Consider the following 223,752-nt stretch of genomic DNA (forward strand, 5'->3'; position numbering starts at 1 on the left):
TCTTCCGCCGTACTGTCGCAAGCATTGCGCGAGGGGCATCCCACGTTGTTCATAGCGGTAACAGCGCGAATTCCTGTCTCAGACGTCGAAAACGACGTACGCCCGCCAGCCGTCGGCCACCGGCTCCAGTTGCATTTCGGAGTAGGTAACGGCTTTCACTTCGCGAGCGGTGATCGACGACAGCGGGACGCCCCGTGCGCTGGCTTCTACCGTCCAGCCCTCGTCGGTCTCTCGGATTGTAGCCTCGTTTTCGATCGGGAGAACAGCTCTGACGTCTCGCTGGTGAACCGCCTCGGGGTCAAGCCCCGAGGCTTCCCGTGGGTTAGTCGGACACTCCCACGATACCATCGGTCTGATAACCTCGAACGGAATCGTGGGTCACGGTCGGGGCGTCCACGGCCCCCGATGCCTGCCGTCGCACCTTCCGCACGGTGGGAAGGCTGTTGAGAGCAGGCACATTCCAATCCTGATGATTCTTGATACCTTTCACGGCGATATTCACGCTTGCACCACGGTCGCTGTGGTCTTGATGCCCGCACGACCGACACTTGAACCGCTTCTTGTTGCGGTTCGCTCGTTCGGCGTGCCCGCACAGCGGACACCGCTGGCTCGTCTTGTACGGGTCAATCCATCCAGTCGGAATCCCCTCGAACGACGCCTTGTACGACGTATAGAACTGAAGGGCGCGAAACGGGAGGTGGTGCAAGCGTCGGTTCATCCGCGTGCCGTAGTCGATACTGTCGCGCATCTCTTTGAGGTCTTCAAAGACGATGCACGGCGTCTCGAACTGACGGCTCCATTCCACAATGTGACGACTCACCTTGTGGAGTCGGTCGCGGACAAACCGTTCCTCACGCCCTTCCAGCACGTCGTGGATACTGTCTTTCCCCGCGTTCTGAACGCGCTTCCGCATCGTGAAGTAGCGGTGGCGCTCGAACTTGATTTCGGGGAAGTCGATGACCAACGTGTCTTTGACGCCAGTCTCGGAGAGCGCGGTGAGGGCCACGTTGTCCTCGTTCACGTCCACGCCGACGACTGTTCGTGAGTCCTGCTTGTCCCGAACGGTCTGCTCGGTGTTGGTGACGTTGACGTGCAACTCGGGGGTGTCGTTGTGGAACAGTGCTTCTGCCGTCCCAATTTTCCACTCGTCGCTTTCGAGTGCTGTTTTGAGAATGTCGAGGTGGGCGTCGTCGCCTTCGAGAACGCCCGTGACGTGCTTGTACGGCTTCGCGCTGATGCGGAACGCTACATCACCGTTGTCGGTAAGCGACAGGTTGTACCCTTCCTCGTAGTTCGCCCGGAGCGGGTACGCGCCGTCCTTGGTGTGACTCGGCTGACCGAAGTCGTCGTACTCGTAGTAGTTCTCCATCGCGCCGAGTGCTTTGGCGACGACGCGCTGTGTCGTGTTTTTCACGAGGTCGGCGTCGTCGGCCACGCGGTCGGGAATGGTATCCCAGTTCACGCCTTGCTTGGCGAGACGGATGGTTTCGTTGTACACCGACCGCGCTTCGAGGGTGGCATCGTACAGCAGGCTCTCGTTGTCACTCTGGATGTTGAGTTGGAAGTCCAGCGTCTTGACGAGAGTCTGTGAGTCGGTCATTCTTCGTCTTGTTCGGCGGGTTCTGAGGTTCGGACGACTTTCACGTCGGCTCCACGCCAGCGTTTGGGGACGGTGACGTGGGCGCTGTTCCCGAACGGTTTGACTTCGCCGTCGAGAACTTCCTCGCCGTCGATTTCAAACCGGTTCCCCATACCTGTGTATATCCTTTGGATATACTTAACTGTGTCGGTGGAGTGGGTTCGATATGGGCGAAAAGCGGTCGAACCACACGGTGTACAACGTCAACTGCCACTTCGTGTGGTGTCCGAAGTACCGACACGCCATCCTCGAACCAATCGAGGACTCGTTGGAAGCAAGTTTCCGCGACGTGTGCGACGAGTACGGCTACGAGATTCTGTCGTCGTCCGAAAATCGGAGATTTTCGTGATCACGAGAGACGAAGTCTCTCGAACGACTCCACATCTCTCCTGACCACGTACACCTGTTCCTTTCCGCCCACCCGAAGCACGCGCCGAGCGAGATTGTGCGAACGGTCAAGAGCATCACGGCGCGGGAGATGTGGGAACAGCACGAGTCGTTCTTGGAGGAGTATCTGTGGGTTGGCGGATTTTGGGAGGAATCGTACTACGTTGGGACGGCAGGCGATGTTTCGACCGACACGATTGAGCAGTATATTGAGCGCACGGAACACGTTTAACGGGGCTTACGGCCTTCACCCTCGGGGTCAAGTGGTTCGAGAATCGGAGATTCTCGTCATCTGCTCACGGCGCTTGCGCCGTTCGCAGGTTCGTGGGACTTCGTCCCACGCCCATCACGGAAATCTCCGATTTCCGTACGACCCCGAGGCACTCGGCCTGCTCCGCCTGTAGATAAGTTCGTCGAGATAATCAAAGAGCAGCGCCTCCCGGGACTCGGCCGTTCGAGTCAGTTCGAATCGGTCTCCCTTCCCGGGCGGCTCGTCGTACATCGCGGCAGCGAGACCGTCAGCGACCGCCCCAAAGACCGCATCGATCGTCTCCCCAGTGGCTTCGACGGCGATGTCGGCCGTATGTTCGCGCAGTTCGTAGCTCATCGGTTCACTTGCTGTCGGTGTCGGAGAGCCGTTCCGAGACGTTTTCGACGATCGACTGGTCGCCGGTGCCCAGCACACCTTCGACCGCCACGTCCTCGGAACTGTTGACTGCGACGCCGCTAGTCACCACCGATCGTATGCCTTCCTCGACCGTCATGTCGATGTCGTATACTTTCTCGTCGTCGACGTGGACGACGAATCCACCCATGACCGGGTTCGGGGCCATCGGCAGGTACAGTGTCGTCATCTCCCCGATCCCCGTCGCGTCGCGGATGTTCTGGGACGTGTCGGCGGTCACGAACGCCACGCAATACGATCCCTCAACAGGGTACTCGACGAGTTTGACTTCCTGAAAGCTCTGGACATCACTGTCCAGCAGGAGGTCGCTCATTTCGTTGAAACTACTGTAGATCGCTCCGACTCCGGGTATCTCGGAGACAACCTGGTTGAACGCCCGCTCGATCCGACGGGACGCGCGACTCCGTTCGGTGGCGAACCCGATGAGGAAGATAATTGCAAGCAGCGTTACCAGCGCAGCGAGCTTGGACGCGATGTCGCTGTCGATGCCCAGCACCTGCAACAGCGTGGCGAGGGGCCCGACCGAGTCGAGCAACAGATTCATCGCGAAGTTGAGCACGAACACCGTCACCAGTATCGGGACCGTGACGGCCAGGCCGCCGATCATGGCCGCCCGTATCTGCTCGCGAACGCCTCGCTGCTCGTCTGTTCGCTCGGAATCGGTCTGCATCCGTTTGCACCCTCAGGACGGGACCACAAAAATCGGTCGCCACGCGGTGGTCGTCCGGCCACCGGACACGGCCGACACGACCGCCAAGCGTTTTTCCGCCGGCGACGGACAGTACACTGTATGGACGACCAGGATTCGGATGACGCCGCGGCCGGGCGTGTCTACGACCCCGACGCGGATCACGCGTTCCCGGACGAGCGGGTCAACGACGTGCTCGGACGGATCGAGGACGACCCGGAGATTCAGGCGCTGCTGTCGGCGCAGAACGTCAATCCCGTGGCGCGAAAGCGGTACAACGATCACGGGCCGAAACACATCACTATCGTGCGAAACCGTGCGCTATGTCTCTACGACCTGCTCAAGCGCGGTGCCGTCCCGTTCAACGGGGCGGCCGATCAGGGCCTCGCTGCGGCCGACGAGGGGGTCATCATCGCGCTCGCGGCGACGCTGCACGACATCGGCCATATCGTCCACCGGGACGAGCACCCGTACTACTCGATACCGCTGGCTGCGGACGTGCTCGACCGGCTTCTCCCGGAACTTCCCTATTACGACATCGAGCAGCGGGTCAGACTCAAAGGCGAGATCCTGCATGCGATTCTCTGTCACGATACCGAAGAGGAGCCGCTCACGACCGAAGCTGGGGTCGTCAGGGTCGCCGACGCGCTCGATATGGAGCGAGGGCGCTCGCGGATCCCCTACGAGCACGGCGGTCGGGGGATCAATACAGTTTCCAGTCAGGCGATCGAAACGGTCCGTCTTCAGGAAGGCGCCGACAGCGTCGTCCTCGTCGAGATCGAGATGAACAACGCCGCCGGTGTCTATCAGGTCGACAACCTGCTCAAGGCGAAACTGCGCGGCTCGGGGCTGGAAGACGACATTCGAATCGTCGCGGTCAACACCCACCAGGAAGGCGATCGGATCGTCGAGCGGATCGAGCTGTAAGCACGTCCGATTCCCACGGGGCGTCGGGGTGGCGTCAGAACGCTTTTGATCGTCGGGGCGGATCGTTTCGCTGTGACCGAGGCAACTGTACTGACGATCGGTGGTGCGAAAGGGGGGGCTGGCAAGACCGTTACGGCGATCAACGTCGCGTCAGCGCTGCGATCGGCCGGCTTCTCGGTCGCGCTCGTGGACGCCGATCTCGGTACGACAAACGTCGCCGACGTGCTCGGACTCGAGATCGAGACCTCGATTCACGAGGTGTTGGCCGGGGAGGCCGACACCGAGGAAGCGATCGTGACCACCGACACCGGACTGGATGTCCTGTCCGGTGGCGACTCGATCGCGTACCTGACCGAGGCCGATCCGGCCGAACTGCGGACGGTGATCGACGCTCTCTCCCCCGAGTACGACACCGTAATCGTCGACACCGGGACCGGTCTGAGCCACGAGGTCCTGGTTCCGTTCGGACTCGCGGACGGTGTCGCCCTCGTCTCGACACCGGACGACACGTCGATCGTCGATACGCGCAAGACTGCCGAAGTCGTCGAGAAGGTCGATGGAACGTTGTTGGGCGTCGTCGTCAACCGTGTGACCGACGAGACTGACCTCGATCGCGTCCGCGAACAGATCGAACTGCCGCTGCTGGAGCTGCTGCCTAACGATCCGGGTGCCAGCAAGATCGAACCGGTCGTGATGGAGGCGTCCGACACCGACCTCGCCGAGGCCTACCGACAACTCGCGACGACGCTCCACCGACAGACCTCAAGCGACGAGTGAGTCCGATTTCTGGCCGCACTGGCGGGACACTCGACGGCGATGGCAATCTTTGAGTGAGCATCCGTCCGAATGCCTGCAATGACGTTCTTCGACAGACTGGCCGAGCGCATCGCGACCGTCGACAGCGTCGTCTCGGTGGGGCTGGATCCGGATCCGGATCGCCTCCCCGAACACGTCGCCGACGCCGACCTGCCGCGCTTCCAGTTCAACCGTCGCATCATCGACGCGACCCACGAGCACGCCGCCTGTTACAAGCCCAACGCGGCCTTCTACGAGGGTGCGGACGGCTGGGCTGCGCTTGCGGAGACGATCGCCTACGCTCACGGCAAGGGCGTGCCAGTCCTGCTAGACGCAAAACGCGGCGATATCGGGAACACGGCCCGCCAGTACGCCGACACCCTCGACCCGGACGGGCTGGACGCCGACGCGATCACCGTCAACCCGTACATGGGTCGCGATTCCCTGGAGCCGTTCCTCCAGCGCGAAGACAAGGGCGTGTTCGTCCTCTGTCGGACTTCCAACCCCGGCGGCGCGGATCTGCAGGACCTGGAACTGTCCTCGGGCGAGCCGCTGTACGAGCGCGTCGCCGCGCTCGCGGACCTCTGGAACGCGAACGGCAACGTCGGCCTCGTCGTCGGCGCGACCAACCCCGACGAACTCGAATCGATCCGCGAGATCGTTCCCGACGTCCCGTTTCTCGTGCCCGGCGTCGGCGCACAGGGCGGGGACGCCGAAGCGGCCGTCGAGCACGGGCTGACGGCGCGGTGGTCCGACGCGGACGACGCGCCGGGCGTCGGGCTGGTCAACTCCTCGCGCGGTATCATCTTCGCCGGCGAGGAGGCCCGCGGCGGCGCAGACGCCTATTTCGGCGCGGCCGGACAGGCGGCCCGACAGCTCGCCGAGCGACTTAACGAATATCGGTAACGGTTATTCGGTCCGCTGTGCTTGCCGGGATATGGAGCGGCTGTACACCGACTACCCCGAACTCTACGACGCGATCCAGTCGGAGTGGGACTACAATCGCGACTGCGCGTTCGTCCGGGAACTGCACGACCGGGATCCCGACGACCTGGCCCTGCTGGAGATTGGCTGTGGCACCGGCGAGCACACCCGACGGTTCGCCGAGGCCGGCTACGACGTGACCGCGATCGATCCGAACGAGGGGATGCTCGCCCGCGCCCGGGAGAAGGCCGACGTCGAGTATCACGCGGTCGGCGTCCCCGGCATCCCTGTCGACCGGGAGTTCGATCTCGTCGTCGCGATCCGCGGCGTGATCAACCATTTGCCTCCCGAACAACTGGGGCCGGCAATCGAGGATATGGTCGCGCACCTCTCCGGGGACGGCGTCCTCGTGTTCGACAACTCGCCGCTGCCGCCGGAGGGCAACGAAGTCGCGATCGATATCGGTGAGACCGACGCCGGAACGTACGCCCGCCTCGTTCAGATGAACCCCGACGGCGGCCGGCTTGCCTGGGATCAGCTCGTGGTCACGCCCGACGGCGAGGTCTGTGCCGACACGCGGCCGATGACTCCTTTCGAAGATATTGACATTGCAGCGGCACTGTCGGAATACGGCCTCGAAATCGAACCGATTGACGGGTACGGGCCGAGCGACGATCGGACCGTCTTCGTCTGCACGCCGGGTTGAACGACATTCGCTCGAATTAATGGGATCACCGACCGAATTGGCTCGTTCTCAGAACCGGTAGGTGTCTACGTCGTCCCGTTCGGTCCCACCGCTGATCTCGGACACACACTCAACACAGACGCCCATCTCCGCGTTGTAATGTCGCTCACAAACGAGTTGCCCGCACCGATTGCAGGTGTGCTCGATGTCCGGCTTCCCGCAGATCTCACAGAGTCCGGAGACACTCATATACACACATAGGATCTCCGGACGCTTCAGAGTACCTGTCGGTGGCAGACCCTGACACGGAACCGGATTCCCGACACGCTCTGCCGTTGCCGGGACGTTTAGGCGTCGCCGCGCCGAATCGCAGTCGTGGACGAATCACGCCTGCTGGTCGGCCTCGCCGCGGCGTTCGGCGGGATGGCGGTCCTGCTCGCGGTCCTCGGGGTTGTCTACAACCCGCTCGTGCTCGCGGTCGCGGCAGTGTTCGGTGTCGTGGCCTACCTCCTCTGGATTCACGGTACGGGTCGGCTGGCTACCCGTCTCTATGCGCGCGTCCAGCGCCAGGCCGAACGGAACGCGGGTCGCGGCCGCCGTCGAACCGGTGGGCGCGGGGGATTCGGAGCCGGACCTCGCGAGGACTGGGAGCCGCCGGGCGGTCGCGACCGGTGGCGCCAGGCCGGCAATTCCGGCCAGCGCCGCCGGGCTGACCCCAGCCAACGCGATCCCCGCGGCCGCCGGGCTCGCGCCCCGTCTAGTCGCGACGGTCCGACAGCCGCCGAGGCCTACCGCACGCTCGGCGTCGAACCCGACGCCGAGCAGGAGACGATCAAACGGGCCTACCGGGAGAAGGTCAAAGCTGTGCATCCGGACACCGAGGACGGCGACGAGGCGCAGTTCAAGCGCGTCAAGGCCGCATACGAGCGCCTCTCGGGCGAATAGCGGACGGGCGACAATACGCAAGGCCGATAGTGCTCCGCACCGACGAACCGATATGACGGACGTGCCGCCGCTCGCGGTCGATATCGACGGAACGCTGACTGACGGCCAGGGTGCGATCGACCACCGGACGTTGCCAGTGCTACGGGAGTGGCCAGCACCGGTCGTCGTCGCGACGGGCAAGTCTCTGCCGTATCCGATCGGTCTCTGTCACTTCGTCGGAATCGAGGGCCGGGTCATCGCAGAGAACGGTGGAGTCGTCGCCCTCGCCGAGACCGACACGCTCCGATTCGAGGGCGATCGCGAGGCTGCGGCGGCAGTCGCCGACGCGTACGTCGAGGCCGGGTACAGTCTGGGGTGGCGAGAAATAGATTTCGTCAATCGGTGGCGCGAGACCGAAATCGCCGTCGCCCGTGACCAACCGCTGGCACCGCTCGAGTCGATCGCCGCCGAACACGGTCTGGAAGTCGTCGACACCGGCTACGCCTACCACGTGAAATCCCCGGACGTGAGCAAGGGCCGGGGGCTCGAAGTCGTCGCCGGCGAACTCGGCGTCGATCCGGAAGCGTTTCTGGCGGTCGGTGACTCCGAGAACGACGTCTCGACGTTCGACGTTGCGGGTGAGGCCGTCGCGGTCGCGAACGCCGACGATGCGGCGCTCGCGGCGGCCGATCGGGTGACTGACAGCAACTACGCCGACGGCTTCCTGGAAGCGATCGGAGCCGACTCGCGCTGATTGTCGACAGATGACCGCCCCGGTAGTGAGACGATCGTCCTACGCCGCCACTGCGGATATATAGCGATACAGACCTCTACGGTCCAGTCTGCGGGGAAGGCTTATGTCAGGTCCCGCGTTACCCACGCGCATGAGCGCGGACCGGGCCGCCCTCGAGCGCGCACTCGAACGCGGGGAACAGGAAGGGGGGAACGTCGAGTTCAAGGAGCGACTCAGCGAGGACCTCCACGCGACGGAGGGACGCTTCGAGAGCCTCGCGGCGCAGTTGCGCCACCGCGTCCTGAGCGGCGACGGCGAGGCGACGTACGTCGTCGGCGTCACCGACGACGGCGGGCTCGCCGGGATCGAACCCGAGACGTTCTCCGAGTCGATGGACGTGCTCTCACTGTTGGCCGAGGAGGCCGACGCGCACATCGCCGATGTCCAGACCTGGAGCGTCGACCGCGGCGGGATCGTCGGCGTCGCGACGATCAGAGAGGGGACGCGACTGGCCGACGACGAGCACATCGTTGTCGGGACGGCGGGCCACGTCGATCACGGCAAATCGACGCTCGTCGGGTCGCTGGTGACCGGTCAGGCCGACGACGGGCAGGGCGGGACCCGCTCGTATCTCGACGTCCGCCCCCACGAGATCGAGCGGGGCCTCTCGGCGGACCTCTCCTACGGCGTCTACGGCTTCGACGAGGACGGGCCGGTCAGGATGGACAACCCCGACCGGAAGTCGGATCGCGCTCGCGTAGTCGAAGAGGCCGACCGACTCGTCTCGTTCGTCGACACCGTCGGCCACGAACCGTGGCTGCGGACGACCATCCGCGGGATCGTCGGCCAGAAACTCGATTACGGATTGTTGACGGTCGCGGCCGACGACGGCCCGACGAAGACGACCCGAGAGCATCTCGGGATCCTGCTGGCGACCGAACTGCCGACGATCGTCGCGATCACCAAGGTCGATCTCGTCGGGGACGAACGCGTCGACGAGGTCGAACGCGAGGTCGAGCGACTGCTCCGTGACGCCGAGAAGACGCCGCTCCCGGTCGCCCGCCACGGGGTCGACGCGGCGGTCGAGGAGATCTCCGAGACGGTCGTGCCGGTCCTGCGGACCTCGGCAGTCGAGGGCACCGGATTGGGGGCGCTCGACGAACTGTTCGAGCGACTGCCGAAGACCGAGACCGCCGCCGACGGCGACTTCGAGATGTACATCGACCGGACCTACAAGGTCAGCGGCGTCGGTGCGGTCGCCTCGGGGACGATCCACTCCGGACGCGTCGAGGCCGGCGACGAACTCCTGCTCGGGCCGATGGCCGACGGCTCTTTCCGGGAAGTCGAGGCCCGCTCGATCGAGATGCACTACCACCGCGTCGACGAGGCCGAGGCCGGCCGGATCGTCGGGATCGCGCTCAAGGGCGTCCGCGAGGCCGATGTCGAGCGCGGGATGGTCCTCCTCCCTCGAGAAGCCGATCCGACGCCGGTTCGGGAGTTCGAGGCCGAGGTGATGGTCCTGAACCATCCGACGCGGATCGGCGACGGCTACGAGCCGGTCGTCCACCTCGAAACCGTCAGCGAGGCGGCCGCGTTCTACCCCGAGGGCGGACAGCTGTTGCCCGGCGACACCGGACGTGCACGTGTTCGATTCAAGTTCCGCCCGTACTGCATCGAGGAAGGACAGCGGTTCGTGTTCCGTGAGGGCCGCTCGAAGGGCGTCGGCACCGTCACCGAGGTCACTGGTCCGGAGTGACTGGACCGATCCGGCAGCCTCGTTCGCCGGCGGCGACCCGACGGAAGTTCTCGAAGACCAGCCGCGCCTGTGCGGCCGCGGCGTGGCTGTCCTCGGTGACGGTCTCGAGTACCGCTCGTCTGTCTTCCTCGGGGATATCTTTGCCCTCGATGACCCATCGGGCGGCTTCCATGTCGTATTCAGGGTGGAACTGCACCCCGTAGGTCCGCCCGAACTGGAACCCCTGGATCCCCGTGTCGTTGCGCGCGGTCACGCGGGCGTCTTCGGGAAGCTCGACGACGGCGTCTGTGTGCGTCTCGAAGGCGGTGAACGTCCGTGAGACGCCGTTGAACAGCTGCGACGCGCCGACGCGCCGGATAGTCCGGTAGCCGAGTTCGAGCTCGCCCATGTCGGCGACCCGTCCGCCCAGCGCTTCCGCGAGCAACTGGTGGCCCCAGCAGATCCCGAGCATCGGGATCCCGGCGTCGTGGGCCACCCGTGCCCAATTTTCCGTGTCGGCTATCCACGGCTGGTCGTCGTAGGTCGAACACTGCGAACCGCTGATGATCGCGCCGTCGAGGGAGAATCTGTCGGGTTCTGAGGGCAGCTCACCTTCACTGACCTCGAAGACCGTCACGTCGCCCGGGAGCTCCCGCCGGAAGTTCCGTCGCACTGGCGTGTCTCCGACCGAGGCGTCGAGCAGCGCGAATTCGACCATTATATTGTACAGTATGGCCACAACAGCGAAATAGGTTACGCCCCATGGGTAGCGGTTGCGCTAGGGTGGTCCCGTCAGGTCCGCTTCGAGGACGAAAAACGGCTCGTCGGAGATCCGTCCGTCCGCTGCTGCGGCTTCCGAGACGTGCCGGCAGGTCTCCGGAATCAGGACGCGGGTGTGATCGACCCCGAGATCGGCGGCGTCGGCGGCGATGGCGTCGAACAGCGCCCGGGCGGCGTCGGGGCTGTCCCACGAACTGTGGCCGTAGACGGCCCACGTCTCGGTACCGCCTCCCTCGACCTCGCGCTCGCGTCGACGGATTCGCGCGGTCGTCGCTCTCGTGCCGGCCTCGTCTCCGAGCGCAATGACGCGTTCACACCCACTCCGAAAGCGCTCGCGAGTGATCTCCGAAAGCGACCAGGGTTCGTCGGGATCGACGCCGAGTCCGGACAGCAGATCGCGGGCGTCGCTGCGCTGCCAGTGGCCCCAGGCCGCGTCGGGGTCGTCGAATAGCTCCAGGTCCGGGCTGGCGCTCGGGTCCGGGGCGGGTTGGGCCCACCGGCCTTCCGTCGCCGCTCCGAACCCGGCGGCCCGAGACAGACCGAGACCGCCGTCGTTCCAGGAGAAGACCATGTCGCGTGCGACCGATGCGCCCTGCTTGCGCGCCCACGCGAGCAGGGCTTCCATCATCGACAGCGCGACCCCCGCTCCGCGGTGGTCGGGGTCGACGCGCATCCCCTGCAACCAGGCCTCGTGCTCGGAGAGGACGACCCCCTGGCAGATTCCAACAGCGGTCCCGTCGATCTCCGCGACGACGGTGCGTTGCTCCGGTCCGTCGGCCTCGATCCATTCCTCGAAGACGCGTGGGATGTAGTCATCGACATCCCGATCGGACCACGTCTCTCGGGTGAACGCGACGACGTCGTCGCGATCGTCCGCTCGGGCCTGGCGGATACGCGGCGCTGGCATACCAGAAGATGGCGGTTGCCCGTGCCTTCAATCTGTTTTGTCTCTCTCCGAGAAGCGACACCGGATCGGGGACGTTCCTCACGGGGGGACCGAGATAGATAGATAAAAAAGTCCTGACGGGTTACTCACGGATATGCACGTCCCGACAGAGCTCTCGTCATACATCCGCGTCCTCAAACTGGCGAGTACGCCGTCCTGGGAGGAGTTCTCGCAGGTGGCCAAGATCGCCGGGGCCGGGATTCTCCTGGTCGGATTGCTCGGATTCGTGATCTTCGCGTTCATGTCGTTCGTTCCGGGTGGTCCCTGATGGGGATCTACGCCGTCAAGACCACGGCCAGCCAGGAGCGGACCGTCGCGGACATGATCATCACCCGCGAGGAAGACGAGATCCATGCCGCGCTCGCGCCGGACTCACTGACGAGTTACGTGATGGTCGAGGCCGACGACGCCTCGGTCTTCGAGCGCATCCTTGATGAGATTCCCCACGCCAACGGCGTCGTCCAGGGCGAGTCCTCGATCACGGAGGTCGAGCACTTCCTCTCGCCGAAACCCGATGTCGAGGGAATCGCGGAGGGCGACATCGTCGAACTCATCGCCGGCCCGTTCAAGGGCGAGAAGGCTCAGGTCCAGCGCATCGACGAGGGCAAAGACCAGGTGACCGTCGAACTGTACGAGGCGACGGTCCCGATCCCAGTCACAGTACGGGGCGACCAGATCCGCGTGCTCGACTCTGAAGAGCGATAATTCTGCGACGAGCGGCGCGAGTCGCAGCGTTTTGGTCCAGCTTTTTCAAGGAGTGGTTCGCGAACATGGTGAGCGAACCCGACGAAGAAAAAGGTGGCCACGTGATAGTGCGGGGCGACCAGATCCGCGTGCTCGACTCTGAAGAGCGATAATTCTGCGACGAGCGGCGCGAGTCGCAGCTTTCTCCACTGGTTGTCACTCGATCACGCTTCGAACGACTGTCAGGAGCCGAGCGACGAGTCCCGGCTCGGACGGCTCGGAGACCGTCCAACCGGCTTTCTCGGCTGCCTCGGTGACGCGGACGTACTCCCAGTCGAACATGGTCGAGACTCGCATATCGTCGTCGCTCGCTCCGACGTAGACGTGCCGTGGCGTCGGCGTCGCCTCGCGTATTTCTTCGAGGGTGAGCCACCTGTCCCGATCCTCCAGGTCGAAATCCTGCCGGAGATCGTGTTCCGCAACGATTCGCTCGATCCGTTCGGTGTCGTCGTCGATCAGACCGATGTATCGACTCCAGCTCTGTGCGTCCTCGAATACCGCGTTCGGGTCCCCAAGCCACTCGATGGCCGACAGCGAGAACGCGAGTGTCAACTCACCCGTGTCAGTGTTGCTATCAGCGCTCATTCAACTTTCAGGCGCTCACCGCGCTCGTCGCTTTTCTCGACCGCTGCCAACACGCGCTGGACGGCCGCGCCGTCGGCGAAGTTCGGCCGGTACTCCTCTCCTTCTGCGACGGCAGTCAGGAATTCGTAGTTCTCGTGGACGAAGGTGTGTTCCCACCCGAGAACGTGTCCTGGTGGCCACCACCGGTCGCCGTAGGGATCGTCCTCGTCGGTCACGAGTACGCGCTGGTAGCCGCGGTCGTCCTCGAATTTCACTTCGAGTTCGTTCAGCCGCTCGAGGCCGAATCGCAGACTCCCCTTCGAACCGTGGATCTCGATCGTGTGGTCGTTCTTGTGGCCGGTCGCAAACCGCGAAGCTTCGAGCGTCCCGACGGCGCCGCTCTCGAAGGTCACCTGCGCGCTGTAGGCGTCGTCGACGGTCACCTCACGCGTGCCGTCGCCGTCCGGCGCCGGCCGCTCGTCGACGAACGTCTGTAACTGCCCGCTGACCTCGGCGATGTCGCCGACGAGATATCGCGCGAGATCGATCGTATGCGCGCCGAGGTCGCCGAGCGCGCCGCTACCGGCGAGGTCGGCGTCGAGTCGCCAGCTCCAGGGCGCGTCGGGATCGACCAACCAGTCCTGGAGGTAGCGCCCGTAAAAGTGGTGAATCTCGCCGAGTTCGTCGGCATCGAGCAATCGCTTCGCGTACTGGATCGCCGGGACATACCGGTAGTTGAACGCCGTCGCTGTCGGGACGTCAGCACCGGCGGCTGCTCGTGCCATCCGTTCGGCGGCCGCGTCGTCGGCCGCGAGTGGCTTCTCACAGAGGACGGGTACACCGGCTTCGAGCGCCGCGATCGACGGCTCGGCGTGGAGGTGGTTCGGCCCGAGATTGTAGAAGGCGTCTACCTCGTCGATGGCGTCTCGCCAGTCGGTCGCGATCCGTGTGAACCCGAGTCTGTCGGCCGCCTCCGACAGGGCGGATTCGTCCCGTCCGATGAGTACGTCCCGTTCGACAGCCGGCGCGTCCGGAAAGAACATCGGCAATCGAGCGAGGGCGTTCGCGTGGGCCCGACCCATGAACCGATAGCCGAGCATCCCGATCGAGAGCGTCATGTTCGACACGTCGCCACGCACAGCAAAATAACTTGGCGACGGATCGCAGCAACGATCCCCCGGCGGTGGGCCGCAGCCCCTCTCACGCCCAGAACGCGTCGCCGGGTTGCTCCTCGAAGACGACGCGCTGGAGCAGCTCGACGCCCCTTTCGAGGCCCTCGCTGGCCGAGGTGAGCGCGTCCTCGTGCTCGATCGAGAGCGCGCCGTCGTAGCCGACTATCCGAAGCGTCGAGACGACGTCCCGCCAGTGGTCCTCGCCGTGTCCGTAGCCGACTGACCGGAACAGCCAGGACCGGTCGGCGACCTCGTCGTACGGCGTCGTGTCCAGCACGCCCTTCGTCCGGGCCTGTGCGTCGTAGATCCGGGTGTCCTTGGCGTGGACGTGGTGGATCGCGTCGCCGAGCAGTCTGATCGCGTCGGTGATATCGATGCCCTGCCAGTAGAGGTGCGACGGATCGAAATTCGCGCCGACGCGCTCGTTCGTCCGTTCACGCAGCTCCAGTAGTCCCGTCGGCTCGTAGATCAGCATGTTCGGGTGCATCTCGATCGCGAGGTCGACCCCGCGTTCGTCGGCGTAGTTCGCCAGCTCCTGCCAGTATTCGGTGGCGACCTCCCACTGGTACTCGTGGGCCTCTGCGTGTTCGCCCGGCCAGGGCGCGGTCACCCAGTTGGGCACTTCGTCGTTCGGGCCGCCGGCAGGCAGTCCCGAAAAACAGGTCACTGTCCCGATATCGAGGCGGTCCGCGAGTTCGATCGCCTCGCGCAGTTCCGCGTCGGCCTCGCTCGCCCGCTCCTCGTCGGGATGGAGCGGGTTGTTGTGGGTCGCAAGCGCGCTCACGCGCAGGTCGTGAGCGTCCAGATCCTCGCGAAGAGCGGTCCGCGCGTCGGGCTCGGCCAGTAGCGTTGCCCGGTCGAGGTGATCCTGTCCGGGATAGCCGCCACAGCCGAGTTCGACCGTATCGACGCCGAGATCGGCGAGATATTCGAAGGCCGATTCGCGTGGCTGGTCCCCGAGCGGGACGGTCAGGACGCCGACATCCATACTTGGATGAACGACTGGCTCCGTAGTAAAGGTACAGCCCGAGGACGCAGCGGTCTTTGACATCCTCTCCCCTGAAGGGGTGGGCTTCCGCTCGCTACGTGTCAGTCCCCACTACCGGTCTCGTAGCGGTCGAATAGCGTCGTCAGCTGCTGGGCGCGCATCGTGAGCATCTTCGCGTTGACGTACATCTCCCCGAGCGCGAGGGTCTGCTCTTCGGCGATCGCGGCGACGTGTTCGGCCTCCTCGACGTGTTCACGGCTCGTCTCGGCGGCCTGATCGGCGATGGAAGCGACCTCTTCGCTGGATGCGGCCTGGTCGTCGGTCGCGTTGGAGATCTCCTTGACGCCGCTCGCCGTCTGTTCGACGTGCTCGAGAATCGATTCGAGCGCGTCGAGCCCCTCCTGGGCGTCCTCACGCCCCGCTTCGACGGTCGCTTGCATCTCGTTGATCTCCGTGACGGCCTCGTCGGTCTGATCCTGGATCTCGCCGATGAGTCCCTCGATCTCGTCGGTCGCGTCTTTCGTCTCCTCGGCGAGGTTCTTGACCTCGTCGGCGACGACCCCAAACCCGGTCTCCTCGCCCGAGGACGCGTGGGCGGCCTCGATCGAGGCGTTGAGCGCGAGGATGTTCGTCTGCTCGGCGATATCGTCGATCATCTCGACGATCTGCCCGATCTCCTGCATCTGTCCGTCGAGTGTTTCGACGGCTTCGACGACGGTTTCGGTCTGGTCGCTCGTCTCGTCCATCGCGTCGACGACGCCGCGCGCGGCGTCGATCCCTTCGACGGTGTGGCGCTCGGTCCGGTCGGCTTTCTCGGCGACTTCGTCGCTGGAGGCGGCGATCTCCTCGATCGTCGCGGACATCTCGCCCATCTCCCGGGAGATGCGGCTGATCTGCTGGTGTTGGTCCTGAAATACGGCGGCGATCTCGTCGATCGAGGACGCGACGTTCTCGCTGGCCTCTCTGACCGCCTCGGTCGCCGTCGTCACCTGCTGGCTCGAGTCGGCGACGTCCCCGCTGAACTCGCTCGCCGTGTCGATCGTCTGCTCGAAGGACGCGATCATCTCGTTGAACGTCCCGGTGGCTTCCGTCGCTGACCCGTCGGTCGCGTCCGTATCGAGCTGCTGGCGGAGATCGCCCTCACTGATCCGCTCGATCGCCGTCGCGTGTGCCTCCAGGGGATCCGTGCCGTCCGCGGCCGGTACGCCGCCGTCGGTCGTCGCCTGGACTGGCGATCCGCCGGGCTGCCGTCGATCAGCACCGGTCGATCGTGCGTCCTCCAGCTGGCGTTCGAGTGTCGTGACTTCCTCCTGCAGTTCGTCCCGCTCGGTAGCGAGCGATTGCCGTTCGCCGGTGAGCGAATCGATCGTCGCCTGCAGCCGCTCGAACCGGGTCTCGATTCGCCGGACGGCGTATACCAGCGCGGCCGCGGCGACGAGGAATCCCGCGGCCGCAAACAGCGCGTACACCGGTCCGGAAGCGACACGAACTAGAAGAGCCTGATAGAGTGCGTGTCCGAACTGCGCCGCGAGCGCAGCGGCCGTCACGCGGTCGAGGGAGAGTCGCATATCCTTGTCTTTCGTGATCGAACGTATATATCCTTCTGCTAATTATCAGAATCTGTTTCGGCTGCGTATCGTGTCGGGTAACACCACTACCAGTCCTGAAAACCGCGCCGATAAGTTCAATATCGGTCGGACGAAACCCGAGAACATGTCAGATTCCGGCACTCGGTCCGCCGCTGTCCGCTCGGGGGCTGAGCTCTTACACCGGATGGTCGGTGGAGACGGCGAGGCCGCGATCAACGCACTCCTGGACGGGTTCGAGAGCCGTCATCCGGGCGTCTCACTCGAGGACGTGACCGACGAAAACCTCAGCTTGACCGTCAAAAGTCGCATCCTCAAGGAGAGCCCGCCGGACGTCTGGATCGAATGGCCGGGCAAGAATCTCATGCCGTACGTCGAGGCCGACGTCCTCGCGGATATTTCGGAGACCTGGACCGACTCGGACATGGAACGGGCGTACCTGGACGGCCCCCGCAACGCGGCGGCGTTCGACGGCGCCTATCACGCCGTCCCGCTGAACATCCACCGGATCAACAACCTCTTTTATAACGTCGATCTGGCCGCCCAGGCGGGCGTGGATCCCTCCCGGGTCTCCTCGCCCCGGGGATTCGTCGAGATGCTCCAGCAGGTCGAGGCCGAAACCGGGCGAGTCGGGATGTTGCTCCCGATGAAAAACCCCTGGACGGTCCTCCAGTTGTGGGAGACGGTCCTGCTCGGCGAGCACGGACACGAGGTCTATCAGTCCGTCGCCGACGGCGCGGCGGCGAGCCACCGAGGGGCAATCGCGGACGCGCTGGATATCGTGTCAGAGTACGCCGATCTGGCCACCGACGACGCGTTGTACGTCTCGCTGACGGACGCAAACGAGCGGTTCATCGACGGCGAATCGGTGTTCTTCCATCAGGGTGACTGGGCCGCGGGCGCCTACACGGAGACTGACGGATTCGAGTATGGCTCCGACTGGGAGCACGTCCCGTTCCCGGGTACGGAAGGCATGTACGCGATGAATATGGATGCGGTGATCGCGTCGGAGACGACCGACGCCGATGCCGTCGAGACGTTCCTGCGGTACGTCGGTTCGCCGGACGGCCAGCGGCGGTTCAACCGCAAGAAGGGGTCGATCCCCCCGCGGACGGACGTGTCGATGGGGGAGTTCACCGACTTCCTCCAGGACCAACACGCGAACTTCGGGTCCTCGCGCGCCCAGCCGCTGTCGATCACCCACGGACTCGGTGTCCGGCCGGAGCAACTGATCGAGCTCAAGACGGCGATGTCGTCGTTCGTCGCCGACCGCGACGTCGACGCGGCCGCCTCGGGACTGGTCACGGCATTCGATCGACAGTAGACATCGCTGTTTTTGGGACAGTCGCGACCGTTTTATTTGTCGGACTCGAACCGTCAGCTATGAGTCTCGAAACGATGGAGTCGGACCCCGTTTTCAACGAGGACGCACACACCGACACGATCGACACGCTGGCCGAACACGACGAGCTGACCTACATCGTCTGGGGCGGCGACTGGTGTGGGGACTGTCGCGCCCAGCTGCCGACGTTCGGCGCGGCCCTGGAGGCGGCCGGCGTCGACGACGATCGGATCGAGGAGATCCCCGTCGAGAAGCTGGAAGACGGCTCGAAAGCGGGCCCGAAAGTCGAGGCGTACGGCATCGAGTACATTCCGACTGTGGTTGTTCAGCACGAAGACCAGGAGATCGCTCGCTTCGTCGAAGAGGAACCGGTCTCGATACCAGTGTATCTGGCCGAACGGATTCGCGAGCACTTCGGGGAGTGATTCGAGAGCCTCTCAAGGAGCCGCCTGCGTCTATCCTGACAGCCACTCGATCGCGTCGTCGACGTCGTTTTTCGGCGGCGAGCACGCGAAGTCCCGGCAGGCGTAGATTGTAGGCTCGCCAGACTGAGCGCTCCGGCCGGCCCAGATCGGCGGGGCCTCGGTCATCCCGAGTCGATCGAGCCACGCGTCCAGCCCGTCCCCGGTCGGCGGCCGGCGAGTGAGGATCCGCGCCGGCAGATACGTCGTGGCCAGCGCCTCGCGCCAGGCGTCCGGTAGGGCCTCCGCGGCGACAGTGAGTTCCGTCGAGCCGTTCCGATAGCGGTCGGCGGCGAGCGTGAGCGACGCGTGACGGAGCGGGTCGCGCTCGATGGCTTCGGCGTTGGTTTCGAGCACGCTCGAAGCGACCTCGGCAAACCGCTCGTCGTTCCGGAAGTGATCGAGCGCCAGCAGGGTCTCGACGGCCACGCCGACGCTCGAAGGGGTCGACTGGTCGGACAGCTCCTGTGGACGCGCGATCAGGCGCTCGCCGTCGGCGGGCGTGAAGTACAGCGTCCCCGCGCCGGCGTCCCAGAATTGCTCGACCAGCGCGTCGCCGAGACCGAGCGCGAACGAAAGGTGCTCGGGATTTCCGGTTGTCTGGTAGGTGTCGAACGCCCCTCGCGCGAGGAAGGCGTAATCCTCTAGATAGCCGTCGATCCGGACGTCGCCGTCCTTGTACCGGCGGTGCAGGCCGCCGTCGTTGCCGTCCCAGAGGTGCTCGCGACAGAACGACAGCCCATTGCTGGCCGTCTCCGCGTACGTCCGATCGAGGACGAGTCCGCCCGCCGCGAGCGCCGAGATCACCAGGCCGTTCCAGCCTGCGAGGACCTTCTCGTCGCGGCTGGGCCGGGGCCGCCGCTCACGGGTGTCGAAGACCTGCTCACGGGCGGTTTCGAGTCGCCGTTCGACCTCGTCACGATCCAGTCCGTGGTTCTCTGCCAGATCCGAGATCGACGCGCTGTGGGTCAACACTGTCTCGCCCTCGAAGTTGCCCGCCGCCGTGACGCCGTAGCGGTCGCGGAACAGTTCGGCGTCGGTCGAGTCCGCGACGGCCTCACGCACGTCGGCGGGCGTCCAGGTGTAGAACGCGCCCTCCTCGTCGCCGGATTCGGGGTCGTCCGCCGGCGGACTGCGGGCGTCGAGCGTGCTGTAGAAGCCGCCATCGGGGTGGCGGAGTTCCCGGCGCAGGAACTCGAAGGTCTCGCGAGCGACCGTCGCGTACCGCTGCTCGCCGGTGAGTTGATAGCCCGAAAGCAGCGCCCGCGGGATCTCGGCGTTGTCGTAGAGCATCTTCTCGAAGTGGGGGACGACCCACTCGCGGTCAGTCGCGTATCGGTGGAAGCCGCCGCCGACGTGGTCGTAGATTCCGCCCGCGACCATCGCGTCCAGCGCCTCGACGGCCACCTCGCGAAACTCCGCCCGCCCGGTCCGCTCGTGGGCGCGCAACAGGAGGCGTATCCGACCGGTCTGTGGGAACTTCGGGCCGCTCGACCCGAATCCGCCGTGTTCGCGGTCGGCCCGGGTGACCGCCGTCTCGGCCGCCGCCGTCAGCATCCCATCGTCCAGTTCGCGCGAGCCCGACGGCGTCGCCATTTCGTCTTCAATTGCTGCGGTCCACTCGTCGGCGCGCGCTTCGATCTCCTCGCGCTCGTCGGTATACGAGGCCCGGACCTTCCCGAGCAGTTCAAGAAAACCGGGCATTCCGCGCCGTGGTTCCCGCGGGAAGTAGGTGCCGACGTGAAACGGCCGCTGGTCGGGCGTGAGCCACACCGACAGCGGCCAGCCGCCCCGACCGCTGACGACATGTGCGAGCGTCTGGTACACGCTGTCGACGTCGGGGCGCTCCTCGCGGTCGACCTTGATCGGCACGAACTGCTTGTTGAGCACCTCGGCGACGGCCTCGTCTTCGAAGCTTTCCTCGGCCATCACGTGACACCAGTGACACGAGGAGTAGCCGATCGACAGGAAGATCGGTCGGTCCCGTTTCCGGGCGGCCTCGAGGGCGGTCTCGTCCCAGGGTTGCCAGTGGACGGGGTTGTCCGCGTGTTGCTGGAGGTACGGGCTTTCCTCGTCGGCGAGGCGATTGCGAGCGAGCGGGTCGTCGGTCATTACGCGCGGTTCGTGACGGTCGGGGTAAATGCCGGCGCAACCGGCAATGGGCGTCGCGAGTGGTTCGACCGTACTGTCTCGGTCGCCCGATAGCTACGAACAGCAACCTTTTACCGGTCGTGCCGCGGGCTATCGCGTATGACAGAGACCGTGCTGCTGGTCGGCGGTGGGGGTCGCGAACACGCGGTCGCTCGCGCGCTCGCCGACGCCGACTGCGAACTGTACGCCTGCGCCGGGAACCGGAACCCGGGCATCGCGCGGATCGCTGAGGACTTCGAGACCCTCGATACCACCCATCCGAAGGCCGTGACGACCTACGCCCGGTCGGTCGAGGCTGATCTGGCCGTCATCGGACCTGAAGCGCCCCTGCAGGCGGGTGTCGCCGACGCGCTCGACGACGCCGGGGTCTACGCGTTCGGCCCGCGGGAAGACGAGGCGCGCATCGAGACGGACAAGGCCTTCCAGCGGCGCTTTATGCGAGAACACGACATCCCGGGCTGCCCGGACTTCGAGACTTTCGAGGACATGGAGGCCGCCTGTGCGTTCATCGACTCCTACGACGGTGACCTGGCGATCAAGCCCGCCGGGCTAACCGGCGGCAAAGGCGTTCGTGTCATCGGCGATCAGGTCACCGCCGAGGAGGGCAAGGCGTACCTCCGTGACTCCGAGTACGACCGCGTCGTCCTCGAAGAGCGGCTGGTCGGCGAGGAGTTCACCGTCCAGGCGCTGGTCGCCAACGGCGAGGTCCGTGTCACGCCCGCCGTTCAGGACCACAAGCGCGCCTACGAGGGCGACGAGGGGCCGAACACCGGCGGGATGGGAAGCTACAGCGACGCCACGCTGGAGTTGCCGTTCATGGACCGCGACGACTACATGGACGCGGTCGACATCATCGAAGCCACGGTCGACGCGCTGGACGGGTACAAAGGTGTTCTCTACGGCCAGTTCATGCTGACCGCCGACGGGCCGAAGGTCGTCGAGTTCAACGCCCGCTTTGGCGATCCCGAGGCGATGAACACCCTGCCGGTGCTCAACACGGACTTCCTGGAGGTGCTGACTGGCGCACGGGACGGCGAGACGCTGCCACAGCTATCCTTCGCCCCGAGCGCGACCGTCTGCAAGTACGCCGTTCCGGCGGGCTATCCGACCGAGCCGGAAGCCGGCGCGAAAGTCACCGTCGACGAGGAGAGCGCTCGCGAGATCGCCGGCGAGTACGACGGCGAGGCGCTGCTGTACTACGCCAGCGTCGACGACCGTGAGGACGGTATCTACACCACCACGTCCCGCGCGTTCGCGGTGGTCGGGCTCGCGGAGACGATCACCGACGCCGAGGAGATCGCCGAGGCCGTGCTGAACGAGGCCGGCGAGGAGGGGCTGCGCGTCCGCCATGACATCGGCAAGCCGGATCTGGTCCAGAAGCGGATCGACCACATGGCGGAGTTGCGCGAGTAGTCGGCGGCTTCTTGTCGGTGGGAGTCCAACCGACGAGCGTGTCCGAGGACGACCCGTCACGTCATGATCGCCTTTCCAGTCGGGCGACGCCCGGTCCGCGAAACTCCCTGCTGCACTGGCCGGAGACGCGCCACCCGCTACGGATCGTGTTCAACTTCCTGGTCGTCTGGATCGTTCGCTACTCCCCGAGCCTCCGGCTCAAAAACTGGCTGCTCCGGCGGCTCGGTGCGGATATCGGCCGCGGGGTCGCCTGGGCGCTGACGGCCACACCGGACGTGTTCTGGCCGGAGTTGCTCACAGTGGACGAGGACGCGATCATCGGCTACGACGCGACCGTGCTCTGTCACGAGTACTTACAAGACGAGGTCCGCACCGGCGAAGTCGTCGTTGGCGAGCGTGCGATGATCGGGGCCGGAGCAGTCGTCTTGCCGGGCGTGCATATCGGCGAGGACGCCCAGATCGCGGCCAACTCCCTGGTTGATTCCGACGTGCCGGCCGGCGCAACTGTGGCCGGCGTCCCCGCCGAGGTCGTCTCCGAGGGCGAACAGGTTAATGGAAATCCAGCCCGTAACGGGGGTAATGTCTGATCGCCTCTCCGTGGATGGCTACCCTCGACCGGAGGCGCTCGCGAACACCTTCTACGTCTACGAGGTCGACCGCAGCGACGGCGCAGTGCGGTATTACGGCGAGCCGTTGACGCCGAGAGATCAGGTCGTCGATCGGGTCGCGCCCCTGTTTCGGGAGCAGGGGTATCGCGTCTCACTGCGGTACGAAACCGGGGAACACGTCCTCGTCGCCGAGCAGCGCACGATGGGTATCGACGGGATCCCGTGGCTCAACGTCGTCCTCTTCGTTGCGACGCTGGCGACGACGCTGCTCGCGGGCGCGCGCTGGTATGACCTGCCGATCGCCGAAAACCCGCTTTCGATACTCGAGGCGTGGCCGTTCGCCGTGGCCGTGCTGGGCGTGCTGGGCGTCCACGAGTTCGGTCACTACGCGCTGAGTCGCCACCACGAAGTGCAGGCGACGCTGCCGTATTTCATCCCGCTGCCGAACGTCCTCGGCACGCTCGGGGCCGTCATTCGGATGAAAGACCACCTGCCGAGTCGGAAGGCGCTGTTCGACATCGGCGTCGCGGGCCCGCTCGCCGGACTGGTTGCGACGGTCGTCGTCACTGCCGTCGGCGTCACGCTGCCGCCGATCGAGGTGAGCTCGGACGCGTTGATCCGACAGGTCGAGCTCGGGTATCCGCCCTTGATCCAGGTGATTGCGGCCGCACTGGGGGAGCCGCTGGGCTACGAGGATCCGTCGCTGATGGTCAACCCGGTCGTCCTGGGTGGCTGGGTCGGCGCGTTCGTGACGTTCCTGAACCTCCTGCCGGTCGGGCAACTCGACGGGGCCCACGCCGTCCGGGCACTGATCGGTGATCGCCTCGATCAGGTGCAACTCGCGGTGCCCGTCGCCCTGTTCGGCGTGGCCGGCTGGCAACTGCTGTTCGGGGACGTTCGCGCGGTGGGGCTGTGGGCGCTGTGGGGCGTGCTCGCGCTGGTGTTGAGCCGGGTCGGCGGCGCACGACCGATCGACGAATCAGGCGTCGGCCCGACCCGCAAGGCGATCGCGCTTTTGACGCTCCTGCTGGGTGTGCTCTGTTTCACGCCGGCGCCGATCGTCTTCACCGGCTGAGGTCACTACCGCTTTTCCAACGCTTAAGTAACCGCCGGCCGACCTTCGATCGATGTCCTCGCTGACGCGATGGTTCCGATCGAAGCCGTTCGGCCAGCAGATACTGATTCTGGCGCTCGTGTTGGACCCGCTGGGGTTCGCTGCGGGATATCTCCTCGCCCCGTCGGTCGGCCTCGATCCGCTGATGGGCGGTGTGTACGGGCTCGTCGCTGCAAGTGTCCCGATGTCGATGCACGTGATGCGCGAGGCGTCCTAGGTCGGGCCGCCGGCTGATCACTCCGAGCCGTGTTCGTACTCGCGCAACGTCTTGATGTCGACCGTATCCAGAACGGCCTCGTTGGTTGCTTCTAGGACGATCGGCGGTGCGACGCCGGCCTCGCGGGCCTCCTCCCACCGCGGGAGACAGAGACACCAGTGGTCTCCGGGATCCAGACCGGGAAAATCGAGCCCCGGGCGCGGCGTGATGAGATCGTTGCCCTGACGCTTGCTGTACTGCAGGAACTCCTCGGTGACGACCGCACAGACCTCGTGGCGGCCGGGATCGCGTTGGGTCGCCGTACAGTTTCCATCGCGCAGGTAACCGGTCGTAGGGTCGGTGCTGCAGGGTTCCAGTGCCGTGCCGAGCACGTTCTGTTGCACGGCCGCTGTAAGAACCGGATCGTCAAGGTCCTTCGGACGTGTCGAACCGGCGGCCGATCTCCCGCTTGGCCTCGGCGATGACCACCTGCTCGGCCTCCCCCATCGCCCGGATAGCCTCGTCAGTGTACTCGACGGTCAGCGTCGGGATACCGCGGCCGAGCAACCCGCCGAGACCGCCAAGCACGTCGCCGGGATCGATCGTCGTGGACATCTCGATCGCGTCGGTGTGCTCGCGGACCGGCCCGGTGATGACGAACCGCTCCTCGACGAGTCGCTCGGCAGTCTCCCGGTCGAGCGTCGATCGGACCGCGTCCCAGAAGTCGTCCTCGGGTGCTTCGATCAGCGGGACGGCAGCCTCGCCCAGCCTGCGGTGGCGTTCGAGCAGTCCCTCGACGATCGCCTCCCGGCGCTCCGCTGGGACGTCCGAACGGATTCCCCTCGCGAACGGGTCGCGTTCGAGGATCGATTCCCGGTGGGCGTCGATGTCGGCGTCGCTCTCGGCGAAATCGAGGATCGCGTCGAACTGCGCGACCACGCGCCGCCGATAGGTGGCGAGCTCCGGCTCGACGACGCGCTTGCGGACGGCATCCGAATCGTTCAACAGATGATCGACGACTGATCCTCCGGGCCCGTCGATGCCCCGTCTGAGGGCTCGCGCCACGTCGAAGTGCTCGGCGGTGGCCTCGACGGCGTCGTTGACGAACCGATCGAACCCCGCGCGGACGGCTGCTCGGGTCACAGTCGTCCTCGGGACGAGCGCCAGTTGAATGTGTCGCCCCTCTCGACCACAGGACTACCTCACACACTGACCAAACGCCTATTCGCTCGTCGCTGGACGATGTGAGCGGCCCTACCGATCTTCGACCAGTCGCGATCCGACGACGAACGCGCTCGTGAGCACGAGCAACAACTGCTCACCGGAGGCGACGAGCGGGAACGTCCGCTCGGTCGTCCCGGAGTCCACGCCCGATTCCGACGGCTGCGGGTCGACCCCGGTGTAGTACCGATCGCCTATGTTGTCCGTCGACCCGACCGCGACCCGGCCACTGTCACCTCCGGTTTCGGCCGGGGTGAGATCCACGAACGTCTGGACGAACCCGTCGCTCGTCGACAGCTGCATCTCGCCGGTGAACTGATAGAACTGGTCGTGTACCGGGTACAGGAGATTGACGCCGTTCGTGAACAGGTCCGGGCCGATGCCGGCAAAGAGCACGGCGACAGTCGCGACCCGGGCGACTCGGGGGCCACCGTCTCCGAACTGCGCTCTGAGCAGCGACCGCTCGCGATAGCGGGTGTCGGCTGCGATCGCGACCGCGAGCAGCGCGGGCACCAGTACCGTGTGGAACGCGGCCCGGTGGGCGCCCTCGATATACAGCCCGAGGAACGTGTCGAAGTCGATGAGAATCACTGCCCCGAGAACGACCCCGAGCGACCGCAATCCGAACCGATCACCGAGCAGCGCGGCCGCAACGAGGCCGGCGAGGGCCACGTGGACGAGCGTGGAGACCATACGCCAGCTAGCGTCGCTCCGGCCTAAATCTGTTCTGTCCGGCTACCCCCCTCACGCGCTTTCGTTGGTATCGTCGGTCGCGTTCTGTGTCGTGGTATCGTCGGTCGCGTTCTGTGTCGTGGTATCGTCGGTCGCGTTCTGTGTCGTGGTATCGTCGGTCGCGTTCTGTGTCGTGGTATCGTCGGTCGTTTCCGCGCTCTCGTAGGTGACGCTGGTCCCCTTCGCGACGGGCTGGAGCAGGTATCGGTTCGTCCGGCCGCGCTTGACGGGCGTGAAGTCGGCGGTGAAGACCGTTCGCTGGTCCTCGCGCACGTCGAACGCGTGTTTGAACTGCAGGGGCGCGTTTCCGGGCGTGTCGATCTCCGCGTCGCCCCCGTCGACCAGCGTGGCCGTGACCTCCGAGACGTCGAGCTGGAGGAACTGATAGGTGCCGACGGACACCTCCCGCTCGTCGATCAGATCCGAGTTGCCGTCCTGGAGTTGGACGAGGTCGGCCTCCTGTGGCTGCTCGAACTCGTGATACTCCCGGCCGCCGCTCTCGTCGACGTCTTCCTCGGTCTGTTCGGTGACCGTCTCGTCGGCGTCGGTCGTGTTCCCATCGGTGGTCTCCGTGTCGGTTTCCTGGTCGGCCGACTCGCCGTCCTCGCCGGGTTTGAGCCAGATCCCCTCGACGGTGACGACACAGGACTCGAAGTCCTCGATGTCGCCGGGCGCGTCCTTGACAGCCGTCGCGAGCGTCCCAGTCGCGGCACTCGCGCTCTCCGAACAGCCTGCCAGTCCGATCGCACCGGCCAGTCCGACTGCGCCTGTCGCCTTGAGATACTCACGTCGATACGTCGATGTCTCGTCTGTCGTGTCTCGCATGACGACTGTCCGTATCCCCCGTGGACGCATAAACCGGCAACTCGCTGTCTCCCATTTTGGCCCAATTTGGACGGATTAAACGTTCTACGTGCGTTTTCCCTTCACGCAACCGTCTGGGATCGGTGCGAAATTACACTCTTCACCGACCCGGAAACAGCCGGCGGTGTCAGAGCTTCTCGGCCTGGCGAGCCTGTTCGGATCGCTGGCTCGTCTGCTCGAGTCGCCTGTCGACCGCGCGGGTCACCGCCGGTGGCAGGTCGTCTCTGGCTTCGGACAGGCGCGTGCGGACGAGCTCCAGGCGGGTCGTGACGGTGTCGAGGCGGGACTTCGCGGCGGAGCGGTCGCCCGCAGCGGCGTGTTCGGCCGCCCTGTCGGCGGCCTCGGCGACGGCACCCAGCGCCGTCGCCAGCCCCGTGACGGCGTTCTCGGAGCCGCCCCCTGGTTCGCCCCCGCCGTCGTCCAGGGCACTCACCTGGGCTCGCGTCTCTTCGGCCACGTCGGCGACGTACCGGGCCAGCGGTCTCGTTCCGGTGTCGGGCCTGTCGATCCGGATGCGTGCCTCCCGGTCGGGATTGACGCGGAACGCTCCGACCTCGTCGTCGGCGTCGCGGACTTCCGTCGTGAAGGCACCGCCGCGGTGCACGTAGACGGCGTCGGGACCGGACAGCGGCGCGTCGTAGATCCGTCCGGCGAAGTCGTCCTCGACGGCGAGCGCCGTGAGATCGGCGTCGGTCCCGTCGGCATCAACCTCGAGTTTCGTCGCGTTCTCCCGTGCGACCAGCGGGATCTCGCCGTCCGCGCCGGCTATCGTCGTTTCGCCGCCGCCCGGGACCGTGACGGACTCGCTGTGCGGCGCGACGCCGGCCCCGTTGATCGTCAGGGTGTGCTCGCCGCTCGGGACGTCCTGGAGTGCGACGATCCCCCGGAAGGTCGGGACGGCCTCGGGGTCACTCTCGAAGAGCGCGAACGCTTCCAGCGACGGATCGATCGTCGCGAGCCCCTCACCGTCGGGCGCCTCCTCGGCGGAGACGGCGTTCGTCACTCTCGCGATCACCTGATCGACCTCCGACGGGGCTCCGATAGCGTCGTACCGGTCGGAGAGTGCCTGCCGATGTCTCGATTCGCTGATATCGCTCGCGGGATCGTCGTACCGTTGCCCGTTCCAGGGGACACCGGTCGTCGTGATGTGGTCCGCGATCGCGTCCTCGGCGAAGTCCGGGATCGCGAACTCGAAGCTCAACTGCGGGCCGGTGAACGCTTCGATGTGTTCGAGGTCCGCGCTCGGACGGAGGTCGTACGCCACGTCGGCGTCATCGGATTCTCGACCCTGGTGCTCGAAACGCAATCCGGTCTCGCGGTGTGGCAGGTCACCCGGCGGGGACTGCAGATCGTCGAACGACCGGACTGTCAGCGCGCCGCTCACGAGGTCCGACGCCTCGACGCTGGGGAGCCGATCGTGTTCGTAGACGGGTGCGCCGTCGAGTTCCGGCACCACGTACGGCAGCGCGAGCCCCTCGTCCCGTGGGAGTCCATACGCGAACGGGACCGTCGCGACGTCTTCGAGCCCCTCGATGACGCTGTTGGTGACGTCCGCGATGTCTGCCCCCAGCGGGAACCGCTGGAAGTGCTGTTCGTCCTCGTTGATCGAGAGCCCGCTCGAATGGGACCCCAGCTCCGAGAGGATCCGCGGCCGCCGCTCCGGGTCGAGGAACTCGTTGTTCGGGACCGACCGCGAGTGGGAACTGGCGACGTACAGCTGGGGCTCGCCGGTGTCGGTATCGACGAACACCTGTAAGAGCTCCCAGTCGTGCCAGTGGAAGTTCGTGGTGAACTGATCGAACGCCGAATACAGCCAGTACTGGACGACCGCCAACGGGGAGTCTTCGTACTCGATTGCGTGGTAGAACACCGCCGGGTCCGGCGGCTCGCCGTCGGTGTGTACGTACCCCTCGAAGGCGTCGAACCCGCTGACGACTGTCTCCCCGTCTCGATCGCTCTCGTAGGACCGCGGATCCGTCGGGAACCACTCCTCGTTTCGGTCGAAGTAGATCGTCGGTGCGAACTCCTCGGCGAGCGAGCGCGCCCGCTCGTCGCCGATCTCCCTCGACGGCCCGTCGTCACCCGACTCCAGCAGCGAACAGCCGGCGATCGAAGCGACTCCAGCGCTGGCAACACCACCCAGTACTGTCCGGCGATCGAGCGTCGGAATCGCGTCTCTCGGCACGGTTCATCCCCCGCGCGCTTCCGGGTGCATCTTCGTCTCGGCGGGAGCGACTCCCGAGTACCTCGACTGTCGCATTGTCCAATATTACACGGTTTTGCCGGGTATATCCCTTGTGGCCGGTTCGCGTAGTCCCGTGTTTCGACGAGCGACGAATCTCGGTTCGACAACGCTTATCCAGCGGTAGATCGAACTCCTGATATGGACGTGGACGCGGACGCGCGCCATCGGTTGGCCGAGCGGATCGCCGGCGAGATCACGCTCAGCGAGGACACGGGGGCGACCGTTCGGAAGTGGCGGACCGACTTCGAGGTCAGCCAGACGGAACTGGCCGCCGAGCTTGACATCTCCTCGTCGGTGATCTCCGATTACGAAAGTGGGCGCCGCACGAATCCCGGGAGCGGCATCATCCGCCGGCTCGTGGAAGGGCTGCTCGCAGTCGACGAGCGCCGCGGCGGGAGCCGGATCCGCCAGCACGCTCGCGTGCTCAGCGCCGGGTTCGACCGCGAGGTCGTTCACGAACTCAAGGAGTATCCGGCGACGATCGATATCGACCGCTACTACGACGCGATCGGCGCGACGGAACTGGTCCGCGGCCGCGAGGACACGATCGCGGGCCACACGATCATCGACAGCATCGCGGCGATCACGCGCCTCTCCAGCGAGGAGTTTTACCGGCTGTACGGACAGAGCGCCAACCGGGCGCTGGTGTTCTCCGGTGTCACTCGCGGGGAGTCCCCGCTGGTTGCGATGCGCGTCGTCAACCCGACGCCGAACGTGGTCGTCCTGCAGGGTCTCGATCGCGAGGACGTCTGGGAACACGCGGCCGACCTGGCGCGGGTCGACGGGTTCTCGCTGGCAGTACTGGACGCTGACCTGGAGACGACGCTGCAGCGACACCGGGAACTGCCCTGATTCCGGCAAAAGCGCCCGGTCAGAGTGGCTGAAAAAGACGGATAGTGATCGCGATCAGTCGGCCGGCTGGGGCGTCGCTTGCCCCTCGCTACGGAGTTCCCGGACCGAACTGACCACGACGGCTCCACTGACGAGCGTCGCGGCTCCGACGATGATGATCAGACTCACTGTGTCCAGGATCGGCATCTCGACCACGCCGCCGATCTCCCGGACGGCGACCGCGATGGCCCCGAGCAGCAACATGACGCCGAAGTAGACCTTGATCTCCTCTTCTTCGACGATGCTGGTCGCGGCCGCGCCCAGGCGTGCGCCGAACGCGCTCCCGGCGAGCAGCGGGGCGACGATGGTCAGATCGACCGCACCGTCCATCGCGTAGAGGAAGCTGCCGATCCCGCCCGAGAAGACGATCTCGAACAGGTCGGTACCGACCGCGACGGGCACGGGCACGCCGACCAGGTAGAACAGTGCGGGCATGCGGATGAACCCGCCGCCGACCCCGAGCAGTCCCGAGAGCAATCCCGTGGCGAACGCGACCAGCAGGATCATCCACAGCGAGACAGTCACGCCCCCGCGTAGCGACATCATCGGGGGGATCTCGTAGGACTGGATCGTCTGTGCGATCTCGGGTAGCTCTTCTTCTGACGGCTCCTCGGCTTCGGCGTCGTGGCTGAGCCCGCCGTCGCCGTCCGTGAGTGCGTTTCGGGTGATGAACGCACCGATCCCGCCCAGCAGCGCGACGTAGGTGACGCTGACGAACGTGTTCGCGACGCCCAGATCCTGCATGAAGTGCAAACCGATCCGGCCGACCTCGATGCCGGCCGTCGTTCCCGCGATCATGAGCACGCCGAGCTTGTAGTCGACCTGACCCAGATCACGGTGTTTCAGCGTCGCGATCACCGACGTGCCGAAGACGAACGCCAGTCCCGACGCGACCGCCACGTCGGTCGGATAGCCCATCACCAGCAACGCGGGCGTGACGAGGAAGGACCCGCCCATACCGAAAAAGCCGAACAGCAGCCCGATCAGTACGCCGAAGCCGACGAACATCCCGAGCAGACTCACGGCGATGCCGAACAGCTCCATACTCATTCACCCCGGAGCAAGCGCGCGATGCGTGGCCCAAAGAGCTGTTCGAGCGCCCCGTAGCCGACGTATAGCACGATCGCTTCGAGCAGGACGATCCCGATGAGCGCGGCCGCGCCCGCGGGACCGTCGAGCGTTTCAATACCGAACATCGCTTCTCACCTCTGGCCGTCGTGTGTAGCACATGGCTCGTTGTTCGCGTAGCCATATCCGTCGACCACTCTTAATGGTTTTGGGATGATCATACAATACTATATCCGGTTACCCTACGCATGGGTTCGCATAAGTTATCGCTATCATAGCGGTGCAGAGACGAGACAAAAGAGCCACTGCCCCAATTTATTGGGCTATTTTTATGTTGGCGGGATTGGCTGGTAAACTCCATCGGTCGGAAGCGCATTTTGACCGTCAATTAGAATTGTGTCTTCTATACAAAACTCTTTTATTCATCCCGCCGATACTCGACGACGAGTACAATGGACCCGGACGATTTCCCGACACCGGAGGAACCGGTCGACGCGATTGCGCCCGACGAACTCCGCCGTCGCATCGAAGACGGCGAGGCAGTCACGATCCTCGACACCCGCGCGAGCGGGGACTTCGAGGAGTGGCACATCGAGGGCGAGTCCGTCGAGATCGAGAACGTGCCGTACTTCGAGTTCCTCGACGGCGTCGACGAGGCACTGCTCGAGGACGTGCCGGTCGGCGATCCGCTGGTCGTACTGTGTGCGAAAGGCGGTGCCAGCGAGTACGTCGCCGGGACGCTCGCCGAGGAAGGCCGGGACGTCGCCCACCTCGAAGACGGGATGAACGGCTGGGCGAGCATCTACGAGTCGGTCGAGGTCGAAGGCTACGACGGGCCTGGAACGCTGGTGCAGTACCAGCGCCCCTCCAGCGGCTGTCTCGGCTACATGGTCTACGACGACGGCGAAGCCGCCGTCATCGACCCGCTCCAGGCGTTTACCGACCGCTATCTCGACGACGCCGCCGAGCGCGGTGTCGAGTTGACGTACGCGCTCGACACGCACATCCACGCCGATCACGTCAGCGGCGTGCGAGCGCTCGACGAGGAAGGTGTCACCGGCGTCCTCCCCGAGGAAGCGGTCGACCGCGGCGTCACCTACGCCGACGAACTCCAGATGGCCGCTGACGGCGACACCTTCGCAGTCGGCGAGGTGACCGTCGAGACGCTGTACACGCCCGGTCACACCACCGGGATGACATCGTATCTCGTCGGCGAGAGCTTCCTGGCGACCGGCGATGGCCTGTTCGTCGAGAGCGTCGCCCGACCCGATCTCGAAGAGGGCGACGACGGCGCACCCGAGGCGGCCCGTCAACTCTACGAGACGCTTCAGGATCGGATTCTCGAGTTGCCCGACGACGTGATCGTCGGCGGCGGACACACGAGCGACGCGGCCGAACCCGCCGCGGACGGTACCTACACCGCGCCGCTGGGCGACCTCCGCGAGGAGATGGACGCACTCACCTACGACGAGCAAGCGTTCGTCGAGACTGTCCTCGAGGACATGCCGCCCCGCCCCGCCAACTACGAGGACATCATCGCCACGAATCTCGGTCAGCGCGAGACTGACGAGGACGAGGCGTTCACGCTGGAACTCGGCCCGAACAACTGCGCCGCGAGCCAGGACTCGATGACGGGCGACTGAGCGGCCTTCCCCTTCCTATCTCTTCAATGGATTTCGCTACACTCGGACTCTTTGTACTCGCTGGCGGCGCGAGCCTGTTCATGGCGTGGGTCATCGGCGCGGGTTCCAGCGGTGCGACCCCCTTCGCCCCCGCGGTCGGTGCCAACGCTATCTCGACGATGCAGGCCGCGTTCGTCGTCGGGATCCTCGGATTCCTGGGGGCGGTCCTGCAAGGCGGGAACGTCACCGAGGCGGTCGGCTCCGGACTGATCCGAGGGGTGGTGCTCACCCCGGAGGCAGTCATCCTCGCGCTCGTCACGGCTGCGGGACTGATGGCCGTCGGGATCGCGACGGGCTATCCCATCGCGACGGCCTTTACGGTCACGGGTGCGATCGTCGGCGCCGGGCTCGCGCTGGGCGGGCTCCCAGCGTGGTCGAAGTACGCCGAGATCGGCCTGATGTGGACGGTCGCGCCGCTGGTCAACGCCGGGCTCGCGTACGGACTGGCGAGTCTGCTCCCCCGGGAGGACGTGCCCGAACGGTGGTCCGTCCCGGTCCTCGCCGGGCTGACTGGCGCGGCGGTGTCCCTGCTCGGGTTCGCGGTGCTGGGGCCGGGCGCGACGAGCCGATCGATCGCTGCGACGGTGGCAGCCATCGGTCCGGTCGATGGTTCGATCGGTGTCGTCGCAATCGAAGTGGCCGTCGTCGGGGTGTTCGCGCTCGCGTCGGCACTGGTCGTTCGCGCCTGGATCGGGGCCGACCAGCAGCGCGGCCTCCAGCGATACCTGCTCGTGCTGGGGTCGCTCGTGGCCTTCTCGGCCGGCGGCAGCCAGGTCGGGCTGGCGGTCGGCCCGCTCGTTCCGCTGCTCGAAACTGTCGACCTCTCGCTGTTCGCGGTGCTCGTCGGCGGTGCCGTCGGCATGCTCGTCGGCTCCTGGACCGGCGCGCCGCGGATGATCAAGTCCCTCGCACAGGACTACGCCTCGCTGGGCCCGCGACGGTCGATTTCGGCACTCCTGCCGACGTTCCTGTTCGCACAGACCGCCGTCGCGCTGGGCGTCCCGATCTCGTTCAATCAGGCCATCGTGACGGCGATCATCGGCAGCGGCGCGGCCGTCGCCGGCGGTGACGGCGTCAGCCGATCGAAGATGGGGCGCACGCTCGGTGCCTGGGCCGGCTCCTTTCTTTTCGCGCTGGCGATCGGTTTCGGGACGCTCTCGGTGCTCTAGCGGTCTCGGATCGTCCCGCCGCTGAGCCCGTCCCACTCGACGCGATAGCCGAGGCGCGAGAGGACCGCGCTCGCGTCGTCGATCCCGTGCGTCTCGAGGACGGACTCCGCGTCGCCGAGGTCCATCCCCGCCTCGATCTCGCCGGCGAGCGAGTCGAGTACGCCGGGACGGACGAGCGTCCGGCCGACCCGCTCGTGCTCGGGGAAAGATTTGGCCTCGATCGCGTCCTCGCTGACCCCGTGTGTCTCGGCGACGGCCGCGAGCGTCGTCACGTCCGCCTCGGGGGCGAGGCTCGCGGGGAGATCGGCCACGCTTTCGGCAACCAACCCCTCCTCGTAGCGTCGCAGTGCGTTCCGTACGTCTTTCACCCGGACTGTCCCCGTATAGGGGATCGCGCGGTGGTCGCGCGCCTCGATCTCTGCGCTCGCGTCACCGGTTTCGGTCAACTGGTCGATGTCCTCGATCTCGCCGACCCCGAGTGAGTCGTCGACGGCCACTAGCAGCTCGACGTCCTCCAGCTCCGCCAGGCGGTCGAGCTTCTTCGTGACGTATTCCGGCGTCCAGAAGCCCATGATCTCGAAGTACACCCGGAAGTCGGCGTACCGGTAATCGAAGGCGAAATCCGGGATGACGACGTGCGCGCCCGCGGCGAGCGGCTCGGGTTCGCGCACGAGATCCCAGTCGAGATCCAGCGCCTCGAATCTGGCCGCGAAGTCGGCTTCGACGCCGCTGTCGAAGGTGACCTCGGTGACGGGCTCGTGGTCCGGGACCGTCACGTCACCGTCGGTGAGGACGAGCCGACGGTCGGTGCCGTCGTCGTCGATCGTCGCGACCAGGCGCCACTGGGCGGTTTTCGCGACGCTGCGAAGCAGGCGAGCGAAGCGAGTGCCGTAGCGACGCGTCCGCCGGAAGAGCGCGGTCGGGCCGGTCACGACGACCTCTCGGCCGTCGCCGGTCCGCTCGATCTCGTACATGAGCCGAAGGCGCTTGACTGCCGAGACCACGGTCTTCGGATCGTCGCTTTCGATCCTGACCTCGGTCGCGTCGAACAGCGCGGTCTGGGCCAGCGAGAGATCGTACTGGCGACACAGTGAGTCGGGATCGTAACGTGTCGTGACCTCGGTCAGTATCTGCCGGTCGTCGAGATCCGCATACAGCGACGCTTCGATGTCGTCCGGATCGACCGCGAGGCGATCGGCTGCCCGCGAGAGCGCGCGTTCGCGATCGCGCTCGGTGACGACGCCGACGCGCTCGGCTGCCTCGAACGCGGCCCGACGAGCGCGGTCCGGCGGCAGCGGTGCCCGCGTCTCGAACGTCGCCTCGCGATTCAGGAGTTTGGCGAACCCACGGACGAGCTTGAAGTCGGGTGCGTCGCGTTCGAGGTCGGTTAGCGCCCCGTCGAGTTGCTCGCGCGACTCGCCGACGTGACCCTGGTACGTGCCGATAACGCGGGCCGCAAGGTCGCGGTGATCCCCGCCGACGAACTGGGGGTGGTAGCCACCACCGGCCCGGGAGACGCGGAGCAACTCCTTCGTGAGCACAGTCGAGGTTCGGACAGCCACGCCCATAAGCGATGCCAAGGCACTTGGCGGTCGCCGGTAACTGATCGATCATGGGGAGGACCAGACGTGCGGTACTGACCGCGTTCGCCGGAGCCGTTACCGGTGGCTGTCTGTCCCGCGAACCGGACCCGCCGCCGCGCACGACCGTTACTGAGCAGACGCCACCGGCGGCAGACGGTATCGACACGTCGACGCGCACGCCCGAGGTCGTCGACCAGCAGGTCAGTCGCGGGTCGGACGGCAACGTCAGCATCGACGCGACGATCCGAAACGACGCTCCGTCAGGGTTCGAGGGGTACCTGCTGGCCGAACTCGATTCTCAGGGTCGGACTGTGAGCTCCCAGACCCGCTTCGAGGTCGAGCCGCTCAGCGAACGGACGGTCTCGCTGACCGCCCCGCTCGACTACGAGACATTTGACGCGGATCCGGGTCTCAGACTGTCCGTCGGGACCGAGCCGATTTCGACGACAACCGCGTGACAGTCGTCCAGCTGTACGATACCTGCGGCCCCGCATGCGGCCGGATCGCGACCCACAGTGATATGTATTTGGAGGGTAAATAATCCGCAGAGAGCTGATGTCAGATCCCGACGCACCCGTCGTGCTCATCGTCGAAGACGAACCGGACGTCGCCGAGACGTATAATCTCTGGTTACAGGACGGATACGAGGTCCGCGTGGCCCAGAACGGCGACGAAGCTCTCGACATGCTCGATGAGGACGTCGACGTGGTCCTGCTGGATCGTATGATGCCCGGGCTGTCCGGGGACGAGGTCCTCTCGCGGATCCGCGAGAGCGGCTACGAATGCCGGGTCGCCATGGTAACGGCGGTCGAACCGGACTTCGACATCCTCGAGATGGGGTTCGACTCGTATCTCACGAAGCCGATCCGCAGCGAGCAACTGCACGAGACGGTCGAGAACCTGCTCGAACGGTCGGCCTACGACGGACTCCTCCAGGAATATTATTCGCTGGTCGAAAAGCAGGCGACGCTGGAGGCGACAAAGAGCAGCGCCGAACTCGCCGAGAGCGACGACTACGAGGAACTGACCGAGCGAATCGACGAGTTGCGGGACGACCTGTCACAGACGCTGGGGGGTATCGAGGACGACGACGATTTCATCGCGACTCTGAGGGGGCTCGGCAATGGCGACGAACACTGATCAAACCGGGACAATGTACGATCTCACCAACGTACTCGATATCGACGCACTGGCCTCGGTCAGGCCCGGTTCCACGATTCTCATCTCGGGACCGGCCATGACTGGGAAGGAGGCACTCGCATACGACATGCTGGCGGACGGCGTCGAACAGAACGAGGGCGCGGTGATCGTTTCGACGGGCGATCGGGCCGACAGCGTCGTCGCGGACTTCAGCGAGCGGACCGGACAACAGTCGTTTCCGCTGGGTGTGATCGACTGTGTCTCCGATGCGTCCGGCGGCGAGACGACCGACAGCGGCGTCTACACGCATCACGTCTCCTCGCCCGGTGATCTGACGGGTATCGGGATCGGGATCACCAAAGCCCTGGAGGGGCTCCACGAGAGCGGCGTCGAGAACGGCCGCCTCGCTCTCTCGTCGCTGTCGACGATGCTGACCTACACCGACCGCAAGACCGTCTTCAAGTTCTGTCACGTTCTCTCCTCGCGGCTGGACGCGGCGGGCTATCTCGGGCTGTTCACGATCGATTCGGGTGCACACGACGATCAAACGCTGCAGGTCATCAAGCAGGCCTTCGACGGAATGATCGAGATCCGCGAACGGGACGGCACGCGCGAAGCGCGAGTCGTCGGGCTGACGTCTTCGCCCTCCGATTGGGAGCCCCTACAGTAGCTGGTCGATAAAGTTGACCCAGCGGCGATTGCTTTCGACGTATTCCTCGTGTGCGTGCTGTTTGAGATCGGGTTCACGGAGACTCTTTAGTGCGGAGATCGCCCGATCGAGCCCGACGATCGCATCGGCCAGTTCCTCGGCCTCGTCGGGTGAGACCTCCTCCGTTCGGAGTCGGTTCTTGAGTCGATCACGCTCCCGGTTGAGCGTCGCGCGGACCTCCTGGACGCTCTCGCGTTTTTCCGGCGGGACGACTCCCTGTTTTTTCGTCTCCCAGACGAACGACCGCAGCGCGATCGTCTGGCCGTCGATCGTCACCTCCTCGGGGATCTGTTCGCCGATCGTCGCGCCGCGTTTCGAGATCCGATCGAGGAGTTCCGATCGACGCTCCTCGGAGACGACCTCGCCGTCTGTCTCGCTGGTCATACCTGTACTGGACGGCCTGGCAAAGCCAGTCTTTCGGTTCTCCCCGTCTCGAGATGCGACCTCGTCGCAGGCTGGATAGCAGGTATTATCTCTCCGCCGGTATCGAACGTGGGTATGGACGTTCGCTTACTCGATGCGACCGACGATCCCGAGGAACTGATCTGCCAGGCGGCGCGCAACGACTACGCCTCGGAGTTCATCGCCGACCAGTCCTTCGAGGAGGTCATGTCGACGATCGACGGCGACTCCCTCGAGGACAAACAGGAGACGCTGCTCACGCACCTGTTGGAGCACGGTCACTTCGGGCCCTTCGAGCATCCCCACGCCACCTTCGCCATCGAAGGGGTCAGCCGCTCGTGTATGGCCCAGATCACCCGCCACCGCCACGTCACCTTCGACATTCAGTCGATGCGCTACGTCTCCTTCGACGATGTGGATCCCGAGGCAGTCCGCGAGGGGGAACTCGTCGTCTATCCCCCATCCGCCACGGATCCTGACTGGGTCGGACGCAACCAGGACACCGGCCCTGTCGACGAAGAGACCGTCGAAAAGCGCGAGGAGATCTTCGCCGACACCGTCGCCAATGCCGTCGAGTCCTATCAGGACCTGCTCGAACTCGGCATGCCGCCCGAGGACGCCCGCTTTGTCCTCCCGATCGGCACGAAGGTCAACATCGTGATGACAATGAACCCCCGTATGTTGATGCATATCGGCGATATGCGGGCCGCTGCCGACGCTCAGTGGGAAATTCGGGAAATGACCGAGCAGATTCTCGACCTGGCCGAGGAGTGGGCGCCGATCACATTCGAGTACTACAACGAGCATATGAAAAATCGCAAGAACCGGCTCGCACCTTGACGATCAGCCTTCGGCCGTCGTCACCGGCCTGCAGTCGCCGCTACCAGCCCGTTTTCGTCGTGTAGACCTCGTATTCGCCGGTCTCGTCGATCCCCATGATCGCCCAGTCGTAGTTCGGCTGTCGGCGTCGCAGTTGTCGTTCGAGCTCCCTGCAGTTGCCCTCGCGCGTCACGAAACACCGATACCGTCCGGAGGACGGCACCTCGGCCGGTTCGGCCATCGGCGTCACGTGGACGCGACGCCACTTGCGCTCGGCCGTGATCTCGTCGCCGTCGCTCGACACCGTGTACCCCAGGTCGTCGAAAATCGACCGCGCCTGCGAGTCGAGACGTGTGCTAACAGTCCCCATTCGGGACTGACTACTCCGGCCAGTATATTAAGTGTTGACACGTGACAGCTCCTGGATAGAACTGACAGTCAATCAGAACGTTCCATCGGTTCTCAATTGATCGACGACCTCACGCACGCGCTGTGCGTCGTCTTTGTCGACGACGAGCGTCCGGTCGTCGAAACTCGCGATGACCAGGTCCTCGACGCCGACGGCACTGACGTGGCCGTCAGTAGCGATGACGTTGTTCGAGGCATCGAGGGTGAGCGACTCGCCCAGTGTCACGTTGCCGTCGTCGTCGGGTTCGAGCACGCGTGCGAGCGCGTCCCAGCTTCCCAGGTCGTCCCACCCGTACTCGGCGGGCACGACGGCCACGTTCGGGGCGGACTCCAGCACGGCGTAGTCGACGCTGATCGACGGGACGGCCTCGAACCCTCGCTGTGGGTCACCGCCGTCGAGGGCATCCACCAGCGGTTCGAGTTCGGTGTCGCCGGCGGCGTCGAGAAACGCGTCCGGCGTCCACGCGAAGGTCCCGCTGTTCCAGTAGTAGCCGCGCTTGCGGTATCGCTCGGCGGTCTCTCGATCGGGTTTCTCGGTGAACGACGTGACTTCGTAGAACTCATCGCGGTCGGGTCCCGGTTCGATATAGCCGTAGCCGGTCGCCGGCCGGTCCGGCTCGACACCGATCGTGACCAGCCGTTCGGTGTCGGTCGCGACGCGACAGGCCCGGCGCGCCGTTGGCTCGAATTCGCCGGTGATGCGGTGGTCGCTCGGCAGCGCGAGCATGGCGCACGGTCCCAGTTCCTCGCGAACGCGGTGGGCAGCGTAGGCCAGCGCCGGGCCGGTGTCCTTCGGCGCTGGCTCGGTCAGCACCGTTGCGGACGGAACGAGTTCTTCGACGTCGGCGGCGAACGACGGCCGGGTGAGGACGTACACCCTGTCGGCGAAGCCGGCGCGCTCGACGGTCGCTTCGAGCATCGACTGCTCGTCACCGAACGAGAGAAACTGCTTGGGTCGGTCTCCGCGGGTCGCCGGGTACAGACGCGTTCCGGTGCCGCCGGCCAGCACGACGGCCGCAATCGGTCGGTCCATGCCCGCCTGTCCTCGCCCGACGGGTAAAGAACGCACGGCGACAGACGGCAGGTCGATATATGTGGCTGGGCGAGAAACGTTCGAACGAGCCGGTCGATCCGGCGTGATCCCAATGACCTACACACTCGAAATCAGCGACGATCTCAAAGAGCGCCTCGACGCCCACACGGACGAGGGCCAATCCTACGAGGAGTTCATTGAGGAACTGGTCTCGGTTTACGAGACCGAAGGTGCGTTCCTCCAGGAAGGATACTCGGAATAGAGCGGACCAGTTACCACGTCTCGATGCGACCCTCGCGGATGTCCTCGCGGCAGCCCTCGCAGTCGGGATGGCCGCTCTCGAAACACGACGGCGTTCCGTCGCTGTCGACCGGGACGGCCCGACGCTCGGCGTAGCGACGGCAGACGAGACGCGCGTTTCCCTCTTCATCGACCGGGAGATCGACGGCCGCAGCGTTTCGCGCTCGCTGGTAGGCCGCGCGGGCCTGTGCGAACTGCTGACCCGCTGACCGGACCCTCGTCCGCAGGAACCGTGCGAGCCGATCGTCGTCCATACCGCCCGTTCAGGGCGGCCGCTGGAAGTCTGTTCCGGAATCGTCAACCGTGCCGGCGACTGTCGTATCCCGGTGAGCGACTGCTGGGTCGATTCACTTTCACCGTGGTCGCCGAGGGTTTATCAGCGATGACGACCAACTGCCAGATGTCTCCCATCGAAAACACAGCGGAGACAGTGAGAACATGACTGATTTGCGTACCCAAGCGGAAGAGATACACGAGCAGTTTTCCGACCAGCTCGACATTACGGTCGAGGACGTCGAGGAGCGCCTCGATACGCTGGTCAACGAATACAAGGTCCCCGTCGAAGAGGCACGCCGGAGCGTTACTAACGGCTACCTCGACGAGGCCGACATGGAGCGCGACGACCTCGGCGGCGGTGGAGGCGGCAACGAGCGCGTCGAGATCGCCGACATCGACACGGCCGAGCAGTGGGTCGACCTCACCGCGAAGGTGACCGACCTCTGGGAACCCCGGAGCGACTCGATCGCACAGGTCGGGCTCCTGGGCGACGAGTCCGGGACGATCAAGTTCACCAAGTGGGCCAAATCCGACCTGCCGACCCTCGAAGCGGGGCAGGTCTACGACCTGGGCAACGTCGTCACCGACGAGTACCAGGGCGACTACTCGGTGAAACTCAACCGGACGACGACGATCGAGGAACTCGAAGAAGACATCGAGGTCGGCGACGATACCGTCACTGTCGAAGGCGCACTGGTCGACATCCAGAGCGGCAGCGGCCTGATCAAACGCTGTCCGGAAGAGGGGTGCACGCGCGTCCTCCAGAACGGCCGCTGCAGCGAGCACGGCGAAGTCGAGGGCGAGTTCGACCTGCGGATCAAGGGCGTACTCGACGACGGCAACGAGGTCCAGGAGATCATCTTCGATCAAGAGGCCACCGAAGAGCTGACCGGGATCGAACTCCAGGAGGCCAAGGACATGGCGATGGACGCCCTGGACACGACGGTCGTCGCCGACGAGATGGAGACCGACACGCTGGGTCGGTACTACCGGGTCACCGGTCCGACCCTGGGGCGGTACGTCCTGGTGAACGATCTGGAAGTCCTGGACGATCCGGTCGATGCGGAAAGCGCGCTGATCAAAGCGAGGTCGATCTGAGATGAGTTCGGCACCCACCCGCGAAGTCGCGCGACGCGTCTTCGCACGCGAGTTCAACGACGCGACGTATTCGTTCAAGGAGAGCGACGACGACCGGGCGCCGCTGTACGTCCTACTGCCGACGGGCGAGCGGGCCAACCGGATCTTCGTCGTCGGCACCCTGACCGAGACCGAGGACGTCGGCGAGGACAGCGAGTACTGGCAGGGACGGATCGTCGACCCGAACGGGGACACGTTCTTCGTCTACGCCGGCCAGTATCAGCCCGACGCGGCCGCGATGCTGCGCGAGCTGGAGCCGCCGGCCTACGTTTCGGTCGTCGGCAAGCCCCGCACCTACGAGACCGACGAGGGCGACGTCAACGTCTCCGTCCGGCCCGAATCCATCACGAGCGTCGACGAGACGACCCGCGACCGCTGGGTCGTCGAGACGGCCGAGCGCACGCTCGATCGCATCAAGCGCTTCGAGTCCGACAGTGCCTACGAGTACGCCGAGATGGCTCGCGAGGAGTACGAACTGCCGGTCGAGAACTACCGCCGGTCCGCCCTCGAAGCGCTGGAAACCCTCGAAGACGAGGAGACGGCGACCGAAGCCAGTCCCTAGGTCTCCAGCAGTTCGACGAGATTCCCGTCCGGATCACGGACGAACAATATTTTCGTCCCGCTTTCGGTCGTCTGTGGCTCGCTGAGCGTCGGCACGTCGTCCGGAAGCCCCTCGTAGACGCCGTTCAGATCGTCGACGGCGAGACCGAGATGCGTCGCGCCCGGCTCGTTGAGCGAACCGTTCGTCTGTGACTCGCCGGTCGGCTCGTAGCTGACCAGTTCGATCCGGGCGTCGCCGGCGTCCAGGTGGACGAACTCGGCGCTGGCTCCGGGCACGTCGACGCCAGTCGCGAATGCCTCGCCACCGACGGCAAACTCCGCGAGCACCTCAAGATCAAGTACGTCGCGATAGAAGGCGACGCTCGCTTCGAGATCCGAGACCGTGATGCCGTAGTGGTGTGCTGTCGGGTCCATATCCGAGACGGGGGCGGCGACCGGCTAAACGGCGTCGACATCGGTCCGACTCGGTTCGGTTGTGACTGTTCCGGTCGCTTCGAGCGGTCGATTTATGCTCCCGACCGGCCAACGCCGAATCGATGGCGCCGCGGCTCACCTACGAGGACGGGACGATCAGGATCGACGGTATCGTCCCGGACCTCCCCTTTGTCGAGCGCGATCCGCGGACGGAAACGGCTAGGGCGCCGGCGTTTCGGTATCCGGAACTGCGGGCGTGGCTCGACGGGCGAGGGATCGAGTACGCGGACGAGGTCTTCGACACGCAGTCGGTCGCGTTCGAGACGGCCTACGAACTTCGGGACTACCAGCGCGACGCTCTGGAAGCCTGGCGCGACGCCGACGACCGCGGCGTCCTGGAGCTGCCGACCGGGAGCGGCAAGACGGTGATCGCAATCGCGGCTCTCGCGGCGCTTGCGGTCCCCACGCTGATCGTCGTCCCGACGATCGATCTCCTGGAGCAGTGGCGCGAGGAGCTGTCCCGGGAGTACGACGGACCGGTCGGGCAACTGGGTGGCGGGACACAACGTATCGAACCGATCACGGTGTCGACGTACGACTCGGCGTATCTCCGGGGCGCGGAACTGGGCGACCGTTTCGAGTTCGTCGTCTTCGACGAGGTGCATCATCTCGGCGGAGAGGGATATCAGGAAATCGCTCGGCTGCTCGCGGCCCCTGCCCGAATGGGACTGACGGCGACGTTCGAACGGCCGGACGGCGCACACGAGTCGGTTGCAGACCTCGTCGGCCCTCGCGTCGTCGGGATCGATCCCGAGGAACTGGCCGGTGATCATCTGGCGGCGTACGATATCAAACGGATCGAGGTCGCACTGACGCCCGAAGAGCGCGAGGTGTACGAGCGCCACCAGGGGACGTTCACGGACTACCTACAACAGTCCAACATCCAGCTTCGCAGCGGCGAGGACTACCGTAAACTCGTGATGCGGTCGGGAACGGATCCGGCCGCCCGCGAGGCACTGCTGGCCAAACAGCGGGCGCGGGAGGTAATGATGAACGCCGACCGGAAACTCGAGGTCCTGGCGGACCTGCTGGACCGGCACGCTGAGGACCGGATTATCGTCTTCACGGCGTTCACGGATCTGGTCTATCGACTCTCCGAGCGGTTCCTGTTGCCGGCGATCACCCACGAGACGGGTGCCGACGAGCGCCGGGAGATCCTGCGGGCGTTTCGCAATGGGACGTACTCACGGATCGTCACTGCGAATGTACTCGACGAGGGGGTGGACGTGCCGGACGCGAACGTGGCCGTCCTCCTCTCGGGCAGCGGGAGCGAGCGTGAGTTCACGCAACGACTGGGACGCATTCTGCGGCCGACAGCGGACGGTTCGCGGGCGTTACTGTACGAGGTCGTCACCGAGGAGACGGCCGAACAGCGAGTCGCGAGTCGGCGCCGATAACGCCGCCATCGATACGCACAAGCGGCTCCTGGGTGTACGATCACGTATGATACCGAACCTCGCGGCCGGCGAACAGGTCTTCACGAGTAACGTCTTTCTCGTCACCGGCGAGCGGACCGTCCTGGTCGACGTCGGGAACGACTTCGACGTCTGTGGGGCCGTGCGCGAACACGTCGAAGACATCGACGCGGTCGTCCTCACACATACCCATCCCGACCACGTCGGGAACCTCGACAGCGTCGTCGAGACGTTCGACGTCGACGTCTGGGGCTACGATCCCGACCAGCCTGGCGTCGACCACGCTATCGCGGACGGCGAGACCGTCCAACTCGGCGACGACGCCTACACCGCGCTCCACACGCCGGGGCACAAAGACGACCACCTCTGCTTTTTCGCTCCGGGATCGGGAATCCTGTTCGCGGGCGATCTGATCTTCGCCAACGGCGGCTTTGGCCGTACGGATCTCGCGGAGGGTGATCGAGAGTTGTTGATCGAGAGCATCGAACGGGTCCGGGAGACGGTCGACGAGACGCTCGGGGAGATGCATTGCGGGCACGGCCCGAGCGTCGACAGCGATCCCTACGAACATGTCGAGCTCGCGGCGCAGGCGGCCAGGTTCGGATAGCGCTACGAACCCGCAGCCGAAAGCAGCGCGTCGTACGCCGGGTCGTAGGCCTCGGCGATTGCGGCCGGATCGTCCCGGACCGCGGCGGAAAGCGGCGGCAACGCGACTGTCTCGACCGGATCGATCAGGTCCGTGACGTCCGTCACGCGCTCTTCGAGCGTGCCACGGTCCGGACCGGGCGAACCGCCGGCGATTGAACACCCTTTGTCGTAGCGGCGGCCGTCGTAGATCCGCACCCGCCGCGGCTCGACGACGGCGACGGCGTCGTGATCGAGTTCCGGCAGCGGCCGGGCGATCGCTCCGTAGGACTCGACGACTGAGAGTGGCCGGGCCTCGATCTCCGCCCGCAGATCGGCCTGGGCCGGCTGGTGGTGTCGTTCCATCGCGTCGTTGAACGCCGCGAGCGACTCGACGGCGATCGCGGATTCGACCGGGAACGACTCGCGGACGACGTCGGGGATCGTCGTCGTCCCGTTGACGACGTAGGTGTCCCCGGCCCGGTCGAGGAGGAACTCGCGGCCGTCCTGTTCGAGCACGCCGCCGACGCCGCCCGGCGTGGGCCGCCAGAGACGGTGGACGGCGTTGATATCGGGCGGCGACACGCCATCGGAGGCCGCAGCCGCGAGCTTTCGCGCGTCTTTGCCGTAGAGCGCGTCGTCCTCGGCGGCCGCCAGCACGTCGTCGTGACTGTACCAGAAGTCGTTGCCGGCCCGGGGCTTGTAGCCGGTGGCGCCGGTCCGTTCGACCAGTCCGACTGAGAAGGTCGTCTTCCCGGCGTCGAGTTGCTCGGAGCCGGCGACGAGCAGGTTCATGCTTCGGCGAGGCCGTAGTGGCCGGGTTCGGCGTCGCCGGCCGGTTCGGCGAAGACGAACTCCGAGCTGTACTTCAGCATCCACGGGATCGCCCAGTCGAGCAGGACGTTTTCGGTCTCGACGTCCAGTTCGGCGTCCGGATCGACGCCCTGGAGCAGGCGCGCGACCTCGTAGATCGTGTACATCTTCTCGGGATCGAGGACCTCGCTCGGCTCTCGGAACTCGAGCGGTCGCAGATCGTCGAATTCGGATCGGTCTCTGGGCATACACCCGCTTCGGTCGAGCGACGCCTAAACCTCTCGAAACGGAACGACCGAGACAACCTACTGTCGGAGCAGGCCGAGGCGGTTCACTAGTCGCTGCGGGATCGCGCCGCAGGGAGACACGGGCGACTGTGGACGTAAAACCTATTGTGGCAGGCGCCGCTGGATGGTATATGGGACTGATGAGCAAAATCCTGGGGGAGTCCGGATCGTCCAGGCGAACCGACGACTACGTCGAACTCAGCGCCGATGACTTCGAAACTGACACGGCCGACGCTGACACCACAGTGCGGATCGCACGCATCAGCGATCAGCAGGACGTGATCGATATCAAAGACGCCGTCTACGACGGTGACATCGTCATCGCGGACATCACGCGACACACGACCCAGGACCAGACGATGGAACACATCACGGACGAACTCAAGCAGGTCGCCGGCGAGGTCGGCGGCGACATCGTCCAGAAAGACGACGACCAGTTGATCATCACGCCCTCGGGCGTGGCGATCAGCCGCGAGCGACTCGGGCGGTAGTCCGTCTGCTGATCGTTGTTCGGATAGTGATTCCCAATTCGGGATAGCGGGCGAATATGGCGCCACTCGCATATTCGTCACTTTCTCCCGACTGTTCATCCCGCAGTTTCGGTGACCCACCAGACCGGAGACAACATAGCGAGAGGCTGGGTTTCTCGCGATCCCGATATTCAGATCGGGGAGTTCAGCGTACCGAAATACACCTGCCACGCGAGGGCGGATTTCGCCACGAGACTCAGCAGAATGTACATCTTTTCGCCGAAGAGGTAGTCTCTCCACCGCGAAATTTCCAGATACTGCAGCGCCATATTCAGCGCAAAGAGGTTGAAGAAGACGAAGATCGAGACGTAGATGTAGATGACGAACTCGGGGAACTCACCGCCGCTGGCCGTCACTGTCCCGATAAAGGTGATCGCGATGACGATCCAGGGCACGATCCCGGCGATGACGCCGACCCAGTACGGCATCCAGTCAGTTTCGGTGGTCGACTCGTTGCGCTGTTCCATCAGGAGTCCGCTGAGGTTCATTACGGCGACGAGTCCGAACAACGCGACGAGCGTTCCGAGATCCCAGACACCGGCCAGCATACCGATGACGACGATCATCAGCGAGGCGCTCACAGCGTACTCATACCAGCGGTAGGGATTCATCCCCCGGTCGAGATACTCGACGTACCGGTCGTACAACACGGTCGCGATGGCGGTATGCGCGAACGCGGAAATGAACAGGAAGCCGGCCACGAGCAGCGGGAGGTTCGCGTCGATAAACGAGACTGTGGTCGGAAAGATGGTCTCGGTTTCGGCGTTGAAACCGTATCTCGTCCGTGTGATCGGCCACAGCACCTTGTCGGCCAGGATCACCATCGCCAACCCTTGCAGAAAGTGGAGGATAGCCATAACACCGTTCCACAGACGGAGCCGAGTGTCTCGTGCAGACGTCCGATTGTCTCCGAGCGCGGTCGTACCTGGCGCAGACATAAATCAACTAAAACAGCGCGTGGCAATATCTCTGTTGGTGGTTGTGGCTGTCGTTGATTGCTATCTTGATTCAGCGAGAGAATCCCGCCGTCGACGGCGCTTCGCGCCGTCTGCTCGTGGCGTCTTCGACGCCACGCTGTCGTCGGCCTGTGGCCGACTGCCTAAGGAATCTTCGATTCCTCTCTGTTCACGGCGGGCGTGAATCGCGTCCACTTCAGGACTCATTTACCACGCTTTCTTCACCCTGAGATTTATATTTCTTGCATACATAGTATAACATACACCGAGGCGGTCTGACCGCCCAAGTAAACGGATAATATCGGATTCAGGGAATCTACATTCGAAGGAATCCCCCTTCGGGTCGCTGGATTCCCAAAGTGCGGTAACTCCGAATCCTTTTAGGATAGGAGTAACGGCGGTCTGGCCCCGCCAGGAGACCGGTCATACCGACCAGTCTGCAAACCAGTAAATCTCCCAACGCTTGCGGTGCGGTTCGGGAAGCCTCGCCGTCGTCGGGCGTAGCCCGACTGCCTGAGGGATCTTCTATCCCTCTCCGTTCACGGCGAGGAGGAGGTCACCAACGTCTCAGTACGTCTCGACGTTGACTCCGAGCGCTGCGAAGTCCCCGACGTTGTCGGTGAGGACAGGTTCGTCGTAGATGTCAGAGACTGCCGCGACCATTGGGTCGACTTTGTCGATGCCGCTTTCACCGTCAGCTTGCTGGTCGGCCCGCGCGAGTAGCTGTCCGGCGCGATGGGCTATCGTCTCGTTCTGTTCGACGACCGGATACATCCGGAGCGCGTTCCTGACGTTCCGCCGTTCGTCTTCGTCGCCGAACTCGACACCGTACGAGAGTTCCATAACGACCGGTGAAGGAACCCGCCGAACGGTCTTCGTCTCGGAGAGTTCGATGCCTTTCTCGAACGCCCCCTCGCGACCGTCGAAGAGATCGATCAGGAACGACGTATCGAGGATCACTCGAACCGCTCCCGGAGTTTGTGTTTCTCTTCGGCATCCGTCTCGTGCTTGTTTTCGAGACGATCTCGCATAGTCATTGCCGTTTCTGACGAGAGTATCCCGGCGACGTCTTCGGGCTGAGGCCCCCCAATGAGCCGGCGGAGCGTCTCTTCCATTGTCTCGTTTTCGCGCTTGTGAGCCTTCACGAACTCGTGGAATTCCTCGGAGATACGAACTGATTTACTCATATACCGTATACTCGGATATACGCATTGATCAATCTTCGGCTGCTGTTCGGACTGTCGTTCGAGAGAGCAAGCTCTTCCCTGATGACGAGACGCGAAGCGTCTCGAACCACTTGACCCCGAGTACTTCACCGTGGCCACAGATAGATGCCCTTAGCGATGCTGTCCACAGTGAAAATGGCGGCCTCGGCACTCATTGGATAGCAGTCTACCGGTAGAGAATCGCACGACGTGAGCCGGATACTGCTGGAAAAATTAGTGGTGAATGCGGGAGAGTCTGGCCGCGGGAGTTACAGCGACCAGATGTCGGCGGCCAGTTCGGCGAGGTCGTCCGTGCGGTCCTCGATCTGGTTGGTCTTCCAGTCGATGTGCTGACCCCGGAGTTCGCGGGTCATCTCGTACTGGGTGCTCTTGTACTCCTCCGTCGTCCGCTTGGTCTCCCACGGATCGTTCTGGACTGCGGCGTTCGGGAGTTTCTCGAGCAGCGTCACGTTGCCGAGCATCTCCGCGTAGACGCACTCGAACTCGTCTTGGTCGACGTTGAGGTAGGGCTCCCAGCCTGACTGGTACCGACCGACGGTGAACGCCTTCCGAGGCGCGATGTGCTCGACGCTACCGGTGTGACGACTACCGCCCCATGTCCCCGTCGAACCTGACCGGTAGTGCTCGTGCTCGAGCACGTTCAGGAAGTACCGCGTCTCCTTCCCGGCGTTCCAGTTCTTGTTACTGCTGAGCTTGTCGATGAACTCGACGTCCGTGGGCTCGATCTCTTGGAGCTGGGAGTGGATGTAGTCGACGCTGTTCGGCTCGTCCCAGGCGTTGACCGCCAGGTCGATGTAGACCTGGAACGCCTGTGGCGTCTTGGCCTCGGACTTGTGCCGGCGGAATGCCAGCTTCTCCACGTCGACCGCGAGGCGTTCGAGTTCGCGGTCAGAGAGTCCCTCGAGGACGGCTCGGGTGAGGAGCACCGCCGTCGGACGCGCTCCAATCTTGTCGAAGATGCGGTCGAGGTGGGTGTTGATCTCGGCGCTGGCACTCCCGACCTCCGCCTTCACGACGTCGCTGTACGTCTGGACGTACTCGCGGAGTTCGACGACCCACTCGTACAGCGAGAGGCCGTGCGGGGAGAGCCCTCCGTTGATCAGCTTGTCGATGGTGGGGACGATGTCGCTCTCGCCTATCTTCGTCCCGGTACCCCACGCCGGCGCGGCGATGAGCACGTAACGGACCGCTCTCGCCGGCCGGAGGTCCTCGAGCACATCCTGGAGCTTCAGCCACTCCTGGAAGACCGCCTGGGGGTCCTCGTCGGGGTCGCTTGCCGCTTTCCTCAGTACCCGTGCCTTGGCGGTGTCTACCGGGCTCAGGTCCGCTCCTCGGGACTGGTCCGAGAACACCTGGTACGGGGAGTAGGCGTCGCTGAACTGGACGGTGTCCATGATCAGACCACGCATGAGGTTGTCGACCAGGTCCTCGAGGTCGGACTTGTCCTCCACGCGGGCTTCCATCTCCTCTCGGATGACCGTGCTGGCGTGCGCTAGAATCTCGTGTGCGACTGTCTGCGTTGGGTCGTCGAGGAGGTTCGCGAACGCCGAGTCGTCGGGCACCGTGAGGTGCATCTTCCGCGAGAGACCGTCGCGGGTGCGCGTCTCCAGGTACGTCGACTCGAGGTGGGTGGCCGCGCTGTCGTCACCGAACTGGTTTCGGTACAGATCGACCGCGTGCGCGAGCACGATCTGGGCGGTACCCATCCGTTGCTGCCCGTCCAGAACACTCAGACGGGTCGCACCGGACCCGAAGGGGTTGTCATTAATCGTCGTCAGCTTGAGCGTCCCGAGGTAGACGCCCTCGGGCCGTGCTGACGCTTCGTCGATCTTGTCGAAGAACTCACGGATCTGCTTCTCCTCCCACGTGTACAGCCGCTGGAGCTCGACGTCCTCCTCGAGTTCCATCGTATAGATGACGTTCCGAGAGAACATCTCGTGGAAGGAATCGACTCCCGGCGCGATTCCGTGGTTGCTCCCGCTATCGATTGCCATGACAATCACCTCGGGAGCGCGCGATGTGGTTGGCTGTCTGTGCCGGACTGCCCCTGCGGGAGGGGCGCCGGCGAACGGGTGCCGACGAGTGGACCCGTTCCGTTTCCGTCTCGTATGGATGTTCACCGCTGCCGGTCAGCTGGCGAACATCGCTTCGCATTTCTTCCATGCGTTGGGTGTTCGAACGTTGGCGGTACACCCAGGACAGAAACGCTGAAGAGCTTGGGCACTGTATTCGCGCCCAAGCCCCAGGTCGGCTGTCGCTGGGGTGACCCTCCGGACCAGACCAGTGTAACCGGACGTGGTCCGAAGGGAGCGATCCTGGAGGGACGTGCCAGCGTCCCTCCCCGTCTCCGATTCTCGGTGAGCCGAGGGCATCGTCGACGTATACGCCCGTTGGTCTGTCGGCGGTAAAAGTCTTACTGTCTATACTGGTGAGAATTTCTCACCATGAGAAATTAGCGTGTATTTCCGGACATGTCGCTTCGGACCCTCGCCCTGGATAGATGCAACGCGGTTGCGCCGGGGTAACGTAATTCTCACTGTGGGAATATCGAACCAATATAAGTGTTCAACCCTCAAAAAGATTATCACCGTAGAGTTCGGAGTAGTCGGTATGACACCCGACAGCGGGGACTCTTCCGAGATCTCTACTATTGACGTCGCTCCGTCGGGCCGAATCGTCGAAACCCTTGCCCGCCGAGAGGCCATCCCCAGCGTCAAGGAGCAGGTCGATAATGCCATCGACGCCGCGCGCAGGCACAATTACCTCATCGAGCAACAGTCCGAGAGCGTCGGAGAGAAGATTACAGACGCACGGATTGAAATCGAGTTTCCCACCACTGACGACGAGGAACAAGATGACGCCGGCGAGGAACAGGCCGAAGTCGAGGAGGAAAGTGGTGACTCACAAGACCGTGATAATCAACCCGAAGAAGAGCCCTACATAGAAATTTGGGATAACTGTGGGGGCCTTTCCGAAGACCGGCACGCGATTGTTCTGCGGCCCGGAACGTCTGCGAGCGAGGAGGCTGAAGATCTCCCGCAACTTCCTGACGCGATTGGATGGGCGGGTGTCGGTGCCATCAGAGGTGCGATGTCACTCGGACATACCGTCACCTTTGCAAGCCGCCGCGAAGGCGAGGAGATGGGCCACAAGGCGACGGTAACGCTCGACAACTACACGAGCGACGAGACGGAAATCCCACTAGAACCTTATGAGATGGAGGAGGGAACCTCGTTCATCCGCATCGAGGATCTCACCATCGCTCTCGAGGAGGACTTCGGTGAAGACGGAGCCGAACTCATCGAGGAACTCGCGTCGACGTACTCGCTTTTCCTCGGTGGGGAATTCCCCGGTGTTCGAGAAGAGGACGGCCTCGAGCCCGACATCGATCTCGATCTGTACGTCAATGATACTCTGGTGAACGACCGGGTCCAGGCCAAAGACTACGACTGGGCCTTCGTCCCGATGGATGATCTCCACCCGCGCACAATCCGGGGATACGAGGTTAACCCCGAGAAGTTCGACGGCATCTCTGAGAGGCTTCGGGTCGATTTCACTGTTGGTCTTCTACGAACCAAAGACAGCAGCAAGATGGGGTTGACCCTCTACGCGAACCGACGAAAAATTCTCGACGCAGAAACTGAGAAAGGACTGAACCGACAGTTCAATTTCAACTCATTTAATCCTGTTACCCAGGGCCGATTATGTATTCTTGTGTCGATCAGAAGCGTCGAAGAACCATCCGATATCCCGACCACTGACGAGAAAGATACTCTAAACTTCGACTATACCACGACCAAGGAAATCCTGAAAGCGGTTGGCCGGCTGGGAGTGGAGTACCAGCGCCATTCGATGAGTAAGAAACTCCCTGTACCAATCACCAAAGCGTATCCTCGTGGTCACCCGCAGGCGAGTAACGGCGGCGAGATTGAGGACCACAATTACTCAAGTGATCCAAATGATCTGGAGGACGTTGGTCGAAAGAATATCACCGACAAGCCAGGCCAACCTGCTGAATCTGGACGATACAACGATTTCGTGGAGTACCCGCGCGTTCGAGATATCATCAATACGCACGCGGAGCTGGGAATTTGGTGCCCAACAGTCCTATCTCCTGAATATCGCCCTGCCTATGTAGGGATCACTGAGGAAATCGCCGAGGAGTATGATATCGAGCCGACAAAGGGCTATTACGAAGGTCAGTTCGACGAACTCCATGACGATCCCTACTGGCTCGAGGACCCCATCGAAGTTACCGATGGCCCGGGTGAGGAGTATGATACGGAAACTAAAATGGAGTATCTCACCGAACTCGCGCGGTTGCACGCCCGCGAAAATGTCTACTATACTGGCCTGCCAAAGTTTGAGGACCCATTCTATAAAGAACAACTCGTGACTGCAGGTGCGTCGCTCGATGAACTTGAAGCAATCGACAAGTTGCCAGAAGAACTTCAACCCGAATCGCCGAAAAAGCCTGAAGAGCCTGACGAAGAAGACGAGGAGACAGAGAGTGAGGATAGGAGAGGGGTCATTTCAGAAACTACAATCGATTATATCCTCACTACAGAACAGAGATCCAGAATCGAAGACCAACATCTTCCTTCAGACTACGAGTCTCTCGAAGAGGCTGATGAAGAAGCAATCGCCCAAATCCTCAGATCCGTACTCGAAGAGACTGAGGAAGCAGAAGAAAAGCTACAAAGTATACAAAATATGATACAAACATAGCTCACCATCTGCTAAATTTTGCGTAGGGTCGAGATCTATTGTGTAGTTTATTCGACGAAGTCCTCGGTACGATTCTTGATGTGGTCGGGTTTCCAGTCTGTGTCCTACCTGCGGAGCAGACGGTCCGACGAACAGTCATTCTTCACTGTAATCTGGATAAAATAACTCTCTATTCTCTCTCCACGAAAGTCGGAACGCAATCGACAAGTAGTCGAGTATCTCTTTCAGGAAAGCAGATCCATCGCCCTGATACTCTACTCTCCAACCAAATAGCAGTCTTTGATATCCGTCATCTGCGCTAAGCCCCTCCTCTGTTAGTGTCGCCTCAATCTCCTCTGGGCTGTGGTGCTCGTTCGATATGCCCCAGCTCTCCCAAAACGAAAATAGCGACAGGTTGTGCTCTCGGACTAAGGAGACAAATTGCTCACTTGATTCGAGTAGCTTCTGTCTGTGCTGTTCGTTTTCATTCGGACGAAAATGGAACCCGACCTCAACTGCGGAGCCAAGTAAGTTGAGATGGACACCTGGATATCCAGATGATGTCCCCCTCCCCTCTGGATGATCGTCGAATCCTTTTGGAACGAAAGGCACCATCATATTTTCTGGCGCTAGCGGGTTACGCGAGTTTGTGAGGGAATGGAGTGATTTGCTACCACCCCAGTGGTATATTTCCATTCTTCCTGAGGAGTAGCGTTCGAGGCCGATTTCGGGAGCTAAACGATCCAGATCTTGGATGAGTCCAACTAATTGGTCCTGTTGATTGATGAACCGATCGACTAGTTCATCATCGAATTCAACTAGCTCTGAGAATTGCTGGCCGTATCCCTCGTCACTAAGTGCCCGTTCCAGTTGATCAACGAGCGGTTCATGTTGCGGCTGGAGCTTATCACGATCTAATTCCTCCAGTCGCTCAAGGAATTGATTCCAACTAATCCAGCGAATGTCGACCGAGAGGTCGTCCTCGCCAAGCCGTCTTTTGGCATCAGCGATTACGTCGGGTTCTCTACTATGATCTGTGACAACCACAAGAACGACGGGTTCGTCCGTTGCAACTCGCGACAGCTCCATCCCCTCGTTATAAAGCTGATTCGAGCCGAGAGTGGCTCCCTTTTTTGACTCATACCCGACGAGAAGATTGCCGTCGTCTCGGAAAACCCAGTCGAGTTCCCGTTCAGACTGGGAGTCTATTTTCCCCTGCGCTGTTAGAAGTTGAGTGTCATCACTGAATACTCGGTCATCGCCAATTTCGGAACCGTGAACCGCGTTCAGAAGCTCTGGGCCGTATCGTAGCGATTCGTCCAATAGTCCGGCGACCAGATCGTTCTGGGCGACTTCGCTCCCGTTGATAGAGCGGAGATACCGTGGAGATCGTCCCATAACAAGTGCGACTTTGTGTCGCTACAGAATAAGTATACATCCAAGTTGCCAATTCTGTCCTACCTCGTACTTGCAATAAAGTTAGTCGGTTTGTTGCTCTACGCACCATTCGTATAGCTCTTCCTTGAGTTCATCCGAAGTATTACCGAATATCATCCCGAGTCTCCATCCTAGATTCTCCCAAGTGAGCTGGTCTAAGACGTTGTCCTGCATTTCAGCACCGTCGACTGCTTTGTTCCAGCCGACCTTGAAACGTCCTCGACGATAGTTGGCATCAGGGTCGACCATCCGAATATCGTCCTCGTAGCTGAGGCCATTATGCGAGGGTGAGGGATTCGGTGAATCCTCGTTTTCATCTACAGGAGGTTCGTAGACGCTTCGTTCGATCTCCTCGATGTCTCTGTGTAGGCCCTCTTTCGGTGTGAACACAACCTCAAGCGGTGAATGGTCTGAGAGGTTGTCGTACTCGTGAAGGTAGGACGCTTCTGCGGCGTTGAGCAGTTCGCTCGCAAAAACGTGATCAAACCGTCGTGGAAATTCGTTACCGCGGTTCTTCGCCACCCAACTGTATGCATCATCGCCATAGCCGCTGACTTCACGATAGACATCAGTGAGATCATAGTCTGCTAAGTCTACCATGACACTCCGCTCAGAGGAAATCCAGTCTTCGTCACTCCCCCAGACGGTCACTTCGCCATCGCCGCTTTCCTCCTTTGGAGAGTTGAAATCGCCACAGAGGAACCGATAGTCTGGTGGATTCTCCTTTGCGAGTTGATCGTAAATTGCATCGAACATCTCGGTTTTCGTCTCGCCGAATTGGCTCCCAGGAAGCACGTGAACAGTGTGGCCTTCTATGCGACCAAAAGGCGTGAAGAATTCTGCAGAGAGAGCTTGGTGCTTGTACGGCATTTCGAACGTTTCGGGAGGGAGAACGCGAAACGGCCAACGACTTGCAAATACACATCCAGAACTGTTCCCAGGTTCGTCGAAGCGGAAATCATGACTATGAGCGGTATATTTGAATCCGTTTTCTCGAAGAATCTGATGTGGTTGACGGCTCGCTTTCACACCTACCTCTTGCAAGGCGACGATATCGGGAGTCCGATCACGGAGGGCGGTTAGCTGATTTTTGAAACGACTGATCGAAGATCGCTCCACATTCCACGAAATGAGTTTCAGTTGAGGAGCAGGCGCGGTATGATTCATTTCTGACATCGTGATTCTAGGGTTATGCTGCTACTTTTGTTATGATCGGGTTCCGAGGGTCCAAACCTCAAATGAACTGGGATCTTTCCCGTTTTCCAGCAACTCCATTCCCTGTTGGAAAGTCTCTACAACGTGTTTTTCCTTAGAATCCAGAGAGCTTTCTTCTATCTCAGAGAGTCGGCCTTTGATTTCATCAAGGTCGGCAAACGAATCTAGCCATCTCGGATCGAGGTATTCAATTTCAGTACTTCCCGAGCGACCAGTGAGAACGAAGTTTCCAACAAATCTTATGAGGCCTTCTTCATCATCGGTGACATTGTTTGCCCATTCCTCAGGTTTGTCCGATGGCGACCATTCACTCCAATTCTCTACTACCGTACCGATACGTGGTGTACCAAGGCCAAATTGGGGTTCAGTGAGGAGTTCACGTTCCTCGGCGAGTTCTTCAAACCGTCTAACTGCAGCTGTTTTCAACTCTTCAACTTGGTCTCTATCAAGCATCTTTTCGCTATCTTCGATCTCGTCACCATCCACCTCACCATGCTCCCGAAGTAGCTTGTTGACTGTATAATAGAGAAGATAGGGAGAATCAGACTCAGCGAACGAAGATTTGAGCAATTCTAGTCGATCGTCTTTGTCTTCAATTTGTCCGAGAATCTCCCATATGATCCGAATGATAAAGCCTCTACTACCGTCATCCAGCGCGTTTTTAGAAGGATCAACAGTGGTTAAGTAATCCCCGACTCTGTACAGCGATTTAACCATTGCCGCTTCGTCGTTGATATCTTCTGTTCGCTTTGATATTCGTTTAAGAAAATTGTTAGCCTTCGATCGTTCCCCGTTTTCCTCGGCTAGTTCCTCGAGCCGCTCTGTTAGTGTTTCAGCATCATCTGTAATCGCCAAAATGGCCACTATCTCCTCCGAGGACAATTCTCCCTTCGGGAGAGTCTGCCGGAAATAGTAGGGAAATATCTCAGGATGGCAGATTCTTCTACGTTTTCGATAAGTGTCACTATGCTCAGTATATCTCACGCGAACATCCGTATCAATACGGGGAAAAAGATACTCTAAGATTGATTTCAACGGCTCTTCATTGACTTCTGTTTCCTCCCATAGATCGGCGTGATTTTCATCAGCAGTATGAGAAAGCGTTCGTTTTCTCACGAACCGGTCTGGGTTCGAACGTATCTCTTCATAGACTGGACTAAAATAGAGTCTTACTGTTTCAAGAGCAACTAGATCAACGAAATTAACCTCATCTTCCAAACCTAAATGGGTGGTATATACTGCATTTGATAAGCGCACCGCATCCCTCGGCGTATCTATCAGTGGTTGAATACCCTTACGATAAACCTCCTGCCAGTGACTTTGGTCGAAGTATAGATCACTGCTATGGAGTATCTCATCGAGTCTTTCGGTAAGGAAGAAATGGAGTGCGTTTTCTTCGGGAAGAGGGACTTGTTGTGGTAACTGGATAATTTTGTCAAGATATTCCTTACCATCGTTGACTCCCTGATTACTTTCTAGTGCCTTTGTTACAACATCTTGGTCAAACGCAAGAACGTAGATGATATTAGGAAAGTCTGCTACACTTTTCACCAACCGAAACATCTGTCGGATTTCTTCCTGAGTCAACCGGTCAATATCGTCGATGAAAACAACGATCTGCTGGTTTTCCTCTTCGAGAGCGTCCGAGATATCTGCCTTGAGTTCATCAAGATCTGGAGGATCTGTTTCGAGTAGATTTGCTAGACCTTCAGCTGGTTTTTCTGTCGGAATGCCAACAGTGGATAGCGGTATTTTGGAAAATCCTCGAGCGTAGTCTGACAGTTTGTTCCGTATTTCCTCAAAGTTGTCGTCCATTTCCAGCCCAGCGCTAAGTTGCGAGAAGAATTTCTGAATTAGATCGGACTGGCCAGAGAACCACCATGGATTGAATCTAACTATAATCGGAGGCTCGTCCTTTTGACGAAGTTCGTGTTCGATGAAATTGATTATCGTGCTCTTCCCTGACCCCCACTGACCATAGATGCCGACGACGAACTCGTCCGATGGAATATCAGAATAGATCGCGTTAGAGATCTTCTCCGCGAAGTCAGCGTATCCGAGTTGGTCCTCTTCGGGGTCGTCAAGAGCAGAATCCGATAGCAACTGGGGGGTGTCCTGGGTCACACTTGCTGGTTAATTGATTCTAACCGCTAATACAATATGGGGTCGATAAGAGAGTCAGTCTAAACTCAACACGTGAGACGACAAACTAAGTCATCTATCTCTTAGGGGAATATCTTCACACCACACCTTTTTGCCATGATGACGAGACGCACAAATAGTGACTGAAAAACACGATTCCATAATCACCTTGCCTGGAGGAGTCGAGAATTATGCCGAAACGCTCCACCAAGCACTCTCTTTCGTGGAGGCTGAATCACCAACTCGTGAGGAATTTGCTGATTGGATTCTCGAAAACTTCCCCCAAATGTCGAGCCAGGGGTCTGCCGAGGACAAAGGTCGCCTTCTTGGCCGAATGGGCGTTGCCGAAGTTGAAGATGATCAATTGCAGCTCACTGAGTTGGGCAACCAGCTGCTGAATAACCCGCCACAAGAAAATGTAGAACCTTATTTTGAGACTCTGACGGATCACTATATCGGCTTTGAGACTCTACTACAGGCTCTGAAGCAGCAACCGGTATCGATTGAGAAACTACGAGACGTCCTCAATGCAGTTCACGACAAGGATTGGGAGTCGATCTATCAAGCCGAATATCGAGTAAACTGGTTGCGGAGTCTCGGCATAGTTGAGAAAGACCAAGATAAGGTACGGCTCACATCGCGTGGTCAGGATATTGCAGAGGAGTATCCTTCATTAGATATCGACATCAGCGACCTATCCGAACCTACGATCCAAGCGCCTACTAACGGCCCTGATCCGCAGTCGAATATAGGTCTCGAGGAGTTCGACGACGACGTCACCTATTACTGGGTGAACCAGAGCAATGCCGCCGAACGTGAGGGTAACTATCTTCGATCGAGCGACACGTACTATACTCGGGATTTAACGAAGTTGAACCCCGGTGACGTACTCATCCACTATTGGGAGGGTGGAGTTCGGGCCTACTCGGTCGTGCAAAATGAGGCATATAAAATCTCAGGGGAAGAACTCGAAGGAGCAGACGACGAAGAGACATACTGGCGTGTCGATATAGACCTCCACTCCCTCGAACCTATCCGTGACATCGAAACCATAGCGCCTGTTCTCCGACGAGACGATATTAAACAAGGCCGGGAGAAATACGCGATCAATGCGACTGGGGTCCAATCATGGTATCTCTGCAATCTCACCCCTGCTGCGGCCGAATACCTCCTTAGCACCTATCCTGATGAACCGAGCGAGACAGAACCAGACAAAGGTCGATATTTTTGGGTGACAGCTAACCCTGAGATTTGGGCGCCTGAGAACATCGCCGACTCCGATGGAGAAGAAGGTCGTGTTTTCTTTGAAGCTCACAATTCGCGAGGGAACAAGCGGCGTATCTACGATGGATTTGAACGCGCCGATCCGGGAGATGAAGTTGTCTTCTACGAGTCGGCTCCAACCCAGGAAATCGTGGCCCTTGGAACGGTCGTCCAGGAGCTTCACGAAGAGGATGGTGCAACCGGTATAACAATCGAATACGACCGATCAGTTGAAGGAATCAGTTGGAATGACCTGACTGCAGTCGGTGAACTCGAGGATTCCGCGCCGATTCGACAGAATGCTCGTGGTAGTATCTTTGAGCTTGAGCAAAATGAGTATGAGACGATTCTGGCACTCGAGCCCGAGCCGCCAGGCCAGGAAGATGTCGAACGACTCCGCAATCGTCTTTCTCTGCCGAGTATATCGACCTCAATTCCGGACGGCTTGTATTTCGATGATGAAACACGGCTGACGAGAGAAATTGAAGCAGCACTCAACGCTGGTAAGCACATTATTTTCACCGGACCCCCAGGTACTGGTAAGACCAAACTCGCCACTCACGTCGCCAAACTCGCAACCGGGTATGATGCTGTGGATGACTATCGGTTTACGACTGCGACCGCTGACTGGACGGCCTTCGACACGATCGGGGGATATGTTCCCAACCGAGACAAACACGGACAGGAACTGCTGTTTGAACCTCGTCTGTTCCTCCAGTGCTTCCGGGATGCGACAGGCGTGAAAAACGAGTGGCTCGTTATCGACGAGCTCAACCGAGCAGATATCGACAAGGCGATGGGACAATTGTTCTCAGTGCTTTCAGGGGACTCCACTGAGCTTCCATACGAGCGTGACGAGGCCATTGCAGTAGAATCGCTGGGGGAAGATGCCGACGATGAAACGCTCGAGGATATTGTTTCTTCTTCGGATACGTTCCCTGTCACACCGGCGTGGCGTTTACTTGCGACCATGAACACCTACGACAAGGCATCGCTCTACGAACTATCGTATGCGTTCATGCGACGGTTTGCGTTCATACATGTCGGGGTTCCAAATCTCGAAGACGATGAAGATAAGCTTCGGACTTCATTGTTGCTACCGAACGGTGACGAGAACTTTGCGTCGGCATGGACTGGACAATCACCCGATTTGGAACCTCCATTGGAGAAGTGGGGAGAAGAGCTGACTGAGATTTGGTACCGGGTCAATGAAGAGCGAGCCATCGGACCAGCGATCGTTCATGACATGGTCCGATATATCGCTAACTATGATGGCCGGGCTCCGCCTGAGGAAGCGTTTACAAGCGCGATTACTACCCATGTCTATCCGCAGTTAGAGGGTCTCCGACAGGAAAAACAGCGGAAAATCATCGAAGGTCTCTGTAGTGGTGATGTTCCGGTTAGTCCAGACCGTCTCTGGTACCAGGCTAATGACTTCTTAGGGCTCCCTGATACCCGCGATAATGAGTAACGCGCTCTCACGAGATGAACTCGAAGATGCAATCCTCGAGGAATTACTCACCTATCTGCAGTCAGGGAATCTCAATACGGAAGTCGTTACTGACGCAATTGTACCCACTGAATTAGGGATAAGCGAATGGGAACGGTTACAGCGACTTCACTTCTGCCTTGCCCCACCAATAGTTGAGTTCTGCGAGTCTGTCTGGGACGATCTACGAGGAGTGAAAACCGTTACTGACCGTGAACGGAACGAGATTCGTGGAGCGATCCAAGGACAGGTTGACTGGGGTCAGACGATTCAGACCCGAGCTGAAACTGGATTTAGTGATCGCTCAAAGTTTGTCTGCTCTGCTCCTGTTTCGGAATATGACATACCTGAGAATCGCGTGCTGAAACGGCTACTTTGGGAAGTCGAACGGACTGCTGACGTACTGCGAGATATCGATCAACCTTGGAGACGTACTCGATGGGACGATACAGAGCTTGACCGTTTCCAGCGGCGCTATCGCCGTAATATTCATCTCAGCCGGATGCCTCCCGGGGAGGATTGCAGGATTACGGGACGCGATCTCACGGCTGCTCGCCAGGCACGGACAGAGATGTACCGGACGGCGGCTCGCTGGCTTGCCGTGCTCCAAAAGTTGCGAGACGAGGAGTATGCTGACCCAGATGTACAGACAATCCTTTCTGACTCACTCGTCCTACCAGCCACAGATGCTCGGTTGCTGGAGCTGTATACCACATTCCAAGTTATTGAGGCTCTGCAGGAAGTTGTCCCTAAACTCTCACTCCAACCCATCGAGAGTGGGGAATCGCCTGTTGCTAAGCTCGCAGATGAGGAGGATTCGATATGGCTGAATGTGTATCACGATCAGACTGGCAATCTAACGTTTCACGAGCCGTTACCCGAAGGCGTCGAATCACGGCTTCCAGCGGACCCCTCTTACTTCCGTGACCACGTGGCATCCCAGGTCGCCTATAAGCAGGCAGTTGGCCGAATGAGTGATTCGAGTCCTCGCCTGGCGCTGTATAACGGTCGGCCGGATGTCGTCGTTGAAATCCGGACCAGTCGTGACGATGACCCTATAGCCGTAATTCTCGGGGAGGTCAAGCAAACGGCCCGTCAAAACACATTCCGCGAGGGACTCAAGGAGCTAATTGGCTACTGGCATCACGGTCGGGCAGCGCAAGAACGGCTGGCATCTCCAGAAGGTCCAGTCACGGTAGGGTTCGTTACAACCAACGGTTTGGAATCACGGCGGAGTGCTGGTCCCTGTTTTCATATTGACGTTGAGGCGAGCTTCCAGCAGCTGTTAGAGCCACTACTTCGGCTCAATCTCCTGCCACAGCAGGAGTCCGCACATAGCGTCTCGGCTCGATAACCACCACCTGCAAAATTTTGCGTCAGGTACAGTCGACCCTTCGATAGTGATAAGAAGTTAGACATATTATATTGAATCGAGGATTGACAGATGACAGATACATCTGAATTCCCACAATGGCATCGAAATCAAGCCGAAGATAAGAGGGTTCGAGAATAGATGGTTGCATTAGAACGTGAGCAGGTAGAGGGAATCGCCAACGACTGTTACGTTGATATCTACATTGCTGGCAATCTTTCCAACGGTTGGTGGCCCTGGCGGATGCAGCATGTCAATGAATCAGGTCCGAGTCACGTCGATAGGTGTGAGAGTTACATTCTCGATAGCTCGTATCGCGATAGGAATGTTGGTAACAGGGACGTGTTCGATCGAGCCCACGAACTTGGGGCCGATATGGTCGTCTTGGCTGACGTTCTCCACGATATGGAGTCAACCGTCGACGCCGTCCGGGATGGGTTGAATTTACTGGATAACCATCCCTGTGAGGCTGACCCGATTATTCCCCTACAGCCGCCGCATAGCGAGTGTTATCGGCGACTCGAAGGGCTAGCTGACAGGTATGCGATTGGCGGCGTCAACACTGCAAGCACGCGTGAAAAGGTCGAAGCAGCCGGGGCCGTTCGTAATATAGCTGGACAAGATATCTGGCTACACGGACTCGGCTATGGTCTGGAAACACCTCAACCTCGATATGGATGCAATACATTAGTGTACGCTCTGAACGAGAATCCCGGCTTGCTTGACTCGCTGGATTACTCGACTCCAATCCAGAACGCGCTAAATCAACCCATCAGCTCCGGAGATCACCGTACTATTCCTTCGAATGTCTATGCTGGATACGTGGTTCTGGAAGCTGCTCGACTGCTTTCTCCTTCGACACGGGTCGTGTCTGATGCCGAAAACCCCACCCCACTCGCATGGTGACACTCGGGTCAGGAGTGCCAATTCCTGCATCGAATGAGCAACCGGTAGTCTACCGGTGGTATTAATCCTCTGACAATATGATTATGAATTGGAGAGTAACGATGACAGATACATCTGAATCCTGGCGGGAGCAGGGTGAGAACATGGGTCTCAATGAAGAGACGGCTCGCATCGAACTGTACTGCAACTATCGGGACAAAGAAACATGGCAAGAAGAAGCCGACGTCGAGAATTACAGCAGTCTCAACAAGTATCTCCGCGATATGATTAATCTCGGTCGTGTGTACCGCAAAGAGGGGACTCAAGGCCGACAAGACGCTGACGATAGGGTTCAGGAACTCGAAGCCCAAATCGAAACGCTCCAACGAGAGTTGGCTAACCAGGAACCGGAGACCATCGGCCCTGACGTCGTTGATAACGCCCTCATTGAAACGCTACTCGGCGAGCAGTACCAGACCGTCGAAGAGATTCTCGAACAGTTGACCGCGAATGAGAACCTCCAAGCGAATCTCAAGAAACCAGTCGAAGACGCACTCTATGACTTGGCTGGCGACGGCCGTGCGGAGTATCAGGAAGGCTGGGGCTGGCGGCTTGGCGGTGAACAATGAGCAAACCAAAACGGCACTCCAAGATCTACGAGAACAAGCATGACGAGGTGAACGAGTTCCTCCAACGGAAGGAAGACCTCGGACGCAGCCGGAGTACACTGAATGAATACAGTCGCAATCTCCGTGAGTTCTTCAACGACGAATTTTCTGAGGTAGAGCCAGCTGATGTCGAGGTGCGACACATCGAGGAATATCTTGGTATCCTGAGCGAGCGGGATGTCGCACAGAACACGAAACGGCGCTATCTCGAATCACTATCTTCGTTCTTCGACTATGCGATGAAGCGACCACGTTTCAACCAGATAACGGGTAATCCAGTCGCGCCCGTCCTCGAAGAACTTCCAAAGGTGAACCGCTCACGCCCGGACTGTGCGACGTGGGAGAACGCTTGTAAGATTGTTCACGAGATACCCAGCCCCCGTAACCGGACGATAGCCGCCATCCTCGCCAAGACTGGCTGCCGCTTACAAGAGGCGCTGGAAATTGAACTTGAAGATCTCCTAATCGATGATGGATTCATTCGGCTCCGGGTTCGGAAGGGCGGCGGACAAACGGTTGTGCCCGTTGACGAGGAGATGGTTCGGGCGATTGAACGCTACAAGGTGATTCGAACTGACTACGAGACTGCCTATCTGTTCCCAAGCAATCGAGGAGATCGCCTCTCAAAACAGCCAATTCGAAAACGAATCAAAGAGGGCGCTGTGGAAGCAGGTGTGATGGAACAGGGGGAGGACCGCTTCCACCGGAAGTTCACCCCACACACGTTTCGGACCGTGTTTACGACGGCGATGCGGAACGCAGGGATGAGTAATCACGTTCTTCAGTATATTCGCGGCGATAGCGATAATCAGACGATGGACATCTATACTCGCGTCGACCGCACTACGGCCCGAGAAGAATACCTTGACTGTATCAAATCGCTGAACCTCTGAACTCAAGAGACGGATTACACCTCATGTCTGTTCTACGGGTCGTGAGGAGTCTCTCTACGATGTCACCCACTACCGAGATGATTGAATCTCCTTTCGACTGCACTTGGCCTGATACGGCCTCACCTTGTTCTCCTCTCGTTGGTCGGATTGCATCGCCAGATTGTTTGAGTGATGGGCTAGTGACAGCGGATATATTACTGCCCCGTATAGATTCTATCGAGCGACAATGAAGGAAGGCAGGAAGGTGAGCCCGGAGGGAAGCCCCGGCTGGCTCGCCCAGGAGGTTCGGACTCATGAATCACTACGAGAGCAAGGAGAATAATTCTGCTGATTGTCATGTCTACCCACGGTTTTCCGAGCCTGGTACTCTTCGAGGATTCACGGTTACGACAGCAAGACCACCATTAGAGGCTCCCGGTCAAGTTCATACTCGACTAGTTGAGGCTGGTCTACCTGCCGAACGATTCGTGGACCTTCAGGACGGAACGAAAGAGCCGACAGCCAGCCATACTGACCCTGCGAACCAGTTCGGTGCCGAACACGTCGACGGAAACTACGGTATCTTCGCGGGATCGGGACTCATCGTCATCGACGTTGATCACCCCGACAAGCTTCCCACCTGGATGGTTCAGCTTTTGGCCCAGAATCCCACCTTTGCGGTTTCATCACCACATGGAAGCGAAGCTCGCCGGCACTACTTCTATCGGATCGAGGGTACCGTCGAGACGGAGAAGACGTTCCTCAAAGACGAGTGGGGGAGTATCCGACTCAAGGGGGCCTACGCAGTCGGGCCTGGTTCGGTGATCGATCACGACGAATACTGTGACGATTGTTCGCTCGCCGGTATCGGGGAATACGAGCCCCGTGCTCGATCGATCGAGACTCTCCAAGCCAACGCGTTCGAACCAGCACTTCCAGACGAGAGAGCGGAGACGGCTGACTCACGGGCTTCAGTCGAGATTGACATCAACGATCCCGAGTCCCGTATTCAACGAGGCCTCGATACGAACGAATATTTCCGTGACCTCTGGACCTGGGCTCGTGAAGGCGGACGTCCTGCGATTGTCGGGTTTCCCGGGAATCGCTCGGCTGCGGAAACGGCGCTCTCGGCACACCTCAATTTCTGGTTGAGCGGGGATACCGACGCTATCCGTGATGCGTTCAACCGAATCCAACCGCCAAAGTGGTCTGTATCGGGGGAATCGTACCGACAGAGCGTGTTAGAGCAGGGCGATAACGGGATGTACTACGATCCAAATCCAGAGGGTGGCGGCGTCAGTTGGCATGCTGTCTTCGAGGTGATACTCGCTCTCTGTTACGAGTATGAGGGACAAGCTCGAACGCGGGCTCTGGCCGCCAGTGAGGACGTCGAAGTGAGCCAACGACAGGTGGTCAACGTGCTCAATCAACTGAAGGAGATGGGATACCTCGACAAACAGCAAGACGAGCAGGACGGCCGGATCGAGTATTGGGTCGTCACCGACATGGAGGGATTAGTAGAGTTCTCAAATAGTGACGACCTACTTGAACAGTACAATCCCCGTGATGCTCAACTCGAATGGTGTCGTCGGTATCTATAGAAGCATCCTGAATTACCGCTCAAAGTCTGCCGTCTTAATATATTTCAGCTATCAGCTACCAGAGAGGTTCGAGTCCCGAATCGGTGAAATGGAGCCGCGCTCTCTCCCGGTAACATTTGTTCTGAGAGAGGCTCGGGAACGGAGATATCCGTCCCGGTGGTGAAGATCTCAAGGTCTCGCCGTGACCTATGACAGTGATTACAAACGTGTCCCCCCACTCACGGTCAACACTCTACCCTGTACAGCGACACGCTGGCTTACTCGTCGTCTTCGTCTTCCGCGGTGGCCTGTTTCATACCTTCAGCAAGGGCCTCCCCGAAGTCTTCCTCCATCCACCGTGCTATCTCCTCGTTGCTCGCGTCTTCGTCGGGACGGTCGACCATACGTGATTTTCAGAACTGTATCCCGATAACATCTGTGTCGAGAACGGATAGCCCAGTATCAGGGGACCTATCACACGCAGATCTGAAGCAGGTAGTATGGACGCTGACGAGATCCGAGACTGGCGCGACCGTTACGACGAGGTCTATGACGACGAACTTCAGGCTATCGAGGCGCGTCTCCACGAGGACCTTACCGACCAACAGTATATCACTCGCGACCAACTCGAAGACGTGGTTCGGTGGAAACTGAACGGTATGCCAGGAAGACGTGAACGGAATATCAAGCAGGTACAGACTGTCCCGGATGAGTTCGTTCGACTGGTGAGTGAGGCGGCGTTTCTGGTCGACGATCCAGCCCTCCAACTGAAAACGCTGAAATCGATTCCAGGGATCGGTGGTGCAACGGCAACGGTCATACTGATGTTCTACGACCCCGAAACCTACGCGATCGGTGACCGATATATCGTTCACGAGTTCTTCGGAGAGGACCGAGGTATGCGCGTCACGGACTATCCCGACATCCTCGAAGAACTCCACGACCGCAACCCCGGCGGCTTCGACCTCCGAACCGTTGAGAAAGCCTACTATCAGAGATACCGGATCGAGAACGACGTTGGGGACTGGTAAACCAACAGACTGCGTAGCGACCGGATCTACCTGGAGGGTGTGCTCCGTGGGGAAAGCGACCCGACAAGAAAAGAAATCGCTCTACGCGGCTCACTCGGGGGAGAAATAGAAGTCGACGTCCACGAGCTGACCGTGGGAGTATACGTCCACTTCAGCGGCGCAATATGCCGCTCTACCATCGTTTGAATGGGTCCGAATACGTCAGAGTCGCCCATAGGAGGCGTGAGTCCGTTCTCCACGGGTTCCCCGTTGACTGAGACCCATTCATCTTCCCTGAACAGGACTTGTCGGAGAACAGCCTCTCCACGTTTTGCTCGGGATGATACTAAGGTGGCCGGCAATCGAAGTCCCTGTATGAAACCTCCTGCCGATATTGACAGTCTCGAAGAAATGACTCAGCTCCTGACGTCAGAGTATTCGGTAGATGAAGCAGAGGTTCAGTCAATTCTTGGGCGTGTCATCATTGAATTTGAGCAAGCCGATACCTCCAACCTCAGCGAGGAGGATATTCTCGATTATCTTCTTCAGATGACGGTCCGCGAGGTACAGCAAAGAGAACGAGCCCGAGAGCAATATCAAGACGAAGATCAGGTCGATCAGCTGCGGAAGGAGAAGGGTGGCATCCTCAATAATGAGTATCCGAATAGAGACCCGGAACAGTGGCGTGCAAAGTGTGAAGCCAACTTTTGCCGGTTCGAATCTATGCTAATAGATAACAAGGTCGATAGGGTGCTGTGTCCCGTCTGTGGGCGAGAGCTCTGGATTGAACCTGCCTAGAGCCGAGAGGCGAACAAGGTTGCAGAGTCAAGTGACAAGCCCCTGTGGCTGTGACACTCTCTATAGGATAGCATCAAATAGCGGAATTCGCATATAGTGGGACGGGCTCCCTAGCAGCTGAGTTTTGTAAGGGATTCTAATACTTTTTAAGAGGAAACCACATTCAGAAGAGGCGACAGCTATCCAATCTCGTCTCGAGGAGGAAGCCAAGCCTCACGTCCTAACTCAGTGATTCGGTACCAACGGGCCTTTTCATCTTCATCTGGGTTCACACACTCTACTAGGTCGCGTTCCTGCAACTCAGCAAGTGCTTCACTGACCCGCTGACGGCGGTACCCCTGGTCATCAGCGATCTCTATTGGACGGGCTTGCTTTCCATCCCACAGATACCACATAGTATTAGCTCTAAATCTTGAGCTGCTGATGAACTCGTAGAGATCATCAGTATCAGTGGGCATCAGTTGATACCACGTTTGGAGCCTTCTCTAAAATATCAACTGGGGATTGAGCATCACCATCGTAACGGATTTTATAAAATTCGTAACATTTGATTTACACATCCGGGTCGAAATTCGGGTATGGCTCAAAATGAGCCGCGGAACGGCCCGAACGAGAACTGTGCGGAAAGACAAACCACCGGCAAAATTGCAGGAAAATCCCACTCGGTGACAGTTGAACACTGTGACCCCGAGGCCCTGACACCGCATCCACGAAACGAAGATATCTACGGTGACGGAGCTCCAGACTGGTTCGTTGAGACGATCGATGAAAACAGCATCGAGGAGCCGATCATGCTCGTCGCCGAGAGTCACCTAGTGGATGAGGATACGGAGGTAGTCATTAGTGGCCACCGACGCATTGACGCTGCGAAACAGCTTGGACTCGAGGAAGTCCCCGTTATTATTCGCGACCCTTACGAATCGGAATTGGCCGAACGTGAGGGGCTTATCGAACACAACAAACAGCGGAAGAAGTCGTTCAGTCAGAAGATGCGGGAAGCGAAGGAATTGATTCAGATTGAACGCGAACGTGCCAAGAAGCGACAACAGCGGGGCAAGGCTATCGACGACGCGAGGGGTCCTCAAGATTTTGAGGAAGGTGAAACGTACGAACTCGTCGCTGACCGCTTTGACCGGTCGAAAGGATGGCTTCGATATTCGGTAGAGGTCTGGGACGCGCAAAATAGCGATAATGAAATGATTGCGAATCGGGCAGAGAACCTTGTTGAGCAGATAGACCGCGGCGAGACGTCTCCCTATAACGCGTATCAGACTATCAAGACCAGACGTAAACAGCTCGACCGAAGTTTATCGACAACCGAGAGCATACAGTTTGATGGAAATAGTGTCGATCATGAGGACCACCCACCCGCGCAGGCATCTTGGTTGGTCGACTCGTCTAAGCTGAAGCGAATATTAGAGGTCGGGAGCGTCGGGCTCTTTGACTGGCTCTATTTGGAGATCTCACCCGGGAGAGTTCAGGTCCTTCAGTCTACGCTTCCCGGCGCAACCGGTAGAGTCGTTTCGTATTGCAGCTTTGGAGAGGAGTATTTCGAGCAATTCGAGCTTGCTCGTGATGAGTCGCTAAAGGCCTTCATTGACGCAGAGCGCATCTATACGACAGTGGAAAGGGATGATAGCGATACCGTCCAACTGAAATTCCGAGCAGACGATACTGATGACTTCGCCACAGGGGTTGAGTTCGTGGGGGACTTACAGTTCTGGAGTCGAACGAATGCCATTGACGATCAGAGCGAATTAGAAGCGCTCTTGGAGCGAATTCCGGTTGATATCCATAATCGGTTTCATGACCAAGATATCCTTCTGGACTCAGGCGGGAATCAAGCCTCAACCCGAATCGAGACCCGAGTTAGTGAGGTTATGAATATGATGTGGGTCGTGAACCACACACCGGGAGACGACGACTATCCAGTAACAGTCGAAGACGGAGAGTTTAGATTCTTCACGGGTGACGAGACCTCATATATGAAGGGGCGACTGGACGCAAACGTATCTGGTCCGGAGGTTTCCAAGAGATTCGATTTTGGATTCGACGAGGTCTTTAACACACTATCAGGCAAGGTTGAACTTCAGACTGCACCAGCCGAACAAGCTCTACTAGCAGTCGTTCAGCGCAACGATGACCATGTAATCCGCCACGTCATCGCTCCAGCGTAGCACAACACCCCCAGGGCCAGGCCAGGAACAAACAGATAATCTTTAAAAATCAACTTTCGCTCTCGGCACGGCTCTATAAGAAGCTCTGGCTAATCGGCGAAAACTGGGACACCGGAGAGCAGGACTACGTGACTCGGGAGATAAATCAGTACTGACTCCTCAGTAGGTGGGTTTTGCTAAACCCTGTTCGACGAGTAGACTGGGTTGTTGAAGTCGCCTGTTCGCACACTCTTGTTACATCGGTTGCAGATGTGACCTGACCGAACTCCGTTGAGGGCCTTCGTAGGATTCGACCGAGTTATCCGCGACACTCATCGGGGAAGTCCATCTTGTTCAGGACTTCAACCCCACAGCGGACGCATTTCAGGTAGTGTTCGATATAGCCGCTACGTGTTCCGTCTCGCTTGTGCGGCTCCGGATGGTGTCCGGGGACCCACTCGCTCTTTCGGATGACTCGATGCTCACCGGTCTTCGAGGCTCCATCGTGTTCTGGCGGTACGACCGAAGAATTGAATTTCGATTCGCTCATTTCTGTCCTCCCATATGCGTCAGAATATCGACTCTATAAATTCATAATACTGCTTACCTAAAACGCAAGACAGCGTTGGGACTGCCTACTGAGGAACGCCCTGAACCGGCTTTTCCCGGACGCTTGGTATACCCTTCAGCTGTTGTAACACGTACATCAGGGGGATAACCGGGATTCTATAAGATCCTAACCGCTGAACCGTCGGAAAACACACGGTAGAGAATTCGAGAATCCGCCTTAATGGCCGTTTCCGTGAGTTCTGGAGAGTCAGGGGAGCAATCAGGCGAATTATAATCCTATAGATAGAATTTTCGCATATGCCCTGTCCGATATGCGGAGGTGAAGGCGGTGGGGACGGTGGAACCTATTCGAACCTCGTATGTGACGAGTGCGACGAACGGGCAGTCAATGAGGATGGCGAGGAACCCTGGCACGGCTGGCCTCCCGGTGAGAAACCAGAATCCGACGATGACGTCATCCAGATGCCACCCGACGATGGCGAGAATCCCGTGTTCATCGACGGTCAGAAATGCTGGCGACGTTATCGATTCGGAGGTTGGGTCACGATGATGGACGAACACGACTGCGACTCGCTCGAAGAGTTCTACGAGAAGCACGGGATGATGTAGATCGACAGTCATCCGAGGTAGTGGGGGAAATAGTATATGAATCCCCGAAGAATCCGGTCGTATGTCAACGGCACATGGATTAGCGGAGTGGTTGGAGGATTTCTTTAATGAGAAGGATGCGGGTATAGAGGAAATAACCGTAGCCAGAAAGACACTCTATATTGAAGCCGATGTTAGCGTTGACTCTGGCGAAAGCGCCGCGGCAACTGCGGCTGCTATGTTTAACGAATCCGGCTGGCCGGATGGGATACAGGAAGTGACTATCAAATTGATAGACGGTGACGACGAAGAGATAATGTCGGTATTTCCAGAGGAGATACACACCGATGAATTATCCTGAGACGAAGGAGACAGGGTGCTCCGAGGTCGCCTGTTCAACTAAGATGAATCGATTATCTCGTATAGGAAACTGCCTGAGGACGTAGAGAACAACGGAAAAATAAATAGTGATCGTTCTGTTAGAATGACTCTATTAACATCTCGGCTTCTGTTTTGAACTCATCTACACTGCTAGTAACGCCCTGACCTCGTTTCGTACAATCTGCCCGTACTGTTTTCTCATAGTCAGAACCTCGGTCAGAGTCTTCTTCCCTAGCGGTGTCTGCACGACGTTTCACAGCCTCGGGAAAATCTAGTCCCTCTTTCATATGATGCAAAACTCCGACGACATTTTTGGCCTGAGCGGTTCCCTCCTTCAGCCTCTTATTCGGCCAATCCCAGTCAAGCGCAAAATCCTGTAGGTTGTGGCCGCTCTGGCCCCTATCTTCGATCTCTATATTGACTTCATCAATTAGAAGCTCTCGGATGTAATTTTCCGTATCCATTCGCTCCTTGCCTGCCTCTGTTTGAAGTTCGTAGTATGCTTCATCCGGGAGAGGGACATTAACTCGCTTCATTCGGGAGTATGTAAGTATGGTACTTACTTATTTCTTACCCTCGCCCGAACAAAGTAGGATTGAGTCCTTCAATTATAATCATATAATCCTATAGAAGACTCAAAGTTTTCTCGCATACTCTACCGGTGGCAGAATGGCCTCGGCACTCATAGGGATCGTCATCGCCGGGTGTCGAAGCCGGCTCGGAGTCGCGGCTGCTCGCCGCGAACGGAGCGGCCGGATGCCCCGCGGTTCGACCTCACGAGACCGCGTGGTCGAGACGGGACGGTGCCGGCCGTGAGTCGTCATCGGCCACTCCGACGTTATCGTGGCAGCGTGATGAGCCCACCGTTCCACGGTGCGGCAATTGTGCAGTCGGTCTTGCTCGCCACTAGAGCGCGTGAAACGGGATCGGATGCCGGACAGTTCCCTCGACTCCCGAGAGCGAGCCGGGCTTGCACGGCCACACCTGAAACGTCCCGTCGGCTGGATCGAGGTCGCTGTCGAGCCCGAACGCGGCCGCCGATTCGAACCCGAACCGTTCGTAAAACGACGGGTCGCCTTCGAGGACGACCGCGTCACAGCCGGTCTGCACGCAGCATCGCATCGCAGTCCGCATCAGATCCGTGCCGATCCCCTCGCCCTGCCGATCCGGAACGACCCCAATCGGACCGAGGACGGCGATATCCACCCCGGGAGCCACCGGCAGCTCGGCGTTCGAGACGGCGACGTACCCGACTACCGTGCCGTCACGAGCGACCAGCGAGCAATCGGGGCGCAACGCCCCTTCCTCGCGTAACACTTCGACGAGTTCGGCTTCCGTGTCGTCGTCGAACGCCGCAGTCAATACTGACCGGATCGCGTCGGACGCTGCAGTTGCCGCCGGTTCGATGTCGACCACACTGGCGGGTTTCCGCGACAGGTGTATTTGCGTGTCGATTCAGTCCGGAGGCCGAGAGCAAAACGGGTCGGGAGCGAAACGCGCGTAGCTGCCACCACGCGTTGACATCCTCCCACCCCTGAAGGGGTGGGCTTCCGCTCGCTACGTGTCATTCCACGACGACGGCCCCTTTCATTCCGTAGCGTTCGTGCGGCGAACAGTAGTAGGTGTACGTGCCCGTCTCCTGGAAGGTGTGCTCGAAGGTCAGGCCCGTGCCGATATCGGACCTGAATGTGTCGTCGGTATCGACGACGTTGTGGCTACCGCGGATCCACTCCCAGACGACAGTCGTACCCGTCTCGACCTGGATCGCTACCGGGCTGTAGGCGTTGTTGCCGTTGTTGCCTTCAGTACCGACGGCCACTTCGACCTCGTCGCGGCCGGTGAGATCGAGCATCGACCCGTCGAAGTTCGACGTGTCCGAGAGGTAGGAACTGACTGTCTCAGGGGATGTCACCGTCGGCACGTCGTAGGAGGGAACGTCAGCACTGCCGGTCGAACAGCCGGCGATCACCGCCGTACTGCCGACGACCGTGAGATACGTACGTCGTGAGAGTGCCATACTCAACGGACGTTCCGATCGAAGGTGAGACTGTCGCCCCCGGCGAATGTTACACGAGATCGAGGAGAAAGCCGACGACTTCAGTCGTGGGATGAATCCGACCACACACGACACAAACCATCCTCGATAGCCGACCGAGGGTTGGTGGAGTCAAAGCATATAATATAGATTGACTTCTATCTAATCGTATGCCCCGGGGGTACAGTCGAGAGCGAACGTCGGTTCACAACCTCCACTATCACTTTGTGTGGTGCCCGAAGTACCGCAAGCCGGTGCTGACCGACGAGGTTTCCGACCGCCTCGACCAACTCATCGAGGAGAAAGCCGACGAACTCGACCTCGACATTCTTCGACTGGCAATCCAGCCCGACCACGTACACCTGTTCATCACGGGCACCGCGAAACTCGACCCGAACAAGATCATCCAACAGGTCAAGGGCTACACCTCGCGGAACCTCCGTGAGGAGTTCGACTTCGGCCTCCCCTCACTGTGGACGCGTTCGTACTTCGTCTCCAGTGCGGGTGAGGTGTCGAGTCAGACCATCGATGAGTACATCGAAGCACAGACCGGACGATAACGATGCGTCGAGAAGTCACCACCACGATACGGGTCAAGCTCCACTCGCTCACCGAGCGGAAAGCCCGACTCATCGAACGCGAGTACGGCGCGTTCCAAGATGCCGTTCACGGTGACGACGACGCGAACCTCTACTCCGCCACCAAGCAACAGGCGGGCAAAGTCCGGTCGAACAAGAACCCGCGAGAGGACACCGACCAACCCGTAGTTCTCCGCAACGACTGCATCACCATCGAACACGACGAGGACACGGTTCTCTCCTCGTGGTGGTTTAAACTCCCCGTCTACAACCCCGAGAAGGAACAGGGAGATAGCATTTGGGTTCCCGTCCGCGTTCCCGAGAAGGACACGAACCTGCTCACCGACGAGTACATCAGTGACTCGGAACTCGTCCACCGGGACGGTGAGTGGTATGTCCATCTCGTCTGCACGCGGTCTGTGGCCGTCGCAGACGAGTACGACGACGTTCTCGCCGTCGATATGGGTGCGAAGTGGATAGCTGTCAGCACGTTCCTCTCTGACCGCGACACGCAGTTCCACGGCGCAGAAGTCCGCCGTGTCCGGGAACACTACAAGCAACTCCGCAAGTCCATCGGGAAGGCGAAGGTTCGCTCGGGAGCGCAGGTCATCGAACGCCTCGGGGACAAGGAATCCAGAACGGTCGAACACGAACTGCATCAAGTGGTGAACGAACTCGTTGCACGCGCTCGGGAGCGCAACGCAGTCATCGTGTTTGGTGATATGACGGGGTTGCGATTCGACAACGACGAGGGACGGTACGTGAACGATAAAACCCACAAGATGCCGTATGCGAAGATGGCGAACATCCTCACGTACAAATCTCATCTTGACGGGCGCGAGTGTATCCCTGTGAACGAGTACGACACATCTATGACGTGTTGGCGGTGTGGGTCGAAGAACACGAGTCGTGAGGTGCAGGGGCGTGTCGAGTGCCACGACTGTGGACTGGATGACAACGGCGACAAGAATGGTGCGACGAACATCGGCAAACGAGCCGTGGGTAAGGACATTCAGAGCCCGCTATCCACGGTGGGGGCTGTTGTGGCTCAGCCTGAAACGCAGGTCGTACTCGAAGGAACTAGCGGTGAGATGGAACCTGCGAACTCCCCAGATGACGTGGGCCTAACCCTCAGTGAGGGAAGCACACGACTTTAGTCGTGGGAGAAGTCACTGCTCGTTCATCGCTTCGCTAGCCATGTTTCGGCCCTCCGCGTTCAGCGTGACCTCCGTTCGAGTACGGACTTCGTCGACGGCTCCGATCTCCAGCAGGTGCTGGTAGATTTCCTCGACTTCCTCGACGCTGATCCCGACGAAATCCGCCATCTCGAACGGCGAGACGCCCGAGTACAGTGCCATGAGGACCTGGCTTTCGGTGTCGGACAGCTCGTGGTCGTCCCCGCGGCGCTCGACGACGTGTTCGAACAGCGTCGCGAGCACGGTCGTATGTCGGGTGTTGCCCGAGAAGTGGGTCTCGACGCTGCGGCCGTCCTGGTCAGTGTGCTCGACGGCGACGATATCGCGCTGGGAGCCCATCACGGTGCCCGTCCGCTCCTCGACCGTCCCGACGTCCTCGACCTCGGCTGTCAGCTGGTCGCCGTCGGGGAACCGCAACCTGAATACGTCCTCCTCGAGCGCGAACTGCGCTTTCTCCCAGGCGGCCTCGTCCTGGACGACGCCGCCGACGACTGCCGGGTGCTTCGCGAGCACGACGGTCCCACCGAGATTCGCTCGGCAATAGGTCTCGACGAAGTCGTCCTCACCGGTCGCCGTGACGAGCAGCACTGACGACTCGATGCGGAGTGTGACCGCACCGGCCGCATCGATCTCGTCCGGCACGACCGAATCGTCCCGAGGGATCGTCACCTTGCCGTGCGGGATCGTCCGTTTCGAGCCGTTTTCCGCGACGACGAGCCGCTTGTTCGTCAACAGCAGCCGCGAGGACGACCAGGACGGCTGGTCGACGGGCTGGCCGTCCCGCACCACGTAGCAAATGTCGCCAGCCGCGTCGAGGAGTTTCCGTTCGTCGCCGCTCATAGGTGTCCAGCTCGGAAGCCCACTCCTTCAGGGGTGGGCGGAAGCGCGTCGGCTGCGCTGCCGACCAGTGCGCTCTGGTCGGCGACGGTTTCTCTATCGACACATTTAATTCCATCCTGTCTGTATCTGATCCTACACTCCGGGGCGGCCAAAACGGACGCCCCGGAGGGGCCGCCGTAGGCCGGCCCCGAACAGCGGGATGCTGACGACGCCGCTCCGACCGCCGTTTTGGCGGCGCGAAGCGTTCGAGTCCACGCTGAGTTAAAGCGGTGTGTTGACGCCAGCCGCCCCCGACGCATAAAGCCCGGCGGGAGTATGCCCGATTGAACAGCACAGTTCAGCCGGGCAGAACCACGGCGTCGTGCGACCCGCCTGTGACACTCCTTGGAGCGAGGGCAGAAACCGCCACGGGGAAAGCCCTTGACTTCAGTCATGGGTAGCTTACTGGCCCGCCGTTGCACGAACGTAGGCCTTCCAGCGTTTATAAATTCCCATCGTCTCAGCCAGGTCACCGCGATCAGACACCACGAGTCACGACAGCGACGGCGAGAGCACGGACAGCGCGATCCGTCGGACCACCGCGTCAACCAGCGGCTGAACGGTCTCGCGGCCGAGTAGCGTCACGGTCACACGGGTTCCGTCTCTCGATATCGTGGCATCGTCGAGGGCATCGCTGATAGCGTTGTCGTCGAGTCGCTGATCGAGGAGCGCAGGGATCGCTTCGACGTACTCTTTGAGTTGTCTGGCACCGGTCCCGTCGTTGCCAGTCACCTGTACCCTGATACGGGGACGACCGTCGACAGCCGATAGCGACCCGGCGACGAATCGGATACTGTCGACCACGTCGCGCGCGAACCGTGGCAGCTCCCGCGTGATCGCCGTGATCGTCTCTTCGTCGGCGTTGCCGGCGTCGATAGCGAACCCGACCGGCCCGGACGGAACCCGTCCGTACGCACGCCGAACCCCGGCCGCGATACCGGCCTTCGAGCCCGCATCGGTCGCGATGATCGCACCGGTGCCGCCGCCGACGCCGGCGACCGTTCGGCCGTCCGGGAGCGAGCTGACCGTCAGATCGCTCGTCTCGAAGGTGTACGCGGAGACGCCTTCGACGGTCGTTTCAGTCGGTGTCCGGCCCTGCGATTCGACCGCCGAGACGACGTCGTCGGTGTCCCACGCCGCGTCGATCACGCCGCCACTCATCTCTGCCCCGGGTGTGAGAAACGCGGAGGCGGTCTCGACCTCGCGCGGATCGAGCCCGGTTCGTCCGTCGACGGTCTCGGACAGCCCGTCGACATCGGTCAGGGGGACTGCATCGTCGAGCAGACCACGCAACGGGTCGGATTCGAGGAGTGTCGCCACGTCCACGGTGGCGAACGCCACTGCCCCAGCGGGCACGGGGCCGACGGACGGAGCGGGATCGGAACCGAGCACGGGGACCCGATCGAGACATCCGGCCGCGGCCACGCCAGCCACTCCTGCCACGCCAGCAAGTACGTCACGACGCGACCGTCGGTGCCCGTCCATACACCTGAATGCGTCTGCCGGGTACAAGTATCACGCGCCGCGTGCCGAACACAGCGTGTGTTGACCGCCGTGGGCGGTGTTATTCGACGTAGTCGATATCGTCGCCGAGTTGCTGGGCGGCTTTCTCCTGTTCGGCCTCGCTTTTGCCGTAGATCTGCGGGCTGTCGACGCCGGTCACGACGATCATCGTTTCCATCTTGCCGTCGTGATCCTGGTCGACCGACGCCCCCCAGATGATCCGCGCGTCGGGGTCGATCCGATCGTAGATCTCCTCGACGACGCCTTCGGCCTCCTCGATGGACATGTCCGGTCCGCCGACGACGTTGACCAGCGCGGAGTTCGCGCCGTCGAACTCCACGTCCAGGAGCGGCGAGCGCAGGGCAGAACGGATCGAATCCTGGGCCTTGTTCTCGCTGTCGGATTCGCCGAGCCCGATCATGGCGACGCCGCCGTTCTCCATGATCGTGCGAACGTCGGCGAAGTCGACGTTGACCAGCCCTGGCTTGGTGATCAGTTCAGTCATACCCTTGACCGAGCGCATCAACACGCGGTCACAGATCTTGAAGGCGTCCTGCAGCGGCATCGAGGGCGCGTAATCGAGCAGCCGATCGTTGGGCACGACGATGACCGTGTCCGAGACCGCCCGCAGTCGTTCGAGGCCCGCGTCGGCGTTCGCGCGTCGGCGTTCACCTTCCGCGGTGAAGGGGATGGTGACGATAGAGATAGTGAGTGCACCCTGCTCCTGGGCGGCCTGGGCGATCACCGGCGCGGATCCCGTCCCGGTTCCGCCGCCGAGCCCGGCCGTGACAAAGACCATATCGGAGCCGTCGATCGACTGCTGGATGTCTTCGATGTTCTCCTGGGCGGCCTCCTCGCCGATCTTCGGGACCGAACCGGCCCCGCGACCGCCGGTCCGCTTGCGGCCCATGAGGATCTTCGTGTCGGCTTTGACCTCGTCGGCGAGGTGCTGGGCATCGGTGTTGGCCGCGACGAGTTTCGCGCCGTGGATGCCCTCCTCCATCATGCGCGTGACGGTGTTCCCGCCGGCACCGCCCGTCCCGACGACGGTGATCTTCGTCTCCAGATCCTCGACGACATCGGCCAGTTCCGCGTCGCTCATCTGCCCGGACGTCGAGACCTCCTGTGACGACGACTCCGTGCTGCCCTCGGAAGCCGGATCCTGATGCTCTTCGTCGGCTTCCTCCATGGCTTCGTCGATGATCGAGTCCATATTTAAAGGGGGATTGCAGAGCCACCTATTTTATTCTTTGCACCTCGGCTGACGAGCGTCTGACGCATTTTTCGATTGGAGTCGTACGGGAATTTCGGCCAGGAAGGATATTAGGGGGTTTCGGCGCATGACGGATGACGTTCCGGAATCTGGAAACGAAACGTGGGTGTCTACAGCTGAAACCGGGACTCGCGCTCGACGTGGACCACGTCGGGTTCGATCGTCTTGCCGTCGACCTCGACGGGTTGGCCCGCCGAGAGTTTCCCGAAGGCCGGCCCCTCGGAGATGCCGAGCGTCCGGGCCTTCTCGGGGTCGAACTCCCGTTTGTGGGCGATCACCGCCTCGGCGGTCAGCTCGACGGACTCGTATTTCGATTCGAGGATCTCGGCGAACGCCTCGACGATTGCCGTGCGATCGCTCTCGCCGATGAGCGCGACCCGATCGCCGAGTCGCGTCCCGCCCTCGACGGTCTCGAAGGCGACCGCGATCGACTCGACTGCTTCCCGGGCCGCGTCGGGGTCGATGCCCTGTACTTCGTCCCGGAGCTCCGCGGGGAGGTCGGAAACGACGAACTCGCCGTCGAACTCACCCGCCCGCGTGCCGAGCCGCGTCCCCTCGCCGATCGGCCCGAGCGCGTCTTCGATCCGTTCGACCAGCGCCAGCGGGACGCCGGTCGTCTCGCGGACGAACGTCTCGCCGACGACCCGGTAGCCCAGCGATTCGACGGTGGCTTCCAGATCGGGGCGATCCTCGGCCAGGACGGCGTGGTCGGCGGCGCTGGCCTCGAAGGCCGCTTCGAGTACGTCCCGATGCTCCTCGGGATCGCCCATCGCGTCGATCCCCCAGTCGGCCCCGATGTGACCGACGGCCCAGTCGGTCTCGCGGACGATCCGCTCGAACCGGGGGACGTAGTGGCCGCCGCCGAACCCGACGACGTGGCGACGGGTTCCATCCTCCCGAGGTGCGAGCGGACCGACGCCTCGCAGGTCGAGGATGGCCTTCGCGACCGCCCGGGCCGCGTCGGGATCGTCCCACTGGGGTTCGTCGCTGCCGACTTCGACGAACATCGACGGGACGCCCACCTCGGTCGGACCGTGGTGAGTACACTCCATGCCGACCTCGTAGCCCTCGGGCGCGTGGTGGCTCAGCGCTTCAACGACGCGACTGTGCGCGTTCGGGCAGGCTGCCGCGAACGCGCCCGCCTCGCCGCCGTACTCGGCGGGTCCGAAGTTCCCCGTGTGGTGGGCGGTCAGCAACTGTCCGGTCTCCCCGGAGTGGCGGGAGGCGAAGACCAGCAGGTCGATGTCGCCGAAGGCCTCGGCGACGCGATCCAGTTCGAGATGGAAGGGGTCGAACTCGCGGAGCTCGACGCCGTCGAGTCGGTACACTGTTCCGCCGCCCTCGCCGTCGGGGCGGGACTCGTCGGTCTCTCGCTCCCAGTCGGCGACCGCCCGCAGGTGCTCGCCGATGTGGACCGAGGCGCTGTCGGCCCGCGAGACGACGATCCCCAGCATCAGTCCCCTCCCTCGATGGCGACCGGTTCCTTCCCGACGGCGGTCCGGGCGGCGTTACCGGCTCGGGCGTACACCTCTCCCAGGGCGTGCCGGCGGCGGTAAAACAGCGCGACTCCAAGCAGCAGGTAGACTGCGGTGTAGACGTGCAACATCGTGAGACTCGCCGCCTCGGGATGGGGAAGCGAGAGTACGCGCAGGATGAGGAACTCGATGGCGACCTGCGAGATGAACAGCGCGAACAGTGCGACGGCCTCGCGCATCGACATCTCGAAGTTGATCAGGATCGACAGCGCGAAGAACGACTGGGCGGCGGTGATCCAGATCTCCGCGGTCTGTTTGGTGTCGAAGGGAAGCGTTCCGAGCGATCCCAGCCCCAGCGAGTAGATGACTGCGATCGTCCCGATCAGCAGCGTCCACTGGTTGAGTTTCGAGGAGATCAGGGCGTTGAACCCGGCGGTCGAACGGGCCTTGTTGACGAGCACGGCGACGACGATCAGTTCCGGTGCCTCGCTGGCCAGCGGCGCGATCCACTGGATCATGAAGAACTCGGGAACGCCAATAGAGACGCCGATCGCTTCCAGTCCGTGGGCGAACGGCTCGACGGCGATGAAGATCATCAGCCCCGAATAGACAAACAGCGAGAGGACGATCGGGATCCGCATCGCCCGGCGCTTGGCCTGGAAGTAAGCGGGGACGCCGACCTGTTCTTCGCCGTCCTCGACGTCACCGCGGACGACGATCCCGATATAGAGGACGTAGAGACTGACCAGCAAGAGCGTATCGAACATGCCGATGCCGCCCGCGAGCGGGACGGCGAAGGCGATGACCGTCGCGGCCAGCAGAAAGGCGATCTCCGTCGAAAGCCCGCGGTCGATGTGGATGACGTCCGTGAGGAACCCGTCGCGTTTCTCGACGGCGGGATCGCGTGTCTTGTAGGCCTGCCAGACCGTGTAGAAGGCGATCCCGGCCCAGCCGATGCCGATGAGGATCCGGTTGGCGCCGGTCATGTTCGCGACCGCGAGGTTGGCGTCGTGACAGGCCTCCCCGAGTTGGGTTCCCATCGACGGCGCCGGGTTACACGCGGCTGTCGTCGCGCCGCCGGCCCCGGCGTTCCAGGCGTACAGCGCGTCGACGGCGTACTCGGGTGCGACAGCCAGGATCGCGAGCACGGCGATGGCAAAGGCCCGCGGGACGTCCTTTTCGGCCGTCTCGGCCGCCCACGCGAGCAGGAACGACGCCCCGAGGACGGCCAGTCCCGTAGTAAGGACTTCCAGTCCGGTTTCGAGGTGAATCGGGCTCCCGCCGAAAAGGACCGGTGCAAGGAAGTTGTACGCGACCGTTCCCGTCCACGGGAGTGTCAGCAAGACGGCCAGACCGACCTGTACGAGGGGATGACGAAGACGGCTCACGACCGTGAGTGACAGGGCCGTTCACGGAAAGTCTTGCGAAACGGCCGGTGGACCGATACGCAGATCTGGCGACTGCGATCTCGAAGTCGATCCGGGGCAGTCTCGCGGTTCGCTCCTTGAGGAAGGGGGCTTAGCGCCTGAAAACAGTTAAGGCCGCGCCACTCTGACCCACGGCTATGCAGACACGCTTCGATCCAGCGGGGGGAACGGACCCGTGAGCGTCGGCATGTCTCTGGCGTCGGACCACCAGCTCGCGCGCCTGCTGCAGATCGGGATCGTCCTCGAAGAAGTCGTCGAAGCGCGCGCATCGAAACACGCTGAAGCCATCGCCGACGAGACGTCCGTCGCGACGTATATGGCCGAGGCGGCCGAGGAGTCGGCGACCCATCGCGATCAGCTCGAAGGGCTCATCGCGGATCTGGACGCGGAGACGGTCCCGTTCGAGGAGATCGAGACGCTGGTCGAGGCGACCTACGAGGCCGACAGCGATTTCGACGACGTGCTCTACGATCAGTTGTGCAACGAGGAGACGACATACAAGTTCTACGACGACTTGATCGAGGCGATCGAGGCGAGTTCGACCGAGTTCAGTGTCGGCCGTGAGCGATTGCTCTCGACGCTGGAGTCGATCCGCGAGCAGGAGGCAAAGGGCGTCGAAGAAGTCACGGAACTCATGGGGGAACAATGAACACGGCGGATCAGTATCTCAAGGCGATCTACCTGATCCAGCAGGTCGAGGACGGGCCGGCATCGACCGGCTCGATCGCCGATCGGCTGGACGTCAGTCCCGCAAGCGCCAACGAGATGGTCGGGAAGCTCGAAAATCAGGAACTGGTCGAACACGAGAAATACAAAGGCGTCGATCTGACCGACGAGGGGATCCGGCAGGCACGGGACGCGCTGGAGACGTACTGTATCATCGAGCGATTCCTCTTGCAGGTGCTGGAAGTCGAGGACTTCCGGGCCGAGGCCCGCACCCTCGAAAGCGTGATCGACGAGACCGTCGCCGAGCGACTCGATACGATCGTCGACCGAAACGGCGACTGCCCGGACTGTTTCGATCCCGAAAACGACGTCTGTGAGTGTCTCGAACCCGAGATCGAAGCGTCCGATTGAGGGTGATCGGTTCCAGACCAGAAAAGAAAGTATAACTCCCCGAAGGACATACGACCGGATGGACGTTGTAGTCCCGTGGTGTAGCGGCCAATCATAGAGGCCTTTGGAGCCTCTGACGGCGGTTCGAATCCGCCCGGGACTACTTTTGCGAGCGATAGCGAGCAGTGATCGTCCCAACAGGATTCGAAGCAGAGTGCGGAGCAAGCGTCCGCGAGTGGGGTGACCGCGGTTCGAATCTGCCCAGGACTCCTCTCGCGAACCGCACGACCAGCCACGGCGACCGTGATCCCTGTTCTTAAATTCCAATAGCGCCGCGCAGGACGCGACGCGTGGCATCCCAGCCCGGCTTCTGGTCCGCGAGCCAGAGCACGATGGCGCCACCGACGAGCAGCAACTCGAACCCGCTGGTGAGCGTCAACTCGAAGCCGATGAGATGGGCGACGATTCCGGCGGATTCGTCGGCGTATGCGATCGGCGGGACGATCGGCCAGCCGAGAAACCCGACGTAGTACCAGTCGCCAGCGAGTGCGGGGTACAGTGCGTCAGTGCCGAGATGGGTGAGGTAGCCGACAGCCAGTGCGAACGCGGCCTGGCGCCGGTGCTGATCGACGACCAACGCGATCCCGACGAGCACTGGTACGGCGACGACCAGCGAATGGCCCAGCGATCGCCCGTTGGGGAGTAGCGTGACTGTCCACGCCAGCGGCTTGTCGATCAGATCCGGAAGCTGTGTGCCGATTGCCAGCGCGAATATCGGTCCGGCATCCAGGGGCCGATCACGAGCGATAGCCCGATAGAGCAGATAGCCGACGGCGAGGTGTCCCCACGGCCACATGGATCGTATTCGGAGCCGTCCACTCTTGACCTCTGCGCTTGACTCCGGGTCAGCGCCACTGACCCATTGTCGCCTGATACGATAGCGGGCGTGGCGGAACTCGAAATCAAGCATACGGCGGCCGCAGGCCGCCGTTTCACTCCGCGCGAACAGTGTGAGCGCGGAGGGGTTTTTCCCCATGTTTTTGCGACCGAGCGGTTCCCGCAGGGCCGAAGGCCCGAGGAAACCCGAGGGAGTAAAAAGTGGACGGGCGTGGCGGGATTCGAACCCGCGATCGAGAGGTTAGGAACCTCTCGCCCTGTCCGCTAGGCCACACGCCCTATAGCAGGGTCGGCTGTGCTGTAAAAAAATGCTTGCGCTCTCCCCCGAGCCTTTATCCACATCACGTCCTGAACACGGAACATGCCCGACGAGGTCACACGACGGGGGTTCCTGGGTGCGGTCGCGACAGGCTCGGCGTTCGCGTTTGCGGGGTGCGCAACGGCACCGGCGAACGATAGCGGACAAACGACGGACGACACGTCCGTGCCGCCAGGGGACGTCGAGACGTTACAGCCGCTGGCAACGCCTGATGATCTGGGCGATCCATCCCGTTTTACCGACGTATATCGGAGGGTTCGGGACTCCGTCGCGGAGGTCCGCGTTCGGACACCGACGGGCGTCGGCCGCGGCACCGGCTGGGTCTACGACGCCGATGGCCACGTCGTGACCAACGAACACGTCGTCAGAGACGCGACGGCAGTGTTCATCCGGCTCCGAACCGGCGAGTGGCGATCGGCCAGCGTCCACGCGACGGACGTCTATAGCGATCTCGCCGTACTGGTTCCCGAAGGCCTGCCCGACTCGGCCGCTGCCCTCCCGCTGCGAGAACAGGACCCGCCGATCGGCGAGGAGGTGCTGGCAATCGGCAACCCCTTCGGATTCTCCGGGTCCGTCTCTTCGGGCATCGTCAGCGGCCTCAACCGATCGCTTCCCGCCGCGGGCGGCAGCCGGTTTTCGATCCCGGACGCGATACAGACCGACGCGCCGGTCAACCCCGGAAACAGCGGCGGCCCGCTGGTCGACCTGCGGGGAAACGTCGTCGGCGTCATCAACTCCGGCGGTGGCGACAACATCGGCTTCGCTATCTCCGGTGCGCTCGTATCCCGTGTCGTCCCCGAGTTGATCGAACACCGCGACTACGACCACTCGTATATGGGGATCACACTCAGACCAGTCACACCGGACATCGCCAGCAATCTCGGCCTCCGGGAGGCGAGTGGCATCTACGTCGGCGAAGCGACCAGCGGCGGCCCCGCAGACGGCGTCCTGCAGGGAGGGGATATCATCAAGCGGATGGGCGGCCAGCCGATCCCGACACAGCAGGCGCTGTCGACGTTCCTGGCCCTGCAGACGAGCCCCGGCGATGCGATCGAGATTGCGGTCATCCGTGACGGAGACCGGAAAACAGTTACGCTGACACTGGGTGAACGGCCGGAGCCGGAGTTACCAGCCTAATCTAGCTGCTGTGCCGCGTCCTGGTTGAGCAGCGGCTTCGCGTTGGCTTCCGGCAGCGTGACCACGTCGTCCGCCGAGAGGTCGTACTCGCGCTGATCGACGCCCAGGATCTCGCCGACCTCCTCTGTGATTCGGACCGTTCGACGGTCGACCCCGTCCGCTCGATCCGAACTACTGGACGCATCCGTCGGAGGTGGCGACCCTGACCCCGCCTCTGGATCGGCAGGGGCGCCTGCCGTCGCCGGGTCAGCCGCCTGCGTACTGCCGCCATCGTTCATCACGTCCGCCGCTGGCACCGCTTGCTCACTGTCCGTCGAGTCGTCGTCCGCGTTGATCCCGCCGGGCGGCGCATCCGGCGGCTCTGCCTCGGGACGGCTCGATGGGTCGGCGGTCGATTGATCCCTCGGTCCGGGCCCGTCAGGGGTGTTTGCAGTACGTTCGTCGGGCGCTGGTCCCTCGCTGGTTGACGGATCCGGTCCAGTGTGTTCGGCCGCGCCCGCCGCGGGACTCGATTCGGCGCTCGCCCCTTCGACTGACGCTGTCTGGGGAGTCTCGGGCGAACTGTCGGCCGGGAGCTCCCCGGCGATCTTATCGAGGACGTGCTCACGGTTTGCTTCGATGTCGGCCACGAGTTGGTCGAACATCCCCTGCTCTTCGGTCGTCAACCCGCTGTCGTCGACTGCCGAGCCGTGGGCGGCCAGCGACGCGTTCTTGACGATCTTGGCCACCCGGCGCTTGTGAATCGCCTCGACGGTCTGTTCCGCGGTCTCGATCTCGTCGGACAGACGGCCGACCTCGGGATCGTTCCAGGGGTCGTCCGCGAGTTCGGCCGCCTGATCGCGCGCGTCACGCAATTCCTGAAGGTACTCGCTCGCCTCAGTATAGAAGGAGTCGCGCAGCTGCTGGAGGCTGTCAGTCTGGCGCTCGCGACTCTTGACCGTCTGTAGTTCGTCGAGATCCATACTATTCCTGTCCCTTCTCCGCGCGTCCCCGGGTCATGAGGAACACGCCGAGGTACTCCGGGACGGAACGAACTCCCTCCGAGACCGTAAAGCTATCGCCGTAGAGTTCGACCTGTACGTCCTCGGTGAGTTCGACGGTGATATCGTGGCCGACGAACGTCTCCGGGACGGCATCGACGAGCGGATCGAACGCCGCCAGCTCGTCCCGATCGAGCCGCTGGACTGCTAGCCCGCTCCCGCCGTGGAGGCTGCCCGGCAGCCGGATCAGACGGTTCGTATCCGTCGTGACCGGCTCGTCGATGGGTGCGTTGTCCTGCTCGACGACGTCCTCGACGAGCGCGTTCGCGACCGAGACAAAGGCCGGATGGATGTCGATGTTCCCCGCCCGAAGCTGATCGGTGTTCTCCCGCATGGCCCGAAGTGCGGCCTCGGCTTTGCCGTCGCCGATCCCATCGTATGCGGTGAGTCGGTCGGTCGCCGACGATTCGTCGAGCGCCAGCAGCTCGTCGACGGTGTCCATGATGTACTGGTGGGCGCGACCGCTCCAGCCCCCTTCTGTCGCGAGCGTCCGCTTGTGTGCGGGACTGCTCCGGCCGGCCGTTCCGCCGACGGCCTCCTCGTCGACCAGTGCGTCGAACTCCAGGCCGATCCCGCGCACGTAATCGACGATCTCCCGCCGCGACTCGCGATCGAGGGTCTGGATCCCCCGATCGCGGACGTGGACGTGATACCCCCGACCGCCGGAGAAGACGACGGTCAACTGCTCGAACCCGAAGTCGTCTTCGAGAAAGTCGAGCAGGCGGAGTAACGCGTCCTTGCACGCCGCAAGCATCTCTGCGTAAGTATCCTCACCGGGCGTGACCGACGGCAGGTGATCAGCGTCGAGATCGAAGACCAGATCCGACGAGCGCCACCCTTTCTGGCTCATCGACGAGGCGCTCGGGTCGTCGTATCGCCCGGCGGAGAAGTAGACGTGCCGGGGGCGCTCGCGGGCGAGAAAGTCCTCGATAGCGCCGAGATCGAGCAGCGATCGGTGGCGCACCATCGTCGTGCCAGGCCCGTCGGTCCAGGGGATGTAGCCCCATTCGCGCTCGCTAGCGCCGGGCGGCGGCGTCAGCTCGGCCCGTCGGTAGTGATCGCCGAACCGACCCCGGAGGTACGCGCGCGTCCGTTCTTCCATCGACTCACTGTTTGCGAACTCGGGGCTAAAGCGTTTTCGTCACCGCGATCACCGACCGAGTAACTTCGAGAGACGATCGGTGATCGAGCCGTCATCGCCGAGTTTGAGGTAGTACGCATCGCCGCCGTCCTCGTAGTAGCTGTCGATCCGGCGCTGAATCTCGAAGCCGAGGTGCTGGTAAAACGAGATGGCCCCGTTGTTGGTCGTCCGGGCGTGACAGGTCACGGTATCGTAGTCCTCGGCGACCCGCGCGATGAGTCGCTTCCCGAAGCCTTCGTCGCGGTACTGTTCGTCGACGGCCAGAAAGAGAACGTACCCGTCGCGTCGCACCGCTGCGAATCCGATCAGTTTCGTCGGCCGCGCCCGGTTGAGATAGACGTACACCTTCGATCGTCGATACGCGTTCTCGAAAAAGCGCCGACGCTGGCGCAGGACGCCGTCGGAACGCCGGATACGCTCTTTGAGCTTCCAGGCGTCCTCGACGTATTCGTCACTGCCGCGGTCGATAACCCGTGTATCGACGTTGATACTCACTAACGGGTAGTAGCAGCGACGCAAATATAATTTTTCCGCCCTGCCGGCCCGTTACGCGAGCGTTTCGACGGCCGCGAGCACGTCGTCGTACTCCGGTTCGACGCCCGGATCGTCGCTGATCCACGCGTACTGGACGGTGCCATCGCTGTCGACGACGAAGACCGACCGTTTTGCGACGTCGTGGACGCCCAGCTCCGCGAAGTCCATCTGGATATCGTAGGCTTCGGTGATCTCCTTGTCGGCGTCGCTGATCAGGTCGAACTCCAGTCCGAGCTTCTCGCGGAACTCGTTGAGCGCGAACGGCGAATCGACGCTGACGCCGTACACGGCGGCCCCGGCGGATTCGAAGGCCTCGAGGTCGTCCTGGAAGGCGTTCATCTCGTGTGTGCAGACGCTCGTGAACGATCCCGGGAAGAACGCCAGCACGAGCGGCGCTTCGTCGAGGCGATCGGAGAGCGTGAACGAGTCGATATCGCCGTTCGCGAGCGGTGCGGTGAAGTCGGGTGCGGAGTCGCCAGTCGTTACCATCGACCGGGTGTACGGGGACGGCCCATAAGACGATCCCGTATCCGGAGAATTTCGACGCGATGACGGGACTTCCTCACCTCTGTGTTTGAGCGCCGGCGTCTGTGTCGATCTCCGCAGTGGTCGGTTTTCCCGCATTGACCCCGATCAGCGTCGGTTCTCGGGGAGCTGGGAGGTCCAAAAAGACTATAATAGACAGGGAGTAACAACCGGATAGTGATGGTAGATACAATCCTGCAATTCGGAATGCTCGGCGGCCCGGAAATGCTGGGGCTGCTGCTGCTCGCCGTGCTGCTGTTCGGCGCGAACAAGCTGCCCAAACTCGCTCGCTCCTCCGGGCAGGCGATCGGCGAGTTCCAGAAGGGGCGCGAACAGGTCGAACAGGAACTCGAGGAGATGAAGGGTGGCGAATCCTCCGAGGCGAGTCAGTCCGAGCCTGCGCCGAGTCAGTCCGAGCCCGAGACGGAGTCGAAGACCGAACCTCAGGTCGAGCCGGAAACCGAATCGTCGTTCGACGACGACGCCGAGTTCTCGAACCAGTAAGCCGTTCTCGGATTCGCTGTCGTTTCTGTTTCCGTCCAGCACCTACACGGTGAGCCTCGGGAATATCCAAACTGTTTTGACCGCGCACCGTGCTACCCCCGAGTACCATGACAACGACCGTCGGCATCCTCGGCGCAACAGGGGCAGTCGGACAGCGACTCATCCAGCTGCTCGACCCCCACCCACAGTTCGAGATCGCTGCTGTCACCGCAAGCGAGGACAGCGCGGGCAAATCCTATCGTGAGGCGGCCAAGTGGCGCATCGGCACGCCGATTCCCGAGTCGGTCGCGGATCTGGAGGTTCGCCAGACCGACCCGACCTACGTCCCGAACGATATCGACCTCCTCTTTTCGTCGCTCCCCTCCAGCGTCGGCGAGGCCGTCGAACCGAAGTTCGCCGAGGCGGGCTACGTCCTCTCCTCGAACTCCTCGAACTTCCGGACCGATCCGGACGTGCCGCTGACAATCCCGGAGGTCAACCCGGAACACCTCGATCTGATCGAGGTCCAGCGCGACGAGCGCGGCTGGGACGGCGCGATCATCAAGAACCCCAACTGCTCGACGATCACGATGGTGCCGCCGCTGGCGGCCCTGGACGACGCGTTCGGGCTCGAACGCATCGACGTCTCGACGCTGCAGGCCGTCTCCGGCGCGGGCTACAACGGGGTCTCCTCGATGGAGATCATCGACAACGCGATCCCGCACATCGGCGGCGAGGAAAAGAAGATGGAGACCGAATCCCGCAAGCTGCTGGGCGAGTTCGACGGCGCGGCGGTCCGGTGGAACAGCTTCGACGTCGCCGCCTCGTGTAACCGCATCCCCACCCTGGACGGCCACCTGGAGAACGTCTGGGCCGACACCAGCGCGGATGTCACGCCCGAGGAGGTTGTCGAGGCGATGGAATCGTACCCGTCGGCCGACGACCTGTACTCCTCACCCGAGCAGCTGATCCGGGTCTTCGAGGAGCCCGACCGCCCACAGCCCCGGCTGGATCGCAACCGCGACAACGGCATGGGCATCGCGGTCGGCGGTATCCAGGAAACGACCGGCGGCGTCCAGTTCAACTGTCTCGCGCATAACACCCTGCGCGGCGCGGCCGGCGCGTCAATTCTCAACGGCGAACTCCTGCTCGAGGAAGGCTACATCTAGGGCACGACCTGGTTGTCGAGGCCGACCCACGATCCGGATTCGACCGCGCGCTCGACGTTTTCGACGACGATGTCGGCCAGCCGATCGTAGTATTCGGGCGTGTAACCACCGTTGTGTGGGGTGATCAGGACGTTCTCGAAGTCCCACAGCGGGTGCTCGGCTGGCAGCGGCTCGGGGTCGGTCACGTCGAGCCCTGCTCCCCGAATATGGTTCCAGCGGAGTGCATCCACGAGTGCGTCGGTCTCGATCACGCCACCTCGGGCGACGTTAACGACCACAGCGTCCGGATCGAGGAGATCGAACTCGTCCCGGCCGAGCAGCCCCTCGGTCGTCTCGGTCAACGGACACGCGAGCACGACGCCCTCGGCACCGGCGAGCGCGGCTTCGATCTCGTCGTAGCCGAACACCCTATCGACGGGACTCCCTTTCTCGGGCGTGTGGCGGACGCCTCGGAGATCGACGTCGAACGGCTGGAGTCGCCGGGCGATCGCCGATCCGATCGCACCCAGTCCGACAATAGTGACGGTCCGCCCCGCGAGTTCACCCATCTGGAAGTTGCGCCACTCGTGGTCGCGTTGCTGGCGGCGCGCCCGGAAGAACCCCCTGGTCAGTGAAAGCAGCGAGCCGACGGCGTGCTCGGCGACGTTGGAGGCGTGGACGCCCCCGGCGTTGGTGACCGTCACGCCCGCCTCGGCCAGTTCCGACAGCGGGAGGTGATCGGTACCGGCATACGAGCAGGCGAACAGTTCAAGCGAGTCGGCCCGCTCGAGCATGTCGGTCGAGATGTAGTTCCCGACGGCGACTTCAGCGTCCGGGAACGCTTTGTCGATCGCGTCGTTCGTCCGGGCCAGCGACACCGTCCCATCGTAGCGCTCGCGTAGCGACGCGACGAGGGATTCGACCGGTATGCCGTGTGGCTTCTGTGGGAGGACGAGAATCTCGGGTCGATCGGACATAGCTGTTCGAACGGACGGCCGTCGCGCTTGTTATACTGGTGGCTATACGTTGGCCACTCGAGAACGCGAGCGAGGTCACGACTTTTAACTACCGACGGGTCGGGGTACGCATATGGAACGAGTTGACGTTGCGATCGTCGGCGGCGGGCCGGCGGGAATGTCGGCCGCGCGGGCCGCCGCCGAGCGGGATGCGGATGCACTTGTCATCGAGAAGGGGGTGCCGCGTGCGGACCGCGAGCGGACAGGTCCGGACTCGACCGACGCGGCCGGGATGCTCGATTACTGGATCGACCTCATGGACTACGACCCGGAGGAGATCCCGGAGGATATCATTCTGCGGGAACTCGACGGCGCGACGTTCGCGGGCCCGTCGGAATCCGTAACGCTCAGAGACACCGGGATCGGCGCGAGCTACGACGGGTTCGGATTCACTTTCCATCGCGCTCGATTCGACGACTGGCTCCGCGAGGAAGCCGAGGCGGCTGGCGTCTCCTACGAAGTCGGAACGAGCGTCACTGACGTCGATTCGACCTTCGACGCCGGATCGTTCACGCACACGCTGACGCTTGCCGACGGCGAGCAACTCGAAGCCGACGCGCTCGTACTTGCTGACGGTCCGCAGCGGACAGTCACGATCGACGCGCTGGATCAATTCATGCCTGCGGATCGATCGACCGCCTCGCTGCTCGGGCCAGACAAAGCCAACCACATCGCCTACCAGGAGCACCGCCGGATCCCCGAGGAGTTGTTCGACCCTGAACTGCTCAAGTTCTGGTGGGGTGTCATCCCCGGCCACACGGCGTATCCGTGGATCTTCCCCAACGACGGCAACGTCGCCCGCGTCGGGCTGACGATGCCCATCGATATGGACATCGGCACCGTCCAGAACCGGGCGGAATACGCGTTGCTGGAGCCCGACGACGAGCAGATTCCGCCCGGTCGGGTCTATCTCGAACGCCTGCTAGAACAGCAGTATCCCGGGTACGATCTCGAAGACTTCCCGATCGTCGAGGACCGCGGCAAACGCGGCGGGACCGAGGCGTATCCGATCTCCTCGACGCGGCCGATCGAGTCGCCGACGCAGGCTGACATCGCGGTCGTCGGCGGCGCGATGGGTGCCACCTCCGCGTTCCACGAGGGCGGCGACCACGTCGCCGTCCGAACGGGGAAAATCGCCGGCCGGCTCGCCGCGACGGACGATCTCGGCCGGTACAATCGCGAGTGGGAGCGCGCTCTCGGCGACGAGGTCTTGCGCAACGTTACGCTCGCCGAGATGGCACGCGACATGGGGCCGTCCGACTGGGACGAGACGTTCGATATCGTCGACCGGATGCTCTCCGTCAAGGGATCGCGCTACAGACAGGCGCTCGGGGCCGGATTCGGTGGGCTGTCGCTGCTCGCCCGCTACAAGTGGATCCGGCGCGGCTTCAGTGACGGTGCGTACGTCCAGCTACACGAGTCGGAATACGTCCTCTGATGAGCCTCCTCCAGCGGAGTCTGCCGCTCGTCGGGACGCTGTACCTCATTTATCTCGCTCTACAGCCGCCGCCACTGCGCTGGATCGGTCTCATCTGCCTGGCCGTCGTGACACCGGTCGCCGTCGGCTGGCTGCTGGGCAACCTTTTCGGGATCGGTCCCTGGGCTCCTGATTCGTAGCCGCTCGCGAAGGGCTTATGCGCTGTCGTTGGTAACGTCTCAACGCGTACCACAAGTCCCCGCCCGAGCGTTCCCGTATGGGTGCGATGACGGCACGGAGAACCCAGGTACGGTACATCCCGCTGTGACGGCAACCGCCGTCTCAGCATATGGGGCTCACAGAGCGCCCCGGCTCGGCGGCTTGCGCCGCCTCGCCATCCGGTGACGCGTAGCGTCACCCGCCCGCCACGAGGGTTTCCCGGCTGACCCGGCACGCCGCCAGGGATGATGTCGGTCGTTAGTGTTGCGGGCGTACACTACGACCTTTTGCAGCACTCGCTCCGCTCGCTTGCAAAAGCTCGGCCAAAAGCCTCCTCGCTCCCGTTGGTCGCTCGTCAGCCTCGCGCTCACATCCGTTCGCGCGAGTGAATCGGCGTCTTTGCGAACGTAGCGAGCAAAGGCTCGGGAGACGACCCCAGGGAAATCTCCCGGTGACCTACCGGGTCCTTCGGACCACTCGGTTGCCGAACGATTGTTGATGCTACTGTCAACGAGACCACTGACAGTCCGGGACCCGGATGGGCGTCGTCGAACGAAAATCGTAGTAAGCCCGCAGCTTTCCCGATAACGCCAGCATATCGGGGTCCTGCCCTCCCGGAGTTCGTCGTCCCGCGACGATACGCATCGAATAACTAACCACTGGGAGCGATGGGGATCTATATGGAAAAATACGATGAGCAGCGATAGCCAAATCGGCCGGTACGTTCCGGATCCACTGGAGGAGACCATATCGACCATCCGCGCAGTCGTCACCCTCGGGGTCGACCGCAATCTGACGTTCCTGGCGGCCGGCATCGCCTTCTACGCCTTCATCTCGATAATCCCGCTGATACTGCTCGCTGTGGCGGTCGCGTCGTTCATCGGTGGCGACGCACTGGTGGGCCGCGTGACGGGCATGCTCAGCCAGCAGCTCTCCTCGGCGGGCCAGGACAGTGTGACCCAGTCGCTTACGAACACCACCGGCCGAGGGGCCGCGTCCGTCGTCGGACTTCTCGGGCTCGCGTGGAGCGCCCTGAAGCTCTTTCGCGGCCTCGATCAGGCGTTCGACGAGCTGTACCTTGACGACGTAGAAACATCGATGATCGAACAGGTCAGGAACGGCTTCGTCGTAGTGGTCGGGATTGCGCTCGGCTTCGGACTGGTCGTCGCTGTCGGCGTCGCGCTCTCGTTTCTGCCACCCGAAGTCCCCTTCGTCAACGTTTTCGGGTCGCTCCTGCTGATGGCCGTTCTCGGACTCGTGCTCCTGCCGATCTACTACGTTCTTCCGCCGGTTGACGTGTCGATACGTGAGGTGCTTCCGGGGGCAGCGGTCGCCGCTGGGGGGTGGATACTTCTACAGAGCGGCTTCCGGCTCTACGCGGCAAACGCCTCCCGTTACGGAGCCTACGGGATGATCGGCGCCGTCCTCCTGTTTGTCACGTGGCTGTACTTCGCCAGTATCGTCGTCCTGATCGGCGGCGCGGTTAATGCCGTTCTCGATGAGGCCAGGTTGGAAACTGGGTAGCTTCCCCGGTAGCGTTCTGAACTATACGATTTCTCAGAAGAACACTAGCGGCTTCTACAGGCGGGGTAGGGCGAGTTCCTCGGGGCTTGACCCCGAGGGTGAAGCCCGTCAGCCCGAACAGTAATCCAAACAGTTAATACAACAGAGGTACTATCTGATTGTAACGGTCAGAAAACAACCCCTAAAGACGGAGTTGAAGACCTCAATTCCGCGCTGGCCGTGTCGAGGTTTGGAAATGCGACTCCTCTCAAAACCCTGCCGCTATGGTGGGTGAGACGGGAGCTGTCGGGTCGTAGTGGAGCGACCGACTCTCACGGACACACCTCGTGTGTGTTCGGGTGTTAATTCCAGCCAACCCATCTAGGGAAGGTCGGGAGGAATTAAATTCCCTTGCCGGGTGCGGTGCCGACCCGTAGACAGGGAAGCCTCGGGGCTTGCCTCCGAGGTACTTCACCGACCTGTACAACTGCCGTCGCAGTACGCCCCCAACCCCCTCGGCCCGTTTCGACGCCAAGCCCGGGTATCCGGGCGGTCTCAAACGAGGGTCGCCGGGACCACCGCGGCCACGAAGGCGATATCGAGCAGTGCGAGCAGGATCACCAATATCGCTCCGGGGACTCCCAAGATCGCACACACCAGGAGTGTGACGAGCGATATCTGTACGCCTAGGCCGACGGCGTTCGCGATGAACAGGATGATCAGGCCGACGATCGCGTTGACAGCGAGAGTTCGAAGTGAGACCATGACCGATCGTTCCGGCGCCGGGCACTTTGTTAGGAGTGTGTTATCATAGCCCCAGTCTAGCTGTTCGGAGAGTCGTTTCCGCCCATCACTCAGCGGTACCCAGCCGATGCATTCTCATTGAAATCTATGCACATCCAGCTGAGTGGTGCATACGAATCTGTGCATACATCGCGGCAACTGAATACATTCACATCGATTTCGATCATATACGTGACAGAAACGAACGCTATCGACAGAATCATACGTATCTGTTCGGGAGTGTGCCGTGTCGGAGTCCTGCCCCTGAGTACCAACACCGCCTGAATCCATCTATGTCCTCAGTAATCGGGATCGTCGCTGTCGCGCTCGTTGCATCGCTTTTTATGTCGTTCACTGTCGGGGCAAACAGTAACTCCGCTCCGATCGCACCAGCCGTCGGGGCGAACGCGCTGTCCACCCTGCGAGGAGCGCTGCTGGTCGGGATCGTCGCCGCTCTCGGGGCTGTCGCACAGGGCGGGAGCATCTCGGGGACGATCGGCCACGGCCTGGTGACCGGCGTGACGATCACCCCGCTGGCCGCTGGCCGCTACTGCGACGCTTCTCACGGCAGCCACGCTCATCACGATCGGGAACTCACGCGGCTATCCGATCCCCTCAGCGTTCACGGTCACCGGTGCGGCAATCGGTGCGGGTGTCGCTCTGGGCGGCGGCTTTGCAGTCGTGACGTACGCCAAGATCCTGGGGTTCTGGCTCGCGATTCCGGTCGTCGAGGGCGTCCTCGCGTACGGTCTCGCGTGGCTGTTACTGGACGAGACGATCCCGGATACGCTGAGTATCCCGCTGCTCGCCGGCGCCGTCGGCTACGCACTCGCCAATATCCAGCTATCGTTTCTCCCGGCTCCGCAGAGCGAGCAGGGGTCGATTGCGGGCGTCATCTCCCGTCAGTTCGACGTCGCATCGACAGGGGTCGGCGAGGCCGGAATCGCACTCGTTGGAAGCGCGATCGCCCTCCTCACCGTCGCAGTCGTCCACTGGCAACTTCGGCGTGACGTCACGACCGGGATCAACCGGATGCTGGTCGCGCTCGCCCTCGTCGTCGTGTTCACCAGCGGTGGGTCGCAGGTCGGGCTCGCCACCGGTCCGCTGGAATCAGTCTTCGAATCCGCCCTCAGTCTCCCCTCTCTATACCTGCTCGGGCTCGGTGGTCTCGGAATTCTCCTCGGCGGCTGGTTTCGGTCGCCACGCCTCATCCAGGCCGTGGCCCGCGAGTACGCGTCACTCGGGCCAAAGCGATCGATCGCCGCGTTCATTCCCGCGTTTCTCGTCGCCCAAGCCGCAATCGCTCTCGGCTATCCCATCTCGTTCAACAAGGTCATGATCTCGAGTATCGTCGGAGCCGGACTCGTCGGTGGCTCGTCGGGCTCGGGCGGAGTATCCACCACGAAGACGGGATATACTGTGGGTGCGTGGATCGCCTCGATGGTCGGCGGTGGTGCGATTAGCTTCGCCCTCTATCACGTGCTCGCTGCACTCCCTGGGCTGGGATGATCAGACGTTCTGGAGCGTGACGAGATCTTCTACCGCTGCGCTGTCCTTCATCTCCGCCCACGTCTCGAAATCGGTTGTCCGAGCCACGAACGCGTCGCGTTCGTCGGTGGGAAGCCCCTGGATGTCCCCAATTGTAGCATCGTCACACGGACTGGCCGCACAGAATTCGTCCACCGAGCCAAACTGGGTGCGGCGACGGATAAACGACTCCGAGGCGACCCGCTCGTGTGAACTGGACACCAATACCTCCAGTGAAAGTGCCCGTTTGATTGCTGTTGTGAGACTGGCATGCAACGGATCGCGGGTCTTGACCCCTGAGTCAAGAACCATACGTCGTGCCTGTGTCTCAGGCGACGTAAGTCCAGTGGCTGGACAGCTCTGATATCTATACAGTCGTCGAAACGTCTTCACAGGCCTGTCCCGGTCGGCTAACCCCTTCAATTCGGCACCTGCGGTGCAACGCGTACTGCATATGTTTCGAGGGGCGACTGGGTTCACTCCTCGCGCTTACCGTACGTTTCCTCGCCCCAGCCGTAGTCAGACACCTCGTCGTTCCGTTCGAGGTAGTCCTCCAGTACCTCCTGAACCACTCGGCCGAGATCATCCAACTCACCGTCGATCATCGAGGTCGTACTCGAATCGAGCGACTCGGTGGCGTTTCGCTCCCTCCAGTCGTCCGGAATTGTTGGAGCGTCGAAACGCAGACGGTCTTCGGCTGGGTCCCAGTAGAAGTCGAACGCCTGGAACAGGCCGAGGTCGCTGATAATTCGAACGTGCTCTTCATCGAGATTCGCGTACTCGGTCCACTCGTTGAATCCCTCCTTCCACGCACCCTCCTGGAGCAGGTCTTCGATGTCTTCGCGGTAGAAATCCTCCGATCCGAGGGTCTCCTCTTGCCACTCGAACTCGCGCGGCGTCCCTCGGTTCGAGAGGTCTGGTGGTTCCGGGACCTCGATGTCGAGCGCCATACCGGGTAGTTCCACTGGCAACACAATAAAGCCCATACCGTCTCCAACGAGGTGTCTCGTGAAAGATAACATTGGATCGCCAGCAATTGGGATTTTTGTCGGTACGGCTCCCATCCCGGTGTATGAGCGGACAGATTTCGCTACCGGGCTGGGTGACAGACATCTTCTCAGCGTACAGCCAGGTGTTGTCTGAATTGGTCTGGTTCGCCGTGGGGTTCGGGGTCGTCTATTTCATAGGCCAGGTATTTCTTGTTCCGGTTGCGGCTCGGGCCGTCAGAGTGCGGAATCGCAACAACCCCACCATCGAGACGGCAACGAAGACGTATCTTCGAGTAGTTCTGATCGGGTTTGCGGCTCTTACGGGTGTCATTGCTGCTGGCTACGGACGGGTGCTCACCGAGTCGGCAGTCATCATCGCAGCCATCACGTTCGCCCTCGGTATCGCCGGCCAGCAAGTGTTTGGGTCACTTATCAGTGGGATGTTCCTCATCGCCGATCCGGACTTCAACGTCGGTGACTGGATAGAGTGGTCGGGTGGGGAGGGTATCATCGAAGACGTCGATTTTCGCGTCACTCGGGTCCGGACACCGGACAACGAAACGATCTCGGTACCGAACACTGTACTCACGAACAACGAGATCGTCCGGCCCTACGGTCGGGACAAGTATCGGATCACAGAACAGATGTACGTCGCCTATTACGAGGAGACCGAGCGGGCTCTGATGGAGTTACAACAGATTGCCGCGAACCACGAATCGATTCTCGATGATCCAGCACCGAACGCACGTATCCTCGAACTCGGGGAGAATGCAGTCACGGTCCAAGCCGAGTTCTGGATCGACGATCCCATGGATAGAGACGTTCTGACGATCCACTCTGACTTCCGCCGATCAGTGATACGTCGGTTCGACGAGGAAAACATCACGCTCGCTCCCCCGTCCGCACAGTTGCTCTCGGGCGAAGTCACCGTGGCAGAGACCGAGTCACAGCAGTAACAGCGCGGAAGCCCACCCGTTCAGGATGGGAGCAAGCGCGTGAGCAATATCACACAATTCACTGCCTCGCGAACACTATTATGGTAATCCATACCGAACAGCCGAATATGGATCTGCAACTCGATGGGAACGCGGCACTCTGTACGGCAGCGACCAGTGGGCTCGGACTCGCCAGCGCCGAGGCACTGGCTCGCGAGGGGTGTGATGTCGCTGTCTGTGGCACGACTGAAGAACACGTCGAAGCGGCACGCGAGCACTTGCAGTCTGTCGGTGACGGCGATGTGTTGGCCGTCCGAACCGACATCACCGATCCCGATGCGGTCGAGGCGTTCGTCGAAGCGACCGTCGAGGAGTTCGGCCGGCTGGATCACGTCGTCACGAGCGCGGGCGGCCCACCGAGCGGTTCGTTCGCCGAGATGGACGAACGAGACTGGTACCAGGCCTACGATCTGCTGGTAATGAGCTACGTCTGGACCACCCGTGCGGCACTGCCACACCTCCGCGAGGACGGCGGCGGGTCGATCGTCGCGATCACCTCGCGGTCGGTCCGGGAGGTGATCGACGACCTCGTGCTGTCGAACTCGGTTCGGCGCGCTGTGATCGGCCTCGTCAAGACCCAGTCCCGGGAGTTCGCCCCGGATGTCCGGGTCAACGCCGTCCTGCCGGGTGCACACGAAACCAGCCGGATCGAAGAACTCGTCGAAGCCGCGGTCGAGCGTGGCGATTACGAGGACTACGAAGCCGGCCTGGACGACTGGGCCGAAGGCGTCCCCCTCGAACGCATCGGCGATCCATCGGAACTTGGAGATGTCGTCGCCTTTCTCGCCAGCGACCGCGCGAGCTACGTCACTGGCTCCGAGATTCCGATCGACGGGGGCGCACTACGAAGCTGACTGTCGGACGACGAATCAGCCGTCCTCCCTGGCTGGTCAACCGGCTACGCTCGCTTCAACTTCTCGATGCGCGTCGCGAGCGCCAGGAACGTCGCCAGGATCGTCAGCAGTACCGCCCACGCGGCCGCGAAGTCGTGCGCCGGGACCGAGTGGTCCGGGACTGTTCCCGCGGCCGTCGTGACGAACGGTTCGGCCCGCAGCCAGGTGTGATGTGGTCCCTCGAGTATCGGCCAGAAGTAATCGACCACGTCGTTGAACGCGTACCACGCGACCGCGACCGCGACTGACGGAACGGCAAAGCGAGCGTACCGGTGGATGAGAAACGCCTCCAGGGCCATCGCGAGATGACTCACGATCAGGAAGAGATACAGCCACAGTGCGATCTCTCCCGGTCCGTTCAGTGCGAGCTGTACGTATGGCGTCCAGAGCCCGAGCTTGATACAGCCGAAAAATGCCAGCGCGTGCAACCAGTCGGCCTCGAAATCGAGCCGCCAGGCCGCAAGCGAGAGGCCGATGAACATCGTCGCCACCGGACTGTCGGGGATCAGCGGCCAGGCCGCGACCGTCGCTTCGCCGAGTTGCCCGCCGACGGCGAGTTCGGTCGGCCGGCCGGCGTAGTACCAGAAGCCAAAGAGCGTCCCGACGAGGTTGACCAGCACGATCGGCCAGGCCAGCCGCAGGCCCACGTCTTCGAGCCACTCCGGCAACGGCGCGACGTATCGCGGGACTCCCTCCGTGTCCGGGATCGTCCCGTCGAAGTAGCGCGCGACCAACTTCTCGATGCGACGACCGACGCCGGCGGTTGCCATGTCGTCGCCTCGGGACGGCACCGACTAAACGGTAGTGGATCGCCGAGTCGTGTTCGCCATCTTTCACAGTAGAAGAATGTAACTATCTTCACCGCCAACCCATCGTATGGACGACGTGGGAACACAACCAGGGGTCCGGCAATGAACACGATCGACCGTATCGAGCGAGCGGTTCGGGAGACGTCACACTACTTGAAACGTAATCTCGGAACACACGCGGGCAAGCGGGGCCAGACGAACCCGAGCGACGAGGTCCAGACGGGGGCTGACGTCTGGTCGGACGACCTGTTTTTCGACGCCCTCGCTCCACTCGACGGTGTAGGAAATTATACCAGCGAGGAGCGTGAGGCGACCGTCGACTGCGGTGACGGCTACGCCATCGCGATCGATCCGCTGGACGGATCGGGCAACCTCGCGTCGAACAACTCCGTCGGGACGATCGTCGGCGTCTACGAGAGCGAACTGCCCGCGAACGGTCGCGATCTCGTGGCGGCGATGATGGTGTTACACGGCCCGTACACGACGATGACCGTCGCCCGGGCCGACAGCGACGTCGTCCAGGAGTACCTGCTTCGGGACGGCCACAGCGAGCGACGGGGCGTCTTCGAACTGCCCGAGGATTACACCGTCGTCGGCCTGGCGGGCAAGCCGATCGATCGATCGGAGGCTGTCAACGAACTCGCAAAGGAACTGGAGCGTGATCTCAAACTCCGGTACGGTGGCGCGACAGTCGCTGATCTCGCACAGGTGCTGGAGTACGGCGGTCTGTTCGGCTACCCTGAGTCGAATGTCTATCCCGAAGGCAAACTTCGGGTCCACTTCGAGGCCGCGCCGCTGGCGTATCTCGTCGAAGCGGCGGGCGGTGCCTCCAGCGATGGAGGGAAGTCGCTGCTGGATGTCGAACCGGACGGCCTCCACGCGCGGACGCCGACGTTCCTCGGCAACCGGGAACTGATCGACCGGGTTGAGGCGGTCCTCGGCAGCGACTAGGCGACGACAGCTCGCTTTCTCCGGCAAGCCGATCCGCGGTTGCTATACGTACCGGTAGTGTAGCCGATTGTATGGTCGGGAAACTCGACCCCGAAGTGCTCGATGCACACGTCCTCTCGCGGACCGGCGCACCCGACGAGCGCGTGACTCTCGGTCCGTCCCCGGGCGAGGACGCCGCCGCGATCGATCTCGGCCCGGATTCGCTTGTCGTTAGCTCCGATCCGATCTCGCTGGCTGCCGAAGCCATTGGCACGCTCGGCGTCCCGATCGCGACCAACGACGTCGCCGCGACCGGCGCAGATCCAGCCTGGCTCACGAGTACGATCTTCCTGCCAAGCGACGACGCGACGCAACTGGAAACTGTGACGACGCAACTCGATCGGGCCGCCCGCGAACTCGACGTGGCCATTATCGGCGGACACGCCGAAGTACTGGAGGACCTCTCGCGACCGCTACTCTCGCTGACGGCGATGGGCCGCACCGACGATCCCATCCCGACCGGCGGGGCACAGCCGGGCGAGGAACTCCTGTTGACTGCCGGGGCCGGGATCGAGGGGACGGCCATCCTCGCGACCGACTTCCGGGACGAACTCGATTCAGTTTCCGAAGCGACGCTCGATCGCGCGGCCGGATTCTTCGAGGAGATCAGCGTCCTCGACGCGGCGCGGTCGCTGTGGCCGACCGCAACGGGATTGCACGATCCGACTGAAGGCGGGGTCCTGGCGGGCGTCTACGAGATCGCCCAGGCCGCTGGCGCGACCGTCGAACTCGACCGGGAAGCGGTTCCGATCCGTCCGGAGACGCGGACGATCTGTGCGGCGATGGGTGTCGACCCGCTGCGGATCTTCGGATCGGGCGCGTTACTGGCGACCGTCAACCCGGACGACCGCGAGCAGGCCCTTGGTGCGCTCGCTAACGCGGGGATCGAGGCGGCGGTAGTGGGCCGACTCGTGGACGGCGAGCCGGCCGTCGAAACGGGTAACGAGCGACTGCTCGGCCCGCCCAGAGACGACTGCTACGCCCTCTGGGAATGACACGCGGGCAAGTGCCGACGGAGTGACAACCGTCAGTATAAGTGGGCCCAATACAAAATAGTGAGCATGCCAGAAGATCTCGAAGATCTCAAGCGCGGGACCGAACTGGTCAAGCGCGGCTTCGCGAAGATGCAGAAGGGCGGCGTCATCATGGACGTCGTCGACCGAGAACAGGCTCGCATCGCCGAGGACGTCGGCGCGGTCGCGGTTATGTCTCTGGAGGCCGTCCCGGCGGACATCCGCAAGCGCGGCGGCGTCGCCCGGATGGCCGACCCCGCGGACGTCGAGGAGATCATCGACGAGGTATCGATCCCGGTGATGGGCAAGTCCCGGATCGGCCACACCAAGGAAGCCGAGATCCTCGAAGCCACCGGCGTCGACATGATCGACGAGTCGGAGGTCCTGACGCCCGCCGACGACCGCTATCACATCGACAAGCGCGATTTTACCTCGCCGTTCGTCTGTGGTGCACGCAACCTCGGCGAGGCGCTGCGCCGCATCGACGAGGGCGCGGCGATGATCCGCACGAAAGGCGAGGCCGGCACTGGCGACGTCAACCAGGCAGTCCACCACCAGCGCAACATCAAGGGATCGATCCGCAAGCTCGAGGGGATGACCCACGAGGAACGCGAGAAGTGGGCCCGCGAACACGAGGCGCCCGCCGATCTGGTCCACGAGACCGCCGAGATGGGCCGGCTCCCCGTGGTCAACTTCGCCGCCGGCGGGATCGCCACGCCCGCCGACGCTGCGCTGATGATGCACCACGGCTGTGACGGCATCTTCGTCGGCAGCGGTATCTTCGGGGCCGAGGACCCCGAAGCGATGGGGACGGCCATCGTCGAGGCCGTCAACAACTGGGACGACCCCGAGAAACTCGCCGAAATCTCCTCGAACATCGGCTCGGGCATGAAAGGCGACGCAAACGCCGACTTGCCCGAGGAAGAGAAACTGCAGGGTCGAGGTGTCTAGAGCTCTCGATCCATCGGATCCTCGAGTTCACCTAGCACTTCCTCGAACGCGTCGGTCGCGGTGACGAGTCCGACAACCTCGCCGCCGTCGAGCACTAGCGCGAGTTCCTGATTCTCGGCCTGGAACTGGTCGATGAGATCGCTGACGGCCGTATCGGCAGCGACCGTCATCGGCGACGTAGCCAGCTCCCGCAGCGTCGTCTCGCCGGCCCGCAGTTCGTCGATGTTGTGCAACACCGTCGGTGCGTAGACGACGCCGACGAACGCTTCGAAATCGTCTTCGACTAGTGGGAATCGGACGTGTGGCGTCCCGTCCATCCGGTCGAGATTGGCGTCCAGATCCTCTTCCGTGGATAGCGCGACGATCGACTCTCGGTCGACCATGATATCGCTGACTGCCGTCTCACCGATATCGAGGGCGCCGATGACCTCCTCGACGCGTTCGGTTGACATTCCCATCTGGCTCATACGCTCGCCCATCTGACTGCGAAGCTCGGCCCGTGACGTGGGTTCGGTGCCCTCTTCGACCTCCTCTTCGGCCCACGAGCGAGAGATCTCGACGCCGAACAGCCCCAGTAACGCCTTCGCGACCCAGTCCGCAGTTAGGATAACCGGCGACATGAGCTTCGACCACCAGTACAGTGGGCCCGAGCCGTACTCGGCGACGAATTTCGCGCGCTCGATGCCGAGATAGGTTGGGGCCTGCTCGCCGACGATGACGTGCAACATGTTGATCAAGGAGAATGCAAGCAGGACCGACAGGGCCGTGTGTCCGCCACTGGTGATCCCAACCGCACCGAGCACGGGGCCCATCACGGCCGCGACGGCGGGTTCGGCGACGACGCCCAGGCCGATACTGCTGATGGTGATGCCGACCTGACAGCCCGACAGAAAGATCTCGAGCCGCTCCGTCATGTTCCAGGCGCGTTCGAGCCCGCGACTCTGTCCGACGAACTCCGATTCGTCGAACTGCCGGACCCGGGTCAGCGCGAACTCGGTCGTGACGAAAAACCCGTTACTGAGCAGGAGACCGACGCCACCGATCAGCCGTAGCCACGTCTCCACCGTGATAGCCATACGTCCGGTAACTTGGTCGAAGATAAACCTAAAAGCAGCGTTTCACAGAACTTGTTAGAAATCGATCCCGTGCTGAGCGCTCGACGCCGGGCGGTCGCAACCGATAGCTGCGGACGATCAGTGAATCGTCGCACCCTCACCGATCCGGGTCTGGTAAGCGCGGGCCTCGACACCGGCGTCATCGAAGGCGTCGAGCATCGCCGAGGCGACCCGTGACTGGTCGTCCTCGCGACAGGCCGCGAGTACCCCCGGACCGGCACCGCTGATCGTCACGCCCGTACTACCGGCTTCCAGGGCGGCCCGTCGGACCTCGCTGTAGCCGTCGATGAGTTTCGCGCGGGCCGGCGTGACGACCGAGTCCTCCATTCCCCGGCCGATCAACTCGGGGTCGTCCCGATGCATCCCCGTCGTCAGCGTCGCGGCGTTACCGACCGTCTCGATCAGCTGGTCGACGCTCGTCCGCTCGGGGACGACTTTCCGGGCGTCCCGGGTGGAGACGACGATCTCGGGCAGGCAGGCCACCAGCGGCACGTCGGCGTCGACCTGGGTGACGCCCTCGGGGGTCGCGATCGTGAACCCGCCGAGGATCGCGGGCGCGACGTTGTCGTCGTGAGCGTCACCGGAGACGACGGCCTCGCCCTTGGCGGCGATCGGCACCAGTTCTTTGCGGGTCTTGCCCCGATCGTACAGTTCGTTGAGCCCGACAGCGGCCGCGGCGGCGCTGGCAGCCGAAGATCCCAGCCCCGAGGCCGGGCGGATCCCCTTGTCGATCTTGATATGTGCGGGCGCATCGAGCGCCTCCGCGACCGCACCGACCGTGTTCTTGTCGGGATCCTCGGGAATGAACTCGCTTCCCGCCCCCGTCACGTCGATTGTCGTCCGGTCGGCACGCTCGACGCGGACTACGTCCGCCGGGTGGGAGAGCGCCACGCCGAAGACGTCGAAGCCACTCCCCAGGTTGGCACTCGTCGCCGGCGCCCGCACTGTCAGCATACCCTGCCGTAGCCAGAGTACCCGCAAAAAGGTAGCGGACTACCGTGCCGTCACTTTCCGATCATGCCTGGGGATGTGCTACCCGCTCCCCATCAGTCTCGAATCGTGCGAGCAGGTCCTGTAACTGCTCTGCGCGGTCGGTCAGCGACCCGACGCTGTCCGAAACCTCGGACACAGTGGCCGTCTGCTGCTGTGCGGCCGCCGAGGCGTCCTGTGCTTTCCCGGCGGTCGCATCGCTGATGTCGGACACCTCCTCGACCATCGAGACCGTCTCCTCGGCGGTCGCCGCCTGCTCGTCCGTCGCGTCGCTGATCTCCTGAATACCACTGTCGGTCCGTTCGGCGTTCTCGGCGACCCGTTCGAACCGCTCGACGACAGCCTCGACGGACGCAACGCCGTCGTCCATCTGGTCGCTGGCTTCCCGAGCCTCTTCGACCGCTGTCTCGGTCTGCGTCTGGGTCTCTTCGATCAGTGACTGGATCTCGGCGGCCGATGTCCGCGTTTCCTCTGCGAGTTGCTTCACTTCGTTGGCGACGACTGCGAAGCCGTCGCCGCCGGCTGTTCCTCCGGACTCGGCACGAGCGGCTTCGATGTTGGCGTTGAGCGCCAGCATGTTCGTCTGCTCCGCGATGTCGCCGATCAGCTCGACGATCTCGCCGATCTCGTCCATTCGATCGTCCAGCGTCTCGACGCCGTCGACGGTCGAGGCGAGCGATGCCTGTACCGTTCGGATGTCTTCGATAGCGTTCTGTGCCTCCGCTTCGCCTGCCTCGGCGATCTCCGCTGTCTCCTGTGAGGTCGTCGCGACCGATGCCGCGGACGAGGCGACCTCCTCGACCGTCGCCGAGAGATCGCTCATCTCGCCCGAGACGTTCCCGAGCATCTCTCGCTGTTCGTCGGCCCCGCGGGCGATCTCTTGGACGGACGCACTCACCTCTCCGCTCGCACGCTCTATTTCCGCTGCCCCGTCGGCCGCGTCCGCACTCGCCTTGCTGACTGTGCCGGCGAACGTCTGGATCTCCTCGACTGTCCCTTCCATCTCGGAGATCATCTCGTTGAACGCCGTCGCGATCTGTGCCATTGCGTCGCTGTCGGTTTCCGTATCGAGTCTGACGCGCAGGTCCCCGTCGGCAGCCCGTGCCATCGCATCGCTGTAGGTGTCGGCCGCCCCCTCCAGCCGCTCGTTCATCTCAGCGAGCTCTGCCTGCTGCCGTTCGGCCTCGGCCCTGGCTTCCTCGGCTTCCTCGCGGGCAGCCTCGATAGCTTCGTTTTTCTCCGCCAGGGACTCTACTTCGGCGGTCTTTTCTTCCGCCTCTCGGAGCCGCTGTTCGGCCTGTTCGCGCGAGCGCATGATCGAGTACCAGTTGATCATCAGCGCCAGCGACAGACACAGCACGAAGGCGGCGTGGATAAGCGCCCACGACAGCGGGTTCGCTATCGCCGCAGGGTGGTTGTACACCGCGGCTCCGCCGACGATTCCGAAGACGGCGTGCTGTGCGGCGACGTAGCCGACGCCGATCCCGAAGGGGAGCCAGTCTTCGTAGACTGCTACGATCCCCAGGACGACGAAGAAATGGAAGTGCGCCTCGATGAACCCGCCGGAGAAGTGGACTAGGATCGCCGAAGCTGACACCAGCCCGGTTGCCGCGAGCCCCGTCCGCGCCCGCTGGGGCAGCCGCGACCACGCGGAAAGCAGCGTCAGTCCAAGTAGAACGCTCAACTCCACTACAATATACGTTAGCGGGATTTCGGGGATCGTTGCCCCCGAGAACAGCGATTCGGTCCCCTCGAACAGCCCGAGCGCGAGTAGCAGCGGGACGTGTACAAACAGGAGATACACGATGCTGCGGTGCCGACTGCGCCAGCTCCCGTCCGGGATTGTCTGCCCGTTCGGGACGTACTCGACGAACTCGCGGAGGCGCTCCGCGAGGCCCTGTGCGGCAAATGTATCCGATATATCCGCGGTCGATTCGCTCATATCTCCTGAAACAGACACGACCGCAAAAGAGTTCGCTGCCCGCTATCAAACGCTGTAATCGGTGGATTGAGCCCCCTCCTTGATCGACCGCGGTTGTCGCACCGTCCCTGTATGAAAAAGCCTATTCGCGCCACCGCAGAACTCGGGATATGATCGGTGTCGTCGGCGGTGGGATCGCCGGCCTCGCGGCCGCCTATCGCCTCCAGCAGCGCGGCCACGAGGTCCGGGTCTTCGAGGCGAGCGAGCAGCTGGGCGGGCTCGCGGCCACCTACGAGACCGCGGGCGATCCCATCGAGAAGTACTATCATCATCTCTCGAAATCCGAGGGGACGATCCTCGAACTCGCCGCGGAGCTCGGCGTCGAGATCGAGTGGCGCTACAAGTCCGACGCCTTCTACGTCGAGGGGCAGGTCCACCCGATGGACAAACCCTGGGAGATCCTCGCCTACCCGCATCTGAGCTTTTACGACAAGTTCCGGCTGGGGATGCTCGTCAGCGAGATCGACGTCCGCGGCTGGAAACCGCGGACGGATACCTACGAGAACCTCGAAGACTTCGAGGACGTCCCCATCAAGGAGTTCCTGCTCGAACACACCACCCGCGGAGTCTACGAGTACTTCTGGGAACCGCTGCTCGACGCCAAATTCGGCTCCCGGAAGGAGGACGTTTCGGCGGCCTGGCTGCTGGGGCGGGTCAAGTTCCGCGGGGAGCGTGACCTCCTGCGTGGCGAGCAACTGGGCTACGTCGAGGGGAGTTTTGGCCGCCTGCTTGACGCACTGGTCGAGGCCGTCGGCCGCGAGAACATCACGACCGGCGCACGCGTCACCGATCTGGCGACCAGCGACGGCACCGTTGACTCGCTGACCATCGAAACTGACGACGGCACGGCCACCCACGTGGTTGACGCGGCCGTCGTCGCCGCGATGCCGAACGTCCTCGAAGACTTGACGGGCTATCCCTGCGAGATCGACTTCCAGGGCACCGTCTGTGGGGTCCTCTCGCTCGAGGAGTCGCTGACCGACACCTACTGGCTGAATCTCATCGACGACGCTCCCTTCGGCGTCCTCATCGAGCACACGAACTTCATTCCCGAGGAGCGCTACGGCGGCGAGCACCTCTACTACCTGGCGAGTTACGTCCAGGACTACGACGAGCAGCTGTGGCAGGCAAGCGACGACGAGGTCGAACAGCTGTGGCTCGACGGCGTCGCCGGCCTGTTCCCGCAGTTTGACCGGGAGTCGGTCAACTGGCTGGAGATCGCTCGCAATCCTCGGACGGCCCCCGTCTACGAGCGCGGCTATCTCGATATGGTCGTGCCCTACGATCTGGGCGAGGAAATCGCCGAGGGCGTCTACTACGCCGGGATGGCCTCGCGGGCGCAGTACCCCGAACGCTCGCTCGACGGCGCGATCGAGGCCGGCTACGCGTGTGCGGACCTGATTGAGGAGTAACTCATCCTTCGATCTTTTCCTCGTCTACACCCGGCGCGGCCTCGACGTCGACCTCGTCGGGTTCCTCGCCGCCCCCGACCACGAGTTCGCCGTCGCCGGTCTCGACGTAGACGTCGTCGGCGAACCCGCCCTCGGCGTAGGGGTGCTCGGGTTCCTCGAGTCGCTCGGGCGTCGACGGGGCGCTCGGGAGCCCGTCCTCGGGTGTGAATTCCCCGAGCGGATCCTCGATCGCGATGTCGTGAGATTCGAAGAACTCGGCGTAGCGATCGTAATGCACGTCGAGTTCGTCGCTGGGGAACTCCATCATCTCGGTCCAGCCGTGGTTGTAGAAGGCGAAGTTGGCCTGGATGTGGGTGATCTCGCGGGCCTCGGCTTCGGGATAGCTGTCCTCTAGGGCGGCGACGTAGGTGTCCATCGTCGCCTCGAAGAAGGCGTCGAGGTACTCGCGGCGGTCGTCCCTGTGGTCTTCGGCGGCCCGATCCAGGAAGACAGACGTGTGGATGTCGACGAGTTTGTCGATGGCGTACTCGCCGACGACGGGCATGGTCAGCGCCTGTTTGGCGGCCCAGTGGCGGACGTTCTGCTGGATCTTCATCGACGCCGGATACGGACTGTATCCCCTTGAACGCGGCGTCTCCGGCAGGTCAGGCGCGCTGATTCGGTCCGGCCCCGACGCCCGGCGAGAAGCCGATCGCCGCGAGCAGTGTCCCGACGACGACGTACAGCAGCAGCGACAATCCGGTTACGAGCTCGCCACTGAACACCAGCCAGCCGGCGAGGGCGAGACTGCCGACGACGAGTGTCATGCCGAGCGCGATCAGCCGTCGGCTGAATCGGTCCAACCCGCTCATCTGTTTGATCGTGTCGCGCATGCCTTCCGATACGAGCGCGAGACTGAAGAACGTTTGTACACGCAGTATCTTCCTGTATTTATCATGCTATAGCTCTCTTTCGGTCGACACCGGATCTGACCACAGCGACGGTGACGAAGGGTTCTCCGGCCTGCCAGGTATGGGATCTGGGAGATAACAACCCACATTAATGCTCGACCCGAACGAGAGTGCATGACCACGTCGCACGTGATCCTCGGCGACGGCATCGCGGGGAGTTCGGCGGCCGAGACGATCCGAGAGACGGATCCGGACGCCGACGTCACCGTCATCACCGAAGAGGGTGAGGCGCTGTACAACCGGATCCTGATCAAGGAGTTCGCCAAGGGCAAGTTGCCCGAAGCACCGGTGTCGATCCACGAGCCCGGCTGGTACGACGACCGGGATATCGACCTCGAACTGAACACGCACGTCACCGGCGTCGATACCGCGGACAAGGTCGTCCATACCTACGACAGCGGCACGTATGGCTACGACAAGCTGCTGATCGCCACGGGGGGGACGCCGATTCAGCTGCCCGTCGAGAACGCTGACGCCGAGGGGATCCATCACTTCTGGACGTTCCAGGACGCACGCGAGATCCGGGAACACGCTGCCGAGGCCGAGACGGGTATCGTCATCGGGGCGGGGCTGCTCGGGATCGATCTGGCGGCAATCTGTGGGGCACAGGGCGTCGACGCCAAGTACCTCATGCGTGGCAACCGCTGGTGGCGGTATGCGCTGAGTTCCGACGGTGCGGAGATCATCCACGACGCCCTCGAGAATATCGGTGTCGAGCCGGTCTTCGAGAGCGGTCTCGATTACTTCGAAGTCGACGACAGCGGCCACGTCAGCGGCGTCGTCGACACGAACGGCGTCACCCACGAAACGGACTTCGTCGGAATCGCTGTCGGGCTCGACTACAACACCGAGTTCCTCGAGGGGACGCCGATCGACGTCGAGGACGGCGTCCTGGTCGATCAACACATGCAGACGAACGTCGAGGACATCTATGCCGCCGGCGACATCACGGAATACTACGACGTGATCCTCGAAGACCGCACGCAGAACGGTGCGTGGGGCTCGGCGAAAGAGCAGGGCGTCGTCGCCGGGACGAATATGGCCACCGACGACACGACCAAGGAGTTCCGGTACGTCCCCTCCTACTCGATCACGCACTTCGACTTCCCGTTTCTCTCGTTCGGTCATCCGACGATCGGCGACTCGGACGCCGAACGCAAGTACTCCGAAAGCGAGTGGCGCCGGCTCACGTTCAAGAACGGCAAGCTCGTCGGCGGCGTGCTGATCGGGGACCTTTCCCAGCAGAGCACGTTCAAGAAGATCATCCGCCAGGAGCGACCCGTCGCCGATCAGAAAGAGAAACTACTTGAGAAAGACGTCGACCTGGACGCGCTGGCGCCATCGGCGATCGAGTAGCCCATTTGACGCTGCTGGCGGTGGGCCGTTTGATCACCGACTGACGTCCGGACGTTTTTATCCGATACCGTCCCAACTGCTAGGCGATGGGACCGGTTCCGGAACTCGACGCGCGTGCGCAGGCCTGTGCCGATCGATTACTGACGGCCGAGGAGGTCCTGCTGGCCTCGCATATCGACGCGGACGGATTGACGAGCGCAGCGATCGCTTCGACGGCGCTCGAACGTGCCGGACTGGCACACGAGGTGGTCTTCAAGAAACAGCTCGACGCCGAGGAGATTGCCTCAATCGCGGCGATGGAGTACGAGACGGTCCTGTTCACCGACTTCGGGAGCGGCCAGTTGGACGTGATCAGCCAGCACGTCGACGACGGTGACTTCGAGGCCGTGATCGCCGATCACCACCAGCCGTCGGACGCGGGCGACTGCGCCCCCGGATTCGAGGACACCGACGGGTACGGGGACTTCGCGTGGCACCTCAACCCGCTGCTCGAAGGTATCGACGGCGCCTCGGAGTTGTCGGGCGCGGGCGCCAGCTACGTGCTCGCACGTGCGCTAGGTGGCGACCGGAACCGCGATCTCGCCGCCCTGGCTGTCGTCGGTGCCGTCGGAGATATGCAAGCGACGGGCGGGGAGCTACGCGGCGCGAACGAGCGGGTCGTCGCCGACGGCGTCGATGCCGGTGTCGTCACCGAGGCTCGCGATCTGTCGCTATACGGCAAACAGACGCGGCCGCTACCGAAACTGCTTGAATATGCCAGCGACGTACACATCCCCGGCATATCCAACGACGAGTCCGGCGCGATCGCGTTTCTGGAGGATCTCGGACTCGATCTTCGTTCTGACGGCGACTGGCGACGGTGGGTCGATCTCTCCGACGGGGAACGCCAGACCCTTGCAAGTGCGCTCGTCCAGCGAGCGGTCTCCCGTGGCGTCCCTGCCGAGAAGATCGACCGGCTGGTCGCGACGACCTACACATTCCCGAACGAGCCGGAGGGGACTGAACTCAGGGACGCAAGCGAGTTCTCGACGCTGTTGAACGCGACGGCGCGCTACGAGCGGGCCGATGTCGGCCTCGCGGTCTGTCTGGGCGAGCGTGGCGAGCCGCTCGAACGCGCCCGACGACTCCTTGCGAACCACCGACGCAATCTCTCGGAGGGGATCGACTGGGTGACCCAGCAGGGTGTCGAGCAGCGCGAACACGTCCAATATTTCAACGCGGACGATCGGATCCGGGAGACGATCGTCGGCATCGTCGCGGGTATGGCGCTCGGCAACGAGGGCGTCTCGCGGTCGAAGCCGATCGTCGCGTTCGCCCGGAAAAGTGACGGCGAGTTGAAGGTGTCCGCCCGCGGCACGGGCGTGCTCGTCGGGCAGGGACTGGATCTATCGGTCGTCATGCGCGAAGCGTCCCGGGCCGTCGACGGCGACGGCGGCGGGCACGACGTCGCTGCCGGCGCGACGATCCCGGACGGACACGAGGAAGCGTTTCTCGATGCTGCCGACCGGATCGTCGGTGACCAACTCGACTAACGCAGCGACAGGAAAAAATATCGGGCGGCGACGCGTCGCTTATTCCTCGTCTTCGACGTCCTCGACAGCGACGTCTTCAGGCTGTGCGGGGTCGTCGTCACCGAGCAGCGATTTGGCGGCGTAGGCGACACCACCGGCGGTGCCCAGCGCACCGCTGACGACGCCGAAGCCGGGGCCGAATCCGTCGCCGGACTCGGTCGTCGTACCACTGCCGCCGTCGGCGGGCGAGATAGTGACGTTGACAGTGTCGGTCGCCGTCTTGCCCTGGCCGTCGTCGACGGTGAGTTCGAAGGTCAGCGTCGTCTCACTGTCGACGTCCGGCGCGTTGAAGGCTGCGCCGGAACTGTCCGCACCGACCAGGTCGACTTCGGGAGTACCGCCTGTCTGCTCCCAGTGGTAGGAGAGCGTCCCACCGTTGGGGTCCTCGGAGTCGACCGACTGCAGCGAGACGGTGTTACCCGGTTTCGTGTTCTTGTCATCGCCGGCGTCGGCGATCGGCGCGTCGTTTGCCGACTGCGGGAGAACTGTCGCCGTCGTCGTTCCCGTCGCTTCGTTGTCGTCCGGATCGGACACTGTGACCGTGAATTCCAGTGTCGTCTCCTCTTCGACATCGGGAGCGATGAACGTCGGCTGTGCCGTGTCCGTACTGTTGAATTCCTGGACGTCGGGGCCGGCCGTCTGCTCCCACTGGAATGTCAGTTCCTGACCGTCCGGATCCTTGGATTTCGAGGCGTCGAGAGAAGCCTCGACACCGCCGAAGACCGTCGGACCGGGCGCGGCGATGGCTTGCAGGCCACCACCCGGGGGCTGGCCGGAAACCAGCGTCTGGATAGTGTACAGCGGGATGAGCGGCGGCGATCCTTCGCTGTAGGAGAGCGAACTCTCCTGATCGACCACGTTGTCGGGCCCGACCAGATCGATCACGCGGGGTGCGCTCTCAAGCGCTCCTTCTTTTCCACCGCCGAAGTTCCAATCACCGGCCTCGCCGGGGTTGATGCCCTGGCGGATGCCGTTCTCACCGAAGCCGTCCTGGCTGAACACCATCATCGCGGTTTTCAGCTGCGTGATGTCCTCGGTGTTGATCGGCGATTTCGGAATGCCGAACGTGATCGTGTTGTTCTCGGTATCTCCCGAGGCCGGGATTTCCTCGACGATAGCGTTCCCGTTGGCGTCTTCGAGGCGAGCACTGCCGGCCTGGATATGGGCAACGTAGTGATACGGCTCCTGGAACTGTGAGACGGTGCCAGCAGTTCCTTCCGTGCTTGTCGGCGCGTCTTCCGGCGCGTTCGGATCCTGGATGTACACCTGGATGACCTGAGAACTGAAGCCGGCGTCGTTGCCGAATTGGTTCTTCTGGACGCCCATCGTGGCGGTGAACGTCCATTCTTGTGCCTTGCTCTCAATGTTGACGTTCGTGACGTCGAACTGCCCCTTCTCGAGGTTCGCCGGGTAGGTGTAGGAACCCGGACCGAAGTCGTCGCCTTCCGGATCGGAGATCGAACCGATCCCCTGCTGGATCTTGTAGACGCCGTCCCAGCTTGCGAGCGGGATCTGTGCCTTCGCATCCGCGGTGTAGGCCAGCGCCTGCGCCTGGATCGTACCGGCGGGCGTGACCATGTCCATGACGTGCGGCGCGGTCTCGGTCGGCTCGCCGCTGGTACCGATCGTGTACTCGCCGGGCTGGCTGGCGAAGCTCTGGCGGACGCCGCCGGTCCCGAAGCCGTCGTACGGTGCGACCAGCGCGGCGATATCCATCCCTCGCGGGGAGCCGCCGATGGCGTCCATCGGGAAGTCAAAGCGGATGTCCGTCCCGTCGACTGCGAGGTTCACGTCGGAGCTGACGACCTCGCCGTTGGCGTTCTCGACCTGTGCGGTCCCCTCACCGTGGACGACCACGCGGTAGTGATACGGTTCGGCGAAGTTGACGTTCATCCCGTTGCGCCCTTCCGTGGACGTGGGCTGGTCGTCGCCGGCCTCGGGATCGCGGAGGTACACCTGTGGGAACTGCTGGGAGATCCCGTTGAGGCTCCAGACGTTCTGCATCTCCGTTGCCATGGTGTACTCGAAGCGTGCGCGGGACCGGCTCTCATAGATATTGACGTTCGTGATATCCCACATACCCTCGTAGAAATCACCTTCCGGCGCGTCCGGATACTGGAAGTTGCCGGGACCGTTGTCGTCGCCGGTCTCGTCGTTTGCGCGTCCGGCAATCTCGAACTCCGACGCCAGCGACGTGTACGGCAGCGTTGCCTTCGCGTCGGACGAATATGCCAGCGCGTCGGACTGTGTACTGGTCTCGGGCACGACCATATCGATGACTCGCGGGGCCTGCCCCGGCGTCTCGGCGCCGCCGAAGGCGTTCGAGCCTGCCTCGGCCTGCACGGGCATGACGTTGCCCTCGCCGTCGGGGTGGTACCCGAGCATCAGCGGCGCGACGTAGTACGAGCGGATCCCGCCCTCAATGGCGGTCTTGGGTATCTCGACGACGATCTCGTCGGCGACCCCGTTGGCCATGACCGACCCTTCGGCCACGACGTTGCCCTCGTGATCCTCGACGCGGGCACCGTTCTCGCCGTCGGCGACCAGCCGGTACTGATAGGGTGCCTCGAAGGTAACGTTCGTTCCGGCCCGACCCTCGGTCGCTCCGTTCTCGGCTTCGGGGTTCTGCAGGTAGATCTGCAGGTGCTGTGCCGTGATGCCGCCGGCGTACCCTTCGGGGTTCGTCAGATCGCCGGCGATCGGCGCCCGGAACTGGACGCTGTCGGCCGTCGTGTGGATCGTGAACCCGGACATGTCGAACGCGCCCTCGCCGTAGGCGTCGCCTGTCGGGTACGTGTACGATCCGGGTCCGTTGTCGTCGCCGGTGCCCTCGTCGAACTGGGCGATTCGGTCGCCAACGCTGAACAGCGTGTCCGTCTCGACGACGGCCAGCGTGTCGAACTCGACGGTGACGCCCTCGGTGTCGTTGTCGACGCCGATGTTCTCGCCGGCCGGATCGCCGGCGAAGCGGTTCGTCGTCGAGGTGCCCGGCAGCAGATCGACCTGCGCCGTGCCCGGGTCGAAGTGGACCATCACGACGACGTTCTCAGTGCCCTCGTCGGTCTCCATCGACCGACCGAACACGAGCACACTGTCGTCGGACTGGAACCACGTCTTCTGCATGTCGGCGTCGGGCTTGAGGATATCCTCGTCTTTGTACAGCTGGGTGACGTCCTTGTAGAACTGGAGGTGCTCGGCTGGCACGTCGTCGCCGTTCTCCTCCCAGTTCATGAACGCACGCTTGTAGTTCTCCGGACCGACGTCACCGGCACGCGGATCGTTGCCTTCGCCGTTGTAGTCGTAGCGCTGGTGGCCGTTCTCGGTGATCAGCCGTTCCTGGCCGTAGTAGATAAACGGTATCCCAGGGAGAGCGACTCCGGCCGCCCAGACCGCACGCTGGGCCTTGGCGGGGTCGTCGCGGGCCCCGTCACGAGCGATCTTGTAGAGCCGCTGCTCGTCGTGGTTCTCCGTCGAGTTGGCCAACAGCGTGTGGTCGGGCCACCCCTCGTTTTTGCGGTTCGCAACGATGTCGTACAGATCCATCGGGTCGCCGCCGTTGACGACTCCCTGGCCGCCGCTCTTCATGAAGCCCGACGTGTCGAAGTGCATGTCGAACTCGTTTTCGGCGAAGCTGGGATCGTTCGGGATGGTCTCGTCGAGCATCATAAACTCGCTGTTGTGCTCGCGTACCGCTTCCCGAACTTCCTTCCAGAAGCTGTGTGGTACGCCGTAGGCGATGTCACACCGGAAGGCGTCGACGCCCATCTCCGCCCAGTGCTCGGCCGCCGCGAGGATGTGCTCGCGCAGCGCGACGTTGCCGTAGTTCCACTGGGGCATCACGCGCAGCCCCGCGAAGCCGGTCATCGCCGGCGCGGGATCGACGATATCCCCGTCGGCGGTCGTGTTCGGGGCGTCCTTGCGGGCGAACCAGTCGAAGTACTTCGAACTGCTGTCGTTCTCGGCGATGCCCCTGTAGGTCCATCCGGACGGTCGCGTCTCGCTCAGGCTGGCGATCGTGTCCTGGAAGAACGGATGGTGGCGACCGCCGTGGTTGATGACGAAGTCGATGCAGACGTTGATGTCCTTCTGATGGGCGGCCTCCAGGAACTCCTGGAACTCGGCCATCGCGCTCTCGCGAGCGGCCTGGCGGGCGTTGTTCTCGGGGTCGTAGCCGTCTTCCCAGGGCCACGGTTCGTCGACGTAGTCGCTGAAGGTGTACTCGGAGGTGAGGTCCTCGGCCTTCTGGAAGTACGACAGCGCGTCGTAGCCGTGCGGACCGCCGCCGACGTACTTGAACCGGTTGCCCTCTCCGGACCACTCGTCGAAGTTCTGGCGCTTCCAGTTACCACTCTCGGAGGGCACCGTCGGCGTGAACCAGATCACGTCGACGTTCAGTTCTTCGAGGTAATCCAGCTTCTCCTGGAAGCTGCTGAAGTTCGCGTTGGAGTTATGGGTCGGCCACTCGCCGTCCTCCGGCGGGCCCATGAACGATCGCGGGAAGATCTCGTACATGATCCCGTCGTGGATCCACTCCGGCGGCCGGTTGGGATACTCGATGGCCTCGTTCTGCGGGTCGAGGACGACGGTGTCGGTGTAGCCGTGCGCGTTCGTATCCCAGGGTGCCGCGTGGACGCGAGCGGTCTCGCCGCCGAGCGCGCTCTTGGGAATCCGCGCCGTCCAGGAATCCGTCCCGTCGCCAACTGCGATGTCTTCCGTCGAGAGGGCGTCACGGCCGTCGGCGAGCCATTCGACGACCAGGTCGGCGGTCGCCATCGTGCTGTTGGGCGCGAGTTCCGGGTTCGATTCGAGGACGAACTCGCTGTTGTCGCTGTCGTAGTGGCCCTCGATCGCGACCCGCGGCGGGCCGCCCTGATCGCCGTTCTCCGGGAAGATGTGCAGCAGCTGCTCGTAGGTGTTGCCGTCCGGACCCGTGAGTTCGAGGACGTACCGGCCGGGCACGTCCGGCGCGAACTCGACGACGTTCTGATCGCCCGTATCGTACTGCTCGAACGTCTCCCCGTCGGATTCGTCCGACGGAGCGTATTCGAGCGCCGCGGAGCTGTCCTCCGGACTCTCCGTCAGTGACCACGAGAAGTTCTCGGCGTCGTAATTCTCCGGATCCTGCTGCGGTTCGCCGACGATCCGTGGCGCGAAGTTGTCACGGTCCTTCCCGCCGGCGTGGAAGTTCGTGAACGTCGTGAACATCGCGTCGTAGAACTTCTGTCCGACCTGTCCGAACCGCGGTGGCCCCGGGTGATACGTGTCGTCCCCGACCGCGCTGGCGAGGCTCAGCCGACGAACGTCCGACTGAGCGTTTGTCTGTCCAACCGCCGAAAGTGCTCCGACCCCTGCAAGTCCTGTGAGATATTCTCTTCGTTTCATGATTGAGTAACCACGATGGACGATCCCAGCGCGACCCGGCCGCCGTTGCGGAACTCGCCTGCATGTTCGGTCCCCGACTGCCTCTCCGCACTGCCCTGCCGGCCCGGAACTGAGATATCCATACGTACGCACACAACGTCTGGCGTCACATCTAAAAAGATTATGTTCTTCTTCATCACGGATGCAGGCGCAACAAGAAAAGTCACCCTAAAGCAGGGGCTTGTCTCGATCCCGACGCGGTCGCGGGGTCCGGTTCCGTGCCAGCGCTTGGCAACCGTCGATAGTGAACGTTTCGCTATGAGATCACACGTTCATATCACTGCACGGCCACTATTCTCGCCTGTACCTGCCGTAAACGAGTCCGCGGGCGTGCGGGAAGTCGTGCACGCCCTCAATCGTCAGACGCAGCCGTGATATCCTCCGATCGGCTTCCAGTCTCCGTGGTCGCCGGCGCGGGCAGGTCGGTCCGGACGTCGTCGTCCGGCCGCGACTCGATGGCTTTGGCGTATGCCTCGGGGAGGACACGCACGAACGCGTCCAGCGCTGACTCCCAGTCTTCGAGCAACTCCTTCGCGCGCGCCGAGTCCGTGTACTCGGCGTGGTTCTCGACGAGCCGCCGGAGCAGCCGCCGGTCGGCGCGCTTGAGCTGTCCGGAGAGCGATGTCATCTCAGTGTTCGCCCGCTCCGGGAACTCGTCGTCCGGGTCGTAGACGTATGCGATCCCGCCGGACATACCCGCGGCGAAGTTCTTGCCGGTCTCACCGAGCACGGCGATCGCGCCGCCGGTCATGTACTCACAGCCGTGGTCACCGACGCCTTCGACGACGCCTGTTACGCCGGAGTTGCGAACCGCGAATCGCTCGCCGGCCATCCCGTTGACGTAGGCCTCGCCACCAGTCGCGCCGTACAACCCGACGTTGCCGACGACGACGTTTTCGGCCGGATCGTAGGACGCACTATCCGGCGTCTCGACGATCAGTTTTCCGCCAGACAGGCCCTTGCCGACGTAGTCGTTCCCGGTCCCGGTCAGCGACATCGTGACTCCACTCGCGAGGAAGGCGCCGAAGCTCTGCCCGGCAGTCCCGCCGAAATCGAGCTGAATCGTATCGTCGGGCAACCCCTCGGGGCCGTGCGCTCGCGAGACGCGGTTCGAGATCGTCGCCCCGACCGCCCGATCGACGTTGTCGACCGTGCCGTCGAGCGCGACCGGCCGCCCCGTCTCGACGGCGTCACCGATCGCCTCGAGGACGTCCCAGTCGAGCTGGTCGTCGACGTCGTGGGTCTGCTCGCGGGTCTTGATCCGGTCGTCCGTCCCGGCGGGCGGGTCGGTGATCGCCGAGAGGTCCAGGTGCTGTGCCTTGGGGTGATCGACGTCGTCACGCTGGGCGAGCAGCTCGGCGCGGCCGATCATCTCGTCCAGTTCGGCGAACCCGAGTTCGGCCATGATCTCCCGCAGCTCCCGGGCGATGAACGTCATGTAGTTGATGACGTGATCGGGCTGGCCGGGGAACCGCTCGCGCAGCTCCTCCTTCTGGGTCGCCACGCCGACCGGACAGGTGTTCTCGTGACACTGGCGGGCCATCACACAGCCCTCCGTGACGAGCGGCGCGGTACCGAAGACGTACCCTTCCGCGCCGAGTAACGCGGCAACGGCCACGTCCCGGCCGGTCTTCAGCCCGCCGTCGGTCGTGACCGTGATCCGCGAGCGCAGCCCAGTTGCCCGGAGCATCCGGTTGGCCTCGGCGAGCCCCAGTTCCCAGGGGAGGCCCGCGTTCTTGATCGACGTCTTGGGCGAGGCGCCGGTCCCGCCCGAGCGACCCGAGATGTGAACCACGTCGGCGTTGGCCTTCGCGACGCCGGCCGCGATCGTCCCGATGCCGTCTTCGGCGACGAGTTTGACGTTGACGTCCGCCTCGGGGTTGCCCGCCTTGAGGTCGTGGATCAACTGCTTGAGGTCCTCGATGGAGTAGATGTCGTGCTGGGGCGGCGGCGAGATGAGCCCGACGCCGGGCGTCGCGTGGCGGATGTCGGCGATCATCTCGTTGACCTTCTTGCCGGGAAGGTGGCCGCCCTCGCCGGGTTTCGATCCCTGTGCCATCTTGATCTGCAGTTCCTCGGCCGCCGAGAGGTACGCCGAGGTGACGCCGAACCGCCCCGACGCGACCTGCTTGGTCTTCGAGCCCGTCTCGGTGTCGAATCGCTCGGGCGGCTCGCCGCCCTCGCCCGTATTCGAGTGTGCACCGATACGGTTCATCGCCTTCGCGAGGTTCTCGTGGGCTTCCGGGGAGATCGAGCCCAGCGACATGGCCGCCGTCTCGAAGCGCTCGACGATGTCCTCGACGGGCTCGACGTCCTCGATCGGGATCGACGCGCGGGCGTCGGTGTCGAACGCCAGGAGTCCGCGCAGCGTCTGGAGCGTCTCGTCTTGCTCGTTGATCGTCGCGGCGAACTCCTCGTAGGTCTCGTAATCGCCCGTCCGGACGGCCTGCTGGAGCGTGCCCGTCGTCTCGGGGTTCCACTGGTGGTGGATCCCGCCCGAGCGGAACTCGAACTCGCCCTGGCGTTCCATGTCGGCCCCGTCTTCGAACGCGACCGCGAACCGTTCGCGCAGATCGGCCTCCAGTTCGTCGATCCCGATCCCCTCCGTGCGGGTCGCCGTCCCCTCGAAGTACTCCGCGACGAAGTCCGAGGCGAGCCCGACGGCCTCGAAGATCTGGGCCCCCTGGTAGCTCTCGAGCGTCGAGATGCCCATCTTGGCCATCGTCTTCAACAGGCCGTCCTCCAGGGCCGTGACGTACGCCTCGATCGCATCCCGCCGGTCGGCGCCCTCGGGCCCCGCGACCAGGTCCTCGATCGTCCGGTAGGCCAGGTACGGGTTGATCGCGTCCGCACCGTAGCCCACGAGCGCCGCGTGGTGGTGGACCGTCCGGGGGGCCGCAGACTCGACGACCAGTCCGACCCGGTTGCGAAGCCCGTTGCGCACGAGGTGGTGGTGGACGCCGCCGACCGCGAGCAGGCTCGGGATGGGGAGTCGGTCGGCTCCGGCGGCCGTATCCGAGAGCACGAGCACGTCCGTTCCGTCCCGCGCCGCCTCGGTCGCGGCGTCCCGGAGGTCTTCGACTGCAGTCTCCAGATCCCTATCGGAACCGAAGGTGGCATCGAGCACGCGCGCCGACAGCCCGTTCGCGTCGAGCGATTTGATCGCGGCCGTCTCGGTGTCGGTCAGGATCGGCGAGTCGGCGACCAGTTGGCGGGCGTGGGCGGGCGTCTCCGCGAGCAGGTTGCGCTGGTTGCCGAGACGGGTCTCCAGGGACGTGACGACTTCCTCGCGGATGTTGTCGAGCGGCGGGTTCGTCACCTGTGCGAACAGCTGCTTGAAGTAGCTGCTGAGCGGTCGATTGTGCTGGGCGAGCACCGACAGCGGCGTGTCGTCGCCCATCGAGCCGACGGGGTCCGTGCCGGTCTCGGCCATCGGCTCGATCAGGTGGTCGACCTCGTCGTAGGTGTAGCCGAACAGCGCCTGCTGGTTTCGCAACCGGTCGATCTCGTGGCGCGTCTCGTACTCGCGGGTGGCGACCGCCGAGAGCTGGACCTGTTCGTCGTCGACCCACTCGCCGTATCTGTCCTCGACCAGTCCCTCGAAGACCTCCTCGTCGGGGATGACGCGTCCCTCTTCCGGATCGGCCAGGAAACACTGTCCGGGCTGGAGCCGACCCCGCTCGCGGATCGCCTCCGGTTCGTACTCGAGCGCGCCGGCTTCGCTGGCCATCACCAGCGTGTCGTCCTCGAGGATGTCGTACCGCGCGGGTCGAAGCCCGTTGCGGTCCAGCACGGCCCCGACGCGCTTGCCGTCGGTCGCGGCCACAAGCGCCGGGCCGTCCCAGGGTTCGACCAGCGAGGCGTGGTAGTCGTAGAACTCCCGGCGCGTTCCGGTGAGATCGTTGTCCTCGTGGCGCCAGGCCTCGGGGATCAACATTCGGAGAGCGTGAGGCAGGTCCCGCCCCGCCTGAAGCAGCAACTCCAAGGCGTTGTCGACGCTCGCGGTGTCGGACTGTTCGGGGTCGTCGATAATCGGCGTGATCTTCTCGATGGCCGACCCTTCTCCGGGCGTCACGTCCACAAACGCGTCGGTCGCGAGATCGGTCTCGCGGGCCCGCATCCAGTTGATGTTGCCCTGAATGGTGTTGAACTCGCCGTTGTGGACGATCCGCCGGTAGGGATGTGCGAGATGCCAGGCCCCGAGCGTGTTCGTCGAGAACCGGGCGTGAACCATCGCGAACGTCGACCCCACGCGTTCGTCGGTGAGATCCGGATAGTACTCGGGCAACTGCCCGGCCTTCAGCAGGCCCTTGTAGTCGACGGTCTCGTGATCGAGTGAGACGACGTAAAAGCGGTCGCTACCCGGGAGATCAGATTCCTCGACGTGACTTTCCAGCACGCGACGGGCGACGTACAGCTGTCGGCCGAACGCGTCGTCAGCCCGTTCCGTCGCGGATTCGACGAAGACCTGCCAGACGTCCGGCTCGCTTTCCAGCGCCGTCGCGCCGAGCCCGTCGTTGTTCGTCGGGACCGACCGCCAGGCGAGCACGTCGAGTCCCTCGCCGGCGAGTTGCTCCTCGACGACAGCCTTGAGTCGCTCTCGTTGCTCGTCGGCCTCGGGAAAGAAGATCGTCCCGACGGCGTAGGCCCCCGGATCCGGCAGTTCCGCGTCCACCTCCTCGCTGAAGAACGCGTGTGGAATCTGTATCTTGATTCCCGCTCCGTCGCCGGTGTTCTCCTCCGCGCCGGTCGTCCCTCGGTGCTCGAGGTTCGCGAGCAACTCCAGTGCGTCCCCTACGACCCACGGGCCCCCGCCGTCGTCGAGGTCCATGACAACCCCGACGCCGCAGTTCGAGCGCGCATCAGTGACCGGCGCACGGCTGTGATCTCCGTCCACGCCGGGTGTGCTATTTCGGCTCATGTGCTATACTGTGTCGACCGAACGAATAAGAGGCTGACCTACAAGGGGGAAGGGACTATTAAATCCAAATAAGGCACCTAATACAATTCGACCGGTAGAACGAGCGTTACGCCAGCGCCACAGTTTTCAGATGTTGAAAACGGGGCGATACACCTATTGGCTGACTTTGGGTTGCTGTGGATATGAAGGCGGCATTCGTCGAGCGGTATACGGCTGTACTCTGGTGGATGATGGACCAGATCGGCGTCACCGAGTCTGTCGAACGGAAGGTCCTCGCTGCCGTCGTGATCCAGTTTTCGATTTCGGTATCACTGGTCGTCGTCTCGCTGTTCACCAGCGGGCTCGTGCAGATCGGGCTGGTGCTCGTCCTGTTGGGTGTTGCCGTCGTGGCGTTCGTCAATACGATCATCATCACGCGCTGGGACATGATCGAGCCGATCGAGCGCCTCGAAACGCATGCGAGTGCGATCGCCGAGGGTGACTTCTCGACGGACGTCCAGCGACTCGACCAGGACGACGAACTCGGCGATCTCACCGACGAGTTCGTGGAGATGCAGGCGTACCTGGACGTCGTTGCCAGACAGGCCGACGCGCTCGCTCGTCAGGAGTTCGACGCCGAGGTACTCGATCGGGACGTGCCCGGTGATTTCGGCGCGTCGCTCCGGGAGATGAACGACAGTCTCACCGAGTACACGACGGAGCTCCAGGAGATGACCGAGCGACTGGAGCGTCGCTCAGATGGACTCGACGAGCTCGTTTCGGCGTTCGGCGACGCTGCCGAGCGTGCCCGCGACGGCGATCTGACCGCGACGATCGACGAAGCCCACCTCCAGCTCGACGACGACGCCTACCGGGATGTCATCGACAACTACAACGCGCTGGTCACGACGCTCGCGGAGACGCTCGGTGACGTCGTCGCGTTCGCGGAGCGCGTCGATACTGCCAGCGACGAGGTCGACGAAAGCGTCGCGGAGATCAGCGACGCCAGCGACGAGGTGGCCCGCTCCGTCCAGGAGATCAGCGACGGGGCCGCTGATCAAACCGACCAGCTGCGTACCGTCTCGGAGGCCATGAACGACCTCTCGGCGACCGTCGAGGAGATCGCCGCCTCCGCCGACGAGGTCGCCGGAACCGCGAGTACGGCCGCCGAGCGCGGTCAGTCCGGTCAGGACGCCGCCAGCGAGGCCATCGAGGAGTTGCGCGTCCTCGAAACGCGGATCGACGAGACGGCCAGCGCCGTCGAGCAGTTGGCCGAGGAGATCCGCGAGATCGACGAGATCGTCGCCTTCATCGACGAGATCGCCGCCGAGACGAATATGCTCGCGCTCAACGCCTCGATTGAGGCCGCACGCGCTGGCGAGGCCGGGGAGGGATTCGGCGTCGTCGCCGAGGAGATCAAGGGTCTCGCCGGGGAGACGGCCGACGCGGCGGGCGATATCTCCGATCGGATCGAGACAGTCCAGGCGACCTCCGAATCGACGGTCGACGACGTCGAAGACATGACCGAGCAGGTCGACACGACGGCTCGCTCTGTCGAGGACGCTGTCGGGGACTTCGAGGACATCGTCTCGCTCGTCGAGGAGATCGACGGCGGTCTCCAGGAGATCAGCGCGGCGACGGACGATCAGGCCGAGACGGCGACCGAAGTCGTCGATCTGGTCGACGAGGTCGCTTCTATCAGCGAGCAGACAGCCGCCGAAGCCGAGGACGGCGCGGCGGCGGCCCAACAGCAGACGGCGACCATTCAGACGGTCACCGGCGCCGTCGAGGACCTGTCGACCGACGCCGCGACGCTCGCCGAGCGCCTCGAATCGTTCACCGTCGATTCGGACCCTGGTCGCCGCGGGGCACCGACGCGGTCTGTGGCGAGTACTGACGACTGATTCGTTCGCGATCACGCCCCGGAGGTCAACTCACGGGGCCGACACGCCCGGACGACTCCTCGAACAGCAGCAGATCCGTCCTGTCGATTGTACAGCGAGCCCGCTCACCCGGAACCAGTTGCACGCGCTGGGTTTCGACCGTCAGCTCACCGCCGGCATCCAGCGTGAGGACGACCTCGTAACGCGTGCCGAGGTCGGTGACGCGATCGACGACGCCGGCCAGTGTGCATTCGGTTTCCGTCCGCTCGCTGTCGAGGAGCGTGAGATCGCTCGGACGGGCGAGACAGATGAGACCCGTGTCGGCTGGCGTGCCGCCGTCGCCGGCCAGCGCTCGGCTCTCGAGGGTGAGCCCCGGGTCGCCGGGCGGCGTGACCGGAAGCCGCGTCGACCGGCCGAGAAACGAGGCCACAAACGGCGTCGGCGGTGACTCGTACAGCTCCCGTGGTTCGCCGATGCCGGCGACCTGTCCGTCGCTCATCACGACGAGTCGGTCGGATAGCGCCATCGCCGTTTCCTGATCGTGGGTGACGTACAGCGTCGTGACGCCAGTCTCGCGCTGGATCCGTGCGATCTCCTCGCGCAACCGGTCGCGAAGCCCGCGATCGAGCGCGGACAGTGGCTCGTCGAGCAACAGGACGTCCGGCTGGGGGGCCAGCGCCCGCGCGAGTTCCGCTCGCCGGCGCTGGCCCCCGGACAGCGCTGCCGGCATCGCCTCGCGCTGTTCGGACAGCGAGACGAGTTCGAGGTAGCGATCGACGGTCGCCGCCCGCTCGTCTGGGCCGACCCCGGCCGGCAGAAGCCCGTAGGCGACGTTTTCGGCGACGGTCATATGGGGAAACAGCGTCGGCTCCTGGAAGACGACGCCGACGTCTCTTCGCTCGGGCGGGTCGGCCGTGATGTCCTCTCCCCGGAGGTGTATCCCCCCGGCAGTCGAGTTCACGTGGCCGGCGATGGTCTGGACGGTCGTCGTCTTGCCACAGCCACTTGGGCCGAGCAGCCCGACAATCTCGCCGGCATCGACCTCGAAAGAGACGTCTTCGAGGGCGAGTTCGTCCCCGTATCGGTGCGTGAGACCGGCCACTTCGAGCGTCATCGATCGATCACCGTCGGAACCCGTCCGACTCGCTGAACGACGGCCAAGACCGCCAGCGTCACGGCCAGCAGTGCCAGCCCGACCGGGACGACGGCGTCGATCCCGCCGTTGATGAAGTCGACCCAGATGCGCGTCGGCATCGTCCGGGGGTTCGACGCGACCATGTACGTCGCGCCGAACTCGCCCATCGCACGGGCGAACGTGAGCGTGATCCCCGCGAGGATCGCCCCGCGGGCCAGCGGGAGCGCGACGTGTCTGAACGTGCCGAGCGCCGTGTACCCCAGCGAGCGCGAGGCGCGTTCGAGCCGCTCGTCGATCGCGCCGAACCCGGCCCTGGCGGTGACGACGACGAAGGGGGCGGCGACGAACGTCTGTGCCAGGACGATACCGATGAAGCTGCCAGTCAGTTCGATCCCGACCGCGTAGGCTGTCGCGCCAATCGGTGTGAACCGGCCAAACGCCGTCAGGATCATCGCGCCGGCGACCACCGGGGGCAACACCAGCGGCAGGATGATCAGTCCCTCGAGCAGTCGTTTCCCGGGGAACGATCTGCGGGCGAGGACGTACGCCAGCGGGACGCCCAGTACCGTTGCCACTATCGTCGAGGTCGTCGCCGTCAGGAGTGAGTTTCGGACCGCTACTTGTGCCTGTGGCTCGGCCAATCTGGCGAGGACGTCCGCCGTTCCGGTCCGAGCGAGAAACGCCACGAACGGCACAGCCACGTAGACCAGCAACAACCCGCCCAGAAGCGCCGGCACGAGTAGTGTCGAGCGCGCTGTCCACGTTGTTCGCGTGTGCGTGCTCATAGTTCTTGGCCGTCGGGCATTGTTATCCGTCGGATCGGTCTCATATTGTCAGTCCATCCGGGAGAGTTCCGTGAGCGCGGGGGAGGCTATCTGCCGTCGCGAGTCCCGCCTCCCCGAGCACGTCGTCGGGGTTGTTTGCGAGAAATTCGACCAGTCTGCGGCCGTTCTCGGGCGCGTCCGCCCGGTCGAGTACTGTCGCGTTGTACAGTATCGGTCGCCCTTCGACGGTGGTTCCGTCTTCGAACGTGTACTCTGCGGTCGCGTAGTGGTCCGCGAGCGACGGGTCAGCAAAGTTGTACGCCGCCGGGAACGGCTCGAAGGGAATGTCGTGATCGCGGGCCATATTCCCGTAGACGACTGCACCTGCTCTGGAGCCCCCCTCGACACCGCCGAGCACCTGTGGTTCTTCGGCCACCTGTTCGACGAGGTCCCACACCTCCGATCGGAACCCCTCGATGCCGTGCTCGCGTTCGGCGAGACCGAACGCCTGCCAGGCGCGATATCCCAGCGGGTCCTGTTCGGGGTTGCTGATGGCAACGTCCCCCTGTTCGGTTTCACGAATGAGATCGTACCAATCTTCTTCGCCTGCGGCCATTCGCGACCCGAACGCCGTGTCGGCGTTGTAGCCGATACCGAGGACGTTCGTCGCGAACTCGACGTCCCAGTCGGTCTGCGTCCCGACGAGGCGATCCCGCAGCAGCGTCGCGTCCGCGCTGACGACCACGTCGGGGTGTTTCGTCCCGTCTTCGACCATCCGCATGACGGCGTTCGAGCCGAAATACTCGCCCTGAACGGTGATCTCGGTCTCGGACTTGAAGGCCGGCCCCACGTGATCCTCGAACGTCGCCGCGAGACTACCCGCGGAGAGAACACTGACTGACGATTCGGACCCCAGACAGCCCGCGAGGCCGACCGCTGCACCCCCCGTTATCGATTTGAGCACAGCCCGCCGCGACCGTTGTTTCGGCATAGACATATCGAGATTTCGCTGACCCGGACATAACCGTTATGGGGCCGCCGGCGAACCCCTAGCCATGAGTCGTTACGGCGACGGGCCCCCGAGCGCCGATTTCGAGGCGCGACTGCACGCCGAGGGAGTGGGATTCGACGGCGACGACGCGGCGTTGCTCCGGGCGGTCGCCGAGCACGGATCGCTGAACGCCGCCGCCGACGCGCTGGGCCGCTCGTACTCGCGGGCGCACAAGCGTCTCACCACGTTAGAGGCGGCGTTCGGCCCGTTAGTCGATCGACAGCGGGGCGGCCGCGACGGCGGCGGCAGTCAGTTGACCGAGCTGGCGGAGACGCTTTTGGCACGCTTCGATCGATTGCGGGCGGAGTACTCCGGCGTCGCCGAAGTCGCGGATACCGTGCTCGAAGGACGCGTGATCGAACGCACGGGGGAACTCGGCGTCGTCGAGACTGCAGCGGGCGAGCTCCGTGCGCTGGTCGACGCCGACACCGAGAGTGTCCAGGTGTCGATCAGGGCCGATGCGGTGACCTTGCAGGCCCCGGACGCGGCACCGATGGCCGCCGAGACCAGTGCACGCAACCGACTCGAAGGGACCGTGACCGCCATCGAGTCGGGCGAAGCCATCGCGACCGTCAGCGTCGATGTCGGCGCCGAACAGCCCCTGCTCGCGCTCGTCACCGAGCGAAGCGTCGAGTTGCTCGATCTGGCGGTCGGCGATCCGGTCGTCGCATCGCTCAAGACGGTCACTATCCGGGCGATTCCGTAGGCGGTGCTGTCGTCGTCTGCGGGCAGCTCGCTGTCAGTGCGTCGCTCCGCACTCACGTCGCGTGTCGGATCGACACCGGCAAACCCGCCGAGTACGGGAACTCACTCATGCGCCAGTTCGTCATCGTCGGCCACGACGCGCCCGCCAGTTCGGAGTTCCCGCTGGACGCCCTCGCCAGCGAGGCGGGTCGGATGGATCTGCTCGCCCGCTCGGTCAACGCCGCGCTGCTCGCCAGTCACGGTATCCGTGAACACGCCCGCGTGCACCTCGTGCTCGATGGCTTTACCGTCAGTATCGACGGAGCGACCGTACGCAACCTCCACCCGGACGAGCGGTCGATCGCCGCCCTGATCCGCTCGGCACTGGCGGATCGGGCGGACGCGATCGGTCACCAGCCTGCCGAGCCCTCTCCCGGGGTAGCCGTCTACCGGATGGGACTGGCCACGACACTCGATCGACTCGACGGGACAGTCGTCCAGCTACACGAGGACGGCGACCCCGCCATCGAGGCCTCGATTCCGTCCGATCCGGTGTTCGTGCTCTCCGATCACAACGATTTCACGGACGAAGAAGTCGACGTGCTTGCCGAGCGGGCCGACAGTCGAGTTCGGCTCGGCCCGACTGCGCTGCACGCTGATCACGCTATCTCGGTGGCGCACAACTGGCTCGACACAGATGGCTACACCCGATATTAGGGTTCCTCAAGGCCATCTACCGTTCGTCGGAGCGTGTTCGCGCTCAGCCCGACGTACTCGTAGCTCGGCGTAAAGACCTCCACCGAGAGCGTCGCGTCATCCAGGGGCTCGAGGATCCGTCCGAAGTCCAGCACCCCGGAACCGACCGGAACGTGTTCGTCGGCCTGTTTTCTGGTGTCGTTGACGTGGACGTGCGTGACGCGGTCGCTGTGTTCCTCGAGGAATTCGCGCTGATCGGCCGCGTCATAGCCCTCGATGTAGGCGTGGCCGGTGTCGAACGTCATCGACGCGTCGGTTTCGTCGAAGACGCGGTCGAAGTCATCGAGGCCGAACCACTCGTCTGGGACGTTCTCGACGCAGAGTTCGACGTCGACCTCCTCTGCGACGACCTGGAGTTCCCCCAGGGAATCGAGGATGGCGTCCGCGATGGTCTCGCGGTCCCAGGCCGGCCGCCAGGCGTCGCTGCTGGCGTGGACGACCGCCTTTTCCGCGTCGAATGCAGCCGCCGTTTCGAGTGCATCGGACAGTTCGCGGATCGCACCTTCGCGGACGTGCTCGTAGGGGGCGCCGATGTCGAGCGCGAAGGGTAGATGGACAGCGAGATCGATTCCAGCCTCCCTGGCGGCCGATCGGACGGCATCGGTGTCGAGTCGGTCGCGTTCGTGGTGACCGTCGGCGAGGAGTTCGACGTAGTCCAGTTCCATCGCGGCCGCGGCCGGGAACGCGTCGGTGTAGTGCATCGGCGTCTGTGTCACGAAGCCCAGATCCAGGCCCATAGGCTGTCAAATCACCCCAGGGAGGACTGTCTTTCGGAAGCGTTAAGGGTCCGAGTCGGAAACTGTGATTCGCGGGCCGGTGGGGTAGCTTGGTATCCTTCGGCCTTCGGGTGGCCGTAACCGCAGTTCGAATCTGCGCCGGCCCATTCCTGCCCGCGTTTCACAAGTCTGCGAGCGTAGCGAGCAGTCCGAAACACGAGTCTGAGTGAGGACCGTGTCTTATGTTATCCCGGGTGAACCAACGCATATGGTCACAGTTAGTCGATCAATCCACATCGATGCCCCCGTCGAGGACGTATTCGCGTATCTGGATGACCCTCGAAACCACGCGGAGGTGACACCGAGCCTGGCGGAAGTCCGCAACGTCGAGGCGCTCGGCAACGGCGGCAAGCGGGTCGAACACACCTACAAGATGGCGGGTGTGGAACTCGATGGCGAACTCGTCGAACGGACTCACGAGGAAAACGAACGGATGGTCTTCGAGATGCGCGGCGGTCTCGAAGGTGAGATCGAGATCGAAACTGTCGAAGACGACGGCGGGACAGAGCTGCGCTACAGCGCCGAATACGAACTCCCGGGCAGAGTCCTCTCGACGGTAGCGACACCGTTCGTCCGGCGGTACAACGAACGAGAACTCCGGACGACCCTCGAAAACACCAGGACTCGGATCGAAGCCGGCGAGTGAGCGCTCGGAGGAGGCGACGAAACGACTTGGAGCGGACAACGGGGGTTGCAGCAGGGTCGTCGTGCTCGATGTCCCGAAGCCGTCGTCGCCTCGGCTACAGCCGGAACGTCTCGTCGCCGTCGAGCACGTGCACCTCGGCGAGGCTGCCGGTCGCCTTGACTTCACGGACGAACTCGTCAGTATCGATCTCGATGGGCGGGAACGAGTCGTAGTGCATCGGGAAAGCGTGATCGACGTCCAGCCAGTCGACGGCGATGGCGGCCTGCATCGGCCCCATCGTGAAGTGGTCACCGACGGGCACAGCAGCGGCGTCGGGTTCGAGATACGGCGCGATCACCTCGCGCATCTCAGTCATCAGGCCTGTGTCGCCGGCGTGGTAGAACGTCGTCGAGTCGGCCTCGCTCACCTGCGTTGGCTTCGTATCCGAGACGACGAAGCCGGCAGGCATTCCGCCGGTCGAGCCGTAATCAGTGTCCATGCCGTTGGTGTGGTCCGCGCGATGCATCGTCACGAACGCGTCGCCCAACTCGATGGTGCCGCCGAGGTTGAACCCGATCGTCTCCGCGACGCCGTAGTTGTCCTCGACGTAACCCGCGACTTCGGGCGTCGCCGCGACCGGCGTCGCCTGGAAGTGATCCACGTCGCCGATATGGTCGGCGTGGCCGTGCGTGAGCAGGACGTAATCCGGGTCGAGCGTCGTCGGATCGACGTCTGTCTTCGGGTTTCCGAAGAACGGATCGATCAGCAGATCCGTTGAGCCGACCGATACGTACCACGTCGAATGGCCGTGCCAGGTGAGTTCCATAGTTCAGTTACGTCTACACGACCCGAACACTTAGAATCACCTCTCTTTTAGGTGAGTGCGCCCCCTCGATCCACTCGATGGACCCCTTTCCGACGTGCGTCGATATGGCCGAGGACCCGACGACAGGAACAGGTCACCACTGGCTCCTCGAGTACGTCGAAGGGGAGCCGCTCAGATTCACGCTCCAGACGGACGGACAGCTGCAATTCGGCGGCGCACAGCGATACGAGGACGGCTCGGAACCCCCGGCTATCGGGCCCGCAATCGAGACGGTTCGGTCGGCGTTTCGACGGGACGCCTTCCGCGAGGCGGTCGCGGAGCCGGCGTCGGTCACCTTCTACGGGGTCGCGACGTGCCAGCATCGCATCGATTACGACTGGGATCGGCTACCTTCGTTTCTGGGCTACGACGTTCGCGTCCCCGCCCGGGGCGGGCTACTCGCGCCCGAGAACGCCAACGCGAGCTTCGACCGACTCGGCCTGACGCCGGCACCGCCCCTCGATCGGGAACGCAGAGCCGACGCGATCGACTCCGGTCGCGAGACGTTTCCTGACAGCGACTGGGCCGACCGGGCGGTCGCCGGGATCGTCCACGCCGACAAGCACGGCTGGCGCGGTCGACTGCTCGATCCCGATCGGCCGTCGAAACCAACGGCGTCGTTCGAATCGCCCGAGTCGACGGCCGAAGCGCTCGTTACCGACGAACTCGCGACCACGGCCGGCGTCGAGGCGGCCCTGCGCCGGATCGCCCGCCGCCACCGTGCTACGCTGGCTGCTGCCGGTGTCGACCCCGCCTCGCCGGCGTTTCGACGCGCGGTCGCCGAGGTCCTGCAACGACGCGGTGACAGACGCACGTCTGACTGACCTTTAGGGAGTGTGGGACACACGCCCAAGCAATGGCACGGCTCACTATCGAGATGCCGACCGAACTCGCCGTTCGGGGGCGATCACGGCCGGTAGAACGGGACACTCCGTGTTCGAGCGTCGGTGCGGACGAACAGCCGGTTTCACCGGACGTTCGGCAGTTTCTGTCGTGGTTCGCCTGCTGGTCGCCAATCAATCGCTGAGTCGCTCGGCGATCCGCTGGGCGCCAAGCGTCGCGGCGAGCGCCGGTTCCTCGGGCGCGACCGCCTCGATATCGCGGTTGAGTTCGTCGCTGGCCCGCTCGGCAAATTCGTCGACAATGCCCGGGATACAGGCCATCCCGCCCGTGAGCACGACCGGTTTCTCGAGCGCGAGGTTGTACACCTTCATGTGTTCGTTGGCCAATTCGGGCAGGAAGGTGTTAGCGAACTCGTCGACCACGTCGTCGACGTACTCGTCGACGGCGTCCATGACGCTGCGCTCGATGGTGAACTCGTGGGACCCGCCGCCGGGCTGCTGGATGATGTCGGTAAAGGGCTCGTAGTCCTCGAAGTCCGCGTGCTCTTCTTTGTACTCGCGGGCGGTCTGGACATCGATGTTGACCCGCCCCTGTGTCTCTTCTTCGACGTAGTTGGCGATCACCCGGTCGACTTCGTTGCCGGTGACGGCCCCGGTGGTGAACGGCGCGAGTTGCTCGCCGCGGCGGTAGGCCGATGCCTCCAGGTTCGTCGATCCCAGATTGGCCGCCAGCAGGATCTCGTTGATCGCTTCCAAATCGTCCCCGAACGCCGGGATCGTCCCGCACAGCGACTCGGGGTAGCTCTCGACGAGTGCCTCGCCGATCGAACTGTTCTCGATAACCTCGTTGAGGTTCTCCAGTCCGGCCTCGTTGTCGATCGTCGGAATCGCGTAGACGACGGTGCTGTCTTCGGGGATGTCGTTGGCCTCGATGACCTCCTCGAAGAACGTGCTCGTCAGCTCCGCGCGCTCGTCGTCCTCGGGCAACCCGGACCGGAGCATGAACTCCACGCGGTCGGGATACTCCCGGGCAGCCTCCTCTCCGTAGAGAACCTGCTCTTCGCCGGTGAGTGCGTCCTCGTAGGTCGCCATGCAGGTGAGCGTGTTCACGATTTCGAGATCCCCGTCGCCGTCGGGGTAGGCGATCACGGTCCTGGTACTGCCGAGTTTGACCCCGACCGGAACAGGTCCGTCCGTCGAACTATCGACCGCGTCGTCAGTCTCGTCGTCCTCACTCATACGCCTGCGTGATGGGACCCCCGAAGTATATAACCGCCCGGAAAAAGTAAGCGACCGAACAGTTCGATCAGTGCATCGCGGCCAGTTTCGCGATGTAGACGAGGCTCAACAGGTGGTCGTCGACGTCCAGCTGCGAGCCCTCGCTGGCCCCGGTTTCCTCGATGCCGAGCAGGTAGTCGTTCAAATCCGACTCGACGCCGTCGGTGATCCAGTCGATCGACTCGTAGTAGTTGAGCGCGTCCTGAGCGCCGCGGTACCCGCCGTGCAGCAGCAGGAACTCGAGCCACTCGAACAGCATGAACTCCGCAGCTTGGGTCTCCGGGAGCGTGGCCAGGTACGGCTTGGACGCGTCGTCGCTACCCGCCATCAGCGGCATCAGTTCGCGATAGAGTCGTGCCCGAAACCCCTCGTCGGTCACTGCACCCTCGCCGTCGACCTCGCCCCACTCCAGGTTCGGATCCGAGTCGGGCACCCGCTCCTCGTCCGGGACTGCGCCCGGTTCGCGGTCGCGTGCCATCTTCCGTAGCTCTTCGAGGTCGTAATCCCGGGGGTTGATCGTCATATCTGTTGATCCAATGTTAGCCCTGATACGTGTTAAATCTTCCACACTGTCAGACAATGTTCGTATAGTTGTCCTGTCTACTGAGATACCAAATACGCTCACGGGCGGAGAGCGGTCTGTCCGTGATCGCGAGTCACTAGATCCGTCGCTTGAGCTCGCCGACGAACAGCTTCCCGGCCAGCCGCGCCAGGGTCGGCACGCTCCTGAGGCCGTCGTTTCGCCACCAGAGCTCGTCCTCGCCGGCGATGCTGTACTCGCCGAAATCCGGCACCTCCTCGGCGATCGCCCGCAGCTTCGCTTCCCGCTGTCCCTCGGGTGTCGACTCGTAGATCTCGTCGACGCGGTCGACGACCCACCTCGAGGTATCGAGTCGATCAGTGACCGTCCGGAACGTCTCTTTGTCGAGCAGCCCGTGCTCGTACTTCAGTCGGTTCATCCGCTCGGCCGCCTCGTAGGTCGCTTCGACGATGTCGTCCCGGGAGAGTTCGTCCGTCTCGTAGCTCAACATCCGCTTCCAGCTGGGTTCGAGCAGCAGCTGTCGGTGGTCCTCGAGCGTCTCGGCGAGCGGCTCGTACCCGTACGCCTGTGGGTTCTCGAAGGCCGGGCTACCCGGATCCAGAAACGGTGCCAGCGGCGCGACGAAAGGGACAATTCGATCGTCGTCGATGTCCGTCAGGAGGTGCTCGGCGTACTCGACCGCACCGACGGCGTCCGCGTAGCTCTGGTCGGGAAGCCCGATCATGAAGAACACGTCGATGTTCCGACAGCCGTTGTCCAGCGCCGCCCGAAGCGTGTCCTCGATGGCTTCGTTCGAGACGGCGAACTTGCCCATCTTCTCGCGAATCTCGGGCTTGTGTGATTCGGGGCTGAGTTCGAGGCTGTAGCGTTCGACGGCGTCGTCGATCAGTTCGAAGTACTCCGCCGGCGCCGGGCCGAACAACTCGAAGACGAACTCGTTCCCGATGTCCTCCTCGGCCAGCAACGCAAAGAACTCTGTGGCGTAATCCCAGCCGCCCTGCCGGAGATCGTGAACGATGAAAATCGGGCCCTCCGAGAACGCGGTGATCGTCCGAACGTCCTCGATGAGGCGTTCCGGGGACCGGAACGCGGGCCCCGGACGATCGTGGACGTCCGCGTAGGAGTCGGCACCGCCGCAGAACGAACACGCGTGGCGACAGCCCCGTGATGTCAACAACATGGTGATCGGCTTGTCGAGCCATCCCTTGTGCGGCAGCACCTTCCGCAAGCTCCCGTACTTGAGCACGGATTTGATGGTGTAGGTGTACGACGGTACCGAGATATCGTCGAGATCGGCGGGCCGGTACGTCAGTGGGTTCACCGTCGTCTCGCCGTCCGTCCGATAGGTCAGGTTCGGCACGTCCGAGACGTCACCGTCGGTCGTCAGCGCGTCGACGAGTTCTTCCATCGGCCCTTCCGTCGAATCTCCCCGGAGGACGTAATCGACCGACGGGTATTCGACCAGTTCCTCGTGGTAGTACGTCGCACTCAGACCGCCGAAGATGACCGGTGCGTCGGGGTGGTGTTGCTTGACGAGTCGGGCGACTTCGATCGCACCGTGTGCGTGGGGCAGCCAGTGGAGGTCAATCGCGTAGATGCTTGCCGTACAGGCTGCGATCTCCGTCCCCGGATCGTATCCCGGATCGGTCAACATCTCGCGTGCGAGGTTGATGATCCGGGCGTTGTATCCCCCGCGTTCGAGGCGGTCGGCCAGGCTCGTCAGCCCGATCGGGTACATCTCGAAGACCGGTGAAGCGGGGATGACGTCGCTGATCGGGCCGAGCACCTCCGGCCGCTCCCGGAAGTCGAAGATGCTCGGCGGGTGGAGGAACGCGACGTCGGGTTCGGAAAACAGGAGACGCCGGGCCGTCCCGGACCCGTATGACCCGTGGTTGCGGCCGGGCCTCAGGAACTCCATGCCCCTACATACTGGCCGAAATGCCAAGAAGACACGGGGTCGCCACCACCGTGTTCGGATATCGGGCCGCGTCCGACACAGCGACGGTCTCTCGACGTTCGGATCTTCAGGATTTCCCCCACATTATCCCGACGGCTCGGGATCCATCTCGATCGCCGACTCGTCGTCCGTGCTTGGCTCCGCCGACGCCCCCTCGAGCAGGAAACCGGCGAGGCCGGCCGCTGCCATCCCGACACCGGCGGCACGCATCGCAGTCGCGAACCAGTCTTTTGGCTCGACGTCCCCGGTGTTCTCGAACCCCGTCAACCACGTTCGGGCCGCGAGCCTGAGCGACAGTCGCGGCGCAAGAGCATGCAGGACGCCGCTGAGTGCGAGCGATGCGTAGCCAGCCCTGCGAACCTTTCGATGCATATCCGGAACTACGACTTCCAGCGTAGTTAATCCACCCCACTTGCCTGCGCATGCTAAATCCTCAGAAAGATGTTGAAATGACCGGTTGCGACGATTCACCAGAATTTGAGGTTGTTCTTGACGGCCTCGCGTTTGAGCGCCTGGATGTGCTCGGTCAGCGGGATGTCTTTCGGACAGACCTCCGTGCAGGAGAACTGGGTCTGACACCGCCAGACACCGTGCTCCTGTTCGACGATCTCCATCCGCTCTTGCTTGCGGTCTTGCCCCTCGCGTTCGTCCATCGCGAACCGGTAGGCCTTGTTGATCGCCGCCGGTCCGAGGTACTGGTTGTCGCCCGCGGCGATGTTACACGAGGACATGCACGCGCCACACCAGATACACCGCGTGGACATCTTGATCGTCTCGCGGTTCTCTCTGCTCTGGCGCTGCTCTTCGAGTTCGCCCTCTGGCAGGTCGTCGGGATCGAAGTACGGCTCGACGGCTTCCATCTGGTCGTAGAAGTGCTCCATGTCGACGACCAGGTCCTTGACGACCTCCTGGTGGGGGAGCGGCTCGACCCGGATCGGATCGTCCAGATCGGCGAGCTGGGTCTTACAGCCCAGTCGCTGGGAGCCGTTGATGAACAGCGCGTCAGAGCCACAGATCGCCTGCTGGCAGGAGTGACGGAAGGTCAACGAGGAGTCGTACTGATCCCGGGCGTAGATGAGCGCGTCCAGCACGGTCATCCCCGTATGGAACGGCACTTCGAAGGTGTCGAACCGCGGTTCGTCCTTGCCTTCGATCTCCGGATCGTACCTGAATACCTTCAACTCGACCGTCTCCTCGTCAGCGAGTGATTCCTCGGCGGCCTGCTCGGCGGCCGCCCGATCAGCACGCCGCGCTTCCTTCTCCTCGAGGCGTCGTGTCCGGTGGACGCTCACGTCCGGCTGCGGCGCGGCATCGACGCCCGTCTCACCTGTGTCCGCTTCCGCGTCCGCGTCGGCCTCGACATCCGTTTCCGTGTCAGTGTCCGTGCTCATGTTAGATCACTCCCGCCATCGCGAAGGCGACGCGGAACCCCTGGACGATCAACAGTACGCCCGCAAGGACCAGCACGCCGCCGACAACGCGCTTCTGGGTCCCCTCGAGACCCATATTGACCAGTGCGTTGTACACGCCGTTGACGCCGTGGAACGTCGCCGCCACGAGGAACAGTACCATCAGCGAGAAGTACCCAACCTCGCTCATCCGGGCCTGCGTGCCGGCGAATCTGATCTCGGCGGCGTGGTTGACGAAGTGCAACAGGAAGAAATGGAAGGCCAGCGTCCCGATCAGGAAGACGGCCGTCAGCCGCTGTAGCAGCCAGCGTCGCCCGCTCCGATCGAAGGACGTGTAGTGTTCGGCCATGGTCAGAACGCCCCCGCGAGGAACGTCGGCACGCTTGCGACGGCGATCGCCCCGGTCAGGACCAGCGACGCGTAGAAGCTCTTGTCCTGGGCCTCCAGCCCGATCCCCAGGTCGACCAACAACAGCCGGATTCCGTTGAGGATGTGGAAGACCGCAACGGCGAGCAGCCCGACTTCGAGGATCCGGACGACCAGCAGACTCTCCAGGCCGCTGAGCGTCTGGTTGTAGACTGTCGGATCCGAGGCGGTCGCCGTGCTCAACACGGCGATGTGGGTGAACAGGTAGCCCACGAGCACCCAGCCGGTGAACTTGTGGAAGATCCAGGCCCACATGCCGGCCGAGAACTCCGTCCAGCGGCCGACGTCCTCGACCGTCCCGCGGTTGTATGTCTCACTCATACGCGGTTCCAAGAGTGGCTTCGGTTTAGCTCCTGTGGTGGTCGATACGGATCTCCGATAGTGCTCTGGGCGAGACGGAGTGACGCGTGCGAATGGCATCTCGACCGTATCAACAGGTATAATTGCCGGCCATTGCAAGCCAAAAAGAGACCACCATGGACGCAGACACGCAGCCCGAGGCCGATTTCGACCGCGAGTGGTGGAAGGAAGCGGTCGTCTATCAGATCTATCCACGGAGTTTCAACGACAGCGACGGCGACGGGGTCGGCGATATCCCCGGAATTATCGAGAAAGTGCCGTATCTCGACGACCTGGGCGTCGACGTGGTCTGGCTCTGTCCGGTCTACGACTCGCCGAACGCCGACAACGGCTACGACATCCGTGATTATCACGCCATCATGGACGAGATGGGGACGATGGACGACTGGGAGGACCTCCTCGAAACCGTCCACGATCACGACATGCGGCTGATCATGGACATGGTGCTCAACCACACCTCCGACGAGCACGAGTGGTTCGTCGAATCCAAAGATCGCGATAGCGAGTATTCCGACTACTACTACTGGCGCGACGGCGAAGACGGCGAACTGCCGAACAACTGGACCTCGATATTCGGCGGTGACGCCTGGAAGTACGACGAGGAGCGCGAGCAGTACTACCTGCACATCTTCGACGAGAAACAGCCCGACCTGAACTGGCGAAACGGGGATGTCCGCGAGGACGTCTTCGAGATGCTCCACTGGTGGCTACAGAAGGGCATCGACGGGTTCCGACTGGACGTGATCAACCTGATCTCCAAGCGGGAGGGGCTGCCGGACGGCGAGGATAACCCCGGCTGGGTCGGCTGGGAACACGTCATCAACGGGCCGCGCGTCCACGAGTACATCTCGGAGATGCACGACGAGGTGTTCGCCGACTATGACATCATGACGGTCGCTGAGATGCCCGGCTGTGGGGTCGAAGACGCCAAACAGTACTGTGGCGAGGACGGCGACGGCCTGAACATGATCGTCCACTTCGAGCACGCGGATATCCCTTACAAACCCGGCGGGAAGTGGGATCTACAGGACGTCGACGTCGATCTCGACGAACTCGACGACCTCGACGACCCGGACACACACTTCAACAACTGGGATCTGAACGAACTCCGGGACGTGCTGACGCGCTGGCAGATCGGCCTCGAGGGCGACGGCTGGAACGCCAACTACCTCGGCAACCACGACCACCCGCGGACGGTCTCGCGGTTCGGTGACAGCGGTTTCTTCCGGGTCGCCTCGGCGAAGCTACTGGCAACCCTGCAGTTCACCCTCCAGGGGACGCCGTTCATCTATCAGGGCGAAGAGATCGGCATGACCAACGTCGAGTGGGAGAGCTTCGACGAACTCAGAGACGTCGAGGCGATCCAGCAGACCGAGGAGCTGATGGAACGCCACGACGCCGACTTCGAGGACGTCAGACACGTCGTCAAACACCGTTCGCGGGACAACGCCCGGACACCAGTCCAGTGGTCCGACGAAGAGAACGCCGGCTTCACCGACGGCGAGCCCTGGATCAAGGTCAACCCCAACCACGAACGGATCAACGTCGAGGCCGCCCGCGAGGATGAGGACTCGATCTGGCAGTACTACCGCGAGCTGGTCGACCTGCGCGAGGACAACGACACGCTCGTCTACGGTGATTTCCACCTTCTCTACGAGGATCATCCCAGTGTCTTCGCGTACCTCCGCACCCTCGGCGACAGCGGCGTGCTCGTCGTACTCAACTGTTTCGCACGGAACGAGACGTTCACCCTCCCACCGAATCTCGACGCGGACGATCCGGAACTGTTGATCGGCAACTACGACGACGCCGGCGACGATCCAACGGAATTCGAGCTTCGACCCTACGAGGCCCGCGTCTACCGAATCAGTTAGCCGACGCGACTCCCCCTACTCCGGACCGCCGGCGGGTTCGGCGTCGGCGTCCCACTCCCGTTCGACAGGCGTCTCGCTGGCGTCGATCGCCTCGAGTAACCAGTCTGTTGCCGCTTGCAGTGTTGCTTCGTCGGCCCCGGTCAACTTGAGACGGTTGTGTCTGGCCTCCCGATCGGGATAACAGCCCACGCGGACGCCGAATCGCTCGCGGACGGTGCGCAACTCGGGGACGATGTTCGCCTCCGGCTCGACGGTGTACAGCAATCGCGAGTCGAGATCGCCGTCGAACGCTTCGGCGATCGTCTCGAACATCGCCTTCATCTCGCCTGGAATCCCCGGCAGGACGTAGACGTTCTCGATCCGACAGCCGGGGGCCAGCCCCTCGGGATTGACGAGCGGCTCGGCTCCGCTCGGGATCGACGCTTCGGTCTCGATGTCGAGATCCAGATCGGGGACGGCTTCGCCCATCTCCGAGAGGCGCTGTTCGATGCGTACCCGTGCCTGATCGCTGACGACGAGTTCGCGCCCGAACGCGTCGGCGACGGCCTCGATCGTCACGTCGTCCGGCGTGCCACCGATCCCGCCGGTGACGATCACGGCGTCGAAGGCGTCGCTGTGGCGGGCCACCCGATCGGCGATCGTCTCGCGGTCGTCCGCCAGTGCGAGGATCTCCCGGACGTCGACCCCGCGGTCGGTCAACTCGCGAGCGAGCCACGTGCCGTTGGTGTTCGTCGTCTCTCCGGAGAGGAGCTCGTCGCCGATCGTCAGCAGTGAGACCTCCATCACCTGTCGTGAGGACTCGACGCCCCTCAGGGTTTCGCCCCGGCACAAGGCTCTTACTCCGAGACCGCCTATCCACGGATTCGATGGCAAGCGCAGCCTACGACGCCTGGTTGTTCGATCTCGACGGGACGCTGATAGACGTCGATCCCGCCCATCCGCGTCGCGTGTTCGACGAGATCGGCGACCGACTCAGTCGCGAGTTCACCGACGAGGAAGTGACGACGCTCTGGCACGGACTCGGCGGTTCGCGGAACGCGCAACTGCGCCGGTGGGGTGTCGATCCCGAACCGTTCTGGGACGCCTTCCACGAGATCGAGGATCCGATCCGTCGGGCCGAGGCGACGTATCTCTACGACGACGCCGAGCGGCTGGTCGCCGATCTCGACGGCCCGATCGGTGTCGTCACCCACAGCCAGCCACATCTGACCGAGGCCGCGCTCGATCATCTCGACATCGCCGAGTGGTTCGACACCGTCGTCTGCTGTGGGGACGATATCGGCTGGAAACCGGATCCCGGCCCCGTCTATCGTGCCCTGTCCGATCTCGGTGTCGCTGCCGAACGGAGTGCGATCTTCGTCGGCGACAGTCCCTCGGACGTGGGCGCGGCCTGGAACGCCGGTCTGACGGCCGCACACGTCGAACGGTTCGATCCACGCGAGCGTGGCCACTGCGTCCTGGCGGATCACCGCGTCGACCGTCTCGACGGACTGCAGGACCTGGCCGGACAGGCCCGGGCGGCCGACGGCGGACGGACAGATCGGCAGTGACTCGCTGGGTGGATCGGTAGTGACCCGGGTCGTCCACGACAGCTAGCTATCGGATCGCTCGCACCCCCAGCGGCCCGAATACGTCGCTATTTTCGAGTGCATCAGCGAGCTGTTGGCCACCAGTCTTGTCCACCAGATCGGGTTTGCGACGACTCGGACAGTTTCGTGACCGAGCGAGACGAACCTGAGACCGAGATACGCAGTCCGAGACCGAGACACGCAGTCTGAGACCGAGACACGCAGTCTCAGTTCCGCGTCCGCGTCGCCGCGGGCGGCATCCAAGCGGGGCTCTCGTGGGTCCGGGCCGTCCGCTCGTAGCCGGTGATCGCCCGGCCCCGCTCCCCTCGGCTGGTTTCCCGTTCGGTTGCGAGTTCTTCAAGGACGTCGTCGAAGGTCGTCCGTAGCCTGTCGTCTCGCCGGCCGAGATCCCATCTCGGGACTCGAGCACGACGACCAACTCGTCCGCCAGCGCGACGGTCAGTTACTGCCGACCCGCGTGACCATCCGATCGATGTCCTCCGCAGTCGGATCCGGGATATCCAGACGGTCCCGGAGGGCGACGAACAGTTCGTCGATCAGCACGGCAAGCCAGCGGTAGACGGGCGCGCTCGCGGCTGCCATGTCCGTCGCGCGCCTGAGTGCCGGTACCCACTCGAAGTGCGTGCGGACGAACGATCGATAGGCCTCACGCTCGTCGGCTTCGAGCAGCAGGCTCCCGTACTCCAGCAGCAGTGCGATGTGATCCGGCGAGTACGCGTCGGGGACGGACACATCGAGCGCACGGTAGCGCTGGCGCATCTCGGTGGCCGACGGTCCGTCCATCAGGCCACCCTCGTCTCTGTCGTACCAGGCTCGATACGGAGACTCTACCGGAGGGGCGTAGGGCTGTCGACCGCCTTCGAAGAGATCGATGTACGCCGTCGTAAGCCCGTCACTCTGCTCGACCGGTGGCACGAGCGAAATCGCGAGACTGATATCGAGAGCCGACGCGAGCGACCGCAGTTCCGCTTCGAACTCGCCGGTCTCAAGGGCTGCTCCAAACTGCTCGTCAGGGTGGCGAAGCCCGGTTGCCAGGAGGATATGCAGGTCCCGCCAGGCCGTCGACTGCTCGAAGACGGACGCAGCCGGGGAGCCGGGATCGTCGGGGGAAGACATCGACGCCACGTCACGGCACCCCCAGCGGCTGTTTGACCGCGCCGAAGAGGAGAGCGTACCGGAGCAGGAACCCGCCGGCGAGCACGAGGACGTACTTCAGGGCGAATCCGCCGGTGAACGCGGAACCCCACCGGTGTTCGACGTCAGTGAACCGGACCAGCCCGGTCATCGTCATCGAGAGCCCGAACGGGACGACGAGTCCGAGCGCGAGGACGCCGACGGCGAAGTGCGGGAAGTACGCCCCGCTCATCAGGAGTTCGTAGCTCTGCTCGGCCGCCGGACCGCCCGACGAGAGGGCGACCAACAGTCCGACCAGCGTCACCGTCTCGACGGCGATGAGGGCGTCGTCGGCCAGACAGAACAGGTGATTCGTCCGGCTGAGGCCGCCGCCGCTGGCGACGGTCCCGAGCAGCGCCGCCGAGATGCCCGTCGAAGGACCGCTCATGAGGAAGACGATCGGCAGGTACTGTCGGTCCCACAGCGGAACCACCGAGACGTCAGTCAGCAGCAGCGCGGTGTAGACGATGACGCCGACAGCGGCGACGCTACCGACGGCGTGAACGACGCGTCGAGCGCGTTCGGTCGGTCGGAGGCGGTCCGCGAGCCAGTCGAGCGCGGCGACGATGCTCCAGTCCTCCGGAAGCGGGAGCACGTCGTCGATCCAGGCGACGATCCAGCGCGGGACGTAGCTCAGGCCCTCGGAGCCGGCGTGTTCCTCGCCGAACAGCAACCAGAAGGCCTCGATCGTGACGAACAGTGCGAACAGCACGATAAACCACGTCCCGATGACCAGCCACGAGCCGAAGTTGGTGAACAGGATCGGGAACGTGAGCGCGCGCAGCGGCGCGCCGAGGTGCGACAGCAGCGCTACGCCGCCGACGGCGATGGCGAGGAGTCCGACGATAGCACCCCATCGTGAGGTCTCCTCGCAGGCGAAAATCTCGTCGGGGCCCTGGGCACGCGGCCGGAACAGCTCCGAGGAGACGACGGAGGTGAGGTACGCGCCGCCGCTCAGCCCACCCAGAAACAGGTAGGTAGCGATGAAGATTTCCCAGTGGCCTCGCGCGATCCACAGGAGATCGGATCCGGTTGCGATGTCGCTCATGAGTCTTCAGTCGCCTGTCGGATACCCTGCATGCCTGTCACGCTGTTCTCGCCGGTCGAATCGATGATCACGTTCGTCCGGTTCTGTTCGAAGCGCTCGGCGGCCTCCTGAGAGGCCTTGTCGAGCAGCTCCCCGACCGGGCCGGCGTCGAGCGCGTCGCCGACGCATTCGTCGACACAGGCCGGTTCGAGCGCCTCGCCGTTGGCCTGCTGTTCGTTCTTCGACGGTGCGTCGGCTCCGCTGCCCGGCCCCTTGTCCAGACAGAGGTTGCACTTCTGCATCAGGCCGTCGTCGCCGTACTGGGGCGCGCCGTACGGACAGGCCCACCCGCAGTAGCCACAGCCGATACACTTGTCCTGGTCGATCGTGACGATCCCGTCGCTCTCGCGTTTCTCGATCGCACCGGTCGGACAGACCTCCTCGCAGGGGGCGTCCTCGCAGTGCATACACGACAGGGAGATGTTCGTCTCCTCGTAATCGGGGAACTCACCCTCCGAGACCGTCTCGACGCGTCGCCAGTCGACGTGGCCGGCGTCGGTATCGTGGCGGTTCTTGCAGGCGATCGCACAGGCGTTACAGCCCATACAGCTGTCGGCATCGAAGTAAAAGCCCCACTGTTCGCCCATCAGGCGTCACCTCCGGGGGAAACCTCGACCGCGATGTGCCTGTCTATCTCGCCCGATACCGGATCGATCTGTTCTGGACTGTTGAGTAGCATGTTGTTCGCACCGTCGCCGTCGGGCTGGATCGACCCCCGACCGAAGCCGTACGGTTCGACGCTGACCGCACCCGGACGGATCCCCACCGTCACGGCCGCCATCAGTTCGGCCTCGCCGTGTTCGGAGGCGATCGTCACCATGTCGCCGTGTTCGATGTCGCGCTCGCCCGCGTCGTCCGGATGGATCACCAGGTAGTTGCCGCGGTAGTCCTCGTGTTCGAGGCCGTACGACTCGGCGAGTTGCTCAAGCGGGAGCGACAGCGCCTGATCGCCGCCGTGTGAGAACTCCACGGTCCGGGTGTCGAGCATCTCCAGTGGGTAGTCCTCGGTCAACTCGTCGCCGATCGTCCCGGGTTCGACCCACTGCGGGCCGGTCGTGATCTCGGTCCCGACGCGCTCGCTGAGTTTGCCGTACATCCCCTCGAGCTTCTTGTCGAGGTCGAACCAGAACTCCTCGGCCCCTTGCGCGAAGCCGCCGCCTTTCCACTTCTCGTAGGGGTTACGGTGTTGCTCGTCGTCGAACACGTAGTAGGTATCATGCTCCTGTTCCAGTTCCTCGAGCGTAAGATCGACCGCCTCGAGCTGGTCGTTGATGAATGCCGTCTTGTCCTCCCAGGGGAAATACTCCTCGTAGCCCATCTCGCGGCCGAGTTCGCTGACGATCTCGAAGCCGGGCTTGCTGTTCCACTGGGGCTCGATCGCGGCCTGCGAACCGGTGATCCACGGATGTTCGTTGTACGCGCCGTACCCGCCGGATTCGAACATGGGCTTTTCGAGCTGTGACGCCTCGGGCAGGACCACGTCGGCCTTGCGGGTGGTCTCGCTCCAGAAGGCGTCGATACCGACGACCAGGTCCATCTTCTCGAGCGCACCCTCCTGATTGTCAGTCCCGAGCCACTCCTGGGCGGCCCCGTCGGTGACCGGATTGCGGTAGTAATACACCATCCCTCGAACGTCGCCGTTGTCGACCATCTCGGGAACGCGGTTCTGGACCGGCTTGCCGGTCATCGAGGCGTAGCCCGATTCTTTGTCCGTGAGATAGCACGGGTTGTCCGCGGCGTTGTTCGGGAGTTCTTCCTCACAGCCGACCTCGAAGGGGTCCGACAGGGGCGGGCTGGTGTGCCAGCGCTGCCCGCCGGGTCGGTCGATGTTGCCGACCAGCGCCGTCAGCGCGACCACGTTCTGCGCGCCCTTCTGGTGGTCAGCACTCTGACCCAGTCCGGTCCAAGAGGTGATCCCTGCGGCAGGTGCGGCCTCGGCGAACCCGATAGCGATCTCGCGGATCGTCTCCGCGCCCAGTCCGTCGTGCTCGGCCAGACCGGTCTTCTCTGCGGCCCACTCGGGGGTCTTGCCCTCGACGGCCTCCCTGTAGGCCTCGAAGCCGTGGGTGTGATTTTCGACGAACTCCTCGTCGTACAGCCCTTCTTCGATGATGACGTTGGCCATTGCAAGTGCCAGTGCGCCGTCGGTCCGGGGTTCGACCGGGAGCCACACGTCGGATTTCTTTGCGGTCTCGGTGTAGACCGGATCGATCGTGACGATCTTCGCGCCGCGCTCGCGAGCTTTGAGGAGTTGTTTGGCCTCCCACTGGCCGGCGAAACTCTCCAGGGGATCTCGACCCCACACCAAGATGTACTCGGTGTTGGGGTAGTCGATCCAGCGGATGTTTCCGCCGCCGAGACCCATCAGCGTGCCCGTCACAGCCATCGAGCCGAAACAGGTCGGCGTCGGGTGCGGAACGTGGTTGGGGCAGCCATAGAGATTCCGGAACAGCGTGCTGAAGACCCCGGAGGTCCCCCAGCCGTGGAACTCGATCAGCGACTCGGGTCCGTACTCGTCGGCGAAATCCTCCAGGCGGTCGGCCGTATAGGAGATCGCCTCGTCCCAGTCGACCTTCTGTAGTTCGCCGTCCTTGCGGATGTGTGGCTGCTTGATCCGCTCGGGCGAGTAGGCCTTCTCCAGTTGGGAGAGCCCTTTCGGACAGAGGGTCCCTTTCGTTCCCTCGCCGGCGCTGCCGCGCGGATGGCCGTCGATGCCGTGGAGCTCCGTCGCTTCGCCCGCCCCGTTGAGCGTTACCTCCATGCCGCAGGCCTTGTGGCACTGCCAGCAGTTGCCGTACGCCGTCTCCGCACCGCGCGTCAGCGACGACGAAGACGAACTTGAAAGGATCGACCCACAGCCGGCGGTGCTGGCGACGGCTCCCGCGGCCACGGTTTTCAACAGTGAGCGTCGTGTCAGTCCGCCCTCCGAATCGCGTTCGCTCACGACTCGTCCCTCCCTCTGGCGACCGGTCGGTTGTCCTCGCCGAACTCCTCGATCAGCGCGTCGTGGTACTTCTCGTAGAACTCGTCTTCGCTCATCTCGCCCTCCGCGTACCGTTGGGCGTCTTTGCCCAACTGCTCGCCGAGCTCTTGATCGAACTCGTCGGCAGCCAGATCGGTGTCCGGTATCGCGTCGGGAGGCGACTCGTGGTCCGCGTCGGTCGTGTTTTCGGTCACGGTAATCCCTCTACCCTATCGTAGCTGCCGCTGTCCGGTATCGCTTCATTCGAACCAGATGAGGGTTTTAAGTACCGGGTGGATACAGAGTTACCCGGGATATCGCTCCCGATTCACACGATGGCCCGCCGATCGTGCGGAGTGGCTATCGGAATCGTTCTTGCTTTTTAAATATGAGGGATTGCGGAGGGCGTGTTCGGCTATCTCGAATCGCGGTCCGCCCCGGGACCATCCGCACGACTGCGTTCGACGTGAAAGAGGCGTACAGCAGTCTGCTTCATACGAATTATTGTACGTCTGTTTCGCATCGACGTCGGTGGTCGGAACGGTAAATCGGTACAATAATTCGTATCAGGGCGTCTGTCGAGAATCACAGCGCGGACGCCCACGTCTTCAGCCGTTGGTAGCTGATGGTGAGTCTGTCTGCGGGACGTGGTTGCGGATGATCTTCGATTCCGCGGCCTGCAGGCGGTGAGAGACTGCCGACTTGCCGATACCCAGCTTCGACGCCAGCTCGGAGAGGGTCGTCTCCCGGGGTTGAGCGTAATATCCGTGTCTGACAGCCAGCTCCAGGGCTTCCTGCTGTTTCTCGGTCAGAAGGCTAAAATCACAGAGGACTGGTGACGTACCGATCATATCCTCGTCGATCTGGACGACGCGGTCGAGCCGTGCGTGGTATCCGACCGCTTCCAGCCCCTCGAGCAACTCGGGGATGTCCGCCCGATCGGACGGGTGGATCGTCACCAGCAACGAGCCGTCGTCGACGCCCGTGATCTGCGGAACACAGTCGTGTTCGAAAAACACGTCCGCCAGACACTCCGATCCCATCGGTTCCTCGAAGTGGAGCACCTCGACGTCTTGGCCGCCGGTCACGACCTCCGATCGGCAGATACCGCCCATATGTTGCAGATCGGCGTCCAGCACCGGATCTTTGAGGTCAGCCAGCGGGCAGTCGTCCTCGACGTCTATCTTGAGAACGATCCAGAGAGGGCGCCGCTCGGAGGTCGTCGTTTCGGAGTCTGTTTCAGTCATATCCACCAGTTGTGACGTTCATCACGTGTTAGCAGCCGTCGCCGTCCGCCCGATCGATCAGTTCGAGCATCAGTTTCGCCTCTGCGGACTTAAGTCGGCGCGAGAGCGCGGAACTCGAGATGTTCAGTTCGTCGGCCATCGCGTCCAAGTTGACGTTGCCATCGCGGGCGTAGTACCCTCGCTGCACGGCGAGTTCGATGGCTTCGCGCTGTTTCCCGGTCAGGATCGACAGATCACACAGTACGGTCGAATCCGTTATCAGCTCCGGACTGACGCCGACCAGGCGCTCGACGTCGAGTACGTATCCGAGGTCTCGGATGGACTCGACCAGCTTCGGGATCGTCGCCCGCTCCTCGGGATACACCGTGACCGTGATCGCACCCTCGTCGGTATCGACGATGCGCGGGATACACCCGTGCCGGTGAAAAGCCTGTGAGACGCAGTCCGGCCCCATCTCCTGGTGTGTCTGCAGGACGTTCAGGTCTTCGTCGTCGCGGGAGACGATCGTCGCCCGACACTCGCCGTTCATCTGCTGTAAGTCGACGTTCTCGACGTCCGCATCGATGGCTGTCAGTGGGCAGTCGTCCCCGACGTGGACTTTGAGCGTCACCCACAGATCACGGGTCTCGTGGCCACCACTGACGGCGGCATCTCCGGATGCGACGGACGTGAACGTCGGAGCGTCGGACATCTGCTGACCACTTAGAGCTACGGTGGTATGAGCGTTTTCACAGCGGAGACGGTGCGGAGCCCTCTCCCTTCGGGGGAGAGTCGCCGAGAGCGGCACGCCGTCGTCGCTGCGACACCAAACAGTCGGCGCGACGGCGTCGCTGGAGGAACGACAACAGTGATGACGGCGGACCGAGAAGCGCCGACGATGGCACTCGCTGACCTGCTTGTCCCGGGCGTCCTCGCAGCGGCAGGAATCGCCCTCTCCGCCTTGGGGGATCCAACAGTCCGAGACGACCGGTGATCCAGGCACTGGTCAATACTGGAAGACGCTCGCGACGGGGCTTCGCGGTGGCTCCCTCCGGCTGGAAGACGACACTGCCAGCTGTCGGGTCGAACCCGTCGGCCCGGTCCGCCACCTCGAGGAGCAGACGGTGACCGTCCCGGCCGGTACGACGCCGCCCGAACGGATCCGGGACCTCACCGCTTCTCATCCTGCCGTCGAATCGCAGGACGAGAGCGTCGACGTCGGTCCCGTGGAGATCGAACTCGGAAACGAACAGCGGTTCGTCGAGCGGCGAGGTCAACGTCCGGATCGACGGCGACGGAATCCGGCGGTTCCTGATCGCCGATTCCAGGGAACGGGGCGCCGCGTTCGAACAGATGAAGATCGGCGCGCTGTCGGTGCTGCTCGGGGCCGCACTGCTTGGGGCCGCGGTCGTGATATTCCTGTGGCTTTCTCTCCGCGACCACCGTGTTTTTGGCCCTACCGTCCTAACCCGTTGGTATGTCAGCCCTGCGAGACGCGCTGCAAGAGTTGCCCGATGCGGTGTTCGCCGACCTCCTGGAGAGCGACGAGGCGTACCTGCTTGTGATCGATCTCCCGGGAGCGACCGCCGAGACCGTCGACGCGCACGTCGAACGGGGGCGCGTGGTCATCGAAGCCAGGCGCGAGAAGGCCCTGCCGGTCGAGTTCGAGTACGTCGACGAGGAGCGGTCGATGTTCCTCGACGTGGAGTTGCCCCTCCCGCCGGACGCGAGCGGCACGGGGGCCGAGGGGACCGTCGAGAACGGCGTCCTCGAACTCCGACTCCCGAAACAGACCGCCGATCCGTCGGCGACGATCCCGATCGACGAGGCCTGAGGACGGGGTGGCCTGTCGGTGAATCTCCGTGCCTACCGGCGGTTCTTCACAGTCGTTCGCCAGTTCCTCCCGCTGGCGATCGCCTACGCGCGCGACCGCCGTCGCTATCTCCTCGTTGGATCGAGTCGTCGCGTCACGCCCGAGCAGCGCCGCCAGCGTGCACAGGTGTTGCTCGAAACGCTGCTGACGCTCGGACCGACGTTCATCAAACTCGGGCAACTGCTGTCGACCCGACCGGACGTCCTCCCGCCGGAGTACGTCGAGGAGTTCTCCAAACTGCAAGACCGGGTCCCGCCCGCCGACTGGGAGCGGGCTCGTGAAGTCATCGAATCGGAGATTGGACCCGTTTCGGAGGCGTTCAGCGACTTCAATACCGAATCGATCAGCGGGGCTAGCCTCGGGCAGGTCTACTACGCTGAAGTCGATGGCGACCCCGTCGCGGTGAAAGTGCGTCGACCGGGCGTCGAGGACCTCGTCGAGGCCGATCTCCGGGTGATCCGGTGGACGCTTCCGGTCGTGATGTACTTCGTCGACGATTCCCGGTCGTTCTCCCTGGAGACGCTGGCCGACGAGTTCGCCACGACGATCCGCGAGGAGATGGATTACGGCCGCGAGGCCGAGATGCTGACCGAGATCCGCTCGAACTTCGCCGAGGAAGACCGGATCGCCATCCCGCCGGTCGTCGAGAGCCACTCGACCGGGCGCGTGCTCACGATGGAGTACATCCCGGGCACGAAAATCGACGATATCGACACGCTCGACGAGAAGGGGATCGACCGGACGCAACTCGCGGAGACTCTCGAGCGGGCGTACTTCCAGATGATCGTCGAGGACGGTGTCTTCCACGCTGATCCCCACCCGGGCAATCTCGCTGTCCAGGACGACGGGACGCTCGTGTTCTACGACTTCGGGATGAGCGGTCGGGTCGACCCGTTCATCCAGGAGAAAATCGTCGAGTTCTACACTGCGGTCGCCGAGCAGGACATCGACGCGATCCTCGACGCCCTGATCGAGATGGGAACGCTCTCACCCGAGGCCGACCGGCAGGTGATGGCCGACGTGATGGAACTGGCTATCGCCGACGCCCGCGGGGAAGACATCGAACAGTACCGGGTGCAGCAGATCGTCCAGCAGGTCGAGGACACGATCTACGAGTTCCCGCTTCGCCTGCCGGCGAATCTCGCGCTCGTCCTCAGGGTCGCGACCGTCGTCGAGGGGGTCTGCGTGACGCTCGACCCCGACTTCGATTTCATCTCGGTCGCGACCGACTTCCTCCGGGAGGAAGGGTATTTCGAGGAGAGCGCCCGACAGTTCGTCCGCGACCGGGCAGGCGAGGTTCAGGACGCCGCGCGCTCGACGATGCGGATCCCGCCGAAACTCGAATCCGCGCTCGATCGCATCGAACGCGAGGAGTTCTACGTGCGGGCCGACATCGAGGACTCCGATGACCTGCTCGACGTGCTCGCCGGGCGGATCGTCCTCGGACTGCTATTGGCGAGTGGGATCGCCTCGACCGCGCTACTGTTCGCGCTCTCGACGATCGAGGCGACTGCCGTCGCCGGAGCCGGTAGTCTCGTCGCTGCGGTCTTGCTCTATCGCTCGTTCCGCAAGCAGCGCGGAATCCGGGCGAAACCGCAGTTCACCCGCCAGCAGATGCGCCAGCCCAGCGGCGGATCGGACAACGGCCCCCCGCTCGGTCCGTTCGACGGCGAAGACGCCGACGAGTGATCCTCCGGTCGCCTCGTTCGCGGCGACCTACTCCTGTGGATCCAGATACGCGAAGCGGATCGCCTTCGCGCCGGCCCCCGATAGCTCCTCGTACGCCAGCAGTTCGAGCAGCGCGAGCAGTCCCGGCAGGGCGAACACGAGCACGAGCGGCGAGAGCGCGAAGATCGGAACGACCGTCACAGCGATCGCGACGACGATCTGGATGATCGAGTACGGAACGTTCGACCCCAGCGACGACCAGGCCAGTCGCAGACCGCCGATAAAGCCCGGCCGGTCGGACTTGTCCTCCCGAACGACGATGTCGGCGGCCCGAAACAGCAACACCAGGACGATCACGACGGCGTAGAGGCCGAGTACGCTCACGATCAGTGACTGGACCGACTCGCCGAACAGCGCGAGCCGGATGTATATGTAGCCCCCGAACAGCGCCACGAGGATGACGACCGTGTACGGGATTCCATACCGCAGATACGTCCAGATCGAGCCGACGAAATGTGACGCCCGGCCCGCCACCGAGTCCGGCGCGCCGCCCCCGGTTCCGGTGTGAGAGACCGACGCGTAGAAGGCGTCCATCAGCGCCAGCAGTGCGGGCCCGATGGTGATAATCGACAGCGAGGCCATCGAGTACAGCACGCTCAACACGACGATAGTCAGCGCATCACTGATCGCGATCCGACCGAAACTCCGGAGGACGAGCATCGGATCCGGCGGTCCGTCGTCGCGCAGGCTCATTTCCGGGTAGTTCCAGCCAGGGATTGAAATGGACTCCGAATCGTCCGGAGTTACTGTTTTGCGTCCGGCGATCGTACATCCGGCCGCCATGTCCGAGTTCGAGACCTACACCTGCGAGCACTGTGGTGAATCGTTCCGCGCACACCCGAGCGCGAACGCCGCCGAAAACGGGTACTGCAGTCCGGCCTGCGAGTCGGCCGGGAAGTCCCTCTAGCTGTCGTCGGGTCGGTAGTTGGGTGCTTCGTCGGTGATCATCACGTCGTGGGGGTGGCTCTCCTGGTGGCCTGCACTGGAGACGCGGACGAATTCCGAGCGCTGTTTGAATTCGGGGATCGTCTCGGCGCCGACGTATCCCATCCCCGACCGCATGCCGCCGACCAGCTGGTGCAGTTCCGACGCGAGCGACCCCTTGTACGGCGTCGCGGCCTCGACGCCCTCGGGAACGTACTCCTCCTCGTCCTGGTCGTCGACGTCCTTGAGATAGCGCTCGCCACCGCCCGAGGACATCGCGCCGACGCTGCCCATCCCGCGGTACTGCTTGTACTTCTTGCCGTTCATCGTGATGACTCGGCCGGGTGCCTCGTCGGTCCCGGCGAAATACGAGCCGAGCATGACCGCGTCCGCGCCGGCCGCGATGGCCTTGATGGCGTCGCCCGAATAGCGGATGCCGCCGTCGGCGATTACTGGCACGTCGTGCTGGGCGGCGACGTCTGCGACCTCCGTGACGGCCGTGATCTGGGGCATCCCCGCTCCGGAGACGACCCGCGTGGTACAGATCGATCCGGGACCGATCCCGACTTTCAGCCCGTCGGCGAAGTCGACGAGGTCCTCGGCAGCCTCCCGAGTGCCGACGTTACCGACGACGACGTCGGCTTCGACCTTCGATTTGATTTCGCGGGCGCTCTCGACGACGTTTAGGTTGTGGGCGTGGGCACAGTCGATGAAGACGACGTCGGCGCCGGCCTCGTCGGCGGCGACTGCCCGCTCCTGCTCGAAGGGGCCGACGGCGACCCCACAGCGGAGCGAGCCGTCATCGGCGCGCGCGGCGTCGTCGTACTCCCGACGCTGGAGGATCCCCTGCATCGTGATGAGTCCGACCAGCCGGTTCTGCTCGTCGACCAGCGGGACGCGTTCGATCTTGTGCTCGTACATTAGCTCCAGGGCCTCGCGAGGCGTGACGTCTTCGGCGGCCGTGATGACCTCGTCGGTCATGGCTTCCCGAACCTCGTCCGCCTCGCCGACCTCCAGGTACGGCCGGATGTCCGTCCCCGAGATGATCCCGAGCACCTCGTCGTCCTCGTCGACGACCGGCGCGCCGGAGACGCCCCGCTCCTGCATCATCGCGTCGACCTCCCGGACTGTCTGGTCCGGTCGTGCGGTCACGACGTCGCGGATGACGAGTTCGTCCGCGCGCTTGACGCGCTCGATCTCGGCGACCATCCGGTCGATGTCCATATTCTGGTGGATGACCCCGAGCCCGCCCTGTCGGGCCATCGCAATCGCCATGTCGCTCGTCGTGACAGTGTCCATCGCCGCCGACAGCACTGGGACCTGCAGCTCGACGTTTTTCGAGACGCGTGTCGATAGATCCGCCTCGTCGGGTTCGACGCGGCTCTCCTTGGGCCTGAGAAGCACGTCGTCAAAGGTCAACGCTTCCGGTACGTCCAGTTTCGCCGAGAAAGGCTGTGGATCGTTCGCCATGTAAACGGTCCGCCTCGCCCTCCCAAAAACGTTGCGAGACGCGAACGTTCTGTGACCTGTTGGCAAGGTCGTCACCGGCCCACAGAGATGTCCGCACCCGAACAGATCTCCCGTCTCCAACAACTGCAGAACTATTAGGAATAATCATTATCGTTTACGAGTGCGCGGTTTCCCGGCGAATAGTGATCTATATCTCTGGAATAACGGCTTGTCTTTCGGACGTGTGTCTGTGGCTTGCGGCCAATTCTCACACAACGCTTTTACTCATTTGAGACGATTGTTCATGTATGGACTCCGTCAGTCCCACCACGCCGACGGGTATCAGCGTCCAGATGCAGCTCGCGGACCCGTGTTCGAATACATTCTGCAAATCGGTGGGCAATTTCGACCGCAATCGGGCGGACTGGGCGGAGTTCACACGCGTCTTTCGGGCTCGACCGCGGTACCGGCGGCGCGTGCGTGAGTACCCACAGGCCACGGGAGACGGCCCTGCCGCCTGATGAGTAGCTCTCAACACCCGATCGCGCTCGCCATCGAGCGGCAAGTCGGTGGTGCCACGCGGTTGCTAGCGACGGTCATGTGTCTGCCGCTGGTCGACGGCCTGTTCCCGGCACTCGTCCTCGCGGGTGCGATCGACGGCCCGCTCGGGATTCTGGAAGTCGGCCTGCTGGTCTTCGGCGGGAGCGCCACCGTCGCCGTCATCCTCGCGGACATGGAGGGTGGACCGCGCGAGCAAGTGCCGAAGATCCTCGCCGTCGGTGCCGTTCTCGTGACCGTTGCCGGGATCGAGGCGGCGATCGCACCGACCATCGAGAGCGTCCTCGATCTCGAGGTGTTCAAGCGGTTCGCCGCGGTCGTGATCCTCGCGGTCGCCGCCAAAACTGCCAGCTCGCGGATCGGTGATCTCATGCCCAGGCCCGCCATGATCGTCGCGCTCGGTCTGCTCGCGAGCGTCGACCCGTCCAACGCGACGGTCGTCGTCTCGACGGATATCGGACTCGTCGCTCGCGGAGTGGCCGCCGGCCTCGTCGGCGTGACCTTCGCGCTGCTGGTCGCCGTCGCCGGGCCGCGGCTCCGCCGGATCGTCGATCTGGATCGCTTCCGGTTCGGGAGTGCAGTCGCACTCGGCTTGCTCCCGCTGTCGATGTTCGGGCTCGTCCCCGGCAACGTCCCCATCGCGTTGATCGTGCTGGCGCTGACGGCGCTGCTGGCGTTCGATCCCGACGGGTCTCGCCCCCGTTCCCAGTCGAATCCCGCCGTCACGAACGGCGGTCGCGAGGACACCTCCGACGGCGACACCTTCGACGTCGGCGACGACGACGGCTATCAGGCCCCCTGGCTCTGATCGACGATCGGAGGCGCGACGTCGCCGGCGGTAGCCAGTGTGCCCGGCGAGCCACTGCCGGGAAGGGAACACTTAGGATTGTCCTCGCCAACGTCCGGATATGAGTCAGAACCGCGTCGTGCAGGGTCGGATGGTCACGCCGAAGCGACTGGCCGAGTTGGTCGAGGGCGAGGACGTGATGGACGCCGAGGCGATCGAAGATACGGACCGGACGTGTCCCGAGTGTGGCGGTGACGTCATCTCCGTCGGCTACATGCCGACAGTCACGGAGTTCGTCACCGGCTACAAGTGCCAGGACTGCGACTGGTCCGAGACTGACCGCGAGTGACGGGAACCGAAATCCCTTTAGGGGGATTGTTCTTACGGGAGTGTGCGGGGTCGTGGCCAAGCCCGGCATGGCGACTGACTCCAGAGGCAACGGTGCCCGGGACGAAACTCCAGACTGATATACTGAGCGACCGACTGATCATCGGTCGCGCTGATGACCCTCTGGAGTTCCGAGGCGCCAACCGGAGATATCAGTCGATCGGGGGTTCAAATCCCTCCGACCCCACATCCTTATTCCATCCAGACGAAACCGCCAGACAGCGGTGCTTCTGTGATTGTTGATTTAAATGAACAAAGGGTATTGAATCCGGGACGATATGAACCCCTTAGCGATGGGGGCGGCCGCCCTTCCCGTAGTTAACAGGATATGAGATAGAAGATATATTTGCTGGTAATATCATTTCTGATTTGGATAGTTCTGTGGCAAAAGCAATATTATAATAGATGTGATACCGTTAGCTATGTCAGTTCCGAGTCAAAGTATCGATCCAATCTATACAGTTGTCACACCAATTCAGTATCCTGACAAGTCAGGACACGCAACTGGATTTTTCTTTTCTATAGGGGAACAGACCTATCTTATAACCAACTATCACGTTGTCGCAAATGAAGATGGTGCTCCAATCTCAGATACAATTAGGATATTAACCCGTCCTTCAAGACAAGATATTACAAAAGTTAATCATCGCGATATTAAATTACATTCTGGGGGTGAACCATCCTGGCTGGAACATCCAAAAGGGAGAGATATTGATGTAGTTGCAATCCCCCTGGATCTGGATGTTGATTTCGATAATATTGGAACCCACTATCTAAGCTATACTCAACTTAAGCCAGATGATATTATATTGAAACCTGGACAAGAAGCAATGGTCATAGGGTACCCAATACGAGGAAATTCGCCGTATCTTCCAGTGAGTAGAAATGCAGTAATTGCCAGTCCATATGGAGCACCGTTCCAAGGTCTGCCGTGTTTTGCAATTGATGCTGATATGCACTCCGGTACAAGTGGGAGTCCAGTGCTTACTCGTCCATCACCAATCCAGCATACTGAGGACGGGCCTGTCGTTGGTGGTCGCCAGCAGATGCATTTTATTGGGATTCACTCTGCGACGATGCAATCAAATCATAATCCTTCTGAAGGCCCGCTCAATCTGAACACAGAGTGGTATGCCGAGCTGATAAAAGAGATAACAAAGTCTGAGTAGAAAGGCGTTATAGTAACTCCACATACCGACGCCGCCCTTCTCGCTTGTCTTCGTGCGTTCTCGCGTCGTAGTGTTTCTCCAACACCTCAACGCTCACATCCACCCGCTCAGCGAGAGCTTCCTTCGGCCAGCCACGTTTGAGATGATGCGTTATCGAACCACGCCGAATTGGATGTAATGACTTCGAAGATGGACATTGCATCGCCTTCTTGTTGTTCACATAGGCTTCACAAGCGTCGATTTTCCGACCGTGCGGACAATTCCCTGAGTAAATACACGGCCTCGTGTACCGATTGATTGCCTTGTATGCCCGCTGTCTGGAGAGGCGTTTGTAGTCAGTACAGAACAGAGGTGTACGCCCGTACTCGTCGGCCAAGTCCTTGTGATGATGGCTGAGGTATTTTACCAGTATTTTGGCTGACCGCTCGCTGATTGTGACATTACGTTCGCTTTTCTTCCCATTTTTGAGCGCGGTCCCCTGTTCGGGCCGATCCCGAAACTTGAGATACGGATTCGGATCAGGGTTCTCCGCTGTTGGTTCCGGGTTATGAACGAAGTCTTCAACATCAAACGCCATCGCGCCACTGATGCGACACGCAGTCTCCCACATCACCTCGAACAATGTATGATAGAGAGTAGCATATTCGTATGTATCCAGATGCTCCAGCATTTCTTCGGCCTGCGCGAGCGGGAGCTTCTCGCTGGACACCATTTTGGATTCTGCTACGTTGGGGATCGTGAGCTTGCCTGCTAATCCATCCTGTGCGATCTCCTTATCCTCACACCAATTGAGAAAATGACGGATGTGTTTGCAGTTCGTTTTCAGGGTAGCATCAGAAATGTCCTCCCGCTTTCGGCGTAGTCGCCACTGTTCAAGATGAAAACCGTCCACGTCGGCCATCGAGTCAATATCTGCCTCGTCCAAGAACTCGATAAAGTGCTTGGTCGGGTAGCGGTATGCCCTGACGCTTGATTGTTTGATCTCACCGTGCTTCGATTCAAGGAACAACTCGCGTGCGTATTTCGGTTCTATCGATCGTGTCATAGGTCTGTCTCCCTATGACCGCAAGCAGTTCAGGCAGCATCTCCGCCAACTATCACCCGATCGGGAGTGAAACATCCCTCCGACCCCACTCCGTACTTATACCACGTTCTCAAACGAACGTAGTGTAGTCTGTGGGTTTTTCTGATTCTTGCAACACAATCTCCCAGCTGATCGCCATCCAGTCGAAGCCAGGTTTCAATCCCGAACTGGGATTGAAACTCGTCTGGACGTACAGAGACTTAATGAAGCGTCCCCTCGCGAACGTCCTCGTCGTACGCGAACAGGGCGTACCCCACCTCTGCAGGGGTATAGCCGGTTTCGGATGCGATTTCTCGGATCGGTTCGATCATCGTCACGTAGTCGGCCGCGTCGAACGATTCCTTGCGACCGTCGAGATACTCGAGGCGGTCGAGGCTCGCCCAGACGCGGGTATCGACCACGGCGTGGTGCTCGGGGTCTAATGCCGTGAGTACGGCCGAGGCCGTCGGCGCTTTGAACCCGCTGAGACCGGTCAACAGCTGTATCTTCGAGAAGTCCCCGTCGACTGTACGGACGTTCGCCGTCACCTCGCGACACCGCTCTGGCGGGTTGGATTCGACGTGATAGGCGCTCCGGGTCGAGTTCTCGTAGGCGAGGTCGTACAACTGATCGCGGGTGAGATACCCCTGTTCACGGTAGGTGGCACCGATCTCGTCCAGTCGCTCCGGGAGCACACCCTGGGTCCGTTCGTAGGCGTCGAGGTACGTATCGATGAGTTCGTCCACGGTGTCGGTGCTTGCGTCCCCGGGGTCTTGAACGCTATCCGAACGTTGACGTAGCCCCTCGACGAATTCGGCACAATGCTCTTGCAGGCCGGGCCGACGCTGACGATCGAGATCGCCGTCGTGTTTGCGATCGTCGCTGTCGCGGTGGTCCTGTTCGTCAGCGAGGCGATCCCGAGCGACATCACGGCGCTATCGGTGCTCGTCACGCTGGTCGTCCTGCGGGGCTACACCGGCGTCGACGCCGACGCAGCGCTCTCCGGCTTTGCCAGCACCGCGACGATCACGATCCTCGCAATGTACATCCTCAGTGCGGGCGTCCAGCGGACGGGCGTGGTCGACCGACTCGAACACGTCGTCGCACGGTACGCGGGCGACAGCCGAGGTCGACTGCTCGGCGCGACCGTCGGCATCACCGGGCCGCTGGCCGGCGTCGTCAACAACACGCCGGTCGTCGCGCTGTTTATCCCGATGATCACGGACCTGGCCGACCGGACCCACACCTCGCCCTCGAAGTTCCTCATCCCCCTGTCCTACGCGGCGATGCTCGGCGGGACGCTGACGCTGATCGGCACGTCGACGAACTTGCTCGCGAGCTCGATCGCGGCCGATCTCGGCGTGGCCGGCACGCCGTTCTCGATGTTTCAGTTCACGCCGCTGGGGCTGCTCGTGCTCGCGGTCGGCTCGGTCTACCTCTTGACGGTCGGACCGCTGCTGTTGCCATCCCGGATCGAACCCCACGACCTCACCGAGGAATTCGGTCTCGGGGGACGACTCTCCCGGGTGTACGTCCCGGAGTCGTCCTCGCTGGTCGGGCTCACGCCGGCCGAAGCGCGCACGGACGCGGTCAAGATCCTGCAGCTACTCCGGGGCGACGAGACGTTCGTCGCTGCCCGTACCGACCGGTCGATACAGGCCGGCGACGTGCTGACGATCCGGGCGAAAACGCCGGTCGCCGAGTCGTTCGTCGACGTGGCCGGGCTCCGTCGGCTGCCACAGGCTGAGGTGACCGAGGAGGAGTTGGCACTGGGTTCAGGCCGGGGGACGCTCGCGGAGGTGATCGTTCCGGCCGGGTCGGGACTGATCGGGCAGGCGGTCGGCGACGCTCGCCTGGAGGAACGATTCGACGCGACAGTACTGGCCGCTCGCCGCGGCGGATCGCTCGTCGTCGAAGACGTCGCCGACGTGGTGCTCTCTGGAGGGGATGGGCTGTTGCTCTATGCGACCCAGAGCGGGATCGACCATCTCGAAGAGGCGGGGGAGTTGCTCGTCACCGAGGCCGTCGGCGACGGACTCTCGGAGCCGGAGCCGATCGACTGGCGCGAGGCGGGGCTCGCTATCGGGATCGTCCTCGGCGTAATCGGGGTCGCCGCGGCCGATCTGCTCGCCATCCCGGTCGCGGCGCTCGGGGGCGTCGTGGCGATGGTCGTCTTCGGCATCATCGATCCGGAACGGGCCTACGCGGCCGTCAACTGGGAAGTGATCTTCCTGCTCGCGGGCGTGATCCCGCTCGGGCTGGCGATGGATCGGACCGGTGGAGCGGCGTACCTCGCTGCGCACATCACCGACGTGTCGACAGTGCTGCCAGCGATCGGGACGGTCGCGCTGTTCTACCTGCTGACCGGGTTGCTCGCGAACCTCATCACGCCGGTCGCCAGCGTCGCGCTGGTGTTGCCGATCGCCGTCTCGACGGCGACGGACCTCGGTGCGAACGCGTTCGCGTTCGTGCTTGCGGTCACGTTCGCGGGTTCGACGGCGTTCATGACGCCGATGGGCTATCAGACGAACCTGATGGTCTACAGCCCGGGCGGGTACAGGTTCACCGACTACGTGCGGATCGGTGCGCCGTTGCAGTTGCTGCTGGCCGTGGTGACGACGCTGGGTATCGCGGCGATCTGGGGCGTGTGATCGGCACCACATAGAGCCGGACTGGAGGGCATATTCCTTTGTGATCGGAGCGCTAACTGTCGACGATGACAATCCTGGTGCCAGTCGCGAGCGGCCCCCTCCGGGATCGGGTGCTCGAAACGGCGATCGATCTGGGACGGGCGCTGGAGGAAGATCTCTATATCGTCCATCTGGTCGACGAGGAGACGGCCGACGGGACCGCAAAGCGGATCCGAGACGAGATACGCGACCGCGTCCAGTCCGCGGACGTGGCCGCGACGGTCTCGCTCGAATACGTCGGGCACGGCCTCGCCCGCTCGCGCTCCCGCATCGGACAGGACGTGATCGAACTGGCCGCTGACGTGACCGTGACGCACATCGTGATGGGGCACACACCGAAGGGACTGCTCGAGGAACTCACCCGCGGCAGTGCCGCGCAGGCTGTCATCGACGCCGCCAGCGTTCCCGTCACCGTCGTCTCGGATACGGGCGAGACGAGGCAGTAACGAGGCGACGATCCCTGTTCATCGACAGGCCACTGCTTCAGCGGTGGGTAGCTGACGCAAGCGGTTCTGCAGGTCTGTCCAGATCGTACGTTTCCCGGAGCGTGTCGGCGAAGTGACCGCCCTTCTCGAGCGCGATCGTCACGACGACGAACGCACCGTCGGCTGGCCGGAGGACGAACGCTTCACGCGGGGCCGGTTCGTCGGACTCGTTGACGCGGTCGACGAGTGGCTCGAGCGGGCGCGATCCGTCCTCGAACTCCTGAAAGCGGTCGGCGCTACCGCTGTCTGCGAAGACGTAGCAGACGCCGTTGACTTCGTTGTCGGTGTTCCGGGTGAGGCGGCTGTTCATACTGTCGCCGCTGGCCCGTGCCTCCTCCCAGAGGTCCCGCGCGACCTCGAAGACGGGATCGATATCGTCTGCGAACGCATACAGCGTCGGTCGTCGCAGCGTGAAATCCTCGAGGTGCGGCCGTGGCTCCGACCACTCGAGATCGACGTCGAGCAGATATCCGGGCCGGAGACTGCCAGCGGACCCGTCACTATCGATTCTGACCTCGACCGGCTCGTATCGCTCCCGGTCGAACAGCCCCAGGACCCGCTCGTCGCTCCCGTGCGCTTGGTGGGGTCCGGTCAGCACCCGGGCCGGGCGTTGCTCGTCCATAGGGTCCGTTCACCCCCGACGGACAAAAGCGGCCGGTCCCGCAGGCTTTTGCCCCACCGCTCGATAGCGAGGGTATGGACGACATCAGGTTTCGCGATCCGGCTGGCACCGTTCGAAACGGGCGCTTGCACGACGATCACGTCCACTTCGGAGACGACGCGTACGACCTCGAAGCGGTGGACGTCCTCGAACCCGCGGAGCCGACGAAAATAGTCTGCGTGGGCCGCAACTACGCCAAACACGCCGAAGAACGCGGCGAGGACGTGCCCGACCGACCGCTGCTCTTTCTCAAGCCGCCCAACGCCGTTGCCAGCCACGGCTCGACGATCACACTCCCGGACGGCAAAGACCGAGTCGAACACGAGGCCGAACTCGCGGTCGTCATCGACGAACAGTGCAAGGACGTCGACCCCGAGGACGCCGAGGACGTGATCCGCGGCTACACCTGCTTCAACGACATCTCGAACCGCGACGACCAGTCGCGCGAGCAGAACTGGGTCCGGGGCAAGGCCTTCGACAACGCTGCCCCGATGGGTCCCGTGTTGGCCGAGGAGATCCCCGACGACGCCGCTATCGAACTCCGGGTCGACGGCGAGACGCGACAGTCCTCCTCGATCGAGCACTTCATCTTCTCGATTCCCGAGCTGATCGCCGAGATCTCGACCTACATGACGCTCGAACCGGGCGACGTGATCGCAACGGGAACGCCCGAGGGAGTCGGTCCGCTGACCGACGGCGATCACGTCGAGATCGAGATCGAGGGGATCGGCACGCTCGAACACGACGTGCGCCAGGACGTCTAGACTGGGACTGGAATGGAAACGCCTAAATTTAGGGTTGCCTAAATCCGTCGCGGATGGACACTGATCGACGCCCGTCCGACCGCGTGGACGTCTGTATCGTCGGGGCCGGACCGTCCGGCGCGCTCGTTGCCGACCGTCTCACGGCGGCAGGCTACGATGTCGTCGTGCTGGAAGCCGGCCCGCGGTTCGATCGCGAGCGGCGCATCGAGCGCATGGAGCGGTCGCTCCGTCCGGCGCACGCACCACAGTCGGTCTGGGACGTGGGCGGCGAGCGCGACGCCTACACCTCCTCGGGAGCGGACCACTACCCGCTGAATCGGACCCGGGTGAAGGGGGTCGGCGGGACGACCCTGGCCTGGCAGGGGATGGTCGTTCGACTGCACGAGCGGGATTTCGACGGCCGCAACGGGGGCGACCCCTGGCCAATCGCGTATGCCGATCTCCGGCCGTACTACGCCGAGGCGGAACGCGAACTCGGCGTCGCTGGAGCCGACGACAACCCGTTCGGGCCGCCCCGTGCGGAGCCGTTTCCGATGCCCGCGTTTCCACCCTCCCACAGCGACTCGATCTTCGCGGAGGCCTGTGAGTCCCTGGAGATCGCGACCCACTCGGCACCGAACGCTCGCAACTCCGAGGAGTACGACGGTCGCGGCGCGTGCGTGGGTTTCGGGACGTGCAAGCCGGTCTGTCCGACTGGGGCGAGATACGAGGCCGGCGTACACCTCGAGCGTGCACAGGCGAACGGCGCTCGCGTGATCGACCGCGCGCCGGTCCAGCGTCTCGAACACGACGCCGACCGAATCCAGGCGGCCGTGTACGCGACGCCCGACGGAACCGAACACCGTCAGGAAGCCCGGCAGTTCGTGCTCGCCGCCGGCGGCGTGGAGATCCCGCGACTGCTGTTGCTCTCCAAGAGCGACCACTATCCGGACGGATTGGCGAACTCCTCGGGGCTCGTCGGCCGGTACTTCACCGAGCATCTCGGGGCGCGCGTCGGCGGGACGGTCGATCGGCGCACTCGCCAGCACCACGTCGAGTTTATCACGACCGAATCCCACCAGTTCTACGACAGTGACGATCACCCCCCGATCAAGCTCGAACTGGTGAACTACGCCGGCCAACCGCCGGCCCGGACCGCGGCGGAAGCCGACCACTGGGGCGACGACCTGCTGGCGACGCTACGCGAGACGTACGGAAACACCCTCGAAGTCGCCGGGCTCGTCCAGCAGGAGGCCAGACCGGACAACCGGATCACACTCGATCCCTCCCGCACGGACGATCACGGCAATCCCGTCCCCGACGTCCAGTGGTCGATCAGCGACCGCGACCGCCGGACGGTCGAACGGGCCACCGAGATCCAGCGGTCGATCCTCGGGGAACTCGACGCCGACATCGAGTGGGTCGTCGGCCCGGACGCGACGGGACCGGCCGCCCACCACATGGGAACCACACGAATGGGGGCTGATCCGGCGACGAGCGTCGTCGATCCACAGTGTCGGACCCACGATCTGGACAACGCCTGGATCGCCTCCAGTAGCGTCTTCGTCACCGCGGGCGCGATGAACCCGACGCTGACGATCGCGGCACTCGCGTTGCGGATCGGGGACCGCCTCGAAGAGACGCTGTCGCAGCGATAACCTCTATTTCGACCAGACGTGCTGCTCGGCCGACCCGGCGCGTCAGAACCACTGTGAGAGCAGCGACTCGGTGCCGTTCCGGTGGGCGACTAGAATCGGCTTCGATCCCGCGTTTTCCACGACGCTATCCGCCGTCGATCCGAACAGAAACCGCCTGAGTTTCCCTTTTTCGGGTGCACCGAGGACCGTCAGATCGTGTCGCTCCGATCGATCGATGATCGCTCGCGCCGGCTCGGCGTCGTGTTCTACGTGATACGTAACGTCGATATCGTCGTCGATGCGGTAGCTGTATGCGTCCAGTAGTTTCGTCGCGTCGTTCCGCTGTTGGGCAGTGGCGTCCTCGCGGATTACGTGAAACAGCTCGATGCGACTGTCGTATGCGGTCGCGACCGCCTCGGCGACCCGAGTCGCGATTCCCGAGTGGGGTCCCCGGTCGACCGGGACCAGCACTGTCTCGGGTGACTCGAACCTGTCCATCCGCGTCCCGACGAGCGTGTGACAGTCGAGTCCGGCAGTCTCGTCGGCCCCTCCCTGATGGAAAAAGCTCTCTTCCTCGGCGTCGACGAGCACGCTCGTGACCTCGTGTGTCTCGACAAACGAACCCAGGAGATCGGGTGAAAACACCTCTCGCCGCTGGACGACGGGGATCTGGAACGCTTGCTTGACCGCCAGCTTCGCCTCGGCATCCTTGCGAATCGCGTCGGGATCGGTCGTCGCGTCCGCCTCGACGGCGTGGAGCAGATACAGCTTTCCGTCCGTTCCGAAAGCGATACTGCCACCGAGGAGGCTCGTCTCAGTCCGGTTAGCTGCCTCCCGAAACGGGACGAGGACACGCTGTTCCTCCGACGGCCATTCCATGTCTTTGTGATCCAGTGGCTGTGGCCACGGGCACCCGTCCGAATTGACGCTCATTGGTTCCCATCTCGAATACAATCCTATAAGTTCACCTATCGATCTGTGTCTCGGTATCTGACGGTCTGTGACTAGCTCTCGTGAGTTCGGACACGTGAGCAAGCGACAACCCTCGGAAGTCCGCCAGCGCCCTCATAGCGTTCCGGCAGCGAGCAGGCCGGCGTCGACGAGCAGCAGCGTTGCGACGACCGTCGCAGCGAGGAAGAACGGTCGGGCGTTGCGGGCCGGCTCGCGCACCTTTTGCCGTCCGGTCCCGTCGGTCAGTTTGCCCGCACCGACCTCGACGAGCCCCATCAGGATGACCCAGAGGGCGATCATCCCGACGAGGAGGTATCCGCGCGTCGTCTCGAAAAGGACCGTCGTCTCGGTATAGTCGAGCACCATCGCCATCCGGACGCCGGTCAGCGCCAACAGTACGGCACTGATCCGCGAGAGGCGTTTCACCCGGCCCGTGATCGAGCCGAGGGGCCCGGCGTCGAGACCGCCGTCACGTGCAAGCGGCAGTATCGCCCACGTCACGAAGACGACCGCGCCGGTCCAGAGGCCGGCGAACAGCACGTGCAACGCGTACAACCCGGCGAGTTCAGGATCCATAGTCGCGTTCGAGGGCGGCGCGTCCTTGAATGTGGAGGGTTTACAGTTCGCCCGCGGATTCGGTCCGGTCGGAGATATCTTCGACGCTGAGATGATCGAGCAGGTTGACGAACGACCCGGGGTCGGGCACCAGGAAGATCCGGATCTTGAACGCGGCGTCCTCGTCGGCGACGTCGATCATCGAGTCGAGCACGATCGACAGCGCGTCCCGCCGGACGTGCGAGAGTGTCTCCTCGGCGACGACCTGGCCGTTGGAGTACTGCAACTCCGGGGTCTCCATATCGATGGTCGTCCCGAGCGTGTTCGCGATTCCGTCGATGAACCCCGAGGTGAGGATGTTGCACATCTCCTGGAGAGCGCTTTTCTGGAGCTGGTTGAAGCCGTTCTCGACGGGCGAGCCGGTCATCAGCGTCGCGATCTCGACGGCGGTCTCGGTCGGGAACGTCAGCAAAAAGACGCCGTACGGTGGTTCGCGCAAGTCGATCGACGCGCTGTAGATCTCGTCGGTGCCGATCTCGGCGGCGATGTCGGCCGGTTCGACAAACGAGAGGCTCTTGATCTCGACGTTCGCCTCGACGTCCGCGAGCGACGACAGCGATCGCGTGACGTTCTCGGTCCCCCGTTTCATCAGCGTGTTTATGATCCGGAGCTTCCGGATGTCGATCAACAGCGGCATTCCCTACCCGTGAGTCAGCGCCCCGCGTGGTAGTCGTTTCGGTAAGCCTTGGCCGGTGACCATTCAATGACGATTTGCCCGCCACACCGGTACGTCGCACGACGCCTTGAGCACGCTTAAGACCCGCCGCCCGCTTGCCCCGAGTATGGAACCACGGGACCTCTCGATGCACTCGGTCTATCGGGCGGGACGGGGAGTCGAGGAAGTCGCCCGGGACTTGGGGCTGGACCCGGACGAACTCATCAAACTCTCCTCGAACGAGAACTCCCTCGGCCCCTCGCCGAAGGCCGTCGAGGCGATCAGGAACGTTGCCGAGGACGTCCACTACTATCCGAAATCCTCTCATACCGACCTGATCGCGGAACTCGCCGAGAAGTGGGCGGTCGAGGACGAACAGATCTGGCTGGCAAACGGCGGCGACGGCGCGCTCGATTACCTCTCGCGTGCGTTACTGGAACCCGGCCAGGCCGTGCTCGTGCCCGATCCGGACTTCACGTATCACGGGATGAGCGCCAAATACCACCACGGCACCGTCGAGACGTTCGACCTCTCGGAGGCCGACGGCTTCCACCAGTCGCCCGAGCGCGTGCTGGATGCCTACGACGGGCACCGAATCGTCTACCTGACGAGCCCGCACAACCCGACCGGCTCGGAGGTCACCATCGACGAGGTCGAACGGATCGCCGAGGCGACCGACGAGCAGACGCTGGTCGTCGTCGACGAGGCTTACGAGCCGTTCAGCGAACGGGAGAGCAAGATTGACCTCGTCCGCGAGCGAGACGACGTGGCCCTGCTCCACTCGTTCTCGAAGGCATACGGGCTGGCCGGGATCCGGCTTGGCTACGCGATCACCCCCGAGGAGTGGGGCGACGCCTACGCCCGCGTGAACACGCCCTTCGCCGCCAGCGAGATCGCCTGTCGGGCCGGACTGGCCGCGCTCGAGGACGATACGTTCCTCGAGGAGACGATCGAGACCGCCCGCTGGGGACGCGAGTACATCCGCGAGCATCTCGACGCGACGACCTGGGAGAGCGGCGGCAACTTCGTCCTCGCTGAGGTCGGGGACGCCGAGGCGGTGGCCGAGGCCTGCCAGCGCGAGGGCGTCATCGTCCGGGATTGTACGAGCTTCGGTCTGCCCGAGCACATCCGGATCACGACCGGAACGCGTGCGGAGACGCCCCGGGCCGTCGAGACGATCAACGAGGTACTCGCCGACGTTCGAGGGGATCGCCCGTGAGAGTCGCCGTCACCGGGACGCCCGGGACCGGGAAGACGACCGCGACGGAGTTGCTTGCGTCGGATTTCGAGGTGGTGCACCTCAACGAGGTCATCCGCGAGCAGGAACTGACGACGGGCCACGACGACGAGCGTGACACCCTGGTCGCCGATCTGGACGCCGTCGAGTCGTGGCTCGGCGATCGCGAGGACGTCGTCGTCGAGTCCCACCTGGCTCACGAGTTCGACGCCGACAGGGTGGTCGTCCTGCGGTGTGCACCCGACGTGATCGAGCGTCGGCTTCGCGAGCGTGGCGAGTCCGCGGAGTCGGCCCGGGAAAACGCCGAGAGCGAAGCGCTGGACGTCATCCTGGGCCACGCGGTCCAGAACCACGGTGAGGACAGCGTCTACGAGATCGAAACGACCGATCGCTCGCCCGAGTCGGTTGCGGCGGCGATCGAGGCCGTGATCGCCGGCGAGCGCGAACCGAGTGCCGGCACCGTCGATTACACCGACTACCTATGACGCTCGACAAATACCGATCGCTCGCGGATCGCGTATTGAACCCGTTCGTCACCCTCGCCGCAAAACTCGGCCTGACGCCCAACGGCGTGAGCGTGCTTGCAATCGTCGTCGCCGCCGCGGCCGCGGGAGCGTTCTATCTCGGCGGCGAGCAGCCGATCTTCTACGGTGTGGGTGCCCTGCTCGTGTTCCTCAACGGCGGGCTCGATCTGATCGACGGCGCGCTCGCCCGTCGGCTCGAGATGGCCTCCGAAGCCGGAGATCTGCTCGATCACGTCCTCGATCGCTACGCCGACATCATCATTCTCGTCGGGCTCGCGGCGGGGATCGGCCGGTACGACATCGGCCTCGCCGCGGTGACCGGTGTCCTGATGACCTCGTATCTCGGGACCCAGGCCCAGGCGGTCGGGCTGGATCGCGTGTACGGTGGACTGCTCGGTCGTGCCGATCGGCTCGTGCTGATCAGTATCGTCGGAGCGATCGCGGTGGTCGTAACCGAACCGATCCAGGGGTTCACCGTCGTCGGCTGGTTGCTGATCGTCTTCGCCGTCGTGGGCCATCTCACCGCGCTCCAGCGGTTCTACTACGCGATGGGCGACCTTCGGTGATCGGCGCTTGACCCCGTTGTCGGTAACGGGAGCCTTTATCAACGGCGGGCCAGTAGCCGTCGAGTATGCACGATCCACAGGCGGGGCCGGAGTTGCCCCACTCCACCGGAGGCCGGCGGATGGAATCGGCCTTCGATCCCGAACTGGGCTCGCTCCCCAGCGGCGAGCGCGACGAGGACGCCGTCAACAAGACCGGGACGACGACCATCGGTATCGCGACTGCGGACGGCGTCGTCGTCGCGACCGATCGGCGGGCCAGCCTCGGCGGCCGGTTCGTCTCGAACAAGGACGTCCAGAAAGTCGAGCAGATCCACCCGACCGCCGCGCTCACGCTCGTCGGCAGCGTCGGCGGCGCACAGTCGTTCATCCGGACGCTACGCGCGGAGGTCAACCTCTACGAGACGCGCCGCGGGAAGGGTATGAGCATGCAGGCACTCTCGACGCTGGCGGGCAACTTCGCTCGCGGCGGGCCGTTCCTGGCGATCAACCCGATCCTGGGCGGTATCGACGAGGAGGGGAGCCACGTCTACAGCATCGACCCCGCCGGCGGCGTTATGGAGGACGACTACACCGTTACGGGATCCGGATTGACTGTCGCATACGGGACCCTCGAGGACCGGTACGAACCGGACATGAGCATCGAGCAGGCCACCGAGGTCGCCGCCGTCTCGATCGAGGCGGCCGCCGAGCGCGACACCGGATCGGGCAACGGGCTCTGTGTCGCCGAAGTCACCGAGGACGGTGTCGATATCACGACCTACGACGACTACGACATCTAGGATCCACGACGTGCGACAGCAGCGCGTACGACCGTTTTGTAGTTGATTGTGTCTCTCCAGTCGCGCTCCAGCCGATAGCCTATTTGTGTCTCCGAAGTAACGCCGGATATGGGTCTGTTCGGAACGGCCGGGATACGAGGTTCCGTCGAGGAGACTGTCACGCCTGAACTCGCGCTGTCGGTCGGTCGTGCGGTCGGCCGCGAGGCGGACACTGTTGTCGTCGGACGGGACGGCCGCCAGTCCGGTGTCGCGCTGGCTGCGGCTGTCGAGGCCGGCCTGGAGAGTGCCGGCGCTCGGGTCGTCCGACTCGGGCAGGTACCGACGCCGGCGCTGGCGTGGGCATCACGCGGCCGGTACGGTATCATGTTGACGGCGAGCCACAACCCGCCGGCGGACAACGGGATCAAGCTGTTCGTCGACGGCGTCGAGTTCGACGGCGACGCCGAGGACCGGATCGAGCGACGCGTCGAGAGTGGCCTCGAGCCGGCACCCTGGGACGAGTGGGGGACCGTCGAACGCGCGGACGTGTTAGGGACGTACAGAGGGACGATCGCCGACTACGCCGATGGCCACGGCGAGCCGCTGGATGGCCTCACCGTCGCGATAGACTGTGGCAACGGGATGGCGTCGCTGGCGACGCCGCAGGTCCTCCAGGAACTCGGCGGCGACGTGCGGGCGCTCAACGCCAACGTCGACAGCCACTTCGACGCCCGTGGCAGCAAACCCACGCCGGAGACGCTGACCGGATTGCGCTCGTTCGTCGCGGACAACCCGGACGTCGATCTGGGGATCGGCCACGACGGTGACGCCGACCGGATCGTCATCGTCGACAGCGACGGCGGGATCGTCCACGAGGACACCGTGCTGGCGATCCTGGCCGAACACTACACGCGTGCCAGCGACGCGGCCGACCCGGTCGTCCTGACGACGCCCAACGCGTCCGGCCGGATCGACGAACGGGTCGAAGCCGTCGGCGGTCGCGTCGAGCGAACCGGTCTCGGTGTGCTTCACGAGGGCATCGCGGCGATCCGGGCCGACGCCAGCGAGGACACGGAGATCGTCTTCGCCGCCGAACCCTGGAAACACATCCATCCCACGTTGGGCGGGTGGATCGACGGCGTTGCCAGCGCGGCGGTGTTCGCCCGTCTCGTCGCCAACGTCGGCCTCGACGCGCTGCGGCAGCCGGTGACCGACCGGCCCTACCGCAAGGATCCCGTGCGCTGTCCGGACGAGCACAAGTCGGCAGCGATGGATGCCCTCGAAACGCAGTTGCCCGAGGCGTTCCCCGACGCCGAGGTGTCCCTGGAGCACGGCGTGCGTCTGTCATTCCCTGACGGGTCCTGGACGCTCGTCCGGCCGAGCGGGACCGAACCGTACGTCCGCGTCTACGTCGAGAGCGAGGACGTCGAGGCGATGCTCGCGGACGTCCAATCGGTCGTCGCAGACGCTGTCGAAGACGTGCGAGGCCCGTGAGATCACACGAACTGGTCGAGAGCATCCGTTACGGCTTCGATGTCGTCGATGTGGTCGGGATCGAAGCGCATCGCTGATCGGTACCAGTCGCTGCGCGTGATCGCAAGTTCGCCCTCAGTGTGCTCGTACCCATCGATCGTCTCCCATTCGTGTAGCGTCGCCTGCAGGAAAATCCCCTCGTCGGTGATCTCGGCGGACTGTTTCTGGTCAGTGAACAGGTTGAGCCACACCGGGAGCATAGCGGGCAGCCAGACGAACGCCGTCAGATCAGTCTCACCGCCGATCACGACGATACTGGCGATGGCAACGGCGACCACTACGAAGAGGGCGCTGACGGCGTATTTCGCCTGTCTTCGCACTTTTGCGGGCGGTCCAGCTTCGAAGGAAACGAGCGTCGTCAGTTCCTCCTGTAGTCGGTTCTGTCGAATTTCGTGGCCGAGCAGGAGCGCGACGAGCCATACGAGGGCAGCGACCGATCCGAAAAACCACGGGCTGACGAACAGTGAAACGGCCGACTCAGCGCGTGTAATGGCTGGAACGAGCCACGCCAGCGGGAGCAGGAAGCCAGCGATACCGCGGGGCGCCGTGTGGACGAACTGCTCGGGTTCTCGGATGTCAGTCGCGACCAGTCCGACGACTGCACCGACGCCGCCGCCAGCCACGAACAGCGCCCACTCGTTGCCTGGGAGCACCGATCCGATGGGACCGACCAACAGCGTCGCGTACAGTATCAGTGTCGCTCGGAGGGCAAACCGTCGCATCGTGCAGCCCTGACGGACTGTCCGGACGAAAAGCTATCGGGACCCAGCCTATTTCCCGCTTCGCTCGGACTGGTCGCTATGGACAACCTCACCGAACGCGCTCGCGAGGCGGCGTCTTCCTCGTATACGCCATATTCTGAATATCCGGTCGGCGCAGCCATCCGAACGGCTGACAGCACCGTGTTCACCGGGTGTAACGTCGAGAACGAAAACTACACGAATAGCGTTCACGCCGAGGCGCTGGCGATCAGCAACGCCGTCCAGGCCGGCCACCGAGAGTTCGACGCGGTCGCCGTCTCCTCGGGCGAGCGCGACGGCGTCACGCCCTGTGGGACGTGTCGTCAAACCCTCGCGGAGTTCTGCGGGGACGACTTGGAGATTCACTGTGACGAAGGCGAGACGACCGCCACGTACACGCTGGGCGAACTGCTCCCGGAGCGTTGACCGACCAGCGTCACTCGCCCTTGCTTTCGCCGTGTGGTCCGGGAGGGCCTTCGAACCCGGTTTCCATCATTTCACATTCCCCATTTTGGTTGATCCGAAGCCGTCCCTGGTACCCGCACGTCCCGTTGTTGTTGTACTTGCAGCGCGTGCAGCGACATTCCAGATCCTTACCCGAACCTGTGAACGACATACACGATATTACGGGCGGAGATCCTTGGAAGCGGCGGCGACTGTAGAATGGTGGCCCCCACCCTACTGACTATGTATGGCTACGAAAGCGCGATCTGAGAACTGGCAGCAATTCAGAGTTGCGTAGACCGCCTTAGCTATCGGGAACGACCTTTTCTTCGCCGTCGAAGTGCGCGGAGTTGTCCTGTGGGTCATAGCCCAGCGCCTCGCGGGCGCGCTTGATGGAGTAGTACTTACGGTCGTTGTCGGAGATGCCGTAGACGATCTCGAAGTCGTAGTCGGCCTCCAGGGCCCGCTGGTGAATGTGTGCACAGTCGGGATAGGAGAGCCACATCGCCTGGCCGCGCTCGTAATCGATCGGTGGATGCCCCTTGGTGAGGTTCCCGATCCGGATGTTGCAGACGTCGATACCGTAGGTGTCGTGATAATATCGGCCGAGCACCTCGCCCGTCGCTTTCGAGACGCCGTAGAGATTGCCCGGACGGGGTAGTTCGGTTCCGTCGAGCAAGAATTCGTCGTCCTCGCGGTACATCTCGGGCGTGCGCTGGTCGGTCTCGAAGGCGCCGACGGCGTGGTTCGAGGAGGCGTAGACGAACTTCTCGACACCCTCGTCGACAGCGGCCTCGTAGATCTTCTGGGTGCCGTCGATGTTGTTCTCCAGGACGCTGTCCCAGGAGGCTTCCGGCCGGGGGTCGCCGGCGAGGTGGATGATCGCTCCGACGCCCTCGACGGCCGCCCGGACGAGCGCTTCGTCGGTGACGTCGCCGATCATATACTCGTGGTCCGGTTCCTCGTCCGGCGGGCTATGCAAGAGCAGTCGCCACTCGTATTCTTCGGCGAGTCCGTCGAGGATCGCCTCGCCGACGCGACCGCCAGCACCCGTGAGCAGAACGGGATCGTCCATCGAGTGTATCTGTGCGACCGGTCAGTAAGTAAGATGCGGTTCGCCCCGCGAACGGCCCCTGTTGGACGATGCCATGCGGTCTCCGTCGGGTCGAAGCGCGTTTGGCGCTGGCCCGCGAGTGGACAGGTATGCCCACCGACGCCGAGCGGGCCTGCTTCGAGGCCGGGATCAAGTTCGGATCGCTGTACCACCAGTTCGCCGGCACGCCGATCAGTCCCGCGAGTGCCGACAGCCTCGCGACCGCGATGGAGGAGGCAATCGAGAACCAACCCTACTGTGAGTCCGTGACAGTCGGCATCCGGATGGGTGAACTCGCGGACGCGATCGAGGCGGGTAGCGCCGATTACACCGAGCTCACTGGGGCGTTTCTGGACGTCGAGCTGACGATTGCCTACGAGGGAACGACTGTTATCGCACGAATGGAGATGGAAGACGGGTACCCACTGATGCGGCTCGACGAAGTCAGGTGAAGCGATTGCGGCGGCCAGTCTTTTGTCCACCGGCTGTGAAGTCGACCTATGATCGACCTTCGGAGTGATACCGTCACGACACCCAGCGACGCAATGCGTGCGGCCGCCGCCGACGCCGACGTGGGCGACGACGTCTACGGCGAGGACCCGACAGTCAACGAACTCCAGTCTCGCGCGGCCGACCTACTCGGGAAGGAAGCCGCCCTGTACGTCCCCTCCGGGACGATGGGCAACCAGATCGCCGTCCGAACACATACCGAGCGCGGCCAGGAAGTCCTCCTCGAAGAAGCGTGTCATACCTACAAGTGGGAACTCGGCGGGATCGCCCAGCACAGCCAGGTCCAGGCCCGCACGCTGGACGGCGGCGAACGCGGCGTGATCGCCCCCGAACAGGTGCGAAACGGCTACGTCCAAGCCGACGACCACCGGCCCGGGACCGGCCTGCTCGTCCTGGAGAACACGCACAACGCCAAAGGCGGGACTGCAATCGCTCCCGAGCATATTGACGCTGCCGCCGAGGCCGCCCACGAGCGCGGCGTACCTGTCCACCTCGACGGGGCGCGGCTGTTCAACGCCGCGGCCGCGCTGGACGTGCCGGCCGCCCGGATCGCCCGTGAGGCCGACTCGGTGATGAGCTGCCTCTCGAAGGGACTCGGGGCGCCAATCGGCTCGATGCTCGCGGGCAGCAGCGACTTCATCGAGCGCGCTCGCCGCGTTCGCAAGCTCATGGGCGGTGGCATGCGCCAGGCGGGGATCGTCGCCGCGCCGGGGTTACTCGCGCTTGAAAACCGGGACCGACTGCAAGAGGACCACCGACGCGCTCGCGAACTCGCGGCTGGTCTCGACGATGTCGAAGGGATGACCGTACCGCAACCGGAGACGAATATCGTACTGGTCGAAACCGACGAACCCGCACGGGAAGTCCTGGATCGATTGGGAGAACGGGACGTGATGGGGAGCGCCTTCGGCGAGCATACGATTCGCCTCTGTACCCACTGGGATATCGACGACGAAGATATCGAAACGACGGTCGAACGCGCCAGAGGCGTCTAGAACTACCGGTCGCGTCCGCGACTCTCGTCGAGCCCCTCTTGAAAGCCGGTCACGGTCCGACGTACGAACAGGTAGATGTAGAACACGAACCCGAGCATGACCACGACGAGGCCGATCAGGACCGGGTCGATTTCGATGCCGAAGACACTGAACAGGGCGATGGCGAGATTCATACACGTGGGTTCCCGGCCGCGTAAAAAAGGCCTTTCGGGGAGGGGTTCTCCAAACGAAGCTTTCAAGCCTGACTAAACGTTCAGTCAATACATGACCGAACGTCGTATCGATCTTCGGCCGTGGATCGCGGCACTTCTCGGTTCGATCGTTACCGGGCTCGGTCACCTGTATCTCCGGCGAGTCCGGCGTGCGGTCGGCTGGCTCGCGGCCGCGGTGCTCGCGGTTTTCATCTGGGCACCTGATCCCATGGGTGCGTCGCTACTGGAGTTCGTGCCGTCGATGGCGGTCGTCACGCTGAGTGTCCTGGATGCCTTTACGATCGCGTTACTCGAACGGCGGAAGGGGCGAGTCACACGGGACACCGAGACCGTCAACTGTCCCGCTTGCGGGCGTCCGCTCGATCTCGATCTGGATTTCTGTCCGTGGTGTACGACCCGCTTCGAGCGGTTCGAGGTGCGTGAGGTCGAGGGGTAATCCTCAGGACCGGAGCTTCTGGATACGTTTCTCCGTCGGCGGGTGCGTCGAGACGAGTTTCGAGAGGAGACTTCTCGATTCGCTGAAAATACAGAGCGCGCTGGCCTCCTCACTGACCCGGGATCGGCTGTGATCCGCGTTGCTGATCTTCTCCAGTGCGCGTGCGAGCGGTTCGCCACGACCGATGGCACCGGCCGCATCGCTGTCGGCGACGTACTCCCGATACCGGGAGATCGCCAGCACGAACAGCATCACGAGGAACTGGACGATGTTACCCACGATGATCCCCAGAAAGAGGTCGGCGATGTCGTTGTCGCCGAGGAAGATCACGGCAAACTGTGCGACGAGGCCAACGATCGTAGCGATCCCCTGGCCGATGACCATCGTCACCACGTCCCGGTTGCGGATATGCGCGAGCTCGTGTGCGAGCACACCTTCCAACTCGTCGTGATCGAGCACCTGGATGAGCTGGCTGGAGACGACCACGACGCCGGCCCCCTTGCGACCGACTGCGAAGGCGTTGGGGACGCCCATGTCAGCGATCATCAGGCGCGGCTTGTCGATGCCCATGTCGTCGCTCAGGCGCTCGACCGAGCGATGGATCTCCCGGAAGCGGCGATCGTCTTCGGGCATGTCCTGGGCGTTGACGCTTCGTAGGGCGCCCCATTTGCCGACCTTGTACTGGACGCCGATCAGCAGGACGCTCCCCGCGAGTACGAGCGCGAGGACCGCCGTCGATCCACCAAACGCCGCATAGAGCGCGGCAGCGATGACTGCGTAGAACCCGAACAGGATCGATCCGACGATCGCCATTCGGAGCTTGAGACCAACGTGTCGCATGTGTATCCGGTTGTTGCCCGTCGAGACCTATAAGCTTCCTGTCGCGCCGTGCAGACACGATGCTACCGTGACACGTTCGTGTGATACTACCCCGTGGTACAGCGTTACATTGATAAGCGAGAACGGATAAGTTCGAGTGTGGTTCACAATGTCGATGGGCGCATTCGATGATGACGAGCACGAACGCCGTGAGCGCAAAAACAGCGAGGTCGACGCGAGCTTCGACGACAAGCGGACGACCTATCACGGCAGCGTCGATTACGGCGGCGGTGAATCGACCGAGGAGCTCCTCGATCAGTTCGAAGAGATCAAGTCCTCCTGACGGCCGGCTGAGTTGATCTGTCCTGTCGTACAGCGACGGGTACTTGCTCGTTCAGTGGCAAGTCTCGCTAATGACGACACAGCCGTGTGACGGATGTGGTGAGGATGTCCGCATCGCCGGCGGGATCAGCGACTTCTGGAGCCAGGCAGGGGGCTCGACCGGCGGCGTCTCCCTCGAGCTGGCCGACGGTAGCGAGCACTTCCTCTGTTTCGACTGTGTCGAGCGCCTGCCCGACGACCGGGACGTGACGGCCGCCGATATCGACGATCTGTAGTCCAGCCACGCTCCGCATCACGTTCCGGGTCCGACCATCACGGCCAGCACCGCTGATATATCCTGGTCCGACGGGTCCCAGACGACCCGCAGTTCGAACGCGTCAGAGACGTCTGCAACGGTGACGCTTTCCCCGGACCAGACCTGGTTGACGCCGTAGTCGGCCGCCCACTGGGCGTCGATCGCACCGTTGCCGGTCGTCCCGCGAACGTAGAGGTTCGAACCGTCGATCGTATCGCCGCCCTGGTGGGTGATCGTCACGGTTCCCGCGTCGGCGTCGTAATCGAATTCGAACGACGCGCGTGGATGTGTCGCTTCCTGCGTTTCACCGAGTCCGAGCACGAACGTCCCGACGACGGCGACGACCACTGCGATAAGATCGCCGGTCACCTCGGCACCGGCAGTATGCATCATCGACACGGTCGAGCCGTCCCGCCGGACGGCGATGTCGTCGAGTCGGGAGAACGCGTCATCGAGCGGTCCCGATTCCCTTTCCATCCGGGGCTGGAACTCCGCGAGACCGTCTTCGAGTCCCGTCGTGAGTCGTCCGGCGGCGTCGGCGTCGGTGGTTTCCATCTCGACGACGAGTCGGTGCTGACCCTCCTCAGTCGACATCCCGCCCCGGATCGTTTCGACGACAGTCAGCGCGTTCGTGGACTGTTGGCCCCACGCATCCGGTACGACAGTGCCGAACCGGATCGGGCCTGACGGTGCGTGCCCGTACGCTGTGACGACCACACCGCTGACGGCGTCTTCGTTGCCGTTCGTAACGTCGACGACCGACTCGACAGTGTCGGTCCGACCGACGACGTACCGACCGTCACCCAGTACACCGAGCGCGCTGTCGGTCGGGTCAACGTGGACCGCCACATCCTCGTAGGTTTCCTCGGAGACCGTTCCTCTCGTCTCCAGCATCTCGACCACCTCCGACTCGTCGTAGTTCGTCTCGGCGACGAACGCGATCTCCCCGCCGGTCCGGTCGCCGACGAACGCCGTCACCGAACTGACGCCACGAGGATCCAGTTCCCACCCGGTTTCGACGGCATCGAGTGCCTCCTCGTAGCTTTCGGGACCGTCGTAGGTCGGTCGCTGTGCGGCCACCGACGAGAGCGCACCCTCGATGGCACTCTCGCCGACCGGACTATCGAGCAGCGCGGTGACGTCGACGTGTGCCACCATTGTCGCACCCTCCGGGACCACGTTGAGTTCGGACGGCCGTTCCGCGCTTCTCTCACCCGCTGTCGTCGTGGGCGTCGTATCGCCGCTGTCGTCTCCCCCATCGAGACCGTTACACCCCGCCAGACAGCCGACCGCCCCTGCGCTCGTGATCCGGAGTAGACGGCGTCTCGTATACGATCGAGCCATCGTTATATCCGACACAGCTGCGGGAAATAAATACCCATCCTTCGGGATCGGAGCGTTTACGACCGCCCCGCTCTGCCCCCTGTACGTGGACCCGTCTCGCATCGAGGAGGGTTTTCCCGCCCCCGAATACAGAGGTGCCCAGCAGCAGGCCCTCGTGGACATCCGAGCGGCGTTCGAGACCGGCAACGACGTCGTCCTCGTCCGCGCGCCGACCGGCAGCGGCAAGTCCCTGCTGGCGCGAGCGATCGCCGGCTGTGCCCGCGAGGGGAGCCAGGCCTCGGCGAGCCAGCCCATCGACGCCTATTACACCACGCCGCAGGTTTCCCAACTCGACGACGTTGCCGAGGATCCGCTACTCGAAGACCTCTCAATCATCCGCGGCAAGAACAATTACGACTGCATCCTGCCGGGCGAGACTGACACGCCCGTCGACCAGGCACCCTGCGTCCGTGAACGGGAGTTCGAGTGTCAGGTCAAACACCGCTGTCCGTACTTTTCAGACCGGGCCATCGCGGCCAACCGCCGGATCGCTGCCATGACGCTCGCGTACTTCATGCAGACCGCCGGCAGCGACGTCTTCGGCGCTCGCGACGTGGTCGTCATCGACGAGGCCCACGGGCTGGGCGAGTGGGCCGAGATGTACGCGGCCATCGACTTGCGGCCCGACACTGTGCCGGTCTGGGACGCCCGCGAACCGCCCGCGATCGACGATCTGGAAGACGCCGACGCCTACGCGCAGGGGTTGATCCAGGCGGCCGACCGACGCCTCACTGAACTGCGGGGCAACGCCGAGATCACCCCCGAGGAGGCCGAGCAACGTGACCGTCTGCAGCAACTACGCTCGGATCTCAAGTGGTTCCGCGAGGAGTACCGCGATCCCGAGGCGGCCACGACGTGGGTCGTCGACCAGCCGGACGGCGAGGGATCGCCGGTAACGATCAAGCCGATCGATCCCGAGCGCTTTCTGGGACACACCGTCTGGGACCGGGGTAACAAGTTCGCGCTGCTGTCGGCGACGATCCTCAACAAAGAGGCGTTCTGTGCGAACGTCGGACTGGACCCCGACCGCGTGGCGCTCGTCGACGTCCCGCATACCTTCCCCGTCGAGAACCGCCCGCTCTATGACGTTACCCAGGGGAAGATGACCTACGAGCACCGCGAGGAGACGCTGCCGAAAATCGCCCGCACGCTCGTCCGCCTGATGGCGCGCCATCCCGACGAGAAGGGGCTGGTACACTGTCACTCGTATGCGATCCAGGCCGAACTACAGCGGTTGCTGGCGGAGTTCGGTGTCGACAGCCGGATCCGGAGCCACGACAAAGAGGACCGTGACGGCCAGCTATCGGCCTGGCAACGGAGCGACGAGCCGGAGGTCTTCCTCTCGGTCAAGATGGAGGAAGCGCTGGATCTCGAGGGTTCGCTCTGTCGCTGGCAGCTGCTGACGAAGGCGCCGTATCCGAACACGCGTGACTCACGGGTCGCACAGCGTCTGGAGGACGGGCAGTGGGGCTGGTACTACCGGACGGCACTGCGCACGGTGATCCAGGCCTGTGGTCGCGTCGTCCGATCGCCCGACGATCACGGTGTGACGTATCTCGCCGACGATTCGCTACTGGACCTCTTCGAGCGTGCGCGGACCGACATGCCGTCGTGGTTCGCTGACCAGGTCGATCGCATGTCGACACCTGATCTGCCGGCGTTCGACCCCGGAGCGGCGACTGCGGGGCTACAGCGGCGGTCACGGACGCGGTCGCGCTCGACAGACGAGTCGAGCGACCCGATCGCTGACGTCTGGGAGACGGAGTGAACTAGAAGAGGAACGTCGCGCCGTAGGCGAACGACGAGCCGACCATAAGTACGACGAGGACGATCGCGATGATCTGTTGGCGGTTCATACTCTGTTTTCCCGGCCGACACCATTAGGTTTTTCGAGACGACCACCGGATCCGCGCGCCCTTCGGATTCGCGTCTCCTACCGGATTCGCGCGTCCACAACGGTGTGGGCGACCCCCTCGCTATATCCTTTTACGCGGCGGGTGTCGAGCACGTCGACCGACCGGCCCGCGTTCGTGGCGGCGGCCTCGATTCGCTCGATCGGCCGCTCGAACGCGAGCGACTCCGGTGTGGCTTCGTGGACGTGGACGACACCCTCGGGCGCGAGCGCCCCGATCGCGGGGTCGAGGTAGGTGAACCCGCCGTCACCACTGGACTCGGTCGCGTCGTAGTAGCCCATCACGATCCGATCGACCGTCGGGGCTTCGCCGAAGGCGTCCAGCCCCTCCGCAAGGACGTCCCGGCAGTCAGCCCGGTAGGCCTGTACCCGGTCTTGCACGCCGTTTCGCATGGCGTTCTCCAGCAGGAACTGGAAGGCGACCGGGTTGTGTTCGACGGCAATCACGTCCGCGTCGGCCGCGGCCATCGGCAGCGTGAAGTACCCGATCCCGGCGAACATGTCGAGCACGCGCTCGCCGCTTTCGACTGTGTCTCCCATCCGCGCGCGCTCGGCCTTGTTACCCGGCGAGAACATCACCTCGGCGAGGTCGAGCCCGTACTCGACGCCGTGCTCGCGGTGGACTGTCTCGGTGTCGCCCTCGCCGGCGATCACCTCCACGTCGGGTTCGCGGTGGGTCCCCGAGATCGGTCCCCGGGCGAGAACCGTATCGGCCTCGCCGTGCATCGTCAACAGCGCCCGGCCGACCTCCCCGGGGCGGGGAGCATCGCCGATATCGACGAGGACGACCGAGCCGATGACGGCCCAGGAGCCGGGTGCGGCGTCGAGTTCGTCGTCGCTCCAGCCTCGTTCGTGGAGGTGATCTTCCAGGGTCCGGAGGCGCGGCTCGCCGACCTGCCGGACCACCTCGCGGTGGCTGACGTTTTCCGGCGATTCTGTGACGGGGATCGCGACGGCGTCCGCGCCGTGTTCGGAGACGCTCCGGTCGGCGTCGTAGACGCCCTCGGCCTGCAGCGCGTCGATCGCGTCCTGCGCACGGGGCTTGGCCACGACGACGGCCAGACGATCGTCCTCGCTACGGGACGGACTCTCGTTCCCAGTCATCGCTCGCTGTCTCCACCCTCGCCCCTCTCCCGGTCGTCACCCGCCTCGGGAAGCACGTGAAGGCCGGCACGGCTCTTCAACACCGGAACCGCGTCGGCCTCGGTGTCGAGATACGCCGGCCGGGGGACGGACTTGGTCTCGTAGGTCTCCGGATCCAGCACCTGCACGGCGTGGGCGTCCTCGACGGCGACCAGCGTCGTCTCGACGCCGTCCGTGCGCTCGCCCAGCCGCCGGGCATCGGGGGCTGCCTCGTCCTCGAAGGACGCCTCGTAGTGCTCGCCCGACGCCAGCCGTGTTCCCTTGAGATTGCCCTGGACGCTCCGGACCAGCACGGGACCGTCGCCGTCCTCGGGATCGATGATCTCGCCCGGGCGATACCGCGGCAATCGGACGGCGTAGGTCACCCGATAGAGTTTGTTGCCGTCGTCGTCCTCGGAAATCAGCCGTTCGGAATCGGAGAAAGTCCCCCCGAGTTCCTCGACGATCTGTTTGGCGATTCCCTGCCCCATCTGGTTGGTCGAGATTTTCATGTTCAGCCCCTCGGCGACCTCGGCAGTCTCGGTGATGAAGGCGTTGCGGTCGCCGGTCGCCTCGCGCTCGGCGACGTAGGCCTCGGCTATCTCCCGTGCGCGCTCGATCTCCTCGCTCGTCGGCGTCCGCTCGTCGGCCCGGACCTGCACGACGCTCTCGAAGGCCCCGCCGGCGATCCGACCGCACCGCTTGCAGGTCTCTCTGGCGATCTTCACGGGGACGACGACCTCCTCGGTGACCGGCGTCCCCCGGATCACGCCCGAGAACTGGGTGTGCATCCGGATCGTCGTCTCGTCGACCTGTTCGGGCGCGACCTGCCAGGAGACGTCCTCGGCGTCGACGTGGACGCCCAGCGCCTCCGAGACGGCCTCGACGGCGACGTCGGTGTAGTCCTCGGCACCGACGTCGACCCAGCGATTGCCCTTGTGGACCGCGCCACACCGGGCACAGACCCGGACCTGCACCTGTTCGGGGGCGTCCACGAGGTCGAACTCCTCGAAGTAACAGGCGTCACACAGCACGCTGTCCGGATCGCGCACGTCCGACCCCTCGGGGAGGGACACCTCCGGGTCGCGCTCGATGGGATCACCACACCGCGGACAGAACTCGCCCGAACGACTCATTGGACCGTCCTAGACGCCTCGGGCGTTTAAGAAGCGCGTTCTCTCGGCGGGCTTTTGTGCCGGCGGGCGGTAGCACGCCCATGCACCTCGCCGAGGCGACCTGGACCGACGCCGACGCCGTCGAGACCGACCTCGCGCTCGTGCCGACTGGCAGCACCGAACAGCACGGCCCCCATGCCCCGATGGGCACCGACGCGCTCAGCGCCGAGACCATCGCCGCCGAAGCCGCCGAGGCCTACGACGACGAAGTCGTCGTCGCACCGCCTGTGAACGTCGGAGTCTCCGAGGAACACCGCCACTTTACCGGTTCGCTGTGGGTGTGCGAGGACACCTTTCGCGACTACGTCCGCGAGACCGTCGCCAGCCTCGCCAGTCACGGCTGGGATCGCGTGGTCGTGGTCAACGGCCACGGCGGCAACACCGACGCCCTGCGAGAAGTCTGTGGGGCGATCACGAGGGACGGCGACGCGTATGCCGTCCCGTGGACGTGGTTCGACGCACTGGATTTCGACTCGTACGGCATCGAATTGGGCCACGGCGGGCCCGTCGAGACCGCCTTCGTCCAGGCTGTCCGGCCCGATCTCGTCCACGACGATCGGTTCGAGGCGGCCGCTGCGGGCGCTGGCGACGGGTTCGGTGAGTTCGAACAGGGAACCAATCTGGCCTACGACTTCGCGGCGTTCAGCGAGAGCGGCAACATTGGCGACCCGAGCGAGGGCGACGCCGAACTGGGCGAACGACTGCTGGCGGACGCGACCGAGTCGCTCGTCGCACTGCTAGAAACGGTCGCAAGCCGGGATGTACAGTCGCTTGAGCACCGCTGACTGCGACGGTGTTACTCCTCGTCTTCGGCGGCGTCTTCGAGCGCGCTTCGGATCGCCGGGATCGTGCTCGTCAGATCGCCGACCGCCTCGTGGGCGTCCTCGACGTCCGCGATCAGTTCCTCGACCTCGGCGATGGCCGCCGCGAGATCGTCGGCGTCCTCGAAGGCGTCGGCGCGCTCGCCCATCGTGTACCACTTCTTGGCATCTCGCAGGGCGTCCTCGGCGTCGCCGACCTCAAGCGCGGACTTCAGCCCGTTGAGCACGCCAAGGGTGTTGTCGGCGTCGGTCTCCCAGATCGCGTCCGCTGCTGGAAGCGCCTCGCGCGCCTCGTCGAGGCTCGATTCGACGTCCTCGCGGATGTCGCTCGCGGCCTCGTCGAACAGTTCGTCGTCGTCGAGCGTCGCCTGGCTCATACTGTGAGATTCGACACCATGGAACCTAAAGGCACGCCCGAAAGTGAAAGTAAAACGGACCGTTCTAGGCGGTCTCGGGCCGATCTGAGAGCGGCGGTCGGATCTCCCCGAGCACGTCGAACTCTGCCGCAACGTCGCCGACGAACAGCAGCGAGAAGTAGCGGTGGAACGACTCGATCGGGACGTGCACGACCGCGTTGACGAGCATGATCACGAATCCGAACACGAGCACCAGCAGGACGATCCCGACGACCAGTGGGGCAGTGATTGCCCCGCCCGCGACCGCGCCCAGACCGAGTCCCAGTCCGACGATCAGAAACGGGATCGCTAGGACGACGGCGACGATCGACAGGACGATCCCGGCGGCGATCGTCGTGGCGATCCGCAGGCCGATCACGACGAGGAGGTAGACGCCGAACTGTTTCCACTGCGCGCGGATCGCCGACAGGAGTTCTCGCCACGAGCCCAGGACGCCGCGGTCCTGCGCGAGCATAATCGGGACGACGAGTTCGGTCGTCAGCCAGTGGATCACGAGCGCCGGGACGCCCACGAGTACACTGACGATCAGGAGCGCACCGATCCCGGCAATCAGTCTCGATTCGGAGATCGTGACCGCTCCCCCGTCGAGTGCGGTCGTGATCGGCTCCCAGAAGACCGCGAGCAACGCCGCGCCGAACACCGCGAGCGAGAGTGCGAACACCGCGATCCGGAACGCGAACAGCCGGAAGCCACGACCCCGGTTGCGACCGAGGCCGCGCCGGATCGACAGTGATCGGTCCGATAGCGCCTCGACGAAGACGAACTCCAGGGTCGCGCCGAGCCAGGCCAGCGCCAGCCAGATCGCCACGAGAACGAGCGCGATCGCGGCGACCGCAGCGACGACCTCGCTCGCGATCGATACCGATCCGACATCGAGTGTGTGGCTCGCACTGGAGCCCGCCGACCCTGCGGCTGATCCGGTCGACGAGCCGTTGTATCCCAGGTTCGCGAAGCTGCCACCGGATCCGATTCCGATCACGAAGACGACGACGGTCAACCGCGCCCACAGCCCCCCGTCGAACGGGAACAGCAGCGATCGAGTCAACTCCACCGCATCGTCGATCCGTTCGGCCGCATATAACGCCATAGCGACCCTTTCAGCGGGGGTGACAAAAAATATAGGTGGTCCAACACGTGTCGATTGTCCCCGCCTGCGGTGTGGTTCGTGTGCGCGCTGTCGGATTTCGTCGGTCGGTAGTAAGCGTCAAGGCTGCGTGGACGAACCAACGGGTGATGTCCGAGGCGTCTCCCGAAGCGTATCTACCGGCGGATCGCGACCGGGTCAGAACGCGACTCATCGAGTGGTACACCGACGATCACCGCGAATATCCCTGGCGGGAGACGACCGACCCGTATCCGATCCTCGTCTCGGAGGTGATGAGCCAGCAGACTCAGCTCGATCGCGTGGTCGACGCCTGGGCGGATTTCCTCGACAGGTGGCCCACGATCGCGGATCTCGCCGCTGCCGACCGCGCCGACGTCGTCGGCTTCTGGACCGATCACAGCCTCGGGTACAACAACCGCGCGAAGTACCTCCACGAGGCCGCTCGCGAAGTGCTCGAGGATCACGACGGGACGTTCCCCCGCGATCCCGACGGGCTGCAGGAGCTGATGGGCGTCGGCCCCTACACCGCCAACGCGGTCGCCTCGTTCGCGTTCGACAACGGCGACGCCGTCGTCGACACCAACGTCAAACGCGTCCTGTACCGCGCCTTCGACGTGCCGGACGACGACGAGGCGTTCGAGCTCGTTGCCCAACTGCTTATGCCGGACGGCGACTCCCGCGTGTGGAACAACGCGATCATGGAACTGGGTGGTGTCGCCTGCGAGAAGACGCCCGCCTGCGACAGCGCGGGCTGTCCCTGGCGGGAATGGTGTCACGCCTACGAGACGGGTGACTTCACCGCTCCCGACGTGCCGACCCAGCCCGACTTCGAGGGGAGCCGCCGCCAGATGCGCGGGCGCGTCGTCCGGACGCTGAACGAACACGGTGAGCTGGCGCTGGACAAGTTGGGGCCGCGGGTCCGGGTCGACTACGCGCCCGATGGGGACTACGGACGTGAGTGGCTGCGGGACTTACTGGGCGACCTCGCCGATGACGGGATGGTCGATCTCCGCGAACGTGACGGGACGACGGTCGCAACGCTTCGGGAGTAGTCGCGTCGTAGCGTGTCATCGGACCATCACAGCCAATCTACTACGCCGCAACTCGTGGTAGGAAATGTTGGAGTACGTATGAGGGTGTCATACAACGGTTCTCATACCTGGTCGTCGCTCCTCGCTCTTCTCAGTGCAGACGACCAAGTGTACGCCGTTACGAACTCGCCTGTCGCCGGCGATAGATTTTGACAATCGATGCAAGGACGGCGAGGATAATCAATCCGAAGCCAGCATTCCATACCGTGACAGCAGAGACCATATCGACGAGAAACCAAGTTCCAGCGAACATGTATCCTGCGACGAGTAGTAAGAGAATGTAGGACTGGCGTCGTTCAATCGCGTCGAGTCGGGGTTGGAGGGCAGACTCGTCCATAGACCTCATATCTCGGGGGTATTTGATATTTTTGACGGTAAAGCACCGCTCGAAGACGAATTTTGTGCAAACCCACACCCACTGATACTGCCGGCTGTAACAAACTGAAGGAATTCGCCACTCCGGGGTGGCGAATATCTTTACGAACTTACAGCCGGCAGTATGAGCAGGGAGATTCATTCTCGACAGTCCCGAAATCAGTCACCTTGTGAACCGTTCTATGACACCCTAGTACGTATGGGTATCGGACGGAGTGCAAGATATAGAGCGTATATCGATCATGGGCCCGCGGACATCCCGGACGGATACCTGTACAAGAGGCCGTCGAGGACTGTGCGAACAGCCCGATGTGTGGAACGGTAGCGCGGGTTTTACCCCTCGTCGTAAACAATTACCCGTGACTCTCGTGGACTGTTTGATTCATGACTTCACAGCCCACCAAAGCGGAAACCACCGATGACGAGTCAGTAAGCGAGCGGAGTTCCGAATCCGACCATACCCCTGTTTCGCAGGAAAATGCACTGCGGGCCCAACTGGAGGTCGGCCAAGAAGAACTTTCACGACCGACGCGCGGACTCGCACTCTCCGGCCTCTCGGCCGGGCTCGATATCGGGTTCGGGCCTTTGTTTATGACGGCACTCGTCACTACTGCCGCTGGGGTCTGGAGCGAGCCGACTTTACGGATAACGACTGGACTCGTCTATTCTCTCGGGTTTGTATTCGTTGTCCTCAGTGGCACAGAGCTATTCACCGAACACACCACTCTCGCTGTCCTACCGGTTTTGAATGGGGATGCGACGATTTCTAGCCTCGTTCGACTGTGGGGCGTGGTCTACTGCACGAACCTCATCGGCGGGGCGGTTTTCGCGGCTGGGATGGTGACGTTCGGGACAGAATACGGAATAATTGCCCCGACAGCGTTCGTCCGACTGGCCGCTCCACTCCTCTCGCACTCTGTCGCGTCGACGCTTTTCGCTGCGATCTTGGCCGGGTGGCTGATGGGATTGCTCTCGTGGATGGTCACGTCGGTCAAAGGTTCGACTGCTCGAATTCTACTGGTCGTTGCTATCACCACTGTCATCGGATTTGGCCACCTGCCTCACTCTATTGCCGGTAACGTCGAAGTCTTCGCTGGCTTGCTTACGTCCTCGTCTATCACGGTAGCTGATTATGTTCGTTTTCTATTGATCGCGACAATCGGGAACGTCATTGGGGGCACCATCTTTGTCTCATTACTGAAATACGGCTATGTTACCGGCGGCATTGAAGACTGATAGCAGTAGGTAGTGTTGCTAAGAGAGAATACAATCAGCAAAGGCTGGCAGTTTGCTTCCCTTCGCTATTCCCGAACCACCCGGTAGAACGCATCCGCGCATGTCTCAACCTTCCAAGTGGTTTAACCGCTCTCCTACGCTACGGCCAGTATGTCATCTCAGCCAACACTTGGATGGTCGCTTCTGTCATCAGGTGTCGTGACAATCGCCCTTACACTCCTACCTGGGGATGCCTCGGGTGGGGGATTGGTCTCTGTGTACTCGGCCTCATAGTTTTCTACACGCGTCGTAATCGGGGGCATCTAAGAAGTCGAGGGTGTCAGAGAAGAGTTCCCGAGGCGTTCACGAGAGAGTGTCGTAAAACAGTTGCCATCCTTCTGCCGAGAGTCCGGTGGCTACTCACTCTCTACAGAACGACACGGGTGAATTAGTTCCTAGGAGTCGGGGAGACTCCCCAGGCGTTGCGAGCTGACGAAAGCGTCTCGCCAGCGACAGCGCCTTTGTATCCCAGGATGTCGTCATACCCTGTTTCGGACATCAGAATCGGAACGAAGGAGGTATCGGCTACGTATTCGCCCCTATCGCTCCGTGCGACGGTTGTCCCTGGTTCGACCACTTCGAAGTTGTCGACGAGGAGATCGTAGTTGGCGTCCGGCTGTGTCGAGACTGCCTCAGTCATCGTGTAATATGTCGAATCTGTCTCTACAGGTTCCCCAGGAAGTGCATCAACCAACTGGAGGAAGGCCTCAACGATTTGCCGCGCGTTTTCTGTCGCCTCCTCGGTACGCGTTCGGCCTGCTTCGATAGTGAGAACGGGTGCTGACGTTGCGAATGCTCCCTCGAAACAGGGCGTCTGGTCAACAACGTGAGACACCGGAAGGCGAGCGGCTAGGGCCTGTACCTCGGGGTGTGACCGTGAAACGAGCGCGATTGGATCATCGTAGGAGTGGGTGGAATGGAGAGAGAGGACGACGCCACAGTCGCTGATTGATTTGAGGAGCGCAGCAGCGAGTCGGCGTTCGCGGTCCTCGCTGGCCGGATCGCCTGGAAACACTCGGTTCATGTCGGCATCGATATATCGGCGATGGCTCGCGATGGCAGGCGGATTCGCTACGACGAGTTGTATCGGTCGCTGTAAGTTCGTGGAGGAGTCGAGAACTTCCCGGACTGCCCGAACGCCACTCGGTTCATCGCCGTGAATGCCCCCGACAATTGCCACGTCAGCGTCGTCTCCGGGACCGAGTACTTCCTTTGCTGGCGTAATGTCTCCTCCGAACACTCTCGTTACTACCCGGTGCAGGCCAAAATACCTCACGACCGGAACCATCACACCTCGGCGTTCATCTAGCTCTTTAGTAAGCGTGTGACCGATACAGAGGGTCTCTGCAGCACCCAGTGACGAGTACGTCTGTTCAGACGCCTCTCACGACCGTTCCAATCGTCTTCAGTTCCGAATCGGCGACCCGGCTGACGCGAGCGTGTCCGGTTCTGGCTGTGCGGCGTCAGCTGTTTTTGCCCTCCGGCGCGGTCCTTCGAGGTTGTTTATTACTCGAGATGGTGGACCCACTCTTCGGTTGGGACGAATTCAGTCCCGCCACACGCGCCGCATGATTCGGGTGCTTCGAACTTATGCTCGCCAGGTTCGTTCTGAACCGGCGTGCCTGCATGGGTTACTTGGCAGTCCACACAAACGAACTCTTCGACGTGTTCTGGGCTATGCGCCATACTTCAAACTCAGACGCCATACATATATAATTACTGTCTATATATATATGTTTTTGGTCGAATACCACTAATAGAGAAAAACCACTGCCACTCACTCAGACGGTGCAACGACCCTACACAATTCCGATATTGAACAACTCCACGGCTGCAGATTCGAACCAATCGCTGTGCAAGATACGCGCTCACTATCCATTAGTTGAGACTGATCGTCTCAATGCATACAGTTCCGATCGATTCTGCCGACATCCGATTTATTACCTACTAGTTGAGATGAAACCGATGTTAGGTAAGGTTGCGTGTGTCTCAAAATCTCCACGTGATTTAACCGCTCTCCCTCGCTATGACCACTATGTCATCCCAGACAACGCTTGGATGGTCGCTTCTGTCATCAGGTGTCGTGACAATTATCCTTACACTACTACCCGGGGATGATCTTTGGTGGGGGATTGGCCTCTGTGTGCTCGGCCTCACAGTCTTCTACACGCGTCGTAATCGGGGCTTCTAACGAGTCTGTTGCCAATGATATAACGCCGGACTGTAAATCGTTCTATGGCACCCTGATATCCAAATGGCTGTACTGGACGATCTTTTGGGGGGGTTGAGGACGGAATGGGAGCCACTTCGTACCGGCCGTTCGTCGTACCCTCCCGAGAATGATCGTCAGGACTTCTCAGCGTCGTCGTCCGTGCGCCCGTCATTGGAACTCTCGGGGGATTCGTCAGCGCCGTCCTCGGCCGGCGTCTCGACGTCCGCGTCGACGTCGATATCGATGCCGTCAGTACCGACTTCAGCATCGACCGACCCTTCGACTTCGGCTTCGCTGTCACTGGTTTCGGCGTCGAGTTCACCACTGCCTTTCCCCTCGACACTGGCCCCCTCCTCGTCGAGTTCGGCCTCACCTTCGACGTCCGTCTCGGCATCCACTTCGGCTTCCCCGGCTTCAGCCTCCACGGACGAACCGGAGTCAATCTCGATGCGAGCCGACTCTTCGCCCTCTTTGTCGGGAACTGCACTCTCGAGACTGTCGCGGACCGGATCGACGGCCCCGCCCAGAAGGTCGCTTGGCGGAACAGCATCGTACTCGTATTCCGCTCCCCCGCCACTGTGCTCGCGACGTTCGACGGCGTTCTGTTCGACGAGTTCGTCGAGCGTATTCCGAACCGACGCTGGTTGGAGCCCGGTGCCCTCGGCAACGTTCTCACTGGTGCTCCAATCGTTCTGCCTGAGATGCACGTAGACGCGGGTCCGCGTCTCCGTGTCCAGCAGCCACGAGAGGACGTCGACTACACCCTCGTCGAACCCGGCTCTGGCCCGGTCGACCAGTTGCTCGAGACGATCGCGGATGCTGTTCCTCTCGTCCCGTCGATCGTCCTCGGTGTCGATGTCGTCACTTTTATGAGACATGTCCTTTCTATGGGGACAAAATAGTCTCTGCCGGAAAAGGTCTGTGGCGAGGGTGATACTGGTGGCTATAACATTTCGAAATGATCCGGTACGACGGCGTGCCGGATATCTTTACGAACGTATAGTCACCAGTATGAGGAAGAGAGCGTGCCACTATTAATTACTCATTTTTGGACGTTGAAGTAGTAACGTGACGAAGGTAGTGACAAGGACGTATGATGCCGATTACGAACTTCTTGTCGTGCACGCACGTGCTCGACGAGTTCGACTCGCTATCACCAGCACAACGCAGTCACGCGAAAACTTACGCCACCGGCCTTGTTGCGGCCAGCAACAAGACCGTGGCGGGTATCATACGCGAAGTCCTTCTAGCCAACAGCAAACGCGCTCTCAACAGGTTCCTTACCGAGTACGACTGGGACGAAGACCAATTCAACCACGAACGCCTCGAAGAACTCCAGAAACACGGTGAAACGCGCTGGTCGAAGGACGGCTACATCATCCTTGACGACACGATTGCCGAGAAAGTCGGGGACGACGTCCCCGGCGTCGGCCGCTTCTACGATCACGCTGAAGGAGACACTGTCTGGAGCCAAGACGACGACCAAGACCACGATACCAAGTACGACCTCACCCGCGAAATCGTCACTGAACTCGAAGAAGAGGCAGGTGTCCGCCGGCACACCTACCTCTTCGACTCGTGGTTCGCCCACGATTCTAGCCTTCCTGAATACATCGGATCCTACGACAAGGACTGGATCGGCCCGCTCCGGAGCAATCGACAGGTGACCTACGGCAGAGAAGAGATTCGCGTCGATGCGCTGGAAGAGCGCATCGACACGACTGAGCGCAACATCGATGACAAGATCGAACACCTCTTCGTTCACTCAACTGCCGACGCTAACGTGCAAAGCTGAGTTAATTAGCTAATCCCCTTGCTTAAGGAGTTGTTCGGGGAGCGAAGCTCTCTCGTGATCTGCTCACGATGGGTTCCAGTCAGTAAGCTTTCCCGACAAGAATGTATCTGCCTGTCGTTCTAGATATGCACGTTGAGTATCGACGATAGCTTTTCGAAGAGTTGCCCCTTCGGAGATACGGGTAGACGCCATCTGCTGTTTCCATTGCGCCGGTGTCATCCGGGCTTGGACACGATCTCGAAGAGGTGATATATACTGTCGAACCTGTTCGTCCCGAAGCCCGTGGGCTTGTAACCCACCCTCCGCAGCACTGAACAGCTCCTCGTAAATTGCCTCCAGATCAGTCGTGATTCGCCCTTCGGCGGTCATCCAGGTAAGTTCCGCATCGATACCGTCACGCATTGCGGCATAGAAGTTGTCCCTGGCGGTGTCCCACCTCAACCGCCGGACCGGATGCTGTGCGGAGTGGAAGTGTTCGAGAGCGCCAGCGAACACCGCCTGAAACGCGATCGTGTCGCGTAGCGTCGGTTGACCAGGTAACGGTCGAAACTCGATCCGGGCGTTCGCACTCGACCGCTTTGCGCCACCGAACACTGGCCGAATCCACCGCCAGTATGTTCCGTGTTTCCGTCGGAAGTGCGCGAACTCGTCGTCGAATCGATCGCCACGCTCTACTGGCATCGGAACGATCGTCTCATCGGCGGCGATATTGTCAATCGCTTCTTCGACCGTCTCGAACTCTTCAGGGAACCTGACCTTCCGGACCTGGTCGGTATTGAGCGAGGTTTCGAACACCTTGATCCGGTTGCCCATCCACGCGTCGTCGATGACTGTCTGTGCGGTGACGCCGTCATCGTAGAGGCTTGGAGGGAAAAACGGGGAATTGACGCCAAGCGCGAGGAGAGGCCCTGCAAGCCGAATCGCGTAGCTGAAATAGGACGGGAGAGCTTCTGCGTTGGGGACCTGATAATGTGGCTGTATCGATGTGATGAGGCTTTCTGGCATGATGGTATCTGTCTCCAACGAGACGTGTGGAGCGTCGAGACGCCCGCCCGTGGGAGCATCGGTGTTTCCCATCGCATGATAGCGGATCGAGTCGCTCATGTTGGTCGCAATCGTCAGGCCATCGTCCTCGATGGAGTCGGTGAGGTACTCGCGTGCGGTTTCGCCGCTCGGTGGAATCGTCCACAGGCCGTCGCTGGCCAGACGCATATTATTGGCGTGAGTCGGCTCCCGTGCCGCAGCCAACCGACCCTTGATTTCGGCCTGTTGGGCCTCAATCCCGTGCTCATTTAGCGGTTGAGGTGTCGTACTCATCTCCGCGTTATGCAATCCCAGTTCTTTCTCGAAGCCGATGAACGAAAGTGTCCGGCGAGGAATTCGCCGGAGCGTTCCTTCTTCTGGATCGCTTTTCTCTCTATTCCCGTTGGTTGTGGTCTCGTCGGTTGTCGCATAGAATTCGCACTCTAATCCAACCAGTCCCTGCGGATTGTCGAACGTTCCCTCTGCGACTTCGGACTTGATGACTTCTGCATCCTCCTCAACTTGGGTCTGGAACTCGCTTTGGGATATCTCCAGTATATCCTCAATCTCGGCTCCGAGTTCTGTCCGGGTCATAGCCAGCCGTCGCTGCTATGGATTGAAAAAGCGCTTGGTCTGAGACTCGTCAGGACGGATTCTGAGAGATTTCTACAGGCTGAACAGGGCGAGTGCCTCGGGGTCGTTCGGAAATCTTCGATTTCCGTGATGGGCGTGGGACGAGATCCCACGAACCTGCGAACGGCGCAAGCGCCGTGAGCAGATGACGAGACGCTTCGTGCCTCGAACCACTTGAGTCGAGGGTGAAGCCTGTCATTCGGTTCAACAAATCGAACGATTATTATATCAAAAAGTCTCATCTGATCGTAGCGGCCAGAAAACGATCCTACAGACGGAGTTGAAGACTTCAACCCCGTGCTGGCCGTGTCGCAGTTTGGGAATGCGGCTCCTCTCAAAAACCGCTGTTATAGTGGGTGAGACGGGAGTTGTCGGGTCGTGGTGGAGCGACCGGCCTCCACGGACACACCGAGTGTGTGTTCGGGAGTTGATTCCAGCCGACCTCTTTGCCGTGGAAAATGAGGGAAATCAAATCCCCTTGCCAGGTGTAGTGCGGCCCTAGATAGGGAATCCTCGGGGCTTGTCCCCGGGGTACTTTATGTACTCAATTTGCGCCCTTATACTGGTGAATCGGTCAGTTTTGTGCTGTGGGATGGACGACACATACCCAGCAGCTTCTGGAAGAAACGGAAAACAGTATTAAGTAGCGACTATACCAATAGTACTGATAGAAGGCAGTGGTGCAGAATAGTTCTCAAGGCCTAACTCGGCGGATTTCGATCACCGGGATCGTATTAACCGAACCGATACTCGGAGGGAAATAATGGCTCAGATCAGAGCGAAATCTTGTCTCACTCAAAAACCCGGACCGGGCAGCTCAGAGTGTGTGAAGACTTCTGCACCACCGCCCTGATAGAATACTACCAAACCGGAGGATGCAGCGTAAGCTCCCCGCGTATCTACTCGAGTAGTATCCTATCGCCACATACAGGACAGGTCGGCCCTGACTGTCCACTGTCGAGTTCAGACTGTTTCCCTGTCCATCCACACGTCGGGCACTGGCTTAGCTCGGGTGCAGACACAGGCTATGGTGACCACATATCGCCAGATTAAAAAGCGTGGTGCCAGCCTACATCGGAAAGTACAGTGGGAGTGATGTTCTTGACCCCCTGTGACTGGGCCTTTGTGAAGGCTGCTGACGAGTTGATTGCGCTGTTGTCAATTGGACTGCTTCCCGTTGGACAGTAGAGGCGAATAGTGATCTTGAAAAGACGGTGAGCGACACGGTCAATTGTGCTCGTCGAAAACGCCGGGATCTGGCTCGAATTCCGTGACTTCCGCCTCGATGACGTCGCGCTCGAAGTAGAGGAGTTCAACGGCAAGCACGACGACGGCAAGACCAAGCACGATATAGAACGTGTTCGGTTCCCGCGTGTACAGGTTGTACATCATCAGCGGGAAGAACGCCAGCGCACCGACTGTTCCAATTGCGGGGATGACGGCGTTCACCTCGTCGTGATCACGCTGGCGGAACGCGAGGTAGCTCATCGCCCCGAACACGAGGATGAACGACAGCGATGCGAACGAGGTGATTGCACCGAGCCCACCGAACCACGTAAACGCCCCAGTGATGGCACCCAGTACGAGGACTGTCCGCTCGGGAACCCCGTCGGCATCCGAACTCCCGATCTGATCGGGGAGGATGTCGTCACCGAGCATTCCCTTGGCGAAATACGCCGACGAGAACAGGGTCGCGTTGATGGCGCTCCCCGTCGAGAACAACGCCGACAGCGCAAGGATGACTGCTCCGAGTTGTGCCAGCCCGTAGGGCTGCATCATCAGTGAGGCGGCGTCCTTCAGCGCGACGTGCGGGTGGGACGTGAGCGCCTGCGGAACGAGGTTTACCGTCACCATTCCCACGAGAATGTAGATTGCAACGGCGACCGGGATGGAGATGTACACGGCCGTCCGGATGGTATCGACGGGGTTCTCGATACCCTCTTGATCGTAGTACAGGAGCTGCCAGCCCTGAAACGCCACGAACGAGATGGCCGCCGCCATGAGGGGGTCGAATCCACCAAGATGGCTAACACCATACTCGAACTGCGCACCACTGAATCCAAACGCATACACCAGCCCGAGAAGACCGAACACGACGAGAATGCCAACCTTCAGAGCGACAAGGACGTTTTCTGCGGCTCCGGTGGTCCGCGACCCGAGCAGGTTGAGGCCGACGAACCCGGCTACCGCCAAGACCGAGATGAGCGGTCTGGTCGGGACCTCCAGAACGCTCCCGGGGATGATGCCGAAAGCAGCCGTGAACTCACCGAATGCGAAGGCGTACATCGCCATCGAACCGATGTAGCCAAACAGGAGCGTCCAGCCTGCGATTCCAGCTAGAGTGGAGTTGCCGAGATAACACTGGACGAACGTCACAGAGCCGCCCTGGTTGTCCGTGAGACTGTTGAGCTTGTTGTACGAGTAGCCCGCACATATGGCGACGATTCCGGCGGCGAGAAACGCGACCCAGATGGCGGACATCGTTATGTTTGCCACCACACCGAGAACGGCGTAGATGCCACCTCCGATCATACCGCCGAGTGCCATCGAGATACTCTCTTTCAGTCCGAGGCTCTCAGCCATGACAATCGAGCTCCATTCAATTCCCTCCTTGATAGGTCATTGCGGTTTGTGAGGCGTGAACCCTTCGCCTGTGAGGGAGGATTATCGGGAGGTTGCACTCTGATAGAGACACGCTCTGGGTTCAACATAGATCGTTTGAACTACTCGACTTCTGTCAGGAGTGGCGTGACCGATTCAGAGAGTACAGTCAGCACAGCAGATGTGTTCGTTCCAGACATATCACGCTGAATCAGTTTTCCAGTGTACGTGAGTCCCGGATGGCAGAGACTTAAGTAGTTCCCGTCTCGGGTTGTATGTTATGGAACTCCTCCAGAAGAGTGAGAGCACCCCCTCGCTCCCCGAATCCAGTATCGTTCTTATTGGTCTTTTGTTTACTATCGTAGGCCTCACATTCCGAGATTCGTTCGGGTTCACAACACTCCTCGCTGCGCTAGGGATCGGTCTCATAGTCGCTGGGACGGTCTATATCGCTGTTGAAGGTTCTGAATCAGTCCGCCTATCACTGGCGTTTATGTCACTCGTTGCGCTGCCATTGCTCTCCTATGGCAGTGTCATTGGCTCTGGTGAATCGCTAGACGACGGCGGCTTCGATCGTTAGAACTAGGAAGTTGAAGCGGGAAACCGTCGATGATTCATGTCTAAGATCTCCCGCTTCACGAGCAAAGTCGTTCAGTTAGCTAAAAATGCTGTTGGTGAGCGAGGCGAAGTCGCCGCCCCCGAAGGGGGTGGCGGCTTCGCCGAGTATGCGGTGGTGTCGCTGCACTGTCTGCGGGTTTACCTGGAAAAATCCTACCGAGAGGCACTCGATTTGCTGAGCGAGATGCCACAAATACTCGGGGAGATCGGCCTCAACGCGGCCGATCTCCCCGACCACTCCACGCTAGTCAAGTGGTTTGACAGAATCAAGACAGCACTCTGGCGAGTGCTGCTGCGCCTGTCGGCGCAGCTGCACGACACGAGCGGTCACGCCGCCATTGATGCGACATTCTTCGACCGCGAAAACGCTAGCAAGCACTACTGTCGGCGGACGAATTACCGGGTTCAGACGCTCAAAGCAACTGCTCTCGTCGACACAGAAAGCCAAGCCATTCTGGACGTTCATTGCACGACTGAGAAACGCCACGACACACAGCTCGGCTGGCAGGTCGCCCTCCGCAACGCGGCCGACCTCGCCAGCCTCGCTGCCGACAAAGGCTACGATTGGATGGATTTACGCGAAAAACTCCGCGAAGAGGGCGTAAGACCGCTGATCAAACATCGAGAGTTCCGGCCCATCGATCACGCGCATAACGCGCGGATCGATGGGCCTCGATACCGCCAGAGAGCGATGTGTGAGACCGTCTTCTCGACGATCAAGCGCACGCTCGGCGACGCCGTGCGTGCGCGAACTTGGTACGGTGAATTTCGTGAACTCGTTCTGATGTGTGCCGTTCACAACATCAAGCAATCGCTAAAACAGTGAAATCAAGCTACGTCTGGCGATTCACCACGGCCGTGTCATTCGATGGACTGGCGGGATCATCATAGGTGCCGTCATCGTTGGTGCTGTGTACACTCGGATATCGAGATAAGAGGGAGATCTTCGTCTGTACTGATTCAAGCAACCTCCTGACAGTGAGCTTGTGCGAGATACGCGCCGTGTATGCACCTATGGAAACGCTGCTACCCGAACAAACCACCGCTGGCGACAAAATGATTACGCCGTCTCGGAGTCTGCTACTGCCACAGCCGACAGGCGGACCCAATCGTGATGCGGTGCGGTCGCTATCTGGCGATAGCAGTTGCTCACGGAGGGCCTCGGCCGACCACTGAGGGCCGCCCGCTCGGCGGCCCTCAGCTCCCTCGTCTACGCGCTCACACCTGGTGGATCGTACACTTCGTCTCGATCAAGCATGTGGTAGATCGAGACCAACATCTTCCGCGCCGTCGCCACGATCGCTTTCTGTGAGTTCTTCCGGTTGGCTAGTCGTTCGTAGAACCGACCCAGATACTCGTCGTTACAGACATGCACCGCGTTGTGAGCAGCCTGGACGAGCAGCCACCGAACTCTCCCTGAACCACGTTTCGAGATGCTTCCCTCGATCCGCGAGTCAGGCGACTCGCGGATCACCGGGTTCAATCCGACGTAACTGACGACTTCTTTGTCTCGGTCAAATCGACTAATTTCGCCCAACTCCGCGTAGATCGTCAACGCCGTGTAGTAGCTCACGCCAGGAATCGTCATCAGCAACTGGGTCTCGCGCAGAGATCCAGCGCGTTCCTCGATCGTTTCTTCGAGTTCCTGTATCTCCTCGGTGAGGGTCTCGATCAGTTCAAGATACGACTCCAGCAACGCATCCCACGGCGTCGGGAGCGAGAGTTCCCGCAGGAACTCTCGCCCCTCCTTGTTCAACGGCTTCACGTCCTCAGTGATGCCGTGATCGGAGAGGAGTCCGTGAATCTTGTTGGCGTACTTGGTGCGGTTTTCGACCAACGTCTGTCGCCCGCGCACGAGTGCGCGGGCTTCCCTGACTTCGTCGGTTGGAACATAGCTCTCAGGGACCGAATTCAACCGAACCATCCGCGCGAGTTCTTTGGCATCGACGCGATCAGTTTTCTTATCTGACTGAGCGATCTGGTTCAGTTCTTTCGGGTGAGCAACAGTCACATCCAAATGCTCCGACAGCGTATCGTGGATGTGGTAGTAGTTGCTGGTCGCTTCGATTGCGGCTTGGGCACCAGCGTACCGCTGGGCGAGGTCGTCGAGGTTCGCGTTCTCGACGCGAACCTCTTCGACGATCTCACCACCCTCATCCATTACTGCCACCTGTGCGTACCGTTTGTGGACATCAATTCCGAGGTACATGGTTTGTTCACCCGGGACGCCAGTGCGTGAAGCAGAGATGCACCTATGCGGGCTTTCCCGGGTGCCGCTCCCGGCGGCACCCGGGCTGTTACGCCCATGACTCGGCTTCTTTCGCACACGGACCAGTCAGCAGCACGTGCTCTGAGGCACGGCATACAGGTCGGTCTCTTGCGCCCCATGTCTTGGTTCACACTCGCTTAGGGTAGCAGCGTTTCCATCGAGTCAGCACGGGCCTTCGCTAACTACTCAGAGTCTGTCAGTAACGGCGTGACCGATACAGAGGATGTGTAGCAACTTCACCTCTTGTCTTTTTGGTTATTCCCAATGAGCTCCCCGTAGGATTGAACTCATTACAAGAGCGGTGAACTCAACCCGACCGACTCGATCACGCTGAGAAAAGCTCGGGCGTGACGAAGCCGATCACGAGAAGACTCACCAGTACAGCGATCGCCGTGAGTCGCAGGGCACCAGCAGCCCGTCGTTGAGATTTCGGCAAGGACTCGGCAATGCCTGAGAGGGCCATCCCGGCAATCAGAAACAGTCCACCATAGAACGGCGTCGCCCCCTTTACAATGACGTAGTACCCTTGTTGCCCGGCCAATAGAAGTGCGCCACAGAGGAAAACCAGCCCAATCCTCCTGGAAGGTTCGCTGAACACGAGCTCATCGACCATAGAGGGCATCAAGCGTGTCGTCTCCCGCGATATTTAAATACTGCAGGGATCGCGTACCCGCCGCTGAGACGAGTATGGTCTGATCGTGAAACGGTGCTGATGGCGCTGACCGACTCGCGCCCTATTTCGAAGCTCGGCAGAATAGGTTGCCGAATATCCGTACAAACGGATGGCCACCGGTATCAGAACTCTTGCCGCGCAGTCTCAGCGACGCGGTCTCGCGCGCGAGCGCTGACACTTACCAGGTGCCGTGGAACGTATCGAACGCCAGATCTTCGAGGTCTTCCTCGCCGACGGCGATCCGGTACTCCTGTGGGGTGAGGATCGGCTGTTTGAACTGCGGGCCGTCGTCGGTCGTGATCCGCGGACAGGCCGTGTTGACGTAGGCGTCGAGCCCGAAGTTCGTCAGTCGGTCGGGCGTGACCTCGTCCATCGTGATCATGTACGCGTCGTCGTTGCTCTCGACGATTTCCTGCGCAATCTCCCAGCGGCCCTGGCCGATCTTCGTCGAGAAGATGACGCCCCACGTGTCGGCGTCCATCGCCTTGTGTACGGCCGCGTATCGCTGTTTCATGAACTGCTCCGAGTCGGCCAGGTCGAGCGAGTTGTTCACTGGGTCGGCGATGACGACCGTCTTTTCGGGGTGTTCCATCGCCAGTCCCAGCGGGTGGAACTTCCCGCCGCCGACATAGAGAATCTGGTCGGCGTCGACGTCCGCGCTGGCGTAGTTACAGCCCAGAACCTGCCCCTCGTGAGTCAGGCGCTCGTCGCCCCGGCGCGTGTGGACGGTGTATCCGCGCTCTTCGAGCCACTCGCGCATCTCGTCGAACTTGTTCATGTGCTGGGCCGTCGTCACCAGCCCCACGTCCTCGTCTTCTTCGGAGGGAACGAGCTGCTCCTCGAACGCCTGCTCCATGATGGGGAAGACGTCCACGTTCGAGAACAGCGGGACGTAGATGATCTTCTCCGATTGTTTCATCGGGGAGTGGCCGAAGTGGACGAACACGTCCGTCCGACGCATGAGGTCGGTGTCCAGATCACAGGCACCGTAGCAGTGTTCGCCCGACAGCAGTACGCTCACGTCGTCCGGAAGCTCCGACCGAAGGTCGTCGACGACGGCAGGCCCACGGCGTTTGAGTCCCTCGGGGAACTGCAACCCGACGGAGGTCGCGTCGCGCTCGTCGACTTCGGAAATAATCCGATCGAGTTCGTAGTCCCACTCGCGGTCGTGCTTGAGAGAGAGGCCGGTATTGCGGAGATCGCCCTCGGTCCGTTCTTGACTCATTGGACCGTCTTAACCGTCGAGACTGTTTAAGAGGCGTGTTTCCGGAAGGCCAGTCGAGAGACGGTCCCGGGTACGAAACCGATCGCAGATACGGGACCGTCGCAGATACTTAGTAGTATGTGGACAAAAACCATACTATGACACGGTCCTCGCGTCGCGCGTTCGTCGCGGCGGCCGGCGGCGTCCTCTCCGCGGGATGTCTGGCCGCACCAGGTCGACGAGAACCGGGCGACTCAGAGATGGAGTATCCTTTCGAGGGCCCCCATCCGCTTGGCTTCGAGGCCGTCCCCGACGACGTGGCCGACCCGCCCTCCTTCCAGGGGGAACGAGTTTACGAATCGGACGTCGCCCGGGGGATTATCGACATCGTCGACCGGCAGAGTGGATGGACGACGCTCGTGTACGGCCGTTCGCAGGACGGCTACGAGACGCCCGAACTGAGGGAGCTCTCGCCGGACGGAGAGATGGTCAGTTCCCGGACGCTGGACGCGGTCCCGTCGAACAGGGTCTGGCATCTGGAACGGCCCGGAGAGCGACTCGTCGTGGGCGGACAACGAGAGCAGGACGACCGGGAAGCGTCGTGGTTCCGTGGTGTTGACTCCGAGTTCGCGTTCGATGCCGACTGGCGGACCATCTACGCCGGTGTGACCGTCGACGGTGACTCACTCCTCGGAGCGGGGACGCTCGAGGGCAATTCGGAAGAACTGGGTGCGATCTGTCACCGAATCGGCCCTGACGGATCGATCACGTGGGAGCAGACCGTCGAGGATACGGGGCCCGACACGCAATTCTGGTCGGTCACGACCACCCACGAAGGCGTGCTGGCAGGCGGATTGAACGCCGGAGACGTGTGGCTCGTCTCCTACGCCGACGGCGAGGAATCCTGGCGACGAACGATCACCCACGGCGAGGAGGCCTACATCGTCGAACACCTCGCTGCCGGGCAGACAGGGACGTACGCAGTAGCCCAGACGAACCAGTTCGCGACAGGAAACAACCACCTGCTGTTACTCTCGCTCGGTCGTGAGGGATCCGTCGAATGGGCGCGCGTCTTCGATCCGAACTTCGAGGAGTACACCGAGGGACCGATGGAGTTGTACGGTCGCGGAATCGTCGACGCTGGCGGGCCGGTACTCGTCGGCCACACCCCCGATCGGGTCTGGCTGGCCGCGACCGAGCCGGACGGAACGATGCGGTGGGCCGGCTATTACCCCGAATCCCGCGGGGATCGGATCATTAGGTCGCTCGGACTCGCGACGGCCGACGGACGACTCTCGCTGTACGGCAGCACCGGCACCCATCAGGAGGAGACGCCCTGGCTCGCCTGGCTGAATCCGTAACGGCGCGGCCGCAACGACGGGGCACACGGTGGTTCAATGGTCGACGGCGTCTCGAAGGTCGCCGACGTGCGTACGGATCAGGACTCGGCAACGTCCAGGAGGTTGTCGTCGACGTACGAGTCAGGACTCGACAGCGTCCCGAAGGTCCTCGACGTGCGTGCGGACGACTCTCAGTGTCGCGTCGGCGTCGGCGTATCCCCGATCGTACTCTTCGAACGCGGCGTCGGCGTCGTTCAGAAACTGTTCGATTGCGTCGTCTTGGTCCGTCATAGACGGGTATACTGACGGCGTACACCTGACTATGACGGTTCGTCCTCTCGATCTACGACCTGGGACTGGAGATACGACTCGATCAGAGTGAGATGGTGCTCGATCATTTCGGGGTCGTCCAGCGTTACGCTCCGCTGGAGCGCTCCCGAGACCGTCGCGTAGACGAACTGCGCCACCTCGTCGGCATCGACTAGTTGGAACGTGCCGGCGTCGATGCCGCGTTCGACGGCGTCGGTCAACTCGGCGAGGATCAACGTGTCCGAGCGAGCGAACTGTTCGCGGTAGGCGTCCACGTACGGCGCCTGCGATCGCATCCCGAAAAGCGCGCGATAGAACCGAAACCGTTCAGATTCGATATCCGGCGGGAGCAACCGCTCCACGATTGCCAGCACTTCCTCGTATGGGTCGTCGGCCTCGATTGTCTGCAAATCCGCCTCCAGCTGGTCGAGCAGGTAGCGAAGAAAGTCCGCGAGTAGTTCGTCTTTGTTTTCGTAGTGGTAGTACAGCAGGGATCTGCTCTTGTCGAACTCGTCGGCGATCGTCGAGATGCTGGTGTCCGGGTACCCGTGGTCACACAGCGCCCGATAGGTCGCCTCCATGATCGCCGCGGTCGTGTCGTCGTCCTGGCCGGTCTCGCTCATTCCCTACCGGTGATTCTGAACCGGCCGGATAAGACGCTTTGGCTCTGTTATCGCGGGCCCACAGCCGCGTGACATCGTTAACGCAGAGTGAAAACACTGTGAACGGACTGAACAGTGACGGTATCTTATGCTGATTCCTGGTGTCGTATCCGGTATGAGCGTAGCCCGAACGCAGTGCCCCAACTGTGAGTTCGCAGTCCGGGACGGAGACGAGTGTCCGCTGTGTGGTACTGATCTCAGTGACACCGACGACGCCTGAACGTTCTCCGGGCCGCGGCATTCGGCCCGCTCCGCTGTCGAGCGTGACTGATGATACGACGGGTATCAGTCAGATACTCGTCCGGATGTCGGTATATCAGCAGTTCTTGCGGGCTGGCGAGCGGTTTTACCTGTCAGTTGCGTACTGTGCCTGTGCCCGCCCCGCACGAGGTCCTCGGAGTCGATCCTGCTGCCGACGAGGCGGAGATCCGCGCGGCCTACCGCCGACGAGCCAAGGAAGTTCATCCCGACCAGGGCGGCTCCGCCGAACAGTTCCAGGCCGTCCGGGATGCATACGAACAGCTTCTGTCTGGATCGGCCCCCGACCGAACGTCAGCTACCGAGTCGGCGGAGACGCACGGCAGGGGGACGCAGTCACCGACAGCGAGCCGCGAGCCCGATAGGCCCGAGGAGACGGTAACGGTCGAGTATCTCGATTACGAGGTGCTCGACGATCACGGCTGGTCGCTCGACGCGACGGACCTGTTCGAGCGTGCTCGACGCGCCGATCTGGAGCCCGACGCGCACGGACGGCTCGCCGTCGAACCGGGGGAGACGCTCCTGGAAGCCGCCGAACACAATGGGTTCGCCTGGCCGTTCGCCTGTCGGGGCGGTGCCTGTACGAACTGTGCGATCGCGATCGTCGACGGACGGATGCCCCCGCCGGTCGGTCACATTCTTCCGGAGTCGATGATCGAACGCGGGATCCGACTGTCGTGTCTGGCCGCCCCGATCACCGACAACGCCAAAGTCGTCTACAACGTCAAGCACATGCCGGACGTCGCGGAGTTGCTCCTCCCCGCGAGTCGCTTCGAGCAGACCCACTCGAAGTAGTCAGACCGGTACCGTTATCCGACGCAACACATTATACCTGTAGCGGTATGGATAACGTTCGAACTGGACTTTCGTACGGCGATGCGCTGCTCGTTCCGCAGCGCTCGCCGGTTGACAGCCGCAGTGACGTGGATCTCTCGACCCAGTTGACGCCCGAGATCGAACTCGAAACGCCGCTGCTGTCGGCTCCGATGGACACCGTCACGGAAGCCGAGACGGCGATCGCGCTCTCGGAGGCCGGCGGCTTCGGGACGGTTCATCGCTTCATGGCGGTCGACGAGCAGGTCGAGGCTGTCGAGCGCGTCGTCGCGGCCGGCGAACGCTGTGGCGCGGCGGTCGGTATCGCCGAGGACACGATCGCCCGCGCCGAGGCCGTGCTCGAGGTCGGCGCATCGCTGGTGATGGTCGATGTCGCCCACGGTCATCTCGAACGGACGCTCGATGCGGTCTCGGAACTGCGAGACGCGTTCCCCGACGCCGAGATCGTCGCCGGTAACGTCGCGACGAAACGGGGCGTGCGCGACCTGGCCGACGCCGGTGCCGACGCCGTCAAAGTCGGGATCGGACCGGGTAGTCACTGTACGACGCGCCGTGTTGCCGGTGCTGGCGTTCCCCAGTTGACCGCTGTCGACGACTGCTCCGACGCGGCCGAACCGCTCGGCGTCCCGATTATCGCCGACGGCGGCATCCAGACATCCGGCGACGCGGTGAAGGCGCTGATGGCGGGTGCCGACACCGTCATGATGGGGAGCCTTTTCGCCGGCACCGAGGAAGCGCCGACCGAAATCGTTGAGGTCGACGGGACGCGGTACAAGCGATCCCGCGGAATGGCGACGACCGCCGCCAACGAGAACCGCTCCGACAAGGACGCCGACACGGCAGCACCCGACGCCGACGAAGGTGTCGAGGCACTGACCGAATACAAGGGACCGCTGGCCGACGTCGCCGCGGAGTTCGCGGCCGGAATGCGGTCCGGCCTCTCCTACGTCGGTGGCCACACGATCGAACAGGCCCGCGAACGAGCGGAGTTCATCCGGGTCGCCCCGGGTGCAAAGGACCGAGAAGGCGCGCACAGCGACCACGACTGGGAGACAGTTTCGGTCGACGACTAACTGAACTGAAAATGAGTGGCCCTCGGCCTGTTCGCTATCGGCCGAGCGTCTCGAATCCGATGACCCGATACGCCGGACAGGTCTGCAGGTAGCCTGTCACGACCAGTACGGCACCGACGATGGCGAGCACGACCGGGCCGACGACGGTGCTGATCGTGCCCGATACGCCACCGATCCCGGCGAACAACGCGATTGCGACCGCGAGAACAGCGATTCCGATGACGATACGTGCGAGCCTATCGGTCGAGCCGACGTTTTGCTCCATATCGGATATATCACGCTCCGGGAAGAAAACTGTAGCGGCCCAGTAGCCGCGTGCGCGGGTGTCATATCTATCGGCACATTCGCCACCTCGAAGTAGTTTTAATAATGTGTAGTCCATCGGAACATTCGCCATCGCAGTAGTTTTAATAATATGTAGTCACCTTATCTCCTCAGAGCGAACCGACTGTCGCTTTCCCATCTATCCATGTCTGACCAGACCGGTATCGCGCTTCTCGACCGCAACGGTGCACTCGGCGCGGTGGCCGAGGCACTAGCCGGCGCCGACATGCCCGCCGCTAGATCGTTCGATAACCTGGCAGAGATCGACGGGACGCCCGACTGTCTCGTCGTTCCGGACCAGCCTGAAACTGACGACCAAACAGCGATTAACGGACTCGCGCTGCTTGAGGCAGCCAACGACCAGTTCGACTGTCCGATCGCCGTCTACACCCGGCGAGACGGGTACGAGGCGGTCCGATCGGCGCTCGACGCCGGAGCGACAGATGTGCTCCGGGTTCCAGCCTACCGGCCGAGACTGATCGCACGTCGTATTGCCGCCGCTGCGGGATACGACGACACGTTCCGGTCCAGCGGCGAGCAGATCACGTCGCTGCTGTGCAACTACCCTCACACCCTATTTCTCAAGGACGACGTGGGCCGATTCGAGAACGTCTCGGCACACACGGCGAACAACTACGGCTTCACGCGCCAGCAGTTGATCGGGATGAGTGACTACGAACTCTTCTCGACTGCACACGCTGACGAACTCTGGGAGGCCGAACAGGAGATCGTCCGGAGGGGTGAGCCGGAAATAAACGCTGTCGAAGAGTACGTTGATCAAGACGGCGAACGACGCTGGGTTAGCACGACGAAGGTCCCCCGGCGCGGACCGGATGGCACGATCGTTGGCATCGTCGGCGGGACGCAGGATGTCACGCCCGCGAAACAACAGGAGGCGCTGATGGTCGCCCTACACGAGGCCAGTCGCAAACTTACTCGGGCGACGACCCGATCCGAGATCGCGACTGTCGCCGCTGAGATCGCTGCCGAAATCGACAACTTGCCGGCGGTACAGGTTGCACTGGCGGACCCGGATGGATCGATCCAGCCGATCGACGGGGCCACCGCAGGCCCGGACGCGACGGGCGGATCCAGCGGGGGGACAGCCATCTTCGAGCGCTACCGGGACGCGTTTCAGCGTGCGTACGACAGCGACACGACCCAGTACGTCGACGCCAGCGGGGACCTTGCGACGGCAGCGTCGGTCGTGAACCCCGTCTTCGAGGGTGAGTTCACGTCCGACGAAGTCGGCATCGTGATCCCGCTGTCGAAACACGGCGTGCTCGGTGTGGCTGCACCCAGCGGGATCGTCGACGAGTTTACCGATCGCCTCGCGCACGTCCTCGCCGCGAACGTCGTCGCTGCCTTCGATCGGGCCGAACGGGAACGCGAACTCGCCGAGAAGAACCGCCGGCTCGAAGAGTTCGCGACGCTTGGCGCACACGAACTCCGCAACCGTCTCCAGGTCGTTTTAGCTGATATCACGCGGGCGCGATCGGCTACCGGGCCCGATCCGCTCGGACACGCCGAAGACACGCTGGACCGGATGGATCGACTGCTCACGCAACTGTTACAGCTAGCCAAAAGCGGCACGATCCCGCGCGCGGTCGATGCAGTCGATCTTCGGGACGTGGCCTGCCAGGTTTGGGACGGACTTGATACACCGCCGGGAGCGACCTTTTCCCCGCCGCCTGAGACATCTGTCGTCGCCAATCGCGGGGCGCTGTTCGAGATATTCGAAGCGCTGTTCGACAACAGCATCGAGCACGGTCTCGGTACCAACCCTGGTAACGATGCGACGCTGACAGTCGACGTCGGTGTCAGCGAATCGGGGTTTTATGCCGCCGACGACGGCGTCGGCATTCCCGACGAGCAACGCGGCCATCTGTTCGATGTCGAATATGCGAGATCCGACGACGGATACGGGCTGTACATCGTCTCGGCACTTATCGATGCCCACGGCTGGGAGATCGGGGTCGCCGAGAGCGAGACCGGCGGCGCACGCTTCGAGATAACTGGTGTCGAGTTCCGGTGAGCGCTGACTTGCGCCGCTCGATCACATGAAATCCGACAGTCCGGTCTGCCCGTCGTCTTCGTCCGACTGGTTTTCCTCTACCGTGGCTTCGGTCCCGTCAACTGTCTCCGACGACGAGTCGGATGGCGTCGCCGAGTCCTCTCCGTCCGTCCCGTCCGTCCGCTCGTCGCCGTCCGTGCCCTCGCTGTCCACGCCACTGCGTCCGGCGAAGGCTTCGCCGCTGGCCGCGACTGTTTCGTCGTCCCGTAGCTCCTGGGCGTCCTTGACGATCGACTGGACCTTGTTCGTGTCCTCGCCGCTGCCCGTGATAAACGAGACGTGGCTGGCGTCGAGATCGTACGCGGCGGCCATCGCGACTGTCAGCTCGCGGTTCTTGCAGTGGTGGGTCATCGTCGCCAGAAACGGCATGATCTCCCGGCGGGCCGTCGAGATACTGGTCCCGTTCCGGGTCGCGATCTCGCGAGCGATGTAATCGCGGGTCTTTCGGGTCCCTTTCGTGCGGCCGAGTTTCGACCAGTACGACGGCGGCCCGTAGCGTGTCCACCCGCCCTTCTGTTCGCCGCGGGCCGCCGCGACGCCCGCAGTCATGTTGTCGCCGGCGTACTTCCAGAAGCTGTAGTTCTGTGTCGCACGGACCCGCCCTAGCCACTGGTCCGCGCGCGCGAGCGCGCCGTAGGCTCGGGCCAGTTCCGCCCCCTCGAAGTCCTTCGGCACGTTGTCCGCGATCCAGTTTATCAGGTCGTCCGGCGTCTCGTCGACGTCGTAAGACGATTTGAGCGCAGTCTCGGCGTCCCCCTCCTTGATCACCACGTCGAGATACTCGAAGATCCCCTGGGTGGTGTCGCGTTCGCCGGTGATCACGTCCTCGGCTTCGATCGAACCGCGACCTTCCGTCAGCGCCTGTAGGTCCTTGATCGCCCCGCGGAGGTCGCCGCTGTTCATCTCGGCGATCCGATCGAGCGCGTCGTCCTCGAACTCGATGCTCTCCTTGCGACAGATGTCCCTGAGCACGGGCACGATCGAGCGTGTGCTCACCTCACGGAACTCGATCTCCCGGCAGGCGTTGCGAAGTCCCTTGGACATCTCATAGAAGTCGTTGGCGATGAGGACGACTGGTTGGTCGGCCTCTTTGACGAGTGAGGTGACTGCCCGGGTGCCCCCGCGATCGGCGTTGCCGTGGATGTTGTCGGCCTCGTCCATGACGACCAGTCGACGGCCCGAACCGCCCTGCGAGAGCGTCCCCGAGCGGGCCGCCTCGCCGGCGACGCGTTCGATCACGTCCTTCGTGCGCGCGTCGCTCGCGTTGAGCTCGATCGTCGGCCAGCCCTTGTCGTTGGCCAGCGCGTGCGCGGCGGAGGTCTTCCCGACCCCCGGAGAGCCGTGCAGGACGACCGCTTCGCGATGGTCCTCCCAGCTATCGGCCCACTCCTCGAAGGCGTCTCGGGCCTTGTCGTTGCCCCGGACCTCCGCAAGCGTCGACGGGCGGTACTTTTCCGTCCAGTCCATTACGCGAGGAAAGGCGGGTAACGGGGTTAGTGGTTTCGGAGCACTGTGAAGTACCTCGAGGTCAAGCCCCGAGGCTTCACCGTCTTGGGACCGCACTGCACCGCAGGTGAATTTAATTCCCCTCGACCTTCCCGGATGGGTCGGCTGGAATTAAACACCCGAACACACCGATGTGTCCGTGAGGGTCGGCGGCTCCACCACCGCCCGACAACTCCCGTCTCACCCACCATAGAGGCGGGATTTTGAGAGGAGTCGCATTTCCAAACTGCCAAACGACCAGCGAAGGAATTGAGGTCATCAATTCCATACTTTGAGAGTTGTTTTCTGGCCGTTACATGTATATTATTTCTCAAACTACTTAAATTTGTGCAATATCGTGACGGCCTTCACCCACGGGGTCAAGTGGTTCGAGGCGCGAAGCGTCTCGTCATTACGGAAATCTTCGATTTCCGTACGACCCCGAGGCACTCGGCCTAATTTTCTGTAGACGCCTTTCAAACTGAGCGCAGACCGGGTGACCGGGCCTCTCTGTACTCATAGAGCAGAAAAAGTCAGATGAAAGACTATAACTCATAGATGATGGTTATCTCACAGAGTCGTGGTCTCGCTTCGCACACGGCCGTCCCCTTCGACGGGTTTTTGTATACCCCTCCCTTCGGATGGAATGCACACGGCAGGTGGCGGACGGCGGCCTCGGTCGCCACGCCACCGAGACTCTAGACGGGTTTTCTCCCGTCGATGATGACGATGTCGCAGGGTCGTTGCTCTGCAACGGCTCGGGTCGCCACCGCTTGGCGGTGGAGATCAGTGAAAGATGAGGAGTCCACACCTGCGGGTTACACCGTACAGATGGGTTCTGATGTGAGCCTTGACAGTTCGGTGATGTATCGTCGAATATCTCGATGATCTATCACCAACTGACGGACAGAGACATAGCGTGTCTCCGCCAGCCCCCTGATTGTCAGGGAACATTCCGGTTGATCCTGCCGGAGGCCATTGCTATCGGAGTCCGATTTAGCCATGCTAGTCGCACGGGTTTAGACCCGTGGCAGATAGCTCAGTAACACGTGGCCAAACTACCCTATGGACCGGAATAACCTCGGGAAACTGAGGCTAATTCCGGATACAGCTCTCATGCTGGAGTGCAGAGAGCTCGAAACGTCCCGGCGCCATAGGATGTGGCTGCGGCCGATTAGGTAGACGGTGGGGTAACGGCCCACCGTGCCAATAATCGGTACGGGTTGTGAGAGCAAGAGCCCGGAGACGGTATCTGAGACAAGATACCGGGCCCTACGGGGCGCAGCAGGCGCGAAACCTTTACACTGCACGACAGTGCGATAGGGGGACTCCGAGTGCGAGGGCATAGCGCCCTCGCTTTTGCGCACCGTAAGGTGGTGCGTGAATAAGAACTGGGCAAGACCGGTGCCAGCCGCCGCGGTAATACCGGCAGTTCGAGTGATGGCCGATCTTATTGGGCCTAAAGCGTTCGTAGCTGGCCACGCAAGTCCGTCGGGAAATCTACCCGCCTAACGGGTAGGCGTCCGGCGGAAACTGCGTGGCTTGGGACCGGGAGACCCGAGGAGTACGTCCAGGGTAGGAGTGAAATCCCGTAATCTTGGACGGACTACCGATGGCGAAAGCACCTCGGGAGCACGGATCCGACAGTGAGGAACGAAAGCTGGGGTCTCGAACCGGATTAGATACCCGGGTAGTCCCAGCTGTAAACGATGTCCGCTAGGTATGGCACAGGCTACGAGCCTGTGCTATGCTGTAGTGAAGACGCAAGCGGACCGCCTGGGAAGTACGTCTGCAAGGATGAAACTTAAAGGAATTGGCGGGGGAGCACTACAACCGGAGGAGCCTGCGGTTTAATTGGACTCAACGCCGGACATCTCACCAGCACCGACTGCAATCGTGACGGCCAGTTTGATGAGCTTGCCCGAGCTGCAGAGAGGAGGTGCATGGCCGCCGTCAGCTCGTACCGTGAGGCATCCTGTTAAGTCAGGCAACGAGCGAGACCCGTGTTCGTAATTGCCAGCAGCACCCATCGGGTGGCTGGGTACATTACGAAGACTGCCACGGCTAACGTGGAGGAAGGAGCGGGCAACGGTAGGTCAGCATGCCCCGAATGTGCTGGGCAACACGCGGGCTACAATGGCCGGGACAACGGGTCGCTACCCCGAGAGGGGGCGCTAATCCCATAACCCCGGTCGTAGTTCGGATCGAGGGCTGAAACCCGCCCTCGTGAAGCTGGATTCGGTAGTAATCGCGTGTCAGAAGCGCGCGGTGAATACGTCCCTGCTCCTTGCACACACCGCCCGTCAAAGCACCCGAGTGAGGTCCGGATGAGGCCTGGATTCCCAGGTCAAATCTGGGCTTCGCAAGGGGGCTTAAGTCGTAACAAGGTAGCCGTAGGGGAATCTGCGGCTGGATCACCTCCTAACGATCGGGACTGGGGCGTCGCCCCAGCCCACAAACCCTGTCGCTTTCGCGGCAGGTATCGGTGACAGACGACCATTCGGTCGTCCACCGAACTGTCAAGGCTCGCACCCCTCGCAAGAGGGAGACCGATAGCTCAGTGGTAGAGCACCACCTTGTGTGGTTGCCCCGGTTCGATTCCGGGTCGGTCACTCCCGCGGGCGATCGTCGCCCGCACCGACCGATGCACCAGCCCGCGGCAAGCGTGGCTGGGAAGGGTTGATGCACGCACCACCCACCTCGGGCGTGTATATGACACCGCGTGTACGTGCAATCCAGACGTCAACTGGACCCGTTTCATCGTGGAACGTGTGTCCGACTATCCGGAGCTGAGCTTCGCTCAGCTTCGTATCGAATGGCTACTGTGCCGTTCGGTGAATGGCTCGGCTCGAGCGCCGATGAAGGACGTGCCAAGCTGCGATAAGCCTGAGGGAGCCGCACGGAGGCGAAGAACTCAGGATTTCCGAATGGGAACTCCTCACCGCAATTGCTTCGCGCAATGGGGAACGCCGGGAACTGAAACATCTCAGTACCGGCAGGAAGAGAAAACGAACGTGATGTCGTTAGTAACCGCGAGTGAACGCGACGCAGTCCAAACCGAATCCTTCGGGATATGTGGTGTTTTGGGCTGACTTTCATCGTCTGACTGTCTCGTCGAAGTCTCCTGGAACGGAGCGTGATACAGGGTGACAACCCCGTAGAAGAGACCAGTACGACGTGCGTCAGTACCTGAGTATCGGGGGTTGGAAATCCCTCGTGAATTTGGCAGGCATCGTCTGCCAAGACTAAATACGACTCGAGACCGATAGTGAACAAGTAGCGTGAGCGAACGCTGAAAAGCACCCTCAGAAGGGAGGTGCAATAGGGCTTGAAATCAGTTGGCGATGGAGCGACGGGGCATACAAGGTCCCGTGACGAATGACCCGGGTGCGAACCCGCAGTAAGACTCACGGGAAGCCGATGTTCCGTCGTACGTTTTGAAAAACGAGCCAGGGAGTGTATCTACGAGGCGAGCCTAACCGGTGTATCCGGGGAGGCACAGGGAAACCAACATGGCCGCAGCTGCGTGGTCTTAGACCATGTTATGCCAGGGCCGCCGTCTTCAAGGGCGGGGAGTCCCGTGGATACGACCCGAATCCGGACGATTTACTCCTGGACAGGGTGAAGCGTATCGAAAGATGCGTGGAGGCCCGTTAGCGTTGGTGTCCTACAATACCCTCGCGTGATCTAGGAGTAGGGGTGAAAGGCCCATCGAGTTCGGCAACAGCTGGTTCCAACCGAAACATGTCGAAGCATGATCTCCACCGAGATAGTCCGTGAGGTAGAGCGACCGATTGCCGTGTCCGCCCTCGAGAGAGGTCGGCTCGGCTGTCAAACTCCGAACTTACGGACGTTGTGGACGTGGAGGTTCCGGTATGCGGGGTAAGCCTGTATACCAAAAGGGGAACAACCCAGCGTCAGGTTAAGGTCCCCAAGTGTGGATTAAGTGTAATCCTCTGAAGGTGGTCTCAAGCCCTAGACAGCCGGGAGGTGAGCTTAGAAGCAGCTACCCTCTAAGAAAAGCGTAACAGCTTACCGGCCGAGGTTTGAGGCGCCCAAAATGATCGGGACTCAAATCCACCACCGAGACCTGACCGCAGGAGTCACATCCTGATCGAGTAGGTTTGGCGCTCCGATTGGATGGAAGCACGGGCGAGAGCTCGCGTGGACCGATCGGTGACGAAAATCCTGGCCATAGTAGCAGCGATAGTCGGGTGCGAATCCTGACGGCCTCAAGAGCAAGGGTTCCTCGGCACTGTTCGTCAGCCGAGGGTTAGCCGATCCTAAGATCCGTCGCAATTCGAGCGGATCGAACGGGAAACTGGTTAATATTCCAGTGCCGCCGTCCATCAAAAGTCGACGCTTTGGGTTCGCCTGGACCGGGCCTTCGCCCGGTGGAACTGTCAAAAGTCGTGGAAGCCGTAACGGCACGAAGCGGCCGAACGGCAGGATACCGCAAGCCAGGTCACCCCAGAGCCCGTGAAAAGACGAGGACGGCGATCGTACCGAGATCCGACACAGGTGCTCCGGCAGCGAAAGCCAAGGCCTGTCGGGACCAATCGACGTTAGGGAATTCGGCAATCTAGCCCCGTACCTTCGGAAGAAGGGGTACCTGCCTCGGGAAGAGGCAGGTCGCAGTGACTAGGGGACTCGGACTGTCTAGTAACAACATAGGTGACTGCAAATCCGCAAGGACGCGTACAGTCACTGAATCCTGCCCAGTGCGGGTATCTGAACACCTGGTACAACAGGACGAAGGACCCGTCAACGGCGGGGGTAACTATGACCCTCTTAAGGTAGCGTAGTACCTTGTCGCTTCAGTAGCGACTCGCATGAATGGATCAACCAGAGTCCCGCTGTCCCAACGTCGAGCCCGGTGAACTGTACGTTCCAGTGCGGAGTCTGGAGACCCCCAAGGGGAAGCGAAGACCCTATAGAGCTTTACTGCAGGCTGTCGCTGAGACGTGGCCGCTAGTGTGCAGGATAGGTAGGAGCCGTGACGCAGGCACCCGCGCTAGCGGGCCGCCGAGGCAACACTGAAATACTACCCACTAGTGGCTGCGACTCTCACTCCTGGCGGAGGACACCGGTAGCCGGGCAGTTTGACTGGGGCGGTACGCGCTCGAAAAGATATCGAGCGCGCCCTAAGACCATCTCATCCGGGTCGGAGATCCGGAGAAGAGCGCAAGAGCATAAGATGGTTTGACAGTGTTCTTCCCAACGAGGAACGCTGACGTGAAAGCGTGGTCTAGCGAACTCATTAGCCCGCCCGATGCGGGCAATGAATGACAGAAAAGCTACCCTAGGGATAACAGAGTCGTCACTCGCAAGAGCACATATCGACCGAGTGGCTTGCTACCTCGATGTCGGTTCCCTCCATCCTGCCCGTGCAGAAGCGGGCAAGGGTGAGGTTGTTCGCCTATTAAAGGAGGTCGTGAGCTGGGTTTAGACCGTCGTGAGACAGGTCGGCTGCTATCTATTGGGGGTGTCATGGTATCTGACGGGAACGCCCGTATAGTACGAGAGGAACTACGGGTGGTCGCCACTGGTGTACCGGTCGTTCGAGAGAGCGCTGCCGGGCAGCCACGCGACATGGGGTAAGAGCTGAACGCATCTAAGCTCGAAACCCACCTGGAAAAGAGATACCGCCGAGGCTGCTCGTAGAAGACGAGATCGATAGACTCGGGGTGTGCGCGTCGAGGCAACGAGACGTTGAGCCCGCGAGCACTAACAGCCAAAGCCACCATTCATACTGGACTGGACGCACGATCCGGAAACGGGTCCAGGCGGAAACTGGATTGCACGTACATGCGGTGGAAACCAACCGACTATGGTACGATGTCGCGGTTCGAGTCCGCGAGTCGGCGTTAAGGCGGCCACAGCGGCGGGGCAACTCCCGTACCCATCCCGAACACGGAAGATAAGCCCGCCTGCGTTCCGGGGAGTACTGGAGTGCGCGAGCCTCTGGGAAATCCGGTTCGCCGCCTGCTATTCATATCACGCGATTCCCTTGGGAATCGCGGCATACTCGAAGTGGCTTTGCCACTTCAATACTTTCACCCTCACACAGCGCCTGCTGTGTGGGGGTTTCGTATTTTATACGTCCAGTTGCCACTCTATCATCAGTGACAGGACCGACAACTCGTCGCGGGGAAGAGATCAGATCGTACCTTCAGTCGCGGTCTCGCAGTTGCTTGATGCGGTCTTCGAGGGTATCTATCGCGTCTTCGACTTCCCGTTGCGCCTTCTCGCTCATCTCTTCGGCTTCGTCCGCCGCTTGTTCGAACGTGTCTCGAACACGCTTGAGTGCCTCGTCCGTCTTATCTGAGTCACTCATGTTCCACTGGGAACTGTGGTCTTCAAGCGTGGTAAAACTGATGGCAAAACGTTAAGCCCGCTATCTCACGCCTACTGGAAGAATGATTCACAGTGATACCACGGAGCTCGCGGCGACGAAAAACGCCTATACCATGGACGACCAAACGACTGGTATCCGTGAGTACGCGTGCCGGGATCGTCCTCGCTGGCGGGTTCGCACGTCGGTTCGGCGACTGTGACAAGACGCTTGCCGAACTCCGTGGCAAGCCCTTGATCGCACACGCGGTCCAGTCACTTCGACCAGCCGTCGACCGAGTGATCGTTAGCTGTCGCCACGAGCAACGGCCGTCGTTCGAACGCGTCCTCTCGAACGTCACGTATCGGCCGGACCCGACTCCGGACGAGGGGCCGCTGGCGGGGCTGGACGCCGCACTCGATGGGCTCGACGCAACGGCGGTGGCTGTCTCGACTGCCGATCGGCCGCTGGTTCCCACGGACCTGTACCGGCACCTCTTCGACGCACGTTCCGCGGAGGCGATCGTGATCCGAGCGGAGGGGATCGATCAGCCAGTCCCCGCAGTTTTCGATGCTCCGGCACTTCGCACTGCAGTTAGCGACCAGCGGGCGCGTGGGACGCGACGCCTGCGGGCCGTCCTCGATGCGGTCGAATACACGACAGTCCCGGCCACGATGGTTGCACGACGCTGGGGGGAGCACGCTCTCGTCGACGTGAATACGCCAGCACAGCTGGACCGGCTGAACGAGTCTCGGTAGTGCATATTGGAAGATATAGCAACTACCTGCCAACGGCGGCAGAGCCCGCGCGTTCGCTAACCTCTTTGTGTCTGAGGGGCGTCTATCGAATCGCTATGCCAACCCGCAACGCAGAAGCGACCTGGCGTGGAGACCTCCAGACCGGCAGCGGTGACCTCGCTCTCGGCAGCGGCGTGTACGAGGGACCGTACTCCTTCGCGTCGCGGTTCGAAGACGGTGACGAGACGAACCCCGAAGAACTCATCGGCGCGGCCCACGCCGGCTGTTTCGTTATGGCGCTGTCGAACGAACTCGACGAGGCCGGCTACGAGGCCGAGGAACTGCACGCCGACGCGGAGGTTCACCTCGACCCCGAGGCGCTGGAGATCGACTGGGTCGAACTCACGCTCGAAGCGACGATTCCCGATATCGACGAGGAAACCTTCCAGGAGATCGCTGCCGGCGCCAAAGAGAACTGCCCGGTCTCGAAAGCGCTGGCCGGTGTCGACATCCGCCTCGACGCGACGCTCGTGTAGTCGGAACGAACGACGTCTTTTCAGTCGTCACCAGTCGCGGTGCGATCCGACGGCCCTTCGAGTTGGATCGCCGGTGCAGTGTGATCCGGGGCCTCCAGCACGCCACCGGTCGCCGCGCTGGTCGCGAGCGCGGCGAACCGCTCGATGACGCCGTTTGCTTCGATCGTCGGCGGCTCCCACTCGGCTGCCCGACGCTGTAGCTCGTCTTGTGACACGGCAAGGGTCAACTCGCCTGCGTCCACGTCGATCCGGATCGTGTCGTCCTCTTCGACGAGCGCGATCGGACCACCAGCGGCCGCTTCGGGGCTGATGTGACCGATCGCGGCACCGCGAGTGCCACCGGAGAACCGTCCGTCGGTCAGCAACGCGACCTCGCCCGAGAGCGTGGGCGAGCCGCTGATCTTCGAGGTCGGTTCGAGCATTTCCGGCATCCCGGGACCGCCTTTCGGCCCCTCGTAGCGGATCACGACCACGTCGCCCTGCTCGATTTCGCCGTCGTCGTAGGCCTGCAACATTGCCTGCTGGGATTCGTATACTCTCGCACGGCCCTCGAACTGTCGCATCGAGTCGTCCATCGCGCCGGCCTTGACAACCGAGCCTTCAGGTGCCAGATTGCCGCGCAGTACTGCGAGCCCACCCACCTCGTGGACGGGGTTGTCCCGCTCGCGAATGACTTGTCCGCTGGGCTGACGATCGCCCATTCGGCCGCCAATCGTCCGGCCGTCGACTGTCGGTGTGTCCAGGTTGAGCAAGTCGTCGATCCGGTGGTACAGTGCCGGGAGGCCGCCGTCGTCCCGGAGGTGTTCCATCCGCCAGGGGCCGGCGGGACTCATATGCGCCAGGTGGGGTGTCCGTTCGGCGATCTCCTCGAAATCTGTCAGCGTCAGGTCCAGCCCGGCTTCCTGGGCGATCGCCGGGAGGTGCAGCATGGTGTTGGTCGACCCACCGAGCGCGAGATCGACTGTCACGGCGTTCTCGAAGCTTTCGCGGGTGAGGAACTCGGAGGGCCGGATATCCCTCTCGACGAGATCCAGGATCTGCCGGCCGCTCTGGCGTGCGATCTCGAATTTACGCTCGTCGGTCGCGCCGTGGGTCGCACATTCGGTCCAGGAGAGCCCAAGTGTCTCGGTGACACAGGCCATCGTGTTCGCAGTGAACATCCCCGCGCAGGATCCCTCACCGGGACAGGCGGTACATTCGAGCTGGTAGAGTTCGTCGTCGTCCATCTCGCCTTCCGCGTGCTGGCTGACGCCCTCGAAGACGTCGACCAGGTCGACCGGTTCGCCCTCGTGCTCGCCGGCCGCCATGTGCCCGCCGGTGACGACGATCGCCGGGATGTCCAGTCGGGCAATGGCCATCAACATCCCGGGGACAATTTTGTCACAGGACGCCAGCGCGACGATCCCGTCGAACTGATGGGCATTGGCCATCAGCTCGACCGAATCGGCGATGACCTCCCTGGACGGGAGCGAGGATCGCATCCCCTCGTGGCCCATCGCGATCCCGTCGTCGACGGCGATCGTGTTGAACTCGAGCGGTGTACCGCCGGCCTCGCGGACGCCTTCCTTGACGTACTCGGCCAGTTCGTCCAGATGGACGTGGCCGGGGACGATCTCGTTCCAGGAGTTGGCGATTCCGATGTGCGGGTTGTGTATCTCCTCGTCACTCAGCCCCGCGGCGCGGAACAGCGATCGATGCGGTGCGCGATCGGCACCTTCAGTCACTTCCGCACTCCGGAGGTTCTCGTCTTTCTCGGACGGCAATGGATCTGCAGGCATGCTATTCGGTGTCGTCATGGGTTACCGGCCGAGGACGGTGTAGGTTTCGGTTTAGCCTACAGTCGCTCTTTCGCGAAAAGAGGGATCCCGACGTGTCGAAGCCGCTGTATCGTGTAGATCGGGACGGCCAGGAACGCGCCGACAAAGAACGTGAGATGCAACAGTACGTAGGCCTTCCAGTGGGGCGAATAGTCGACCTCCAGCGTGTCGATATACTTGGCGTCGTAGTAGTAGCCGAACAACGCGCCGATCCACGACACGGCAAGGACGACTCCGAGCCCCCAGAGTGCCACATTCAATGCGGACCGAACCCCTCCAGCGATGCCGAAAAATCGCCAGAGACCACCGAAGATTCCGTCAGGTGACGAGAGGAGGATGGCCGGAAACGCGACGAACACGCTGAGGAAGAACGCCACGTGGTATTTCCACCACGCGAACTCCTCGGTCGGCGTCGATCGAACGGTTACCAGCCATTCCGCTATCGGCGAAGCCATACGTCACTATCAACTTCACGTCCCGACGATTAAAAGCCCCGATCCGGTGTTTCTCGAGTGGACAGCGGTCTCCAGTCGGCCGTGGCCGGGTTGTTGCCGATTATGGTTACTCTTTCGCAAGATATTGGGCATAGTCGTTACTCTTATGGCAATATTCTCCGATATTCGGGTATGATGAATCGCCGTGCGTTCCTTGGAAGTCTCGGTGTTGCCAGCACGACCGCCCTTTCAGGTTGTACGGTGTTCGGGCAAAACAGCGGTGCTCCTGGGCCGATCCAACTGGCCTACGACGCGGCGCCGCCCCACTTCCAGGCAGTCGTTATGGATCGGGAAGGCTGGTTCGAGGAGATGGACGCCGACTTCGAGACCGAAGAGGCCAGCTGTAACAGCATCGTCCAGTTGCTTACGACCGGCAAAGCTGACATCGGGATGATCGGTGTGGTTCCGGCACTTGTCGTTGCGGACTCAGACGCCGAGGCATCTGTTGTCTCGGCGAGTTCGAAAAACGGGTTCGTCGTGCTGACCGCGGAATCGGTCGCCGACCGATTCGAGGCTGACAGTGGTGGGTTCGATGCGGTGGACGGGCGACGATTCACACTCGGCACGTATCCGAAGGGGAGTGTCTCGGATATCACTGCTCGATACTGGATCAGCAACGAACGCGAGGCGTCTCTTGAGAATGTCGAACTCGTCCATCTCGGCGGGCCGGGTGCTGCCCGTCAGGCACTACTCGCAGGTGAGGTCGACGGGGCCGTTATCCCGGAGCCGACGCCGACGCTGATTGAGGAACGCACGGACGCCCCCTACCAGCGCGTCGCACGTGTCGAGCAGTTCATTCCCGGCGAACCGGCCGGCGTGACTGTCGCCCGGGACTCCTTCGCGGAGAAGCGACCCGACGCCGTGGAGGCGTTCATCGATCGGCACGCATCGGCAACCCAGTTCATCCACGACAATCCCGACCAGGCCGCGACCTATATGAGCGACGTCTACGGTGGCGAAAGTGCCCTTGACGCCTCAACAGCACGGGCAGCACTCGACTCCCCGGCGACGCAGTACACCACCGACCCACACGATATCACGTCCGGGGCCGAGGTATTGGCCGAGTACGCCCACCGACTCGGGAAGACCGACTCGCGTCTCACGGCCGATGAGTTGTTCGATATGTCCTATTACGACCGGGCCGTCGGGGATCAGTGATGGCTGGCAGGTCGCTGTTGCCGATCACGGTCGCCAATCCGCGACGCAGTTGGAGCGAGTCGCTACTGAAAGCGCTGGTCTACCGGCTGTTTATGCTCGTCCTGACTGTCGTCGTCGCCTACGCCGTCACGGCCGACCCGACGGCCTCGCTACAGATCGGGGTCGCCACCAATATCCTCAAGACGGGGACGTACTACGCCTACGAGCGTATCTGGGACCGCTTCCGGTTCGAGGTGGACAGCGATGGCTAGTCGCCCGTCCGATCGCACTGATGCACTGTCGGCCACGCGCGAATCTATCACTGTCGCATTCGAGGCGGTCGACCGATCATCGGTTATGTCGGGTCGAGTAGGGCGCGGTCTCGTCGGCGCGGCCGTCTTCGTGGCCGGTTGGTGGTCGCTCGCGAGTACGGTTCCGTCCTACCTGCTCCCGACACCCGCGGCTGTTCTTGGGGCGTTCGTCACGGAGCTGACGACGCCGGCGACGTTCGCGTTCGGCGGCGTCGAACTCAAGTTGACGGAGCTTTCGGCCGTCCTGTTGCAGAGTCTGCTGCATTACGTCCCCGGCTTGCTTCTCGGCGTTGGGCTGGGTGCGCCGCTGGGAATCGCGCTGGGGTATTCGACGCGACTGGACGAGTATTTCACGCCTGCTGTGGGGCTGCTGCGGCCGATCCCGCCGCTGGCGTGGATGGGGTTTGTCATCGCCTGGGTCGGCATCGGCCACGCTGGCGCGGCGGTCATCGTCGCCATCGGTTCGTTCTGGATCACGCTGCTTGGCGCCCACGACGGGGTCCGGGAACTCCCGACGGAGTGGATCGAGGTCGGGGAGAGTCTCGGCGTCCGGGACCACCGGACAATGGTCCGGAAGGTCGTGATTCCTGGCGTTGCGCCGTCGGTTTCCACCGCCGTCCGAACCAGCCTCGGCCGAAGCTGGATGATCATCGTCGCCGCCGAACTGTTCGGCGCACCGGGGCTCGGCTATCGAATCATCCACACGGCCCAGAGTCTCGCGATGGACGTCAGTATGGCCTATATGGTCGCGCTTGGGCTCGCGTACCTGGCTACGGACGCACTCTTTCAGGTCGCTCGCGAGGTGGCTGCACCGTGACTGACGAGACGGCGTTCGTCGCCCTCGAAAACGTCTCGAAGCGCTACGAGACTGGCGAGGGGACCATCGCCGCACTCGAGGAGATCGACCTCTCGGTCCCCGAGGGTGGGTTCGTGAGTCTCGTCGGCCCGTCCGGCTGTGGGAAGACGACGCTTCTCCGACTGGTCGCGGGCCTGGAATCACCGTCTTCCGGGCGCGTCCGCGTTGGCGGCGACGTGGTCACCGGGCCGGACCCTGACCGGGGACTCGTCTTCCAGTCGACGACGCTGTATCCCTGGCGGACAGTGGCCGAGAACGTCCGCTTCGGGCTGGAGGTCAATGACACGAGCGCGACTGTGGCCGACCGGCGAGTCGAACGACTCCTTTCGATGGTCGGGCTTGCCGACCGGGCAGATGCCTATCCATCGGAACTCAGCGGCGGTATGCGAACCCGTGTCGGAATCGCTCGCGCGCTCGCTCTCGACCCCGAGGTCCTGTTGCTTGACGAGCCGTTCTCGGATCTCGACGTGGCGACCCGGGAGTCGCTGCAGGAGGATCTACTCGGGATTTGGCACGAGCTGGGAAAGACCGTCGTCCTCGTGACACACACCGTCGGCGAGGCGGTCCGGCTCTCGGACTCGGTCGTCGTCTTCGATGGGCACGGGGCGATTTCGACTGTCGTTGACGTAGATCTCGACCGACCGCGGGACTTCGAGACCGACCGCTTTGACCCCTATGTGAGCGCTATCCGAAACACGATTCGGGACGGCAGAAGAAACGACCAGTCGACTGATCGATGTTTCGAACAACACACGACCAATCCAAAACACTGACCGAACAACGCACAAATAGCTCAGACACTTACCAGACGCCACCCAAATAACCTATGACAGTGAACGCACTCGCACTCGCGGCGGATCGATTCGGTGATCGCTCGCTCAGTTACCCCTACTACCGCCTCCAGGAGGCGGGCCACACCGTCGATATCGCCGCTCCTGGCGGACAGCCGATCACCGGGCGCAACGGGATCGACTTCGAGGCCGACCTCCCGATTTCGGAGGCCGACGCGGCGGCCTACGACCTGCTCGTGCTCCCTGGTGGGTACTCCTCGGAGGCGATCCGGATGCAAGCCCCCGAGGCTATCGATATCGTTCGCTCGTTCGACGAGCGGGACAAACCGATCGCGTCGGTCTGTCACGGCGCACAGTTGCTCGTCAGTGCCGGCGTCGTCGAGGGGCGGCGACTGGCCTGCCATCCCTCGATCAAAGACGACGTCGAGGCCGCCGGTGGGACGTTCGTGAACGACGCGGGCGTCGTCGACGGCAATCTGATCACGGCCCGGGATTACTCCGACGTGGCCGACTGGCTCGCCGCCGTCCTCAGGGAAGTCACGACTCCGACGACGACCGACGGCAGCGGGGTAACGGCTTCGGCCGCCGGACCCGACCCGACCCGATCGTCGAACGGGTCAATCCAGCCGATCGGGACCATCCACTCGCCGTACACCGAGGAGTCAGGGATGCCGATTCAGGGTGCCTTCTCCGAGGCGATGGGTGTCGTCGAGGTCGATCCCGAGTACGAACCGGGCCTGCTCGATCTGGCGGAGTTCTCCCACGTCGTCGTGCTCTATCAGTTCCACGTCGCCGAGGACTATGACCTACAGCCCCAGCCGTTTATGGAAGACGAGGTCCACGGCGTCTTCGCGACGCGGGCCCCGCGACGACCGAACCCGCTCGGGATGTCTGTCCTCGAGTTGGAGAACGTCTCGGACGGCTCGCTGTTCGTCTCCGGGGTCGATGTGCTCGATGGGACGCCACTGCTCGATATCAAACCGTTTGTCCCCGAGTTTAACGGGGTCGAAGACGCCCAGATTGGGTGGCTTGAGGGCGCTATCGACAACGAACACCGCCGGACGTCGGACGACCGGTTCGTCGAGTAGGCACTGTCGGAGACACGGGTTTTTGGTTCCGGCCGGTGTTCGATTCTACTATGGGAGATGCTGAGTCAGTCCGAGGGTCAGGATTCGTCGAGCGGACGCGCGTCCGTGAGGCACT

218 protein-coding genes, 5 tRNA genes, 3 rRNA genes and 5 pseudogenes (1 of these 231 cut by a window edge) are annotated in these 223,752 nt (G+C 62.5%); 117 read left to right on the forward strand and 114 right to left on the reverse strand.

What is annotated here, in order from left to right; genetic code table 11:
* Window positions 1-78 precede the first annotated feature (78 nt).
* The 3 genes and pseudogenes from HSEST_RS03755 to HSEST_RS03765 form a co-directional block, all read right to left on the reverse strand.
* Window positions 79-294 (reverse strand): annotated as a pseudogene (locus HSEST_RS03755) (archease); the annotation flags it as partial.
* 28 nt (window positions 295-322) lie between these two features.
* A complete protein-coding gene (locus tag HSEST_RS03760; RefSeq protein WP_229122237.1) occupies window positions 323-1,600 on the reverse strand; it encodes a transposase in 1,278 nt (425 codons plus the stop codon).
* Complete coding sequence (locus tag HSEST_RS03765) at window positions 1,597-1,752, reverse strand: DUF2080 family transposase-associated protein (RefSeq protein ID WP_229122238.1); 156 nt, start codon at window positions 1,750-1,752, stop codon at window positions 1,597-1,599. Before HSEST_RS03765 ends, HSEST_RS03760 begins: the two co-directional genes overlap by 4 nt.
* Window positions 1,753-1,805: 53 nt before the next feature.
* Between HSEST_RS03765 and tnpA (HSEST_RS03770) the strand changes: the two are divergent.
* Window positions 1,806-2,258: pseudogene (gene tnpA, locus HSEST_RS03770) on the forward strand (IS200/IS605 family transposase).
* Window positions 2,259-2,420: 162 nt separating this feature from the next.
* On the opposite strand, the pseudogene HSEST_RS03775 reads toward tnpA (HSEST_RS03770), so the two are convergent.
* Together HSEST_RS03775 and HSEST_RS03780 are read right to left on the reverse strand one after the other, a co-directional pair.
* A pseudogene (locus HSEST_RS03775) lies at window positions 2,421-2,633 on the reverse strand (archease); the annotation flags it as partial.
* A 4-nt stretch (window positions 2,634-2,637) separates the two neighbouring features.
* A complete protein-coding gene (locus HSEST_RS03780; protein ID WP_229122239.1) occupies window positions 2,638-3,381 on the reverse strand; it encodes a DUF502 domain-containing protein in 744 nt (247 codons plus the stop codon).
* Between the two features lie 120 nt (window positions 3,382-3,501).
* Here HSEST_RS03780 and HSEST_RS03785 point away from each other — a divergent pair, with 120 nt between their 5' ends.
* The 4 genes from HSEST_RS03785 to HSEST_RS03800 all read left to right on the forward strand — a co-directional run bounded on the left by HSEST_RS03785 (window position 3,502) and on the right by HSEST_RS03800 (window position 6,751).
* The gene (locus HSEST_RS03785) at window positions 3,502-4,326 is read left to right on the forward strand and encodes an HD domain-containing protein (protein WP_229122240.1); all 825 of its coding nucleotides are present in this window, start codon (window positions 3,502-3,504) and stop codon (window positions 4,324-4,326) included.
* 72 nt (window positions 4,327-4,398) lie between these two features.
* Window positions 4,399-5,103 carry a MinD/ParA family ATP-binding protein gene (locus tag HSEST_RS03790; RefSeq protein ID WP_229122241.1) on the forward strand — a complete coding sequence of 235 codons (705 nt, stop codon included), beginning with the start codon at window positions 4,399-4,401 and terminating at the stop codon, window positions 5,101-5,103.
* 78 nt (window positions 5,104-5,181) lie between these two features.
* Entirely contained in the window at window positions 5,182-6,027 is an 846-nt protein-coding gene (gene pyrF / locus HSEST_RS03795) for an orotidine-5'-phosphate decarboxylase (protein ID WP_229122242.1), read from the forward strand.
* Between the two features lie 31 nt (window positions 6,028-6,058).
* Window positions 6,059-6,751: a class I SAM-dependent methyltransferase gene (locus HSEST_RS03800; protein WP_229122243.1), complete on the forward strand. Its 693-nt coding sequence runs from the start codon at window positions 6,059-6,061 to the stop codon at window positions 6,749-6,751.
* Between the two features lie 48 nt (window positions 6,752-6,799).
* Here HSEST_RS03800 and HSEST_RS03805 read toward each other — a convergent pair whose 3' ends face one another.
* Window positions 6,800-6,979 (reverse strand): hypothetical protein, encoded by a 180-nt coding sequence (locus HSEST_RS03805; protein ID WP_229122244.1) that lies wholly within the window; start codon window positions 6,977-6,979, stop codon window positions 6,800-6,802.
* Between the two features lie 126 nt (window positions 6,980-7,105).
* Between HSEST_RS03805 and HSEST_RS03810 the strand changes: the two genes are divergently transcribed.
* The 3 genes from HSEST_RS03810 to HSEST_RS03820 all read left to right on the forward strand — a co-directional run bounded on the left by HSEST_RS03810 (window position 7,106) and on the right by HSEST_RS03820 (window position 10,143).
* Window positions 7,106-7,675: a J domain-containing protein gene (locus HSEST_RS03810; RefSeq protein WP_229122245.1), complete on the forward strand. Its 570-nt coding sequence runs from the start codon at window positions 7,106-7,108 to the stop codon at window positions 7,673-7,675.
* 52 nt (window positions 7,676-7,727) lie between these two features.
* Window positions 7,728-8,408, forward strand: coding sequence for a phosphoglycolate phosphatase (locus HSEST_RS03815; protein ID WP_229122246.1), 681 nt, complete (start codon window positions 7,728-7,730; stop codon window positions 8,406-8,408).
* Window positions 8,409-8,538: 130 nt separating this feature from the next.
* The gene (locus HSEST_RS03820; RefSeq protein ID WP_229122247.1) at window positions 8,539-10,143 is read left to right on the forward strand and encodes a GTPBP1 family GTP-binding protein; all 1,605 of its coding nucleotides are present in this window, start codon (window positions 8,539-8,541) and stop codon (window positions 10,141-10,143) included.
* Here HSEST_RS03820 and HSEST_RS03825 read toward each other — a convergent pair.
* Both HSEST_RS03825 and HSEST_RS03830 read right to left on the reverse strand, forming a co-directional pair.
* Window positions 10,127-10,840, reverse strand: coding sequence for a type 1 glutamine amidotransferase (locus HSEST_RS03825; protein WP_229122248.1), 714 nt, complete (start codon window positions 10,838-10,840; stop codon window positions 10,127-10,129). The genes HSEST_RS03820 and HSEST_RS03825 overlap by 17 nt on opposite strands.
* Window positions 10,841-10,900: 60 nt before the next feature.
* Complete coding sequence (locus tag HSEST_RS03830) at window positions 10,901-11,809, reverse strand: GNAT family N-acetyltransferase (protein ID WP_229122249.1); 909 nt, start codon at window positions 11,807-11,809, stop codon at window positions 10,901-10,903.
* A gap of 133 nt (window positions 11,810-11,942) precedes the next feature.
* Between HSEST_RS03830 and HSEST_RS03835 the strand changes: the two genes are divergently transcribed.
* Window positions 11,943-12,116: a protein translocase SEC61 complex subunit gamma gene (locus HSEST_RS03835; protein ID WP_229122250.1), complete on the forward strand. Its 174-nt coding sequence runs from the start codon at window positions 11,943-11,945 to the stop codon at window positions 12,114-12,116.
* A complete protein-coding gene (locus tag HSEST_RS03840) occupies window positions 12,116-12,553 on the forward strand; it encodes a transcription elongation factor Spt5 (RefSeq protein WP_229122251.1) in 438 nt (145 codons plus the stop codon). The genes HSEST_RS03835 and HSEST_RS03840 overlap by 1 nt, the downstream gene beginning before the upstream one ends.
* A gap of 195 nt (window positions 12,554-12,748) precedes the next feature.
* On the opposite strand, the gene HSEST_RS03845 is transcribed toward HSEST_RS03840, so the two are convergent.
* From HSEST_RS03845 to HSEST_RS03860, 4 genes are all read right to left on the reverse strand, one after another.
* Window positions 12,749-13,177, reverse strand: coding sequence for a DUF7124 domain-containing protein (locus tag HSEST_RS03845; protein WP_229122252.1), 429 nt, complete (start codon window positions 13,175-13,177; stop codon window positions 12,749-12,751).
* Complete coding sequence (locus HSEST_RS03850) at window positions 13,174-14,274, reverse strand: Gfo/Idh/MocA family protein (RefSeq protein WP_229122253.1); 1,101 nt, start codon at window positions 14,272-14,274, stop codon at window positions 13,174-13,176. Before HSEST_RS03850 ends, HSEST_RS03845 begins: the two co-directional genes overlap by 4 nt.
* 82 nt (window positions 14,275-14,356) lie before the next feature.
* Window positions 14,357-15,316, reverse strand: coding sequence for a sugar phosphate isomerase/epimerase family protein (locus HSEST_RS03855; RefSeq protein WP_229122254.1), 960 nt, complete (start codon window positions 15,314-15,316; stop codon window positions 14,357-14,359).
* Window positions 15,317-15,417: 101 nt separating this feature from the next.
* Window positions 15,418-16,884, reverse strand: coding sequence for a methyl-accepting chemotaxis protein (locus tag HSEST_RS03860; protein ID WP_229122255.1), 1,467 nt, complete (start codon window positions 16,882-16,884; stop codon window positions 15,418-15,420).
* A gap of 145 nt (window positions 16,885-17,029) precedes the next feature.
* Between HSEST_RS03860 and HSEST_RS03865 the strand changes: the two genes are divergently transcribed.
* Together HSEST_RS03865 and HSEST_RS03870 are read left to right on the forward strand one after the other, a co-directional pair.
* The gene (locus tag HSEST_RS03865; protein WP_229122256.1) at window positions 17,030-18,226 is read left to right on the forward strand and encodes an ABC transporter substrate-binding protein; all 1,197 of its coding nucleotides are present in this window, start codon (window positions 17,030-17,032) and stop codon (window positions 18,224-18,226) included.
* Window positions 18,227-18,285: 59 nt separating this feature from the next.
* Window positions 18,286-18,669 (forward strand): thioredoxin family protein, encoded by a 384-nt coding sequence (locus HSEST_RS03870; protein ID WP_229122257.1) that lies wholly within the window; start codon window positions 18,286-18,288, stop codon window positions 18,667-18,669.
* A 30-nt stretch (window positions 18,670-18,699) separates the two neighbouring features.
* Here HSEST_RS03870 and HSEST_RS03875 read toward each other — a convergent pair whose 3' ends face one another.
* A complete protein-coding gene (locus HSEST_RS03875; RefSeq protein ID WP_229122258.1) occupies window positions 18,700-20,817 on the reverse strand; it encodes a thioredoxin domain-containing protein in 2,118 nt (705 codons plus the stop codon).
* Between the two features lie 138 nt (window positions 20,818-20,955).
* Between HSEST_RS03875 and purD the strand changes: the two genes are divergently transcribed.
* The 4 genes from purD to HSEST_RS03895 are packed head-to-tail and all read left to right on the forward strand — an operon-like array spanning window position 20,956 to window position 24,208.
* On the forward strand, window positions 20,956-22,269 hold the full coding sequence (purD, locus tag HSEST_RS03880) for a phosphoribosylamine--glycine ligase (protein ID WP_229122259.1): 1,314 nt from the start codon (window positions 20,956-20,958) through the stop codon (window positions 22,267-22,269).
* Window positions 22,270-22,307: 38 nt separating this feature from the next.
* Window positions 22,308-22,856: an acyltransferase gene (locus tag HSEST_RS03885; RefSeq protein ID WP_229122260.1), complete on the forward strand. Its 549-nt coding sequence runs from the start codon at window positions 22,308-22,310 to the stop codon at window positions 22,854-22,856.
* Window positions 22,849-23,952, forward strand: a complete 1,104-nt coding sequence (locus HSEST_RS03890; RefSeq protein ID WP_229122261.1) for a site-2 protease family protein — start codon at window positions 22,849-22,851, stop codon at window positions 23,950-23,952. Before HSEST_RS03885 ends, HSEST_RS03890 begins: the two co-directional genes overlap by 8 nt.
* Before the next feature lie 52 nt (window positions 23,953-24,004).
* Entirely contained in the window at window positions 24,005-24,208 is a 204-nt protein-coding gene (locus HSEST_RS03895; protein ID WP_229122262.1) for a hypothetical protein, read from the forward strand.
* A gap of 17 nt (window positions 24,209-24,225) precedes the next feature.
* Here the strand turns inward: HSEST_RS03895 and HSEST_RS03900 are convergent, their stop codons facing one another.
* The 5 genes from HSEST_RS03900 to HSEST_RS03920 form a co-directional block, all read right to left on the reverse strand.
* Complete coding sequence (locus tag HSEST_RS03900) at window positions 24,226-24,591, reverse strand: DUF2237 family protein (protein ID WP_229122263.1); 366 nt, start codon at window positions 24,589-24,591, stop codon at window positions 24,226-24,228.
* A 22-nt stretch (window positions 24,592-24,613) separates the two neighbouring features.
* Window positions 24,614-25,330: a hypothetical protein gene (locus HSEST_RS03905; RefSeq protein ID WP_229122264.1), complete on the reverse strand. Its 717-nt coding sequence runs from the start codon at window positions 25,328-25,330 to the stop codon at window positions 24,614-24,616.
* A gap of 111 nt (window positions 25,331-25,441) precedes the next feature.
* Window positions 25,442-26,101, reverse strand: a complete 660-nt coding sequence (locus tag HSEST_RS03910) for a metal-dependent hydrolase (protein ID WP_229122265.1) — start codon at window positions 26,099-26,101, stop codon at window positions 25,442-25,444.
* A 51-nt stretch (window positions 26,102-26,152) separates the two neighbouring features.
* On the reverse strand, window positions 26,153-26,965 hold the full coding sequence (locus HSEST_RS03915; protein ID WP_229122266.1) for a DUF4382 domain-containing protein: 813 nt from the start codon (window positions 26,963-26,965) through the stop codon (window positions 26,153-26,155).
* A 166-nt stretch (window positions 26,966-27,131) separates the two neighbouring features.
* Window positions 27,132-29,189: a hypothetical protein gene (locus HSEST_RS03920; RefSeq protein ID WP_229122267.1), complete on the reverse strand. Its 2,058-nt coding sequence runs from the start codon at window positions 29,187-29,189 to the stop codon at window positions 27,132-27,134.
* Between the two features lie 204 nt (window positions 29,190-29,393).
* Between HSEST_RS03920 and HSEST_RS03925 the strand changes: the two genes are divergently transcribed.
* A complete protein-coding gene (locus tag HSEST_RS03925) occupies window positions 29,394-30,101 on the forward strand; it encodes a helix-turn-helix domain-containing protein (protein WP_418886540.1) in 708 nt (235 codons plus the stop codon).
* A 54-nt stretch (window positions 30,102-30,155) separates the two neighbouring features.
* Here HSEST_RS03925 and HSEST_RS03930 read toward each other — a convergent pair whose 3' ends face one another.
* Together HSEST_RS03930 and HSEST_RS03935 are read right to left on the reverse strand one after the other, a co-directional pair.
* Window positions 30,156-31,184 (reverse strand): sulfite exporter TauE/SafE family protein, encoded by a 1,029-nt coding sequence (locus HSEST_RS03930; RefSeq protein WP_229122269.1) that lies wholly within the window; start codon window positions 31,182-31,184, stop codon window positions 30,156-30,158.
* Window positions 31,185-31,186: 2 nt separating this feature from the next.
* Entirely contained in the window at window positions 31,187-31,336 is a 150-nt protein-coding gene (locus tag HSEST_RS03935) for a DUF7512 family protein (protein ID WP_229122270.1), read from the reverse strand.
* A gap of 324 nt (window positions 31,337-31,660) precedes the next feature.
* Between HSEST_RS03935 and HSEST_RS03940 the strand changes: the two genes are divergently transcribed.
* Both HSEST_RS03940 and HSEST_RS03945 read left to right on the forward strand, forming a co-directional pair.
* Window positions 31,661-32,851, forward strand: a complete 1,191-nt coding sequence (locus tag HSEST_RS03940; RefSeq protein ID WP_229122271.1) for an MBL fold metallo-hydrolase — start codon at window positions 31,661-31,663, stop codon at window positions 32,849-32,851.
* Window positions 32,852-32,877: 26 nt separating this feature from the next.
* Window positions 32,878-34,059: an inorganic phosphate transporter gene (locus HSEST_RS03945; RefSeq protein WP_229122272.1), complete on the forward strand. Its 1,182-nt coding sequence runs from the start codon at window positions 32,878-32,880 to the stop codon at window positions 34,057-34,059.
* Here HSEST_RS03945 and HSEST_RS03950 read toward each other — a convergent pair.
* The gene (locus HSEST_RS03950; protein ID WP_229122273.1) at window positions 34,056-35,600 is read right to left on the reverse strand and encodes a DUF790 family protein; all 1,545 of its coding nucleotides are present in this window, start codon (window positions 35,598-35,600) and stop codon (window positions 34,056-34,058) included. The two genes, HSEST_RS03945 and HSEST_RS03950, sit on opposite strands and share 4 nt — an antisense overlap.
* Window positions 35,601-35,671: 71 nt before the next feature.
* On the opposite strand from HSEST_RS03950, the gene HSEST_RS03955 reads away from it, so the two are divergent.
* The 3 genes from HSEST_RS03955 to HSEST_RS03965 all read left to right on the forward strand — a co-directional run bounded on the left by HSEST_RS03955 (window position 35,672) and on the right by HSEST_RS03965 (window position 37,452).
* Entirely contained in the window at window positions 35,672-36,100 is a 429-nt protein-coding gene (locus HSEST_RS03955) for a hypothetical protein (RefSeq protein WP_229122274.1), read from the forward strand.
* 97 nt (window positions 36,101-36,197) lie between these two features.
* The gene (locus HSEST_RS03960; protein ID WP_229122275.1) at window positions 36,198-36,782 is read left to right on the forward strand and encodes a response regulator transcription factor; all 585 of its coding nucleotides are present in this window, start codon (window positions 36,198-36,200) and stop codon (window positions 36,780-36,782) included.
* Window positions 36,766-37,452, forward strand: coding sequence for an RAD55 family ATPase (locus HSEST_RS03965; RefSeq protein WP_418886532.1), 687 nt, complete (start codon window positions 36,766-36,768; stop codon window positions 37,450-37,452). Before HSEST_RS03960 ends, HSEST_RS03965 begins: the two co-directional genes overlap by 17 nt.
* Here the strand turns inward: HSEST_RS03965 and HSEST_RS03970 are convergent.
* The gene (locus HSEST_RS03970) at window positions 37,444-37,875 is read right to left on the reverse strand and encodes a DUF5788 family protein (protein WP_229122276.1); all 432 of its coding nucleotides are present in this window, start codon (window positions 37,873-37,875) and stop codon (window positions 37,444-37,446) included. The genes HSEST_RS03965 and HSEST_RS03970 overlap by 9 nt on opposite strands.
* Window positions 37,876-37,989: 114 nt before the next feature.
* Here HSEST_RS03970 and thyX point away from each other — a divergent pair, with 114 nt between their 5' ends.
* Window positions 37,990-38,733: an FAD-dependent thymidylate synthase gene (thyX, locus tag HSEST_RS03975; protein ID WP_229122277.1), complete on the forward strand. Its 744-nt coding sequence runs from the start codon at window positions 37,990-37,992 to the stop codon at window positions 38,731-38,733.
* 40 nt (window positions 38,734-38,773) lie between these two features.
* Here the strand turns inward: thyX and HSEST_RS03980 are convergent, their stop codons facing one another.
* Window positions 38,774-39,082, reverse strand: coding sequence for a DUF7116 family protein (locus tag HSEST_RS03980; protein ID WP_229122278.1), 309 nt, complete (start codon window positions 39,080-39,082; stop codon window positions 38,774-38,776).
* A gap of 72 nt (window positions 39,083-39,154) precedes the next feature.
* Window positions 39,155-40,153, reverse strand: a complete 999-nt coding sequence (locus tag HSEST_RS03985; protein ID WP_229122279.1) for a mannose-1-phosphate guanylyltransferase — start codon at window positions 40,151-40,153, stop codon at window positions 39,155-39,157.
* Window positions 40,154-40,265: 112 nt separating this feature from the next.
* Between HSEST_RS03985 and HSEST_RS03990 the strand changes: the two genes are divergently transcribed.
* Entirely contained in the window at window positions 40,266-40,415 is a 150-nt protein-coding gene (locus HSEST_RS03990) for a DUF7557 family protein (RefSeq protein WP_418886541.1), read from the forward strand.
* Window positions 40,416-40,425: 10 nt separating this feature from the next.
* Here HSEST_RS03990 and HSEST_RS03995 read toward each other — a convergent pair whose 3' ends face one another.
* Window positions 40,426-40,707, reverse strand: coding sequence for a DUF7091 family protein (locus HSEST_RS03995; protein WP_229122281.1), 282 nt, complete (start codon window positions 40,705-40,707; stop codon window positions 40,426-40,428).
* A 184-nt stretch (window positions 40,708-40,891) separates the two neighbouring features.
* Here HSEST_RS03995 and HSEST_RS04000 point away from each other — a divergent pair, with 184 nt between their 5' ends.
* Together HSEST_RS04000 and HSEST_RS04005 are read left to right on the forward strand one after the other, a co-directional pair.
* The gene (locus HSEST_RS04000) at window positions 40,892-41,827 is read left to right on the forward strand and encodes a replication factor A (RefSeq protein WP_229122282.1); all 936 of its coding nucleotides are present in this window, start codon (window positions 40,892-40,894) and stop codon (window positions 41,825-41,827) included.
* Window position 41,828: 1 nt separating this feature from the next.
* Entirely contained in the window at window positions 41,829-42,428 is a 600-nt protein-coding gene (locus HSEST_RS04005) for an RPA family protein (RefSeq protein WP_229122283.1), read from the forward strand.
* On the opposite strand, the gene HSEST_RS04010 is transcribed toward HSEST_RS04005, so the two are convergent.
* Window positions 42,425-42,841 carry a VOC family protein gene (locus HSEST_RS04010; protein WP_229122284.1) on the reverse strand — a complete coding sequence of 139 codons (417 nt, stop codon included), beginning with the start codon at window positions 42,839-42,841 and terminating at the stop codon, window positions 42,425-42,427. The genes HSEST_RS04005 and HSEST_RS04010 overlap by 4 nt on opposite strands.
* A gap of 122 nt (window positions 42,842-42,963) precedes the next feature.
* Here HSEST_RS04010 and HSEST_RS04015 point away from each other — a divergent pair, with 122 nt between their 5' ends.
* Complete coding sequence (locus HSEST_RS04015; protein ID WP_229122285.1) at window positions 42,964-44,298, forward strand: DEAD/DEAH box helicase; 1,335 nt, start codon at window positions 42,964-42,966, stop codon at window positions 44,296-44,298.
* Window positions 44,299-44,344: 46 nt separating this feature from the next.
* On the forward strand, window positions 44,345-44,923 hold the full coding sequence (locus HSEST_RS04020) for an MBL fold metallo-hydrolase (protein WP_229122286.1): 579 nt from the start codon (window positions 44,345-44,347) through the stop codon (window positions 44,921-44,923).
* A 2-nt stretch (window positions 44,924-44,925) separates the two neighbouring features.
* Here HSEST_RS04020 and HSEST_RS04025 read toward each other — a convergent pair whose 3' ends face one another.
* Together HSEST_RS04025 and HSEST_RS04030 are read right to left on the reverse strand one after the other, a co-directional pair.
* Entirely contained in the window at window positions 44,926-45,735 is an 810-nt protein-coding gene (locus HSEST_RS04025) for an ATPase (protein WP_229122287.1), read from the reverse strand.
* The gene (locus HSEST_RS04030; RefSeq protein ID WP_229122288.1) at window positions 45,732-46,001 is read right to left on the reverse strand and encodes a DUF5827 family protein; all 270 of its coding nucleotides are present in this window, start codon (window positions 45,999-46,001) and stop codon (window positions 45,732-45,734) included. The genes HSEST_RS04025 and HSEST_RS04030 overlap by 4 nt, the downstream gene beginning before the upstream one ends.
* Window positions 46,002-46,171: 170 nt before the next feature.
* On the opposite strand from HSEST_RS04030, the gene sepF reads away from it, so the two are divergent.
* Window positions 46,172-46,531, forward strand: coding sequence for a cell division protein SepF (sepF, locus tag HSEST_RS04035; RefSeq protein ID WP_229122289.1), 360 nt, complete (start codon window positions 46,172-46,174; stop codon window positions 46,529-46,531).
* Window positions 46,532-46,701: 170 nt separating this feature from the next.
* Here the strand turns inward: sepF and heR are convergent, their stop codons facing one another.
* From heR to HSEST_RS04055, 4 genes are all read right to left on the reverse strand, one after another.
* Window positions 46,702-47,508: a heliorhodopsin HeR gene (gene heR / locus HSEST_RS04040; protein WP_267491907.1), complete on the reverse strand. Its 807-nt coding sequence runs from the start codon at window positions 47,506-47,508 to the stop codon at window positions 46,702-46,704.
* 585 nt (window positions 47,509-48,093) lie between these two features.
* Window positions 48,094-48,486: a PIN domain-containing protein gene (locus HSEST_RS04045; protein ID WP_229122291.1), complete on the reverse strand. Its 393-nt coding sequence runs from the start codon at window positions 48,484-48,486 to the stop codon at window positions 48,094-48,096.
* Window positions 48,483-48,713 carry a hypothetical protein gene (locus HSEST_RS04050; protein WP_229122292.1) on the reverse strand — a complete coding sequence of 77 codons (231 nt, stop codon included), beginning with the start codon at window positions 48,711-48,713 and terminating at the stop codon, window positions 48,483-48,485. The genes HSEST_RS04045 and HSEST_RS04050 overlap by 4 nt, the downstream gene beginning before the upstream one ends.
* Before the next feature lie 287 nt (window positions 48,714-49,000).
* Window positions 49,001-50,746: a DUF262 domain-containing protein gene (locus tag HSEST_RS04055; RefSeq protein WP_229122293.1), complete on the reverse strand. Its 1,746-nt coding sequence runs from the start codon at window positions 50,744-50,746 to the stop codon at window positions 49,001-49,003.
* A 616-nt stretch (window positions 50,747-51,362) separates the two neighbouring features.
* Here HSEST_RS04055 and HSEST_RS04060 point away from each other — a divergent pair.
* Window positions 51,363-53,480 carry an ATP-binding protein gene (locus HSEST_RS04060; RefSeq protein ID WP_229122294.1) on the forward strand — a complete coding sequence of 706 codons (2,118 nt, stop codon included), beginning with the start codon at window positions 51,363-51,365 and terminating at the stop codon, window positions 53,478-53,480.
* A 135-nt stretch (window positions 53,481-53,615) separates the two neighbouring features.
* Here the strand turns inward: HSEST_RS04060 and HSEST_RS04065 are convergent, their stop codons facing one another.
* The 3 genes from HSEST_RS04065 to HSEST_RS04075 form a co-directional block, all read right to left on the reverse strand.
* On the reverse strand, window positions 53,616-54,857 hold the full coding sequence (locus HSEST_RS04065; protein WP_229122295.1) for a hypothetical protein: 1,242 nt from the start codon (window positions 54,855-54,857) through the stop codon (window positions 53,616-53,618).
* A gap of 81 nt (window positions 54,858-54,938) precedes the next feature.
* Window positions 54,939-56,072: an endonuclease/exonuclease/phosphatase family protein gene (locus HSEST_RS04070; protein ID WP_229122296.1), complete on the reverse strand. Its 1,134-nt coding sequence runs from the start codon at window positions 56,070-56,072 to the stop codon at window positions 54,939-54,941.
* Window positions 56,073-56,102: 30 nt separating this feature from the next.
* Complete coding sequence (locus tag HSEST_RS04075; protein ID WP_229122297.1) at window positions 56,103-58,235, reverse strand: KAP family P-loop NTPase fold protein; 2,133 nt, start codon at window positions 58,233-58,235, stop codon at window positions 56,103-56,105.
* Between the two features lie 157 nt (window positions 58,236-58,392).
* Between HSEST_RS04075 and HSEST_RS04080 the strand changes: the two genes are divergently transcribed.
* The 6 genes from HSEST_RS04080 to HSEST_RS04105 all read left to right on the forward strand — a co-directional run bounded on the left by HSEST_RS04080 (window position 58,393) and on the right by HSEST_RS04105 (window position 66,403).
* Window positions 58,393-60,987 (forward strand): AAA family ATPase, encoded by a 2,595-nt coding sequence (locus tag HSEST_RS04080; RefSeq protein WP_229122298.1) that lies wholly within the window; start codon window positions 58,393-58,395, stop codon window positions 60,985-60,987.
* Window positions 60,980-62,359 carry a hypothetical protein gene (locus tag HSEST_RS04085; RefSeq protein WP_229122299.1) on the forward strand — a complete coding sequence of 460 codons (1,380 nt, stop codon included), beginning with the start codon at window positions 60,980-60,982 and terminating at the stop codon, window positions 62,357-62,359. The genes HSEST_RS04080 and HSEST_RS04085 overlap by 8 nt, the downstream gene beginning before the upstream one ends.
* A 159-nt stretch (window positions 62,360-62,518) precedes the next feature.
* Complete coding sequence (locus HSEST_RS04090) at window positions 62,519-63,283, forward strand: hypothetical protein (protein ID WP_229122300.1); 765 nt, start codon at window positions 62,519-62,521, stop codon at window positions 63,281-63,283.
* Window positions 63,284-63,384: 101 nt separating this feature from the next.
* A complete protein-coding gene (locus HSEST_RS04095; protein ID WP_229122301.1) occupies window positions 63,385-63,891 on the forward strand; it encodes a hypothetical protein in 507 nt (168 codons plus the stop codon).
* Complete coding sequence (locus HSEST_RS04100; RefSeq protein ID WP_229122302.1) at window positions 63,888-64,823, forward strand: tyrosine-type recombinase/integrase; 936 nt, start codon at window positions 63,888-63,890, stop codon at window positions 64,821-64,823. Before HSEST_RS04095 ends, HSEST_RS04100 begins: the two co-directional genes overlap by 4 nt.
* Before the next feature lie 467 nt (window positions 64,824-65,290).
* Entirely contained in the window at window positions 65,291-66,403 is a 1,113-nt protein-coding gene (locus HSEST_RS04105; protein ID WP_229122303.1) for a bifunctional DNA primase/polymerase, read from the forward strand.
* 257 nt (window positions 66,404-66,660) lie between these two features.
* Here HSEST_RS04105 and HSEST_RS14505 read toward each other — a convergent pair whose 3' ends face one another.
* Window positions 66,661-66,786, reverse strand: a complete 126-nt coding sequence (locus HSEST_RS14505; protein ID WP_267491909.1) for a hypothetical protein — start codon at window positions 66,784-66,786, stop codon at window positions 66,661-66,663.
* 96 nt (window positions 66,787-66,882) lie between these two features.
* Here HSEST_RS14505 and HSEST_RS04110 point away from each other — a divergent pair, with 96 nt between their 5' ends.
* From HSEST_RS04110 to HSEST_RS04130, 5 genes are all read left to right on the forward strand, one after another.
* On the forward strand, window positions 66,883-67,413 hold the full coding sequence (locus tag HSEST_RS04110; RefSeq protein WP_229122304.1) for a hypothetical protein: 531 nt from the start codon (window positions 66,883-66,885) through the stop codon (window positions 67,411-67,413).
* A gap of 354 nt (window positions 67,414-67,767) precedes the next feature.
* Complete coding sequence (locus HSEST_RS04115) at window positions 67,768-68,190, forward strand: hypothetical protein (RefSeq protein ID WP_229122305.1); 423 nt, start codon at window positions 67,768-67,770, stop codon at window positions 68,188-68,190.
* 578 nt (window positions 68,191-68,768) lie between these two features.
* Window positions 68,769-70,367, forward strand: coding sequence for a ParB/RepB/Spo0J family partition protein (locus HSEST_RS04120; RefSeq protein ID WP_229122306.1), 1,599 nt, complete (start codon window positions 68,769-68,771; stop codon window positions 70,365-70,367).
* Window positions 70,368-71,213: 846 nt separating this feature from the next.
* Entirely contained in the window at window positions 71,214-71,525 is a 312-nt protein-coding gene (locus tag HSEST_RS04125; protein ID WP_229122307.1) for a hypothetical protein, read from the forward strand.
* A gap of 61 nt (window positions 71,526-71,586) precedes the next feature.
* Complete coding sequence (locus tag HSEST_RS04130; RefSeq protein ID WP_229122308.1) at window positions 71,587-71,865, forward strand: hypothetical protein; 279 nt, start codon at window positions 71,587-71,589, stop codon at window positions 71,863-71,865.
* Between the two features lie 118 nt (window positions 71,866-71,983).
* Here the strand turns inward: HSEST_RS04130 and HSEST_RS04135 are convergent, their stop codons facing one another.
* The 3 genes from HSEST_RS04135 to HSEST_RS04145 form a co-directional block, all read right to left on the reverse strand.
* Window positions 71,984-72,421, reverse strand: a complete 438-nt coding sequence (locus HSEST_RS04135) for a hypothetical protein (protein ID WP_229122309.1) — start codon at window positions 72,419-72,421, stop codon at window positions 71,984-71,986.
* A 370-nt stretch (window positions 72,422-72,791) separates the two neighbouring features.
* Window positions 72,792-73,301, reverse strand: coding sequence for a GNAT family N-acetyltransferase (locus HSEST_RS04140; RefSeq protein ID WP_229122310.1), 510 nt, complete (start codon window positions 73,299-73,301; stop codon window positions 72,792-72,794).
* Window positions 73,302-73,449: 148 nt separating this feature from the next.
* Window positions 73,450-73,902, reverse strand: coding sequence for a halocyanin domain-containing protein (locus HSEST_RS04145; RefSeq protein WP_229122311.1), 453 nt, complete (start codon window positions 73,900-73,902; stop codon window positions 73,450-73,452).
* 188 nt (window positions 73,903-74,090) lie between these two features.
* On the opposite strand from HSEST_RS04145, the gene tnpA (HSEST_RS04150) reads away from it, so the two are divergent.
* Complete coding sequence (gene tnpA / locus HSEST_RS04150; RefSeq protein WP_229122312.1) at window positions 74,091-74,480, forward strand: IS200/IS605 family transposase; 390 nt, start codon at window positions 74,091-74,093, stop codon at window positions 74,478-74,480.
* Window positions 74,481-74,482: 2 nt separating this feature from the next.
* Window positions 74,483-75,655 carry an RNA-guided endonuclease InsQ/TnpB family protein gene (locus HSEST_RS04155; RefSeq protein WP_229122313.1) on the forward strand — a complete coding sequence of 391 codons (1,173 nt, stop codon included), beginning with the start codon at window positions 74,483-74,485 and terminating at the stop codon, window positions 75,653-75,655.
* Between the two features lie 12 nt (window positions 75,656-75,667).
* Here the strand turns inward: HSEST_RS04155 and HSEST_RS04160 are convergent, their stop codons facing one another.
* The 5 genes from HSEST_RS04160 to HSEST_RS04180 all read right to left on the reverse strand — a co-directional run bounded on the left by HSEST_RS04160 (window position 75,668) and on the right by HSEST_RS04180 (window position 82,212).
* A complete protein-coding gene (locus HSEST_RS04160; protein WP_229122314.1) occupies window positions 75,668-76,534 on the reverse strand; it encodes a CheF family chemotaxis protein in 867 nt (288 codons plus the stop codon).
* A 531-nt stretch (window positions 76,535-77,065) separates the two neighbouring features.
* Entirely contained in the window at window positions 77,066-78,058 is a 993-nt protein-coding gene (locus tag HSEST_RS04165; protein WP_229122315.1) for a hypothetical protein, read from the reverse strand.
* Between the two features lie 79 nt (window positions 78,059-78,137).
* On the reverse strand, window positions 78,138-79,289 hold the full coding sequence (gene ftsZ, locus HSEST_RS04170) for a cell division protein FtsZ (protein ID WP_229122316.1): 1,152 nt from the start codon (window positions 79,287-79,289) through the stop codon (window positions 78,138-78,140).
* 170 nt (window positions 79,290-79,459) lie between these two features.
* Window positions 79,460-80,803 carry a D-aminoacyl-tRNA deacylase gene (locus tag HSEST_RS04175; RefSeq protein ID WP_229122317.1) on the reverse strand — a complete coding sequence of 448 codons (1,344 nt, stop codon included), beginning with the start codon at window positions 80,801-80,803 and terminating at the stop codon, window positions 79,460-79,462.
* Window positions 80,803-82,212, reverse strand: coding sequence for a sodium/calcium exchanger protein (locus HSEST_RS04180; protein ID WP_229122318.1), 1,410 nt, complete (start codon window positions 82,210-82,212; stop codon window positions 80,803-80,805). The genes HSEST_RS04175 and HSEST_RS04180 overlap by 1 nt, the downstream gene beginning before the upstream one ends.
* Before the next feature lie 214 nt (window positions 82,213-82,426).
* Here HSEST_RS04180 and HSEST_RS04185 point away from each other — a divergent pair, with 214 nt between their 5' ends.
* The 3 genes from HSEST_RS04185 to HSEST_RS04195 all read left to right on the forward strand — a co-directional run bounded on the left by HSEST_RS04185 (window position 82,427) and on the right by HSEST_RS04195 (window position 83,470).
* Entirely contained in the window at window positions 82,427-82,900 is a 474-nt protein-coding gene (locus HSEST_RS04185; RefSeq protein WP_229122319.1) for a ferritin-like domain-containing protein, read from the forward strand.
* Window positions 82,897-83,328: a metal-dependent transcriptional regulator gene (locus HSEST_RS04190; protein WP_229122320.1), complete on the forward strand. Its 432-nt coding sequence runs from the start codon at window positions 82,897-82,899 to the stop codon at window positions 83,326-83,328. Before HSEST_RS04185 ends, HSEST_RS04190 begins: the two co-directional genes overlap by 4 nt.
* A gap of 69 nt (window positions 83,329-83,397) precedes the next feature.
* Window positions 83,398-83,470: transfer RNA gene (locus HSEST_RS04195), tRNA-Gln, on the forward strand.
* Between the two features lie 153 nt (window positions 83,471-83,623).
* Here HSEST_RS04195 and HSEST_RS04200 read toward each other — a convergent pair.
* Both HSEST_RS04200 and HSEST_RS04205 read right to left on the reverse strand, forming a co-directional pair.
* Window positions 83,624-84,163 (reverse strand): metal-dependent hydrolase, encoded by a 540-nt coding sequence (locus HSEST_RS04200; RefSeq protein WP_229122321.1) that lies wholly within the window; start codon window positions 84,161-84,163, stop codon window positions 83,624-83,626.
* 247 nt (window positions 84,164-84,410) lie between these two features.
* Window positions 84,411-84,483, reverse strand: a tRNA-Arg gene (locus tag HSEST_RS04205).
* Window positions 84,484-84,565: 82 nt separating this feature from the next.
* On the opposite strand from HSEST_RS04205, the gene HSEST_RS04210 reads away from it, so the two are divergent.
* Window positions 84,566-85,660, forward strand: coding sequence for a S1C family serine protease (locus HSEST_RS04210; protein ID WP_229122322.1), 1,095 nt, complete (start codon window positions 84,566-84,568; stop codon window positions 85,658-85,660).
* Here the strand turns inward: HSEST_RS04210 and HSEST_RS04215 are convergent.
* Genes HSEST_RS04215 through HSEST_RS04230 form a run of 4 tightly spaced genes read right to left on the reverse strand, consistent with a single transcriptional unit; the run spans window position 85,657 to window position 88,864 of the window.
* Window positions 85,657-86,622 (reverse strand): hypothetical protein, encoded by a 966-nt coding sequence (locus tag HSEST_RS04215; RefSeq protein WP_229122323.1) that lies wholly within the window; start codon window positions 86,620-86,622, stop codon window positions 85,657-85,659. The genes HSEST_RS04210 and HSEST_RS04215 overlap by 4 nt on opposite strands.
* 1 nt (window position 86,623) lies before the next feature.
* Complete coding sequence (gene priS / locus HSEST_RS04220) at window positions 86,624-87,802, reverse strand: DNA primase small subunit PriS (protein WP_229122324.1); 1,179 nt, start codon at window positions 87,800-87,802, stop codon at window positions 86,624-86,626.
* Window positions 87,803-87,850: 48 nt separating this feature from the next.
* Complete coding sequence (locus tag HSEST_RS04225) at window positions 87,851-88,336, reverse strand: GNAT family N-acetyltransferase (protein ID WP_229122325.1); 486 nt, start codon at window positions 88,334-88,336, stop codon at window positions 87,851-87,853.
* A gap of 51 nt (window positions 88,337-88,387) precedes the next feature.
* Window positions 88,388-88,864 (reverse strand): redoxin domain-containing protein, encoded by a 477-nt coding sequence (locus HSEST_RS04230; RefSeq protein WP_229122326.1) that lies wholly within the window; start codon window positions 88,862-88,864, stop codon window positions 88,388-88,390.
* A gap of 216 nt (window positions 88,865-89,080) precedes the next feature.
* Between HSEST_RS04230 and HSEST_RS04235 the strand changes: the two genes are divergently transcribed.
* Together HSEST_RS04235 and asd are read left to right on the forward strand one after the other, a co-directional pair.
* Complete coding sequence (locus HSEST_RS04235; protein WP_229122327.1) at window positions 89,081-89,404, forward strand: twin-arginine translocase TatA/TatE family subunit; 324 nt, start codon at window positions 89,081-89,083, stop codon at window positions 89,402-89,404.
* Window positions 89,405-89,511: 107 nt separating this feature from the next.
* Window positions 89,512-90,552, forward strand: coding sequence for an aspartate-semialdehyde dehydrogenase (asd, locus tag HSEST_RS04240; protein WP_229122328.1), 1,041 nt, complete (start codon window positions 89,512-89,514; stop codon window positions 90,550-90,552).
* On the opposite strand, the gene HSEST_RS04245 is transcribed toward asd, so the two are convergent.
* Window positions 90,549-91,508, reverse strand: coding sequence for a D-2-hydroxyacid dehydrogenase (locus tag HSEST_RS04245; RefSeq protein ID WP_229122329.1), 960 nt, complete (start codon window positions 91,506-91,508; stop codon window positions 90,549-90,551). The two genes, asd and HSEST_RS04245, sit on opposite strands and share 4 nt — an antisense overlap.
* A 112-nt stretch (window positions 91,509-91,620) precedes the next feature.
* Here HSEST_RS04245 and HSEST_RS04250 point away from each other — a divergent pair, with 112 nt between their 5' ends.
* The 3 genes from HSEST_RS04250 to HSEST_RS04260 all read left to right on the forward strand — a co-directional run bounded on the left by HSEST_RS04250 (window position 91,621) and on the right by HSEST_RS04260 (window position 94,707).
* Window positions 91,621-92,985 (forward strand): NAD(P)/FAD-dependent oxidoreductase, encoded by a 1,365-nt coding sequence (locus HSEST_RS04250; RefSeq protein ID WP_229122330.1) that lies wholly within the window; start codon window positions 91,621-91,623, stop codon window positions 92,983-92,985.
* Window positions 92,985-93,164 (forward strand): hypothetical protein, encoded by a 180-nt coding sequence (locus tag HSEST_RS04255; protein ID WP_229122331.1) that lies wholly within the window; start codon window positions 92,985-92,987, stop codon window positions 93,162-93,164. Before HSEST_RS04250 ends, HSEST_RS04255 begins: the two co-directional genes overlap by 1 nt.
* A 712-nt stretch (window positions 93,165-93,876) precedes the next feature.
* Complete coding sequence (locus tag HSEST_RS04260; RefSeq protein ID WP_229122332.1) at window positions 93,877-94,707, forward strand: YihY/virulence factor BrkB family protein; 831 nt, start codon at window positions 93,877-93,879, stop codon at window positions 94,705-94,707.
* Window positions 94,708-95,241: 534 nt separating this feature from the next.
* Here the strand turns inward: HSEST_RS04260 and HSEST_RS04265 are convergent.
* Complete coding sequence (locus HSEST_RS04265; RefSeq protein ID WP_229122333.1) at window positions 95,242-95,451, reverse strand: pro-sigmaK processing inhibitor BofA family protein; 210 nt, start codon at window positions 95,449-95,451, stop codon at window positions 95,242-95,244.
* A 311-nt stretch (window positions 95,452-95,762) separates the two neighbouring features.
* Here HSEST_RS04265 and HSEST_RS04270 point away from each other — a divergent pair.
* Window positions 95,763-96,978 (forward strand): annotated as a pseudogene (locus HSEST_RS04270) (inorganic phosphate transporter).
* Here the strand turns inward: HSEST_RS04270 and HSEST_RS04275 are convergent.
* Complete coding sequence (locus HSEST_RS04275) at window positions 96,979-97,308, reverse strand: hypothetical protein (RefSeq protein WP_229122334.1); 330 nt, start codon at window positions 97,306-97,308, stop codon at window positions 96,979-96,981.
* A 164-nt stretch (window positions 97,309-97,472) separates the two neighbouring features.
* Window positions 97,473-97,946, reverse strand: a complete 474-nt coding sequence (locus HSEST_RS04280; RefSeq protein WP_229122335.1) for a hypothetical protein — start codon at window positions 97,944-97,946, stop codon at window positions 97,473-97,475.
* A gap of 122 nt (window positions 97,947-98,068) precedes the next feature.
* Between HSEST_RS04280 and HSEST_RS04285 the strand changes: the two genes are divergently transcribed.
* Window positions 98,069-98,941 (forward strand): mechanosensitive ion channel family protein, encoded by an 873-nt coding sequence (locus tag HSEST_RS04285; RefSeq protein WP_229122336.1) that lies wholly within the window; start codon window positions 98,069-98,071, stop codon window positions 98,939-98,941.
* A 107-nt stretch (window positions 98,942-99,048) separates the two neighbouring features.
* On the forward strand, window positions 99,049-99,834 hold the full coding sequence (locus HSEST_RS04290; RefSeq protein WP_229122337.1) for an SDR family oxidoreductase: 786 nt from the start codon (window positions 99,049-99,051) through the stop codon (window positions 99,832-99,834).
* Between the two features lie 44 nt (window positions 99,835-99,878).
* On the opposite strand, the gene HSEST_RS04295 is transcribed toward HSEST_RS04290, so the two are convergent.
* Window positions 99,879-100,643 (reverse strand): DUF1405 domain-containing protein, encoded by a 765-nt coding sequence (locus HSEST_RS04295; RefSeq protein WP_229122338.1) that lies wholly within the window; start codon window positions 100,641-100,643, stop codon window positions 99,879-99,881.
* Between the two features lie 141 nt (window positions 100,644-100,784).
* Between HSEST_RS04295 and HSEST_RS04300 the strand changes: the two genes are divergently transcribed.
* The 3 genes from HSEST_RS04300 to pdxS all read left to right on the forward strand — a co-directional run bounded on the left by HSEST_RS04300 (window position 100,785) and on the right by pdxS (window position 103,636).
* Entirely contained in the window at window positions 100,785-101,633 is an 849-nt protein-coding gene (locus HSEST_RS04300) for a class 1 fructose-bisphosphatase (protein ID WP_229122339.1), read from the forward strand.
* Between the two features lie 71 nt (window positions 101,634-101,704).
* Window positions 101,705-102,667: an AIR synthase family protein gene (locus HSEST_RS04305; RefSeq protein WP_229122340.1), complete on the forward strand. Its 963-nt coding sequence runs from the start codon at window positions 101,705-101,707 to the stop codon at window positions 102,665-102,667.
* A 66-nt stretch (window positions 102,668-102,733) separates the two neighbouring features.
* On the forward strand, window positions 102,734-103,636 hold the full coding sequence (gene pdxS / locus HSEST_RS04310; RefSeq protein ID WP_418886533.1) for a pyridoxal 5'-phosphate synthase lyase subunit PdxS: 903 nt from the start codon (window positions 102,734-102,736) through the stop codon (window positions 103,634-103,636).
* On the opposite strand, the gene HSEST_RS04315 is transcribed toward pdxS, so the two are convergent.
* The 3 genes from HSEST_RS04315 to HSEST_RS04325 form a co-directional block, all read right to left on the reverse strand.
* On the reverse strand, window positions 103,633-104,712 hold the full coding sequence (locus HSEST_RS04315) for a CNNM domain-containing protein (RefSeq protein WP_229122342.1): 1,080 nt from the start codon (window positions 104,710-104,712) through the stop codon (window positions 103,633-103,635). The genes pdxS and HSEST_RS04315 overlap by 4 nt on opposite strands.
* 117 nt (window positions 104,713-104,829) lie before the next feature.
* The gene (locus HSEST_RS04320; RefSeq protein WP_229122344.1) at window positions 104,830-105,705 is read right to left on the reverse strand and encodes a homoserine kinase; all 876 of its coding nucleotides are present in this window, start codon (window positions 105,703-105,705) and stop codon (window positions 104,830-104,832) included.
* A 61-nt stretch (window positions 105,706-105,766) separates the two neighbouring features.
* Complete coding sequence (locus HSEST_RS04325; RefSeq protein WP_229122349.1) at window positions 105,767-107,683, reverse strand: methyl-accepting chemotaxis protein; 1,917 nt, start codon at window positions 107,681-107,683, stop codon at window positions 105,767-105,769.
* Window positions 107,684-107,832: 149 nt separating this feature from the next.
* Between HSEST_RS04325 and HSEST_RS04330 the strand changes: the two genes are divergently transcribed.
* Complete coding sequence (locus tag HSEST_RS04330; RefSeq protein WP_229122351.1) at window positions 107,833-109,134, forward strand: NAD(P)/FAD-dependent oxidoreductase; 1,302 nt, start codon at window positions 107,833-107,835, stop codon at window positions 109,132-109,134.
* A 1-nt stretch (window position 109,135) separates the two neighbouring features.
* Here HSEST_RS04330 and HSEST_RS04335 read toward each other — a convergent pair whose 3' ends face one another.
* Window positions 109,136-109,729, reverse strand: a complete 594-nt coding sequence (locus HSEST_RS04335) for a DUF6149 family protein (RefSeq protein ID WP_229122352.1) — start codon at window positions 109,727-109,729, stop codon at window positions 109,136-109,138.
* Window positions 109,730-109,778: 49 nt separating this feature from the next.
* A complete protein-coding gene (locus HSEST_RS04340) occupies window positions 109,779-110,006 on the reverse strand; it encodes a hypothetical protein (protein WP_229122354.1) in 228 nt (75 codons plus the stop codon).
* 192 nt (window positions 110,007-110,198) lie between these two features.
* Between HSEST_RS04340 and HSEST_RS04345 the strand changes: the two genes are divergently transcribed.
* Both HSEST_RS04345 and HSEST_RS04350 read left to right on the forward strand, forming a co-directional pair.
* The gene (locus tag HSEST_RS04345) at window positions 110,199-111,440 is read left to right on the forward strand and encodes an NAD(P)/FAD-dependent oxidoreductase (RefSeq protein WP_229122355.1); all 1,242 of its coding nucleotides are present in this window, start codon (window positions 110,199-110,201) and stop codon (window positions 111,438-111,440) included.
* Window positions 111,441-111,526: 86 nt separating this feature from the next.
* Complete coding sequence (locus HSEST_RS04350; protein ID WP_229122356.1) at window positions 111,527-112,972, forward strand: single-stranded-DNA-specific exonuclease RecJ; 1,446 nt, start codon at window positions 111,527-111,529, stop codon at window positions 112,970-112,972.
* Window positions 112,973-113,011: 39 nt separating this feature from the next.
* Here HSEST_RS04350 and HSEST_RS04355 read toward each other — a convergent pair whose 3' ends face one another.
* The 3 genes from HSEST_RS04355 to gltB form a co-directional block, all read right to left on the reverse strand.
* The gene (locus HSEST_RS04355) at window positions 113,012-118,393 is read right to left on the reverse strand and encodes a glucodextranase DOMON-like domain-containing protein (protein ID WP_229122357.1); all 5,382 of its coding nucleotides are present in this window, start codon (window positions 118,391-118,393) and stop codon (window positions 113,012-113,014) included.
* Window positions 118,390-118,515: a hypothetical protein gene (locus HSEST_RS14510; protein WP_267491910.1), complete on the reverse strand. Its 126-nt coding sequence runs from the start codon at window positions 118,513-118,515 to the stop codon at window positions 118,390-118,392. The genes HSEST_RS04355 and HSEST_RS14510 overlap by 4 nt, the downstream gene beginning before the upstream one ends.
* 269 nt (window positions 118,516-118,784) lie before the next feature.
* On the reverse strand, window positions 118,785-123,353 hold the full coding sequence (gltB, locus tag HSEST_RS04360) for a glutamate synthase large subunit (RefSeq protein WP_229122359.1): 4,569 nt from the start codon (window positions 123,351-123,353) through the stop codon (window positions 118,785-118,787).
* Window positions 123,354-123,535: 182 nt separating this feature from the next.
* On the opposite strand from gltB, the gene HSEST_RS04365 reads away from it, so the two are divergent.
* Window positions 123,536-125,236, forward strand: a complete 1,701-nt coding sequence (locus HSEST_RS04365; protein ID WP_229122363.1) for a methyl-accepting chemotaxis protein — start codon at window positions 123,536-123,538, stop codon at window positions 125,234-125,236.
* Window positions 125,237-125,261: 25 nt separating this feature from the next.
* Here HSEST_RS04365 and HSEST_RS04370 read toward each other — a convergent pair whose 3' ends face one another.
* From HSEST_RS04370 to HSEST_RS04380, 3 genes are read right to left on the reverse strand one after another with little or no spacing between them, the layout of a single operon-like run.
* Entirely contained in the window at window positions 125,262-126,329 is a 1,068-nt protein-coding gene (locus HSEST_RS04370; protein WP_229122364.1) for an ABC transporter ATP-binding protein, read from the reverse strand.
* A complete protein-coding gene (locus HSEST_RS04375) occupies window positions 126,326-127,135 on the reverse strand; it encodes an ABC transporter permease (RefSeq protein WP_229122366.1) in 810 nt (269 codons plus the stop codon). The genes HSEST_RS04370 and HSEST_RS04375 overlap by 4 nt, the downstream gene beginning before the upstream one ends.
* Window positions 127,136-127,175: 40 nt before the next feature.
* Window positions 127,176-128,105, reverse strand: coding sequence for an extracellular solute-binding protein (locus HSEST_RS04380; protein ID WP_229122367.1), 930 nt, complete (start codon window positions 128,103-128,105; stop codon window positions 127,176-127,178).
* Between the two features lie 64 nt (window positions 128,106-128,169).
* On the opposite strand from HSEST_RS04380, the gene HSEST_RS04385 reads away from it, so the two are divergent.
* A complete protein-coding gene (locus HSEST_RS04385; protein WP_229122368.1) occupies window positions 128,170-128,871 on the forward strand; it encodes a TOBE domain-containing protein in 702 nt (233 codons plus the stop codon).
* A 107-nt stretch (window positions 128,872-128,978) separates the two neighbouring features.
* Window positions 128,979-129,566, forward strand: coding sequence for a tRNA (pseudouridine(54)-N(1))-methyltransferase TrmY (gene trmY, locus HSEST_RS04390; protein WP_229122369.1), 588 nt, complete (start codon window positions 128,979-128,981; stop codon window positions 129,564-129,566).
* Here the strand turns inward: trmY and HSEST_RS04395 are convergent.
* Window positions 129,563-130,342 carry a sugar phosphate isomerase/epimerase family protein gene (locus HSEST_RS04395; RefSeq protein WP_229122370.1) on the reverse strand — a complete coding sequence of 260 codons (780 nt, stop codon included), beginning with the start codon at window positions 130,340-130,342 and terminating at the stop codon, window positions 129,563-129,565. The two genes, trmY and HSEST_RS04395, sit on opposite strands and share 4 nt — an antisense overlap.
* Before the next feature lie 73 nt (window positions 130,343-130,415).
* On the opposite strand from HSEST_RS04395, the gene HSEST_RS04400 reads away from it, so the two are divergent.
* Window positions 130,416-130,488 (forward strand) — tRNA-Pro (locus tag HSEST_RS04400).
* Window positions 130,489-130,589: 101 nt separating this feature from the next.
* Window positions 130,590-131,027, forward strand: coding sequence for an SRPBCC family protein (locus HSEST_RS04405; RefSeq protein WP_229122371.1), 438 nt, complete (start codon window positions 130,590-130,592; stop codon window positions 131,025-131,027).
* Between the two features lie 94 nt (window positions 131,028-131,121).
* Here the strand turns inward: HSEST_RS04405 and HSEST_RS04410 are convergent, their stop codons facing one another.
* Window positions 131,122-131,832: a metal-dependent hydrolase gene (locus HSEST_RS04410; RefSeq protein WP_229122373.1), complete on the reverse strand. Its 711-nt coding sequence runs from the start codon at window positions 131,830-131,832 to the stop codon at window positions 131,122-131,124.
* 104 nt (window positions 131,833-131,936) lie between these two features.
* On the opposite strand from HSEST_RS04410, the gene HSEST_RS04415 reads away from it, so the two are divergent.
* Together HSEST_RS04415 and HSEST_RS04420 are read left to right on the forward strand one after the other, a co-directional pair.
* Window positions 131,937-132,695, forward strand: a complete 759-nt coding sequence (locus HSEST_RS04415) for a hypothetical protein (RefSeq protein WP_229122374.1) — start codon at window positions 131,937-131,939, stop codon at window positions 132,693-132,695.
* Window positions 132,696-132,727: 32 nt separating this feature from the next.
* Window positions 132,728-132,898, forward strand: a complete 171-nt coding sequence (locus HSEST_RS04420; RefSeq protein WP_229122376.1) for a hypothetical protein — start codon at window positions 132,728-132,730, stop codon at window positions 132,896-132,898.
* On the opposite strand, the gene HSEST_RS04425 is transcribed toward HSEST_RS04420, so the two are convergent.
* From HSEST_RS04425 to sdhC, 7 genes are all read right to left on the reverse strand, one after another.
* Window positions 132,888-133,952, reverse strand: coding sequence for a hypothetical protein (locus tag HSEST_RS04425; protein ID WP_229122378.1), 1,065 nt, complete (start codon window positions 133,950-133,952; stop codon window positions 132,888-132,890). The two genes, HSEST_RS04420 and HSEST_RS04425, sit on opposite strands and share 11 nt — an antisense overlap.
* Window positions 133,953-134,019: 67 nt before the next feature.
* On the reverse strand, window positions 134,020-134,514 hold the full coding sequence (locus HSEST_RS04430) for a FlaD/FlaE family flagellar protein (protein ID WP_229122379.1): 495 nt from the start codon (window positions 134,512-134,514) through the stop codon (window positions 134,020-134,022).
* Between the two features lie 136 nt (window positions 134,515-134,650).
* On the reverse strand, window positions 134,651-136,450 hold the full coding sequence (locus HSEST_RS04435; RefSeq protein WP_229122380.1) for a TIGR04190 family B12-binding domain/radical SAM domain protein: 1,800 nt from the start codon (window positions 136,448-136,450) through the stop codon (window positions 134,651-134,653).
* Window positions 136,451-136,573: 123 nt separating this feature from the next.
* Window positions 136,574-136,861, reverse strand: coding sequence for a hypothetical protein (locus HSEST_RS04440; RefSeq protein ID WP_229122385.1), 288 nt, complete (start codon window positions 136,859-136,861; stop codon window positions 136,574-136,576).
* 95 nt (window positions 136,862-136,956) lie between these two features.
* The gene (locus tag HSEST_RS04445) at window positions 136,957-137,880 is read right to left on the reverse strand and encodes a succinate dehydrogenase/fumarate reductase iron-sulfur subunit (RefSeq protein WP_229122387.1); all 924 of its coding nucleotides are present in this window, start codon (window positions 137,878-137,880) and stop codon (window positions 136,957-136,959) included.
* Between the two features lies 1 nt (window position 137,881).
* Window positions 137,882-138,247: a succinate dehydrogenase hydrophobic membrane anchor subunit gene (locus HSEST_RS04450; protein ID WP_229122390.1), complete on the reverse strand. Its 366-nt coding sequence runs from the start codon at window positions 138,245-138,247 to the stop codon at window positions 137,882-137,884.
* 2 nt (window positions 138,248-138,249) lie between these two features.
* Window positions 138,250-138,645 (reverse strand): succinate dehydrogenase, cytochrome b556 subunit, encoded by a 396-nt coding sequence (gene sdhC, locus HSEST_RS04455; protein WP_229122392.1) that lies wholly within the window; start codon window positions 138,643-138,645, stop codon window positions 138,250-138,252.
* 155 nt (window positions 138,646-138,800) lie between these two features.
* Between sdhC and HSEST_RS04460 the strand changes: the two genes are divergently transcribed.
* Window positions 138,801-140,558 carry a glycoside hydrolase family 13 protein gene (locus HSEST_RS04460; protein ID WP_229122393.1) on the forward strand — a complete coding sequence of 586 codons (1,758 nt, stop codon included), beginning with the start codon at window positions 138,801-138,803 and terminating at the stop codon, window positions 140,556-140,558.
* A gap of 15 nt (window positions 140,559-140,573) precedes the next feature.
* Here HSEST_RS04460 and HSEST_RS04465 read toward each other — a convergent pair whose 3' ends face one another.
* A complete protein-coding gene (locus HSEST_RS04465) occupies window positions 140,574-141,341 on the reverse strand; it encodes a competence/damage-inducible protein A (protein WP_229122394.1) in 768 nt (255 codons plus the stop codon).
* 83 nt (window positions 141,342-141,424) lie between these two features.
* Here HSEST_RS04465 and HSEST_RS04470 point away from each other — a divergent pair, with 83 nt between their 5' ends.
* Window positions 141,425-142,108 (forward strand): HAD family hydrolase, encoded by a 684-nt coding sequence (locus HSEST_RS04470; protein WP_229122396.1) that lies wholly within the window; start codon window positions 141,425-141,427, stop codon window positions 142,106-142,108.
* Window positions 142,109-142,585: 477 nt separating this feature from the next.
* Here the strand turns inward: HSEST_RS04470 and HSEST_RS04475 are convergent, their stop codons facing one another.
* The 7 genes from HSEST_RS04475 to HSEST_RS04505 all read right to left on the reverse strand — a co-directional run bounded on the left by HSEST_RS04475 (window position 142,586) and on the right by HSEST_RS04505 (window position 149,307).
* Window positions 142,586-143,263, reverse strand: coding sequence for a TorD/DmsD family molecular chaperone (locus HSEST_RS04475; protein WP_229122398.1), 678 nt, complete (start codon window positions 143,261-143,263; stop codon window positions 142,586-142,588).
* A gap of 10 nt (window positions 143,264-143,273) precedes the next feature.
* A complete protein-coding gene (nrfD, locus tag HSEST_RS04480; RefSeq protein ID WP_229122400.1) occupies window positions 143,274-144,368 on the reverse strand; it encodes an NrfD/PsrC family molybdoenzyme membrane anchor subunit in 1,095 nt (364 codons plus the stop codon).
* A complete protein-coding gene (locus HSEST_RS04485; RefSeq protein ID WP_229122404.1) occupies window positions 144,365-144,994 on the reverse strand; it encodes a 4Fe-4S dicluster domain-containing protein in 630 nt (209 codons plus the stop codon). Before HSEST_RS04485 ends, nrfD begins: the two co-directional genes overlap by 4 nt.
* Complete coding sequence (locus tag HSEST_RS04490; RefSeq protein ID WP_229122406.1) at window positions 144,994-147,351, reverse strand: molybdopterin-containing oxidoreductase family protein; 2,358 nt, start codon at window positions 147,349-147,351, stop codon at window positions 144,994-144,996. Before HSEST_RS04490 ends, HSEST_RS04485 begins: the two co-directional genes overlap by 1 nt.
* Window positions 147,348-147,584, reverse strand: coding sequence for a 4Fe-4S ferredoxin N-terminal domain-containing protein (locus tag HSEST_RS04495; protein WP_229122408.1), 237 nt, complete (start codon window positions 147,582-147,584; stop codon window positions 147,348-147,350). The genes HSEST_RS04490 and HSEST_RS04495 overlap by 4 nt, the downstream gene beginning before the upstream one ends.
* A gap of 393 nt (window positions 147,585-147,977) precedes the next feature.
* Window positions 147,978-148,616, reverse strand: a complete 639-nt coding sequence (locus HSEST_RS04500; protein ID WP_229122410.1) for a helix-turn-helix domain-containing protein — start codon at window positions 148,614-148,616, stop codon at window positions 147,978-147,980.
* Window positions 148,617-148,644: 28 nt separating this feature from the next.
* Entirely contained in the window at window positions 148,645-149,307 is a 663-nt protein-coding gene (locus tag HSEST_RS04505) for a helix-turn-helix domain-containing protein (RefSeq protein ID WP_229122412.1), read from the reverse strand.
* A 159-nt stretch (window positions 149,308-149,466) separates the two neighbouring features.
* On the opposite strand from HSEST_RS04505, the gene HSEST_RS14515 reads away from it, so the two are divergent.
* The 3 genes from HSEST_RS14515 (at window position 149,467) to HSEST_RS04515 (ending at window position 152,157) form a co-directional block, all read left to right on the forward strand.
* The gene (locus HSEST_RS14515; protein ID WP_267491911.1) at window positions 149,467-149,589 is read left to right on the forward strand and encodes a hypothetical protein; all 123 of its coding nucleotides are present in this window, start codon (window positions 149,467-149,469) and stop codon (window positions 149,587-149,589) included.
* A 483-nt stretch (window positions 149,590-150,072) separates the two neighbouring features.
* A complete protein-coding gene (locus tag HSEST_RS04510) occupies window positions 150,073-150,429 on the forward strand; it encodes an Hsp20/alpha crystallin family protein (RefSeq protein ID WP_229122413.1) in 357 nt (118 codons plus the stop codon).
* 18 nt (window positions 150,430-150,447) lie between these two features.
* Window positions 150,448-152,157, forward strand: a complete 1,710-nt coding sequence (locus tag HSEST_RS04515) for an ABC1 kinase family protein (protein ID WP_229122414.1) — start codon at window positions 150,448-150,450, stop codon at window positions 152,155-152,157.
* A gap of 27 nt (window positions 152,158-152,184) precedes the next feature.
* On the opposite strand, the gene HSEST_RS04520 is transcribed toward HSEST_RS04515, so the two are convergent.
* On the reverse strand, window positions 152,185-152,889 hold the full coding sequence (locus tag HSEST_RS04520; RefSeq protein WP_229122415.1) for a hypothetical protein: 705 nt from the start codon (window positions 152,887-152,889) through the stop codon (window positions 152,185-152,187).
* 88 nt (window positions 152,890-152,977) lie between these two features.
* Between HSEST_RS04520 and HSEST_RS14520 the strand changes: the two genes are divergently transcribed.
* Window positions 152,978-153,103 (forward strand): hypothetical protein, encoded by a 126-nt coding sequence (locus HSEST_RS14520; RefSeq protein WP_267491912.1) that lies wholly within the window; start codon window positions 152,978-152,980, stop codon window positions 153,101-153,103.
* On the opposite strand, the gene guaB is transcribed toward HSEST_RS14520, so the two are convergent.
* The gene (gene guaB / locus HSEST_RS04525) at window positions 153,100-154,590 is read right to left on the reverse strand and encodes an IMP dehydrogenase (RefSeq protein ID WP_229122417.1); all 1,491 of its coding nucleotides are present in this window, start codon (window positions 154,588-154,590) and stop codon (window positions 153,100-153,102) included. The two genes, HSEST_RS14520 and guaB, sit on opposite strands and share 4 nt — an antisense overlap.
* Window positions 154,591-154,877: 287 nt before the next feature.
* On the opposite strand from guaB, the gene HSEST_RS04530 reads away from it, so the two are divergent.
* The 5 genes from HSEST_RS04530 to HSEST_RS04550 all read left to right on the forward strand — a co-directional run bounded on the left by HSEST_RS04530 (window position 154,878) and on the right by HSEST_RS04550 (window position 157,470).
* On the forward strand, window positions 154,878-155,090 hold the full coding sequence (locus tag HSEST_RS04530) for a hypothetical protein (RefSeq protein ID WP_229122419.1): 213 nt from the start codon (window positions 154,878-154,880) through the stop codon (window positions 155,088-155,090).
* Window positions 155,090-155,935: a DUF5794 domain-containing protein gene (locus HSEST_RS04535; protein WP_229122420.1), complete on the forward strand. Its 846-nt coding sequence runs from the start codon at window positions 155,090-155,092 to the stop codon at window positions 155,933-155,935. The genes HSEST_RS04530 and HSEST_RS04535 overlap by 1 nt, the downstream gene beginning before the upstream one ends.
* 100 nt (window positions 155,936-156,035) lie before the next feature.
* The gene (locus HSEST_RS04540; RefSeq protein WP_229122421.1) at window positions 156,036-156,263 is read left to right on the forward strand and encodes a DUF5795 family protein; all 228 of its coding nucleotides are present in this window, start codon (window positions 156,036-156,038) and stop codon (window positions 156,261-156,263) included.
* 46 nt (window positions 156,264-156,309) lie between these two features.
* A tRNA-Trp gene (locus HSEST_RS04545) sits at window positions 156,310-156,488 on the forward strand.
* A 235-nt stretch (window positions 156,489-156,723) separates the two neighbouring features.
* Window positions 156,724-157,470, forward strand: coding sequence for a S1 family peptidase (locus HSEST_RS04550; RefSeq protein WP_229122423.1), 747 nt, complete (start codon window positions 156,724-156,726; stop codon window positions 157,468-157,470).
* A 7-nt stretch (window positions 157,471-157,477) separates the two neighbouring features.
* Here the strand turns inward: HSEST_RS04550 and HSEST_RS04555 are convergent, their stop codons facing one another.
* Both HSEST_RS04555 and HSEST_RS04560 read right to left on the reverse strand, forming a co-directional pair.
* Complete coding sequence (locus tag HSEST_RS04555) at window positions 157,478-158,515, reverse strand: tyrosine-type recombinase/integrase (RefSeq protein WP_229122425.1); 1,038 nt, start codon at window positions 158,513-158,515, stop codon at window positions 157,478-157,480.
* Window positions 158,516-158,754: 239 nt separating this feature from the next.
* A complete protein-coding gene (locus HSEST_RS04560) occupies window positions 158,755-159,279 on the reverse strand; it encodes a hypothetical protein (protein ID WP_229122427.1) in 525 nt (174 codons plus the stop codon).
* Window positions 159,280-159,354: 75 nt separating this feature from the next.
* On the opposite strand from HSEST_RS04560, the gene HSEST_RS04565 reads away from it, so the two are divergent.
* Window positions 159,355-161,184 (forward strand): SLC13 family permease, encoded by a 1,830-nt coding sequence (locus HSEST_RS04565; RefSeq protein WP_229122431.1) that lies wholly within the window; start codon window positions 159,355-159,357, stop codon window positions 161,182-161,184.
* Between the two features lie 65 nt (window positions 161,185-161,249).
* The gene (locus HSEST_RS04570) at window positions 161,250-161,669 is read left to right on the forward strand and encodes a universal stress protein (RefSeq protein ID WP_229122433.1); all 420 of its coding nucleotides are present in this window, start codon (window positions 161,250-161,252) and stop codon (window positions 161,667-161,669) included.
* A 37-nt stretch (window positions 161,670-161,706) separates the two neighbouring features.
* Here HSEST_RS04570 and HSEST_RS04575 read toward each other — a convergent pair whose 3' ends face one another.
* Window positions 161,707-162,330 (reverse strand): DUF6663 family protein, encoded by a 624-nt coding sequence (locus tag HSEST_RS04575; protein WP_229122434.1) that lies wholly within the window; start codon window positions 162,328-162,330, stop codon window positions 161,707-161,709.
* Between the two features lie 74 nt (window positions 162,331-162,404).
* Between HSEST_RS04575 and HSEST_RS04580 the strand changes: the two genes are divergently transcribed.
* Entirely contained in the window at window positions 162,405-163,133 is a 729-nt protein-coding gene (locus tag HSEST_RS04580; RefSeq protein ID WP_229122436.1) for a fumarylacetoacetate hydrolase family protein, read from the forward strand.
* A 53-nt stretch (window positions 163,134-163,186) separates the two neighbouring features.
* Complete coding sequence (locus tag HSEST_RS04585) at window positions 163,187-164,770, forward strand: GMC family oxidoreductase (protein WP_229122438.1); 1,584 nt, start codon at window positions 163,187-163,189, stop codon at window positions 164,768-164,770.
* A gap of 42 nt (window positions 164,771-164,812) precedes the next feature.
* Here the strand turns inward: HSEST_RS04585 and HSEST_RS04590 are convergent, their stop codons facing one another.
* The 3 genes from HSEST_RS04590 to HSEST_RS04600 form a co-directional block, all read right to left on the reverse strand.
* The gene (locus tag HSEST_RS04590; RefSeq protein ID WP_229122440.1) at window positions 164,813-165,682 is read right to left on the reverse strand and encodes a universal stress protein; all 870 of its coding nucleotides are present in this window, start codon (window positions 165,680-165,682) and stop codon (window positions 164,813-164,815) included.
* Window positions 165,683-165,814: 132 nt separating this feature from the next.
* Entirely contained in the window at window positions 165,815-166,276 is a 462-nt protein-coding gene (locus HSEST_RS04595) for a transporter (RefSeq protein ID WP_229122442.1), read from the reverse strand.
* Window positions 166,277-166,316: 40 nt separating this feature from the next.
* Window positions 166,317-166,952, reverse strand: coding sequence for a chemotaxis protein CheC (locus HSEST_RS04600; protein ID WP_229122446.1), 636 nt, complete (start codon window positions 166,950-166,952; stop codon window positions 166,317-166,319).
* A gap of 145 nt (window positions 166,953-167,097) precedes the next feature.
* Between HSEST_RS04600 and hisC the strand changes: the two genes are divergently transcribed.
* The 5 genes from hisC (at window position 167,098) to HSEST_RS04625 (ending at window position 171,549) form a co-directional block, all read left to right on the forward strand.
* Window positions 167,098-168,189, forward strand: coding sequence for a histidinol-phosphate transaminase (gene hisC / locus HSEST_RS04605; RefSeq protein WP_229122448.1), 1,092 nt, complete (start codon window positions 167,098-167,100; stop codon window positions 168,187-168,189).
* Window positions 168,186-168,692, forward strand: a complete 507-nt coding sequence (locus tag HSEST_RS04610; protein WP_229122449.1) for an adenylate kinase family protein — start codon at window positions 168,186-168,188, stop codon at window positions 168,690-168,692. Before hisC ends, HSEST_RS04610 begins: the two co-directional genes overlap by 4 nt.
* Window positions 168,689-169,297, forward strand: coding sequence for a CDP-alcohol phosphatidyltransferase family protein (locus HSEST_RS04615; protein WP_229122451.1), 609 nt, complete (start codon window positions 168,689-168,691; stop codon window positions 169,295-169,297). The genes HSEST_RS04610 and HSEST_RS04615 overlap by 4 nt, the downstream gene beginning before the upstream one ends.
* A gap of 119 nt (window positions 169,298-169,416) precedes the next feature.
* Window positions 169,417-170,076 carry an archaeal proteasome endopeptidase complex subunit beta gene (gene psmB / locus HSEST_RS04620; protein WP_418886542.1) on the forward strand — a complete coding sequence of 220 codons (660 nt, stop codon included), beginning with the start codon at window positions 169,417-169,419 and terminating at the stop codon, window positions 170,074-170,076.
* Between the two features lie 108 nt (window positions 170,077-170,184).
* A complete protein-coding gene (locus HSEST_RS04625) occupies window positions 170,185-171,549 on the forward strand; it encodes a phosphomannomutase (protein WP_229122454.1) in 1,365 nt (454 codons plus the stop codon).
* 2 nt (window positions 171,550-171,551) lie between these two features.
* On the opposite strand, the gene HSEST_RS04630 is transcribed toward HSEST_RS04625, so the two are convergent.
* Window positions 171,552-172,310 (reverse strand): DUF5673 domain-containing protein, encoded by a 759-nt coding sequence (locus HSEST_RS04630; RefSeq protein WP_229122455.1) that lies wholly within the window; start codon window positions 172,308-172,310, stop codon window positions 171,552-171,554.
* 78 nt (window positions 172,311-172,388) lie between these two features.
* On the opposite strand from HSEST_RS04630, the gene cdd reads away from it, so the two are divergent.
* Window positions 172,389-172,754 carry a cytidine deaminase gene (gene cdd / locus HSEST_RS04635; protein ID WP_229122457.1) on the forward strand — a complete coding sequence of 122 codons (366 nt, stop codon included), beginning with the start codon at window positions 172,389-172,391 and terminating at the stop codon, window positions 172,752-172,754.
* 322 nt (window positions 172,755-173,076) lie between these two features.
* Here cdd and azf read toward each other — a convergent pair whose 3' ends face one another.
* A complete protein-coding gene (gene azf / locus HSEST_RS04640; protein ID WP_229122459.1) occupies window positions 173,077-173,847 on the reverse strand; it encodes an NAD-dependent glucose-6-phosphate dehydrogenase Azf in 771 nt (256 codons plus the stop codon).
* 128 nt (window positions 173,848-173,975) lie between these two features.
* Here azf and HSEST_RS04645 point away from each other — a divergent pair, with 128 nt between their 5' ends.
* Window positions 173,976-174,317, forward strand: a complete 342-nt coding sequence (locus HSEST_RS04645) for a dihydroneopterin aldolase family protein (RefSeq protein WP_229122463.1) — start codon at window positions 173,976-173,978, stop codon at window positions 174,315-174,317.
* 48 nt (window positions 174,318-174,365) lie between these two features.
* On the forward strand, window positions 174,366-175,370 hold the full coding sequence (locus tag HSEST_RS04650) for a threonine aldolase family protein (RefSeq protein ID WP_229122465.1): 1,005 nt from the start codon (window positions 174,366-174,368) through the stop codon (window positions 175,368-175,370).
* Window positions 175,371-175,372: 2 nt separating this feature from the next.
* Here the strand turns inward: HSEST_RS04650 and HSEST_RS04655 are convergent, their stop codons facing one another.
* A complete protein-coding gene (locus tag HSEST_RS04655) occupies window positions 175,373-175,543 on the reverse strand; it encodes a hypothetical protein (protein ID WP_229122467.1) in 171 nt (56 codons plus the stop codon).
* A gap of 91 nt (window positions 175,544-175,634) precedes the next feature.
* Here HSEST_RS04655 and HSEST_RS04660 point away from each other — a divergent pair, with 91 nt between their 5' ends.
* Window positions 175,635-176,018, forward strand: coding sequence for a zinc ribbon domain-containing protein (locus HSEST_RS04660; RefSeq protein WP_229122468.1), 384 nt, complete (start codon window positions 175,635-175,637; stop codon window positions 176,016-176,018).
* A 3-nt stretch (window positions 176,019-176,021) separates the two neighbouring features.
* Here the strand turns inward: HSEST_RS04660 and HSEST_RS04665 are convergent, their stop codons facing one another.
* Window positions 176,022-176,858 carry a M48 family metallopeptidase gene (locus tag HSEST_RS04665; RefSeq protein WP_229122470.1) on the reverse strand — a complete coding sequence of 279 codons (837 nt, stop codon included), beginning with the start codon at window positions 176,856-176,858 and terminating at the stop codon, window positions 176,022-176,024.
* Between the two features lie 148 nt (window positions 176,859-177,006).
* On the opposite strand from HSEST_RS04665, the gene HSEST_RS04670 reads away from it, so the two are divergent.
* Entirely contained in the window at window positions 177,007-177,180 is a 174-nt protein-coding gene (locus HSEST_RS04670; RefSeq protein ID WP_229122472.1) for a DUF5786 family protein, read from the forward strand.
* 70 nt (window positions 177,181-177,250) lie between these two features.
* Window positions 177,251-177,454, forward strand: coding sequence for a DUF7561 family protein (locus HSEST_RS04675; RefSeq protein WP_229122476.1), 204 nt, complete (start codon window positions 177,251-177,253; stop codon window positions 177,452-177,454).
* A 17-nt stretch (window positions 177,455-177,471) separates the two neighbouring features.
* Here the strand turns inward: HSEST_RS04675 and HSEST_RS04680 are convergent, their stop codons facing one another.
* Window positions 177,472-178,818 (reverse strand): type IV pilin, encoded by a 1,347-nt coding sequence (locus tag HSEST_RS04680; RefSeq protein ID WP_229122477.1) that lies wholly within the window; start codon window positions 178,816-178,818, stop codon window positions 177,472-177,474.
* Between the two features lie 85 nt (window positions 178,819-178,903).
* On the opposite strand from HSEST_RS04680, the gene HSEST_RS04685 reads away from it, so the two are divergent.
* Window positions 178,904-180,625 carry an ATP-dependent DNA helicase gene (locus HSEST_RS04685; protein ID WP_229122478.1) on the forward strand — a complete coding sequence of 574 codons (1,722 nt, stop codon included), beginning with the start codon at window positions 178,904-178,906 and terminating at the stop codon, window positions 180,623-180,625.
* Window positions 180,626-180,790: 165 nt separating this feature from the next.
* Here the strand turns inward: HSEST_RS04685 and HSEST_RS04690 are convergent, their stop codons facing one another.
* Together HSEST_RS04690 and HSEST_RS04695 are read right to left on the reverse strand one after the other, a co-directional pair.
* Entirely contained in the window at window positions 180,791-181,873 is a 1,083-nt protein-coding gene (locus HSEST_RS04690) for a class I SAM-dependent methyltransferase (RefSeq protein WP_229122479.1), read from the reverse strand.
* Window positions 181,870-183,027: a 60S ribosomal export protein NMD3 gene (locus tag HSEST_RS04695; protein ID WP_229122480.1), complete on the reverse strand. Its 1,158-nt coding sequence runs from the start codon at window positions 183,025-183,027 to the stop codon at window positions 181,870-181,872. The genes HSEST_RS04690 and HSEST_RS04695 overlap by 4 nt, the downstream gene beginning before the upstream one ends.
* 80 nt (window positions 183,028-183,107) lie before the next feature.
* On the opposite strand from HSEST_RS04695, the gene HSEST_RS04700 reads away from it, so the two are divergent.
* Window positions 183,108-183,851, forward strand: a complete 744-nt coding sequence (locus HSEST_RS04700; protein WP_229122482.1) for a creatininase family protein — start codon at window positions 183,108-183,110, stop codon at window positions 183,849-183,851.
* 11 nt (window positions 183,852-183,862) lie between these two features.
* Here the strand turns inward: HSEST_RS04700 and HSEST_RS04705 are convergent, their stop codons facing one another.
* Window positions 183,863-184,264: a DUF5790 family protein gene (locus tag HSEST_RS04705; RefSeq protein WP_229122483.1), complete on the reverse strand. Its 402-nt coding sequence runs from the start codon at window positions 184,262-184,264 to the stop codon at window positions 183,863-183,865.
* 64 nt (window positions 184,265-184,328) lie between these two features.
* A complete protein-coding gene (locus tag HSEST_RS04710; RefSeq protein ID WP_229122484.1) occupies window positions 184,329-185,390 on the reverse strand; it encodes a DUF7544 domain-containing protein in 1,062 nt (353 codons plus the stop codon).
* Window positions 185,391-185,536: 146 nt separating this feature from the next.
* Here HSEST_RS04710 and HSEST_RS04715 point away from each other — a divergent pair, with 146 nt between their 5' ends.
* Together HSEST_RS04715 and HSEST_RS04720 are read left to right on the forward strand one after the other, a co-directional pair.
* A complete protein-coding gene (locus HSEST_RS04715) occupies window positions 185,537-186,460 on the forward strand; it encodes an A/G-specific adenine glycosylase (RefSeq protein WP_229122486.1) in 924 nt (307 codons plus the stop codon).
* Window positions 186,461-187,258: 798 nt separating this feature from the next.
* Window positions 187,259-188,110: a formate/nitrite transporter family protein gene (locus tag HSEST_RS04720; RefSeq protein WP_229122487.1), complete on the forward strand. Its 852-nt coding sequence runs from the start codon at window positions 187,259-187,261 to the stop codon at window positions 188,108-188,110.
* A 427-nt stretch (window positions 188,111-188,537) separates the two neighbouring features.
* Here HSEST_RS04720 and HSEST_RS04725 read toward each other — a convergent pair whose 3' ends face one another.
* Both HSEST_RS04725 and HSEST_RS04730 read right to left on the reverse strand, forming a co-directional pair.
* The gene (locus HSEST_RS04725) at window positions 188,538-189,437 is read right to left on the reverse strand and encodes a succinylglutamate desuccinylase/aspartoacylase domain-containing protein (protein WP_229122488.1); all 900 of its coding nucleotides are present in this window, start codon (window positions 189,435-189,437) and stop codon (window positions 188,538-188,540) included.
* 1,058 nt (window positions 189,438-190,495) lie between these two features.
* Window positions 190,496-191,239 carry an ArsR family transcriptional regulator gene (locus tag HSEST_RS04730; protein WP_229122490.1) on the reverse strand — a complete coding sequence of 248 codons (744 nt, stop codon included), beginning with the start codon at window positions 191,237-191,239 and terminating at the stop codon, window positions 190,496-190,498.
* A gap of 215 nt (window positions 191,240-191,454) precedes the next feature.
* Between HSEST_RS04730 and HSEST_RS04735 the strand changes: the two are divergent.
* Window positions 191,455-192,099 (forward strand): annotated as a pseudogene (locus HSEST_RS04735) (transposase); the annotation flags it as partial.
* Window positions 192,100-192,219: 120 nt separating this feature from the next.
* Here HSEST_RS04735 and HSEST_RS04740 read toward each other — a convergent pair.
* Both HSEST_RS04740 and HSEST_RS04745 read right to left on the reverse strand, forming a co-directional pair.
* The gene (locus HSEST_RS04740) at window positions 192,220-193,773 is read right to left on the reverse strand and encodes a hypothetical protein (RefSeq protein ID WP_229122491.1); all 1,554 of its coding nucleotides are present in this window, start codon (window positions 193,771-193,773) and stop codon (window positions 192,220-192,222) included.
* Between the two features lie 1,266 nt (window positions 193,774-195,039).
* The gene (locus HSEST_RS04745) at window positions 195,040-196,395 is read right to left on the reverse strand and encodes an APC family permease (protein WP_229122493.1); all 1,356 of its coding nucleotides are present in this window, start codon (window positions 196,393-196,395) and stop codon (window positions 195,040-195,042) included.
* Between the two features lie 298 nt (window positions 196,396-196,693).
* On the opposite strand from HSEST_RS04745, the gene HSEST_RS04750 reads away from it, so the two are divergent.
* Window positions 196,694-196,993, forward strand: coding sequence for a hypothetical protein (locus HSEST_RS04750; RefSeq protein ID WP_229122495.1), 300 nt, complete (start codon window positions 196,694-196,696; stop codon window positions 196,991-196,993).
* 36 nt (window positions 196,994-197,029) lie between these two features.
* Entirely contained in the window at window positions 197,030-197,857 is an 828-nt protein-coding gene (locus HSEST_RS04755) for an IS5 family transposase (protein WP_229122497.1), read from the forward strand.
* Window positions 197,858-198,241: 384 nt separating this feature from the next.
* On the opposite strand, the gene HSEST_RS04760 is transcribed toward HSEST_RS04755, so the two are convergent.
* The 3 genes from HSEST_RS04760 to dph2 form a co-directional block, all read right to left on the reverse strand.
* On the reverse strand, window positions 198,242-199,240 hold the full coding sequence (locus HSEST_RS04760) for an IS110 family transposase (protein ID WP_229122498.1): 999 nt from the start codon (window positions 199,238-199,240) through the stop codon (window positions 198,242-198,244).
* Window positions 199,241-199,625: 385 nt separating this feature from the next.
* A complete protein-coding gene (locus HSEST_RS04765) occupies window positions 199,626-199,922 on the reverse strand; it encodes a hypothetical protein (RefSeq protein ID WP_229122499.1) in 297 nt (98 codons plus the stop codon).
* A gap of 229 nt (window positions 199,923-200,151) precedes the next feature.
* Window positions 200,152-201,198 carry a diphthamide biosynthesis enzyme Dph2 gene (gene dph2, locus HSEST_RS04770; RefSeq protein WP_229122500.1) on the reverse strand — a complete coding sequence of 349 codons (1,047 nt, stop codon included), beginning with the start codon at window positions 201,196-201,198 and terminating at the stop codon, window positions 200,152-200,154.
* 137 nt (window positions 201,199-201,335) lie between these two features.
* Between dph2 and HSEST_RS04775 the strand changes: the two genes are divergently transcribed.
* Window positions 201,336-202,538 carry a hypothetical protein gene (locus HSEST_RS04775; protein ID WP_229122501.1) on the forward strand — a complete coding sequence of 401 codons (1,203 nt, stop codon included), beginning with the start codon at window positions 201,336-201,338 and terminating at the stop codon, window positions 202,536-202,538.
* 120 nt (window positions 202,539-202,658) lie between these two features.
* Here HSEST_RS04775 and HSEST_RS04780 read toward each other — a convergent pair whose 3' ends face one another.
* Both HSEST_RS04780 and HSEST_RS04785 read right to left on the reverse strand, forming a co-directional pair.
* Window positions 202,659-202,808, reverse strand: a complete 150-nt coding sequence (locus HSEST_RS04780) for a hypothetical protein (RefSeq protein ID WP_229122503.1) — start codon at window positions 202,806-202,808, stop codon at window positions 202,659-202,661.
* Between the two features lie 29 nt (window positions 202,809-202,837).
* Window positions 202,838-203,449 carry a TetR/AcrR family transcriptional regulator gene (locus HSEST_RS04785; RefSeq protein ID WP_229122506.1) on the reverse strand — a complete coding sequence of 204 codons (612 nt, stop codon included), beginning with the start codon at window positions 203,447-203,449 and terminating at the stop codon, window positions 202,838-202,840.
* Between the two features lie 411 nt (window positions 203,450-203,860).
* Between HSEST_RS04785 and fer the strand changes: the two genes are divergently transcribed.
* Window positions 203,861-204,541, forward strand: coding sequence for a ferredoxin Fer (fer, locus tag HSEST_RS04790; RefSeq protein ID WP_229122508.1), 681 nt, complete (start codon window positions 203,861-203,863; stop codon window positions 204,539-204,541).
* A gap of 47 nt (window positions 204,542-204,588) precedes the next feature.
* Window positions 204,589-205,653 (forward strand): guanosine monophosphate reductase, encoded by a 1,065-nt coding sequence (locus HSEST_RS04795; RefSeq protein ID WP_229122510.1) that lies wholly within the window; start codon window positions 204,589-204,591, stop codon window positions 205,651-205,653.
* 34 nt (window positions 205,654-205,687) lie between these two features.
* Here HSEST_RS04795 and HSEST_RS04800 read toward each other — a convergent pair whose 3' ends face one another.
* Complete coding sequence (locus HSEST_RS04800) at window positions 205,688-205,918, reverse strand: YgaP family membrane protein (RefSeq protein WP_229122512.1); 231 nt, start codon at window positions 205,916-205,918, stop codon at window positions 205,688-205,690.
* A 204-nt stretch (window positions 205,919-206,122) separates the two neighbouring features.
* On the opposite strand from HSEST_RS04800, the gene HSEST_RS04805 reads away from it, so the two are divergent.
* On the forward strand, window positions 206,123-208,012 hold the full coding sequence (locus HSEST_RS04805) for a PAS domain-containing sensor histidine kinase (RefSeq protein ID WP_229122514.1): 1,890 nt from the start codon (window positions 206,123-206,125) through the stop codon (window positions 208,010-208,012).
* Window positions 208,013-208,033: 21 nt separating this feature from the next.
* On the opposite strand, the gene HSEST_RS04810 is transcribed toward HSEST_RS04805, so the two are convergent.
* Window positions 208,034-209,518 (reverse strand): replication factor C large subunit, encoded by a 1,485-nt coding sequence (locus HSEST_RS04810; RefSeq protein ID WP_229122515.1) that lies wholly within the window; start codon window positions 209,516-209,518, stop codon window positions 208,034-208,036.
* Window positions 209,519-210,488: 970 nt separating this feature from the next.
* On the opposite strand from HSEST_RS04810, the gene HSEST_RS04815 reads away from it, so the two are divergent.
* The 4 genes from HSEST_RS04815 (at window position 210,489) to rrf (ending at window position 215,526) form a co-directional block, all read left to right on the forward strand.
* Window positions 210,489-211,959, forward strand: a 16S ribosomal RNA gene (locus tag HSEST_RS04815).
* Between the two features lie 123 nt (window positions 211,960-212,082).
* Window positions 212,083-212,149: transfer RNA gene (locus tag HSEST_RS04820), tRNA-OTHER, on the forward strand.
* 197 nt (window positions 212,150-212,346) lie between these two features.
* Window positions 212,347-215,288, forward strand: a 23S ribosomal RNA gene (locus HSEST_RS04825).
* 116 nt (window positions 215,289-215,404) lie between these two features.
* Window positions 215,405-215,526, forward strand: a 5S ribosomal RNA gene (rrf, locus tag HSEST_RS04830).
* The 16S, 23S and 5S rRNA genes sit together here with 1 tRNA gene alongside, the layout of an rRNA operon.
* Window positions 215,527-215,708: 182 nt before the next feature.
* On the opposite strand, the gene HSEST_RS04835 is transcribed toward rrf, so the two are convergent.
* Window positions 215,709-215,873, reverse strand: coding sequence for a hypothetical protein (locus tag HSEST_RS04835; protein ID WP_229122516.1), 165 nt, complete (start codon window positions 215,871-215,873; stop codon window positions 215,709-215,711).
* Between the two features lie 158 nt (window positions 215,874-216,031).
* Between HSEST_RS04835 and mobA the strand changes: the two genes are divergently transcribed.
* A complete protein-coding gene (gene mobA / locus HSEST_RS04840; RefSeq protein ID WP_229122517.1) occupies window positions 216,032-216,628 on the forward strand; it encodes a molybdenum cofactor guanylyltransferase in 597 nt (198 codons plus the stop codon).
* Window positions 216,629-216,723: 95 nt separating this feature from the next.
* The gene (locus tag HSEST_RS04845; protein WP_229122518.1) at window positions 216,724-217,143 is read left to right on the forward strand and encodes an OsmC family protein; all 420 of its coding nucleotides are present in this window, start codon (window positions 216,724-216,726) and stop codon (window positions 217,141-217,143) included.
* A gap of 20 nt (window positions 217,144-217,163) precedes the next feature.
* Here the strand turns inward: HSEST_RS04845 and ilvD are convergent, their stop codons facing one another.
* Both ilvD and HSEST_RS04855 read right to left on the reverse strand, forming a co-directional pair.
* The gene (ilvD, locus tag HSEST_RS04850; protein ID WP_229122522.1) at window positions 217,164-218,921 is read right to left on the reverse strand and encodes a dihydroxy-acid dehydratase; all 1,758 of its coding nucleotides are present in this window, start codon (window positions 218,919-218,921) and stop codon (window positions 217,164-217,166) included.
* A gap of 56 nt (window positions 218,922-218,977) precedes the next feature.
* Complete coding sequence (locus HSEST_RS04855; RefSeq protein ID WP_229122523.1) at window positions 218,978-219,415, reverse strand: hypothetical protein; 438 nt, start codon at window positions 219,413-219,415, stop codon at window positions 218,978-218,980.
* Window positions 219,416-219,586: 171 nt separating this feature from the next.
* Here HSEST_RS04855 and HSEST_RS04860 point away from each other — a divergent pair, with 171 nt between their 5' ends.
* The 6 genes in view from HSEST_RS04860 to glp are tightly spaced (at most 59 nt apart) and all read left to right on the forward strand, a layout consistent with a single transcriptional unit that may run on beyond the window.
* Window positions 219,587-220,612, forward strand: a complete 1,026-nt coding sequence (locus HSEST_RS04860) for an ABC transporter substrate-binding protein (protein ID WP_229122524.1) — start codon at window positions 219,587-219,589, stop codon at window positions 220,610-220,612.
* Window positions 220,612-220,863 carry a DUF2061 domain-containing protein gene (locus tag HSEST_RS04865; RefSeq protein WP_229122527.1) on the forward strand — a complete coding sequence of 84 codons (252 nt, stop codon included), beginning with the start codon at window positions 220,612-220,614 and terminating at the stop codon, window positions 220,861-220,863. The genes HSEST_RS04860 and HSEST_RS04865 overlap by 1 nt, the downstream gene beginning before the upstream one ends.
* Entirely contained in the window at window positions 220,856-221,719 is an 864-nt protein-coding gene (locus tag HSEST_RS04870; protein WP_229122529.1) for an ABC transporter permease, read from the forward strand. The genes HSEST_RS04865 and HSEST_RS04870 overlap by 8 nt, the downstream gene beginning before the upstream one ends.
* Window positions 221,716-222,531, forward strand: a complete 816-nt coding sequence (locus tag HSEST_RS04875; RefSeq protein ID WP_229122530.1) for an ABC transporter ATP-binding protein — start codon at window positions 221,716-221,718, stop codon at window positions 222,529-222,531. The genes HSEST_RS04870 and HSEST_RS04875 overlap by 4 nt, the downstream gene beginning before the upstream one ends.
* Window positions 222,532-222,590: 59 nt before the next feature.
* Window positions 222,591-223,637 (forward strand): tRNA (N6-threonylcarbamoyladenosine(37)-N6)-methyltransferase TrmO, encoded by a 1,047-nt coding sequence (tsaA, locus tag HSEST_RS04880; RefSeq protein ID WP_229122531.1) that lies wholly within the window; start codon window positions 222,591-222,593, stop codon window positions 223,635-223,637.
* Between the two features lie 50 nt (window positions 223,638-223,687).
* A protein-coding gene (glp, locus tag HSEST_RS04885; RefSeq protein ID WP_229122532.1) for a gephyrin-like molybdotransferase Glp crosses the window boundary here: on the forward strand, window positions 223,688-223,752 show its start. 1,156 nt of this gene lie beyond the right edge of the window; 65 of the gene's 1,221 nt are visible here — the first part of the coding sequence; it begins with the start codon at window positions 223,688-223,690; the stop codon falls past the right edge of the window.

This window comes from Halapricum desulfuricans, assembly GCF_017094465.1.
Taxonomy (GTDB): Archaea; Halobacteriota; Halobacteria; order Halobacteriales; family Haloarculaceae; genus Halapricum.

What these genes read in the sequence shown, in the direction of transcription:
- HSEST_RS03930 (WP_229122269.1), bottom strand. Translation starts at nt 31,184, where the DNA reads ATGGAGCTGTTCGGCATCGCCGTGAGTCTGCTCGGGATGTTCGTCGGC.
- HSEST_RS03980 (WP_229122278.1), bottom strand. Translation starts at nt 39,082, where the DNA reads ATGGGGACTGTTAGCACACGTCTCGACTCGCAGGCGCGGTCGATTTTC.
- HSEST_RS04600 (WP_229122446.1), bottom strand. Translation starts at nt 166,952, where the DNA reads ATGCCGCTGTTGATCGACATCCGGAAGCTCCGGATCATAAACACGCTG.
- HSEST_RS03850 (WP_229122253.1), bottom strand. Translation starts at nt 14,274, where the DNA reads ATGACGCTCTCGATCGGGATGCTCGGCTATCGGTTCATGGGTCGGGCC.
- HSEST_RS04630 (WP_229122455.1), bottom strand. Translation starts at nt 172,310, where the DNA reads ATGCGACGGTTTGCCCTCCGAGCGACACTGATACTGTACGCGACGCTG.
- HSEST_RS04095 (WP_229122301.1), top strand. Translation starts at nt 63,385, where the DNA reads ATGACAGATACATCTGAATCCTGGCGGGAGCAGGGTGAGAACATGGGT.
- HSEST_RS14510 (WP_267491910.1), bottom strand. Translation starts at nt 118,515, where the DNA reads ATGGATATCTCAGTTCCGGGCCGGCAGGGCAGTGCGGAGAGGCAGTCG.
- HSEST_RS04705 (WP_229122483.1), bottom strand. Translation starts at nt 184,264, where the DNA reads ATGAGCCAGGCGACGCTCGACGACGACGAACTGTTCGACGAGGCCGCG.
- HSEST_RS04020 (WP_229122286.1), top strand. Translation starts at nt 44,345, where the DNA reads ATGATACCGAACCTCGCGGCCGGCGAACAGGTCTTCACGAGTAACGTC.
- tnpA (WP_229122312.1), top strand. Translation starts at nt 74,091, where the DNA reads ATGCCCCGGGGGTACAGTCGAGAGCGAACGTCGGTTCACAACCTCCAC.
- HSEST_RS04145 (WP_229122311.1), bottom strand. Translation starts at nt 73,902, where the DNA reads ATGGCACTCTCACGACGTACGTATCTCACGGTCGTCGGCAGTACGGCG.
- HSEST_RS04300 (WP_229122339.1), top strand. Translation starts at nt 100,785, where the DNA reads ATGAACACGATCGACCGTATCGAGCGAGCGGTTCGGGAGACGTCACAC.
- HSEST_RS04645 (WP_229122463.1), top strand. Translation starts at nt 173,976, where the DNA reads ATGCCCACCGACGCCGAGCGGGCCTGCTTCGAGGCCGGGATCAAGTTC.
- HSEST_RS04405 (WP_229122371.1), top strand. Translation starts at nt 130,590, where the DNA reads ATGGTCACAGTTAGTCGATCAATCCACATCGATGCCCCCGTCGAGGAC.
- heR (WP_267491907.1), bottom strand. Translation starts at nt 47,508, where the DNA reads ATGTCTGCGCCAGGTACGACCGCGCTCGGAGACAATCGGACGTCTGCA.
- HSEST_RS04675 (WP_229122476.1), top strand. Translation starts at nt 177,251, where the DNA reads ATGACGACACAGCCGTGTGACGGATGTGGTGAGGATGTCCGCATCGCC.
- HSEST_RS04800 (WP_229122512.1), bottom strand. Translation starts at nt 205,918, where the DNA reads ATGGAGCAAAACGTCGGCTCGACCGATAGGCTCGCACGTATCGTCATC.
- HSEST_RS04575 (WP_229122434.1), bottom strand. Translation starts at nt 162,330, where the DNA reads ATGGACGAGCAACGCCCGGCCCGGGTGCTGACCGGACCCCACCAAGCG.
- hisC (WP_229122448.1), top strand. Translation starts at nt 167,098, where the DNA reads ATGGAACCACGGGACCTCTCGATGCACTCGGTCTATCGGGCGGGACGG.
- HSEST_RS04030 (WP_229122288.1), bottom strand. Translation starts at nt 46,001, where the DNA reads ATGCCCAGAGACCGATCCGAATTCGACGATCTGCGACCGCTCGAGTTC.
- HSEST_RS04375 (WP_229122366.1), bottom strand. Translation starts at nt 127,135, where the DNA reads ATGAGCACGCACACGCGAACAACGTGGACAGCGCGCTCGACACTACTC.
- HSEST_RS04285 (WP_229122336.1), top strand. Translation starts at nt 98,069, where the DNA reads ATGAGCGGACAGATTTCGCTACCGGGCTGGGTGACAGACATCTTCTCA.
- pyrF (WP_229122242.1), top strand. Translation starts at nt 5,182, where the DNA reads ATGACGTTCTTCGACAGACTGGCCGAGCGCATCGCGACCGTCGACAGC.
- HSEST_RS04050 (WP_229122292.1), bottom strand. Translation starts at nt 48,713, where the DNA reads ATGAGTAAATCAGTTCGTATCTCCGAGGAATTCCACGAGTTCGTGAAG.
- HSEST_RS04570 (WP_229122433.1), top strand. Translation starts at nt 161,250, where the DNA reads ATGACAATCCTGGTGCCAGTCGCGAGCGGCCCCCTCCGGGATCGGGTG.
- HSEST_RS04530 (WP_229122419.1), top strand. Translation starts at nt 154,878, where the DNA reads ATGGACTCCGTCAGTCCCACCACGCCGACGGGTATCAGCGTCCAGATG.
- HSEST_RS04475 (WP_229122398.1), bottom strand. Translation starts at nt 143,263, where the DNA reads ATGTCTTCCCCCGACGATCCCGGCTCCCCGGCTGCGTCCGTCTTCGAG.
- HSEST_RS03855 (WP_229122254.1), bottom strand. Translation starts at nt 15,316, where the DNA reads ATGGATGTCGGCGTCCTGACCGTCCCGCTCGGGGACCAGCCACGCGAA.
- purD (WP_229122259.1), top strand. Translation starts at nt 20,956, where the DNA reads ATGACAGAGACCGTGCTGCTGGTCGGCGGTGGGGGTCGCGAACACGCG.
- HSEST_RS03935 (WP_229122270.1), bottom strand. Translation starts at nt 31,336, where the DNA reads ATGTTCGGTATTGAAACGCTCGACGGTCCCGCGGGCGCGGCCGCGCTC.
- HSEST_RS04595 (WP_229122442.1), bottom strand. Translation starts at nt 166,276, where the DNA reads ATGGATCCTGAACTCGCCGGGTTGTACGCGTTGCACGTGCTGTTCGCC.
- ftsZ (WP_229122316.1), bottom strand. Translation starts at nt 79,289, where the DNA reads ATGGACTCGATCATCGACGAAGCCATGGAGGAAGCCGACGAAGAGCAT.
- HSEST_RS04420 (WP_229122376.1), top strand. Translation starts at nt 132,728, where the DNA reads ATGGCACGGCTCACTATCGAGATGCCGACCGAACTCGCCGTTCGGGGG.
- HSEST_RS04855 (WP_229122523.1), bottom strand. Translation starts at nt 219,415, where the DNA reads ATGGCTTCGCCGATAGCGGAATGGCTGGTAACCGTTCGATCGACGCCG.
- HSEST_RS04835 (WP_229122516.1), bottom strand. Translation starts at nt 215,873, where the DNA reads ATGAGTGACTCAGATAAGACGGACGAGGCACTCAAGCGTGTTCGAGAC.
- HSEST_RS04460 (WP_229122393.1), top strand. Translation starts at nt 138,801, where the DNA reads ATGGACGCAGACACGCAGCCCGAGGCCGATTTCGACCGCGAGTGGTGG.
- HSEST_RS04010 (WP_229122284.1), bottom strand. Translation starts at nt 42,841, where the DNA reads ATGGACCCGACAGCACACCACTACGGCATCACGGTCTCGGATCTCGAA.
- HSEST_RS03860 (WP_229122255.1), bottom strand. Translation starts at nt 16,884, where the DNA reads ATGCGACTCTCCCTCGACCGCGTGACGGCCGCTGCGCTCGCGGCGCAG.
- HSEST_RS03870 (WP_229122257.1), top strand. Translation starts at nt 18,286, where the DNA reads ATGAGTCTCGAAACGATGGAGTCGGACCCCGTTTTCAACGAGGACGCA.
- HSEST_RS04450 (WP_229122390.1), bottom strand. Translation starts at nt 138,247, where the DNA reads ATGGCCGAACACTACACGTCCTTCGATCGGAGCGGGCGACGCTGGCTG.
- HSEST_RS04130 (WP_229122308.1), top strand. Translation starts at nt 71,587, where the DNA reads ATGTCAACGGCACATGGATTAGCGGAGTGGTTGGAGGATTTCTTTAAT.
- HSEST_RS04295 (WP_229122338.1), bottom strand. Translation starts at nt 100,643, where the DNA reads ATGGCAACCGCCGGCGTCGGTCGTCGCATCGAGAAGTTGGTCGCGCGC.
- HSEST_RS04245 (WP_229122329.1), bottom strand. Translation starts at nt 91,508, where the DNA reads ATGTCCGATCGACCCGAGATTCTCGTCCTCCCACAGAAGCCACACGGC.
- HSEST_RS03955 (WP_229122274.1), top strand. Translation starts at nt 35,672, where the DNA reads ATGGGGAGGACCAGACGTGCGGTACTGACCGCGTTCGCCGGAGCCGTT.
- HSEST_RS04425 (WP_229122378.1), bottom strand. Translation starts at nt 133,952, where the DNA reads ATGAGTGAGGACGACGAGACTGACGACGCGGTCGATAGTTCGACGGAC.
- HSEST_RS04415 (WP_229122374.1), top strand. Translation starts at nt 131,937, where the DNA reads ATGGCCGAGGACCCGACGACAGGAACAGGTCACCACTGGCTCCTCGAG.
- HSEST_RS04160 (WP_229122314.1), bottom strand. Translation starts at nt 76,534, where the DNA reads ATGAGCGGCGACGAACGGAAACTCCTCGACGCGGCTGGCGACATTTGC.
- pdxS (WP_418886533.1), top strand. Translation starts at nt 102,734, where the DNA reads ATGCCAGAAGATCTCGAAGATCTCAAGCGCGGGACCGAACTGGTCAAG.
- HSEST_RS04440 (WP_229122385.1), bottom strand. Translation starts at nt 136,861, where the DNA reads ATGCATCGAAAGGTTCGCAGGGCTGGCTACGCATCGCTCGCACTCAGC.
- gltB (WP_229122359.1), bottom strand. Translation starts at nt 123,353, where the DNA reads ATGAGCCGAAATAGCACACCCGGCGTGGACGGAGATCACAGCCGTGCG.
- HSEST_RS04210 (WP_229122322.1), top strand. Translation starts at nt 84,566, where the DNA reads ATGCCCGACGAGGTCACACGACGGGGGTTCCTGGGTGCGGTCGCGACA.
- HSEST_RS04260 (WP_229122332.1), top strand. Translation starts at nt 93,877, where the DNA reads ATGAGCAGCGATAGCCAAATCGGCCGGTACGTTCCGGATCCACTGGAG.
- HSEST_RS04090 (WP_229122300.1), top strand. Translation starts at nt 62,519, where the DNA reads ATGGTTGCATTAGAACGTGAGCAGGTAGAGGGAATCGCCAACGACTGT.
- HSEST_RS04125 (WP_229122307.1), top strand. Translation starts at nt 71,214, where the DNA reads ATGCCCTGTCCGATATGCGGAGGTGAAGGCGGTGGGGACGGTGGAACC.
- priS (WP_229122324.1), bottom strand. Translation starts at nt 87,802, where the DNA reads ATGGAAGAACGGACGCGCGCGTACCTCCGGGGTCGGTTCGGCGATCAC.
- HSEST_RS04680 (WP_229122477.1), bottom strand. Translation starts at nt 178,818, where the DNA reads ATGGCTCGATCGTATACGAGACGCCGTCTACTCCGGATCACGAGCGCA.
- trmY (WP_229122369.1), top strand. Translation starts at nt 128,979, where the DNA reads ATGCGCCAGTTCGTCATCGTCGGCCACGACGCGCCCGCCAGTTCGGAG.
- HSEST_RS04870 (WP_229122529.1), top strand. Translation starts at nt 220,856, where the DNA reads ATGGCTAGTCGCCCGTCCGATCGCACTGATGCACTGTCGGCCACGCGC.
- HSEST_RS14505 (WP_267491909.1), bottom strand. Translation starts at nt 66,786, where the DNA reads ATGGTCGACCGTCCCGACGAAGACGCGAGCAACGAGGAGATAGCACGG.
- cdd (WP_229122457.1), top strand. Translation starts at nt 172,389, where the DNA reads ATGGACAACCTCACCGAACGCGCTCGCGAGGCGGCGTCTTCCTCGTAT.
- HSEST_RS04100 (WP_229122302.1), top strand. Translation starts at nt 63,888, where the DNA reads ATGAGCAAACCAAAACGGCACTCCAAGATCTACGAGAACAAGCATGAC.
- HSEST_RS04350 (WP_229122356.1), top strand. Translation starts at nt 111,527, where the DNA reads ATGGGACCGGTTCCGGAACTCGACGCGCGTGCGCAGGCCTGTGCCGAT.
- HSEST_RS04585 (WP_229122438.1), top strand. Translation starts at nt 163,187, where the DNA reads ATGGACACTGATCGACGCCCGTCCGACCGCGTGGACGTCTGTATCGTC.
- HSEST_RS04795 (WP_229122510.1), top strand. Translation starts at nt 204,589, where the DNA reads ATGGATAACGTTCGAACTGGACTTTCGTACGGCGATGCGCTGCTCGTT.
- HSEST_RS04230 (WP_229122326.1), bottom strand. Translation starts at nt 88,864, where the DNA reads ATGGTAACGACTGGCGACTCCGCACCCGACTTCACCGCACCGCTCGCG.
- HSEST_RS04055 (WP_229122293.1), bottom strand. Translation starts at nt 50,746, where the DNA reads ATGGCAATCGATAGCGGGAGCAACCACGGAATCGCGCCGGGAGTCGAT.
- HSEST_RS04065 (WP_229122295.1), bottom strand. Translation starts at nt 54,857, where the DNA reads ATGGGACGATCTCCACGGTATCTCCGCTCTATCAACGGGAGCGAAGTC.
- HSEST_RS04655 (WP_229122467.1), bottom strand. Translation starts at nt 175,543, where the DNA reads ATGAATCTCGCCATCGCCCTGTTCAGTGTCTTCGGCATCGAAATCGAC.
- HSEST_RS03960 (WP_229122275.1), top strand. Translation starts at nt 36,198, where the DNA reads ATGTCAGATCCCGACGCACCCGTCGTGCTCATCGTCGAAGACGAACCG.
- sepF (WP_229122289.1), top strand. Translation starts at nt 46,172, where the DNA reads ATGGGACTGATGAGCAAAATCCTGGGGGAGTCCGGATCGTCCAGGCGA.
- HSEST_RS04625 (WP_229122454.1), top strand. Translation starts at nt 170,185, where the DNA reads ATGGGTCTGTTCGGAACGGCCGGGATACGAGGTTCCGTCGAGGAGACT.
- HSEST_RS04580 (WP_229122436.1), top strand. Translation starts at nt 162,405, where the DNA reads ATGGACGACATCAGGTTTCGCGATCCGGCTGGCACCGTTCGAAACGGG.
- asd (WP_229122328.1), top strand. Translation starts at nt 89,512, where the DNA reads ATGACAACGACCGTCGGCATCCTCGGCGCAACAGGGGCAGTCGGACAG.
- HSEST_RS04810 (WP_229122515.1), bottom strand. Translation starts at nt 209,518, where the DNA reads ATGGACTGGACGGAAAAGTACCGCCCGTCGACGCTTGCGGAGGTCCGG.
- HSEST_RS04000 (WP_229122282.1), top strand. Translation starts at nt 40,892, where the DNA reads ATGACTGATTTGCGTACCCAAGCGGAAGAGATACACGAGCAGTTTTCC.
- HSEST_RS03910 (WP_229122265.1), bottom strand. Translation starts at nt 26,101, where the DNA reads ATGGTCTCCACGCTCGTCCACGTGGCCCTCGCCGGCCTCGTTGCGGCC.
- HSEST_RS04290 (WP_229122337.1), top strand. Translation starts at nt 99,049, where the DNA reads ATGGATCTGCAACTCGATGGGAACGCGGCACTCTGTACGGCAGCGACC.
- HSEST_RS04710 (WP_229122484.1), bottom strand. Translation starts at nt 185,390, where the DNA reads ATGGCGTTATATGCGGCCGAACGGATCGACGATGCGGTGGAGTTGACT.
- HSEST_RS04665 (WP_229122470.1), bottom strand. Translation starts at nt 176,858, where the DNA reads ATGCGACACGTTGGTCTCAAGCTCCGAATGGCGATCGTCGGATCGATC.
- HSEST_RS03820 (WP_229122247.1), top strand. Translation starts at nt 8,539, where the DNA reads ATGAGCGCGGACCGGGCCGCCCTCGAGCGCGCACTCGAACGCGGGGAA.
- HSEST_RS04690 (WP_229122479.1), bottom strand. Translation starts at nt 181,873, where the DNA reads ATGACTGGGAACGAGAGTCCGTCCCGTAGCGAGGACGATCGTCTGGCC.
- HSEST_RS03815 (WP_229122246.1), top strand. Translation starts at nt 7,728, where the DNA reads ATGACGGACGTGCCGCCGCTCGCGGTCGATATCGACGGAACGCTGACT.
- HSEST_RS04110 (WP_229122304.1), top strand. Translation starts at nt 66,883, where the DNA reads ATGGACGCTGACGAGATCCGAGACTGGCGCGACCGTTACGACGAGGTC.
- HSEST_RS04845 (WP_229122518.1), top strand. Translation starts at nt 216,724, where the DNA reads ATGCCAACCCGCAACGCAGAAGCGACCTGGCGTGGAGACCTCCAGACC.
- sdhC (WP_229122392.1), bottom strand. Translation starts at nt 138,645, where the DNA reads ATGAGTGAGACATACAACCGCGGGACGGTCGAGGACGTCGGCCGCTGG.
- HSEST_RS04740 (WP_229122491.1), bottom strand. Translation starts at nt 193,773, where the DNA reads ATGACCCGGACAGAACTCGGAGCCGAGATTGAGGATATACTGGAGATA.
- HSEST_RS04165 (WP_229122315.1), bottom strand. Translation starts at nt 78,058, where the DNA reads ATGGACGGGCACCGACGGTCGCGTCGTGACGTACTTGCTGGCGTGGCA.
- HSEST_RS04745 (WP_229122493.1), bottom strand. Translation starts at nt 196,395, where the DNA reads ATGGCTGAGAGCCTCGGACTGAAAGAGAGTATCTCGATGGCACTCGGC.
- HSEST_RS04155 (WP_229122313.1), top strand. Translation starts at nt 74,483, where the DNA reads ATGCGTCGAGAAGTCACCACCACGATACGGGTCAAGCTCCACTCGCTC.
- HSEST_RS04700 (WP_229122482.1), top strand. Translation starts at nt 183,108, where the DNA reads ATGCACCTCGCCGAGGCGACCTGGACCGACGCCGACGCCGTCGAGACC.
- HSEST_RS03840 (WP_229122251.1), top strand. Translation starts at nt 12,116, where the DNA reads ATGGGGATCTACGCCGTCAAGACCACGGCCAGCCAGGAGCGGACCGTC.
- HSEST_RS04730 (WP_229122490.1), bottom strand. Translation starts at nt 191,239, where the DNA reads ATGTCTCATAAAAGTGACGACATCGACACCGAGGACGATCGACGGGAC.
- HSEST_RS04615 (WP_229122451.1), top strand. Translation starts at nt 168,689, where the DNA reads ATGACGCTCGACAAATACCGATCGCTCGCGGATCGCGTATTGAACCCG.
- HSEST_RS04060 (WP_229122294.1), top strand. Translation starts at nt 51,363, where the DNA reads ATGACACCCGACAGCGGGGACTCTTCCGAGATCTCTACTATTGACGTC.
- HSEST_RS04275 (WP_229122334.1), bottom strand. Translation starts at nt 97,308, where the DNA reads ATGGTTCTTGACTCAGGGGTCAAGACCCGCGATCCGTTGCATGCCAGT.
- HSEST_RS03915 (WP_229122266.1), bottom strand. Translation starts at nt 26,965, where the DNA reads ATGCGAGACACGACAGACGAGACATCGACGTATCGACGTGAGTATCTC.
- HSEST_RS04550 (WP_229122423.1), top strand. Translation starts at nt 156,724, where the DNA reads ATGTCAGTTCCGAGTCAAAGTATCGATCCAATCTATACAGTTGTCACA.
- nrfD (WP_229122400.1), bottom strand. Translation starts at nt 144,368, where the DNA reads ATGAGCGACATCGCAACCGGATCCGATCTCCTGTGGATCGCGCGAGGC.
- HSEST_RS04115 (WP_229122305.1), top strand. Translation starts at nt 67,768, where the DNA reads ATGAAACCTCCTGCCGATATTGACAGTCTCGAAGAAATGACTCAGCTC.
- HSEST_RS03985 (WP_229122279.1), bottom strand. Translation starts at nt 40,153, where the DNA reads ATGGACCGACCGATTGCGGCCGTCGTGCTGGCCGGCGGCACCGGAACG.
- psmB (WP_418886542.1), top strand. Translation starts at nt 169,417, where the DNA reads ATGGAATCGGCCTTCGATCCCGAACTGGGCTCGCTCCCCAGCGGCGAG.
- HSEST_RS03760 (WP_229122237.1), bottom strand. Translation starts at nt 1,600, where the DNA reads ATGACCGACTCACAGACTCTCGTCAAGACGCTGGACTTCCAACTCAAC.
- HSEST_RS03830 (WP_229122249.1), bottom strand. Translation starts at nt 11,809, where the DNA reads ATGCCAGCGCCGCGTATCCGCCAGGCCCGAGCGGACGATCGCGACGAC.
- HSEST_RS03940 (WP_229122271.1), top strand. Translation starts at nt 31,661, where the DNA reads ATGGACCCGGACGATTTCCCGACACCGGAGGAACCGGTCGACGCGATT.
- HSEST_RS04335 (WP_229122352.1), bottom strand. Translation starts at nt 109,729, where the DNA reads ATGAAGATCCAGCAGAACGTCCGCCACTGGGCCGCCAAACAGGCGCTG.
- HSEST_RS04025 (WP_229122287.1), bottom strand. Translation starts at nt 45,735, where the DNA reads ATGAACCTGCTCGTCGCCGGCTCCGAGCAACTCGACGCCGGGAAGACG.
- HSEST_RS04395 (WP_229122370.1), bottom strand. Translation starts at nt 130,342, where the DNA reads ATGGGCCTGGATCTGGGCTTCGTGACACAGACGCCGATGCACTACACC.
- HSEST_RS03945 (WP_229122272.1), top strand. Translation starts at nt 32,878, where the DNA reads ATGGATTTCGCTACACTCGGACTCTTTGTACTCGCTGGCGGCGCGAGC.
- HSEST_RS04760 (WP_229122498.1), bottom strand. Translation starts at nt 199,240, where the DNA reads ATGTACCTCGGAATTGATGTCCACAAACGGTACGCACAGGTGGCAGTA.
- HSEST_RS04355 (WP_229122357.1), bottom strand. Translation starts at nt 118,393, where the DNA reads ATGAAACGAAGAGAATATCTCACAGGACTTGCAGGGGTCGGAGCACTT.
- HSEST_RS04725 (WP_229122488.1), bottom strand. Translation starts at nt 189,437, where the DNA reads ATGGTTCCGGTCGTGAGGTATTTTGGCCTGCACCGGGTAGTAACGAGA.
- HSEST_RS03990 (WP_418886541.1), top strand. Translation starts at nt 40,266, where the DNA reads ATGACCTACACACTCGAAATCAGCGACGATCTCAAAGAGCGCCTCGAC.
- HSEST_RS04320 (WP_229122344.1), bottom strand. Translation starts at nt 105,705, where the DNA reads ATGCTGACAGTGCGGGCGCCGGCGACGAGTGCCAACCTGGGGAGTGGC.
- HSEST_RS04410 (WP_229122373.1), bottom strand. Translation starts at nt 131,832, where the DNA reads ATGGAACTCACCTGGCACGGCCATTCGACGTGGTACGTATCGGTCGGC.
- HSEST_RS04755 (WP_229122497.1), top strand. Translation starts at nt 197,030, where the DNA reads ATGTCTAAGATCTCCCGCTTCACGAGCAAAGTCGTTCAGTTAGCTAAA.
- HSEST_RS04435 (WP_229122380.1), bottom strand. Translation starts at nt 136,450, where the DNA reads ATGGAGTTCCTGAGGCCCGGCCGCAACCACGGGTCATACGGGTCCGGG.
- HSEST_RS04330 (WP_229122351.1), top strand. Translation starts at nt 107,833, where the DNA reads ATGATCGGTGTCGTCGGCGGTGGGATCGCCGGCCTCGCGGCCGCCTAT.
- HSEST_RS04720 (WP_229122487.1), top strand. Translation starts at nt 187,259, where the DNA reads ATGACTTCACAGCCCACCAAAGCGGAAACCACCGATGACGAGTCAGTA.
- HSEST_RS04670 (WP_229122472.1), top strand. Translation starts at nt 177,007, where the DNA reads ATGTCGATGGGCGCATTCGATGATGACGAGCACGAACGCCGTGAGCGC.
- HSEST_RS03780 (WP_229122239.1), bottom strand. Translation starts at nt 3,381, where the DNA reads ATGCAGACCGATTCCGAGCGAACAGACGAGCAGCGAGGCGTTCGCGAG.
- HSEST_RS04265 (WP_229122333.1), bottom strand. Translation starts at nt 95,451, where the DNA reads ATGGTCTCACTTCGAACTCTCGCTGTCAACGCGATCGTCGGCCTGATC.
- HSEST_RS04200 (WP_229122321.1), bottom strand. Translation starts at nt 84,163, where the DNA reads ATGTGGCCGTGGGGACACCTCGCCGTCGGCTATCTGCTCTATCGGGCT.
- HSEST_RS03895 (WP_229122262.1), top strand. Translation starts at nt 24,005, where the DNA reads ATGTCCTCGCTGACGCGATGGTTCCGATCGAAGCCGTTCGGCCAGCAG.
- HSEST_RS04175 (WP_229122317.1), bottom strand. Translation starts at nt 80,803, where the DNA reads ATGCTGGGGATCGTCGTCTCGCGGGCCGACAGCGCCTCGGTCCACATC.
- HSEST_RS04785 (WP_229122506.1), bottom strand. Translation starts at nt 203,449, where the DNA reads ATGAGCGAGACCGGCCAGGACGACGACACGACCGCGGCGATCATGGAG.
- azf (WP_229122459.1), bottom strand. Translation starts at nt 173,847, where the DNA reads ATGGACGATCCCGTTCTGCTCACGGGTGCTGGCGGTCGCGTCGGCGAG.
- HSEST_RS03800 (WP_229122243.1), top strand. Translation starts at nt 6,059, where the DNA reads ATGGAGCGGCTGTACACCGACTACCCCGAACTCTACGACGCGATCCAG.
- HSEST_RS04750 (WP_229122495.1), top strand. Translation starts at nt 196,694, where the DNA reads ATGGAACTCCTCCAGAAGAGTGAGAGCACCCCCTCGCTCCCCGAATCC.
- HSEST_RS14515 (WP_267491911.1), top strand. Translation starts at nt 149,467, where the DNA reads ATGACGGCGGACCGAGAAGCGCCGACGATGGCACTCGCTGACCTGCTT.
- HSEST_RS04190 (WP_229122320.1), top strand. Translation starts at nt 82,897, where the DNA reads ATGAACACGGCGGATCAGTATCTCAAGGCGATCTACCTGATCCAGCAG.
- HSEST_RS04380 (WP_229122367.1), bottom strand. Translation starts at nt 128,105, where the DNA reads ATGCCGAAACAACGGTCGCGGCGGGCTGTGCTCAAATCGATAACGGGG.
- HSEST_RS04120 (WP_229122306.1), top strand. Translation starts at nt 68,769, where the DNA reads ATGGCTCAAAATGAGCCGCGGAACGGCCCGAACGAGAACTGTGCGGAA.
- HSEST_RS04085 (WP_229122299.1), top strand. Translation starts at nt 60,980, where the DNA reads ATGAGTAACGCGCTCTCACGAGATGAACTCGAAGATGCAATCCTCGAG.
- HSEST_RS04535 (WP_229122420.1), top strand. Translation starts at nt 155,090, where the DNA reads ATGAGTAGCTCTCAACACCCGATCGCGCTCGCCATCGAGCGGCAAGTC.
- HSEST_RS04505 (WP_229122412.1), bottom strand. Translation starts at nt 149,307, where the DNA reads ATGTCCGACGCTCCGACGTTCACGTCCGTCGCATCCGGAGATGCCGCC.
- HSEST_RS03890 (WP_229122261.1), top strand. Translation starts at nt 22,849, where the DNA reads ATGTCTGATCGCCTCTCCGTGGATGGCTACCCTCGACCGGAGGCGCTC.
- HSEST_RS04465 (WP_229122394.1), bottom strand. Translation starts at nt 141,341, where the DNA reads ATGGAGGTCTCACTGCTGACGATCGGCGACGAGCTCCTCTCCGGAGAG.
- HSEST_RS04215 (WP_229122323.1), bottom strand. Translation starts at nt 86,622, where the DNA reads ATGGATCTCGACGAACTACAGACGGTCAAGAGTCGCGAGCGCCAGACT.
- HSEST_RS04280 (WP_229122335.1), bottom strand. Translation starts at nt 97,946, where the DNA reads ATGGCGCTCGACATCGAGGTCCCGGAACCACCAGACCTCTCGAACCGA.
- HSEST_RS04470 (WP_229122396.1), top strand. Translation starts at nt 141,425, where the DNA reads ATGGCAAGCGCAGCCTACGACGCCTGGTTGTTCGATCTCGACGGGACG.
- HSEST_RS03785 (WP_229122240.1), top strand. Translation starts at nt 3,502, where the DNA reads ATGGACGACCAGGATTCGGATGACGCCGCGGCCGGGCGTGTCTACGAC.
- HSEST_RS04510 (WP_229122413.1), top strand. Translation starts at nt 150,073, where the DNA reads ATGTCAGCCCTGCGAGACGCGCTGCAAGAGTTGCCCGATGCGGTGTTC.
- HSEST_RS04500 (WP_229122410.1), bottom strand. Translation starts at nt 148,616, where the DNA reads ATGACTGAAACAGACTCCGAAACGACGACCTCCGAGCGGCGCCCTCTC.
- HSEST_RS04590 (WP_229122440.1), bottom strand. Translation starts at nt 165,682, where the DNA reads ATGAGCGTCAATTCGGACGGGTGCCCGTGGCCACAGCCACTGGATCAC.
- HSEST_RS04775 (WP_229122501.1), top strand. Translation starts at nt 201,336, where the DNA reads ATGACACGGTCCTCGCGTCGCGCGTTCGTCGCGGCGGCCGGCGGCGTC.
- HSEST_RS04650 (WP_229122465.1), top strand. Translation starts at nt 174,366, where the DNA reads ATGATCGACCTTCGGAGTGATACCGTCACGACACCCAGCGACGCAATG.
- HSEST_RS04660 (WP_229122468.1), top strand. Translation starts at nt 175,635, where the DNA reads ATGACCGAACGTCGTATCGATCTTCGGCCGTGGATCGCGGCACTTCTC.
- HSEST_RS03835 (WP_229122250.1), top strand. Translation starts at nt 11,943, where the DNA reads ATGCACGTCCCGACAGAGCTCTCGTCATACATCCGCGTCCTCAAACTG.
- HSEST_RS04365 (WP_229122363.1), top strand. Translation starts at nt 123,536, where the DNA reads ATGAAGGCGGCATTCGTCGAGCGGTATACGGCTGTACTCTGGTGGATG.
- HSEST_RS04540 (WP_229122421.1), top strand. Translation starts at nt 156,036, where the DNA reads ATGAGTCAGAACCGCGTCGTGCAGGGTCGGATGGTCACGCCGAAGCGA.
- HSEST_RS04805 (WP_229122514.1), top strand. Translation starts at nt 206,123, where the DNA reads ATGTCTGACCAGACCGGTATCGCGCTTCTCGACCGCAACGGTGCACTC.
- dph2 (WP_229122500.1), bottom strand. Translation starts at nt 201,198, where the DNA reads ATGAGTCAAGAACGGACCGAGGGCGATCTCCGCAATACCGGCCTCTCT.
- HSEST_RS04765 (WP_229122499.1), bottom strand. Translation starts at nt 199,922, where the DNA reads ATGCCCTCTATGGTCGATGAGCTCGTGTTCAGCGAACCTTCCAGGAGG.
- HSEST_RS04780 (WP_229122503.1), bottom strand. Translation starts at nt 202,808, where the DNA reads ATGACGGACCAAGACGACGCAATCGAACAGTTTCTGAACGACGCCGAC.
- HSEST_RS04385 (WP_229122368.1), top strand. Translation starts at nt 128,170, where the DNA reads ATGAGTCGTTACGGCGACGGGCCCCCGAGCGCCGATTTCGAGGCGCGA.
- HSEST_RS03805 (WP_229122244.1), bottom strand. Translation starts at nt 6,979, where the DNA reads ATGAGTGTCTCCGGACTCTGTGAGATCTGCGGGAAGCCGGACATCGAG.
- HSEST_RS04860 (WP_229122524.1), top strand. Translation starts at nt 219,587, where the DNA reads ATGATGAATCGCCGTGCGTTCCTTGGAAGTCTCGGTGTTGCCAGCACG.
- HSEST_RS04340 (WP_229122354.1), bottom strand. Translation starts at nt 110,006, where the DNA reads ATGCGCGACACGATCAAACAGATGAGCGGGTTGGACCGATTCAGCCGA.
- HSEST_RS04865 (WP_229122527.1), top strand. Translation starts at nt 220,612, where the DNA reads ATGGCTGGCAGGTCGCTGTTGCCGATCACGGTCGCCAATCCGCGACGC.
- HSEST_RS03965 (WP_418886532.1), top strand. Translation starts at nt 36,766, where the DNA reads ATGGCGACGAACACTGATCAAACCGGGACAATGTACGATCTCACCAAC.
- HSEST_RS04135 (WP_229122309.1), bottom strand. Translation starts at nt 72,421, where the DNA reads ATGAAGCGAGTTAATGTCCCTCTCCCGGATGAAGCATACTACGAACTT.
- HSEST_RS03865 (WP_229122256.1), top strand. Translation starts at nt 17,030, where the DNA reads ATGTCAGATTCCGGCACTCGGTCCGCCGCTGTCCGCTCGGGGGCTGAG.
- guaB (WP_229122417.1), bottom strand. Translation starts at nt 154,590, where the DNA reads ATGGCGAACGATCCACAGCCTTTCTCGGCGAAACTGGACGTACCGGAA.
- HSEST_RS04345 (WP_229122355.1), top strand. Translation starts at nt 110,199, where the DNA reads ATGACCACGTCGCACGTGATCCTCGGCGACGGCATCGCGGGGAGTTCG.
- HSEST_RS03765 (WP_229122238.1), bottom strand. Translation starts at nt 1,752, where the DNA reads ATGGGGAACCGGTTTGAAATCGACGGCGAGGAAGTTCTCGACGGCGAA.
- HSEST_RS04070 (WP_229122296.1), bottom strand. Translation starts at nt 56,072, where the DNA reads ATGTCAGAAATGAATCATACCGCGCCTGCTCCTCAACTGAAACTCATT.
- thyX (WP_229122277.1), top strand. Translation starts at nt 37,990, where the DNA reads ATGGACGTTCGCTTACTCGATGCGACCGACGATCCCGAGGAACTGATC.
- ilvD (WP_229122522.1), bottom strand. Translation starts at nt 218,921, where the DNA reads ATGCCTGCAGATCCATTGCCGTCCGAGAAAGACGAGAACCTCCGGAGT.
- HSEST_RS14520 (WP_267491912.1), top strand. Translation starts at nt 152,978, where the DNA reads ATGTCCGAGTTCGAGACCTACACCTGCGAGCACTGTGGTGAATCGTTC.
- HSEST_RS04430 (WP_229122379.1), bottom strand. Translation starts at nt 134,514, where the DNA reads ATGACGATCAACCCCCGGGATTACGACCTCGAAGAGCTACGGAAGATG.
- HSEST_RS04445 (WP_229122387.1), bottom strand. Translation starts at nt 137,880, where the DNA reads ATGAGCACGGACACTGACACGGAAACGGATGTCGAGGCCGACGCGGAC.
- HSEST_RS04485 (WP_229122404.1), bottom strand. Translation starts at nt 144,994, where the DNA reads ATGGGCGAACAGTGGGGCTTTTACTTCGATGCCGACAGCTGTATGGGC.
- HSEST_RS04370 (WP_229122364.1), bottom strand. Translation starts at nt 126,329, where the DNA reads ATGACGCTCGAAGTGGCCGGTCTCACGCACCGATACGGGGACGAACTC.
- HSEST_RS04235 (WP_229122327.1), top strand. Translation starts at nt 89,081, where the DNA reads ATGGTAGATACAATCCTGCAATTCGGAATGCTCGGCGGCCCGGAAATG.
- HSEST_RS04315 (WP_229122342.1), bottom strand. Translation starts at nt 104,712, where the DNA reads ATGGCTATCACGGTGGAGACGTGGCTACGGCTGATCGGTGGCGTCGGT.
- HSEST_RS04520 (WP_229122415.1), bottom strand. Translation starts at nt 152,889, where the DNA reads ATGAGCCTGCGCGACGACGGACCGCCGGATCCGATGCTCGTCCTCCGG.
- HSEST_RS04005 (WP_229122283.1), top strand. Translation starts at nt 41,829, where the DNA reads ATGAGTTCGGCACCCACCCGCGAAGTCGCGCGACGCGTCTTCGCACGC.
- HSEST_RS04250 (WP_229122330.1), top strand. Translation starts at nt 91,621, where the DNA reads ATGGAACGAGTTGACGTTGCGATCGTCGGCGGCGGGCCGGCGGGAATG.
- HSEST_RS04565 (WP_229122431.1), top strand. Translation starts at nt 159,355, where the DNA reads ATGCTCTTGCAGGCCGGGCCGACGCTGACGATCGAGATCGCCGTCGTG.
- HSEST_RS03970 (WP_229122276.1), bottom strand. Translation starts at nt 37,875, where the DNA reads ATGACCAGCGAGACAGACGGCGAGGTCGTCTCCGAGGAGCGTCGATCG.
- HSEST_RS04015 (WP_229122285.1), top strand. Translation starts at nt 42,964, where the DNA reads ATGGCGCCGCGGCTCACCTACGAGGACGGGACGATCAGGATCGACGGT.
- HSEST_RS03825 (WP_229122248.1), bottom strand. Translation starts at nt 10,840, where the DNA reads ATGGTCGAATTCGCGCTGCTCGACGCCTCGGTCGGAGACACGCCAGTG.
- HSEST_RS04325 (WP_229122349.1), bottom strand. Translation starts at nt 107,683, where the DNA reads ATGAGCGAATCGACCGCGGATATATCGGATACATTTGCCGCACAGGGC.
- HSEST_RS04715 (WP_229122486.1), top strand. Translation starts at nt 185,537, where the DNA reads ATGTCCGAGGCGTCTCCCGAAGCGTATCTACCGGCGGATCGCGACCGG.
- HSEST_RS04555 (WP_229122425.1), bottom strand. Translation starts at nt 158,515, where the DNA reads ATGACACGATCGATAGAACCGAAATACGCACGCGAGTTGTTCCTTGAA.
- HSEST_RS04305 (WP_229122340.1), top strand. Translation starts at nt 101,705, where the DNA reads ATGGTCGGGAAACTCGACCCCGAAGTGCTCGATGCACACGTCCTCTCG.
- HSEST_RS04695 (WP_229122480.1), bottom strand. Translation starts at nt 183,027, where the DNA reads ATGAGTCGTTCGGGCGAGTTCTGTCCGCGGTGTGGTGATCCCATCGAG.
- HSEST_RS03995 (WP_229122281.1), bottom strand. Translation starts at nt 40,707, where the DNA reads ATGGACGACGATCGGCTCGCACGGTTCCTGCGGACGAGGGTCCGGTCA.
- HSEST_RS03845 (WP_229122252.1), bottom strand. Translation starts at nt 13,177, where the DNA reads ATGAGCGCTGATAGCAACACTGACACGGGTGAGTTGACACTCGCGTTC.
- HSEST_RS03875 (WP_229122258.1), bottom strand. Translation starts at nt 20,817, where the DNA reads ATGACCGACGACCCGCTCGCTCGCAATCGCCTCGCCGACGAGGAAAGC.
- HSEST_RS04255 (WP_229122331.1), top strand. Translation starts at nt 92,985, where the DNA reads ATGAGCCTCCTCCAGCGGAGTCTGCCGCTCGTCGGGACGCTGTACCTC.